This window comes from Microbacterium sp. AC035 (genome assembly GCF_979258485.1).
Genome location: NZ_OZ409858.1, coordinates 2,429,809 through 2,654,935, shown reverse-complemented (window position 1 = coordinate 2,654,935; position 225,127 = coordinate 2,429,809). Strand labels below are relative to the sequence as shown.

The following is a 225,127-nucleotide window of genomic DNA, read 5'->3' as shown; positions in this document are numbered from 1 at the left end:
CTCGTCGTCGAGCGTGACGGCACCTTCGGCAAGGCCGAGCAGGTGTTCGGCGGCTTCGCCCAGTACGTGCTCGTCTTCCAGAACGAGGCGTTCTGGAGCTCGATGGGGCGGATGCTGACCTTCGGCGTCGTGCAGGTGCCGGTCATGCTCGGCCTCGCCCTGCTGTTCGCGCTGCTGCTCGATTCGCCGCTCGTGCGGGGCAAGCGCTTCTTCCGCCTGGCGTTCTTCGTGCCCTACGCGGTGCCCGGTGTCATCGCGGCGATCATGTGGGGCTCGCTGTTCTCGCCCAACCTGTCGCCGTTCACCGCCATCACCAAGAACATCGACTTCCTCGGCGCCGACCTCGTGCTGTGGTCGATCGCGAACGTCGTCACCTGGGTCTACGTCGGCTACAACATGCTGATCATCTACTCGGCGCTGCTGTCGATCCCACAGGAGCTCTACGAGGCGGCGATCCTCGACGGCGCCGGCCAGTGGCGCATCGCCTGGTCGATCAAGATCCCGCTGGTGCGCCCGGCGATCGTGATGACCGCGATCTTCTCGATCATCGGCACGCTGCAGCTGCTCGCCGAGCCCCAGGTGTTCCGTTCGTTCAGCTCGGCGGTGACCAGCACGTTCACCCCGAACATGACCGTCTACGCCACGGCATCCATCCCGAACACCAACCTGGCGGCCGCCTTCTCGGTCGTGCTCGCCGTGACGACCTTCGTGCTGTCGTTCGGATTCATGAAGTACATGCAGCGCAAGGAGCAGAACGCATGAGCACCATGTCGATCGTCGCCCCTGGGCGGGGTTCCCGCGGCAAGGCTCCGCGCGGAAAGGCCGCTCGCGAGTCGGGCATCTCCCGCACGGGCGCCATGCTGATCATGGCCGTCTTCACGGTCTACTTCCTGCTGCCGCTGTGGTGGCTGCTGGTCGCGTCGAGCAAAGAGACCGGTGACATCCTGACCACCGCTCCGCTGTGGTTCGCCGACTTCCACCTGCTCGACAACATCGCCGAGCTGTTCGCCTATCGCGACGGCGTGTACCTGCGCTGGCTGATGAACTCGGTGCTCTACGCGGCACTCGGCGGTGCCATCGCGACTCTGCTCGCCGCGATGGCCGGCTACGCCCTGGCGAAGTACCGGTTCCCGGGCCGCGACCTGATGTTCGACATCGTGCTCGGCGGGGTGCTCGTGCCCGCCACCGCTCTCGCGCTGCCCCTGTTCCTGATCTTCAGCCAGGCGCAGCTGACCAATACGTTCTGGTCGGTCTTCCTGCCCTCGATCGTGAGTCCGTTCGGCGTGTACCTGGCGCGGATCTTCGCGGCCTCCTCGGTGCCCGACGAACTGCTCGAAGCGAGTCGACTCGACGGCGCGGGTGAGATCCGCACGTTCTTCACCGTCAGCATCCGCCTGATGACCCCCGCGCTGGTGACGATGTTCCTCTTCCAGTTCGTGGCCATCTGGAACAACTTCTTCCTGCCGATGATCATGCTCCGCTCCGAAGACCTCTTCCCCGTCGTCTTCGGTCTCTACAACTGGAACAACCAGCTGAACCAGCTGCCAGAACTCCGCGGTCTCGTGCTGATCGGCGCTCTGCTGTCGGTCATCCCGCTGATCGTCACCTTCCTCCTGCTCCAGCGCTTCTGGCGCAACGGACTGGGCGCCGGCGCCCTGAAGTGAGCAGGCAGCCGACCGGACCGACCGGACGGCTCCGCACCACCCGCACCACACACCCGCACCACACACCCGCACCACCCCATCGCATCCACGAAAGGATCGAAATGCAGCATTCGAAGATGAAGGCAGCCGCTGTCATCGCCATCTCGGCGTTCGCGCTCGCCGGTTGCTCGGCATCCGGCGGAGACAGCTCAGGCACCGGCGGCGACGCCGCAGCCTCGTGCACCCCGGCCGACGGAGACGTCACGCTCGAGTTCACCTCCTGGATCCCCGGCATCGAAGATGTCGTGAAGATCTGGAACGAGGCCAACCCCGAGATCCAGGTCGACGTGCAGACGGGCCCGAACGGCAACGGCGGCACGTACCAGAACTTCTTCAACCAGATCAAGGCGGGGGATGCCCCCGACCTCGGCCAGATCGAGTACGACGCCCTGCCGAACTTCCTCGTGCAGGACGGCCTCGAAGACCTCAGCGCCTGCGAGGCCGTCGTCGCCGCAGAGGACCAGTTCGTCGACTGGGCCTGGGGACAGGTCACGCTCGGCACCGAGGGCGTCTACGGCGTGCCGCAGGACACCGGCCCCATGGGGCTGTTCTACCGCGCCGACCTGTTCGAGCAGAACGGCATCGAGATCCCCACCACGTGGGACGAGTACCGTGAGGCCGCCGTGAAGATCCGCGACCTCGGCGGATACATCACCAACTTCTCGCAGTCGGACATCAACCAGTTCGCGGGCTTCGCCTGGCAGGACGGCGCTCAGTGGTTCTCGAGCGACGACGAGGGCTGGACGGTCTCGCTGGCCGATGACGCCACCACCACGGTCGCGGACTTCTGGCAGAGCATGCTCGACGACGACCTCGTCGCCACGGTCCCCGCGTGGACCGACGAGTGGAACAACGCCTACAACTCCGGTCAGGTCTGGACCTGGAACTCCGCCGTCTGGGGTGCCAACTCGATCTCGAGCGGCGCACCCGACACGGCGGGCAACTGGGCTGTCGCACCCCTCCCGCAGTGGGAGGAGGGCGGATCCGCCGCCGGCAACTGGGGCGGCTCGTCGACCGCCGTGCTCAAGGGCAGCGAGCACGTCTACGAGGCGACGAAGTTCGCGCTCTGGCTCAACACGTCGGATGAGGCGCTGACCGCGCTCGCCGAGGCGGCCAACCTCTACCCGGCCACCACCGCCGGCCTCGAGCTCCCGGTCTACGCCGAGGGCGTGGAGTTCTACGGCGGGCAGAAGATCTACGACGTCTTCGCCGACGCCGCCACCCAGGTCTCGCCCGACTTCGCGTGGGGCCCGACCATGACCCAGACCTACTCGGACGTGTCCGACGGTTTCAAGGCCGCGGTCTCGGGCAGCGGCACGCTGCTCGACGCGATCGAGAAGGGTCAGACGGCGACCGTCGACGCGCTCAAGGCCGCGTCGATCCCCGTCAAGGAGTAACACCTCCCGGAGGCCCGCCCGTATGCTCACGGGCGGGCCTCCCTTTTCGTCTGTGATCCGTCTGGAGCAGCAATGAGCGAACTCGTCCATCTGACCTCCGGCGGCGTGAGCGTCGTCATCGACACGACCACAACGCGCCTGCTGCACTGGGGCGCGACGCTCGACGCTGCCGATCTCGACGCGCTCTCGGCCTCGTCGACCGGGTCGGTCACGTTCAGCTCGTTCGACGCGCCGCGCACTTTCCCGCTGCTCGCCGTCGAGGCCGACGGGTGGTCGGGTGCCCCGGCTCTCGCCTGGCACCGGGGCGGTCTGCACAGCGCTCCGCTGCTGCGGTCGGTCGGGTGGGATGCGACGGCGACATCGGTGCGGGCGGAGTTCGCGGATGCCGCTGCCGAGGTCTCGGTGGTCCTCGAGCTCGACCTGGACGCCGTCGGTGTGCTGACCGCGCAGCTGTCGGTGACGAGCACCGCTGACGGTGCGGAGCCGCTGGATCTGCTGGCCGCGCGCGTCCTGCTGCCTGTTCCTGCCCACGCGACGGAGGTGCTCGATCACACCGGACGCTGGACCGGCGAGCGGCACCCGCAGCGCGGGGCGCTTCGGCACGGAGCGCATCTGCGACAGGTGCGCCGCGGCCGTGGCGGGCATGACGCGCCCTACCTGACCGCGGTCGGCACCGACGGGTTCGGCTTCCGTCGGGGCGAACTGTGGACCGCGCACGTCGCGTGGAGCGGCGACCTCGAGGTCGGCGTCGAGCGGCTGCCCGAAGGCGCCGGTGTGCACGGGGCCGTGCTCGGTGGGGGAGAGCTGCTGCTGCCCGGCGAGATCCGGCTCGCGGCCGGTGAGACCTACGTGTCGCCTCGGGTGTTCCTCACCTACGGCGAGAGCGGGCTCGACTCGGTGTCCGCCCGCCTGCACCAGACCGTGCGCGCGTTCTCCGCGCACCCCACGACGCCGCGCCCGCTCGTGCTCAACACGTGGGAGGCGGTGTACTTCGACCACGACCCGGCGAAGATCATCGCGCTCGCCGAGGCCGCGGCCTCCGTCGGCGTCGAGCGCTTCGTCCTCGACGACGGCTGGTTCCGCGGTCGACCCGATGACCGGTCGGGCCTGGGGGACTGGTTCATCGACGACGCCAAGTGGCCCGACGGCCTGCGACCGCTCGCCGAGCACGTGCGCGGACTCGGCATGCAGTTCGGGCTCTGGTTCGAGCCCGAGATGGTCAACCCGGTGTCCGACCTCGCCGCGCAGCATCCGGACTGGGTGCTGCAGGCGTCTCCCGACTCGCCCACCTGGCGCCACCAGAAGGTGCTCGATCTCGCGAACCCGCATGCCGCGGCCTACCTGCTCGAGCGCCTCGACGCCCTGGTCTCCGAGGTCGGCATCGACTTCATCAAATGGGACCACAACCGCGACCTGCACGCGGCGGTGTCGCCGCACACGGGCCGCGCATCGGTGCATGCGCAGACCACCGCCTTCTACGCCCTGCTCGACGCGCTGCACGAACGGCATCCGTCACTGGAGATCGAATCGTGTGCGAGCGGAGGCGCCCGGGTCGACCTCGGCGTGCTGCAGCGCACGCAGCGGGTGTGGGCCTCGGACTCGAACGACCCGGTCGAGCGCCAGCGCATCCAGCGCTGGACGGGCACGCTCGTGCCGCCCGAGGTCGTCGGATCGCACGTGGGTCCGCCGATCGCCGAGACGACGCACCGCGCAGCATCCCTGCCGTTCCGCATGACGACCGCGCTGTTCGGTCACGCCGGAATCGAATGGGACATCACCGGCTGCACGGAGGACGAGCGTGCGGCGCTGGCGCGCTGGACCGCGCTGTACCGCGAGCTGCGTCCGCTGCTGCACTCGGGGGTCACGGTGCGCAGCGACGAGGTCGACGACGAGACCCTGCTGCACGGCGTCGTCGCGGTCGACGGTTCGCGGGGCGTGTTCGCCTGGGTGCGCCTGGGTGCATCGGTCGATGCCTTCACCCCGCGCACCCGTATTCCCGGGCTGCAGGCGGGGGAGCGGTATCGGCTGCGCGTGCGGGAGGACCTCGGTGCGGTGTCGCGCCATCAGGTGGCAGGCCCCGGATGGACGGATGCCGGGATCCAGGCCACGGGAGCGTTCTTCGAGTCGGTCGGAGTGCCACTGCCGCTGCTGGCTCCCGGCGCTGCGCTGCTGCTCGAGGCTGTGCGAATCTGAGCCATGCCCGTGCTAAACTGACTCTTTGTCTGCGCACACTCCTGTGCGTAGTTCGCGTGCTCCCCCTTCTTCGGCCGAGAAATCGGCGGTGCGGGGTGGCGCGCAGACAAGGGATCTTGGGTGAGGCCGTCCGGCCTCACGGTATAGAAGGAGTCACCATCATGGCAGCAGTGTGCCAGGTGACCGGAGCTGTTCCCGGCTTCGGTCACAACGTCTCGCACTCGCACCGCCGGACGAAGCGCCGCTTCGACCCGAACGTGCAGAAGAAGACCTATTTCGTCGCTTCGCTCGGTCGTAAGATCACGCTCAACGTGTCCGCCAAGGGCATCAAGGTGATCGATGTCCGTGGCATCGAGAACGTGGTCAAGGACCTCCAGGCGAAGGGTGTGAAGCTCTAATGGCCAAGAAGGCTCAGGACGTACGTCCGATCATCAAGCTGCGTTCGACGGCAGGTACGGGCTACACGTACGTGACCAAGAAGAACCGCCGCAACACCCCCGACCGCCTCGTGCTCAAGAAGTACGACCCGGTCATCCGTCAGCACGTCGAATTCCGAGAGGAGCGTTGATCAATGGCTAAGAAGAGCAAGATCGCTCGCAACGAGCAGCGCAAGGTCATCGTCGAGCGTTACGCAGAGCGTCGCGCCGAGCTGAAGAAGACCCTCGTCGACCCGAACGCCACCGACGAGGCCCGCGAGGCCGCACGCGTCGGCCTGCAGAAGCTGCCGCGCAACGCGTCGCCGGCTCGCGTGCGTTCGCGCGACGTCATCGACGGCCGCCCCCGCGGTGTCCTCACGAAGTTCGGCGTCTCGCGCGTCCGCTTCCGTGACATGGCACACCGTGGCGAGCTGCCCGGTGTCACCAAGTCCAGCTGGTAAGTCTCAGCAGACAAGCCTGAAGGGGCGAGGATCTTCGGATCCTCGCCCCTTTCGCTGTGTTCGGGGGTATGCCGCGGTATCCGCTCCTTCGCAGCGCCGTCCCCGCATCCGCTCCCGGCATCCGCTCCCGCATCCGCTCCCGCATCCGCTCCCCGCATCCGCAGCGCCCCGTGGGGCGGACTTCTCCTTGTGGGGCGGACTTCTGGCGCAGCATCTTCCGCCCTACGGGGTGTTCTCCTCCCGACGGGGTGCTCTTGCATGCGGTACTTCGTGTCGCCTCGTGGGGCGGACTTCTCCTTGTGGGGCGGACTTCTGGCGCGGCATCTTCCGCCCTACGAGGTGTTCTCCTCCCGACGGGGTGTTCTCTCCCAACGAGAAGTTCTCCGCACCCCACGAGGTGTTCTCCTCCCGACGACGTGTTCTCCGCCGGACGGGTGCTCCTGCACATGCGGCGCAATCTTGATGTTCCCCCCTTCCGGTGGGATCTCACCACGCAGCGGCCACGGAGGATGCCGCGGGCTGGGCATGATCGACGGATGGATGTCGTACCCGCACTGGCTGAGCGGCAAGGAATCGCCCGAATCCGAACGCTGCGCCGATCAGGAGCCACGGAGTACGACGTGAAGCGAGCCGTCCGGAGTGGGGCGGTCATCTCGGTGTGCCGAGGTTGGGTGGCACTCCGCGATGCTGGTCCGATGCTCCTTGCGGCTGCCAAGCGCGGCGTCGTGCTCAGCTGCATCACGGTGGCCAAACGGAAGGGTCTGTGGGTCACGTCGACCGGTGAACCGCACGTGGCAGCACCGGCGAAGTCGGGTCACGCGAACACCGTCCGCGGCGTGGTGCACTGGAGCAGTCCGCTCTTCCCGCGAGATCCCGATCGGCTCGAGGATTCCATCGAGAACGCGCTGGTTCTCGTCGCCCGCTGCCAGTCGCACGAGGACGCGCTCGCGACGTGGGAGTCCGCGCTTCGACAGCGCCTGGTAGATGTGGATGTCCTCTCAAGGGCCCCGCTACCGCCTGCGGCGAGAAGGCTGCTGGAGGATGCGCGACCATTCGCGGATGCAGGAACCGAGACGATCTTCCGCACGAGGCTCCGATGGCTCGATGTGCCGATCACCCCGCAGGTCTGGGTGTTCGGGCATCACGTCGACTTCCTGGTGGGAGACCGACTCGTCATTCAGATCGACGGCGGGCATCACGTCGGGCCCCAGCGGTCGAGCGACATCGAACATGATGCAGAGCTCACGGTGCGCGGCTATCACGTGATGCGGATCAGCTACCACCAGCTCATCAACGAATGGCCTGCCGTGCAGAACAGGATCCTGACCGCCATCGCTCAGCGCCTTCACGTTGCGGCGTGACTCGGCGACTCGGGCGCGCCCCGTCGGGCGGAGATTGCCCTGTGGGGAGGAGGATCCCGGCCCAGGAATCCGCCCAACACGGACATGTCCGCCTAACGGGGTGCAGTGCGAGGGGTGCAGTGCGAGGGGGTGCGGTGCGAGGGGGTGCGGTGCGAGGGGGTGCAGTGCGAGGGGGCGCGGTGCGGTGCGAGGGGAGGCGGTGCGAAGGGACGCAGGGGGAGGCGGTGCGAGGGGGTGCGGTGCGAGGGGGTGCAGTGCGAGGGGGCGCGGTGCGGTGCGAGGGGAGGCGGTGCGAAGGGACGCAGGGGGAGGCGGTGCGAGGGGAGGCGGTGCGAGGGGAGGCGGTGCGAGGGGAGGCGGCCCCCCCCGCATCAGGCGACGGATGCTGTCGCGTGCGCGACCGCCCAGGTGAGGGCGTAGTCGGCGATGTCCTCCCAGCCGTCCTGGCTGACGAGGCGGTGGGTGCGGCCGGCATACTCCTTGTAGTCCACGATGGCGGGGCTGCCGGTGGAGCGATACTTCTTCTCGATCGCGCGGACGATGGTCGGCGGCACCACGTGGTCGATCTCACCGGCGATCAGCAGCAGCGGGGCGCGGTCGGCGCGTGTGTAGTCGACGTGGGTGACTCCGCCCTTCTCATTGAGCACCGAGGTCACGCCTTCGAAGAAGACCCGGTTGTAGGAGTTCACGGCGTACTCCTCCCAGAGGGCATCGGATGCCGCGCGCGAGAGGTCGTTGCCGAACGTGAAGTGGAAGTGGCGCTTCGACAGCGGCTTGGCGCCGTTGCGCCCGAAGGGGTTGGAGAGGATGGGCGTTCCGGTCCAGAGGGTCGAGAGGGGGAGCGCGGTGACGCCGGCGGTCTGTCCGGGGGCGACGCCCACGTAGGCGGCACCGAGTCCGCGGTCGGCGAGCATCTGCGTGAGCACCCCGCCGAACGAATGGCCCATGATGATGGGCTTCACCGGGAGGGTACGGATGATGCGCTCGTAGTGGTCGGCGATCTGCTTCAGGCCGACGCCCTCGAGGGCCGACGGATCGCGGCGGATGTCTTCGACCGAGCGGTCGTCGATGCCGGGCCACCCCGGAATGATCACCTGATGGCCCTGCGCGCGGAAGCGCTCAGCCCAGGTGTTCCAGCTCTTCGGCGTCATCCAGAGTCCGTGGATCAGGACGATCGGGAGCTTCTCGGTGCTGTTCATGGTTTCTTCTCCTGTCTCTGCCCCCGCCGTGTGCGAGTGCGTTAGAGTGATAGTAGACCGAACGTTCTATCTACTGCAACCTATTCCCGAAAATCCGAACGCGGTCCGGATTGCACGATCCGGATGACACGATGAGAGGGATCACCATGAACACCACGACTCGCACCACGACTCGCACCACGACGACCGCCGACGCACCGAAGCGTCCGAGCGCCGCCCGCACTCGACTGATCGACAGCGCGACCAGGCTCTTCTACGAAGAGGGGATCCACGCGGTCGGCGTCGATCGCATCATCGATGAGGCCGGGGTCACCAGGGCCACGCTCTACAAGCAGTTCGGCGGCAAGGAGAATCTGGTCCTCGCGTACCTGCGCAACGAAGACGAGATGCTTCGGGCGCTCTTCACCCAGGCAGGAGCGGAGGTCACGGATCCGGCGCAGCTGGTCGACGCGGTGATCGAGGGCATCGCCGCCGACATCCGCCTCCGGCACACGCGGGGCTGCCCGTTCATCAACGCAGCCGCGGAGTATCCGGATGCCGACGGTGCCGTCCGTCTGCTGATCGATGAGCACCGGGAGTGGTTCCGCTCCACACTGCAGGTCGTCGCCGAGCAGGCGGGTCTCGAGCGCCCCGCTGATGTCGCGGCATCCCTCGTCCTGCTGCGGGATGCAGCGCTCGTCGGCGGCTACCTCGACGGAGACGAGCGCGTCACGCCGGCCTTCGCGCGCACCGCCCGCGCGGTGATCGCCTCTCACCGCCGCAGCTGAGCGGCTTTTCAGCGGATTCCCGCGGCTGTCCGCCTGACTCGGTCGGACGCCACACGAGTCACATTCGTCACTTCTGCACCACGACACGCCGCCCAAAACCCCAAAACCCGCGAAATGACGCGGAAATGTGGGCGGTGGTTGGTACATTCAAGGCGGTCACTCGACCAACGGAGGGCAGTCGCCCTTCGAACACCAACGATGCGACGGGAACCTCGTCGCTGGAGGATGACATGGCTGACAAGTCCATCACCAAGACCGAGCTCGTCGCGAGCATCGCTTCTGCCACCGGCCAGAGCCAGGCCACCGTCTCGGGTGTCCTCGACGCGCTGTTCTCCTCGGTCTCCGACGCTGTTGCCAAGGGCAGCAAGGTCTCGATCCCGGGCTGGATCTCGTTCGAGCAGGTCGCAACCGCAGCTCGCACGGGCCGCAACCCGCAGACCGGCGCCGAGATCAAGATCCCGGCCGGCCACCGCGTCAAGGTGACCGCTGGTTCCAAGCTCAAGGCTGCCGTCAAGTAAGACTGCACCTCTGCGAAGGCCGCTCCCGATCCGTCGGGGGCGGCCTTCGTGCTCCCACTCCGGTTCCGCGGCTTAGGCTTGAGGGGTGAGTGCCCGCGCCGTGCAGACCCCGAACCGCTCCGCGTATCGCGCGGGCGGAATCGGAATCCTGCTCGCGACCGGATTGATCGGCGTGCTCATCGCCCTCCTGATCGGCGGGGGAGCGGCGCCGCTGCTGCTGCAGGATCCGGGTCCGTTCGTGCGCTGGGCCACCCCCATCGTCAAGCTCGTGATGAACATCGCGGCTGCGGCGATGCTGGGCTCCCTCGTGCTGGCGCTGTTCGCGCTGCGCAGCGAGGAGAAGTCGTTCGACACGGCCCTCAACACGGCCTCTGCGGGCGCGGCCGTCTTCACGGTCACCGCCGGCATCAGCGGATTCTTCACGTTCATGGCGGCCTTCAACCCGCAGCTCAGCGCCGAACGCGAGTTCGGCGAGCAGCTCGGACGATTCCTCCTGCAGCTGCCGCTCGGTCAGTCGTGGCTGATCACCACCATCATGGGCTCGGTGATCACCGTGCTCGCGTTCGCCTGGCGCACGTGGACGCCCACCCTGATCACAGCGATCCTCGCGGCGGCATCCTTCCTTCCGCTGGCCACCCAGGGCCACTCCGGTGAGCTCGCCGGCCACAACATCGCCGTGAACTCGATCCTCCTGCACACGATCGGCGCGGCGGTGTGGCTCGGTGGGCTGCTGCTCGTCGTCATCCTGCGCGACCGTTCGGGCGTGGGCACCGCGCGGCTGGTCAGCCGCTACTCCAGCCTCGCGATCGCCGCCTTCGCGGTCGTCGCGATCTCGGGCCTGGCGCGTTCCATCGTCTCCTTCGGCGACATCTCCCAGCTCTGGACGCCCTACGGCACGATCCTGCTCGCGAAGGTCGTGCTCCTGGTGGGCATGGGTCTGCTCGGCGCCTGGTACCGCATCCGTCTGATCCCTCGTCTGGAGGGAGCCGGTGCGGCGCGCTGGTTCTGGATGCTGGTGCTGTGCGAGGTCGCGCTGATGGGCCTCGCGTCAGGTGCCGCCGCCGCGCTCGCGCGCACGCCGCCGCCTACGGGCGAGGAGGCCGCGTTCGTGCAGACGCCGGCCGAGAACCTCACCCGCTCACCCCTGCCTCCTGAGTTCACGATCGATCGCTGGTTCACGGCGTGGGACATCGACGTGCTCTGGCTGGTCGCCGCCGGGTTCGGCCTCTTCTTCTACCTCGCAGGGGTGCGCCGCCTGCGACTGCGCGGTGATCGCTGGCCGATCCACCGCACCGTCTTCTGGGTGCTGGGCATGCTGATGCTGCTGTGGGTCACGGGTGGCCCGATCAACGCGTATCAGGAGTACCTCTTCAGCGTGCACATGCTGGGTCACATGATGCTGTCGATGGCGATCCCGCTGCTGCTGGTCTCGGGGGCGCCGGTCACACTGGCGCTCCGTGCGATCCACAAGCGCGACGACGGCACCCGTGGTGGCCGCGAATGGATCATGTGGGCGGTGCACTCGCCGTTCTCGAAGGTCGTCACCCACCCGTTCGTCGCAGCCGGCATCTTCATCCTGTCGCTGTGGGCCTTCTACTTCACCGACCTCGTGCGCTGGTCGATGTTCGAGCACCTCGGCCACGAGTGGATGGTCGCGCACTTCCTCATCTCCGGATACCTGTTCGTGCTGAGCCTGGTCGGCGCGGACCCCGTGCCGTACCGTCTGCCCTACCCCGGTCGCCTGATCACCCTGATCGCGATCATGGCCATGCATGCCTTCTTCGGCGTCGCGATCATGATGCAGGAGGGGCTCATGGTCGCCGACTGGTTCGGCTCGATGGGGCGCACGTGGGGCCCGACACCGATCGAAGACCAGTACATCGGCGGCGGCATCGCGTGGTCGATCGGTGAGATCCCGACCCTGATCCTCGCCATCACGGTGGCGATCCAGTGGAGCCGCAGCGACACGAAGCTGCAGAAGCGCCGCGACCGGCATGCCGATCGCACGGGCGAGGCCGAGCTCGAGGAGTACAACGAGAAGCTCGCGGCCCTCGCCGAACGCGACCTCCGTCAGGCCGAGCGCGAATCGCGCTGACCACGGGCTCTCAGCCCGTCGTCTCCTCGTCGGGAGACCCGACTCGGATCGACACCTTTCCGTCCGGAAGGATCGTGATCGATCCGTTGACCTGGAACGGGACGTCTTCGGACACCTCCTGGACGGAGCCGTCGAAGAGGGAGCGGATCTCGACCTCGACGTGCGCGACCGCATCCGTCGGGGGGATCTTCCAGTGCCCGCCATCAGGAACGACGCTCACCCGGGGCTGCGCCGTGATCGACCACTTCGGCAGCGAGGCGAGGCGGTTGTAGACCTCGAGGCCGAACGGGCATGCGGTCGGCTGCAGCACCTCCTGCGTGGTGCATTCCGTGAGGAACTCCTCGACACGCTGCTGCACCACGGCGACGAAGTCGGGGGTGGGCTCGGTCTGCACGTCGACGGGGGTGGTGGCGAGCGGGGTGTCCGCGAGGACTCCGACGCCCTCGGAGTCGGCGATCGCTGTGTCGACGGTCACCGAATAGAGGCCCGGCGTGAAGACCAGCAGCGGCAGGGGATCGAGGGGAGCGGCCTGCGCACCGGCGGCCGACACCTGCCGGCGGTCCATCTCGAAGCCGTTGACGGCGAACTGATCCGCGCCTCGCAGCGTGAGCTCGACCACGGCGAGAGGGCTCGTCGTGAAGCGCCAGTTCGGGGTGACCCCGGCCCAGCCGTCCTGCTCGACGGTGAAGGTGGTGGTTCCGGTGTGGCCGCTGGCCGTGAACGAGACGGTCACCTCGGTCTTGCCGGCGTCGTCGGGCTTCTCCGACAGCACCTCGACGTCTGTGAGCGGGGCGAGGGCCGAGTGGCGCAGCAGGGCCTCCGACGCCGTGGCTCCGATGCCTGCGACCTCGAGAGTCTCCCGGTCGATCGCGACACCGGGCACGCGAAGGGCATCGGCCGCTCGCCCCTCGGAGAGCAGATCGAGATACCGCACGACGAAGGCCGAGGGTCCGTAGAACTGCTGGTAGAGGGTCATCCCGCCCGCGCCGAGCGCGGCGACGAGCACGAGTCCGACCACCGCGAGCATCGCGAGGTCGGCAACGAGGCGCGAGCGCCGGGGCGCCTTCGTCTCGACCTGCTGCATGGCGTCAGTCTAGAAGTGCGGCCTGGGACGACGCCGTGCGTGAGTCGGTGTGCGTCGGCATCCGATCGCTGTGTCCGTCGGATGCCGGGCGGTGGCGCCGCGTAGCATGGGAACGCACGATGCCACCGTGCGTTCCCGCCTTCGTCCGTGTGAGAGATCCGTGTCGCTTCCCGCCCTGTCCGAAGAGCAGCAAGAGCTGTTCCGGCTGATCGAGGACACCAGCGAGCACGTCTTCATCACCGGTCGGGCCGGCACCGGCAAGTCGACCCTGTTGCAGTACTTCTCGTGGAACACGAAGAAGCAGATCGCGATCTGCGCACCGACCGGTGTCGCCGCCCTGAATGTCGAGGGTCAGACGATCCACTCGCTGTTCCGGCTGCCGATAGGTCTGATCGGCGACTCGGACATCGACCAGAACGACAACACGCGGCGCATCCTCAACGCGATCGAGACTCTTGTGATCGACGAGATCTCGATGGTCAACGCTGACCTCATGGACGCGATCGACCGTTCGCTCCGGCAGGCGAGGGGCAAGCGCGGCATCCCGTTCGGCGGAGTGCAGATCGTGATGTTCGGCGACCCGTATCAGCTGGCGCCCGTGCCGCCGCGCGGCGACGAACTGCGCTATGTGAAAGACCACTACCGCTCGTTCTGGTTCTTCGACGCCAAGGTCTGGGCCGGCGCCGCCGGTGGGGAGGCGCCCGAGGAGGAAGAGGGACTCTTCGCCGTCGACACCCGCGCCGAGCTGCACGTGCGCGAACTCGTGCAGATCCACAGGCAGTCGGATGACGGCTTCAAGGCGATGCTGAACGCGGTGCGGTACGGCCGGGTCACCGCCGAGATCGCGGGTGTGCTGAACACGCAGGGCGCACGCACGCCGCCCGATCCTGAGCCGGGGGAGGTGCCGATGATCACGCTCGCCACGCGGAACGACATCGTGAACACCATCAACAGCCGGCACCTCGCGGCGCTGCCGGGCAAGGAGCAGACGGCTCGCGCAGAGGTGAGCGGAGAGTTCGGACGCGGCGAGGCGTCGTTGCCCGCCGAGTCGGAACTGAAGCTGAAGATCGGCGCGCAGGTGATGTTCCTCCGCAACGACACCTCGATGTCGGGTGAGCCGCCGAGGTGGGTGAACGGCACGATCGGCACGGTGGTGCGGATCCTCGGCGAGACCGTGCGCGTCGAGATCGACGGTGATGAGGTCGACGTCGATCCTGCGGTCTGGGAGCGCTTCCGCTATTCCTACGAGCCGAGCACGAAGAAGCTCTCCCGTGACGTCGTCGCCGAGTTCACGCAGTTCCCGCTGCGCCTCGCCTGGGCGGTCACGATCCACAAGTCGCAGGGCAAGACGTACGATCGCGCCATCATCGACCTGGGGTCCGGCGCGTTCGCACCGGGGCAGACCTACGTCGCGCTGTCTCGGCTCACGTCGCTCGACGGGCTCTACCTGTCGAGGGCGCTGCGCCCGAGTGACATCCGGGTCGACGAGGATGTGCGCCGTTTCATGCGCGACGCCTGGCTCGCGGCGACCACGCCCGAGGTCGGGAAGGCCTGAGCGGTCTCAGGCGGCGACGCGTGCGCGGTCGAGGTCTTCGAACAGCTCGGTGTTGAACCGGTAGGCGAGAAGCACCTCGTCGATCACGCGCTCGCGCTCGGCGTCGTCCCACGGTGCTGCGTCGAGCTGCTCGCGGTAGACGTCCTTGAACGCAGACGGGTCGGCGATGTCGTCGAACAGGTAGAACCCGATGCCGTTGGTCTCGAAGCCGAAGCGGCGGGCCATCACCCGACCGATGAAGATGCCGCCCGAGAGGTCGCCGAGGTAGCGCGTGTAGTGGTGCGCGACGAAGCCTCCGGCCCAGGTCGCGCCGACCTGGCGGATGCGCTCGACGTAGCGCTGTGTGGTGGGCAGTGCGACGATCTCGTCGCGCCAGCCGGCACCGAGCAGGAACTCGAGATCGGCCTCCAGCGCAGGAAGGCGGGTCAGCTTGTCGCTGAGGAAGACGGATGCGACGGGGTCGCGGCGCATCCGCTCGCCCGCGCTCTCGAGGGCCTCGTAGATGAAGTAGTGCTGTGCCACGAGCGCGATGTAGTCCTCGCGCGAGCCCTCGCCCTTGAGCAGGTCTGACATGAAGCCGGCACCCTCGCTGCGCGAGTGCGAACCGGAGGAGCGCTCACGGAGGGCTGCGGAGAAGGAGAGGATCTCGGACATGTGCCAAGTGTAAGGGTTGCCTAACCTCGAGCGAAACCCCGATATCTCAGAGCGTCACGCGTGCGGGCGCGGCTCGACCCCGAGCTTCTCGCACGCGAGGTCGTAGAGTGCGACGACCTCGCGTCGCACAGCGGGTCTCTCGGTGATCGGACCGGAGGGCCACGCGATGCGCAACTCGGAGGCGGCCCCCGACCGGGTGACCTCCCAGACGCCGCCGTCGCCGTCGAGGTCCGTCATCACGGCGTTCGTGATCTCATCGCCCTCGGCCGACGAGAAGGCGCGTGTGATGAGCAGATTGTCATCGGTATGGTCGCCGTTCATGTGGCGCAGGATGGCCGAGACGACGTCGGCCTCGAAGATGTGGGGCATGCTGATCACCCTAAAGGGGCCTCGGCGATGCCTTCTTTCAGGAACGGCGTTCTAGACTCGGGAGACACGTCTTCCGGGGGTCCCCTTTCATGCAGCTTCTCTCGTCGCGCACGTTCCGCGCAGCAGCGGCCGGCGTCGCCGTGCTCGGGCTCTTCCTCACCGGCTGCACCGCCGAGCCGGAGTTCAGCTATGAGCCACCGTCCCAGGTCGAGGGCTCACTGCCCGACGACACCGTCGCCGCGATGGAGGCGGCCGTCGCCAACGCGCTCGCCGCATCGGGTGCCTCGGGTGCTGTCGTGGGCGTATGGGCTCCGTGGAGCGGCAGCTGGGTCACCGGCGTCGGCACGCAGGGGCCCGGCTCCGACCAGGAGGTCAGCACCGACATGGCCTTCCGCATCGCGGACATGACGCGGCTCATGACGTGCGACGTCCTCTACGGCCTCGCAGACGAGGGTGTGGTCGAACTCGACGACTCCGTGACCGACTACGTCTCGGGTGTCGCAGACATGCAGGGGATCACGCTCCTCGACCTGTGCAACAGCACGAGCGGAGCCGGCTCGTCAGAGGCGACCGCGCAGGCTGCCTGGCTCACCACGCCGGAGCGCGTGTGGGCGCCGCTCGAACTCGCGTCCTACGGCCTCGGTGCCCCGCGCGCCACGCCGAAGACGACCTACACCAACTCCGACGCCGGATACCTGCTGCTCGGACTCGCGCTCGAGCGGGCATCGGGCCATACGGCATCCGAGCTGATCGACGAGTACGTGGCCCAGCCGCTCGGTCTCGCCGACACATCGCTGCCCTCGCCGGCCGCGGCTGCGCCCTCGAGCGGTCCGGTCATGAACGGGCACTACCTGACGCCCATCGAAGGCGGATACAACTGCGCGGCTCCGACTGACATCACCACGCTGTCATCGAGCACGGGGTACACCGACTCCGGCGTCGTGTCGACCATCGAGGACCTCGGCCGGTACGCCCAGGCCGAGGCCGCGCAGAAGCTGCGGACGAAGGACGAGCCGAACCGCTTCGGCGCCCCGCTGCCGCAGAGCCCCGAGGCTCCCTCGTGGTTCCAGGCCACCGGAGGAGCCCTGCTCGTCGGATCGATGGTCGGACAGTCGGGCTGGACTCCCGGATACCAGACGTCGGCGTTCTCCGATCCTGAGTCCGGCTTCACGGTCGCGGTGTCGCTGAACGACTCGACGACCGGAGGGCTGACCGCGATGTTCCTGGCATGGGAGCTCGCCGCGATCGCGTCGAAGGCTCCCGCAGCTGCGGGCGAGACGGCTCCCGAGTTCGGACTGCCTTTCACGGCCGAGCAGTACCACCAGGAGATCACCGATTCCGCGATCCCCTGCGTCGCACCGCCCGCCGGCTGATCTCGGAGGCGGACGATCGATCCGCGGGCCGACCGATGGAGGGAACGCCGATGGCGATCATCGACAACGCGATCTATGTCGACGGCATCCGCACCGAGAATCCGCGCAGCCTCAGTGAGACGTTCGAGGTGCTGCGCGAGCGCGGAGGCATGAGCTGGATCGGCCTGTACCGGCCGAGTGAAGCCGAGATCCGTGAGGTCGCCGACGAGTTCGGCATCCATGCTCTCGTCGTGGAGGACGCGCTGGCCGGGCACCAGCGCTCGAAGCTCGAGCGCTACGGCGAGGTGCTGTTCATGGTGCTGCGCTCCGCACGGTATCTGGATGCGGCGGAGGAGGTCGAGTTCGGCGAGATCCACGTGCTCGTGGGACGGGACTTCGTGGTGACCATCCGTCACGCGGAGTCGCCTGACCTCGGACGCGTTCGTCGCCGCCTCGAAGACGACCCGGGGCTGCTGAAGCTCGGTCCTGAGGCCGTGCTCTACGCGATCCTCGACGAGGTCGTCGATGAGTACGCACCGGTGCTCGCCGGCCTCGAGAACGACATCGACGAGATCGAGAGCCAGCTCTTCGAGGACGAGGTCGATGCCACGCAGCGCATCTACGAGCTCGGCCGTGAGGTCATCGACTTCCAGCGGGCGGTGCAGCCTCTGGCCGGGATGCTCGACTCGCTGCTGCGCGGATCGGCGAAGTACCAGGTCGACGAGGAACTGCAGCGCTATCTGCGCGATGTGCTCGACCACACCCTCCGTGTCTCGGAGCGGGCGAACACCTTCCGCACGGTGCTCGACAACGCCCTGACCGTCGAGTCCACGATCGTGGCGCGGCGGCAGAACGAGGAGATGCGGCGGATGACCGAGCTGAGCATCCGGCAGAACGACGAGGTCAAGAAGATCTCGGGGTGGGCGGCGATCCTGTTCGCCCCGACGCTCGTCGGCACGGTCTACGGCATGAACTTCGACCACATGCCCGAGCTGCATTGGACGCTCGGATACCCCATGGCGGTCGCTTTGATGGTCGGCATGGGTGCCGGTCTCTACTGGGCGTTCAAGCGCAAGGGGTGGCTGTAGCCCTCCCGATCCGGGCACGCCGAACGTCGTTGGGGTTGATTCTGCCGAGTTCACGAGTAAAGTGCAACTAGTTACAGAAAGTGCTTGGAAACCGCTATCCCGTCAGCTACCGTCGATGTAGCCGACGAGAGTCCGGCACGAATCAAGGGAGATCACATGCACAACGCAACGACGCGCTCGGCACGCAGCCGCCTCCTGCTGGTGACCGCCGGCCTCGCGACCTCCGCTCTCGCGCTCGCCGGATGCGCCGGTGGCTCAGGAGACGCGGCGGCGTCGGGAGACAAGACGACGATCCGCTTCCTGTATGCCACGGGAGACGAGACCTGGAACGCCGTCGTCGACCAGGTCGTCACCGCCTTCAACGAGCAGAGCGACACGACCGAGGTCAAGCTCGACCCGCTGCCTGCCGGCTCCGACTACGCCACCGCGCTCAAGACCGTCGACGCGACGGGCAATTGGCCCGCGGTCGTCGACATGCGCGACACGCTCACGTATGTCAACGCGGGCAAGCTCGCCGACATCCCCGAAGAGGTCACCGCGCTGCTCGAGCCCGACGCGTTCGCGGCGGCCGAAGACGGCAATGTGTACACGGTGCCCTACAGCGCGCTCAACGGCGAGCTCGGCATGAACATCGTCTACAACAAGACGTACTTCGAAGAGCACGATCTCGAGGTCCCCGAGACCTACGACGACTTCATCGACCTGCTCGACGAGATCAAGTCGAACGGCGACGTGCCGCTCGCCACGGCCGCCGCCGAGGTGTGGCCGGCCGACCAGCTCTGGAAGCCCCTCGCAGCGCCCACGTTCGCCGAGTTCAGCGATGACGGCGGTTTCTGGAACGTCGCCGCCGAAGGCGGCGCCTCCGTCGCCGACCTGAAGGCTCCCCTCGAGGAGCTGAAGATGATCATGGACAACTACGTGCTCGAGGGATGGCAGTCCACCGCGGACGCGCAGACCACGACGCTCCTCGTCAACGATCAGGCCGTCATGGCGACGTCGTCCGCCGGACTCGGGCGGTTGATGGACATCAACAAGGTCGACCCCGAGTTCGACGCGGGGCTGTTCATCATCCCCGACGAGGACGGCAAGATCAACGTCCTCAAGAACAGCGTCGTCGGAGACACCGCCGGCGGGCTGGCGATCTCGTCACAGGCGGCGGAGGATGAGGACGAGTACGCCTCGGCGGTCGAGTTCCTCACCTACTTCTACTCCGTCGACGCGGCGAACCTGATGGAGAAGAGCGGCTGGATCTCGCCGAACATCCTCAAGGCCGACGAGGTCGAGCGCAATGACACGATCCCCGGTGCCGAGGACTTCTTCGCGCTGCTCGAGAACCCGAACCTCGTCTGGTACGAGAACGCCCCGACGCTCAGCACCTTCAGCTCGGTCAACACCTTCTTCCGGCAGTCGCGCATCGAGATGCAGGACGGCCAGACCACGATCGACGAGACGATCGCGAAGGTCCAGGCAGAGCTCGAGGCGCAGGTCGCCGCAGCCGGTTGACCCCGGCGCCGGGGGTGCGGATCCGACCGCGCCCCCGGCTCCCCGGCGAACGCCGATCGATCAAGGAGAGAACATGAGTGCAACCACCGCGGTCCGGGTGCGACCCCGATTCGGGCGAGGGCGCCTGGCGATGCTGGGCTTCGTCGCCCCGGCGCTGGCGATCTATCTCCTGATGGTGATCGTGCCGTCATTGCAGACGGTGCAGCTGAGTCTGACCGACTGGGACGGCATCAGCGACGGCTACGACTACGTCGGCATCCAGAACTACGAGGACATCGTGGCGAGCGGTCGCTTCTGGAACGCGGTGCGCAACACCCTGATCCTCGGGCTCGGCTCGGCGCTGATCATCAACGTGATCTCGTTGGCCGTCGCCCTCATGCTCGACAAGCTCAACCACGCGCAGGGGTTCTTCCGCACGGCCGTGTATCTGCCGGCCCTGGTCAGCGCCTTCATCATGGCGACCATCTGGAAGTACCTGCTCAACTACAACTTCGGTTCGGTGAACACGGTGCTGCGTGACATGGGCATGCCGGAGTGGGCCCGCGACTGGCTGGGCGACAGCAGCATCGTGATCTGGGTGATCCTCTTCATCACCTGCTTCACCCTCGGTGGAAACACCACTCTCATCTATCTCGCGAACCTGCAGTCGGTGCCGCAGGAGCTGATCGAGGCGGCGCGCATCGACGGTGCGAGCGGCGCGAAGGTCTTCTGGAACGTGACGTGGCCGATGATCGCCGGTGCGGTCACGGTCAACATGACGCTCGCGATGATCGCCGGCTGGGTGATCTTCGACCAGGTGCTCGTGCTCACCTCGGGGGGCCCCGGCTTCGTGAGCGAGACCATGGCCTTCTTCATCTACAAGGTCGGCTTCGGCGAGTACCGGGCCGGCTTCGGGTCGGCGGCTGCCGTCGTGCTCTTCATCGTGGTGATCGTGAGCACCGTCGCCGCGAACGCCTACATGCGCAAGAGGGAGATCCAGGCATGACCGAGACGATGACCCAGGTCACCATGAAGATCGAGCCGGAGCAGAAGCCCTCTGGTCTCGCCCGCATCCCGCGCCCGCCGCGCGTGCGCCGGGAGAAGAAGAAGTGGTCGGTAGGCGAGATCGTCGTGATGGCGGTGCTCAGCATCCTGGTGCTGATCGTCGCGTCGCCGGTGATCTACGCGCTGCTGAACTCGTTCCGCTCGTACGCCGAGATCACGAAGGATCCGATGGGCCTGCCCACCTCCTTCGCCTTCGACAACTACGTCGCCCTCTTCCAGCAGACCGACTTCCTCGAGGCGGTGCTGAACACCCTCATCATCACGGTCGGCACCGTCGTGATGCTCATCATCATCGTGCCCATGGCCGCGTACGGCATCGAGCGGATCGGCGGTCGCACCTCGCGGTTCCTGTACGTGCTGTTCATCGCCGGACTCATGATCCCCTTCCAGGTGCGGATGATCCCGCTGGTCAAGGGCTTCGACGACGTGGGGCTCTACAGCACCCTGCTCTCAGTGATCCTGGTGCATCTCGGAGGGGCCGCGAGCTTCGGCATCCTGCTCTACTGCAGCTTCATCAAGGGCATCCCGATCGAGGTCGAGGAGGCGGCGCATGTCGACGGCGCCGGGCGTCTGCGCACGTTCTGGCTGATCGTCTTCCCGATGCTCCTGCCGGTGACCTCGGCCTTCGTGATCATCCAGGCGCTCGGGCTGTGGAACGACTTCTTCATCCCCCTGGTGTTCCTCGACTCCTCCTCGGCGGGAACCATCAACGTCGCGATCAACCGCATGGTGGGCCTGCTCACCTCGCAGTGGCAGCTGATCTACACCGGCGCGATCCTCGCGATCATCCCGTCCGTGGCGATCTTCGCGGCCTTCCAGAGGTACTTCATCAAGGGCATGTCGGTCGGGGCGGTCAAGGGATGACCACCGTGACCACCTCGCGCCTCGGGCGCCTGCTCGGCTATGACGGCGTGATCGCGACGCTGCTGCTGGGCGCCTTCCGATACTTCCTGGTCTCGCTCTCGTTCGTCGCCTGTCTCCTGCCGGTGCTCGCCTTCCAGGCTCTGGTCGGCTGGCAGGCGACGCACATCGCACTGTGGCTCGGGGCCGCCGCGGTGCTGACCGTCGGTCCAGCTCTGCACGGCCTGACACGGGCCGCCTCGGCTCTGCTCGACTCGGACCCGCACGTCGCCCGGATCTTCTGGACCGGTGTCGCGGATGCCGTTCGCCACCGCTGGGGGTCAGCTCTGGCCCTGAGCGTCGCGGTGCTGGTGCTCGGATACGACGTGGCTCTGCTCGGCGCGGATGCCGGTGTGCTGCTAGGTGCGGTCGCCGTGGCCGCCGTCGTCGCAGCGACCGTCGTGTCGGCGGCGTTCGTGTCGGACTCGCACCTGCGCGGTCCCGCCTTCGCCCTCGCCGCCACGCGGATCGTGCTGCAGCGTCCGCACCTCGCTCTGGTCTGGCTTCTGCTGGCCGCCCTCGCGGCCCTCGCCACCTCACTCCCGGTGATCGGTGCGGTGGCCTGGTTCTCCGCACCGGCCCTCGCGGCGGTGACGGCCACGATCTGCAACCGCGCGCTCGGCTTCGCGGGTGCTCGTGAGCGGGTGGGCGCATGATCGCGCGGATCGGCGGATTCACGATCGGCTGGGATGACGATGCCCCCGCGACGCTGACCGTGGCCGACGGGCACCCGGCACCGCTGATCGAGATCTTCACTGCCGCAGAGCAGCGTGCCCGCACCAGTCAGGCATACGTGCGCTCGGCCGTGGGAGCCCGGCTGCGCCTGGAACGAGCGGATGCCGCTCCCGACGCCGTCACGCTCGTGCAGCGCGATCCCGATACCGGCCTCGAGGTCACGAGCGCGCTCGCCCTCTCGGGCACCGCTCTGCGAGTGCAGCACACGCTGCGGGGCACCGCACAGGAGCCGCTCGTCGTCACCGCAGTCACCTCGGCCGTGCTCGGACTCGGCACCGGGCCGCGCGCGGGGGAGGGCTTCGACCTCGTTACGGCACGGAGCGAGTGGCTCGCCGAGAATCGCTGGCACCGCAGGCCGCTGACCGACGAACTGCCTCCGCTGTCGCTGCCGATCCATGCCCAGGACGGGCGGGGTCACGCGACCCTGACCAGCCACGGCGCGTGGTCCACCGGCGAGCATCTTCCGGTGGGAGCCCTCGTGCATCACGACGGTGCGGCCATCGCCTGGCAGATCGAGAGCGGTGCCGCGTGGCACGTCGATCTCAGTCAGGGGCTCGACGGGCTCGCCGTGTCGCTGCTCGGCCCCACCGATCTCGAGCATCAGTTCGCCCGCGCGCTGAGCCAGGGCGACGAGTTCACGACCGTGCCGGTCGCGCTCGCCGCCTCGACGCAGGGGTTCGACGCGGCGATCGCCGCGCTCACGGCGCATCGCCGCGCCATCCGACGCGTCGACGGGCACGACCTCCCGATCGTCTACAACGACTTCATGAACACGCTCATGGGCCAGCCGTCGTCCGAGGCGCTGCGCCCGCTGATCCGAGCAGCGGCAGAGGCCGGCGTCGAGGTGTTCTGCATCGACGCCGGCTGGTTCGCCGACCCCGCGATCGGCGACTGGTGGGACACGGTCGGCGAATGGCAGGAGGCGCCGTCGCGCTTCGACGAGGCGGGACTCCGCGGAATCATCGACGAGATCCACGCGGCCGGCATGCGCTCGGGGCTCTGGCTCGAGCCCGAGGTCGTCGGTGTGCGCAGCCCCACCGCGCAGTCACTGCCCGAGGACGCGTTCTTCCGACGCTTCGGCGTGCGCGTGCGCGAACACGACCGATTCCACCTCGACTTCCGGCACCCCGCGGCGCGGGCCCACCTCGACGAGACCGTCGACCGGATCGTGCGGGACTACGCCGTGAGCTTCCTGAAGCTCGACTACAACATCAACCCGGGCGCCGGCACCGAGTGGCGGGCGACGGCGGCCGGAGACGGGCTGCTCGGCCATATCCGCGCGTTCGGCGACTGGCTCGACGCCGTGCAACTGCGGCATCCGCAGCTCCTGATCGAGAACTGCTCGTCGGGTGCGATGCGAGCCGACTACGCGCTGCTGTCGCGAACCCACCTGCAGTCCACGAGCGACCAGCAGGACTTCCGTCTGTATCCGCCGATCGCGGCATCCGCACCCGCCTCGATCCTCCCCGAGCAGGCGGGCAATTGGGCGTATCCGGCGGTGGGGATGACGGATGCCGAGACGGCGTTCACCCTGGTCACCGGACTCAGCGGGCGGCTGTATCTCTCGGGCTTCCTGGGTGATCTGCGCCCCTCGCAGACATCGCTCGTCGCCGAGGCGGTGGGCCTGCACAAGACCCTCCGTGCGAGCCTCGCCGAGACCGAGCCGTTCTGGCCGCTGGGTCTGCCCGCATGGGATGACGGCATCGTGTGCCTGGGGCTTCGCGCCGAGGGGCAGACGCTGCTCTTCGTGTGGGATCGCTCCGACGAACCCCGCTCGTTCACGGTCCCCGGCATCCTCAGTGCGGAGACGCTGTTCCCCGCCTCCTCCGCCGACTCGTGGGCCGTCATGAGCGTCGACGACGGCATCCGCATCGAGACGGCCGGCGGTCTCGATGCCCGTGTGCTCCGGGTCAGCGAGGCGCGCGCATGAGCGGCCTGATCCGCACCGGGGAGCTGCTCACCGATGACCGCGGGCGCATCGCGCAGCTGCACGGCATCGGCATCCAGCGCGTGGGCCGGCACTGGTACGCCTGGGGCGAGGACAAGAGCGCCGGCGACAGGTTCACGGCTGTGGCCTGCTATCGGTCGACCGACCTCGCTGACTGGGAGTACCTCGGCGACGCGCTCACCGCCGGCACCGGCGACCTGGCGCCCGATCGCATCGTCGAGCGCCCGAAGGCGCTGCGTCGCCCCGATGGGCGCTGGGTGCTGATCGCGCACATCGAGAGCCCCGACTACTCCGATGCCAGGGTCGGCTACGCCGTCGCCGACGAGCCGCACGGTCCCTTCGAATACCTCGGCAGCGAGCGCCCGCTGGGCAACCTGAGTCGGGACATCGGCGTCTACCAGGAGGACGGCGTCGGCTATCTGCTCTCGGAGGACCGCGACGGCGGGCTGCACATCTACCGACTGCGACCCGACTACTGCGGTGTCGAGTCGATCGTCGCGACGCTGCGGCAACAGGATCGACCCGAGATCGGATACGAGTCGCCGACGCTCATCCGCCACGACGGCGTGTACTACCTGTTCGGATCGGACCTCACCGGGTGGGACCTCAACGACAACAAGTACGCCACGGCGCGCGCACTCGAGGGTCCCTGGTCGCCGTGGCAGGACTTCGCGCCGGCCGGCAGCCGCACGTTCGACTCGCAGGTGAGCGTCGTGCTGCCGGTCGATGACGCGCACGTGTACTTCGGTGACCGCTGGAATCGCGACGACCTGGCGTCCTCCGCGCCGGTCTGGCTGCCCTTGCGGGTCGAGGAGGGTCGCGCGGAACTGGTCTGGCGCGACGACTGGAGCATCGAGGAGCTGAAGAAGTGAACGCCCGACCACGCGCGATCGTCGCGATGAATCCACCGGCACTGGCCGAGAACCTGTTCGGCCCGCACCGGACGCGGCTGAGCGGGCTGGTCGACGTGAGCACGGAGGTCCTCACCGAGTTCGACAGCGACGTCGCGTCGCACCTGGTCGGCGAGGTCGAGATCCTGCTCGCCGGGTGGGGGTGCCCGCGGGTCGACCTCGACATGCTCGACCGGATGCCGAGACTGCGCGCGGTCGTCTTCGCCGGCGGCACCGCGAGCGCCGTGCTCGACACGGTCGAGGCCACCCGCCGCGGCATCGTGTTCACGAACGCGGGAGAAGGCAACGCGCAGGCCGTCGCCGAGTACACGGCGGCGACGATCGTGCTCGCCGGCAAGCGCGCGAAGTACGCCGAGCAGATCTACCGCGAGGGTCGTGCCTTCGTCGACCGCGAGGCCGACCTGATCGACAGCGGCAACTTCGGGCGGACCGTCGGGCTCATCGGCGCTTCTCGCATCGGCCGCCGTGTCGCGCAGCTGCTGCAGGCGACCGATGTGCGAGTGCTGATCTACGACCCGTACGCCTCGGAGGAGGAGATCGTGTCGCTGGGCGGGCTCAAGGTGACCCTCGACGACCTGCTCTCGGGATCCGACATCGTCTCTCTACATGCACCGGCGACGGCGGAGACCGAGCACATGATCGGTGCTCACGAGCTCGCAGTGCTTCGAGACGGCGCAGTGCTGATCAACACGGCCCGGGGGTCGCTGATCGATCACGACGCGCTGCGTGCGCACCTGCGCACAGGGCGGATCGATGCGATCCTCGATGTCACCGAACCGGAGCCGCTCGCCGTCGACGACGAGCTGTGGAGCCTGCCGAACGTCACGCTCACCCCGCACATCGCCGGGGCCACCGGAAACGAGCTGCATCGTCTCGGGCGTGATGTCGTCGACGAGGTCGCCAGATACGTCGCCGGCGACGCCTTCGTCGGTTTCGAGCGGGTCCCGGGGGTCGTGTGATGGGCATGGTGCGCAATCCGGTCCTGCGCGGATTCAACCCCGACCCGTCGATCCTGAGGGTCGGCGACGACTACTTCATCGCCACGAGCACGTTCGAGTTCCACCCCGCCGTGCGCATCCATCACTCGACCGATCTCGTGAACTGGACGGTCAGAGGGCACGCGCTCGACGAAGGCTTCGATCTGCGCGGCATCCCCGACTCCGGTGGCGTCTGGGCGCCGAGCCTGTCGCATGCCGACGGCCTGTTCTGGCTCGCGTACTCGATCGTGCGCTCGACGGACGGCGACGACAAGGACATCGACAACTACCTCGTGACCGCCGCGAGCATCGACGGCCCGTGGAGCGACCCGGTGCATCTGGGCTCACGGGGTTTCGACTTCTCGTTCTTCCACGACCTCGACGGAACGCACTGGGTGGTCGGGGTCCAGTGGGACCAGCGGCCGGAGCATCCGTCATTCGGGGGCCTCGTGCTCGAGCAGTATCTGCCCCACGAGAAGCGCACGTCCGGCGAGGCGCGCGTGATCCACCAGGAGCCGACGCTGGTCGAAGGGCCCAACCTCTACCGGATCGGTGACTGGTACCACCTGCTGATCGCGGCCGGGGGCACCGGCTGGAACCACGCCATCACGGTCGCCCGGTCGCGGGATCGCTTCGGACCCTACGAGCGTGACGCGCAGCCGTTCGTGCTGACCAGTCGCGACGCACCGGGCATCCCCCTGCAGAAGGCGGGCCACGGCGAGCTCGTGCAGCTGCCGGACGGCGAGTGGATGCTGGTGCACCTCGCCAGCCGACCGACCCTGCATCTGGGCGAGCGGTACAGCACCCTCGGGCGGGAGACCTGCCTGCAGCGCGTGATGTTCGACGCCGACGGCTGGCTGAGACTGGCGCAGGGCGGGCATCACGCCGCACTCGACGTCGAGCTCAGCGGAGAGGGTGTCGGCCGGGCTGTCGCGACGGGATTCGCCGAGCCGTTCGACGCCCCCCAGCTCGACAGCCGTCGCTGGTCGACCCTGCGCGCCGCGCTCGATCGCGACACCGCCGACGTGACATCCAGACCGGGATGGCTGCGGCTGCGCGGCGGGCACTCGCCGGCATCCGCCTTCGACCAATCGATGATCGTGACCAGGGTCGAGGAGCATCACGCGGTCTTCGAGGCCACTGTCGACGCTGAGCCGAACAGCACGCGCGAACTCGCCGGCCCCATCGCCTGGTATGACCGCAACGGCTGGATAGGACTGCAGCTGACCTGGGACGCCGAGAACGGCCGGCACCTCCGTGTCGTGAGCCGCGACGGATCGCGCACGACGCGTTCGGACGCGGTGGCGGTGCCACACGGGGCCGTTCGGATGCGGATGACCCTCGACGGCCCTGATCTCCGGTTCGCCGTCTCCGCTGTCGACGGCGATCGATGGACCGACGTTCCCGGAACGTTCCCGGCATGGACGCTGTCTGACGACCATGGCGACCGCCTGCGGTTCACGGGGCTGTTCTTCGGCATCCGCGCCGACGACCTCGACGGTCGCGGCTGGTCGGCCGACATCGCCGACGTGTCGCTGCGATACACCGATCCCGGCACTGAAGCCGATCAGGCGGGGGAGGACTGAGCCCCGCTCAGGATTCGGAGATCGTCGCCAAGTCCCCCTGCTTGTGCATGCCCTCGCGCCGTCGCTCGGCGGCGCAGTCACGGAAGAGAGATCGATGAAGATCGAACGACGCAGTATCCGACAGACGATCGCTGCGCTGACTGCCGGCGTGATCGCCCTCAGCGGTGCGCTTCTCGTCGCACCGCCGGCGGCCGCATCCCTCGCGCCCGCGTCCCCGCCTCTTGCGGCCGCAGTGCAGGCGCCGATCCCCGAGATCGTGCAGACAGTGAGCGATGCCGGGTTCACGCACCCCGGCGTCGGCTTCACGGGCGACGATCTCGAGAACATGCGCACCCAGGTGCAGGCCGGTGTCGACCCGTGGGCGAGCTACTACGACGCGATGATCGAGACCCGCTACGCCTCGCGCGACTTCCGGGCCGACAACGCCCAGCCGGGCACCGATACGCCGAAGAACGACGCGTACGCGAGTGCAGGCATGCGGTCGACGGCGCTCAAGGACAGCATCGGCGCCATGACCCAGGCGCTCGAATACGCGGTGACGGGTGACGAGCAGTACCGGGCGAACGCCCTGCACGTGCTGCGCACCTGGAGCAGTCTCGACCCGGCGAAATACGCGTACTTCGCCGACGCGCACATCCACACCGGTGTGCCGCTGTACTACATGCTCATCGCCGCCGAGGTGGTCCGCAGCACGGAGCCGGCGAACGGGAGCCTCGACGGCTACGACCTGCGCTGGACGGATGCCGACGAGCAGCGCATCGAGGCCAACCTGATCCGTCCGGTGCTCGACACGTTCCTGTACTCGAACAACCGGCTGTGGAACCAGCACCTGTATGGCGTGATCGGCATGGTGTCGGCCGCGATCTTCCTCGACGATGCCGACCTCTACGCCGAGCGCGTCGAATGGTTCACGGTCAACGCCGGGTACGAGAGCGAGCACGACCTGTACGGCGGCAATGTCAACGGATCTCTCGCGCAGCTGTTCCGCGAGATCCCGGCCGACGCGCCCGGCAACACGACGGGCGAGCCGTTCGTGCAGCACATGGAGATGCTCCGTGACCAGGCGCACGGCCAGGGCGACGTCGACATCTTCGTCGCCCTCGCCCGCATCGTCGACGCGCAGGGGACGACTCTCGATCCGGTCACCGGCACCGTGTCGGAGGCGACGGATGCCGTCTCGCCCTACAGGTTCCTCGATGACCGCATCCTCGACGGTGCGGACACGTTCTACGCCTTCATGATGGGCGAGGAAGTGCCCTACGTGCCGGCGAACGAGGGTGGCGCGATCTCGCAGGCCTATCGGGGTCGACTGCAGGATCCGCTCAGCGAGGCCTACCTGCAGTACCGCTACGTCGCCGACGTCGATGTCGATGAGGCTGCGCCGCACGTCGCCGAGCTCTATGAGCAGAGGGACGGGCCGCTCTACTACTACGGCACCGGGGTGCAGAACTTCTGGAACGATCGGGGCTCGGACTACACCGGAGCCGAGTACTGGGTCGCCTTCCCCGAGGAGCTCGCCGAGGTCGAAGGGTCGGTGGCGCCGCTCGCGCCGAGCGCCGAGCTGTCTGTGGCGACCTTCGGCACGCCGCTCGGCGACGGTGCCGTGCGTGACGAGGATGCTGACGGGACCTCGTTCATCCGGCTCGAGGCCGATGCGGACGAGGCGAGCCTGGCGGTCCGTCGCGCCGTCTGGGGCGACCGCGCCACGCAGTCGCTGGTCGGCGTGAAGGTGCGCAGCGATGGAACGGCTCGATTGCACGCATCACGGACCGCAGCCGAGACCCCGTTCGCGGAGATCGTGGTTCCCGACACGGGTGGCGAATGGCGCTACGTCTGGTTCGACCTGGCGCTCGCCCAGACCCCCGGCGCGGTGGGCGAGAACATCCTGTTCCTGCAGGCGACCGGGTCGGCTGCTCAGGTCGACGTGGCGGGACTCCTGGCTCAGGCGAACGGCGTCCTGACGCCGCCGCTGTTCGCAGACGCTCCTGCACTCGACGCCGTGCTGGTCGCGGGCGAGCCGTGGACGCGCAGCATTCAGACCACCGATGTCGCCGGCGAGAGCGTCACCCTCGCGTTGCAGGATGCGCCGGCCGGTGTCGTGCTGCAGGGAAGCGAGCTCAGCTGGTCGCCCGAGGAGGCCGCGGATGCCGAGATGACCCTCGCGGCATCCGACGGCACCACGGTGACCGCGCTGCCGGTGATCATCACGGTCGCCGAGAGTCGCGAGGCGGCCATCGACGAGCTGGCCGGCCGCGTCGGCGAGAGCGCCGAGTACACCTCGGCGAGCTGGGCGCGGTTCACCGAGGCGCGCACCGCCTCAGACGAGGGCGCCGGATCTGCGGATGCTGCGACGTTCGCCGCTCTGCTCGAAAGCCTCGGCGATGCCGTCTCAGGCCTGGTGGCGCTCAGCCCCGTGCTTGCGGACGGCACCCTCGACTACCGCTCGCTCGTATCGGCTCCGCCTCTCACCGCCGCACAGCTGGGGGCACTCGCCGACGCAGACAACCAGTCGACGTGGGGCGATCAGCGGGTTCCGAACATCGTGTTCGACTTCGGTTCGGCCTTCCGCGTCGGTGCGGAGAGGTTCGGGTTCCAGGCGAGAGACACCTTCGCCAACCGCGCCGAGGGCACGAACGTCTACGGCTCGAACGACGGTGCGACCTGGACGCTGCTCACCGAGCATCCGAACGCGGGCACAGATGCCGCGATCGAGTGGATCGATGTGCGCAGTGACGTGCGCGATACGACGTTCCGGTTCGTGAAGCTGCAGGTCGATGAGCCGGGAGTCCCGTCGGATCCCGCGTACCCGGGGATCTGGAGCATCGCCGAGCTGCGCATCGACGGCGCGCGCAGCGAGGCGGTGGGGACGATGGATGTCGTGACGATCGCGTCGGCCGATGCGGTGGCCGGCCGCGTGGTCGCCGGCGACAGCGTCGAGCTGACGATCACCGGCCCCGCCGACAACACCGACGTCGAGGTCGCCGTGCTGGGCGCCCCGGCCTCGGTGGCGTCGCCCTCGGCGGGGACATGGATCGCCACGGCGGTCCTCCCGGCGGATGCCGCTCAGGCAGGGCGCGTCGGATTCACCGTCGATTTCTCCACGGCGGACGGCCGTCCGGCCGACACCATCCATGCGACGACCGACGGGTCGACCCTGTTCCTGTCGAGCGACGACGGGCGCATCGACTCGGCGTTCCGTGAAGCGACGGTGCTGCGACCCGACGGCGTGGTCGATGCCGCCTGGACGCAATACACGGCGCGGATGCTCGACGGCAACCCCGCGACGCACTCCGACACCCGGCTCAACTCGGGTCTCTACGGCAACATGTGGGACTTCGGTCCCGACACCACGGTGACGCTGACCGGAGCCGAGCTGCTCGTGCGGCAGGACGGCTACGGCACATCGCGCATCTCGGACATGCGTCTGGAGGGGTCGAACGATCTCGCCACCTGGTCGCGTCTCACGTCGTCGGTGCCGGCGAAGACTCTCGACTGGCAGACATGGTCGGTGCAGGACGACACCGCCTACCGCTACGTGCGGCTCGTCAACGGCCAGATCCTGAACGTCGCCGAGCTGAACCTGTTCGGCACTGTGACGACGGCCCCAGTGGTCGCCGCCTGGGATCCGACCGCGGTCTACGGCGCCGGTGATCAGGTGTCGTACGAGGGCGCGATCTACACGGCGCAGTGGTGGACCAGCACCGTCACCCCGGGCAGCTCGGCGACCGGCTCGTGGATGCAGCAGGGCGCGCTCGTGCCGGCGGCCGGAGACGCCGTGCGCGCGTGGACGGCATCCTCCGTCTACGTCGGTGGCGAAGTGATCGCCCACGACGGACACACGTTCACGGCGAGATGGTGGACGCGAAACCAGGAACCCGGTGATGCGAACGGCCCGTGGGACGACCTCGGCGCTTACTGATCGGATGGAGGGGCGCCGTGACCGGACTCCGGTCGCGGCGCGCCGCTCGCCCGCCGACCCGGCTCAGTCGGCGGCGCGCACCGGCCCGGTGGACCCTCGGACGATCAGCTCGCCGGGGAGGACCACTGGCCCGTCATAGGGATGGCCGACGGCGATGCGCCCGGCCAGCTCGCCCACGTCGTGGAACGGCGCCCGCACGGTCGTGAGCGACGGCGTCAGATCGGCGACCAGCTGCATGTCGTCGAAGCCGACGACCGAGACCCGCTCAGGAATCGCGATTCCCTCGGCGTGCAGGGCGCGGCACACGCCCACGGCCATGATGTCGGTCTGGCAGACGATCGCCGTGACGTCGGGGTGGCTCTCGAGGAACTCGAGCGTCGCGGCTGCGGCGTCATCCGAGGTGTTGCCGCTGCGCACCGCGAGGGCCTCGTCGAAGTCGATGCCGGCATCGGCCAAGCCGTCGTGGTACCCGAGGAAGCGCTGGTGCGGCGTGGTCATGTCGTCGAGTGAGCCGATGAACGCGATGCGACGGTGGCCGAGCCCCACGAGATGCTCGACGCCGCTGCGCACGCCCCCGCGGTGGTCGTAGTCGATCGAGGCGATGTGCGGATGATGGGGGAGCGCGGCGCGACCGCACAGGATCAGCTGCGCGCCGACGCGCGCCAGGGTCGCCGAGTATCGCTGCGCCCGCTCCTCGAACTCCTCGGTCGCCGGGGTCGAGCCGACGAGAAGGACGGCGGCGACCCGCTGCTCGCTCAGGGTCTCTATCAGGGCGGCTTCGCGATCGACGTCGCCGCCGGTCGTGCACATCGTGAACAGGTGGCCGTTGGCCGTCGCGACGTCCTCGGCCCCACCGGCCATGGACGCGAAGGTCGGACCCACCATGATGCTCGACACGAAGGCGATGCTGCGCCGGCCGACGCCCATCATCGAGCGGGCGAGGCCGTTCACGACGTAGCCGAGCTCCTCGGCAGCGGCGAGAACCCGCGCGTGGCTCGCCGACTTGCCTGCGGCCCGCCCGGCGAGCACGCGCGAGGCGGTCGCACGCGAGACTCCCGCGGCCTTGGCGACCTCGGCGAGAGTCGCACCGCCGCCTCGCTCGGGCCCTGGAGTCGCGTTGCGACGGATGGGCGGGTCGTCGTCGAGAGAGGTGGTCACACAGGGAATCTATCGCGATGGCGGCGTGGGAGCGTGGTGATCCGCAACTAGTTCCGGTTCCGGCTTCTCGACTTCCGGGCAGGTGGTCACTTGCCGCCGGGGGTGACGACCACGGCGTACTCGGCGCCGGGCCCCGTGCGGCCCGACTCCACATCGACGTAGCGCAGGGTCAGCAGGTGGAATCCGAGGTGGATGTCGGGGATGTAGTCGTCGGAGGTCACCTCGTCGATGGCGATGAGATGAGGGTTCACGACGCCGTCGACGGCGACCTGCACCCATCCGCCCGGAATCCCCTCGAGGGTGACGAGCGCGTCGTCCCGCTCGCCGTCGGCGTCGGCATCCGCCCCGTCGAGGTGGATGCGCGACTGCCCGCCGGAGATGACCGGCACCGGGAACGAGAGGGGGCCCATCGGCTCGCTGAGCTCGACCTCGCCGGCGGGCGACGTGTGCTGCGCGGTGAGGATCATGCCCTGCCGGAGGTCGCCGCCCGCGACTGTGATCACGAAGACGCCCTCATCGTCGACGAGCACCTCGGCGAGGACTGCGCCGAGCTCGTCGAGCATGGCGACCGTGCTTCCGGGGATGCCGGTGCCGCGCGCAGAGACCGCCAGCGGGTTGCTCGTGTCCCATCCGCCCGGCTCGAGGCCGAACGCGTACGGGGTATCGACCGGTGGGGTATCGACCGGTGGGGTTTCGGCGGGTGGCTTCCCGGCCGGGGGAATGTCCACCGGGGGAATGTCCACCGGAGGAATCGCTGCGGCCGGCGGAGTCGCGGGGCGACTCTCCGATGACGGGACCTCGCGGTCAGGCGAGGTCGGCGAGGTCGTGTCGACGATCGGTTCGAGGGTGGGCTCGACGGGAGCGGGAACGAGCGGCGGTGCAGGAGGGGACACGGGCGGCGGCGTCGGAGGAGTGTCGACCTGCGTCGAGGATGGCGCACCGGGCGTCGGGTCGACGGGGTGGGCGACGGGTCCGGAGGCTTCGCCGCGGTCGGCGCCCGGGAGGGGCTGCGTCCAGGGGGCGGCGATCGCCACTGCGACCGTGGCCGCGAGTGCGACCGCGCTGCCCGCGGCGATCCCGATGGTGAGGACTCGCCGGGATCGCAGGGCGGCCGATGGTCCGATGACGGCTGCGCTCGCGGCGGCACCGGGTTCGAGCGCCGCATAGGCCGCGGCGCCGGCGCTGCCGAGCGCGAGGGGCAGGAGCACCGCACGCAGCTTGGACGAGGCCGTGTCGACGTCTCGAGCGATGATCGTGCACCCGGCGCACCCCTCGAGATGGGTCTCGAGACGCGGACGCTCGTGTCGACTGACCGGTCGGCGTGTGCGGCGAACGAGTCGCCCGCACGCCCAGCGACACTCTTCGGGACGGGAGGGATCGGCGATGAGCGCGTCGAGCCACGCGTGACGGAATCCGTCTCGTGCGCGCAGGGCGAGGGCGGATACGGCGTTCGGGGTGAGCCCCATCAGCGGCGCGATCTCTCGCGGTTTCATGCCCTCGACCTCGAGATACCAGAGCAGTGTGCGGTGGTTCTCGGGCAGGTTCTTGAAGGCGGCGGCGAGCATCGTCTTGTCCGACAGCTGCTCGATCGCATCGGGACCCTCGTCTGGGATCTCCTCGATGAACTCGATGGGGATGTCCTTCTGCTTGCCGCCCCATGTCGCCGCAGCGTTGCGAATGGCGGCATACAGATAGGCGCGGAAGCCGTCGGTCGGTCCGCCCCCGTTCTGCATCGCGCTGAAGGTCTTCGTGAAGGCCTCGCTGACGAGGTCGTCCGGGTCGATCGAGCGGGTCACCGCACGGGCCGCACGGAGTCCCGCCTCGGAGTGCCGCTGCCACAGCACGGCGAACGCCTTGGCGTCTCCATTGCGTGTCGCGTCGGCGAGCTCGGCGTCAGACCTCGTGTCAGTGCCCTGATCTGCGGTGATGCTCATGGCTTCCCCCCGACCGTGGTGACGACAACCGGGCCGCCGGCCTCGAGGTCGAAGAAGCGACCTCGTCGTCAGCCTACGCGCAGAGTTTGCTTTCCCGCGAGCACCTGTGATATATCGGCATTCCTGTGGGGAGGGCCGAGCGGGGACTGCGCCCCGCGCCGATCACCGACCGGGTTCGTCGTCGGTCTCGACTCCAGGACCGGGGCCGGGGCGCACCGCAGCATCCGGGACGATGTCGATGCGGGTGTTGCCGTCGTGCTCCGAGACCTCGATGCGAGGGGCGGCGTCGGCTTCGGTCGCGTCGGGGGCCGAGGTCAGCTGATCGTGACGCTTCTCCTCGCTGGTCATCGCGTCGTCGGCGTCGGGGGTGATGTCAGGCGTGCTCATGGTTCTCCTTCGTGGTGGTGGATGAGGGGTCTGTGTCACTGCTGCGGCTCGCGGTGCGGTGTCGGCCCCAGCGGGTGAGCAGGTAGAGGAGGCCGCCGACCGCCAGCAGGATCGCACCGAACAGCCAGACGATGGGACGCTGCTGGGTCAGCAGCAGGATGCACGACGCGATGCCCAGCACCGGGATGACCGTCCAGATGCGGAAGTGGTCGTGCTCCACTCGGTCGCGTCGCAGCACGAGCACCGAGACGTTGACACTGAGGAAGACGATCAGCAGCAGCAGGACGACGGTCTCGGCGAGCGTCGCCAGGTCTCCGACCAGCGTCAGGCCCATCGCGACGAGGGTGGTGGTGAGGATCGCCACCCAGGGGGTCTTGCGCTTCGGAAGCACCCGACCGAGCACCGCGGGCAGCAGGTTCTGCTCGGCCATCCCGTAGGTCAGACGGCTGACCATGATCATCGTCAGCAGTGCGCCGTTGGCGACGGCGATCAGCGCGATCAGGCTGAACAGCCACGACGGGATGCTGGCGCCCGCGGCCTCGACGACCGAGAGCAGCGGGCCGCTCGACTCCTGCAGCTCGGATGCCGGCAGCGCGATCGAGCTCGCGACGCCCACCAGCACGTACACCGCTCCGGCGGTGAAGAGGGCGCCGAAGAGCGCTCGGGGGTAGGTGCGCCGCGGGTCCTTGACCTCTTCGATCATGTTCGCCGAGGTCTCGAAACCGACGAAGGAGTAGTACGCGATGACCGCCCCGCCGAGAACGGCCACGGCGACGGGAGTCCCCTCCGGTGTCTGAGTGAGCCGGGAGGCGTCGCCGCCGCCACCCGCGACGAACATGCCCACCACGACGATGACGATCACGAGTCCGCTCAGCTCGATCGCCGTCATCACCAGATTCGCGCCGAGCGACTCGCGGATGCCGCGGGCGTTGAGCGCTCCGACGATGGCGAGGAAGACGATCGCGACGGGGATGGTCGGCAGGTCGAAGAACGTGCCCAGATAGTCGCCGGCGAAGGCGATCGCCAGACCGGCAGCGCTCGTCACGCCCGCCGCGAGCATGCTGAATCCGACCAGGAACGACACGATCGGGCTGTGGAAGGCGCGCTCTGCGAAGACCGACGCCCCGCCCGCGCGCGGGTACTTGGTGACGAGTTCGGCGTACGAGCCCGCGGTCAGCAGGGCGAGCAGCAGGGCGAGCAGCAACGGCGCCCACAGCATCCCGCCGACCTTCTCGGAGAGGACTCCCATCAGCGCGTAGATCCCGGCGCCGAGCACGTCGCCGAGGATGAAGGCGAACAGAAGAGGGCCGGTGATGGCGCGTCGCAGGCGGGTGGGCTCCGCGTGCGACGTGGGGGCGTCGGAGGTCATCCTGGCACCGTACGGACACCCCGTCGCGGTGGCGACGGGGTTGACAGGGCCCGATATGCCACTCAGCGGTTTCACAGGGAGACCGCGCGTCGATCGAGCTGCCGTGGCCGCTGTCGCTATATTCGGGGGCGTCATCGGAGGGTGCGTCGGCTGGAGTGCGCAGGCGGACGGGGGTCGCCTTCCATCACCTCTCAGAAAAGAGCACTCTCATGTCCGGTACTCCACGCAAGGCGCTCGCCGAAGCGATCGCCACCTTCCTCTTCGTCCTCACGATCATCGCAGCGGTCAACAGCGAGAGCCCGCTGACCCCGCTCGCGATCGGTTTCACGCTCGCCGTGCTCGTCTTCTCGACGGGTCACATCTCGGGCGCTCACCTCAACCCGGCGGTCTCCGTCGGCGTCTTCCTTCGCGGCGGCCTCAGCGTCGTCGACTTCATCGCCTATCTCGTGGCGCAGTTCGTCGGCGGCGCGCTCGCCGCACTGGTCAGCTTCGCCGTGTGGCCCGCCGGTGGCGAGGCCATGGTCGTCGAGGTGGGCCCGGCGTTCTTCGTCGAGGCTCTCTTCACGCTGATCCTCGTCTGGGTCGTGCTCAACACCGCGACCTCGAAGGACACCGAGGGCAACTCGTTCTACGGGCTCGCGATCGGTGCCACGGTGTTCGTCGGCGCGGCGACCGTCGGCTCGATCTCCGGCGGCGGCTTCAACCCGGCAGTCGCCCTCGGCCTGTCGGTCGGCGGATACTTCGACTGGGCGTCGCTGTGGCTCTACATCGTCGCCCCTGTCGTCGGCGCAGTCATCGCGGCCCTGCTCTTCCGCGTGCTCAACGCGGACGATGCGAAGAAGATCGGCGCGTAACACTCTCCCTCGAACGCCGCGTCCTCTCCGGGGGCGCGGCGTTCGTGCGTCGGTGCGCTGCTGTTCCGGTCGCGCTCCGGCATCCGAAGTCATCCGTCCGGGGGATGCCGAGCCGCGAGATCCCGTCATAGCGTGGATGCATGCTGATCGTCGAAGAACTCCATATGCTGCTTCTCCGGCCCGATGGCCGCGTCGAGAGCGCGGTGAGTGTGAACCGCCTCTACGGCGAGGTCGCCGCCGTCATCGTCGACCTCGCCCTGCACGGTCGCGTATCGGTGTCGAGCGAGAAGAACCCGGTCGTCGAGATCGTGTCGACCGAGCCGACCGGCAATCCGATCCTCGACACGACGCTGCAGCGCCTCGTGCCGCTGCGCGGCAAACGACTGCAGTCGCTCGTCGTCCGGCCCAAGCTCGATCCGCTGGAGGTCGTGGTCGAGTCGCTCGTCGTGCAGGGTGTGCTCGTTCGCGGAGAGCGCGGGTTCTTCGGCTGGGGGGCGGCGCGCACTCCCGAATCCGACTCCACGCCCGAGCAGGCGCTGCGCTCGCGGCTCGCCGCGGTCCTCGCCGGAACCGGGGCTCCGACCCAGGCCGATCTGGCGCTGCTGTCGATCCTGCAGAACCTGAACTCCGCGCATGCGATCCTGCGTGACGAATGCGGCGGGCTGTCGGCGCGAGACCTCAAGAAGCGGATCGAGCAGCTCACCGCAGGGTCACCGGCGGGGGACGCCGTCGCCAAGGCCGTCAACGACGCGATCGCCGCTGCCATGGTGGCCATCATGACCCCGACGATCGTGGCGGCGACCATCACCTGACGGGCGGTCGGCTGTGCCCGCCTGACGAGCGGTCAGCGCAGCACGGCCACGCGCACCGCGAGCTCCTCGATAGCGGGGTTCGGGTCGAGGGGGTCGACGACGACGCCCGCGACCGCGTCGAGGTCGAGCACCGGATACCGCGAGGTCGCGCCGATCTTCTCTTCGCTGCCGAGCACATAGGTCTGCGTGCTGCGGGCGGCGATCGCACGTTTGGTGGCGGCGTCGTCGAGGTTGCCGGTGGTCAGGCCGCGCTCTGGATCGATGCCGGTGGCACCCACGAAGAAGAGATCGGCCGCGAGATGCTGCATCGCCTCCATGGCGAGCGGGCCGCTCGTCACCATCGAGAAGCGAGCGAGCTCTCCGCCGATGATCACGATGCGGGCATCGGAGTGCTCTGCGGCCGCGAGGGCGATCGCCGGGCTGGGTGTGATCACGGTCAGCTCGGCGCCGTGCGGCAGCATCCGGGCCATCGCGAGAGTCGTGGTGCCGGCGTCCAGCACGATCGTCGCACCCGGCGAGATCACCTCGACGGCGCGGCGGGCGACTCGCTCCTTGCTCTCGGTCGCGAGCGCGGCCCGCTGGTCGACGGGGCGGTCGGCCGGTGGAATCGGCAGAGCGCCGCCGTAGACCCGCACCATCTCACCGGCATCGGCGAGTTCGCGGAGGTCGCGGCGGATGGAGTCCTCCGAGACGCCGAGATCGGCGGCGACATCCTTCGCCACCACGCGGCCGTGTCTGCGCAGGATCTCCCGCAGATGGTCTTTGCGCTGCGCACCCAGCATCACGACTCCTCAGAAACTTGTTCATTCACGAAGTTGCACGTTCTTGCACGGTTAACGTTACAGTCTTCTCCATGACAACTCCACTTCTGATTCTGATTGCCGGCCCCTATCGCTCGGGAACCGGCGGCGATCCCGTCCTCATCGCCCGCAACCTCGAACGACTCGAGGAGGCGGCGGCACCCATCCACCGTCTCGGTCACGTGCCGATGATCGGCGAATGGGTCGCCCTGCCGATCCTCCGCGGCATGTCCGAGACGGATGCCGCCGACGGCGACGTCATGTACGAGACCGCCCACCGACTGCTGCAGCACTGCGATGCCGTGCTGCGGCTGCCCGGCGATTCCGCCGGCGCCGACAAGGACGTCGAGATCGCACTCGAGCGCGGTCTGCCCGTGTATCGGTCGATCGACGAGATCCCCGCCAGGGCGGCCGACGCCGCCTAGACGGCCGTCGCGTCCGTCACGACCACGATCTTGCCGGTCGCATGACCCTCGATGGATCGGGCGTACGCGGCACGGACGTTCTCGAGCGGGTGCACCGAGTCGATCGGCAGCTCGATCGTGCCGTCGGCCAGCAGCTCCGCGATCATCGCGAGCTCTGCTGTGCCGGCGGCCGATCCGCCGACGCCCCGCACCGGATGCCGTGTGCGAGCCTCGTAGTCGGCGACCGTGTTGATGCGCTCGGGCGGAACGCCGAGCGCGAGCGCGAGGTCGACCGTGCCGTGGCCGACCGTGTCGAGCACGACGGTCGGCCCGTCGGGGGCGGCGGTGCGGAGGTCGTCCGCCATCCCCTCCCCGTATGCGAGGGGATGGATGCCCAGTCTCCTCAGCAGCTCATGATTGCGCGGGCTCGCGGTGCCGAGCACTCTCGCACCTCGCACGACGCACAGCTGCGCGGTCAGGATGCCGACGCCTCCGGCTGCCCCGCTCACGAGCACCACGTCGTCGGGCCCGATGCTCTGCGACTCGACGCTCGCCACGGCGGTGCGTCCGACCACGTTGAGCGCGCCCGCGATGACGAGGGGCAGCCGATCAGGAACCCGCACCAGAAGCGTCGGATCGATCACCAGGTGGTCGGCCTGCGCGTGGAAGCGGAGACCGCCGAAGACGCGATCGCCGAGGCGCCAGCCCTCGACGTCGGATCCGACCTCGTCGATGGTTCCCGCGAAGTCGTATCCGTTGCCGGAGGGCAGCGAGCGCTCGTACGGATCGTGCATCGGTCGACCGCTGAAGAGCTTCCAATCGACGGGGTTCACTCCCGCAGCGACGACTCGGACGCGCACCTCGTCGCGCCCCGGCAGGGGAACCGGTCTCGTGTCGATCTCGAGCACCTCCGGTCCGCCGAAGCGGCGGAACACGACCCGCCTCGATGCGGCGTCCTGGGGTTCAGAGATCATGCGCCCAGCCTAGGAGCGCGTTCGGCCTCGAGGGTCGGCTGCCGTTGCGACCGTCGACGGAGGCCTGTGAGACTGGGGCGATGACCGATGGCATGGAGTTTCCCCGACACGTCTTCGATTCGCTCGGCGCCGATCCCGTCGCCTGGGAAGACCGCATCGGCGGCGCGATCCGCGTGGTCGAGAAGAGCCCGCCGGGCGGACCCATCACGATCATGACGTCGGGGGCGTCGCTGATGCCCACCGACTCGGGTGAGCGCGTCGAGCTGGCCGTCGAAGTGCTGGACGGCCAGCAGGGTGCGGCTCGCATCGCGCTGGGTATCGTCTGCGACGACATCGCGACGAACAGGCGCGTGCCCCCGATCGGCGCTCCCTGGCGAAACAGCGAGCCGTTCCTCACCGGCACCCGCATCTCGGCGATCATGGTGAGTCCGTCGCGCTGGGGCGCATCGTTCGACGAGGTGCGGTCGGACGACGGCACCCTGGTCGGCCATGTGCGCACTCTCCGGATGCTGACGGATGCCGAGGCGGCGTTCGCGTCTGCCCAGGGGTGGGACGCACTGGTCGCCGCGGCAGGATCCGTCGACGCCCTGCTCGACGTCACACGAGACGACTCGGTCTCAGCCCCTGGACTGGCCGGCAACGCGCCGGTCTTCCTCTCGAAGCTGCACGCCGAGCATCCGCCGCGATGGGTCACCTTCACGGGGCGCGACCTGCAGTCCGTGACCGGGCTCGAGTCGGAGGCCTACATGAACGATTCCTCCAACCATGAGGTGTGGTCGGTCGACTCGTTCCTCGCTCGCTTCCCGTGGGTCTCCGGCTTCGTGCGGGAGGCGAAGCCCGGCCAGACCGGGATGTTCACCGACGCCTCCGGCGCCTACGTGCTCGAGGCGGACTGAGCCGCACCGACGCCGCGCCGCTCAGATCCTGAAGCGGACGTCGGCCGCGTGCTCTGCGACGGCCCACAGTTCGGCCCCGACGTCGACCGAGCGCACCTGCTCACTGGCGGAGACCCGCTTCGGTGCCCCGCGGAACTCCAGCAGCCCGCCGGGGCCCCAGTAGTCGCCGCCGGTGGCATCTGCCGCGACCGCCGCGTGGACGATCGGCGCGGCCCCGGCATCCTTGCCCTGCACGAGCGGGCGGCTCAGCGCGGCGAGAGCCCGCCCCGCTCCCGACACTTCGGCGAGGCCGTCCCGGTGCGGTGTGAGGGGGTCGACCGCATAGCCGGGATGCGCGCACAGCGCGGAACGCGCCGTGCCCCGCCACCGGCGGTTCAGCTCGAACGCGAATGCCATCAGGGCGGCCTTCGATCGACCGTACTGGCGCAGCGAGGGTCCGGTCCATGGCTGCGAGAGCGTGGCGGGAGCGATCTCGGCGAAACGGTGCGCCAGCGACCCCACCGCCACGACCCGCGCGTCGTCGGCGAGCACGTCACCGAGCTGCGCGAGCAGCGCGAAATGCCCGATGAAGTTCGTGCCCACCATCAGGTCGAGGCCGTCGGCGGTGCGGGCGCTGCGATCCGCGGCTTTCACTCCGGCGTTGCAGATCACCGCGTCGAGGCGCTCTCCGACGGATGCCGCGGCGGTGGCGATGCTCGAGAGCGACCCGAGATCGACCGGCACGACATCGAGGTCGGCGTCGGGCACCTGCGCGCGGATCGACGACACCGCGACCTCGGCGCGCTCCGCCGACCGGCATCCGAGCAGCACCCTCGCGCCGTGCCGGGCGAGGATCTCGGCGCACCAATAGCCGATGCCGGCGTTCGCCCCTGTCACGAGGATCGTGCGGCCGGCGAGGTCGGGGAGCGCGAGCGAGGAGGCCATGCCCTCCAACCTAGGCCGAGACGCCCACCCGGTCGGCCGTGCGGATGACGGTCGCGAATCCGCGTGCGGAGAGGATGCTCTCGGTGCGCTGCATGATCGCGTCGCCCGAGACGGCAGCGAGTCCGTCGTTCGCCTCGATCGCCGAAGTCGTCGTGGCATCCGTCACGAACTCCACCGTGAATCCGAGGTCGGCCGCCATCCGAGCCGTCGTCTCGCAGCACTGCTCGGTGCGGATGCCGCAGACGACGAGCCGTCCGACGCCGAGGCGCCGGAGCTGATCCTCGAGATCGGTCGAGGTGAACGCGTTGACGGTGGTCTTGGTCACGGCGATCTCGTCGCTCTGCGGATCGAGATCTGAGATCACTCGGACGAATCCGTTGGCCGGGTCGAACACCCCTCCGCTGCCGGGCTCGGAGTGCGTGACCCACACGACCGCGTCTCCCACACGCCGTCCGTGGGCGACGAGCTGCGAGATGTTGTCGATGGCACCCGGGTTGGCGGTGGCCGCCCACTCGTCGGGCCGCTGGCGGAAGGACTCCTGGGCGTCGATGACGAGCAGGGCGGTGGCGGGCGAATCGCGGTTCATCCGACAATCCTCGCGGTCGAGGGCGGAGCCGGCCAGACCGGGAGCGGTCAGACGTCGCGCGAATCCCGCCGACATCGGCACGGCTCGGGCCCGCTCGTGCGGGCACCCGCCGCCGTGGGGCGTGCCTTCGCGACGAATCTGTGACGAATGCGCACCCTCACTCGTCCTATCTGTGAGCGACCAACACGCTCCCGGTGAGATCGGATCGGTCTCGCAGCCGGCATCCGCTTCAGGCAAAGGAATCGACATGGCAACTCAGGACCAGAACACCCCCACCAGCCCCGCCGAGAAGGAGCTGTCGCAGACCTCCGCAGCGCCGAAGCCGGCCGCATCCGCCTCGCGGGTCGACCGCAGCTCGAGCTTCTCGACGTCGCGCATCCCCGCCGATTCGGACGCCGCGGGCAAGACCACGATCGCCGATGGAGTGGTGGCGAAGGTCGCCGGCATCGCCGCGCGTGAGGTTCCCGGCGTGTTCGCACTCGGCGGCGGCGGAGCACGCGCCTTCGGCGCGATCCGTGACGCCGTCAACGCGACCGACCTCTCTCAGGGCGTCAAGGTCGAGGTCGGCGAGACGCAGGCCGCCGCAGACCTGACGATCGTCGTCGAGTACCCCGCGCCCATCCAGGAGGTCGCGAGCAACGTCCGCGCCGCCGTCGCCGGTGCGATCAGCCGCCTCGTGGGTCTCGAGGTCGTCGAGGTCAACGTCGAGGTCAACGACGTGCACGTGCCCGGCGACGACAGCAACGAGAACGAGGAGTCGCGAGTCTCATGACCCCCACCACCACCGGCGCGCTGATCGGAGCGCTCCTGGCCCTCGCAGCTCTGCTGTTCGGGTTCTGGGGCTTCCTCCTCATGGCCCTGTTCGCAGGCATCGGCGCGATCATCGGCCGGATCGCCTCCGGCAAGCTCGACGTCCGCGGTCTCGCAGACGCGTTCACGGGGCGGCGCACCTCCTGATGCGCATCGACCAGAACCTCGCCACCGGTGGCGGCTCCTCGCGAGTCGCCACCGGAGAGACCACCGTCCCTGGGCGCATCGACGTGAAAGAGCGCGTCTACCGCACGGTCACCGAACAGGCGTCCGCAACCCTGATCGGTGTGCCGCGTGGTGACGTGAAGGTCGATGTCGCCGAACACCCCGGAGGAATAGCGGTGCGCATCGCGACGCCGCTGCCGATCCCCGATCTCGACGACACCGCCGCGATCGCCCAGACCGTCCCCGTGCTCGACCGCGCCCGTCAGCTGCAGGAGCAGTTGCAGCAGCGTCTGACCGGCCTTCTCGGACGCGACGTCACCCGCATCACCCTCACCATCACTGGTGCCACCATCCCAGAGAGGAGACGAGTGCGATGAGCACACCAGTTCTGCGTCGCGTCGTCCGACGCGAGACGCATTCACCGCGCACTGTCGCGATGTTCGTCGCGGTCGTCCTCCTCATCCTCGCCCTGGCGTACATCGGGCTCGAGATCGTGCTGAGCCTCGCTGCCCAGCCGGCCCTCCTGCTCGGACCCGCCGCCGCCGGCGGATGGCTGGTGGGTCTGCCTACCGCCCAGCCGGCGGGGCTCGTGATCGCGGGCAGCGTCGTGCTGGCTCTGATCGGGATCATCTTCGTGGTCCTGGCCGTCACCCCGGGCCGTCTGTCCAAGCACACCCTCGAGTCCGGGGACCGTGCGGTCGTGGTCGACAACGGCGTGATCGCCAGCGCTCTCGCTCAGCACCTCTCCGAGGAGACGGGCCTGGCTCGCGACAGCATCACGGTCGGGGTCGGCCATCGCAGCGTCGACGTCACCGTGCGCCCGGGAGCGGGCATCCCGCTCGACAGGAATGCGGTGCAGTCGGCCGCCGAGGCCGAGTTGCAGACCTACCGCCTGACGCGCAGCGTCCGCACCAGGGTGCGGGTCGAGCGTCCGAACGAGAAGGAAGACGAGCTGTGAACAACACCAACCGTGCGCTGAACCGCACCCTGCTGCTCATCATCGGCCTGCTCTTCCTCGGTCTCGGAGCGCTCGGCATCGCCATCATGAGCTGGCCCGCCGCGACCGACATCTGGACGTCGGGCGGCGAGGGGGCGCGCTCCTGGCTCGACCAGGCGATCGCCGCCACGGCGATCGCGGGCGGCAGCCTCTCGTGGATCGGAATCGGCGCGGTCGCGGCGATCCTCGTCGTGATCGTGCTCCTGATCCTCGCGCTCACCAGCGTCGCAGGTCGCCGGTCGAAGACCGCGTTCCGCTCGACCGGAGCACAGAACCCCCTCGGTCGGGTCACCGTCACGGAGTCGTTCGTCTCGGATGCCGTGAAGAACTCGCTCGCCACCCGCGGCGAGATCCTCTCGGCGCAGGTCACGGCGAACGACATCCGCCACCAGCCGGTGCTGCACGTCGCGGTCACGCCTCGGCAGAACACCGACCCCCGAGAGCTGGTCGACCATGTCGATCGGCTGCTCACCAACCTCGCCACCCTGACCGGGCGCGACACCGAGACCTATGTCTCCATCCACACCGGCCTGCGTGCGCGTCTCGCCCACGATCAGCGTCGTCTGTCGTGAACCAGAGACTGATCGTCGGTCGCGTACTGCAACGACGATAAGACGGCGGGGATCCCCCCGTCGTCACGATCACCCTCACGAAAGGAGCTCCTCATGGGACTCGATGACAAGATCAAGAATGCCGCTCAGGACATCGCCGGCAAGGCGAAGGAAGCGATCGGCAACGCGACCGACAACGACAAGCTCGCTGCCGAAGGCAAGGCCGACCAGGTCAAGGCCGACGCCAAGAAGGCCGGCGAGAACGTCAAGGACGCGTTCAAGAAGTAAGACCCCCGACGGGCGGGTGGAGCGGTGTCACGCTCCACCCGCCCGTCGCTGTGCGCGCAGACGGATACGTGTCGGCATCCGTCGTTCTCTCCAGCCATTCCGTCGCTTCGCCCCTGTCGCTCGCTCCGCGTGCATGCGTACGGTCGAGTGATGACTTCCGCGACGACGACTTCTGCCGAGGCGCGATACCGCGTCGATCTTCCGCGACCGACCGCACCGGTGCCCGCGGCCCTCGACCTCGGCGACGGTGCCGACGTCTCTCGCCGCATCGAGGTGACCGACCGGTATCTGAGCCGAGACGGCAGGCCGTGGATCCCGGTGATGGGGGAGTACCACTTCGTGCGCGATCGTCGCGAGGTGTGGGAGCGCGAGCTGCGCAAGATGCGGGCGGGCGGCATCGACGTGCTCGCGACGTATGTCTTCTGGCTGGCGCACGAAGAGGTCGAGGGCGAGTTCCGCTGGGACGGTGATCGCGACCTGCGGGCATTCGTGCAGATCGCCGATCGGGTCGGTCTCGATGTCGTGCTGCGGATCGGCCCCTGGGCGCACGGCGAGACGCGCAACGGCGGGTTCCCCGACTGGCTGCAGGCTCGCGATATCGCGCATCGCACCGACGATCCCGCCTATCTCGAGGTGGCGAGCCGTTGGTACGCCGCGATCGCCGGCCAGGTGGCCGATCTCGTGCACCGTGCCGACGATCCGGGCGCACCGATCATCGGCATCCAGATCGAGAACGAACTGTACGACCAACCGCAGCACCTGTCGACGCTGCGCACGATCGCCGAGTCGGTCGGCCTCGGCGCCAGCCTCTTCACAGCCACGGGGTGGGGTGGCGCTCACCTGCCGCCGGGTCGCTTCCTGCCCGTCTATGCGGGGTACGCCGACGGGTTCTGGGAGGAGTCCGACACAGGGTGGCCGGAGTTCGGGCGACAGCACTTCACGTTCAGCGACGTGCGGGACGACCTCTCGGTCGGTGCCGACCTGCGCACCACGCCCGTCGACGTCGATGCGGCCGGCGACCGCGGCACGAGCGACCCCTGGCCGTATGCGACCTGCGAACTGGGCAGCGGTATGGCGACCGCCTATCACCGTCGCCCGCTCGTCGACGCGCAGGATGTCACCGCGCTCGCGCTGACCAAGCTCGGCAGCGGATCGGCCTGGCAGGGCTATTACATGTTCCACGGAGGACTCCACTTCGAGGGGGCGCTCTCGACGACGCAGGAGTCGCAGGCGACGGGGTACCCGAACGACGTCCCCGTGCGCGACTACGACTTCTTCGCGCCGATCGGCGCCGCGGGCACGCAGCGCCCGCACTTTCACCAGCTGCGACGCCAGCACCTGTTCATCTCGGCGTTCGGCGATCGGCTCGCGACCTGCCCGGCGCGCGTCGGCCCGTCGGATCCGGGCGGCCTGCGCTGGTCGGTGCGGGGCGACGGCGACTGCGGATTCCTGTTCGTGAACACCCATCAGCCGGCCCTGTCGCCGCTCGACGGGGTCGAGGCGGTGCGGTTCGAGGTCGACGGACCGGATGCCCCTGTGCGCATTCCGAGCGACCCGATCACCGTGCCCTCAGGGTCCTCCTTCTTCTGGCCGATCCGCCAGCCCCTCGGAGACCTGTCCGCCGTGAGCGCGACGGCGCAGCCGATCACCGAGATCCGCCTCGGCGACCACGAGGTGGTGGTCCTGGCGGCGAGCGACGGCATCGAGGTCGAGATCCAGGTCGACGACGTCGCACCGCCCGTCGTGCGGGGAGCGAGCACGACGGTGAACGATGACGGGCGACTCGTGATCCGCCCCGACTCGGCTCCCGGCGTCGACTGTCGGGTGCAGGTCGGCCGCACGACTTTCGTGATCCTCGACAGCGCCACCGCGGATGCCGTCTGGCGCGGACCCGTGAACGGCATCGACAGCGTGGTGATCTGGCCGCACGGCGGCTGGTTCGACGACACGGACTTCGTGGCCGAGAGGCAGGATGCCGATGCGGAGGCGCTCGTTCTGACCGAGCGCGCCGACCGATCCGGCGTCGAGTTCCGACGCGCGGTGGTCGAGGCGGCAGATGCTCATCACGATCTGGTGCCGCCGGTCTTCCCGGCAGTGCCCGTGTTCGCCCCGAGGGTCGGAGGGTCGGCGTCGCGCTTCGCCGCCCCGACGGAGGCCGACTTCGCCGAGGCCTCGGCGGTCGAGATGCTCATCCCGAGCGGGATCGGCGTCGACGCCGAGCAGGTGGTGCTGCGGCTCGACTGGGTCGGCGACGTCATCCGTCTGCACATCGGCGACCGGCTGATCGCCGATCAGTTCTGGTCGGGGCGGCCGCTCGAGGTCGACCTCACCGCCTATCGCGACCTGCTGGCCGAGCATCCGATCCGTTTCGAGGCATTCGCCTGGGATCCCGCGTCTCCCGTGCACGTCGACCCCCGCGTCCGACCGACGGCCGCCGATCCGGTGCTGCGGGTCGATGTGGCGGCCGTGCTCGTGCGCCGGTATGCGCGGGTGCGAACGACCCCGTGACGCGTGCGCTCAGCCCTTGTGCTGGGCGCGGTAGGTCGTGGGGCTCACCTCGTGCACTCGGCGGAACTGCCGCGAGAAGTACAGCGGATCGGCGTAGCCCACCGCCGCGGCGATCTCGGCGACCGACAGGCCGGTGGTGTCGAGCAGCGCCCGCGCCCTGCCCATCTTGAGCGAGGTGTGGAAGGCCACCGGCCCGCTGCCGGTCGTCTGACGGAACAGCGCGCTCAGGTGCGAGGGCGACAGTCCGACGAGGGCGGCGAGGTCTGCGACCTGGATGCTGCCGTCGATGCGCGTCTCGAGGTAGCGCATCGCCCGCTCGAGCGGTGAGCCCTCGGCGGGCAGCGTGCTGTCGACCGTGATGCGCGTGAGCAGATTCCAGGCGATGCCGGATGCCGCCAGCAGGTGCGCGGGCGAGATGCGACGCTCGAGCAGTGTGACGAGCTCGTCGAACAGCGCCACCACCCGATCGACCGCGCGCAGCCGCACCAGACGGGAGGCGCCCGGCGGAGTCGTCAGCTCCGCCGCATCCGTCCCTCGCACGTGCAGCCACCAGATCGTCCATGGGTCGCGGTCGGAGCTGCGGTACTCGTGCGGGGTGCCTGCGGGGATCGCGATGCTCGTGCCGGGGCTGAGCGCGTACTCGTCGCCACCGAACGTCACGACGCCCGCGCCGCCGACGCAGACCAGCACGATCGTCTCGGACGCCCCTCGCAGGCGCTGGCGCAGGTGGCCCTCGGCATGGGGGAACAGGCCCGCGTCGGTGACGGTGAGGCGCCGGGTGACGGGCGCGGCGAGCGCGTGCTCGACCTGGGGGCGCGGCACCACGCAGAGTCGCTGATCGGCGAATCCCTCCGCGCGCGCGGCGGTGTCCGGCGAGTGCGGGGCGATGCTGCGATACGTCGTTTCGTCCATGTCATCCCTCGTTCTCACCATACCCAGGGTGCTGCTGCGCTCCTAGCCTCGAAGAGCGGCCGACGTGGCCCGCCGAGTCCGAGGAGAATCATGACGATCGAGCTTCCCGAGGTGCCGCAGAGGCTGCGGCCGACCCTCGAGGCCGGTCGGCCCGTGGCCTGGCGTGAACCGCTCACGATCGCGACCTACGAGACCGGGGCGCCGAGCCCGTATCCGATGTTCCTCGATCGCCGGGTCTACCAGGGGTCGAGCGGAGCGGTGTATCCGATCCCCTTCATCGAGAGCGTCGACCATCAGCCGACTCCGCGCGAGTGGGACGCCGTTCACCTCGAGAACGAGTACGTGCGCCTCGTGGTGCTGCCCGAGCTCGGCGGGCGCATCCACGTCGGCTACGACAAGGTCACCGGCTACGACTTCTTCTACCGCAACAACGTCATCAAGCCGGCTCTCGTGGGGCTCGCGGGTCCGTGGATCAGCGGTGGCGTCGAGTTCAACTGGCCGCAGCACCACCGACCCGCCACCTACCTGCCCGTCGAGACGAGCATCGAGACCGACGACGACGGCACGGTCACCCTCTGGTGCCACGACCACGATCCGTTCGCCCGCATGTCGGCGCAGCACGGCGTGCGCCTGCGGCCGGGCAGCTCGGTGGTCGAGCTCGCGGTGCGGCTGCACAACCGCACGAAGGAGCGCCAGAGCTTCCTCTGGTGGGCGAACGTCGCGGCCCGAGTGCATGACGACTACCAGGCGTTCTTCCCCGAGGACGTGCGCCACGTGGCCGATCACGCCCGCCGCGCGCTCACCTCGTTCCCGGCGGCGGATCGTCCGTACTACGGCGTCGACTACCCGGCTCGCGCGGCGGAGACCCCCGGCGCCGATCGGATCGACTGGTACCGCAACATCCCCGTGCCGACGTCGTACATGATCGTCGACTCGCAGCAGGACTTCTTCGGCGGCTACGACCACGCGGCAGGGGCCGGGTTCGTGCACTGGGCCGAGCGCCGGGTGTCGCCGGGCAAGAAGATGTGGACCTGGGGCGATGCGGCCTTCGGTCATGCGTGGGACGCGCAGCTGACCGATGCCGACGGCCCCTACGTCGAGCTGATGGCGGGCGTCTACACCGACAACCAGCCGGACTTCTCGTGGCTGCTGCCGGGCGAGACGAAGACCTTCACGCAATACTGGTACCCGGTGCCCGCGATCGGAGTCGTGCACCAGGCGACACCGGATGCCGCGGTGCACATCGAGCGCGACGGCGACGACCTGGTCGTCTCGGTCGCGGCGACCGCCCGCCGTCCCGGTGCGAGGGTGATGGTCGAGTCCGCGGGCGAGACGGTCGAGACTCACGCCGTCGACCTGGATCCTGGTGTGCCGGCAGTCGTCCGCACGCGCGGCCACGGCCACGACGGGGACCTCGAGGTGCGGGTGCTCGACGCCGACGGGCGCGTGCTGGTGCGGTGGGCGCCGACGGTGGTCGAATCCGAGGAGCCCTGGGTCGCCGAGGAGCCGCCGTCGCCGGAGGCCACCGAGTCGGTCGAAGAGCTGTATCTCACCGGTCTGCACCTCAGCCAGTACCGGCATCCGACGCGGTCGCCGATGCCCTACTGGCGTGCTGCGCTCGAACGGGATCCGGGCGATGCCCGCACCAACCTGGCGGTGGCCGACCGGCTGTACCGACAGGGGCGCCAGGAAGACGCCCTCGCTCACGTCCGCGCGGCCGTCGCCCGCCTGACCCGACGCAACGCGAACCCGGTCGATGCCGAAGCCTTCTATCTGCTCGGTCTCGTGCAGTCCCGCCTCGGCCACGTGGTCGAGGCGCAGCAGGCGTTCGGAAAGGCAGGGTGGGATGGCGCGTGGGCCGCGGCCGCCGGGTTCGCACTCGCCCAGTCGCTCGCGCACCAGGGCCAGGATCGCGCCGCGATGCGCGTGCTCGACGAGCTCGACGAGGTCGCCGCGCACGATCCGCGGCGCATCGCGCTGCGGGTGATCCTGCTCCGCCGCTCCGGCCGCGATGCAGAGGCGCAGCAGGTGCTCGATCGTGCTCTCGTCGCCGACCCCCTCGCGGCCACGATCCGGTTCCTGGCCGGGCACGAGATCCACGACACCGGGATCCTGCTCGACGTGGCGCTGGAGGTGCGCGACGCCGGCGACGCGGCATCCGCTCTGCTGCTGCTCGCCCGGGTGCAGTCGGCCGCGGTGACGCCGAGCGGCAACCTCGGCCCGATCGCCCACTATCTCGCGGCGGCGATCCTCGACGCGGAGGGGCGGTCGGCCGAGGCCGCCGCGCACCGGCACCGGGCGCGCGACGCGGATCTCACCTGGGCCTTCCCGTCGGGACTCGACGCGCTCGACGCCCTCGACCGGGCGGTCGCCGCCGAACCAGACGACGCCACCGCCCGGATGCTGCGCGGAACACTGCTCTACGCGTCGGGCAGGCGCACCGAGGCTGCGGCCGAATGGGATGCGGCGATCGAACTCGGCCTGCATCACCCCGTGCTGCTGCGCGATGCGGCGCTCGCCGCCTACTCGGTCACGCACGATGACGACCGCGCCTGGGCTTTGTACGAGCAGGCGGTCGACGCAGCGCCCGGCGACGCCCGTCTGCGATACGAGCAGGACCAGCTGGCCGCGCGTCTGGGGCACGACGACGCCACGCGATACGAGCGCCTGCGACCGCTCGAGCCGCTCGTGCTGACGCGCGACGACTTCGCGATCGCCTATGTGCGGCTGCTGCTGACCGTCGGAGAGGCCACACGGGCCTACGCGATCCTCACCGGACGCGAGTTCCGGCCGTGGGAGGGCGGCGAAGGCGAGGCGCTCGCCGCGTGGGATGCGACCCTGGCGGCTCTCGGCCTGCCGATCGCCGATCCGCCGTCGAACCTCGGCGAGGCCCGCAGCCCGTACACGCCGCCCGTGGCACGCCATGAGTCGGGCGAGACGGACTACTTCGCGACGAGCCTTCCCGAGCTGCTGCTTTTCACCCGGGGGAACCATGAAGACTGACGAGGGAGCCCGGCGATGACCGAGCGTTACCTGGGCACCGGACATGAGTCGGATGCCGCCAGGCCGATGCCGCTCGGGGTGCCCGCGCATCTGCCTGCGCGGCTGTCGATCACGCTCTGGGACTTCTCCTGGTACACGAGGGCGGGGGAGGGCGAGCCCTATGCGGATCTCGACCTGGCCTGCGCAGACGCTGCGGATCTCGGCTACAACTGCATCCGCATCTGTGCCGCCCCGCTGCTGCTGTTCGGCCACCCCGAGCTGTCGGACCTCTCACGAGACCTCGAGATCGAGGGGCTCGGTGCAGCTCCCGACGGTGGCTACTACGGCCGGGGCACCCGCTGGTACGACGTGCCGGGCGGCTATCGGATCGATCTGCTCGATCGCCTGCGTCAGCTGTTGGAGGCGGCGAAGCGATACGGACTGGTCGTGATCTTCGCGAGCTGGGAGTACCAGCAGTCCCCGAGCTTCGCGCGGTCGTCCGCATGGTTCGAGGCGATCGACGCGGTGCCTCTCGCCGAGCGGTACGACCACCTTGCCGCCGCGTGGGACCGGCTCATCGACTGGGTGACGGATCTCGGGCTACGCTCGCAGATCGCACTCGTCGAGCTGCACAACGAGGTGGACTTCTCGATCCTCCCGGCGCTGAGCGGGTCGGGAGAGCGGGCACTCGCGGGGCTGCGGCAGCAGCATCCTGATCTGCTCATCACCGCGAGCTACGGCAAGCCGCCGCACCTGGCGATGCACCAGGTGTCGGATGCTCTCGGAGCGGCGCAGTTCCACGTCTACAGCTACGGCGTGCTCGACGCGCTGCAGCAGCTCATCGACATCCGGTCCGAGCAGTCGGAGGGGTTCCCGAATGCGATGCTGCGGTCGCTGCTCGTCGATGGTGCTCCCACCCCTGCCGAGTACGGGCGACCTGCCGAGTGGAAGCTGCGCGCCACGGTCGTCACCGACCAGATGATCTACGGCTACGACTGGGTGGATCCGGGGCTGTGGGATGCCTGGCTCGACGAGCACGCCGCCCCGTATCGGCTGATGATGCGTCGCGAGATCGAGTCACGGGTCGCGGCGGTCGCAGCGTGGGCGCACTGGCGACAGGTGCCCGCCGTGATCGGCGAGGGCTGGCTCGGCTACACGCCCCTGAACGCCTGGTACGAAGAGAGCGAGTACGGGCTCGAGTTCGCCGAATGCGGGGTGGATGCTGCGCTCCGCGCCGGGGTCTGGGGAGTCGTGCTGTGCTCGAACGCCGCTCCGCACCATCCGATGTGGACGCTCCGCGACTGGCAGCGGAGGCTGAACGCGAGGGTGCTCTCGAGCGGGACGTGACGCGCAGGTGCAGGTCTGAGGTCTGTGCCCCCTTGTCGTGAGACGATGCCGGGGATGGACGCCACAGCCGACGATGAACTGCGCGAGCTGCGCGCCCGCGCCTACGGGCCCCGTGCCGACATCGCGTCGGATCCCGCCGCGATGCGCCGACTGCAGGAGCTGGAATCGGCGCGCATGGCGGCACCCGTCAGGCGGGAACACGCCCGGTCGACTCCAGAGCCGAGCCCCGCACCCGCTGCCGAGGGCGACGCCGGTCGCTCCGACCGTGGTGAGGGGTGGGACGAGGATTCCCTCTGGGACGACGAGGGTGCTGCGTCCGAGACCTCCGGGCGATTCGGCTGGACCGTGCGGCGCCAGGCGCTGCTCTGGGCGGCATCGGTCGTGGTGACCGCGGTGATCGCGGCGGCGATCACCTACACGCTCGTGTCGATCCCCATGTTCTCGGCATCCGCGCAGGCGCCGCAGATCGCGACGCTCGAGTTGACACGCACCGGAGCCGTGCCACCCGGCTGGTTCGGAGCAGAGGAGGATGTCGCGGCGGTCGAGTTCTACGGCCTGACGCTCTTCGCGACCGCCGGGTGGGTCTCGGAGTCGGGTGACCGTTCGTCGGAGAGTCGCTGCCTCAACGCCACCCCGACGGAGGACGTGCCGCCGGAGTCGGATCCCGACGGATCGTCGTATACCAGCGGCCGGATCTACGGGACGTGCAGTGTGGGGTCGTTCCCGGCGGCCTTCGTGATGCCGATCGATGGCGAGAGCCCGGGCGAACTCGTCGACCGTTACCCTTCGGGCGCGGCGCTGCAGTTCGTGCTCGACGGCGATCGGGTCAGGGTGTTCCTCGACAGCGCCTCTGACTAGGCGACGGGAGATGCGGCGCGCCCGCCGCCGCCCGCCGAAGTCAGCACTGGCGCACCCGCCCTCGGCACCGCCGCATACCCCGGCCGCGTGAACCACGAGGGCAGCGCTCGCCGCAGGTGACTCGGGCCCGTGGCCGTGGCCTCTTCAGCGAGAAGCAGCGTCGTCCATTCGATGTCGCCGCGCCAGAACCGGGTCAGGGCTCGCAGGGTGCACCGCACCTCGACCGACACGTCGTAGCCGGGGTCGGCATCGCAGACGTCGGCGTCGCCGTCGTGGATCACGAGCCACCACCGTCGCTGCGCCGGGCTCGCATCGGTGAAGTGCAGTGCGATCACCGTGCGCGCATCCGGAACGGTCTCGTGGTCGATGTGGCGATGCATGTCCCAGAGCAGCAGCTTGGGGTCGAGATCGGCGTCGCCGAGCTCGCCGATCCATCGCACGCCCCATGCCGAGAGCTGCTCGACGACCGGCCGCAGCTCGGCACCCGCCGGGGTGAGCACGTAGCGGACGTCGGCACCCTGGGCGATCCGCTCGATCAGCCCGGCGCGCTGCAGCTGGTCGAGCCGATGCGACAGCAGAGTGGGCGACATGCGGGGGAGGCCGCGGCGCAGGTCGTTGAAGTGCTCGGTGCCGAGCAGCAGCTCGCGCAGCAGGAGCATCGTCCATCGCTCATCCAGCAGCTCCATCGCCTTGGCGACGGGGCAGAACTGGTAATACGGGGCGCCCACGAGGCTCACGATAGACCCGGTACAGATCCGATACTAGAGCGGTCTGCGGGGGCTTCGTAGCGTGAGGAGCACAAGGCAGAGGAGCCCACCATGAACACCACCACCACCGATCTTCAGGCCGAGGCCGATCGCGCGCTGAAGGCGAAGCACAGAGTCGTCTGGGCGCTCGGCGACTACGCCGCCGTCGCACGTGAGGTGATCCCCGAACTCGGTCGCGTGCTCGTCGCAGAGAGCGGCGTCGGGCCGGGCGACCGGGTGCTCGACGTCGCCGCCGGCACCGGCAACGCGTCGATCGAGGCTGCTCGTGCCGGAGCATCCGTCGTCGCCAGCGACCTCACCCCCGAGCTGCTCGAGATCGGCAGGAAGGATGCCGCGCGTCAGGGCGTCGAGCTCGCATTCGAGGAGGCGGATGCCGAGGCGCTGCCCTACGCCGACGACTCGTTCGACGCGGTGCTCTCGTGCGTCGGCGTGATGTTCGCGCCGCACCACGAGGTCGCGGCCGGCGAACTGACTCGCGTCGCGCGCCCTGGCGGCCGGCTGGCATTGATCAACTGGACGCCGGAGGGGTTCGTCGGTCAACTGTTCGCCACACTGAAGCAGTTCGTCCCCGCCCCTCCCGCGGGAGTGCAGCCGCCGCCGCTGTGGGGTGACGAGCAGCACGTGCGCGACCTTCTCGGCGATCGCGTGACCGACCTGTCGATGGAGCGTCGCAGGTTGGCCGTCGACCGATTCGCGTCTGGAGCAGAGTTCCGCGATTTCTTCCGCGACTTCTACGGGCCGACGGCTGCCGCCTATCGTGCGGTGGGCGACGACGAGCGGCGGCGCGGGGAACTGGATGCTGCGCTGGTCGCGCTCGGCGAGAAGCACCTCGATGGCGGCACGATGCCGTGGGAGTACCTGCTGGTGACGGCGAGGGTCGTCTAGAGCGGCGCCGCCGCCGTGTGTTCGTCCTCGCTCGAAGCGACGGCCGGAGACGTCGTGGCGCGTCCACGCGCAGAGGGGCCGACCGGAATCACCGGTCGGCCCCTCGCTCTGCGGTCGTCAGCTGATCGCGGCACGCAGCGCGGCTGCGGCGTCACCGACGTTGTCGGCGCTGTAGATCGCGCTGCCGGCGACGGCGACCTGCGCGCCGGACGCCTGCACGGCGGCGATGCTCGCGGCATTCACTCCACCGGCCACCGAGAAGGCGACGCCGGATGCCGTGCCGTCGGTGAGCAGGCTGTCGAGCGAGTAGCCGTCCTGCGCCTGCTCGTCGAGACCCGCGTGCATCTCGACGAACTCTGCGCCGAGGCCGATGACCTGCTGCGCGCGGGCAGGCTTGTCGGCCACGCCGATCAGGTCGACGACGATGCCCTTGCCGTGCTTCTTCGCGGCCTTCACCGCGCCGGTGATCGTGCTGTCGTCGGCCACACCGAGCACCGTCACGAGATCCGCACCCGCGCCGAAGGCGATGTCGGCCTCGAGCTCACCGGCATCCATGGTCTTGAGGTCGGCGAAGATCACCTTGTCGGGGTGGGCGTTCTTGAGGGCGGTGATCGCCGAGAGGCCCTCGCTCTTGATCAGCGGGGTGCCGAGCTCGAGGATGTCGACGTGCGCGGCCGCGGCGGCGGCGAGTTCGAGGGCCTTCTCGGTGCTGAGCGTGTCGATGGCGAACTGCAGTTTCATGAGTGTTCCGTTCGTTCTGCGGGGTGGATGGTGGGGCGGCGGCCGCTCATTCGAGGTTCGCGTGGCGCGGCCAGAGGTCGTCGGCGCTGGTGCCCTGGCGCTGCCAGAGCGCGTGGAAGAGTCCGTCGCCGATGACGACGACGGCTTGCTCGAACAGGCTCGCGGCGTACTGGTGCGAGGCATCGGCCGTGCGGTCCAGCTTCTGAGCGGCAGGCACTCGCACGACGACGTCGGCGAGCTCCGACAGGGGCGAGGTCTCTGCGGTCGTGAGCGCGCCGATGCGCGCCCCGACCGACGAGGCGCGCTGCGCGGCTCGCACGATCGATTCGGTGGTTCCCGACCCGCTCGCCGTCAGCAGCAGGTCGTCGGCCTCGATAGCCGGAGTGGTGGTGTCGCCGACCACGTGCACGTCGAGCCCGAGGTGCATGAGGCGCATCGCCGTCATGCGCAAGGCGAGCCCTGAGCGTCCGGCGCCGAGCACGAAGACGCGCCGCGCATCGGCGACGAGGTCTGCCAGATCGATGAGCTGATGCGCGTTCGCGACGCTGGTGCGCTCTGCGACGCGGAGCAACTCGTTCGCGATGAGGGAGATGGCGGCGCCGGGCGACATGGTGGCGGTGAGGGGCATGAGTCCACTCTCGCGAGCGCTCGCCCCTCGGGCGCTCCTGCCTCGGGACCGTTCCACCTACCCGAAGGAAGGGGGCCGGATAGAGTAGGTGTTCATGAGCATCGAAGAGCAAGTGGGCCCGGCGGCCTCACGCCGACTGGCCGCAGACCATGCGCTCGCTCTCGCCGAGCAGCGGGACCGCTACGCCCTCACCCTCGAATCGCTGCTCGCGACGCTGCGCTCGCAAAGGCTCGACGACCGGGCGGCTCGCACGATCGCGGTCGATGTCGCGGCCGGCGCGCTGGTCGGACTCCGGACGCTCAACGACGAGCAGGGAGCAGGACTCGAGCCGGTGACGGGCGCCTTCGAGCGTCTGCGCGGCGACCTGCGCCCGCTGGTGCGCTACAGCGAGCTCGACGTGCAGTTCGTCGAGCCGCCGGCCAACGGACGGGCACTCCCCGGGGTGATCGCACACTCGGCGCGGTCGATCGTCCGAAGCACCGTGCTGGCGATCGTCGACCGCGGAGAGACGAGACGAGTGCGCATCCAATGGGACTGCGACGGACTGAACCTGCTGATCGCGATCCGCGATGACGGCCGGGGAGACCTGACGACGCACGACGACGCACTTCGCCCGATCGCCGAGCAGGTCTCTGCACTTTCTGGCGACCTGTCGGTGGCCTCGACGCCCGGATGGGGGTCGGAGGTCGGCATCCGCCTGCCTCTCGATCCGCCCGCCGAACCCGGCGAACTGCCGGATGCGATCGACGCGAGCCCCCGCGAGCGCGACGTTCTTCGCCTGGTGGCCGCGGGGCGTCGCAACCGCGAGATCGCCGAGACGCTGAATGTGAGCGAGAACACGGTTAAGTTCCACGTGTCGAACCTGCTGCGCAAGTCCGGCGTCGCGTCGCGCGTCGAACTGGCCGCCATCGCCCGCGGCTGACCACCCGGACGAGTAGGGGCGGAGCTGGTCGAAAGGATGGGGCGGAGGTCGTCGTGCCGCGACAGCCTCTTGACTCCGGCGCTCAGCGATCTAGCCTGACAGGCATGTGCCGCAACATCATTCCCCTGAACAATCTCGAGCCGCCGGCGACCGACGTCGAGTGCCACGAGGCCGCCGTGCAGTTCGTGCGCAAGATCTCGGGCGCCAACGCGCCGTCGCGGGCGAACCAGGAAGTGTTCGACCGAGCTGTCGCCGAGATCGAGCGCTCGGTGCGGCAACTGCTCGACGGTCTCGTGACGACGGCACCCCCGAAGAACCGCGACGAACAGCGGGAGAAGCGACAGGCGCGGTCGGCCGAGAGGTACGAGGCGATCCGCGTCTTCCAGCAGGCCAAACGCGCTGCTCGGGCAGAATGACGGAATGCACCTTCACACCACGACGGCCGGCACGGGCGAACGCCACGTCGGACTCATCCACGGTCTCGGCGCTGACGGCACGGCCTGGCAGCCGCTGATCGAACGGATGCTGTCCACGGGGCGGTACACGGTCACGACGGTCGACCTCCGCGGGCACGGGCGCAGTGACCGGGCACCCTCGTACGGGCTCGCCGAGATCGCCGACGACGTCGTGGAGTCTCTTCCGCAGGGCCTGCACAGTGTGATGGGGCACTCACTCGGAGGTGCGGTCCTCGTCCGTGCCGTCGAGCGTCTGCGCCCCCAGCGCGCGATCTACCTCGACCCCGGTTTCGGGCTCGCACTGCCCACCACCGGCTTCGCCGGCCGCGCCTTCTGGGCGATCCCCGCCCTCACCCTCGGGGTCGTCGGGCTGCGTCAGTCGCGCCGCAGTGCCGCCCAGCGTGCGGCGTATCCCGAGAGCATCCGCTCCTCGATGAAGAAGAGTCAGCAGCTGTTCGACTCGAAGATGGCGATCGGGGTGTTCCGCGAGGTGGCCTTCCATCCCGTCACGATCGCGCCGCCCGCTGTGCCGTCGACGATCGTGCTCTCCGACGAGTCTCCCGCTGTGCTGCCGGACGCGATGGCCGAGGCGCTCGAGCGGGAGGGGTGGGAGATCCGCCGGATCGCCGGCATTCATCACGACATGCAACTGGAAGACCCTGAGCGCACGTTCGAGGTCATCGCCGACGTGCTCTGAGCGACTCACCCCGCACGGCACCGGCGCCGGGGTTCCTGTTAGGGTTGCCTAACCAACACCGATCGTCTCGGTGTCGTCCCCCTCCCGGTCCCGAAAGGTCATTCACCATGCCCTCCCGCCTCCGTCGCCGCGCCTCCGCAGCCCTCGCCGCCTCGACTTGCGCACTGCTCCTGCTCGCCGGCTGCGCCGCCGACCCCACCGCCGCCACCGACGAACCCGCCGAATCCTCCGACACGCACGAGGTCGAGCACGCCCGCGGCACGACGGCCGTCCCTGATGACCCGCAGCGCGTGGTGACGCTGGAGCCGCTCGAGCTCGACACTGCGGTCGCCGTCGGCATCGAACCGGTGGGCAGCGCGGTCGCCAGCAACGTCACGGGGGCACCGGCCTACCTCGGTGCGGACGGCGTCGAGCCCGTCGGCACCGTGCCGGAGCCCGATCTCGAGGCGATCGCGGCCCTCAAGCCCGACCTGATCCTCGGCACCGAGGCGCGGCACTCCGAGCTCTACGAGCAGCTCGCGGCGATCGCACCCACCGTGTTCATCGAGACTCAGGCTGACCCGTGGCGGGACAACGCGCTGCTCATCGGCGAGGCGCTGGGCCGTGAGAGCGAGGTCGCCGACCTGTTGGAGGCTGTCGACGAGCGCTGCGAGGCTCTGGCAGACGAATACGACGTCGACGGTCAGACCGCGCAGCTGATCCGTCCGCGGGACGAGACGACGCTCAGCCTCTACGGGCCGGTCTCGTTCTCGGGCAGCCTGCTCGAGTGCGCCGGGTTCACGATCCCCGAGCAGGACTGGGCCGACGGGCTGCAGGCCGACCTCTCGCCGGAGAACATCCTTTCGGCACAGGCTGATCACGTGTTCGTCACCGTGACCGACCTCGATGACGCCTCCGAGATCCCCGCAGCGATCACCCAGAACGCTGACGCCTTCCCGTCGGTGACCCCGGTCGACACGAGCTACTGGGTGTCGGGTGTCGGGCCCAAGGGCGCGCAGGCCGTGCTCGACGACATCGAGACGTACCTCGAAGCGAGCCGTTGACCGCTCTCTCCCTGACCGAGACGTCGGCGCCGCTCACGCGGCGTCGACGTTCTCCGCACCGCGGCCTGCGCGCGGTCGGAGGAACGATCGGCCTCCTGGTCGCCCTCACGCTGGCCGTCCTGCTCTCTCTCACGGTCGGCGCGAACCCGCTCTCCCCGCAGGCGGTGTGGGCGACGCTGCAGGGCGGCGGAACCCCCGAGACCGACTACATCGTGTTCGATCTGCGCATCCCCCGCACCGTCACGGGCCTTGTGGCCGGCGTCGCGCTGGGGGTGGCTGGTGCATTGATCCAGGCCTTCACCCGCAATCCGCTCGCCGATCCCGGCATTCTCGGCGTCAACGCCGGTGCCGCGCTCGCCGTCGCGCTGGGCGTCACCTTTCTCGGTCTGCGCGATGTGTCGCAGTTCGTGTGGCTCGCATTCCTCGGCGCGCTCGTGGTCACGGTGGCCGTCTACCTGATCGGATCCTCGGGACGCGGCCCCGCCGACCCGCTGCGGCTCACGCTCGCCGGCGTCGCGCTCGGGGCCGTGCTCTCGGGCATCACCACCGGGCTGTCGCTGAGCGACCCCGAGGCCTTCGACTCCATGCGCAGTTGGAATGCCGGGTCGCTTCTCGGCCGCGGCTTCGACGTCATCCTGCCGGTGCTCCCGTTCGTGGTCGCGGGGCTGGTGCTCGCGCTGCTGCTCGCCCCGGGACTGAATGCCATCGGCCTCGGTGAAGATGTCGCCCGCGCGCAGGGCGCCAACGTCGTGGGCATCCGCGTCGGTGTCATCGCCGCCGTCACCCTGCTGGCCGGTGCCGCCACCGCCCTGGCCGGTCCGATCTCTTTCATCGGCCTGATGGTGCCCCACGTGATCCGCTGGACCTTCGGCGTGGATCAGCGCGTCATCTTGCCGCTCTCCGCCGTGCTGGCGCCGGTCATCCTCCTTCTTGCCGACGTTCTGGGTCGCATCATCATCGCCCCGGCCGAGGTGCCGGTCGGCATCGTGGCGGCGTTCGTCGGGGCTCCTGTGCTGATCGTGCTGGCACGCCGCCGCACGGCGAGTGCGCTGTGAGCGAGTCGCGAGCGACCGCGCTCACCGACGTCGGGTACCGCCGGTGGATCCTTCGCGCGGGTCCCCTGCGGATGCCGGTGCGTCAGCGCAGTGTCGTCGCGGGCGTGGTCGCCGTCGGCGTCCTCTGCGTGCTGGCCGTGCTCGCTCTGGCACTCGGTGCCTATCCGCTGACGCCGCAGCAGGTGATGCAGACCCTGCTCGGGGGCGGAGACGCCATGGACCGCACGGTCGTGATCGAGTGGCGACTCCCGAGGGCGCTCGCCGCGGTCACGGTCGGCGCTCTTCTGGGCATCGCGGGCGCGCTGTTCCAGACCGTGACGCGCAACCCGCTCGCGAGCCCCGACATCCTCGGACTTTCCAACGGCGCATTCACCGGGATGCTGCTCGCACTGGTGCTCGTGTCAGGCAGTTGGCCGGTGCTGACCGTCGGATCACTCCTCGGCGGATTCGTCACGGCCGCGGTGATCTGGCTGCTATCCGCCCGCGGCGGGGTGCAGGGGTTCCGCCTGATCGTGGTCGGGATCGGAGTCTCGGCGATCCTCGCCTCTCTGAACACGTGGATGCTGCTGCAGATCGAGCTCGAGACGGCGATGTTCGCCTCGGCCTGGGGAACCGGATCATTGAACGGCGTCACCGCCGGGCCGCTCGCGGGGGCTCTCGCGAGCGCTCTGCCGTTCGTCGTCGCCGCGGTCATGCTCGTGCCGCGGCTGCGCCAGCTCGGTCTCGGCGACGACATGGCGGCATCGACCGGTGTACGACCGGGAGCGATCCGCGCCGGGGCGCTGCTCATCGGTGTCGCGCTCGTCGCCGCGGCGACCACGGTCGCTGGACCCGTCGCGTTCGTGGCCCTCGCCGCGCCCCAGATCGCGCGCCTCGTCGCCCGCACCCCGCACTTGTCGCTCGTGCTCTCGGGCCTCTTCGGCGGGGTGCTGCTGCTCGGCGCCGACCTCATCGCGCAGCACGTGCTGCCCACATCACTGCCCGTCGGCGTCGTCACCGTGTCCGTCGGCGGCGCCTACCTCGTTCTCATGATCATCCTGGAGATCCGCCGCCGTGCCTGAAATCCCGTCCTCGCCCGAACGTCTCCCGTCCACCGAGACCGCCGCGTCGCGATTGTCGGCCGAGGCGATCAGCCTGTCGTACGACCGCACCGAGATCGTGCGCGAGCTGTCTGTCGCGGTGCCAGACGGCGGTTTCACCGTCATCATCGGCCCGAACGCGTGCGGCAAGTCGACGCTTCTTCGAGGTCTGTCGCGACTGCTCGCTCCGTCGGGCGGACGTGTCGTGCTCGACGGGCAGACGATCGGCTCGTACCCGGCGAAGGAGGTCGCCCGCAGGCTCGGGCTGCTGCCGCAGAGCGCGACGGCTCCCGATGGGATCACGGTCGCCGATCTGGTCGCGCGGGGGCGCTATCCGCATCAGAACCTGATGCGGCAGTGGTCGGATGCCGATGAGCGGGCCGTTCAGCATGCGCTGGAGGCTACCGGGACCGCCGACCTGGCGGCGCGTCCGGTCGACGCGCTCTCGGGTGGCCAGCGCCAACGCGTGTGGGTGGCGATGGTGCTCGCGCAGGAGACCGATCTGCTGCTGCTCGACGAGCCGACCACTTTCCTCGATGTCGCGCATCAGGTGGAGCTCATGGAACTGTTCGCGCACCTCAACGCGCAGGGCCGCACGCTCGTGGCGGTGCTGCACGACCTCAATCACGCGGCGCGGTACGCGACGCACATCATCGCCATGCGCGATGGACGCATCGTCGCCGAGGGGCCGCCGCACGAGGTGATCACGAGCGAGCGCGTGCATGAGGTCTTCGGTCTTGAGAACGTCGTCATCGCAGATCCGGTCACGGGCGGGCCTCTCGTGGTGCCGCTGCGCGGATCCGCACCCTCGGTCGGCCGCTCCGCCCACGGGGGAGTGCGATCGTGAGCGGGTCCGTGGATGCCGAGCGGCCGTGGGCGTACAGCGCGTTCCCCGTCGAGGTGCGCAGGCGCGCGATGCTCAGCCCGCGGTTCGTCCGGCTGACGCTCGCCGGAGAGAGCCTGCGGAACTTCGCCGCCTGGGGCACGGACCAGCGGATCAAGGTCGTGCTGCCCCTGCCCGACGGCAGCATCGCGGACTTCGGGCTGCTCGACGAACCCACCCCGCATCCCTCCGACTGGTACACCCGCTGGCGTGCACTGCCGGAAGACGAGCGGAACGTGCTCCGTACCTACACGCCAGCGGCGATCAGGGCGGATGCCTGCGAGATCGACATCGACTTCTACCTGCATGAACCGGCAGGACCGGCCTCCGCGTGGGCGGCCGCGGCCGTGCCCGGTGATCATCTCGTGGTCAACGGGCCGGACGCCCGTATGGGGTGGACCGGGTACGGACTGCACTGGCAGCCGGGCGAAGCGCGGCACTTCCTGCTGGTCGCCGATGAGACGGCGTTCCCGGCCGTGAGCGGCATCCTCGCCTCGCTGTCGCCCGACTCGCATGCCGACGTCTTCCTCGAGTGCGACGACCCCGCCGATGACATCGTCTCGGCGGATGCTCCCGACAACGCGCGCATCCATGTCGTCCCTCGAGGGACCGGTGACGACGCAGGCGTCGAGCGCGCACTGCGGGAATGGGTCGACGCGCGGCAGGGCACGCTGCGCGATGATGCCGAGCTCTATGTGTGGCTGGCGGGCGAATCGGGCGTCACCACACGCATCCGACGCCACCTCACGGCTGAGGTGGGGATCGCGAAGGACCGCGTGTCCTTCCTCGGATACTGGAAGGTCGGAGGGCCGCTCGTCGGGTGAGACGGCGTCACTCAGCGCCTATGCCGCAGTCTCCCGAACGGCCGGCCGCGTGAGCCGCGGGATCAGCGCGGGCGTGTTCTCGCGGTACTCGATGTAGTCGGCGCGGTCGCCCCACTTCTTCTCGGCGCGAGCCTCGAGCAGCGGGATGCCGCTGACTCGGGTGAGCAGCAGGATCACGAACAGCGGCGAGAGGAGTGCGACCCACTGCCATCCGGCGAGCACGGGTGCGGCGGTCAGGAACACGCCCACCCAGATGACGATCTCGCCGAAGTAGTTGGGGTGACGCGACCTCGACCACAGTCCGGTGCGGATGAACTCGTCCTTGTTGCCCGGGTCGGCGCGGAACGCCGACTTCTGCGCGTCGGCGACGATCTCGATCGTCATGCCGAGCAGCCACACGACGATCCCCACGACGGTCAGCCAGCCGATGGGAGCTCGCGCGCCGGCATCCGTGCTGATCGCGATCCATGCCGCTGCTGCCGTGATCGACACCCACGCACCCTGGATCACCCACACCTGCAGGAAGCGCACGGGGGAGCCTTTGATCTCGTCGAAGCGACCGTCGGATCCGGCCCTGTGCACGCGCATCGCCAGGAACGACCCGAGACGCGCGGCCCACAGGATCACCATCGCCGCGAGGATCCAGCTGCGGGCGTCCGGCATGGGCGTCAGCAGCACGAGGGCCACGGAGATCGCCAGGAACGTGAGGCTGCCGGTGAGGTCGAAGAACCGCTCGGTGCGCAGGATCATCGCCGGGATGAAGGCGAGGATCTGGATCGCGTACGCCGCGGCGACGGCGAGGGCGAACAGCGGGATGCTGCCGAGCGTCGCGCCGCCCTGGCTGCCGGCGAGTGCGACGAGGGCTCCGATGACGAGCGCGACGATGATCGCGATGAGCGAGGCGCGCGAGGACTTGGGCTTCGTGGGGGTGGGGGAGGACATGGTGTTCTTTCCGGTTCTCAGAGGTACAGGTCTTCGACGGTGGCGCCGGCGCGGTCGAGCACCACGCTCCGCTTGAGTTTCATGGTGGGTGTGACCAGCCCGCGGTCCTCGAGGTCGGCGAAGACCACGCTGAAGCGACGCACCTGCTCGCTGCGTGCCACGAGCGCGTTCGCGGCGTCGACGGCACGCTGCAGGTGGGCGCGAAGCGCGGGGTCGGTGACCTCGCGGATGTCGGGCTGCGGGGGCATGGGGATGTCGACGCCTTCGGCATCCGCCCACGCCTTCGTCTGCTCGGGGTCGAGAACCAGAAGGGCCGAGAGGTACGGCTTGCTCTCGCCGACCATCACCGCATGCGAGACCAGTGGGTCTGCTTCGACAGACCGCTCCCAGCGCGTGGGCACGATCGTCTTGCCGTTCGAGGTGACGATCACATCTTTGAGTCGGCCTTCGAGGATCAGTCGACCCTGGTCGTCGAGCCGCCCGAGGTCACCGGTGCGGAAGAAGCCGTCCACGAAGGCGTCCTCGTCGTGGGTCGGATTGCGATACCCCGCGAAGACGCCGACGCCGCGAGCGAGCACTTCGCCCGCGTCGCTGATGCGCACCGTGAGACCGGGGAGCGGCGAGCCGACGCTGCCGGAGGCGATGCGGCCGGGCAGGTTGCCGGTGAGCGGCGCGGTCGTCTCGGTGAGTCCGTAGCCCTCGATGACGGGCACGCCGATGCCGCGGAAGAAGAGCGAGAGGTCGCTGTCGAGCGCTGCTCCTCCGGAGAGGATGTATCCGACTCGTCCGCCCATCACGGCGCGGAGGCGTCGATAGAACAGCGCGTCGAAGAGGCGGTGGCGCAGGGCGAGTCCGCGGTTCCTCGTGGTTCGCCGGCCGGCGTCGACCTGTTCGGCGCGGCGGCCCCAGACGATGGCAGTCGAACGGGCTCGCGTCCATACTTTCGTGAGCCCCTTGTCGGCGGCTTTCGCGGCAGCGGCGGCCTGGATCTTCTCCAGCACCCGAGGCACCACCACCAGGAACGTCGGGCGCAGCGTATCGAGCGTGGCGACGACGGTCGACGGGTCGGAGAGGTGCGCGATGCGCATGCCGCTGGCCAGGCAGATCAGCTGCAGGCCGCGCGCCAGCACGTGGGCGAGGGGCAGGAAGATGACGGTGTTGCCGCCTTCGTTCACGATCTCGCGGTAGGCGGCGGCGATGTTGAGCACCTGACCGAGGAAGTTCCGGTGCGTGAGCACGACACCCTTGGGCTCGCCCGTGGTGCCAGAGGTGTAGACGATCGTCGCGGGGTCGTCCTGCGTGGCCGAGGTCCTGCGCGCCTCGAGCTCGTCGTCGGTGACCTCGATGCCGCGCGCGACCAGGTCGGTGAGAGTGCCGGATGCTGCGGCATCCATCGTCCAGGCCCCGAGAGTGATCCGTTCGGTCTGCGTGAGCGCCGCCTGCAGAAGCACCGCGTGCTCCGTGGTGCCGCCGATCGCCAGGCGCACGCCGGCATCGGCGACGATGGCGTTCACCTGCGACGGCGACGACGTCTCATAGATCGGCACGACCACGGCGCCGGCGAACCAGGACGCGAGGTCGGCGACGGCCCACTCGTAGCGCGTCGCCGCCATGATCGCGATCGGATCACCGGGGCGCACGCCCTGGGCGATGAAGCCCTTCGCCAGAGCGCGCACCTGGTTGAGGAACTCCCGAGTCGTGATCGGGCGCCACGGGCCTTGAGCATCCGCGCCTTTGACCTCGAAGGCGACGTGATCCGGCGCGACGGAGGCGCGCGCGGCCAGCAGGTCGGTGACGTTGCGATACCCGTCGAGGTCGGCAAGCGGCGGGGTCGATGACTCGATCATCGGAACTCCTCTCGGGCGCGCGAGAACGGGCCCATCTGCTCCTGTTCGGAGCCCGCGGGGAATCGGATGGGATGCGGACGGAGCGTCAGCTGTCGTCAGGCACCCGACGGCTGCGCTTCACGACGAACACGATGAGGATGATGACGCCGGCGAGGGCGGCGAGCGCGAGGAGCACCACGAGAGCGAGGCTCACCAGCACCATCGGCAGCTGCGACTGCGGTCGTTCGACCGGCTCCGGTGTGGGGGTCGGCGACGGCGGGTTGTACACCTCGTCGAACGTGGGGAACTGCTCGTCGGTGAACAGCGGGCTCTCGTCCGGGTACTGGGTCGGGTCTTCGGCGATGAATCGGGTGGCGTTGACGACGCCGTGTCCGAAGGTCGCGGACCATTCGAGCTCGTGTGGCGTCGAACCGGTGTTGCGGATGAGTGACTGCATCAGCTGCTCCGGGGTCGCATCCGGCCACTTCTGCATGCCGAGCGCGACGAGGCCAGCGACGAGAGGTGCGGCTGCGGAGTTGCCATTCCAGGCAGTCATGCCCCACGTGTCGTTGAACCCGATCCCGGCGACCTCGATGCCGGGTGCGACGACGTCGGTGTTCGGGTCAGTCATGTTCTCCTCTGACCATCGCTTCTTCGCCGGCGCCGCCGTCGCGTCCACGGATGCGACGTTGAGCACACCGTTGGTCGTGTTGAGCACGTGCACCGAGGTGCTGTCGTTGTTGGGGAGTGCCCCGATGACGACGACCCCTGCCTGCAGCGCCTTCGTGACGCTGTCGTATGTCGGCTGGGAGATCTCCTGGTGAAGGAACGAGTACCCGCCGGACATCGTGACGATGTCTGCACCGCGGGCAACGGCGTCGTCCAGCACGTCGCTGTAGAACGCCTCGCAGTCGCGCGCCTCGTTGGCTGCGCCCTGGAGCATCCCGTAGTACAGGATGTGGACGTCAGGTGCGATGCCCCGAGGCCCTTCACCGCTCTCAGAGGTGCCGTTGCCGACGATGAGAGAGGTCACCGCGGTGCCATGCTGCAACTGCGTGTACTGGGTGGGTGCGTAGTCGAGAGGGTCCGGGCATCCATCGAAGTCGGGAACCTCGATATCGGCACCCTGCAGCGTCAGCGCGTCGAGGTAGAGGCCCCCGTCGAGCACGGCGATGGTCACACCCTCGCCGGTGATGCCGGCGTCGTGGATCGGCGCGATCTTCATCGCATCCATGTACCAGTTCGGCCCGCCGGCAGAGAAGTCCTGCGCGGCTGCCGCGCTCGGTACCACTGCTGCAGTCGCCAAGGCAGCCAGTGCTGCTCCGGCCGCGATCCATCGTCGCGCGCGATTCGCCATGCTGTCCCCCCCCGGGTGGTGCTGAGACTCCAGCCTAGATGTCACCGGGTCAGCAGACATGGTCGACGAATCCCGGCCGCGTCGGGTCATGCGGACGAGCGCGATGACAGAGGGTGAAGACGAGGGTTAACGATGGCGGCTCCGCTGCTGAGCCCGGCGAAGGCGAGTGAGCCCATCTAGCGTGATCAGTGGTCGGTTCGGGCCCCCGGCGAGGATGATCCTCGCGGTGCTTCGACCATGAGGCGTATGGCGCGCACCCCAGGCCTGCCGTACGCCTCATTCTCTTCTTCAGTTTCCTGCGCCCTCGGAACCTCGGGTCAGGATCCCGAGTTCGGCTGCGCGAAGCAGAGCCTGCTCCCGGGTCGAGACTCCGAGTTTTCGGTACACGCTTCGCCGTTGCACCTTGACCGTGTTCGGAGAGACGAACAGGGCCTTCGCGATATCGGCAGTCGAGGCGGTCTTGCTGAGTTCTTGCATCACCGCGCGTTCCCTCGCGGTGAGCGACACCGCAGCCTCGAGCGGAGGGAAGATGTCATCCGTGCGGCCTGAAAGGTGAGCGTCGACGATCGCGCGACCTCTCTCGTCGCAGAGGTCACGGGCGACGAGCAGATCCTCTCGACGGATCATCGCCAGTGGCGCCAGAGTGTGTTCCTCCCGCATGAGTGCAGTCGCATGCGCGAGTGCTGTCGCTGCGGCTCCGCTCTTGCCGAGCCGGCCTGCGGCGACGCCTGCGATGAGCAGCGCGAGCGGTCTCCAGCCGGTGCGAAGGGGTTCCTCACCATGGTCGGAGTCGAGCGCCTGTGCACTCACCAGCGCTCCGCCGAAGTCGCCGGCGAGCAGCATGGCGAGGGCCGTGAGGGCGTGACGCTCGGCTGCCCAGTCGGGGAGCTCCTTGAGGGTTCGCTCGGCCGCCGTGCGACTGCCGGACGCGAGCTCGGCAGCGGCGCGTGCGGCCCAGACGAACTTCATGGCGTATTCCGACGTCGTGGAGTTCGCGTTACGGCCCAGTGCGCGGGACAACACGAGAAGCGCGTCGGTCGTTCGCCCGGAATGCAGAGACACGGCGCTCTGGGTGTGAACGATGAACGGCCACAGCTCGGTGGATCCGACCCAGTGCGCCACGCTGTCGATCCGCTCTCGGGCGAGCGCAACGTCACCATCTGCCACGGCGATGCGGGCGCGTGCGACCTGCTCCATGATGCCGAAGAGGTCGACTCTCCACGCGACGGGTGGGTCGGCGGCGTCGATCTCATCGAGAACGCGACGAGCGTCCGACAGTCTTCCGTGGACCGCGTGCACTGCGGCGAGTGTCGAAGCGCAGTGGTACCACCCGCCGTCGTCGTCGGGAATGCGCAGTGTGACACCGTTCTCGAAGATCGTCACCGCATCGTCGACGTGCATGGTCATTCCCTGCTCGAGGACGGAGACCGCGTCATCCGGGTGCCCCGCGAAGAGGAGGCTCAGTCCGCAGCTGCTGAGCAGTAGCGCGGTAGCCCCGTCGCAGCTCTCGCGCTGCACAGGACTCATCGCGTCGAAAGTCCGCGTCACCAGGAACGCTGTCGCCCCCGCGCGGTGGAATCGACCGGAGAAGCGTTCGGCCAGCGACTGCACCGTCAGGGTCCAGAAGCGTTCGACCAGATCGTCGTCGGACGAGCGGCCGTGCAGCCTCATCGCAGCGCTGTGAAAGTATGCGAAAGCACGCACCCGGTGCCCCAGCTGGGTGAGGACGAGAGCCATGATGGTGGAGAGGATCGGATATCTGACGAGGACTGCAGGGCCCTGCTCGTGCAGCAGGTGAACGACATCCGCGGCGCAGGTCCGCGCGAGCACGAACCAGGCCTTGCGCCCGAGTCGCGAAGCGAGGGCGTAGTCCTTCGCTTTCAGCGCGTTCGACAGCGCCTCGAGCGGGCGCCGATGCTCGAATGCCCAGAGCGCGACTGTGCGGCGAACCTGCGCGGTGGTCTCGACAGGAGCCTGATCGAATGCCCGCAGGAGCGCATCGCGAAGCGCGGGGGTGTACACGAACGAGGGCCCGGCTTCGCCTGACTCCCACATGCCCAGTCCGAAGTACTCGGCACGTTCAAGGTGCTCCGAAGCATCGTCTGGCCATCCCAGGCGTGCCGCGACATCGGCCGTCACGGCGCTAGGAACAGCCGTCTTGACAAGGAACTCGCGGAACTCCGGCGACACGCGCTCGCTCACGAGGGTCGACAGCAGAGCATCCGCCACCTGCTCGCGCTCGGAGGTGACGAAGTCGAGCTGTCCTCTTCTCATCACGTGCGCCAGGCCCAGCAACCGAGCAGACAGCGGCAGTGCGGCGATCTCACCCAGGCCGTCAGGAGGCGCCGGCACGCCCGATACGCTCTCGAACACTTCGCGGGCCTCGTCAGGGGTGAACAGCAGCTGCCCCGGACCGATGACTGCAGAGTCGATGGATGCCAACGTCCGCAAGCCGTCCGTCGTCAGCGATCGTCGGGTTGCAACCACGATTCGAAGAGCTGGTGCGACCTCGAGCAACGACACGCACAGGTGAAGCCAGCGCGCCTCATCCGCGCGTTCCGCGTTGTCGATCACCAGCACGCACGGACCCGTGAGTTCGGCGAACGCCGCTCGGACCGCACCGAACCTGTCCCGGATGCTCTCGAACCCACGAAGCACTGCTGTCGCCTTCGCCCTGTCCTGTACGAGATCGAGCGCGAGCAGCTGCGCGAAAGCGCTGCGGAGCATCTGATTCTCATCTGCGAGCTGGCCCTCGAAGGCGATGCGGATCGCTCCGATGCCACGACGTGGTTGTGCTCCGGCCCACTGGCTGAGCAGAACTGACTTGCCGCCTCCGGCAGGGCCGCTGATCAGCACCAGGGCGTGTCCTCGATCGAGGACAGTCATCAACCGCGGACGTTGCAGGCCATGGACTGCGGGTCGAGATTCGCGTCTGCCGTCGTCGTGAACATCAATCATGTGTTCGCCTTCGCATCCAAGAAGAGGGTGCCGTCGCGAAACCGATGCTATGTTCCCGGCCGCCCCTCGCCCATCGGGCAGCACGTTCGCATGCCGGGATACCGGAATGGAGAAGACCAGCATGAGCGACGGGGCCCCGGGACTGGGTAGAGTCTCGGGCTCTTCGTTCTGCGCTCTGCGCTCTGCGCCGAGAGCGGCGCGGGTTGTGGAGGGGCTGACGGGAATCGAACCCGCGCTATCTGCTTGGGAAGCAGAAGTTCTGCCATTGAACTACAGCCCCGTACTCGCATCCGAGGAGCGGGTGAACGCAAGCCTACCTGCCCTGTCGGTCATGGCCAAAGTGTCGGCGGCGTGTGGTGACTAGGCTGGGGCCGTGCTTCTCAGCGACCGCGACATCAGAGCAGAACTCGCATCCGGCCACATCGGGCTGGATCCGCACGAGCCGGAGATGATCCAGCCGTCGAGCATCGACGTGCGCCTGGACCGCTACTTCCGCCTGTTCGACAATCACAAATACCCGTTTATCGACCCGTCGGTCGATCAGCCCGAGCTGACTCGGCTGATCGAGGTCGACCCCGATGAGCCGTTCATCCTGCACCCCGGCGAGTTCGCGCTCGGCGCGACCTTCGAGCAGGTCTCGCTGGCGGATGACATCGCGGCACGCCTCGAGGGCAAGTCGTCGCTCGGTCGCCTCGGCCTCATCACGCACTCGACCGCCGGCTTCATCGACCCCGGCTTCACCGGGCACGTCACGCTCGAGCTCGCGAATGTCGCGACGCTGCCGATCAAGCTGTGGCCGGGCATGAAGATCGGGCAGCTCTGCTTCTTCCGGCTGACCTCGCCGGCCGAGAACCCGTATGGCTCCGGCCCGTACGGCAATCGCTATCAGGGGCAGCGAGGGCCGACGGCATCCCGCTCGTTCCAGAACTTCCACAAGACGGACGTCGGCACGACCGACGTCGGAGCCGTAGGGGGCTGACATGAGCGGTGACAGCAGAGATCCGTACATCCGACCGGAGGAAGCTGTCATCCCGCCGCCTCCGCCCGAGATCCCGATCCCGGAGGGGCTGATTCCGCCGCCTCCGTCGGAGTCTGCGATTCCGGATGCGGTGATTCCGCCGCCTCCGTCGGAGTCTGCGATTCCGGATGCGGTGATCCCGCCGCCTCCGTCGGAGTCTGCGATCCCGGATGCGGTCATCCCGCCGCCTCCCCCGGAGGCGATGCTCCCGTCGACGCGCCGATCACGGCCGAAGCCGGCGATCCTCACGGGAGATCAGCCGGCTCCTGTGGCCGACGACTGGGCGCAGCCGTCGGTGGCACCCGAGGCGCCGACATCGGGCGGATACGGTGCGCTGACGTTCGTGATCTTCGCGTTCCTCCTCGTCCTGCTCGGGGCGGCGATCGCCGGGGCGATCTACCTCGGCACGACGGTGTCGTTCGCGCTGCCGGCCGGTGGGTCCGAGACGATCGCCGCTGGCACCGGGGTGCCGTGGCATGGGTGATCTGCGATACGACTCCGAGGTCGACGCCGCGTATGCGACGATCGGGCGACCGATCCGCCCTGGTGAGGCGTCACGGCAGGTGCCGGTGCCGCTGCCGGACGATCTGCAGGGCGAGCTGATCCTCGACTTCGATCGTGACGGTCACCTGCTCGGGGTCGAGATACTCGGAGCAGCCAGGCTGCTTCGCGCAGAGGATCTGCGGAGTCGATAGAGCGTTCGGGACGTCGAGCGGGGTCGAAAACGGATCGGTCTCCGAGTTCTCGGATGCGGATGTGGCCACGCAGCGGAACGAACCGTGCGGAGCAGGCAGAAACGCCCCGCCTGACCTGAGTCAGACGGGGCGTTCTCGATGATCGGATGCCGTCAGGCGTCGCGACCCCGGGAGAAGCCGGCATCGAAGCCGCGCTCGTAGGCGTGCTGAGCTGCCCGGGCTACGCGGTGCTCGCCGTGGCGCGGCGCTCCGTGGCGACCGTGCTCGCAGCGGCGATGGCCGTGCTCGTTACTGACGTCGCCGTGTTCGCGACCGCCGTGGCCGTGTTCGTGACCGCCGTGGCGGTGACCGTGATCTGCGCGGCCGTGACCGTGGTCTGCGCGTGCCTCCGCGAAGCGGTCGTGCCCGGGGTGTCCGCGGTGTCCGCAGTCATGGCCGTCGAGCTCGGCATCCGCTCCGTGTTCGGAGCCGAACCCGTGGCCGAACCCGGGGCCGAAGCCGTGGCGACGACCGCGTCCGCGGGGGAGCGGAGTCTCCTCGTCCCAGCCGAAGGCTCGGGCGATCTGCTCGAGCGAGGCCAGCGTGGTCTCGAGGTCGTCCGGGCTCACGGCGTCGGTGACCTTCGCGCGGATGCCGTCGACGATGCTGCCGAGGCGTTCCTTGGCCGCTCGGCCGTCGTCGGTGAGCGTCCAGCCGTCGCCGTCGGCGACGACCCAGCCGCGCTCGACGAGGTCGTGCAGCTTGTGGGAGTTCAGGGGACGACGGGCGGGCGCGGTGCCATCGATGACGTTGAGGATCCGCCAGTCGCGGCGGCTGGCGTGCTCGCCCTCGAAGGCAGAGTCGAACTCGGCCGCCATGAGGCGGTCGACGGCCTTCAGCCAGTAGCCGAAGGGGCGGGAGGTGCTGTCTGTGTTCTGAGTGTCAGAGGTGTTCATGGGTGAAGTCCTTAGATGTCATGGAGCATGTGCTTGTCACTATGCATGTATATGTAGTGTGACATGCAGTACTGATCCATGTCAAGTCGCATGTAAAATCGATGTGTGAGCGCCGCAGAGAACGACCCCACCGAGGCCATCGCCCGCGCCCTGTCCCGCCTGCGTGGGCGACGGCCTGGCGAGCGCGGGCGCGGCCCGCGAGGCATGGGCGGGCCACATCCGTGGCACGGGGGCGCGCATTCCGACCACTCCGACGACTCCGGTCATTCTGACCACTCTGACCACGGGTCTCACGAGCACGGGCACGGGCACGGGCACTCTGGGCGCCCTGGCATGCCCCCGTGGATGAACGACCCGTCGGGGCGCTTCGGCGGCCCGGCTCGCATGCGGATGCTCGAGGCGCTCGCCGCGGCATCCACCGCGCTCAGCGTCAGCGATCTCGGCGCGGCGATCGGCGTCGACCAGCCGCGGGCGTCGAGGCTCGTACAGCAGGGAGTCGCACACGGATTCGTGCGCCGGGAGGCGGACCCCGACGATGCGCGACGCACGCGGATCGCGCTGACCGACGAGGGGCGGAAGATCGCCCGCGGGATGCGGGGCGAGCGACGAGAGGCGCTGGGAAAGGCGCTCGCGGCGTTCACCGACGAGGAGCGCGATCAGCTCGCGACGCTGCTGAACAAGCTCGCCGACAACTGGGAGAGCTGACTCCGCGCAGGGGTGCGCTGCCGCCGGTGAGTGGGGGCGATCGGTGAGTGGGGTCGGCCGGTGAGTGGGGTCGGCCGGTGATGGGCTCGGCCGGTGATGGGCTCGGCCGGTGATGGGCTCGTGGCTGCCCCGTCGGTGGTGCGCGATCAGCCGACGCTGTTCCGCGATCACCCGCCGGGTTCCGTGATCGCCCGCCCGGGTTCCGTGATCGCTCACCGGTGTTCCAGAATGTTCAGCTGGTGTTCCGGAATATGCTTCTGATCTGGTCGAAAAGTGCTCGATTCTGCGGTCTGAATGTCGGTGGCCCCGAGTTGGATGGGGCCATGTCATCCCGCACTCGCGCCCTCGTCGATCAGGTCGTCTCCGACCTCGATCGAGTGCTGTCCGATGATGCACTCGCCGGGTTGTCCGATGCAGAACGGGTGCACGTGCTGCAGGCGGCTGGTGCGGCGTTCCGGCGGGTCGAGGCTGTGGTGATCGAGACGATCGCGACGGGGGATGCGGTGGAGTTCCCCCATTCCACCGGATGCCGCACGCAGAGCGAGCTGCTGCAGCGCACGCTGCTGACAGATGTGCGCGGGGCGATGCGCGTCGGGAACGTCGTCGGACTGGTGCGGCGCAGTGTGAACCTGGTATCCGGCGATCGACTGCCCGCTCGGTGGCCGGCGCTGCGTGAGGCGATGCTCGACGGTGCGATCGGAGTCGCGGGGATGTTGGCCGCGACCGAGCCGATCGAGAAGGTGTCGCATCGCATCAGCGTCGATGATCGGCTCGACGCCGACATCTGCCTGGCGCGGGCGGCGCGGGGAATCAGACCTGACCCCGAGGCCGGCCCCGACGCAGAGCTCCAGGGCCCGGCGCCCACGCTCGACGAGCTGAAGCTCCTCGCAGAGACGTTGGCCGCGCTGCTCGACCCTGATGGAGACGAGCCCGGCGATGAGCCTGCGCGTCGACGGGGCATAACCCTCGGCCGGGTGCGTGACGGACTGCGTTCGATCAAGGGATATCTGACGCCCGAGGTCGCCGCGCAATTGGAGCTGATCCTCGATGCGCAGAACAACCCCAAAGGCGACGGTCCGCCGATGCCGGGCGTGGTGTTCACGCAGGGGGAGGGGATTGTCGACGAGGGTAATGCCGACCAGAGCGGCACCGACCAGAGCGGTACCGGCCAGAGCGGCACCGGTCAGGGCGATGCCGACGGGGGCGGCACCGACGAGGGCGATGCCGCAGAAGATCCGTACAACTCCGATCCGCGCAACGTCATCGATGACCGCACGGCGGCGCAGAAGCGACATGACGCTCTCGCCGCGGCATTGGCGATCGCCGCCCGCCACCGAGACATGCCGACGCTAGGCGGTGCGGGTCCGACCCTGGTCGTGACGGTAGACGCGAAGGACCTCGAGAACGGCACCGGGCGCGCGAGCGTCAGCGGTGCGTGGGGGCAGGTGCCGGTGAGCGTCGCCTCACATGTCGGATGCTCGGGGACCATCCAGCGGGTGCTCATGGATGAGGGGCGGATCATCGGGATCACCACCACAGATCGGGTGTTCACCGTGCATCAACGCCGCGCGATCATCGCGCGCGATAAGGAATGTCTGATCCCCGGGTGTCACGTGTCGGCGTCGTGGTGCGAGATCCACCATGTCACCGAGCACGCCAGGGGCGGGCCGACGCATACGGATAACGGTGTGCCGTTGTGCTGGTGGCACCACCGAAGTCTGGGCACGTCGGGGTGGGAGATCCGGATGAACGACGGCATTCCGCAAGTGCGAGGGCCGCGATGGTGGGATCCGGCACAGCAATGGCACACCCCGCGGCTGAGTCTTCCGGAAGAGTCGACCCTCGCCCGCGCCGGATGACCCGGCATCGAGGTAGGGAGGAAGGAAGAGCAGGAGGTTCAGGCGATCTCGGCGATCTCGGCGAACTCCAGCGACTCCTCATCCTCGACGGACAGCGACAGCACCACGGTCTCGACGACCTCGTGCGCCTCGATCTGCTGCTCGATCGCGCGCAGGCTCCGGGCCACATCGTGTTCACGCGCGTCGCCGGCCAGGTCGACCTCGGCGACGATGAAGAGCCGGTTCGGCCCCACGTACTCGATGTGCAGATACGTGAGCCGCTGGATCTGCGGGGAAGAGAGCAGTGCGCGCCCCACGCGGTCACGGAGCGCGGGGGACGCGTTCGAGCCCACGAGGAATGCGATGTTGCGCCCGATCAGAATGATCGCGACCACACCCAGCAGCACCCCGACGAGTATCGATCCCACGGCATCCCACGCGGCGACCCCGGTGACCTGGTGCATCGCGATCGCACCGGCCGCGATCACCAGCCCGATCAGGGCGGCCATGTCCTCGAAGAACACCGCCCGCAGTGTCGTGTCGCTGGTGTCGAGCACATAGTCCCAGGTCGACGATCCCCGCTCACGCGCCAACCGTCGCGACTTCACCATCGCCTGCGTGAACGAGGCTCCCTCGAGCACGAAGGCGATGCCGAGCACGGCGTACGCGACCCCGGGGCTCTCGACCGGGCCGGTCTCGGAGAGCTCCTGCACGCCATGCATGATCGACACGATCGACCCTGCGGTGAAGATCCCGAACGCCGCGATCAACGACCACACGAACGCCGCACGACCGTAGCCGAGCGGATGCCGCTCATCCTTCGCCCGCGCACCCCGCCGGTCGGCGATGAGCAGGAAGATCTCGTTGCCGGCGTCCGCCCACGAATGCGCCGCCTCCGCCACCATCGACGCCGACGACGTGAGCACCGCCGCGACGGTCTTGGCGATCGCGACGAGGATGTTGGCGAGGAAGGCGATGATGACCGTCACGCGGTCAGGCTACTCCTCGATCACCGACAGGGTCGGCGCAACCGATCGCTCAGACGTTCTGCGTGGCCTTGACCGGCAGCAGCAGCAGGAAGCCGGCGATCAGCACCAGGACGATGCCCAGGATGCCGTAGGACGTCGACCCCGAGAGCACGATCAGCAGGGTCCACGCGCCGGACGCCATCCAGCTCGCCGCCCGCCCGGTCGTGGCGTAGAGGCCGAAGATCTCGCCCTCGCGCCCGGCCGGGGTGATGCGGGCGAGGAACGACCGCGACGCGGCCTGGGCGGGGCCGACGAACGCGCAGAGCACCAGACCGCCGATCCAGAACACGATCGTGCCGGCATCCACCAGGAAGAACACGGCGAGGCCGGCGATCACCATGGCGGCGAGCGAGAGGAGGATGATCCGCTTCGGACCGAATCGGTCGTCGTAGCGGCCGGCGATGATCGTCGAGACGCCCGCGATGAGGTTCGCCGCGATGCCGAAGATCACGAGGTCGAGGAATTCGAAGTCGAACACCTGGCTGGCGATGACCGCGCCGAACGCGAAGACGCCGCCGAGTCCGTCGCGGAACACCGCGCTCGACAGCAGGAACCAGAACGTCTGACGGGTGTCGGGGTTGCGGTACAGGCCGGTGACGTCCTTCACGAGCAGCCCGTAGGACGCGAAGAAGCCGACCTTGCGTTCGGGGCGGCCGAGCGAGGGCTCCGGCACGTTGAGGAAGATCGGGATGGAGAAGACGATCGCCCAGATCGCGCAGCCGACGGCGATGATGCGGAACGGCAGACCCCCGTCGTCCGGCAGGCCGAACCAGTCGAGCATGTAGAAGATGACGACGAGGACGAGCGCGATGATGCCGCCGATGTAGCCGAATCCCCAGCCGAGGCCGGAGATGCGTCCGACGGTCTTCGGATTCGCGATGCCGATGAGCATCGCGTTCGAGTTGACGGCGGCGATCTCACCGAACACGGAGCCCGCCGAGATCAGCGCCACGCCGAGCCAGAACAGTGTCGGTGTCGGCTCGACGAACCACAGGCCGAGCATGCACGCGATGAGCGCCCCTGTGCCGATCCCGAGCCAGAGCTTCTGCCGCCCCGCGGCATCCGCCCGCTGGCCGAGCACCGGCGCGATCAGGAGGATCGCGATTCCGGCGATCGTCGACCCGAGGCCGAGTCCCGAGGCGAGGTCGGCCTCGGCGGCTTCGCGGATCGGGTCCTTCGCGTCGAGTCCCGCGATCGACGCCGGCAGGAACGCCTCGGTCGTGAGGTACAGCGCGGTGAAGATGAAGGTGAGGATGACGGTGTTGAAGGGCTGCGTCGCCCAGTCCCACAGCGCCCACGAGTAGACCTGCTTCTTGGGGGCCGGTGTCTCGCCGCGCAGGTCGAGGCCGATGACTCCGACCGCGCCGCTGTTGGCAGTGGCGGCGGGCTCGGGCACCGCGCCGCTCTGCGGGTAATCGCTCATTCTCGAAGTCTGGCGGCGCACGGTGAACGGAGGGTGACGGCGCGCCGCGGGCTAGGGTCGAGGCATGTCGACGACGCGGGCGGTGCCTCGCACCGTGGTTCTGTTCGAAGGCCGCAGCGACAGCCTCGCCTTCGTCGCCCTCGCGCGCCGCCGTCGGACCGACATCGCGGGCCTCGACCTCGTCGATCTCGACGGCATCACCAACCTCCGCAAGCGTCTGGCCGCGCTGCGCGCGGGGCCGGATGCTCCGCGCGTCCTCGGTCTGTACGACGCGGCCGAGGGAGACTACGTCGCGAAGATCCTCGTGGATCTCGGCGTCATCGCCGACGGCGCGGCACCGAGCGACGGCGGCTTCTTCGGCTGCTCGCGCGACCTCGAGGACGAGGTGATCGCCGCGGCAGGGCCGGAGCTCGTGCTCGAGACGCTCGCGGCTCGGGGTGAACTCGGACGATTCCAGGTGTTCCAGGAGCAGCCCGCGCAGCGCGCACGGAGCATAGACGAGCAACTGCACCGGTTCGCAGGCACCGCCGCAGGCCGGAAGGCCCGATTCTCGGCGGACATCATCGATGCGTTGCCGTTCGAGCGGATGCCCCGGCCGCTCGTCGATCTGCTCGATGCGGCGCTGCGGACCGCGTGAACCTCACGCATACGACGCGGCGAGCATCTCCGCGAAGAGCTCTTCCGCATCGCACTCGACCCGTCGCCGCGCGAACCAGTCGCAGATGTTGACGCAGTCGCGGTGCAGCAGGTCGAGACCCTGGGGATTGGCGATGATGTCGACGATCTGCGGCAGGTCGATCACGCGCACCCGCCCCTCATGCACGAGCAGGTTGTATGCCGAGAGGTCGCCGTGCGCGAACCCCGCCGCGGCGAACACCCGCATCAGGTCGACGATCTGGTCGTACAGACCGGCCAGCTCGACGGGGTCGCTGCGCACCGCGGCGAGTCGGGGCGCGGCGACCCCCGACGCGTCGCCGATGAACTCCATGAGCAGCTCGGTGCCGTTGACCTGCACCGGGTAGGGCACCGGCGCACCGAGCTCCCACATGCGGCTCAGCGCATCGAACTCGGCGAACGACCACTGCAGGGCGGCGACCGCTCGGCCATGGCCGGACTTCTTGGCGAGCGCGCGTGCATCGCGGGTGTTCCGCGTGGCGCGCCCCTCGGTGTACACCCCCGAGCGGTGGAAGCTGCTGTGGTCGGTGTCGCGGTAGCGCTTGGCGGCGAGGAGCGTGCGCTGCTCCGGGTCGTCCGGCACCGCGCGCTCGAGCAGGAACACGTCTGCCTCCTTGCCGGTCTTCAGGATGCCGAGCTCGGTGTCGAGTGCACCGGCGCTCGTCACGACCCACTCGGGCCACGGCAGCGGCCCACGCTCTGTCGGAGTGATCGCCGGCCAGGTGGTCCAGCGCTGGTGCTCACCGGGTTCGACGTCGGCGAAGGTGGGGACGGACTCGAAAGGAGATGCGTCGAAAAGGGAAGAAGTGGTGGATGTGGATGCTTCGGAAGAAGCGAAGAGATCAGACACGATGTGGCTCCGAGAGACGGAGGCCACGCGCGGATCAGGAGCGAGCGGCCTCGAGAGGAAGGATGTCGGCGAGGGGCACGACAGAGACGGTGTTCATGTCATCCACTCCTCTCGCTCTGGCCTTCCGGGAGAACCCCGGCGCGTCGTCGAGCCTAGGGGGTGCGGGCGGATGCTGTAAAGACCCCATCTGGTGCCGTCCGGACCCGGTCCGGACGAATGGTCGGATGCCGTGGACGTCGCGTCGGGCGAGCGCCGCCGACACCTGCGAGCGTGGAACCATGACGACGACCGCGCCCGTACCTGTGACGACCGCCCGCACCGAGGGCATCCGCTATGGCGGACTCATCGTGCTGATGCTGATGGGCTTCCTGCTCGTCACGGCCGAGTTCCTGCCCAACGGCGTGCTCACCGAGATGGCCGACGCGCTGGGGGTGACCCCGGGTCAGGCAGGGCAGACCGTCACGGTCACCGCGCTCGTGGGCTTGATCGTCGCGCCGACGGTCGGGCTGATCTTCCCCCGTCTCGACCGGCGCTCGCTGCTCGTCTGGATGGCGCTCGCCGCAGCGGTGTCGAACCTCATCGTCGCGATCGCGCCCAACCTGATCATCGTGCTTCTCGCGCGGTTCCTGCTGGGCGCCGCGATCAGCGCCTTCTGGGCGATGTCGATCACGGTCGCCGTGCGCCTGGCAGGACCGGAGCACCTCGGCCGCGGCGTCATGTTCACCTCCGCCGGCGTCTCCCTCGCCACGGTCGCCGGTGTGCCGCTCGGCGTGATGCTCAGCGAGATCGTCGACTGGCAGACCGTGTTCGCCATCGCCGGTGTGCTCATGGTGCTGTTGGCGGTTGCGCTGCGACTCATGCTCCCGTCGGTCCCGGCCGAGCAGGGGGCCAGCATCCGCCTCCTCGTCGACACCGTGCGCCGCCCGGGCATCGGGCTCGGCATGGTCGGGCACGTGCTCGTCGTGCTCGGCCACTTCCTCGCCTACACGTACGTGCGGCTCGCGCTCGAGCGCATCCCCGAGATCGAGCCGTCGACGATCATCCTGCTCCTCGCCCTGTTCGGGCTCGGCGGCCTCGCCGGCAACCTCGGACTCGGGTTCTTCATCGACCGCACCTTCGGGTTCTTCGCCGTGTTCGCCCCGCTGGTGATCGCCGTGTCAGTGCTGTCGATGATCTTCCTGTCGGGCTCGGTCCTCGGCATCGGGATCGTCGTGCTCGTCTGGGGCTTCTTCTTCTCGTCGTGGCTGCTCGTGATCAACACGTGGGTGGGGCACCGCACGCCCGACCGGCTCGAGGCAGGCGGCAGCCTCGTCGTCGTGGGATTCCAGGGAGCGATCACGATCGCGGCCGGAGTCGGCGGACTGCTCGTCGACACCCTCGATGTGGAGTTCGTCTACGTGCTCGGGGCGGTCTCGCTGCTGGTGGGCGCTGTGCTCTTCGGGATGTCGAACCGCAGGAGCGTCGCGGCGGCGAAGCTCGCCTGAGGCGGACTTCTACGCCGGGACGGGGGCGAGCCGCGATGCGCGCCAGGTCGACGGGGTCATCCCCGTGCGGCGGCGGAACGCGCGGCTGAACCCCTCGTCGGAGGCGTAGCCCAGCTCGCGTGACGTCTCGCTGACCGAGCGCCCCTCGCTCAGCATCCGCTTCGCCGCGTCGACGCGCACCTCGGTGACGTAGTCGGCGGGCGAGCGGCCGATCGCGCTGCGGAATCGCTCGGCGAACACCGACCGGGACATCGCGCCGACGCTCGCGAGGCGTTCGACCGTCCAGTCGCGGCCGGGCTGCTCATGGATCGCCTCGACGACGCGGTCGAGGAACGGGTCATTCGACACGGACGGCCAGCCGGCGGGGGCGCAGCCGTTCGCGGCCCACGCGCGGATCACCGAGAGCAGCACGGTCTGCGCCATCATCCGACAGATCACCGGGTCGCCCTGGCGCGACGGGCACGTGGCGGGATCGGTGGGTCCCATGCTCCCGGCGAGTGCTGCTGCTGCGGGTTCCAGAGCGGCGAACGACATGACGGTGATCGGGTCGGGAAGAAGCGCGGCGATCATCGCGGCACTGTCCGAGAACTCCAGGTCGACGACGACGAGGTCGGTGACCTCGTCGGCTTCGAGGGCGATCGACGCGCGGCCGAGCGTCAGGAACGCATCTCCGGCGACCAGGTTCGCGTGCAGCGGTCGATCGTCCACTGCGATGATCTGCGCTGCGCGGTCGACGTCCAGGCGGCATCCGGTGGTCAGCGGCGGATGCCCGTGCACCGAGCCCGCCGCGATGTAGACGAGGGTGGCGGAGCCCGCGGGGATCGGCAGGATCCCTCCGGCGGCGAGTGGCGCTCGTCGGGCGATGCCGACGCGGAGGTCGACGGAGTCGAGCACGTGCCCGAGGGCTGCGGAGTCGACGGTCACCATGCCTTCGGCAACGCCCGGGAGCGCATAGGTATTCCGGATACGCTGGACGGACCCCCACCCGAGGAGTCCCGTGTTCCGCACACCCGACCGCCTGTTCCGAGTTCTCGCGATCGCGGAGGCGATCACCTGGACCATCCTGATCTCGGCGATCATCGCCCGTGCGGCAGGTGCGCCGGGAATCGTCGTCACGGTGGGCGGTGGCATCCACGGGTTCGTGTTCCTCGCGTACGCGGCGACCGCCGTGCTCGTCGCGCTCAATCAGCGCTGGCACCTCGGGGTCGCGGTCCTGGCCGTGGCCAGTGCCATCGTTCCCTACGCGACGATCCCGATGGAGATCTGGCTGCACCGCACGGGACGACTGGCCGGCGAGTGGCGCGTGGACCAGACGCAGGACCCGCGTGATGCGCGCTGGCACGACCGGCTCATGCGCTGGTTCCTGCGCCGCCCCTGGGTTCTGGCGATTCTGCTCGCGGTCGGCATCGTCGCGCTGTACGTGATCCTGCTGCTCGTCGGCCCGCCCGGCGGCAAGTGACCTCCGCCCGACCTCGGCAGAGCGGATGCCGGGCGGCCGGCGTCACTGGATGACGACGGCGTTCTTGTCGATGACCTCGGCCATCGTGGCCTGCATGTCGCCCCCGGTGCAGTCGACGATCACGTAGAGCCCGACCCCCGTCGCGGTGAAGGCCCGTGCGGCCATCGCCCACTGGCGGTCGGCCTCTTCGCCCACGACCTGTCGGTTCTCGACGTCGGAGTTGCCGCCGACCTGATAGCTGAAGGACCCGGTCGTCGAGAGCGGTGTGATCGCAGCGGCATCCGCTTCGCCGAGGATGACGGCGAGCATGGCATCCGAGCTGACGCTGTCGTCGCCCGCGACCGTCGGCACATCGGGGATCAGACCCTGCCAGAACTGCGCGGTGCACGTGTCGTCGATCGTGCCGTAGGTCCACCCGCCGTTGCCGTCGTCGGGCTTGATGATCTTCCAGCCGTCGTCGGCGATGAGGCCGTCGCCCCACTGGATGTACGCCTCAGCGGGGATGTCGGCGCCGTCTGCGAAGGTCATCGTCGAGGACAGATCGCCGGATGGCTCCTCCGAGGGGATGGCTGTGGGGGAGGGATCCGGCCCGTCGCCGTCCGGCACGTTCACGGGGATCTGCGCGTACAGGCAGCCGCTGAGCGGCAGCATGGCCAGCGCGACCACCGAGAGGGCGGCGAGGCGGACCAGCGGCGGGGCCTGCGAGATGCGCGTCATGCCGGTCAGCATAGTCGCGGGCCAGGGAGCCGAGAGGGGGGTTTCGCGGGGGCGTTCAGTGTGCTGAAGCGATGCCGACGGCGTCCTGCACCATCACCGAGGCGACCCTCGCACCTGCACCGGCGGCGACGATGAGCTGCTGCGGGCCGGGGATCGCCGCATCGCCGGCCGCATACAGGCCGGGGACGTCTGTGCGGCCCGAGCGGTCCGTGATTAGGTGACCGTCGTCGTCGACCGAGGGCGCGAAGTCGCGCAGGAACGACAGATCGGTCTCCCACTCCGGTCGCACGAAGCCGCCGTCGACCTCGATGACGGTCCCGTCGTCGAGTCCGATCGCCTCGATGCGGCCGCGATCACCGACGAGTTCGGAGATCGGACAGCGGACGACCGCGACTCCCGCCACGGCGAGCTCGGCCTCCTCTTCGGCCGTGACGGTGTCTGCGCCGTGCGTGAAGACGGTGAGATCCTCGGTCCAGCGGGCGATGAGTCGGGCGCGGTCGGCGAGGTCATCCGTCGTGCCGATGAGCGCGAGTCGCCGCCCGCGCAGCTCCCACGCGTCGCAGGCCGCGCAGCTGAACAGACTGATGCCGTAGAAGCCGCGCAGGTTGGGCACGTCGGGGAGGGTCTCGCGAAGCCCGGTGGCGAGCAGCACCGAGTGCGCGGTGACGGTGTCGGTCGGATCCTTGCGACCGATGGATGCCGTGAACCGAGGCGGCTGCCCGTCGGCGTCCATCTCGCCGCCCGCGTTCGACCTCGCCAGCTCGAGCACCCTCACGCGCGTGCGCATCTCGATGTTCGGGTAGGCGGCGAGCTCGTCGCGGGCGATGCGGCGCAGCTCGTGCGGGGGCACTCCGTCGCGCGTGAGGAACCCGTGGGAGTTCAGGGTGGCGGCATTGCGCGGGCGGTCGGCGTCGACGATGAGCACGCGCATGAGCGAACGGCCGAGGTTGAGGGCGGCGGACAGACCGGCCGGACCACCGCCGATCACGAGCACGTCGTAGGTGTCCGTGTCAGTCATTCGCGCTCCCGTGAGAAGAGCGGTCGCCTCCGTGTGGCAGACGCGGATGCGCCGACCATGGCGGCGCCGCCGACGGACGCGCTCATCGGGCGAGGATCGGTCCGCTGTCCACAGTCTGCCACCTCTTGACTGAGGGTCGCCTAACTCGGACTGATCCCGGCGTGCGGACTGATCCCGGCGTGCGGGTTGATCTCGGCGTGCGGGCTGAGCGCCACCACGTCGCCGACCACGACGACCGCGGGGGATCGCACCTGTTGAGCCGCGGCGAGGTGGGCGATCGTGCCGAGGGTGCCGACCGTGACCCGCTGGCGCTCACCGAAGCCGTCTTCGATGATCGCGACGGGGCAGTCGGCGCCGCGTTCACCTGCCGCGAGCACGTGCGCGGAATGCCCGAGCGTGTTCACGCCCATCAGCAGCACGACGGTGTGGTCGCGCCCGCCCCCGAGCGTCTCGATCTGGTCGTGCGCGCTCGCGACGGTGAATGTCTCGGCGACGCCGCGCTGTGTCAGGGGGATGCCGGCGATGCCCGGTACCGCCACTGCGCTCGTGACGCCCGGGATGACCTCGACGGTGATGCCGGCCGCTTCGCAGAACAGCTGCTCCTCGCGCCCTCGCCCGAAGACGAAGGGGTCGCCGCCCTTGAGTCGCACCACATGACGGCCCTGCTGGGCGAGCGAGACGAGCAGCTCGTTGATGCCGTCCTGCGGCACCGGGTGATGGCCGGGGAGCTTGCCGACGTCGATGACCTCGGCATCGAGCTGCACTCCTTCTCCGGCGAGCTGCGCGAGCACGGCGCGGGCTCCGAGGCGGTCGGCCACGATCACATCCGCCTGCTGCAGGGCGCGCAGCCCGCGCAGAGTCAGCAGGCCGGCATCGCCGGGTCCTGCTCCGACCAGGGTGACCGTGCCCGCCATCACGACTGTGCGGCTTCGGGAGTCGGGGCGGCGTGCAGCTGTGCCGAGGCCTCCTCGTAGCGCGCGACGATCAGATCGATCAGCGGCTGCGGCACGGTCGTACCGTCGAGCAGGGGACTGGTGACGCGTCGCCCTGGTGCCTGCCTCGTGGTGAGGTCGAAGAAGAAGCCGCGGGCGAGCAGGTATGTCGAGATGACCGCGTCGGGGTGCTCGCGCAGCGCGTGGGGCAGGTCGGGTTCGCGCGCGGCCAGGTAGGCGAGCTCGATCCTCCTGCCGAGACGGAGAGAGAGGAGGGACGCCATCGCTTCGGCATCCGTGAGCGATGCGGGGTCGCGCGAGCCCGCGACGGCGAGCACCACGGCTCCGTCTGTCTCGGTGGGTGTCGGTGTGGCTGCCTCGGCCAGGCGGTCCGCGAGCACCTCGGCGAGACGCGGGTCGGGTCCCAGCGGGGCGCTGACCACGGCATCCGTCTTCTTCGCCGCCATGCCGTGCAGGTCGTGATGCACGTGGAATCCGCGCGAGAGCAGCAGCGGAACGATCACGACGGGGCCATCGATCGTGGGCAGGAGATCTGCGGCGTCGGGCTGCTGCACATCGACGAAGGCGCTGCGCACCTCGACCTCGGGCATCGCTGCGGCGACGGCGCCGACCAGGTCGGCGATGGCACGGGCTCCCTCGGCATCCGAGGTGCCGTGCGACACGGCGAGGAGGATGGGGCGGCTCATGCAGGGACTCTAGGTCAGCCGTGTGACGGCGGTGTTTCGGGGACCTCGCCTCGACGCAGGTGCGGATGTGCGGGGCGCTCCGGTGGCGGGAGATCGGCACCGAATTCAAAGTTGAGCCGCCACGTATCAACTTTATTTGACAGTGTTCGGGAGTCGGAGTACAGTTGAGTCATCGCGACTCAGGTTTCCCTGATCGCCCCGGATTTCCAGACCACATCAACCTCAGCAACAAAGGAGAATCACATGGCACGTGCTGTTGGAATCGACCTCGGTACGACGAACTCCGTCGTCAGCGTCCTCGAGGGTGGCGAGCCCAAGGTCATCGCCAACGCCGAGGGCTTCCGCACGACCCCCTCGGTCGTCGCATTCACGAAGGACGGCGAGGTGCTCGTCGGCGAGACCGCGAAGCGCCAGGCCGTCACGAACGTCGACCGCACCATCGCATCCGTCAAGCGCCACATGGGCACCGACTGGACGTTCGACGTCGACGGCAAGAAGTGGACGCCGCAGGAGATCTCCGCGCGCATCCTCCAGAAGCTCAAGCGCGACGCAGAGTCCTACCTGGGTGACACGGTGACCGATGCGGTCATCACTGTCCCCGCGTACTTCAACGACGCCGAGCGTCAGGCCACCAAGGAGGCCGGCGAGATCTCGGGCCTCAACGTCCTGCGCATCATCAACGAGCCGACCGCAGCCGCTCTGGCCTACGGCCTCGACAAGGGCAAGGAAGACGAGCTCATCCTGGTCTTCGACCTGGGTGGTGGAACGTTCGACGTCTCGCTGCTCGAGGTGGGCAAGGACGACGACTTCTCGACGATCCAGGTGCGGTCCACCGCAGGTGACAACCGCCTCGGCGGCGACGACTGGGACCAGCGCCTCGTCGACCACCTGATCAAGCAGTTCAAGGAGACCACCGGCGTCGACGTCTCGGGTGACAAGATCGCCCTGCAGCGTCTCAAGGAGGCTGCGGAGCAGGCCAAGAAGGAGCTCTCCTCCTCGACCAGCACCAGCATCAACCTCCCGTACCTGTCGCTGACCGAGTCGGGCCCGGTGTCGCTGAGCGAGACCATCACCCGCGCGAAGTTCGAGGACCTGACGAAGGACCTGCTCGACCGCACCAAGAAGCCGTTCGAGGACGTCATCCGCGAAGCCGGCATCAAGGTCGCCGACATCGATCACATCGTGCTCGTGGGTGGATCGACCCGCATGCCCGCCGTCGCCGAGCTCGTCAAGCGCGAGACCGGCAAGGAGGCCAACAAGGGCGTCAACCCCGATGAGGTCGTCGCCGTGGGCGCCGCCCTCCAGGCCGGTGTCCTCAAGGGCGAGCGCAAGGACGTTCTGCTCATCGACGTCACCCCCCTCAGCCTCGGCATCGAGACCAAGGGCGGCATGATGACCAAGCTCATCGAGCGCAACACGGCCATCCCGACCAAGCGCAGCGAGACCTTCACCACGGCAGACGACAACCAGCCGTCCGTCGCGATCCAGGTCTTCCAGGGCGAGCGCGACTTCACCCGCGACAACAAGCCGCTGGGAACGTTCGAGCTCACCGGAATCGCCCCGGCTCCCCGTGGCATCCCGCAGATCGAGGTCACGTTCGACATCGACGCCAACGGCATCGTGCACGTGTCCGCCAAGGACAAGGGCACGGGCACCGAGAAGTCGATCGTCATCTCCGGCGGCTCGTCGCTGTCGAAGGAGGACATCGAGCGCATGGTGCGCGAGGCCGAGGAGCACGCGGCTGAGGACAAGGCGCGCCGTGAGGCCGCCGAGGTCCGCAACCAGGCCGAGACGCTCGCGTACTCGATCGACAAGCTGATCACCGAGAACGACGACAAGCTGCCCGAGGACGTGAAGACCGAGGTCAAGGCCGATGTCGACGCGCTCAAGACGGCGCTGGCCGGCGAAGACGACGAGGCCGTGAAGACCGCGTTCGACAAGCTGAACCAGTCGCAGGGCAAGATCGGCGAAGCCATCTACGCGCAGTCCCAGACCGAAGGCGCCCCGAGCGCCGACGCTGCGGGCGAGGCCCCGGCCGACGACGCCTCCTCTGACGAGGACGTCATCGACGCCGAGGTCGTCGACGACGAGGACGAGAAGAAGTAATCATGACGGACAAGAACTTCGACGACAATCAGGTTCCTGAGCCCGCCGAAGGTCACAGCGAGGGGTCGGATGCTCAGGCATCCGGCCCCGCGCCGCACAACCCGGACTCTGACGAGGCCCGGGCTGCGGAGGGCTCTGACGACGCGGACTTCACGATCGACGACATCCTGAACGCCGACCAGACGGCTGAGGCCGCTGCGGGGGATACCGCGATCGCCGACGCCGAGAACGCGCTGCTGAACGACCTCAAGCGGCTCCAGGCCGAGTATGCCAACTACCGCCGACGCACCGAAGAGCAGCGTCAGGTCGAGATCGAGCGCGCGAAGGGCGAGGCCGCGAAGGGCCTCATCCCCGTGCTCGACGATCTCGATCGCGCGGCCCAGCACGGTGATCTCGTCGAGGGCACTCCCTTCGCCGTGATCGCCGGCAAGGTGCGGGTGATCGTCGAGCGTCTCGGCGTCGTCTCCTACGGCGAGAAGGGCGAGGAATTCGACCCGCAGCGCCACGAGGCGATCTTCCAACAGCCCACCCCGGGCGTCGACAAGACCACGGTGCTCGAGGTCGTCGAGGTGGGTTACCGCCTCGGTGATGTCGAGCTGCGTCCCGCGAAGGTCGTCGTCGCCGTACCTGCGGAGTAGGTGATCGATGGCTAGCCAGGACTGGTTCGACAAGGACTTCTACAAGACCCTCGGGGTCTCGAAGGACGTCAGCGACGCTGATCTCAAGAAGACGTACCGCAAGCTCGCTCGCAAGTACCACCCCGACTCCAATCAGGGTGATGCGAAGGCGGAGGCGAAGTTCAAAGAGGTCAGCGAGGCGTACTCGGTGCTCTCGGATGCCGAACAGCGCAAGGAGTACGACGAGATCCGCGCCATGGGTTCGGGCGCACGCTTCACGGCGGGCGGTTCGAGCGCGGGCGGCTTCGAAGACGTCTTCAGCCGGTTCGGGCAGCAGGGGCGCGGGCAGCAGCAGTCCGCCGACTTCGAGGACATCTTCGCGATGTTCAATCAGGGTCAGGGCGGCTCGTTCGGCTCCGGCCGTTTCGGGCAGACCTCCGGCGGATACCGCGGCTTCGGCGGCCCTCAAAAGGGGGCCGACGTCACGGCGCGCACCACGCTCGACTTCGCCACGGCCGTGCAGGGCGAGACGATCTCGCTCCAAGGCGACGACGGCAAGCCGTTCAAGGTGAAGATCCCCGCCGGCGTCGCCGACGGGCAGAAGATCAGGCTCCGCGGACGCGGACGCCCTTCTCCCGACGGCGGAGAGAACGGCGACGTGGTGGTGCAGATCGCGGTGCGACCGCATCCGGTGTTCACCCGCGAAGGGCTGAACCTGCGTGTGGTCGTGCCGGTGACCTTCACCGAGGCGGCGCTCGGGGCGACGATCGAGGTTCCTACGCTCAGCGGCGACACGGTCAAGCTCCGCGTCGCACCCGGCACCCCCTCCGGGCGGGTGCTGCGCGTCAAGGGCCGCGGCGTCACCACGTCGAAGGGCACGGGCGACCTGCTCGCCGAGCTGCAGATCGCGGTGCCGTCGCACCTCGACGATGCCGCTCGAGAGGCGCTGGAGAAGTTCCAGTCGCTCGAGCCCGCAGAGAACCCGCGTGCCGACCTCATGGCCAAGGCCCGCCGGTAGAGAACCCGGCAGCAGGCAACGATGACGAACGCGAACACCGAGGAAGAGGTGAGGGAACATGGCTGACCAGCACATGGATGCCGACACCCCGGTGTTCGCGATCGCCGTCGCCGCCCAGCTCTCGGGTCTTCACCCGCAGACGCTGCGGCAGTACGACCGCATCGGGCTCGTGGTGCCCGGCCGCACCTCCGGCGGCTCTCGCCGCTATTCGACCCGCAACATCGAACAGCTCCGCGAGGTCGCCCAGCTGTCGTCCGAAGGCGTGAGCCTCCCGGCGATCGCGCGTGTTCTCGACCTCGAAGACGAGAACCGGATGCTGCGCCGCCGCGTGGCCGAGCTCGATGCCGCACTGCGCGCCGAGCGCGAGAACCGCCCCGGCATGCGCGTGTTCGCCGCAGGATCCGCCGGCGTCACCCCGATGCCCAGCGGTCGCCGCATCCGCCGCTCGGCAGAGGTCGTGCTCTGGCACCCCGGCAGCGGACGCGGCTGATACTCGGAGCCGGCACCTCACAGAGGTCGCCGCACGCGTCATCCATCCGCGCGCGGTATCGTTGCGACACGATGAGGATGACGCGTCGCACACTGCTGATCGGCGCCGGAGCCGGCGTCCTGGGAGTCCTGCTGGCCTCCTGCACGCCTGAGCCGGCGCCGTCCCCCACGCCCGACGGTTCGCCCACCCCGAAGCCGACCGCCGGTGCGATCACCCCCGCGGCGTTCGCCCGCAGCGCGTGGACGACCGACCCGTACGCGCTCGGCGCCGCGAGCTTCACCCCGGTCGGCACGCAGGCGAGCGCCCGCGAGGCGCTGGCCGAGCCGATCGACGACCGGCTCTTCATCGCCGGGGAGGCGACCGACGTCGAGGCCCCCGGAACCATCGCCGCCGCGCTCCGATCCGGAGATCGGGCCGCCGATGAGCTTCTGCGAGCCGCCGACAGCGGTGAGCGCGTCGCGATCGTCGGCGCGGGTCTCGCCGGTGCTGTGGCCGCCGCCCGCCTCGTCGCTGAGGGGCTGCAGGTCACGGTGTTCGAGGCGCGCGACCGCGTCGGCGGACGCGTCCACTCCGTCGTGGATGACAAGGCCTGGCCCTTCCCGGCCCAGCTGGGCGGGTGGCTGCTCGGGTCGTCCGACGATGTCCTGCTCGACACCCTCGACACTCTCGACATCCGCACGGTTCCCATCGCGGGTGCGCTGTGGCGGTCTGCCGATACCGACACCGGCACCGGCACCGGCGAGGACGTCGAGCCGGTGTCGATCGAACCGGTGCAGGCGGCGATCGCCTCCGCCCAGCAGGGGCCGACGGACACCTCTCTGGAGGAGGCGCTGACGGCTGCGGGCGCTGATCCCGAAGAGCCGGGACTCGCCGCACTCCTCGCCTCGATCTCGGCCGCTTCAGGGGCCGACGCCTCCGACGAATCGACGTGGTTCCCGCCGCGGCTCCCCGTCGACGAGATGATGGCGCCTCTCGGCGACCTGACCCCGGCCATCGACGAGCTTCTCGAGGGTGCGAAGCTGAGCCTCTCGTCGCCCGTCAGTCGCGTGGCCTACGACGAGGCGGGCGTCAGCCTCGGCATCGCCTCCGGAGAATCGCTGTCGTTCGACCGCGTGCTCATCACGGTGCCGCTCGGCGTGCTGAAGGGCGAGGGACTGGAGTTCTCGCCTGCGCTGCCTTTCGGTCATCGTGGTGCCATCGCCGAGCTCGAGATGGGACGTATCGAGACGGTGTGGCTGCGCTTCGACGATCCGCTGATCGTGTCGGCGCCCGACGGCGAAGGCGAGACCGAAGGCGATGCTGCAGCCGCTGATTCCGAGGCGATGCTCTGGCACGTGGTCGGCGGCGATGCGCTGATCCGCACCTGGATCAACCTCGCACCGGCCACGGGTGAGAACGTCGTGGTGGGCATCGTCGGCGGAGAAGCGGCAGCCACGTTCGCCGAGATGAGTGAGCAGAAGGCGCTCGAGGCGGCGATCGCCTCGCTCGCGCCGTTCCTCACCGCGCCGGCCTGACTCGCACCGGCCGCAGCGCGCTCAGACCTCCGGCCGCTCCTGGCCGCGTCGTCGCATCCGACTGACGAGCACGATCAACGTCGCGACGAGTGCGAAGATCGCCAGCGCCACCCCACTGGTGAGCAGGAACTCCGGGGGCCCTGACACCTGTCTCGGGTCGAGGAAGTAGTACGGATACCAACCCACCGACGGCCCGCGCCACATCGTGACGCCGCCCCACGCGAGCGGGAAGGAGAGGGCCGTGGGCACCACCCACCACGGCACGCCGCGGTGTCCGGGTGTGAGCACCCAGGCGATGGCGGTGCACGCCGGCAGCCAGAAGTGCAGCACCTGATCGGACCAGGGCACGTCGACGCGGATGCCGCGGAGTCCCGCCTGCCAGACGATCAGCGCGAAGGCGAGCCCTGCCGTGATGGTCCAGGTCAGCACGAGAGCCAGAGCCACGGTGAACCAGCGAGGATCCGTGGCCCGGATGAAGGCGAGCACCGCGCCGACCAGCAGCACGGCTACCAGCGCGCAGTTGGACTGGACGGTCAGGTACGCGAAGAAGTTCTCACCCGCGATCGTGCGGGAGCTCAGCCCCCAGAACAGTCGGTGCACAAGCGCGACGGTGCACACTGCGGCCGTGGCCAAGCGCAGCACGCCGAACGCCGATCGTGCCCTCACTCTCGCCTCGTGCCCCTTCCCGGCTGTGCGCATCGTCGTCCAGACGGCGCATCTCCCATCCGGCGAGTCTACGGAAGGCGGAACCGAGCGGGGCTACGGAGACCCGCGCTCAGGAGACGGAAAAGTCCCCTCAATAGCGTGGTGAGCAGGGATAGCCCCTGCTCCGCGCCTGGCGCGCGGTGTCCTGCCACGAAGGAACACCTCCTCATGACGAACACCACCGCCCCCTCTGCCGCCGCCTCGCTGGGACTCCTGGTCCTGCGCGTCGTGGTCGGCGCCGTCTTCGCCGCTCACGGAGCGCAGAAGATCTTCGAATACACGATCCCCGGCACCATCGGCAGCTTCGCGGGCATGGGGGTGCCGATGCCCGAGATCGCCGCCCCCTTCGTCGCCTTCGTCGAGCTGATCGGCGGCATCCTGCTGGTGCTCGGCCTCTTCACCCGCCTGGCCGGCATCCTGCTCGCGATCGACATGGTCGTGGCCCTGGTCCTCGTGCACCTCGCCGCCGGGCTCTGGGTCGGCGAGGGCGGATACGAGTTCGTCGCCGTGCTCGGCGCGGCCGCGCTGGCTCTCGCGCTCACCGGTGCCGGACGGTTCTCACTCGACGGTGCGTTCCTGCGCGGCCGGGTTCCCGCCTGGCTCAGCTGAGGGCACGAGGGAGCGCCCCACGGGGCGCTTCCTCTCCGGTGTGTATCCTGTCAACAGTTAACAGGAGGTCACCGTGACACAGACCGTCAAGCGCGGAGAGTCCCTCGGCGCGCAGGTGGCGCAGGTCCTGCGTCAGCGCATCGTCCGAGGCGAGCTCTCGCCCGGTGCGCGCATCACCGAGGAGGCGCTCGCCGAGGAGTTCTCGGTGAGCAGGGGCCCGATCCGCGACGCACTCACCCAGCTCAGCTTCGAGAAGCTCGTCGAGGTGCAGCGCCCGCGCGGCGTCTACATCACCGGGCTCTCGCAGGACGACGTCGATCAGCTCTACAGTCTGCGCGGCGCCCTCGAGCAGCTCGCGCTCTCGCGCGCGATGAGAGTCGACGACGACGCACGGTGGGCAGCGATGGCGGCCGCCGTCGATCGCATGAGCCAGGCCGCCGACAGGGGGGACCACGCGGCGTTCGTCGCCGCCGACCTCGAGTTCCACTCGGAGATCTACGTCCTCGCCGACCACCCGCGACTGCAGGGGGCGTGGAGTCAGTACCTGCCGACCTTCGCGTCGCTTCTCGAGGTGACGATCAATCACGACGACGACCTTCACGAGTCATCCGACGACCACATGAAGCTCATGGACGTGATGCGCTCAGGCACGCCCGAGGAGGCGGCGGCAGTGCTCACCGCCCATCTCGACGGCGCGCGCGATCGGATGCTCAGCGAGCTGGCCGACCGGCCTGCCTGACTGCCCGTTGCCGTAGCGGCAGCACCCGGGATCAGGTCCGAGGGGTGAGGCGACGCCGCAGCACCCAGGTGTTGCCGGTCGCGTCACCGCTGTGCTCGAAGTCGTCGAGTACAGCGGTGGACAGTGCCAGACCGCGTCCGCTCTCGCTGTCGACGCCGGGCATCGTCACCGCATCCCAGTCGATCCTGGCCGGATCTGCCGTGTCGACGAAGGTCGCGACGAGAGCGTCGGAGCTCACCTCGATGTCGACCTCGACGGTGATGCCGGCATCCGGTTCGCCCGCCGCTTCGCCATGGCTGGCGATGTTCGTCGACACCTCGCTGACCGCCAGTGCGAACAGCGTCCGGTCCTCGGGGGTCACGTGCGGGGCCGCCTCCCACAGCGCGTCCAGGGCGTCGAGGACATGCTCGACGAAGGCGGGCCCGGCCAGGCCCGCCACATGCGCGGTGTGCCGGTCAGTGCTCATCGAACGCCGTCTCAGGCGTGGGGTGGTCGAGGAGGACCCGGTCGAGGTTCGTCAGGTGCAGCACCGTCCGCACAGCCTCGGGCACTGTCGCGATGCGCAGATCGCCGCCTGCGACCCTGGCGCTCTTCAGCCCGCCGACGAGAGCGCCGAGCCCCGACGAGTCGACGAACTGCAGTTCGGCCATGTCGATGACGATCTTCGAGTCGCCGGCGGCGACGAGATCGTTCACCGCCTTGCGCAGCAGCGGTGCACCCGTCGCCGTCAGGCGGCCGGACAGGGCGATCACGGCGAAGCCGTCCCTGACGTCAGTGCTGAGATCCATGGTTCTCCTCCTCGAGGATTCGGGCCGGTCCGCGGTAGCGAGCGGCTTGGATGATGACGCTGAGCACGACGAGGTCGTACAGCACCCACACCGTGTTGACGAGAGTGCCCGTTCCGTCGCCCGTGCCGATGATGACCCGGGTCACGCCGATCACGAGCGCCACGCTGAGCACGACGATCGCGGTCAGCTGCGGCCAGATCTGACCCCACGGCACCCCTCGCGGATCGCGTCCGTCCTTGCGCGTCACCGCGAAGGAGAGGGGGCGGCCGAAGACCACGTTCGCGACGGCGGTCCAGCATGCGCGGATCCAGACCGGGAACAGCGCGAGGGAGTACTGCTGTCCGCGCCAGGTTCTGAGTCCTTTGGCGACGACGAGGAAGAGCAGCTGATTGACCAGGAAGTACGGCAGGAACCGGACGAAGAAGTCGACCGACCAGGCGGTGACGGGCAGCACCCCGAAAACGAGATAGACGACGGGCGCCGTGAGATAGATGACGGCGGCGAACCCCGACAGATAGCTCCACATCGTGGCGAAGTACATCAGTCGCTGGCCGATCGACAGACCGCGCTTCGCGAGCGGGTTGTCGCGCAACATGACCTGCAGCGTGCCCTGGGCCCAGCGCAGTCGCTGCGTCAGCATCGTGCGCAGGTCTTCGGGGGCGAGTCCCTGGGCGAGGATCTCGTGATGATAGACGCTGCGCCAGCCGAGCGAGTGCAGCTGCATCGCCGTGGCCATGTCCTCCGTCACCGAGATCGTCGCCAGGGGGAGGATCGGCTGTGCCTCGTCGCCGCGGTCGAGACGCAGGGCGTCGAGCAGGGCCGCGACGGCATCGAGCGCCGTGATGGGAGAGAGGTCGGACTCGGCGAGCGCCGTCAGGCCCGCCTCGTCGACGACGATGGCGTCGAGCTGTGCGTCGTGCGCGATCGGCAGGGAGCCGAGCTCGGCGAGATCGGCTCTGATTCCGGCGAGATCCTTGGCGACGAGGATCACCGAGGCGTTGCGCACGGCCGCCGACACGGCATCCGCGATCTCGCGCACAGGGGCGCCGGCGGCCAGATCGCGCCGGGCGCGGCCGATCGACAGGTGCAGGGAGTACAGCTCCCGGCGGAGTTCCGGGTCGGATGCCGAGCGCATCTCCTTCTCGATCAGGGTCTCAGAGGTGCGCAGCGCGCGGGCTGCGGTGTCGGTCACCTCGCGCACGTAGCCGATGATCCCCAGCTGCATCAGGGCGTCGCGGCGGAGCACGGCGTTCGAGCCGCAGAAGAAGGCGGCGTTCCAGCCGTCCTTGCCCTGCTGGATCGGACCGTAGAACAGCGGTGCCTGGCTGCCGAGCGGGTCGGCCTCGTCGACGTTGACGAACCACTGCGGCGTCTGCACGACCGCGACCTCGGGGTCATCGGCGAAGTACCCCAGCGTGCGGTGCAGGATCAGCGGGTCGGGGATCTGGTCGGCGTCGAGGATGAGGAGGAACTCTCCGTCTGTCTCGAACAGTGCGGCATTGAGGTTGCCCGCCTTCGCGTGACGGGGCTTTCCGGTCCAGTCGTCCGAACGGGTGAGGTAGCCGATGTCCGCCTCGCGGGCGGCCTGCTCGAGTTCGGGACGCGCGCCGTCGTCGAGGATCCAGGTCGTGTGGGGATACGCGATCCCCCGCGCGGCGCGTGCCGTCGTCATCACGAGCTCGATCGGCTCGTTGTAGGTCGCGATGAACACGTCGACAGTGCCCTGGGGTGGGGACACCGGGGCTGGGCGTTCCTTGGCCCGCCACATCGTGAGACAGAAGAGGAAGGTGTCGATCAGACTGTAGGTCTCTGCGATCACCAGGGGCACGGCGATCCACCACGCCGACCAGTTCACCGATTCGAGCCAGCGCCAGGCGACGTAGTTCACCCCGAGCAGCACCGACAGGACGGCGATGATGCGGATCGCAGCGAAGCGTGCGGTCATGCGTCGCGCCTCACGACGATCACGGTGATGTCGTCGGTGGCCCGGTCGTCCGAGATGAGTCCCAGCGCCTCCTCGATCGCCCCGTCGGGGCCGAGGGTGTCGAGCACTCGGGCCACATGGGCGAACGGGTCATCGGCGTCGAGCACATCGAGCAGCCCGTCGCTGCAGCAGACGAAGGCGTCGCCGGGCTCGAGGCGGGTGCGGCGGGACTCCCGAGGATCCTGGTCGGGCAGTGCCGCGCCCATCCCGAGGGGGAGTCCGGTCGAACGGAGGTGCTCCCACGAGCCGTCGCGGCGGAGGATGAACGCCAGGCTGTGTCCCGCGTCGATCACCTCCAGGTCGCCGGTCTGGGGCTGCAGCTCGGCGTGGACGGCCGTGACGAACATCGTCGTCTCCGAGAGGTCCTCCTCGAGGATCCGGTCGGCGTCGGCGATCGCCTCGGCGATGCTGCGTTCGGGGGCTGTGCGCAGAGATGCACGCACCCCGGCCGCGACGATGGCGGGGCCGGTGCCCTTGCCCATCGCGTCCGCGAGGGTGATGCGCAGCGCCTCGCCGTGCAGGCGCAGATCGTAGAAGTCTCCCGCCAGGCGCCCGCGCGAGGCGCCGCCGCCCGCGATCGTGTAACCGGTGACGGTGGGGAGCGAGTGCGGTCGCAGTGCGCTCTGGATCAGGGTGGCCTGATCGAGCTCGACGTCTGCCGCGATCTCGCTCTGCACCCAGAAGGCGAGGTCGCGGAGCAGGGCGCGCTCCGCCTCCGAGAACGAGTGCGGTTCGGTGTCGAGCACGCACAGAGTGCCGACGGGTTCGCCGCCTGGCGCGTGGAGCGGATGCCCGGCGTAGAACCGGAGATGGGGGTCGCCGACCACGAACGGGTTCGTGGCGAAGATCTCGGTCGCGCTGGCATCCTCGACCACGACCGTGCGGTCCTGACCGACCGTGTAGTCGCAGAAGGAATCCTGTCGGGGTGCCTCGTCGCCGCCGAGGCCGATCTCGGATTTGCGCCACTGGCGATCGCCGTCGAGCAGAGAGACGCTCACCATCGGCACGCCGAACATCTGCTGGGCCAGCCTGGCCACTCGATCGACTCGTTCATCCCGGGGGGTGTCCAGGATCCCGAGTTCCTCCAACGCCTGCTGTCTTCTGAGCTCGTCGAACATTGCTCCGCTCCCCTCGTAGCTGCTCTCATACTGGCATCTTGGAGTGTGGTGGCGACAGCGAGACAAGCGGAAGCCTCGAAGCCGAGAGTGTTGACTGTTAACAGTCAACACTGCTACGGTCAGAGCGTCGACAACAAGGTCGACCCACGTAGAGGAGCAAAGATGCCCCGCAAGCGCATCACCCGTGCCGCCGCCGCACTCGCGGCCGTCGCCGCCACCGCTCTCGTCCTGTCGGCCTGCACGAAGGTCGAAGAGGGTGAAGATGCGGAATCCGCCTTTCCCGAGAACGACATCCGCCTGATCATCCAGGCGAACCCGGGCGGTGGATCCGACCTGTCGTCGCGTGCGCTCGCCACCGAGCTCGAGGGCATCCTCGGCGTCAGCGTGATCCCCGAGAACATGCCGGGTGCCGCAGGCGCCCTGGCGATGGAGTACGTCGGCGCGCAGGACCCCGACGGCTACGTCATCGGCTTCGCTCCCGTCGAGATCGCGATGCTCAACACCACGCAGAGCGCGAACGTGCTGCCCGAGGACTTCGACCTGCTGGGGCAGATCATGCTCGCCCCCGGCGTCGTCACGGTCGGCGCGAACAGCGGCATCGAGTCGCTCGAAGACCTCGTCGCGCAGGCGAAGTCCGGTGCGGTCACCGTCGCGAACTCCGGCGCCGGTTCGATCTGGGAGGCCGCGACGATCGGCCTCGGCGACGCGACCGATGCCGCCTTCACCCCGGTGCCCTACGACGGTGGAGCCACGGCCGTCGCGGCCGCCGCATCCGGTGAGACCGTCGCGGCGGTGTCCGGCCTGGGCGAGGCGCTCGCGCAGGGGGAAGCCGTGCGCATCCTCGCCGTCCTGAACGATGAGCGCCACCCCGACGCGGAGGACGTGCCGACGGCCGACGAGGCGATCGGCGAAGACGTCGTGTTCGGCGGCTGGGGCGGCATCTATGCCCCGAAGGGCCTTCCGGACGACGTGAAGAGCGAACTCGAGGCGGCCGTCAAGGAGGCCGTCGAGTCCGACACCTACCAGCAGTTCCAGAAGGACGCCGGCAACCTCGTGGTCTACCGCGACTCCGCCGAGTGGACGACGTTCGTCGACGAGCAGTTCGACCTGTTCAAGGACCTCCTGGGCTGACCCGGCCAGGGCTGCGGGGTCGGCCGAACCGTCGACCCCGCAGTCGGACACCGATCGTCAGACCAGAGAAGGAGCACCATGTCCCACGCCGATGTCACTCCTTCGGTCGAGCAGGACGCTCACCAGGGAGCGCCCCCCTCGCGACCGCTCGAGATCGCCTTCGGATTCGTCGCCCTGGCATTCAGCGCCGGTTACCTCTTCCTGGCCACGCAGATCCCCCTGCGTCGGGAGGCGCTGCCCGGCCAGATCGACGCACGCTTCTGGCCTATGGTCATCGCCGTCACAGCGGTCGTCATCTCGCTCGCGATCCTGGCCCTGGCGGTCACCCGCCCCGCTCCCGGTCGCGAAGACCTCGACCGCATCCAGCCGGGTGGCATGGTCCGCGTCGTCGCCACTCTCGCGATCGCCGGCGCCTTCATCGCGGTCTGGTCGTTGGGCTCCGTCATCCTCTTCGGCTACCGCATCGAGGTCTTCCCCGTCGCCGCAGCCGTGCTGATGGCCGCTCTCATGCTCCTCTACGGCCACCGCCGCTGGCTCAGCCTGATCATCTACTCCGTCTCCGTCACCGCGTTCGTCTACGTCGTGTTCGGAATGCTCCTGAGGATCCCCCTGTGAACGCGCTCATGGAGGGGCTGAACTCGCTCCTCGACATCTCGATCCTGCTCTACATGCTCGTCGGGCTCCTGCTCGGCTTCATGGTCGGAGCCTTCCCCGGCATCACCGCGACCATGGCCGTGGCGCTCGCCGCCGGTTTCACGCTCACCCTCGAACCCGTCCAGGGGCTCGCCGTGCTGCTCACGATCTACGTGGCCGCGAACTTCGGCGACCGGGTGCCGTCGATCCTCATCAACACCCCTGGCACGCCCGCCTCGATCGCGACGACGCTCGACGGCTATCCGATGGCGAAGCAGGGGAGGGCAGGACTCGCGCTCACGATCTCGGCGATCGTGTCGGCCGTCGGCATCCTCGCGTCTCTCGTGCTCTTCGCCGTTGCCGCAGTGCCGATCGCCAGCTTCGCCCGCGACTACTTCAAATCGCCCGAGCTCTTCGCTCTGGTCGTCTTCGGAATCTCGATCATGATCGGCATCTCGTCGAAGTCGATGCTCAAGGGCATCCTCGCCGGTCTCTTCGGCCTCATGCTCGGCACTGTCGGAACGTATGCCGCGACGGCTGACCAGCGCTTCACCTTCGGAGTGCTCGAGCTGGTCGAGGGTGTCAACTTCATCGCCGTGATCATCGGGCTGTTCGGCATCGCCGAGCTCTTCGACCAGCTGCTCACCTATCGCAAGAGCAACGTGCGCCCCATCTCGAGCCTCGGTCGCTGGTGGCCGAACCGCTCGGAGCTGAAGCAGAGCGGACGAGCCACCGCTGTCGGCGGCGCGGTCGGACTCGGCGTCGGGCTCATCCCGGCCGCCGGCGGCGACATCGCCGGCCTCATCGGATGGGAGCGAGCTCGCAAGGCGTCGAAGCACCCGGAGATGTTCGGCAAGGGATCGATCGAAGGCGTCGCCGCCTCCGACACCGCATCCAGCGCCACGCTCGGCGGATCTCTCACGACCACCATGGCGCTCGGCATCCCCGGCGACTCGGTGATGGCCGTGATGATCGGCTCGATGATCATCTGGGGCATCACCCCCGGGCCCACGCTGTTCACGAACCGCCCCGACCTCGTGGTCTCGATCGTCGGCATCATGCTCGTCGCGACCTTGCTATCGCTGGGGCTGAGCCTCGTGCGCATGAAGGGCATGGTGAAGCTGCTCGACGTGCCGCAGCCGTACCTGTGGAGCGGCATCCTGATCTTCTGCATCATCGGCACGTATGCGACCTCGAACAGCCTCTCGACCGTCGTCACGATGCTCGTCTTCGGTGTGATCGGAGTGCTGCTGAAGCGGATGCAGGTGCCGGCAGGGCCCATCGTGCTCGGCCTGCTGCTCGGTCCGCTCGCCGAGGAGAACCTCGCCCGAACGCTGGCGATCCTCCCGACGCGTCCGTTCTTCGAGGTGGTGAGCCCGATCGCGATCGTGCTGCTCGCGCTCGCCGTGCTGTCGATCGTGATGCCCGCGATCCGCGCTGCCCGCACCCCCCGCGCCGAACGCGCCTCACTCGAGGACTCGATCCTGAAGGCCGAGAGCCGTGAGCAGATCGAGAAGGCGCACGGCGAGCTCGCGGCCGACCCCGACCTGCTCACGTCGACCGTCCGCAATGTCCAGGCCCCCACGAGGCGCCCGCGCAGAACCCGCAAGAACCCCAAGGAGAACGAGAAGTGACCCGCTACGACATCCTCACCGCTGTGCCGACCGCCTTTCACAGCGACGGCGCTCTCGACCTCGAGGGATCGCGAGCGATCTTCCGCTTCGTCGCCGAATCGGGCAACGAGGGCGCGTTCATCCTCGGCACCACGGGCGAGTTCCCCGCCGTCGATGCGACCGAGTTCGCCGCGATCGTCGAGGCGGCGCTGGCCGAGTTGCAGCACCGGATGCGGGTCGTCGTGCACGTGGGGCAGCCGAGCACGTTCGAGGCGCTGCGACTGGTCGAGATCGCGAAGGGCCTCGGAGCGACCGAGTTCGCCGCCCTCACGCCGTACTACCTCAAGGCCACGGACGAGTCGATCTTCGAGTACTTCGCGGCGCTGTCGGGAGCGATCGGAGATGGCCGACTGTACGTCTACATCTACCCGGCACGCAGCGGCAACCCGGTCTCGGTCGAGCTGCTCGCCCGCCTCGCCGAGCTGCCCAACGTCGTCGGCGCGAAGATCAGCGAGCTGTCGCTCGAGGAGATCGCCGCCTACCGTGCCGCAGTGCCCGCCGACTTCGACCTCTACACCGGCGCTGACCGCGACCTGATCGCTGCGGTCGAGGTGGGCGCGCAGGGCGTGGTCTCCGGGGTCTCCTCCGTCACCCCCAAGCCGTTCCGCGCGCTGGCCGATGCCGGCCGCTCGGGCGATGCCGACGCCGTCGCCGCAGCCCAGGCCGCCGTCGACGATGTCGTCTCGCTCATCGGCGGAGACATGGCGCGCATGAAAGAGGCGTATCGCGTGCTCGACGTCGTGGACACCCACTGCCGCATGGCCATCGCCGAGCCGACGGATGCCGAGCGCGAGGCGGTCGCACGGGTCGTGGCGGCGCACCGGTAGACGCAGCTCTGCGCCGCGGTTCCGAGGGCGGCTCACAGCCGATCGGGGCAGGATGGAACCATGCCCGCCTCCCCGTACGAATCCCGGCCATGGCTCGACTCCTATGCGGACGGTGTGCCCGCTGAGATCGATGCCCCGACGCAGACGCTGCCGGAGATGATGTCGGCGAGCATCGCCACGTTCGGCCGTCGGCCGGCACTGGAGTTCTTCGGCGCGGTCACGACCTATCGCGAGCTCGGCGACCAGATCCTGCGCGCTGCCGAGGGGCTGCGGCGGCTGGGCGTGCACAAGGGCGACCGGGTCGCGCTCGTGCTGCCGAACTGCCCGCAGCATGTGGTGGCCTTCTACGCCGCGCTCCGTCTCGGTGCCATCGTCGTCGAGCACAACCCGCTCTATACGACGAGGGAGTTGCGGCACCAGTTCGAAGACCACGGAGCCAAGGTCGCGATCGTCTGGGACAAGACCGTCGACACGATCGCCGAGTTCCCCGCGGATCTCCGGGTCGAGCACATCGTGAGCGTCGACCTCACCGAGGCGATGCCGGCCTCCCAGCGGATGCTGCTGCGTCTGCCCCTCCCGAAGGCGCGCGCAGCACGCGCGAAGCTGACGGCCACCCCCAGAGCACGGCGAGCGGTGGCCTGGAAGAAGCTGGTCGACCATCGGGCTCTGTCGCGCAAGGTCGAGGGGCCGGCGCTGAGTGACACGGCGCTGCTGCAATACACGAGCGGAACCACGGGCACGCCGAAGGGAGCGATCCTCACGCACGAGAATCTTCGCGCCAACGCGATGCAGGGTCGGGCGTGGGTGCCGGGTCTCGTCGACGGCGAAGAGACGTTCTACGGAGTGCTCCCGCTGTTCCATGCCTACGGCATGACGCTGTGCCTCACCTTCGCCATGAGCATCGGCGCCAAGCTCGTGCTGTTCCCGACGTTCGACCTCGGCCTCGTGACGAAGGCTGCACGCACCAGTCCGCCGACGTTCCTGCCCGCGGTCCCGCCCATCTACGACCAGCTCGCGCGTGCCGCATCGCGCGGGACCATCGACCTCTCCACCGTCCGCTTCGCGATCTCGGGGGCGATGAGTCTTCCGGTCGCGACCGTGCAGCGGTGGGAGGAGGCGACCGGCGGCCTGCTCGTCGAGGGCTACGGCATGACCGAGAGCTCGCCTGTCGCGCTCGGCAATCCGATGGGCAGGAGCAGGCATCCCGGCACCGTCGGAGTGCCGTTCCCGAGCACCGAGATCCGCGTCGTGGACCCGTCGGACACCGAGGTCGACGTGCCCGTCGGCGACCGCGGCGAACTGCTCATCCGCGGCCCTCAGGTGTTCCAGGGGTACTGGCGCCGCCCGGGCGACACTGCCGACGTCCTGCTCGCAGACGGATGGCTGCGCACGGGCGACATCGCCGAGGTCTCGGCCGACGGCTTCGTCACGATCGTCGACCGCCTCAAGGAGCTCATCATCACCGGCGGGTTCAACGTGTCGCCCACCGAGGTGGAGGACGCCCTCGAGGCGCATCCCGACGTGGTCGCGGCCGCGGTCGTCGGCCTGCCGCGGTCGAGCGGTGGGGAGGAGATCGCCGCCGCGATCGTGCTCCGAGAGGGTGCTGCCCTCGATGCCGGCGCGCTGCGCGACTTCTGCCGCACGAGGCTCACGCCCTACAAGGTGCCCAAGCGCATCGTCGTCGTGGACGAGCTTCCCCGCTCGCTCATCGGCAAGGTGCTGCGGCGTCAGGTGCGGGACCGGATGCTCGCCGACTGACCGGCTGGCGGCGGTTCTCGCCCGCCTCTCGCCGATCGTCGTGAAACCGGTTACAGTGTGCCGATGGCCACGATCTACGATGTCGCTCGACTCGCGCAGGTGTCGCCGGCCACCGTCTCGCGGGTGTTCAACGGCACCAGCGTCTCTGCCGCGAAGGTCGACGCGGTGCGCCGAGCCGCCGAGCAGCTGCGCTTCACGCCCAACCGGACCGCTCGCAACCTGCGAAGGCAGAGTTCCGAGGTCATCGGCCTCGTGATCCCCGACATCGAGAACCCGTACTTCACCGAGATGGCCAGAGGCGTCGAGGACGTCGCCTCGGAGGCCGGGTACTCGGTCGTGCTCTGCAACTCCGACTCGCAGCTCGAGAAGGAGGCGGCCTACCTGCAGATCGCGATCTCGGAGCACATGTCCGGAGTGATCATCGCCCCGGCATCCGAGCGCACGAGGCTCGACGGCATCCTCGACACGGGGCGCCCCGTCGTCGCCGTCGACCGACACACCGTCTACGACATCGACGGCGTCGTGATGGCCAACCGCGACGCGGGAGCGTCGGCCACCGAGGGCCTGCTCGCCGCCGGATTCCGCAGGATCGCGTACATCGGCGGACCCGAGGGGATCGACACCGCTGCGGAGCGCGCAGCGGGCTGGCGTGCGGCGCTCGCGGCCGGAGCCCCCGACGTCGACGCCGACGAGCTGCTGCGCTTCTCGACGTTCCGCGTCGACGGGGGGAGGGTCGCCATGGAGGAGCTGCTCGCGCTGCCGGAACGCCCCGATGCGGTGGTGGCCGGCAACAATCTGATCGGCGTGGGTGCGATACAGGTTCTGACGGAACACGGCCTGACGCCACCGCGGGTGGGCGTCGCGGTGATCGGCTCGCTGCCGCTCACGACGCTCTCGCCGACCGCAGTGACGGTCGTGCGACTGCCGGCCCGTGAGATGGGAGTCAGGGCCGCGCGGATGCTGCTCGAGCGCATCGGCGGAGACCGCGGGCCGTCACGCACAGTGGTGCTGCCGAGTGAGGTCCAGCCCGCCAGCGCCGGGCTGACTGTCACGCGCTGACGCGCACGCCACTCGGTCCTACTGCGACCGCCAGAATCGCGTGGCGAGATTGGTGAGCTCGGTGTCGAGGTCATCGACCTTGCCCTCGACGCGGGTCAGTCGCGTGTCGAGGGAGTCCAGCCGCACATTCACGACCTCGAAGCCGGCGCGCATCTCGCTGCGCAGGCCTCCGATCTCGCCGTGCATCTCGCTGCGCAGGCCTCCGATCTCGGCGCGCAGCACCCGATTGAACTGCGTGGTCATGAGGGTCATGCCTCCGAGCATCGCGGTGGCGAAGATGCCGATCATCGTCCAGGCCTGCGGATCGCTCAATTCCATACCCCCATTGTTCGTCGAGGGGATCAGGATGTCACCGCCTGTCGGTGCTGTATGCCGGAGTGTCCGCACATCGGGTACAACCCGGGCGCATGTCGAACGGTGCAGAAGCGATCATGAGCAACACTGCTTGCACGATGAAATCGATTTCGCGTACAGTTGCAGCACACGTGCGATCAAGGAGGACGCGAGTCATGACCTACACCCTGCCGACCACGGCATCCCGACCGGCATCCGCGCCGAAGACCGCGTACCTGATCGCCTCCGGTGACCTGCGCGAGGCCGCGAACACCGGCGGCTGGCCCGTGCAGGTCGAGCTCGAAGCGGGCGTCACCGGCGTGTTCGAGGAGCTCGGCTGGACCGTCATCCGCGCCAACGACGTCGACCCCGCCACAGGGCACGGCTTCATCTCGAGCCAGCGCATGGGCCTCGAGGTCTTCAAGAACATCCCCACGGATGCTCCGCTCATCGTCGCGGAGGCCGTGTGGCAGTACTCGCACCACGTGCTCGCCGGTCTGCGTACGCACGAGGGCCCCATCCTCACCGTCGCGAACTTCGCGGGCGACTGGCCCGGCCTCGTCGGACTCCTCGGCCTGAACGCCGGCCTCACCAAGATGGACAAGCCCTACGCGACGATCTGGTCGGTCGACTTCACCGACGACTGGTTCACCGCCGGCATCAGGGAGTGGACCGAGACCGGCGCGATCACCCATGACGCCTCGCACGTGCGTCCACTGCCCGCGCTGCCCGACAGCCCCGAGAAGGCGCTGGGCGAGGCGCTCGCCGCCGACCTCCTCGCCGAGAAGGCCATCATCGGCGTCTTCGACGAGGGCTGCATGGGCATGTACAACGCGATCTTCGACGACGAGCTGCTCAACAGGACGGGCATCTACAAGGAGCGCCTCTCGCAGTCGGCTCTGTATGCCGAGATGCTCGAAGTCGGCGACGACGAGGCCGATGCCGCCTACGACTGGCTGATCGACGCCGGCATGACGTTCCGGTACGGCGAGGATGCCGAGACCGAGCTGACCCGCGAGCAGGTGCAGTGGCAGCTGAAGATGTACATCGCCGCCCTCCGCATCGCCGACGACTTCGGGCTCGACGCGGTCGGCATCCAATATCAGCAGGGACTGAAGGACCTGGTTCCGGCATCCGACCTCGCCGAGGGCATCCTGAACTCGACCGAGCGCCCGCCCGTCACCTCGCGCGATGGCTCACGGGTGCTGCACGAAGGCCGCGCGTTCCCGCACTTCAACGAGGCCGACGAGGGCGTCGCAGTCGACGCGCTGGTCACCGATCGGGTCTGGCGCGCGATGGGCCTCGTGCCCGACAACACCCTGCACGACGTGCGCTGGGGCGAGGACTTCGACGGGCAGTTCGTCTGGGTCTACGAGATCTCCGGCTCGGTGCCCGCGTCGCACCTCGGCGGGTGGCAGAACGCCGAGGGATGGCGCCAGGGCCATGTCTTCTTCCCCGCCGGCGGCGCCACGATCAACGGCGTCTCGAAGCCGGGCGAGATCGTGCTCTCGCGTGTGTTCATCGCCGACGGCATCCTGCAGGCCGACATCTTCCGGGCATCGGTCGTCGAGCTGCCCGCCGAGGAGACCCAGCGGCGCAAGGATGCGACGAACCCCGAGTGGCCGATCGCGCACGTGGTGCTGCACGGCGTCTCGCGCGACCAGTTCATGGCCCGCCACAAGGCCAACCACGCGCAGCTCGTCTACGCACCGGATGCCGAGACGGCCGACAAGGCCCTCATCGCGAAAGCGGCGATGTTCGCCGGCATGGGGATCAAGGTCAACCTGGTCGGAGACGTCGCGATCTGATCGGCTGACTCCGGCGGGTCGAGAAGGGGCGGATGCTGCGGCATCCGCCCCTTCTTCCGTTCCTTCCCGTCTGTCCACTTAAGCGCTATAGTCTGCGGCAGGTCGCGATGACGCGACCTGATTCGACAACGACGCCGAAGGAGACGATCAGTCATGAACCAGAACGTCAGGAATCACCGATTGCGAAGGGGCATCGCCGGGCTGGGTGTGCTCACCACAGCTGCTGCGGGCATTCTCGCCGGTTCGATGGGAGCCGCCGCCGAGACCCCGGAGCCGACCGATCCGAAGCTCGCCGTCTACGTCGAGGTGAACTCGAACGATTTAGCCAACGTGGCCGATTACACGCTCGCCGAGTCCGGAGACGCAGCCATCGACATGGCGATGATCTTCGCCGCCAACATCAACTACGACGGTGAGAAGGCGTACCTGCACTTCAACGAGCGCGTCACCGAGACGCTCGACGATGCCGAGACGCAGATCCGACCGGTGCAGGAGAAGGGCACGAAGGTGCTGCTCTCGGTGCTCGGCAACCACCAGGGTGCCGGGTTCGCGAACTTCACCTCGTATGCGCAGGCCGATGCGTTCGCCGCACAGCTGGCCGACGCCGTGACGACCTACGGTCTCGACGGCATCGACTTCGACGACGAGTGGACCGAGTACGGCGCGAACGGAACCCCGCAGCCGAACCCGCAGTCGTTCGGATGGCTGGCGACGGCGCTGCGCGATCGACTCGGCCCCGACAAGATCATCAGCCTGTACGCGATCGGTCCGACGTACACGACGACCGACTTCACGCTGTTCGACGCGGCCGGCGTGCTCGACTACGCCTGGAACCCGTACTACCCGACGTACGATGCACCCACGGTGAGTGGGCTCGAAGATTGGACGCGCCTCGGAGCGGCCGCGATCGACCTCTCGGCCACCAGCGCCGCGACGGCAGCCGACTTCGCGACGCGGACGGTGTCTGACGGCTACGGGGTCTATGTCGCCTACAACCTCACCGCGGCAGACCAGTCGGCGTATCTCTCGGGCATCACCGAGGCGCTGAAGGGCGAGGCGACGGAGTACCGCGCGGCGCCCCGCGACACGACACCTCCGACCGTCACGGTGAAGGATGGCTCGCGGTTCACCAAGGTCGAGGCCGACGGCATCTACCAGCGCGTGAGCTACAAGCTCTACGACGAGGGGAAGATCGACAGGCTCTCGGTCAACGGTGTCGTCAAGGACCTCTCGGACAACGCGTGGAGCGACCTGAACTTCGTGAAGCCCGGCGCGTTCGGCGCGGTCGTGGGGGCGAACACGTTGCAGGTGGTCGACGTCGCCGGCAACGTCACCGAGCTCTCGTTCGTCCTGTCGAAGTGACGACCCGCGCTCGAGGCCATCACCCGAGGTCGAAGACCTCGATCTGACGGATCGTGACCCCGGCCTCCGCCCGCACGCGGATCGCCGGGGTCACGACCCGTGACACCAGCTCGAACGGGGTGGTCCGGTCGGCCGGGAGGTCTGCGTCGTGCGTGGTCGGCGCTGCGCACCAGTTCCCGTCCGGATCGAGGACCTCCCACCGCAGGCATGACGAGGAGGCCGCGGCGATCATCGTCACGGTGACGTCGCTGACGGCGCGGGACTCGGCGAAGCGCCACCCCGCCCATTCGCCGGCTGCCAGGGTGACGCCGTCAGGCCCCGACGGATCGCCGTCGTCGAAGAGACGCCCGGCGTCTACGACGGATGCGGACGCGATCCCGTCTCCGCCGGCGGCCGTCAGGTCGCGGCGCCAGGCTGCGGCATCGGCCGGTGAGTGCTCGCCCCGCTCGAGGGCATCCGATGGGTCGGTGCCGAAGACCAGCTCGAGGTCGGCGTCGCCGACGAGAGCGCCGATGGGCAGCTCGGCCCGCGCGAGATCGACGCCGTCGAGTCGCGCGCTCTGCAGCACATGGGCAGACGGATCGCTGCGTCGAGAGCGGATGCGAAGCGACGAGCCGTCGCCGCGATCGACGCGGACGTCGTCGAAGAGGGGGGACCCGATCCTCAGCACTCCCGAGGCGAGGTCGAGCGGGTACAGCCCGAGTGCCGCCCACAGCCACCATGCGCTCATCTCGCCGTTGTCCTCGTCGCCGGGGAAACCCTGACCGATGTGCGCGCCGGCGAAGAGGCGGCCGGCCAGGTCGTTCACGATCGCTGCCGTGCGCCACGGTCGGTCGCTGAACGCGTACATGAAGGGGATGTGGTGCGCGGGCTGATTCGAGATCGCGCACATGCCCGAGCGCAGGGCGCGTGCCTCCCGCTGCTCATGGATCACCGTGCCGTAGGCCCCGCCGAATCGCTCATCGGCGGTCTCGGGTTCGGTGAAGAGGGCGTCGAGGTGCTGACCGAAGGAACCGCGGCCACCATGCAGCGCCGCGAGTCCGGTTCCGTCATGCACGGCGCCGACCGACATGCCCCAGGCGTTCGTCTCGACGTTGTCGCCGCCCCAGATGCGCGGGTCGAAGTCCGCGGCGAAGGCGCCAGTGGCGTCCTTGCCGCGGAGGAACCCGGAGTCCGCATCGAACAGCGTGCGGTACGACAGGGCCCGGTTGGCGAAGTAACGGGCGAAGGATCGGTAGCGCGCGGCATCCTGAGCTGAGTCGGCGTCGAGCTCTGCGTCGGCCGCGAGCTGCGTGGCGAATCGGCCCAGTGCGGCATCGCTCACGGCGTTCTCGATGGTCCAGCTCATGCCCTCCGGCACGTCGGAGGAGATGAATCCGGTGAAGCGTCCGCGGGCGATGCCCTTGCGGCCACGCAGCGCGTCGGGTCCTGGCTCGCAGGCATTGCGCCAGCCGCTCTCGAACGCCCCCGGGTGATCGAACTCCACTCCCCACCGTGCGGCGTCGGCGAAGATCTGGTCGCTCGACGTTCCCACCATGCTGTCGACGTATCCCGGAGCGCTCCACCGGGCCATCCATCCGCCGCGCCGGTACTGGGCGAGCTGGCCGTCGAGCAACCTGCCGGTCAGTGCAGGGTCGAGCATCGCGAGCGCGGGCCACTCGGTGCGATAGGTGTCCCAGTAGCCGTTGTTCACCACGAGCTCGCCATCGACGATCGCGGCGCTGGTGGAACGTTCACCGAACGGCTCTCGGGCCGCGAAGACGTCGGCGAACCCAGGGAGCGGCGCGTCCGCGGTTCCCGTGTTCTCGGCCGCAGTGTTCGGATAGAGGTGCATCCGGTGCAGGGCCGCGGCGATCCGACCTCGATTCTCGTCGTCGGCAAGCCGTCGATACGGCGCCTCCGCCGCGGGGAGGGGCGGGATGGTCACGCGTCCGAGCACGCGGTTCCATGATGCCGCGGACGCCGCCCGCAGCTCTTCGTAGGACACCTCTGCCGGGGCTTCGAGCGCGAGGCTGCGTCTGGCCTGATCCACCGACACGAACGAGACCGCCACTCGCACCTCGAGCGAACCGCGCCCGCCGACGCAGCCGGCGACCCGCCCCCGCCCGGCGTCGTCGAGCGGGCCACGCGGGTCCGGCTCCTCTCCGCCCTCGCCGTGCAGCACCGTGCCGACGAAGTAGCAGCGCGGAGCGTTGCCCCAGTCCTCGGTGCCCTCGGGCGTCCATCCCTCGAAGCCCCCGGCATCGGTCCAGTCGAGTCGGCCCTCGTCGGTCGGCTGATCGATCACGAAGCCGATGGCCGCGTCGGCGTCGGCTCCATGCACCCGGAAGGCGGCGGCGTGCGAGGTCGCGGTCATCTCCACGCGCAGTCCGCCGAGGTCGACGGCGTATTCATGCGGCCGTGCGCGCTCGGTTCCGGGGGTGATCCAGCGTCGACGGTCCGCACGGCCGGACGCCGGACGCCCGTCGAACGGCATGAGCTGGAGCACCGAGCGGTCGCCGATCCACGGGCTCGGTTGATGCGAGAACTGCAGTGCCTCGAGACGTCTCCCCGCGGGGTCGTCGTGGATGCTGGGGCGGTACGGCCAGCGGGTGTCCGACGCGTCGGTGGCCGGAGTGACGAACGTGAAGCCGTGCGGAACGGCGACTGCGGGGATGGTGTTGCCGCGGGAGAAGCGTGGCCCGGAGTGCGTGCCTCGCCGGGTGTCCACGCGTTCGACCGGCGGAAGCTCGGCCGCAGGGGGCAGTGCCGGCATCTCCTCGACGGTGCACTGCACGAACCCGCTGACGCGTGCGGGGAGATTCGCCTCGTTCGCCAGGGATCCGGTGCCGAATACGAGTTCGACGGTGACAGGCGTGTTCGACCTCGACCGCAGCGGGGCGAGCGACACGGTGTCGGCGTTCCACTGCTCCGGCAGGCTCCAGCGTGCCGCGAACTGGGCATCAGGGGTGACGGCGAAGTCGTACCGATCACGCACGGCGGCCATCTCGCCGAGCCTGGAGCCATCGGCGCTGCGCGCATCGACCGTCACCGCGAGCGCCGCATGCGGGGCGAGGGTCGCCTCGCTGCCGTCGGCGTAGAACGCCCAGTGCAGCACGGTGTCGGGCGTGACGGGGATGCTCTCGAGTCCGGGGACATCGATCCGCTGTTCGCCCGCCGAGGGGTCGAACGCGAAGGCGAAGACCTGGCCGGCGATCACGCCCGCCCGAGGGCGGGACGATGGAGGATCGGCCGGCCCGTCGGCGGGCGCGAGGTGCACGGTGCTCACCCCTTGACCGCGCCCTCCTGCACGCCCTTGAAGAAGAACCGCTGCGTGAACGAGAACATGATGACGATCGGCACGAGAGCGATCATGGTGCCGGCCGCGATCAGACGAGGATCGACCGAGAAGCTGCTGTTCAGATAGGCCATGCCGACGGTCAGGGTGTACTTCGACGGGTCGGAGAGCACGATGAGCGGCCAGAGGTAGTCGTCCCAGGCGCCGATGAAGGCGAAGATCGCGACCACCGAGACCATGCCGCGGATGTTGGGCCACACGATGTGGCGGATGCGCTGCCAGGTGGTGGCGCCGTCGACCGTCGCAGCATCCAGCACATCCTTCGGGATCATCCGGCAGGCGGTGGCGACGAGCAGTACGTTCATGGCGCTGATCGCACCGGGCAGGAACACGCCCCACAGGGTGTCGGCGAGTCCCAGGGCGCGGATCGTGAGGAAGTTGCTGGTCACGGTGACCTCGCCGGGGAAGAGCAGGGTCGAGAGCAGGATGGCCATCACGATCCACTTGTCGCGGAACCGCATGCATCCGAGGGCGTAACCCGCGAACGTCGCGAGGATCACGTTGCTGAGCACCGTGCCGACCGACACGAGCAGCGAGTGCCAGGCGTAGAGGTAGACCGGCACGATCTCGGCGACCGTGACGTAGTTCTCCAGGGTCGGCTCGCGGGGGATCAGGTTCGGCGGGAACGAGTAGATGTTCTCCTGCGGGCCCTTGAACGAGGTCGAGAGCTGCCACAGGAACGGACCGATGACGATCACCAGCACGAACAGCAGGAGCGCGTAGCGGCCGATGAGCCCGCCGAGCGTCGGCTTGCTGAAGTCGCCGGAGCCTCGGCGGCGGAAGATGGGTTCGCGCGTGGGCGTCGCCGGGCGATCGTCGGGTCGACGGTCGTCGTCGATGCGCGGCGGAGTGAGGGTGCTCATGCGGAGACCTTCGCCTTCTTCTCGCGATTCATGAACGCGATCGCGGCCAGCGGGATGAGGGTGAGGAGGAACAGCGCGACGCTGATCGCCGAGGCGTAGCCGATGTTGCCGTTCAGGCCGGAGCCGACCTGACGGATCAGCATCACCAGCGACATGTCGTAGCCTCCGGGCCCGCCCGTGCTCTTGGAGAGCACATCGAGCTCGGCGAACACCCTCATCGCCGACACCGCTATGAGCACCGCGATGAGGAGCATGGCGCCACGCACCGAGGGGATCGTCACGGACAGGAAGCGACGGAACGAGCCCGCACCGTCGAGCATCGCCGCCTCGTGCAGCTCCTTGCCGACGTTGCCGAGGGCGGCGAGGTACACGACCATGTAGTAGCCGAGGCCCTTCCAGACCGTGAGCAGGATCGCGCAGCCGAGCAGCAGCCAGCGATCGACGAGGAAGGCCATGGGCTTGTCGACGAGTCCGAGGAACTCGAGCGTCTGGTTGATGATGCCGCGGCTGTCGAACAGCCAGGTCCAGATGAGTGCGACCACGACCACCGAGGCGATGACGGGGAAGTAGAAGGTGGTGCGGAAGAACGCGATACCCGGCAGCTTCTTCTGCACGAGCAGCGCCAGCAGCAGCGGGAGGATCGTCAGCAGAGGCACGCAGACCACCACGTAGATGATGCACGTGGTGAGGGCGTTCCAGAACATCTCATCGCCGAACATCCGCTCGTAGTTCGCCCCGCCGACGAACTCGGGTGTGCGCAGGGGGCGCGCGTCGGTGAAGCTCAGGAAGACGGTGTTGAGGAACGGCCAGAGCGCGAACACCAGCACCCAGATGACGGCGGGGCCGAGGAGAAGCCACGGCGTGAACCACCGGTGCGACGTGATGGTCTTCCGCCCTCTCCGGCTTCCGCTCCGGATGCTGGTGTCCGCGCTCATGCTCACTGGTCCACGCGGTTCGCGTTGGCGTACTCGACGATCTTGTCGAGCTGCTCCTGCGCGTCGGCCTCGCCGTTGACGGCGAGCGCGATCTGCTGGGTCATGTAGGTCGCCATGTCGGAGGTCCACTGGAACGGGATGGCCTTGGCGTCCTGCATGGCGGTGAACACGGTGTCGATGGCGGTGAGCTGCTTCTCGTCGGTGATCGTCGATGAGATGTTCTCGACGACGGCGTCACCTCCGGAGGACGTGCCGGGGGCCGTGCCGACGGCGAGCGACGAGAACGCGACCTGGTTCTCCTCGTTCGTCGCGAACTCGGCGAACGCGAGCGCGGCCTCCTTGTTGTCCGAGTCGGCCGAGATGTTGAGCCCCTGCACGTAGAGCGGCGGGATGCCGAGTCGCTGGGTGGCGACGGTGTTCTCGAGCAGTGCGGGTGCATCCTTGGCGAGGTCGGTGGTGAATCCCGTGCCGCCGGTGGTGAACGCAACCTTCTCCTGGATGTAGGCCTCGGCGTTTCCGCCGTAGTCGCCGGTCAGGGCCTCGGCGGGCATCGCTCCGGCCGCGTAGGCGTCGGCATACTTCTCGATGATCGCTGCGGCTTCGTCGGTGTTGAAGTCGAACTCGCCCTCATCGTTGATGACCTCCATGCCCGCCGACGTGAACGTGTCGAGCGCGGGGATCGACGACAGCAGCTGCACCTTGCCGCCGGACTCGGTGGCGACGTCCTTCGCGAGGGTCAGCAGCTCGTCGACGGTCGTGGGAAGGTTCTCCTCCGTGACGCCGAACGGGGCGAGCTGAGCGAGGTTCCACCACGAGGCGTCGCTCGAGAGGTACCACGGCAGGCCGTAGGTGCCCTCGACGCCGGGGTACTGGCTGTAGGCGTCCCACGCTCCGGCGTTGTATCCCGACTTCAGATCCGGATCGGCCGTCTCGAGGTCGACCAGCTTGCCGGCCGCGACGAGCGGATAGGCGATGTCCGGCGGCAGGTTCAGCACGTCCGGCAGGGTGTCCGCATTCGCCTGGCTCAGGATCTTCTCCTGGTAGCCGTCGCCCGGCTGGTCGAGCCACTCGACGGTGACATCGGGGTGCTCCTTCTCGAACGCGTCGATCAGGTCTTCGAAGTAGGGGGTGAACTTCTCGTTCTTCAGCGACCAGGTCTGGAACTGGATGGTTCCGCTCAGCTCGCCGGAGGTGTCGATCGGACCGGCGGCACCCGATGTGGCGCCCCCTCCGGTGCAGCCGGCGAGCGCCATGGCGCCGATCGTGAATGTTGCCAGAGCGACAATGCGTGCGGGAACTTTCATCGTGCTTCTTCCTCGAGGCGGGCGATTGGCGGTGTCCACTGAGCGGACTACAACGCTTTAGCAGATGAAACCATCGGATGCGGTCTCTGTCAAGGTATCGACGCTCGACCCGTGGACAAGTCGCGGTATTCCGGGTGGCGGCGTGTTGCTCAAGCGTTATAGTGGTGCGACATGTCCTCGTCGGAGGGCTCTGTCGGAAAGGTCCGGACACATGACGCAGCGCCGCGCTCTCGATGCTCGCCTGAGATTCGGGGCGAACTACACGCCGTCGAAGGACTGGATGCACTCCTGGCTCGACTTCACCCCCGATGACGTGCGGCGCGACTTCGCGGCGCTCGCCGAGCTCGGGCTCGATCACGTCAGGGTGTTCCCTCTGTGGACGGTGCTGCAGCCGAACCGCACGCTCATCCGCACGAAGGCGATCGACGATGTCCGCGCCATGATCGACATCGCGGCAGAGTTCGACCTCGACGCCAGCGTCGACGTGATCCAAGGACACCTCTCGAGCTTCGACTTCGTGCCGTCCTGGCTCTACACCTGGCACGACCGCAACATGTTCACCGATCCGAAGGCGCTCAGCGGCCAGGTCGACCTCGTGCAGACGCTCGCCGGCGCCCTGCGCGACACCCCGAACTTCCTCGGTCTGACGCTGGGCAACGAGACGAATCAGTTCTCGGCGCACACCCATCCTTCTCCGTGGCCGGTCACGACCGACGAGGCAGGGCACTGGATCGAGTCGCTGCTCGCCGCGGCGGAGGGAGCAGCCCCCGGTCTCTCGCACGTCCACAGCGAATACGACGCGGTCTGGTACATGGACGGGCACGGATTCACCCCCGCGCATGCCTCCCGCCTGGGAGAGATGACCACGATCCACTCGTGGATCTTCAACGGCACCGCGCAGCGCTACGGCGGCCGGTCGGTCGCCGCGGACCGGCACGCCGAGTACCTCATCGAGCTGTCCCGCGCCTTCGCGACCGATCTGGACCGGCCGGTGTGGCTGCAGGAGGTGGGTGCGCCGTCGAACTGCCTCGACGAGAGCGAGATGCCCGGCTTCCTCGAGGCGACCCTGCGATCGGCGGTGCGCACCGAGAACCTCTGGGGTGTGACCTGGTGGTGCTCGCACGACGTGAGCCGGGATCTCGGCGACTTCCCCGAGCTGGAGTACTCGCTCGGCCTGATCGATCAGAGCGGCGCCGCCAAGCCCATCGGCCGTCGGTTCGCCGAGCTGATCCCGGAACTCCGCGAGCGCACCGCGGCGCCCGAGCGCGAGACGGCGATCGTGATCGAGGTCGACGAGCGCGAGGTGCCGGTGAGCCGGGCGGCTCTCAGCCCCGGCGGCGCGGTGTTCCAGGCCTGGGTGGATGCCTGCGGGGACGGCCTCGATCCCGCGTTCGTGACCTCGCACACGGCTCGCGACGACTCGGCGCTCGCCGCGCGCGGCATCCGTCGACTCATCCGTCCTGATCTGTCGACGAGCGGTGTCGACCCCTACGGCTCCGTCAACACCGTCGTCGGCGGCTGAAGACGTCGTCACAGGACGACGGGAACCGTCGTCAGGATGCTGCTGCCGGCGGAGCAGTGCTCTCGCGGGCGGTGAGGGTGGGTGTGGGGCCCTGCGCGCTGGGCAGGTTGATCCCGGCGACGATCTGCTGCAGCAGCAGCGTCGCGGCCTGCTCGCCGAGCTCGAACGTGTCGCGGGTCATCGCGGTGATCGACGGATTGATCAGGCCGGCGATCACCGAGTCGTCGAAGGAGGCGATCGAGACGTCGCGGGGCACCGCGCGGCCCATCTCCTGAGCGACGCGCAGGCCGGCGACGGCCATCACGTCGTTGTCGTAGACGATCGCCGTCGGGCGCAGGCGACCCGAGAGCTGGGAGCGTGTGACGGCTGATGCCCTGGCGGGGGAGAAGTCCGTGGTGATCACCTCGCCCGAGATGCCGTCGGCCGCCATGCGGTCGAGCACCTCGGCGCGCAGTCGGGTGTGCTCGAGTTCGGCGGGACCCGCGACGTAGGCGATGCGCGTGTGGCCCAGGGCGGCGAGGTAGGAGAACAGCGTCTCGGCCACCTCGTCGTCGGCGATCCAGACACTGGGCACCGCACCCTCGGGCGACGGCTTCGACCCGATCAGCACTGCCCGGGCGTCGAGTGCCGCGATGCGATCGCTGCGAGGGTCGTCGTCACGAGGGTCGATCATGATGATGCCGTCGACCTGGTTCGACGACCGCCACTGACGGTGCACCTCCATCTCTTCCGCGATGTCGCTGACCAGGCGCAGCTGGAGGCTCACCTTGCTCTCGGAGAGCCGTGACTCGATGCCGGCGATGAGATCGGTGAAGAAGGCCTCGGATCCGAGCGAGCGGGCGGGGCGTGCGAGCGCGAAGCCGACCGTGTTGGCCCGAGCGCCGACCAGCGCCCGCGCGGCCGAGCTCGGCTGCCAGTGGTTCTCCTCGACGATCGCGAGGATCCGCTGGCGGGTCTCGTCGCTCACGCCGGGGCGCCCGTTGAGTGCGAATGACACGGCACCGGGCGAGACTCCGGCCATACGCGCGATGTCCGCGATGGTGACGCGTTTGCCCGAGGTCATGCGCTCACACTACTTGATCGGTTTAGCCGCTCGGAAGCCGCCGGACACGGTTCGCGCCGGATCTACTAGATCGCTTTAGTAAATCCGATAGCATTGTCGGCAACCGCCCGACTCTGGGCGCGAGTCAGTCCCCCTCTCACCGTCGAGCCCGGAGAATCAGACCATGCATGACGACACCTCGCTCACCGTCGGACGCGTCAAGCGGGTGCTCGACGAGCGCATCCGCCCGGCAGTCCACTCCGCCTCCGTGCCTCTCACCGTCGAGGTCAACGAGATCCCCGGTGAGCCGATCAGCCCCGCCGACGGGCTCGCTCTCGACTTCGCCCCGGCATCCGTGCCGAGCATGTGGGGCCCTGCCTGGTCGACGACCTGGTTCAAGCTCACCGGTCGCGTGCCCGCCGAATGGTCCGGCCGTCGCGTCGAGGCCGTCATCGACCTCGGATTCGACATCAACATGCCGGGGTTCCAGTGCGAGGCGCTCGTGTACCGGCCTGACGGCAGCCCGGTCAAGAGCATCAACCCGCGCAACCAGTGGCTGCCGATCACCGAGGACGCGGACGGGGACGAGCCGGTAGAGCTCTATCTCGAAGCGGCAGCCAACCCGGTGCTGCTCGACTACCACCCCTTCCTGCCCACGCAGGAGGGCGACGTCCGCACGTCCTCGCGCGAGCCGCTCTACCGCACCCGCCGCATCGACCTCGCCGTCTTCGAGCAGGAGGTCTTCGAGCTGTCCCTCGACCTCGAGGTGCTGTTCGAACTCCAGGCAGAGCTGCCGGCGACGTCGCCCCGACGCATGCAGATCCTGCAGGCCATGGACGACGCCCTCGACGTGCTCGATCTGCAGCGCATCGTCGAGACCGCCTCCGATGCCAGAGCCCGACTCGCACCCGCGCTCGCGGCGCCGGCCGAGGCCAGCGCGCACCGCATCTCGGCGATCGGGCACGCGCACATCGACTCCGCCTGGCTATGGCCGGTGCGCGAGACCATCCGCAAGGTCGCCCGCACCACGTCGTCGATGACGACGCTGATCGACGAGCAGCCGGACTTCCTCTACGGCATGTCGAGCGCGCAGCAGTACGCGTGGTTGCAGGAGCACCGCCCCGAGGTCTACTCGCGCGTCAAGGCGGCCGTCGCGGCCGGGCGCTTCCTGCCGCTCGGCGGCATGTGGGTCGAGTCCGACACCGTGATGCCCTCTGGCGAGTCGCTCGTGCGCCAGTTCTCGTACGGACAGCGCTTCTTCGAGCGAGAGTTCGGCATCCGGTCGAAGGGCGTCTGGCTGCCCGACAGCTTCGGCTACTCGCCCGCCCTCCCGCAGCTCATGCGCCGCGCCGGGTTCGAGTGGTTCTTCACGCAGAAGATCTCGTGGAACCAGCAGAACGTCTTCCCGCACCACTCCTTCCTCTGGGAGGGGATCGACGGGTCGCAGGTCTTCACTCATTTCCCGTCGATGGACACCTACAACTCGCAGCTGAGCGGCATGGAGGTCGCCAAGGCCTCGCGTCAGTTCAAGGAGAACCGGGTGACCTCGCGGTCGATCGCTCCGGTGGGCTGGGGCGACGGCGGCGGCGGAACCACCCGCGAGATGACCGGCAAGGCGAAGCGCCTCGAGAACCTCGAGGGCAGCGCGCGCGTCGTCTGGGAGCACCCCGACGACTTCTTCGACGCTGCCCGCGCCGAGCTGCCGAACCCGGCCGTGTGGGTGGGCGAGCTCTACCTCGAGCTCCACCGCGGCACCCTCACCAGCCAGCACGCCACGAAGGCGCTGCACCGCTGGGCCGAGCATGCGCTCGTCGAGGCCGAGCTGTGGGCCGCGACGGATGCCGTGCGCACCGGCGCCGCATACCCGCAGGCCGAGTTCGACCGCCTGTGGGAGACCGTGCTGCTGCACGAGTTCCACGACATCCTGCCGGGCACGTCGATCGCGTGGGTGCACCGTGAGGCCGTCGAGGTGCTCTCGAACGTGCTGTCCGACGCGCGTGACATCGCCGATGCCGCCCGCCGCTCGCTGGCGGGCGAGGGAGACCGCGAGCTGCGCTTCGTGCCGACCTCCGTCGGCGTCGGCGACGGCCGGGCGCTCGGCGCCGGCTTCGTCGAGGCGTCGGCCGCGGCATCCGTCCTGCTCTCCGGCGAAGACGGCGGATGGCGCCTCGAGAACGAGATGGTCTCCGTGCTGATCTCCGCCGAGGGTCTCATCGTCTCGGCGGTCGACAAGGCGTCGGGTCGCGAGGCGGTGCCTGAGGGGCGCGCGGCGAACCTGTTCCAGCTGCACCAGGACTTCCCCAACATGTGGGACGCCTGGGACATCGACAAGTACTACCGCAACAGCGTCGACGACCTCACCGCGGTCGACTCGATCTCGGCATCCGTCGTCGACGGCACCGCCTCGGTCGAGGTGACGCGCTCGTTCTCCGAGTCGACGATCGTGCAGACGATCACCCTCGCGCCGGGTTCACGCACCGTGGTGCTGCGCAACGACATCGACTGGCACGAGACCGAGAAGCTCCTCAAGCTCGCGTTCCCTCTCGACATCCAGGCCACGCACACCGAGGCCGAGACGCAGTTCGGCTATCAGTCACGCGTGACGCACACGAACACGAGCTGGGAGGCGGCGAAGTTCGAGACCTCGATGCACCGCTTCGTGCTGGTGCGCGAGCAGGACTTCGGTGTCGCGCTCGTCAACGACTCGATCTACGGCTACGACACCTCGAGGGACGTGTCGGATGATGCCGTGACGACCACGGTGCGACTCTCGCTGCTGCGGGCGCCGCGGTTCCCCGACCCCGACACCGACCACGGCCCCCACCAGATCGAGGTGGGCTTCGTGGTCGGCGCGGATGCCGCGATCGCCACCGCCGAAGGCATCCGGCTCAACTCGCTGCCGACGCTGGTGCGCGGCGCTCGCGAGGTCGCACCGCTCGTGACCGTCGACGGCGAGGGCATCGTGATCTCGGGTGTGAAGCTCGCCGACGACGGGTCGGGCGACGTGATCGTGCGCCTCTACGAGGCGCTCGGGCGTCGTGCGGTCGGGTCGCTGGATGTCGGCTTCGAGCACCAGGAGATCCGCGAGGTCTCCCTGATCGAGGACGCGCTGGACGACGGCCGCGTGGGCGGAGAGCTGCGTCTGCGGCCGTTCGAGGTGCGCACGCTGCGCATCGTGCGCTGAGGAGTCGGCATGGGCGCACGCTGAGTCGGCCATTGTGGCCGCAGCCTCACGGGAGGACGATGGGCGGATGGCGACCGTCGACGACGTCCGTGAGATCGCTCTCGCGCTGCCCGGTGTGACCGAGCGCGTAGGCGGTCACACGGGCGAGCCGTCCTGGCGGCTGCCGAGCGGGCAGATCGCCTGGGTGCGCGGGCCGAGCAAGGTCGACCTGCGGCAGCTCGCCGATCTCGGACTCGAGTGGCCCGACGGACCGGTGCTGGGCGTGCGCGTCGCGAGCCTCGAAGAGAAGACGGCGCTTCTCGCCGCAGAGCCCGAGGGGCTGTTCTCGATTCCGCACTTCGACGGGTACCCGGGCCTGCTCGTGCAGCTCGACGTGGTGGATCGAGACCGGCTGGCCGAGATCATCGCGGATGCGTGGCTCGTGCGCGCCCCGGTGCTCGTCGCGAAGCAGTGGCTCGCCGAGCGCGGCCTCGACTGATCAGGCCGCGGTCAGGAACGGTCGCGAGGCGTCGAGGAAGGCGCGAGGATCATCCGCCCACAGCCGGATGCGATCGACCTGATGCGTCCCGCCCTTCGGCGCGAGACCGGGAAGTCGGATCGCGACCGGGCGTTCGAGCTCGATCTCGATGTTGGTCTCGTCCTGCATCCGCTCGGCGTACTCCGAACCGATGACCCGCGGCTGCTTGGGCTCGTCGACCCGTCGGCTGATCGCGATCGACGCGATGTCGGACCAGCCGACCGGCACGTCGAGCTCGAGTCCGCTGCGCACGCGCACGCCGTCAGGCCCCACGGCGTGCGGCCGCATGAGCATCGCGCACAGGAGGCCGACCATCCAGGTGACACCCCAGATCCCGAGCACCAGCAGAGGGATGCGCACGGCGGGCCACTGATGCACGATGAGGTCGAGGATCGGGATCTCCACCGCGGAGAGACCGATGAAGATGAACAGCACCGTGAGCACGGGGCGGTGATAGCCGATCCCCGTACCGCCCTTCGGGACTGCGGGGCGGCGGGCGATCGCCCGCGCGATGCTCGAGTAGACGCGAAGCTCGGCGACCCATGCGCGATGGAGGAAGTCGAGTGTGCGCGCGATCGGGGTCGGGGTGGGAGCGGTCGAGTGCAGCTGCTCGGTCATGGCGTGTCCTCGGGGGTGGTGGTCGCGCGCGCGTCTTCAGGGGCGGAGGTTGCCGCGGTGGTCACGAGGTGTTCGAGGTGTGCGGCGACGGCCGACAGGCCTCGCTCGACGGCCGCGCGGTCGGAGGGTTCGATCGCCGACAGCAGAGTCTCGTTGAGCTGCGTGTGCTCCTCCTGCATCCGCGCCATCGTCTCGGTGGCCGTGTCGGTGAGCTCGACCAGAACGGCGCGTCGATCGGTCGGGTGCGGAGTGCGGCGGACATGCCCCGACTTCTCGAGCGCATCGACGAGGCCGGTGATGTTGCGAGGGCTGACTTCGCAGAGCTGCGCGAGAGCCTGCTGGGTCGACGGGCCGGCATGCTGCAGGACCCACAGCAGGTGCACGCGGGCAGTCGTGAGGCCGGTGCCGTCGAAGGCGCGGGCCATGTCCCTCTGGAAGAGGTCGGCGATCTGCAGCAGGCGGTCGACGAAGAGCGGTTCCATAATTGTGATGCTACTACATTGTTACCTTACTTCACTAGTTGGGGGTCCCTCGCTGCCGGGGTGGACCCTTTCTGCGTTGTATTGGGAGATTGGAATATGGCGTTGAACTGGGGTAAATAGGGGTGATTTCGGGTCTCGAATGTCGGTGGCACTCGGTTGACTAGGGGGTATGAACAGCACCGCGGAGCTTCTGGATCGGGTCATCGCCGACCTCGATGCGGTGCTGTCCGACGACGGGCTCGCGGGGTTGTCGGATGCGGAGCGGGTCACGGTCCTGCAGGGTGCGGGGGCGGCGTTCCGACGGGTCGAGGCCGTGATCGTGGAGACCGTAGCGACGGGGGGTGTGGGTGACTTTCCGCATTCGGCGGGATGCCGGGGGATGAATGAGCTGCTGCAACGCACAGTGGGCGTCGATGTGCGAGGCGCGACCCGGGTCGACAAAGTGGTCGACCTCGTGCGGCGGCCGATGAGTCTGGCGGGCGAGAGGATGCCGGCGCGGTGGTCGGAGATGCGGCTGGCCCTGCTCGACGGGGTAGTCGGCGTCGCGGGGTTCTTGGCGGCGACGGGGCCGATCGAGAAGGTCTGGGATCGCCTCACGGTCGATCAGCGGTTGGCGGCGGATGTCGCGTTGGCGGGGTGTGCACGCGGTCACGGCCTCGACGCGGGACCCGACGAAGACCCGAGCGTTGACGAAGATCCGCATGCTGACGAAGACCCGAGTGCTGACGAGGATGTGGCCGGTCCGTCACCGACCACGCAGGATCTGAAGGCCCTGGCGGAGGATCTCGCATCGATGTTCGACCCCGATGGTGAAGAGCCGAAGGACGAGGATGCGCGGCGTCGTCGGGGGATCATGATCGGCCAGTTGAAAGACGGCATGCACGCGATCCGCGGATACCTGACCCCGGATGCCGCTGCCCAGTTGCAGCTCATCATGGACGCGATCCTCAATCCCAAGGGCGAGGGGCCGCCGATGCCCGGCGTGTTCTTCACACCGAGCGGGGGCACCGATGCCGACACCGATTCTCCGGATACCGAGTCTCGCGACACCGACTTTTCGCGCGCTGGGGCTGGCGCAGACATGGCGGCCGATCCGGAGGAGCCTGATCCGTTCAACTCCGATCCGCGGTGCGTGCTCGATGACCGCACCGCGGCGCAGAAGCGCCACGACGCCCTGACGGCAGCGCTCGGAATCGCTGCCCGGCACAAGGACATGCCCACCCTCGGCGGCGCATCGCCCGTCCTTGTCGTCAAAGTCGACGCGAAAGACCTCGCGGCCCACGCCACGGGCGCCGCCTTCGGAGGCACTGCCTCCGAAGCGAGTGGCAATGGAGGGTGGGCGACGATCCCGGGCTCCGGTGCCCACGTCCCGGTGTCCGTCGCGGCGCAGGTCGCGTGCTCCGGAGCGATCCAGCGCGTGCTCATGGATGAGGGCCGGATCATCGGCATCACGACCACCGACCGGATCTTCACCGTGCATCAACGCCGCGCGATCATCGCCCGCGACAAGGAATGCCTGATCCCCGGATGCCACGTCCCCGCGTCATGGTGCGAGATCCACCACGTCACCGAACACTCACGCGGCGGACCGACCCACACGGACAACGGTGTGCCGTTGTGCTGGTGGCATCACCGATCCCTCGGCACCTCGGGGTGGGAGATCCGAATGAACGCCGGCCTTCCCCAGGTGCGGGGACCGGCATGGTGGGACCCCGACCAGCGATGGCGCACACCACGACTCAGCCTGCCGGCACCCTCTCGGGTTCCCCGCACCTTGCTTCGCGTCTGAGCACGCCCGGGTGAAGACGACGCACGCCCGGATGGGGCCGACGCGCACCCGGTCGGGAACGACGCACACCCAGGCGGGGTCAGGCCGGGTCGAGCCTCAGCACCTCAGGCGACTCGCCGCCGGTGACCTCATCGGCGACCCGGATGCTACGCGCGAGGTCGTCGAGGGCGCCGTCGAGTGTGCCGAAGCGCTCGCGGTCACTGCACATCGCGGTCAGCGTCACCAGGTGCGTGCCGGTGTCCCAGGTGTACGTGACGAACGGCGGAGACGCGGGTGATGGCGGCATCGCCACGACGAGCTTCCCGCCCGCACCCAACCACCGACTCGAGAACGACACCGTGTCGTCGTAGTCCATCGGCATCGAGGCGCGAGCCACCCGCACCTGAGGGGTCAGCGCCTGCACGGTCGCCATCGCGACGACCAGCTCCGGATCGGCCTTCCATGTCCACACGAGCACACGGCCGTCCGCCCGGCGCATCAGCATCGGGGCCGCCTGGCTCATCGCCCACGCACCGATCCGCGAACCGGGGCGTTCCGTGACGCCGATCGCCGAGTTCACCTGCCCCAGCAGCATCCTGATGGCCGCCTTGCGGTGCCGTCGCCCCTTCCAGCCGAGCGAATCGGTGACGGGGATCCACATCCGGGGGTCGGCGTCGGCAGTCAGTCGCATTCCTCCACGCTAGGGGGTGAGGCTGAGGGATGCCGGTATGCCTCAGCGGTCGGATCAGGCCCCTCGGGTAGAGTGGCGAGCGCCCGATCGGGCTCTTTGACCGCCGTACCGTAAGGCAGAATGTCCTCCTCTACCTCCGATCCGACGAGCGCTCCCGACGTCGCCCCCGACTCCGGGCAGCGTCCGCTTCGCATCCTGATCGGATGCGACACCTTCGCCCCCGACATCAACGGTGCCGCCCGCTTCGCCGAGCGCCTCGCCGCCGGCCTCGTGCAGCGCGGCCATGACGTGCATGTCGTCGCCCCGAACCTGGTCTACCGCCGTGCCGCGCCGCGGACGGAGGTCATCGAGGGCGAGCCGATGACCCTGCACCGACTGCCCTCGGTGCGCTGGGCTCCGCACGACTGGCTGCGGTTCGTGTGGCCGTGGCGCGTGAAGCACTACGCCCGCAAGATCTTCGACACCGTGCAGCCCGACGTCGTGCACATCCAGTCGCACATCGTGATCGGTCGGGGGCTCGCCCGCATCGCGCACGAGCGCGGCATCCCGGTGATCGCCACGAACCACGTGATGGCCGAGAACATCCTCGACCACACGACGATGCCCAAGTTCGTCGACGACCTCGTGCTGCGCTGGGCATGGGGCGACGCGAAGCGCACCTTCGCCCTGACGCGCGCGATCACCACACCGACGCGTCGCGCCGCCGACTTCCTCGAGCGAACCGTCGCCGTCGAGAACGTGATCCCGGTCAGCTGCGGCATCGATCGCACGCAGTACACCCCCGTGATCGCCCCTCGCGAGAAGAACCGCATCATCTTCGTCGGACGTCTGACTGCGGAGAAGCAGGTCGAGGTCATCCTCGAGGCGATCACGAAGCTCGATCCGGCGCTCGAGGCGACCTTCGACATCGTCGGCGGTGGCGACCAGCGCAAGCAGCTCGAGAATCTCTCGCACCAGCTCGGCCTCGCCGATCGGGTGACGTTCCACGGCCGCACGAGCGACGAGGAGCTTCGTGCGCTGCTGTCGCGCGCCTCCGTCTTCACGATCGCCTCGATCGCCGAGCTGCAGTCGATCGCGACCATGGAGGCCATGGCCTCGGCGCTGCCGATCGTCGCCGCGGATGCCGTCGCGCTGCCGCACCTCGTGCACGACGGCGAGAACGGCTTTCTGTTCGAGCCCGGCAACGCGGATGTCCTCGCCGAGCGGCTGACCGACGTGCTCACCGCATCGCCGGGAGAGTATGCGCGGATGCAGCAGGCATCGCTCGACGGCGTCGCGATCCACGACATCAACCGCACACTCGACACGTTCGAGGCGCTGTATCGCGACGAGCCGCTTCCCGAGTGACGACGCGCGTCATGCACATCGTCTTCTTCGGGGATCAGCACCTGGACTCCCTCGGCGGAGCCCAGGTGTCGATGCGGCTGCAGCGGGAGTTCCTGGAGCGCGCCGGCCACACGGTCACCGTCGTCGCACCGACGATGCACGGAACCCGCGCCCCGCGGATCGCCCACCCGTCGAACGTCGAGCTGCCGTCCGTGCCGATCACCGCCGACCGCGAGTACTCGATGAGCTGGCCCGGACGCGCCACGGACCGTGCGCTCGACCGTGCGATGACGCACCGTCCGCCGGTCGACCTGGTGCATGTGCAGGCCGACTTCTGGGGCGCCTTCATCGGCCACCGGTATGCGGCCCGCCACGGCATCCCCGTCGTGCACACCATGCACAACCGCGTCGATGTCGGAATCGCCGCGGTCACCCCGCTGCATGGACCGGTTCTCTCGGTGTTGAACGTCTGGCGGCGCCGTGCGCTCGCGGGGGCGGTGCCGACGATCGGCGGCAGTGACGGCTGGGCGTTCCTGCGCGGGATCGCCGGCGGTGCCTCGGCGGTGACCGCGCCCTCCACCCACTTCGCGCGGCGCCTCGAAGAGCATGGCGTGTTCAGTCCCGTCGATGTGGTCTGGAACGGCATCGACGACGACATCCGCGACGCGACGCTCGCCGCTGCACCCGGCGAGCGTGAACCGGGGCGGCCCCGTTTCGTCTGGCTCGGACGCATGAGCCCCGAGAAGCGGCTGCTTCCGTTCCTCGAGGCCTTCGTCGAATCCGGCATCGACGCCGATCTCGAGATCATCGGCGGAGGCGCCCAGCGAGCCGCGGCCGAGAAGGTCGTGGCGGGGCTTCCGCACGTGCGGTTCGCCGGCACGCTCAGCTATCCCGACACGCTGGCGCGAATCGCCGCCGCTGACGCGCTCGTGCAGACGTCGATCGGCTTCGAGACGCAGGGGATGACGCCGTTCGAGGCGGCGACCCTCGGCACGCCGTCGGTGATCAGCGACCCCGACATCGCCGCGGAACTGGGAGGCGGTCTCTGGGCTGTCCCGGGCGCGTCAGGCACCGAGGACCAGCGACGGGCGGGTCTCGTCGAGTCCCTGCGCCGCGCGGCATCCGACATCGCTGCCGGCGTCGCACCTCAGCCCATGCGCGAAGTCTCGGAGTCGTTCCGTCAGTCGTCGCGCACCACCGCGATGATCGAGGTCTACGAGCGCGTGCTCGCGGCTGAGTCTCGCGCTCAGAACCCGAAGTAGTAGAACAGGTTCGACACCCACGAGATGAGGGTCCCGACGACGGTGCTGCCGCCGACGCCGATCGCGATCGCCGCGAGCAGGTGGGGTGCCGGGCGCCGAACCGCGATGAGGCCGAGCACCAGACCGGCACCTGCACCGGCCAGCACGATGAGATTCACGAAGTTCGACAGCAGCTCGACGAACTGGTAGCCGACGCTCATGTACATGAACGGGGTGACGATCTGGAAGAAGAGCCCCACGGCCGCGGCGCTCACTGCCACGATCAACGCGGTGCGACCGAGGCTTCCCGGCCGCGGTGCTGTCTGACCTGATGGGGACGGCGGCGTCGCGACTCCGTAGGGCTGGCCCGGTTGTGCGTAGGGCTGGCCGGGTTGCGTGTGCGGCTGACCCGGGTACGTATACGGCTGGTCGGGTTGCGCGTAGGGCTGGCCGTGTTGCGCGGGCGGCGGGGCCTGGTGCGTGGCCGGCTGGGGCTGCGCAGGGTATGGCTGGCTCGGAGAGGGATGCGGGGCCTGTCCGCCATCCCGAGGCTGACCCGAATCCTGGGGGCCGTCTGGGTTCTGCTGCTGGTCGCTCATCGATTCTCCGGACGGTCAGAAGGGAAGCGCGTAGAAGAGATTCGACACCCACGAGATGACGATCCCGACGAGCTCCGATGCGGTGATTCCGATCGCGATGCCCGCGAGGATCTGCGGCCCCGGTCGTCGCACCGACATCAGGCCGAGGATGAGTCCGACGACGGCGACGACCAGCACGAGTCCGTTGCCGATCGCTGAGAACGCGCCGATGGCGGAGGGGTCGCCCGTCATCCGGAACATCAGAGGGTACGACAGCGTGACGACAAGCCCGATCGCGAGCGAGACCAGAGCGAGAAGGAAGGCGGTGCGCCCGAGGCCCGCGCCGGGCTGGGGCGGACGCTGCTCACCCGGGTACGGCTGTCCTCCATACGGCTGCCCTCCATACGGCTGCCCGGGATAGGGCTGTCCGGGGTGCGGCTGTCGGTCGTAGGGCGGCTGCGGCGGTTGCGGCTGCTGCTGTGGATACGGGTGCGGCTGCTGTGGTGCCGGCTGCGCCGGATGGTGCGAGCCCGCGTAGTCAGGGGGAGTTCCGTGTGGCTGCGCGGGAGGCTGCTGGGGCTCGCTCATGCACACGAGCGTAGCCGCGCGCGTCGCCGCACGGGGAGATTCCGCTCCCGTTCAGCGATAGACGCGCCCGGTCTCCGCTCGGTCGAGGGCGTCGCGATCGGCGACGCGGGACCAGTCGGTGGGAACGCGTCGGTGTCCGTCGCGGCGGAGTTCGATGACGGTCGCGACGGCGGCCCACACGGCCAGGGCGATGAGTGCGATGATGAGGATCATGGCAGAAACGCTACGATCCCTCTTGATCTGCCACGAGTGGCAGAATAGACTCTGCTCGTAGGAAAACTGCCAAACCGGGAGAGCGCCATGATGAAGACCGTCGCCTGCATCGTCCAAGACGGCTTCGCGCCGTTCGAGTTCGGGCTCGTGTGCGAGGCGTTCGGCCTCGACCGGTCGAACGACGGGGTGCCGAACTTCGACTTCCGCGTCATCGCTCCGCATCCTGGCGTCGTAAAGTCGAAGCTGGGATTCTCGATCAATGTCGAGCACGATCTGTCGTTCGCGTACGAGGCCGACCTCGTCATCTTCTGCCCCGTTCCTCGCGAGTACTGGACGCAGATCGATCCGCTGCTGCTCGACGTCGCCCGCGACGCGGTGGCGCGGGGGGCCTGGGTGCTGACCATCTGCAGTGCCTCGTTCATCCTCGGCGCGGCGGGTGTGCTCGACGGGCGCCGCGCGACCACGCACTGGATGTACTCCGAGGTGATGGCTGAGATGTATCCCGAGATCGACATCGACCCCGACGTACTGTTCGTGCAGGACGACCGGATCATCACGAGCGCCGGCACGGCAGCCGGCATCGACGCCTGCCTGCACCTGCTGCGCATCGAGCTCGGCGCAGAGCTCACCAATCGCATCGCCCGCCGCATGGTCGTTCCGCCGCAGCGCGACGGCGGCCAGGCGCAGTTCATCGACCGCCCGATCCCGGTCGCCCAGAACGACTCCCTCGCCGCTGTCGCTGACTGGGCCGTCGAGCACCTCCGCGACGACCTGGGCGTCGATCAGCTCGCCGCGCGCGCGCTCATGTCTCCCCGCACCTTCGCCCGTCGCTTCAAGGCGGAGTACGGCGCGACTCCCGCGGCCTGGCTCGCGCGACAGCGCGTGCTGCACGCCCAGCGGATGCTCGAGCGCAGCGATCTGTCGCTCGAGCAGATCGCCGACGAGTGCGGCTTCGGTTCGGCGGCCGTGCTGCGGCAGAACTTCTCGCGGGTGCTCGGCACCACCCCGACGGCCTACCGCGCGCGCTTCTCGTGCGCGGACGAGACGGAGTCGTCGGCCGCCTGACCGCTCGGCCGCCTCATGCGGCGTGGTGCGCTCAGTGGTTCCAGTGCCCTGGGCTCGGGAGCGCGCGGTAGTCGACGTCGACCCCGCCGGGGGTGACGGCCGCGGTGCAGTACAGCAGCGACTGGGTCGGATAACCGTGCGGACGGTTGTCGCGGATGATCGCCCGATCGTCTTCGGGGTCGAGCCGAGCGGAGGAGGCGAGCAGCGATGTCCATTCGCCGGTCCAGTCAATGCTGTCGCCGGTCGCGCCCAGAGCGCGGAACTCGGGGAGCCACGCCGCGATCCGGGGAGTGTCGAGGTCGTCGAGGTCGTCGTGCGCGATCATGTGGATACCGTCGCCGAGGGCCGTCTCGCGCAGCTCTGCGCCGTCCCAGCTCAGCACGCGCGCTCCCTCCGGCCGCACCTCGAGCAGGTTGAAGCCGTGCATGGGAAGCGGAGCGACCGGGGAGCGTCCCATGACCGATTCGAGGGCGAGCGCACCGCGGGAGACGGCGACGTCTGCCGCGAGATCGACCACGTCGGCGCGGTTCAGCAGCACTGCGAGTCGCCGCTCGGCGGCGTTCACCGCGAGCCAGGCGCCGCCCGCCCGCCGGTCGCGGATGCCCGAGACGCCGGGGTGGGCATCGGGCCACCACTCGCCGAGGGCATCCCACTCGCGCTGCGGGTCTTCGTCTCGCACCGCGAGCAGCCGCGCGGTCTCGGGGCCGGCCACATCGATCACCACGGTGCACACGGGATCCAGTCTAGAAGCGGCTCGAGCAGTCTCGGGCCCGCGGCCTCGGATGCTGGGGCAGAATCGAACCGTGAACATCGTCGTCGGGGTTACGGGTGGCATCGCCGCATACAAGACAGTGCACCTGGTGCGTCTGCTGACGAAGGCGGGGCACGATGTGACCGTCGTGCCGACCGAGGACGCACTCCGATTCGTCGGCACCCCCACGTGGGAGGCGCTCAGCCGGCATCCCGTCACGACCAGCGTGCACGACGACGTCGCCCGGGTGCGACACGTCGCGCTGGGCCAGGGGGCCGATCTCGTGATCGTCGCCCCCGCGACGGCCAACTCGATCGCGAAGATCACCGCGGGAATCGCGGACGACCTGCTCGGCACCACGCTGCTCGCCACCGAGGCGCCGGTGCTGCTGGCCCCGGCGATGCATGCCGAGATGTGGCGCAACGCCGCCACGCAGGCGAACATCGCGACGTTGAGATCCCGTGGGGTGCACCTCGTCGGGCCGGCCGACGGCGAGCTCGCCGGCGGCGACAGCGGACCCGGCCGCATGTCTGAACCCGAGACGATCTTCGAGGCGGCCCTCGCCCTGCTCGCGCCGCGCGATCTCGAGGGGCTCCAGGTGGTCGTCTCTGCGGGTGGCACACGAGAGCCCATCGACCCCGTGCGGTTCCTCGGCAACCGGTCGAGTGGTCGGCAGGGCGTCGCGCTCGCCGCGGATGCCGCAGCGCGCGGTGCGGAGGTGACGGTGGTCGCGGCGAACATCTCGGCCGACGTGCTGGGTGATGCTCGGCATCCGTCCATCCGCGTCGTCCCGGTCGCGACCGCGGCAGAGCTCGCCGACGCCATGAAGGCGGCCGCGCCGGGGGCCGACATCGTGATCATGGCGGCTGCGGTCGCCGACTACCGCCCCGCGACGGTGTCGGAGCACAAGCTGACGAAGGAGCAGGGCGTGCTCACGCAGCTCGACCTCGTCGAGAACGAGGATGTCGTCGCCGCCCTCGCCGGCGCCCGCGCCGACGGTCGCGCGCCGCAGGGTCAGACGATCGTCGCCTTCGCCGCCGAGACCTCGGAGGATCCTGCCGAGCGCCGCGAGCGCGCTCGCCGCAAGCGGGAGCGCAAGGGCGTCGACCTGCTCGCCGTCAACCTCGCGAATGCCGACCACGGCTTCGAGAAGCGCGACAACGCGGTCGAGATCGTCGGAGGGGGTGGCGCTGTCGTGGCATCCGCGTCAGGCTCGAAACACGAGGTCGCGCGGGCGATTCTGGATACTGTGCGCACAATGCGCTAAAGTTGAGTCAAGTCCACTCAACTTTGTGGATCTCGATCAGAAGGAGTCTTCCCAGGAGGAGCACATGGCCAGCCCACAGAGCACGCAGAACGACGACCAGCAGTCCGCCCTCGAGCAGTTCGGTATCAACCTCACCGACCGCGCCCGACAGGGCAAGCTCGACCCCGTGATCGGGCGAGACAGCGAGATCCGTCGAGTCAGCCAGGTGCTCACCCGACGCACGAAGAACAACCCCGTGCTGATCGGCGAGCCCGGCGTCGGAAAGACGGCCGTGGTCGAGGGGCTCGCTCAGCGCATCGTCGCCGGCGACGTTGCAGAGTCGCTCAAGGACAAGGAGCTGGTGTCGCTCGACATCTCGGCCCTCGTCGCCGGGGCCATGTACCGCGGACAGTTCGAGGAGCGGCTGAAGAGCGTGCTCAAGGAGATCACCGAGTCCGACGGGAAGATCATCACCTTCATCGACGAGCTGCACGTGCTGATGGGCGCCGGCGGTGGCGAAGGCTCGGTGGCCGCCTCGAACATGCTCAAGCCCATGCTGGCCAGGGGCGAGCTGCGGCTGATCGGGGCGACGACACTCAACGAGTACCGCGAGTTCATCGAGAAGGATGCTGCTCTCGAGCGTCGCTTCCAGCAGGTCTACGTCGGCGAGCCCACGGTCGAAGACACGATCGCGATCCTCCGAGGACTCAAAGGTCGCTATGAGGCGCATCACGGGGTGACGATCGCCGACAGCGCGCTGGTCGCCGCCGCGGCGCTGTCGAACCGCTACCTGCCCGCTCGGCAGCTCCCCGACAAGGCGATCGACCTGATCGACGAGTCGATGTCGCGGCTCAAGATGGAGATCGACTCCTCTCCCGTCGAGATCGACCAGCTCAAGCGTCAGGTCGACCGCATGAAGCTCGAAGAGCTCGCTCTCAAGCGCGAGAAGGATGCCGCGTCGAAGGAGCGGCTCGCGGCTCTTCGCGAGCAGCTCGTGGGCATGGAGGCGCAGCTGGCCGAGCTCGAAGCCCGCTGGGCGCGCGAACGCCAGGGCCTGAACCGGGTCGGCGACCTCAAGAAGCAGCTCGACGACGCGATCACGCAGCGCGACCTCGCCATGCGAGAGGCCGACTACACCCGTGCATCGAAGCTGGAGTACGAGACGATCAAGCGCCTCGAGCGCGACATCGCCGAAGCCGAGCAGGCCGAGGCCACGGTCTCGACCGAGGGTCGCATGGTCAACGAGCAGGTCACCGACGAGGACATCGCCGCCGTGATCGCCGCGTGGACCGGCATCCCCGTGGGCCGGCTGCTGCAGGGCGAGAGCGAGCGGCTGCTGCACCTCGAATCCGAGCTCGGCAAGCGCCTCATCGGGCAGAAGGACGCCGTCAAGGCGGTGTCCGACGCAGTCCGACGTTCGCGTGCGGGCATCAGCGACCCCGGTCGCCCGACCGGATCGTTCCTGTTCCTCGGGCCGACCGGTGTCGGGAAGACCGAGCTGGCGAAGGCCCTGGCCGACTTCCTGTTCGACGACGAGCGCGCCATGGTGCGCATCGACATGTCGGAGTACGGCGAGAAGCACTCGGTCTCGCGGCTCGTCGGCGCCCCTCCCGGGTACGTCGGCTACGAGCAGGGCGGGCAGCTCACCGAGGCGGTGCGGCGGCGTCCGTACAGCGTCGTGCTGCTCGACGAGGTCGAGAAGGCGCACCCCGAGGTGTTCGACGTGCTGCTGCAGGTGCTCGACGACGGTCGTCTGACCGACGGCCAGGGGCGAACGGTCGATTTCACGAACGTCATCCTGATCCTGACCTCGAACCTCGGTTCGCCGATCCTCATCGACCCGACGCTGTCGCCCGACGAGAAGCGCGAGCAGGTGATGGCCCTCGTGCACCAGGCGTTCCGGCCCGAGTTCCTCAACCGTCTCGACGACATCGTGATGTTCTCGGCGCTCAGTCAGGACGACCTGGCCCAGATCGTCGAGCTCTCGATCGATCAGCTGCACGATCGCCTGCGCGATCGGCGGCTCACCCTGGCGGTCACGCCCGATGCCCGGTCGTGGCTCGCCGAACGCGGCTACGACCCGATGTTCGGCGCCCGCCCGCTGCGGCGCCTCATCCAGACCGAGGTGCAGAACAAGCTGGCCACCGCGCTGCTCTCCGGCGGGGTGCACGACGGCGACCTGGTGAGGGTCGATGTCGCGGTCGACGGCGCCGGACTGGTGCTGACGTCGACGTCACCAGAGCCCGAGCCCGACCTCGGTTCCGGAGACGACGACGAGGTCATCGAAGCCGAGCTGCTCGACGAGTAGGACCGGATACGACAAGAGGGGCGGATGCTGTCGCATCCGCCCCTCTTGTGTGCTCCCTGATGGGAGCGACTGCAACGTCAGGCGCTGAGGATGACCGTCTCGCCGATCGGGCGGCGCACGCGCGGTGCGGTCTCACCCTGCTGGAGACCCTCGGGAAGACCGGCGGCGTCGCCGTACTCGCCGACGGCGATCACGGTGATGGCGGAGAAGCGCGGCGACAGGTCGGCGAACTCGCGGATGACCTCGGGGTCGAAGCCGCTCATCTGGTGCACGAGGAGACCCTCGTGGTGCGCCTGCACCGAGAAGTGCGCCACAGCCTGGCCGAGGTCGTAGACCGCGTGGCTGATGGCCTTGCCCTCTTCGGACTCGGTCTCGGCGATCGCGACGACGAGCGCCGACGCCTTCGAGGCCCAGAGCTGGTTGAACTCGACCAGCGAGTCGACGACCTGATCGAACAGCGCGGTGCCGCGCCGAGCGACGATGAAGCGCCACGGCTGCAGGTTGTAAGCCGACGGCGACCAGCGCGCGGCCTCGAGGGCGGCGTTCAGCTTGGCATCGTCGATCGTGTTCTCGGCGTCGTAGGCGCGGGGGCTCCAGCGCCCGGCGAGGACGTCGAGGACGGGGTGCTCGGTGGGGGCGGTGCGGTCGATCACGGGAGTGCTCACGGAAGTGCCTTTCGAAAAGGAGTCGATCGGACTCCTTCGTCCGCGTACAAGCCTCTCAACCGATGCGTGTGAATGCATATTCCCGATGACGTCGCGTGACATCGTCTGAACGTCGATGACGCAGGCGGCGGGCGTCAGTCGAGCAGGTTGCGGGAGGCGGCGGACGCGAGCGCTCGCCGCACGGCCCGGATCGACGGCGCTGCCGCGGACACCCGTCGAGCCGAGGAGAAGATCTCCCGACGCGGCTCGTCCGGCAGGGACGTGAGTGCCACGGTGGGGGCCTCGCCCGCCCATACGAGTTCGGGCAGCAGGCCGACGGCGAGGCCCGCGCGGATCAGACGCACGTGCGCGGTGAGGTCGGCGACCTCGAAGCGCACATCGGGTTCGAACCCGGCGGTGCGGCACAGCTGCTCGGCCCATGCGCGCGACGCGGTGCCTGCGGGCTCGAGCACCCAGGGCTCGTCTCTCGTCGACCACAGAGCCGCGACCGCATCCGCCGTCTCCGGCGTGCCCGGCTGCCGGGCCAGGGTGATCGAGTCGTGCACGAGCACCACCCTGTCGAGGTCGGCATGGATCGGGCGGGTGCGGCCGGGGTACTGCTCGGCGAGGATCAGGTCGAAGTCGCGGCTCGACACGCCCACGAGTCCGGTCTCGGGGTCGCTCTCGGTCACCTCGACGCGGAGGGCCGGATGCTGCTCGCGCAGCGCGTTGAGCGCACCCGGCAGCAGGGAGTGCGCCGTGGACTGGAAGACGGCGATGTGCACCGTTCCGGTCACCTCGGTCAGAGACTCCGCGACAGCCACCTCGGCGTGCTCGAGCTGATCGAGGATGCCGATGGCCTCCGCCACGAGCACGTTGCCCTGCGGGGTGAACTGCACCCCGCGTCCGACCCGGCGCAGCAAGGGGACGCCGACGTCGCGCTCGAGCGCGCTGAGCTGCTGAGACACCGAGGCCTTGCTGTAGGAGAGGGCGTCGGCGACGGCAGAGAGGGTTCCGCGACGAGACAGCTCGACCAGCATCCGCAGGCGGTTGACGTCGAGCATCGGCTCTCTTTCTCGAGGACGCGGATCGTTCACTCTGACTGAACAGAATGCTCGCGAATCGGTTGATAGACGTAGCCTACTCGTGCGCCTGACAATGATCGAGCCGCACACGTACCCGGGTGTGCGATCCCCCTGGAAGGTTCCCCGATGACTGTCGCCGCCGACACCACCACCCCCGACACGACGCCGCGCACCGAAGAGGTCGCGACCCTCGTGCAGCGCTGGCTCACCGAGAGCGAGACGCACCCCGTCGAGCCCGCCGCGCAGCGCCTGTCCGAAGTGCTCAAGGACCCCAACGGGCTCGCCTTCACCGTCGGGTTCGTCGACGGCGTGATGCGTCCGGAAGACCTCAGCGTCGCCGGCCGCGCGCTCGCCGACCTCTCGGACATCACCCCCTCGCTGCTGCCCGGATACCTCCGCGCCGCGATCAAGACCGGCGGCTTCTGGGCGCCGAAGCTGCCCGGCGTCGTCGTGCCGATCTCGCGTCGTGTGCTGCGCGCGATGGTGGGGCACCTCGTGCTCGACGCGACGCCGTCGAAGCTGGGCCCCGCGATCGCGAAGCTGCGCAAGAGCGGAAACCGCCTGAACCTCAACCTGCTCGGCGAGGCCGTGCTCGGTGAGCGCGAGGCCGGTCGACGCCTGCAGGGCACCTACGACTTCCTCGCCCGCAAGGACGTCGACTACGTGTCGATCAAGGTCTCCAGCGTCGTCAGCCAGCTCTCGATGTGGTCGTTCGACGAGGCCGTGGCCGACGTGGTCGAGAAGCTCACGCCGCTCTACGAGCTCGCAGCGAGCTCGGAGGCCGCGGGCAAGACCAAGTTCATCAACCTCGACATGGAGGAGTTCCGCGACCTCGACCTGACGATCGCGGCGTTCACCAGCATCCTCGACCAGCCGGGTCTCGAGAACCTCGAGGCCGGCATCGTGCTGCAGGCCTACCTGCCCGACGCCCTCGGCGCGATGCAGCAGTTGCAGGAGTGGGCCGCCGCCCGTCGCGCGAAGGGCGGAGCGCCCATCAAGGTGCGCGTCGTCAAGGGCGCGAACCTCGCGATGGAAGAGGTCGACTCGAAGGTGCACGGCTGGCCGCTCGCCACCTACGGCACCAAGCAGGATTCCGACACGAACTACAAGCGTGTGCTCGACTGGTCGATGACCCCCGAGCGACTGGATGCCGTGCGCATCGGCGTCGCGGGACACAACCTCTTCGACGTCGCGTACACCTGGCTGCTCGCCCAGGCGCGCGGGGTGACCCATGCCGTCGAGTACGAGATGCTGCTCGGCATGGCGACGGGCCAGGCCGAGGCCGTCCGCAAGGACGTCGGTCGGCTGCTGCTCTACACACCCGTCGTGAACCCGGCCGAGTTCGACGTGGCCATCGCCTACCTCGTGCGCCGTCTCGAAGAGAACGCCAGCCCCGAGAACTTCATGTCGGCCGTGTTCGAGCTGGCCTCGGACCCCGCGCTGCTCACCCGCGAGCGCGAGCGCTTCGAGCGTTCACTGGCAGGTCTCGAGGCCGACCGTTCCGTGCCCTCGTCGAATCGCGTGCAGGACCGTGCCGCTGAGGCGGCAGCACAGACGGATGCCGCCACCACCGGCTTCGAGAACCAGCCCGACAGCGACCCGGCGATCGCCGCGAACCGCGCCTGGGGTCGCGAGATCCTCGCGCGCTCCGTGGACTCTACGCTCGGTCTCGACTCGATCGCCCTCGCCAAGGTCGAGACGACCGACGAGCTCGACGGCATCTTCGCCGCCGCATCCGCCGCCGCCGGTCGATGGGCCGCACTGCCCGCCGCCGAGCGCGCCGCCGTGCTGCACCGCGCCGGTGACGAGCTGGCCGCACGGCGCGGTGCGCTGATCGAGATCATGGCGCACGAGGCGGGCAAGACCATCGCCGAGGCCGACCCCGAGGTCTCGGAGGCGATCGACTTCGCGCACTACTACGCCGAGCGCGCCCTCGACCTCGAGAACATCTCCGGCGCCGAGTTCGTGCCGTCGAAGGTGACCGTGGTGACCCCGCCGTGGAACTTCCCGGTGGCGATCCCGGCCGGCGGCGTGCTCGCGGGTCTCGCGTCGGGCTCCGGCGTGATCATCAAGCCCGCCAAGCTGACGCAGCGCTGCGGCGCGGTCATGGTCGAGGCGCTGTGGGCAGCGGGCGTTCCGCGCGACCTGCTCGCACTCGTCGATCTCGCGAATCGCGACCTCGGCACCCGTCTGGTGGCGAGCCCCGAGGTCGACCGCGTGATCCTCACCGGTGCATATGAGACGGCGCAGCTGTTCCGCTCGTTCCGCTCCGACCTGCCGCTGCTCGCCGAGACCAGCGGCAAGAACGCGATCATCGTCACGCCGTCGGCCGACCTCGACCTCGCGGCCGCCGACGTCGCGCGCAGCGCGTTCGGCCACGCCGGCCAGAAGTGCTCGGCGGCGTCTCTCGCGATCCTCGTCGGCTCGGTCGCCGATTCGAAGCGGTTCGAGCGTCAGCTGGTCGATGCCGTCACCTCGATGCGCGTCGGTCTGCCCGAGGACCCGGCCACCCAGATGGGGCCGATCATCGAGCCGGCGAACGGCAAGCTGCTCACCGCGCTGACGACCCTCGAGAGGGGCGAGCGCTGGCTCGTCGAGCCGAAGAAGCTCGACGACGAGGGCAAGCAGTGGACGCCCGGCGTCAAGATCGGCGTCGCACCGGGGTCGACCACGCACCTGACCGAGTTCTTCGGACCGGTGCTCGGCATCATGCACGCGAAGGACCTCGACGAGGCGATCCGCCTGCAGAACGCCGTGGATTACGGCCTCACCGCCGGCATCCACTCGCTCGACTCCGACGAGGTGGCCACCTGGCTCGACCGCGTCGAGGCTGGAAACCTCTACGTCAACCGCGGCATCACCGGGGCGATCGTGCAGCGTCAACCCTTCGGCGGCTGGAAGCGCTCGGCCGTCGGTGCGGGTGCCAAGGCCGGTGGGCCGAACTACCTGTTCGGTCTCGGCGAGTGGGCTCCGGCCGAGCTCCCCGCAGCGGCGCCCGGAGCAGCGGTGAACTCCGCTGTCGACGCGGTGCTCAGCGCGGCCGGCTCCGACCTCGGTGCCGTCGAGATCGAATGGCTGCACCGCGCGGCCGCGTCCGACGAGCGCGCCTGGGTCGACGAGTTCGGCGCCGTCAGCGACAAGTCGGGCCTCGGGGTCGAGCGCAACGTGTTCCGTTACCGTCCGGTCGCGGTCGACGTGCGCATCGCGGAGGATGCTCCGCTCGCCGACGGCATCCGTGTGATCGCTGCGGCTCTGCGCAGCGGCAGCCCGTTCACGGTGTCGGCATCGGCTCTGCCTTCTCGGGTGGAGAAGGCGCTGCGTGCCCAGGGTGTCGCCGTGACGAACGAGAAGGATGCGGCCTGGGTCAAGCGCTTCGCCAAGGCTGCGGCGAAGGCCGAGCACAGCTGGCAGCGGGTGCGCCTCGTCGGTGGCGATGCGTCGGCTCTGTTCGAGGCACTCGGCGGAACGCCCGATGTCGCCGTGTGGTCGCATGCCGTCACGGGCGCGGGCCGCGTCGAGATGCTGCCTTTCCTGCACGAGCAGGCCGTGTCGATCACCAACCACCGGTTCGGAAACCCCACCGCCCTGTCGGACGGCCTGCTCTGACCCTGCTCGCGCCCCCGCGTGACGACGAGGCCCCACCCCGCAGATGTCTGCGGGGTGGGGCCCTGTCGATGGAGGGGGTCTCTGCGGTCAGCCGCGCAGCGCCTCGCCGAGCTTGACTCTGCTGCCCATGCGCAGCAGCGAGTTCTCGTAGATCTTCGCGCCGATGATGATCGCCGCGACGCAGCTGGCGAGCAGGATCACCAGGCTGAGCAGCGGCTCCCACCACTGCGCCTCGCCCACGAACAGTCGCATGGGCATGCCGACCGGAGCCGAGAACGGCACGTACGACATGATCGTCAGCACCAGCGGGTTGTCGTTGAAGATGATCACGAGCACGTACGGAGCCATGATCAGCATCGTGATGGGGGTCGTGGTCGAGCCGATGTCCTCCTGACGCGAGACCATCGATGCGGCGGCGGCGAACAGCGCCGCGAGCAGGATGAACCCGAACAGGAAGAACACGGCGAACCAGATGATCGGGGCGCCGAGCGTCGACAGCACCTCGCGTTGGCCGGTGGCTATCAGCCCGATCGTCGCGACCGCGGCCAGGGCGAGGATCTGACCCATCGCGAGGATCGTGTTGCCGATGACCTTTCCAGCGAGCAGCGTGCGCGCCGAGATGGTCGACAGCAGGATCTCGACGACGCGGGTCTGCTTCTCTTCGACGACGCTCTGGGCGATCGTGCCGCCGAAGGTCGCGGCCGCACCCATGAACACGATGCCGAAGGCGATCGCGATGAAGTATCGCAGCAGCGGGTTCGTCGTGGCCGGCTCGAGGATCTCGATGTCCGGCGCCTGCGAGAGCGCCGACACGAGACTGGTCGGAGCGTCCTTGAGAGCGATCACGGTGAACCCGGTCGCGCCGTCGCCGGGGAGGACCGCGGCATCGACCTTCTCGGAACGCACGAGCTCTTCGGCCGCGGCCTGGTCCGCCACCTCGGTGATCTCGACGGCGGGCAGGGCCGACACGACGGATGCCGTCTCCGAGGTCACGGCCACGGGCATCGCATCGGTGTTCTTGCTCGCGAAGCCGCCGATCACGATGCCGGCGAGGGCGATGAGCAGCAGGATGCCGGTGGAGATCAGGAAGGCCTTGCTGCGCAGTTTCGAGCCGATCTCGCGCTCGGCGACGAGCCAGATCAGCGATGCCTGCGACGTCGAGCCGGTGGTGTGCGAGGTGCTCACTGGATGACCTCCTTGAAGATCTGGGCGAGAGACGGATGCTTGGGCGCGAAGCTGGCGACATCGCCGCGTTCGACGGCGGTGCGCAGCACGCGTTGCGCGGTGTCGACGGTGTCGGCGTCGAACAGGGCGTAGCCGCCCTCGAAGTCGACCACGGTGACGCCGGGCTCGGCGCGCAGCCAGCCGGCATCCCCGGCCGAGACGAGCTCGTACCGGCTTCCGGCATGCTGTGCGCGCAGCCCGTCACGGGAGCCGGACGCGCGGATCGTGCCGCCGGCGAGGATCACGAGGTCGTCGCAGAGCCGCTCCACGACGTCGAGCTGGTGCGACGAGAACAGGATCGACGCGCCCTTCGCGGCGCTCGCCTGCAGCACCGACGCGACCGCGTCGACCGCGAGCGGGTCGAGACCCGAGAACGGCTCGTCGAGGATCAGCACCCCGGGGTCGTGCACGAGCGCTGCGGCGATCTGCGCGCGCTGCTGATTGCCGAGCGAGAGCGACTCGATCGTGTCGTTCAGGCGCTCTTCGAGCCCGAGCTCGGTGAGCAGCGCTGTCGCTCGCGTCGTGGCATCCGTCTTGCTGAAGCCGTGCAGACGGGCGAGGTACACGATCTGCTCGAGCACCTTCATCTTCGGATACAGGCCACGCTCCTCGGGCATGTACCCGAAGAGGCGGCGGTCGGCGCCGGTGAGCGGTGTGCCGTCGAGCTCGACGCGTCCGCCGTCGGAGCTGAGAAGCCCGAGGACGATGCGCATGGTCGTGGTCTTGCCGGCGCCGTTGCCGCCGACGAACCCGGTGAGGCGCCCGGGGGACACCTCGAACGAGACGTCGTCGAGCACGCGCCGAGAGCCGTAGCTCTTGGTGATGCCGGTGAGTACGAGCTTTCCTGTGGTCATGACCTCACGCTATGGCGCGGTGCTCGGCCTCGGCATCCCCCCTGTGGCGGATCTGTGAGGGGGATCTGCGAGTGTCCCGCGTGGCCGGCAGTCAGCCGTGCGGGGGAGTGCGGGGAGTGCGGGGGAGAGCGGAAGACGGCGAGGCGCTCAGCGCAGGAACAGGAACGAGAAGATGCCGATCGCGAAGGGCGCCATGGTGACGACGAACGTGACGCCGAGGATGATGGCGACGATCAGCCAGGGGCTGCGTCGCTTCAGGCGCTGACCGGGCGGCGCGACGCCGATGGGCGGAGGCGTCAGCATCCCCGGCGGAGCCGCGAACGGCAATGAGGGTGCTCCGGCGGGAGTCGATGCCGGTGCTCCGTAAGTCGGCAGGGGTGGATGCTCGGCGGCGAGCCGCAGCCGGTCGTCGCGCCAGCGCGCCCACTGGTCGAGCTTCGTGAGCAGTGCCCCGACCGCGCCGAAGAGCCACGCCCACGTCGCGGGGTCGAGCGTCGAGAGGCTGCGACGTGAATAGAGGAAGAGCCAGTCGTCGACGATCTCGACGTCGAGCTGCGCCGCGTGGTCGATGAACCGCGCCATGACATCGGGGGTGAACAGATACAGGGCGTCCACCTCGTATCCGGTCGGACAGTACAGGGAGAAGTACCGGTCGAAGTCGCCCTCGAGCGAGAGCCGCTGGTCGTTTCTGAACGCCGACGCGAGGGTGCTTCCGAGGGTGTTGTTGCCGAGCGCGTCGAGGACGATGTTCGGCAGCGGCACGTCGAGCTTCACCGCGACGTACCCCCAGCGATGGGTCGTCGACTGCTTGCCGTTGCTCGTCGTGTACTGGTAGTTGCCGAACTCCACGAAACGCGGTTCGATCCCACGCAGCACGTCGGTCGACATGCGGCTCGATCCCGACGAGAAGATCATGCCGGGCAGCGGCGGGGCGTCGATCCTCTCGATGTAGCTCATCGCGTTCGCACCGGCGAAGCGCGCGAGGCGGAACCGGGTGAGATTGCGCAGGCGGATGCTGCGGCGCACGAGCATCACGATGCCGACGACGAGTCCTGCGAGAAGCACGAGACCGACGAGGGCGGCGATGGCGACCCCGGCCTCCTGGCCGAGCGCGTAGCCGAGCCCGAGGATCATGATCGCGAGCACCGGCACCACGCACAGCAGCGCGAATCCGGCGACCACCCACGCGACGATCCGGCCGGCCGACGTGGGGTTGGCCGCGCGCTGCGCTCGGGCGAAGGCATCGACCTCGGCGGGGTTAACCGGGTCGAGCAGCGCGCGTGCGTCGAAGAATCCGGCTGGCGCGCCGGCCGACGGCGCAGGAGCAGGCGTGGGAACTGTCACGCGTCCACGGTAGCCGAGGGCACTCCGTGCGGTGTCAGGACCGTGCGGTGTCAGGACCGTGCGGTGTCAGCGGCGCCCGGCGTGCAGCACCGTGCGCACGACGAGGCCCGCGACGAGAGCCCAGAACGCTGCGCTGACTCCCAGCACCGCGATGCCGGATGCCGCGACCAGGAAGGTCACGACCGCGGGGATGCGCTCGCCGGGATCGTCGATCGCCTGCTGCACAGAAGACCCGAAGGCCGCGAACAGCGCGAGCCCTGCCACCGCGGGGATCACCGCCTCGGGAGCCAGCAGCACCAGCGTCGCGAAGGCCGCAGAGAAGCCCCCGAGCACCAGGTACGAGACACCGGTCGAGACCCCGGCGACCCAGCGCCGCTTCGGATCGGGGTCGGCGTCGGGTGAGGCGGCGAGGGCTGCGCTGATCGCCGCGAGGTTGATGGCATGGCCACCGGCCGTCGCGCCGAGCGCGGTTCCGACACCCGTCACGAGCATCGAGGGTCGCCAGGGAACCTCGTAGCCGAAGCTGCGCATGATGGCGATCCCCGGCACGTTCTGCGAGGCCATGGTGACGATGAACAGCGGCAGCGCCAGACCGACCAGGGCGCCGACCGTGAAGGTCGGGGCGGTGAGCTCGATCCTGGGCACCAGGAGTCCGGCGTCGACTGCTGAGCGTTCCTGGATCAGCGAGACCGCCACCACGACCGCTGCGGCGACGAAGGCGAGCGGCACGGCCCACCGCGGCGCGAGGCGTGCGAAGACCAGCCACGTGAGCACGACGGGAACCACGCCCCACGGGTTCGCGACGAGTCCGGTGATCGGTGCGAGACACAGGGGCAGCAGCACTCCGGCGAGCATCGCCTGCGCGATCGACGGCGGGATGCGTGCGATCAGCGCTCCGAGTGCCGGCCAGAGCGCCGTGAGCAGGATGAGCGCGGCCGCGACGAGGAAAGCCCCGACGGCGGCCGACCATCCGCCGTCGACCACTCCGGTCGCGGCGAGCAGGGCTGCGCCGGGGGTCGACCAGGCGACCGTGATCGGCATCCGGTACCGCCAGGCGAGCACGATGCAGGCGAGTCCCATCGTGAGGCTGACGGCGAGCAGCCCGCTGGCCGCCTGCGCGGGCGTGGCCCCCACGGCACCGAGACCCGTGAGCACGACGGCGAACGAACTCGTGAATCCGACCAGTGCGGTGACCACCCCGGCCAGGACCGGTCGGGAGAGAGGTGCGGCTTCGGGCATGGATCCGAGAGTATCGGGGTCGGCGTTACGTGAGTCCCATCCGGTGCGCGAGCACGACGGCCTGCACGCGGTCGCGCGCACCGAGCTTCTGCAGGATGCGCGAGACGTGCGTCTTCACGGTCGCCTCTCCGATGAACAGGGCTGCGGCGATCTCGGCGTTGCTGCGGGCGTCAGCCAGGAGCGCGAGCACCTCGGCCTCGCGGTCGGTGAGCGGGTCGAGTAGCACGGGCGGGGTGACCTGCGCCGGCGCGACGGTCGGTGACGATGCCGGCGCGGATGCCGGTGCGGACGCCGTCGTGAATCGAGCCAGCACCCGGCGCGTCACCTCGGGCGCCAGCATCCCGTCGCCCGCAGCGAGCGCTCGGACCGCCGCGATGAGATCCTCTGCGCCGGCGTTCTTGAGCAGGAAGCCGCTCGCTCCGGCATCCAGCGCCTGGTAGAGGTAGTCGTCGCGATCGAACGTCGTCACGATGGCGATGGCCGCGCTGACGCCGGGGTCGGCGACGATCCGTCTGGTGGCCTCGATGCCGTCCATGTCGGGCATCTGCACGTCCATCGTGATCACGTCGGGGCGAAGAGTCGATGCCTGCGTCACCGCTTCGGCGCCGGTCGCCGCCTCGCCGACCACCGTGATGTCGGGTTGCGTGTCGAGGATCGTCCGGAATCCGGCACGCAGCATCGCGTGGTCGTCGACGAGCAGGACTCGGATCGGCGCGTCGGTCTGGCTCATGAGGTGGTGCTCGTCTCGATCAGCGGTTCGACCGCCTCGGTCTGCGCGGCACCCGTGCCGGCCAGCGGAACGCGTGCCCGCACGCGCAGCCCTCCCGCCGGACGCGGAGCGACGTCGAGTGTTCCTCCGGATGCGGCTGCGCGCTCGCGCATGCCGAGCTGGCCGAGCCCGGGGCGCAGCACTGCCACGGCGCGGCCGGTGTTGACGACCTCGACCTCGACACCGTCGTCGTCGTAGCGCACTCGCACGTCGGCGGTGGCGCCGATGCCGGCGTGACGGCGCGCGTTCGTGAGCGACTCCTGGGCGATGCGGTACAGGTTCACGGCGACGAGCGAGGGCACGGGCTTCGGGGTGCCGATCACCGCATAGTCGGTGGGCAGCCCCGCCTCGGACGACGCGTCGACCAGAGATCGGATGTCGTCGAGGGTCACCGTCGAGGCGACATCCGTCGTCTCGCCACCAGGGGTTCGCAGGGTCTCGAGCAGCTGCCGCAGCTCATGGATCGCATCGCGCGCCGAGCCTTCGATGCCGCTCAGGATGCTCTTGGACTTCTCGGGATCCTGATCGATCACGAGCCGGGCGGCGCCCGCCTGCACACCCATCACCGACACGTGATGCGCGACGACGTCGTGCAGCTCGCGGGCGATGCGCACCCGATCGAGTGCGACGGCCTGCGCTGCCGTCACCTCGCGCTCCTGCTCGAGCTCGGCCGTGCGCTGCTCGAGCACCGCGCGCTCCTGCGCGGCGAGCCATGAGCGCTCGCCGAAGTAGTAGGCGCCGCCGAAGTACAGCACGTTCAGCAGCAGCTGGATGAGCATGAAGGCGAGGTAGGGCGAGAGGAGACCGGCCGCCACGTCGGCCTTGTCGGCCTCTTCGATCGTCTGTCGGTACATCGTGATGATCAGCCAGACGAACATGCCGACGATGATCGAGACGCGCACGATCATCGCGGCTCGACGGTTGTTCATCCAGGCACCCACCGTGTACAGCGACACGAACATCGCGATGTTGCCGACATAGATCTCGGGCACCTGGAAAGAGATCGCGAGGAAGTACGCGACGCAGACGGCGATCGCGACCTGCGCGGGCCAGCGGCGTCGTACGGCGAGCGGCGCGGTGACTGCGACCGCATAGACAAGCGCTGTCCACGGCTCCGCCCTGGTGTCGCCGTAGATCTCGGCCACTGTCGAGAGCGCGGCGCTCAGGACCGCGCCGACGAACATCACCGCAGCGAGCACGAGGTCGCCGCGCTGCTCGCGGACGCTGGGGATGCGGGTGAACGGCGCTGCAGGCATCCCCCCACCGTAGAGCCGGGGCGGATCGTGCGGCATCCCCCGCACGGGGGATCGTGCTGCCGCCGCGGAGGGTCTTGACGCCCCACTTGTATTTTGCAAGTGTTAGCGCATGAGCCTCTTCATCACCTGCCCCGTCGAGAGCGTCGACCGGGCCACAGCGTTCTACACCGCCCTCGGCTGGACCCTCAACACCGCGATGTCCGATCACAACGTGTCGTGCTTCGCGATCGCGCCCGAGCAGTACGTCATGCTCGGCAGCCGCGAGATGTATGCGAGCGTCGGCGGCACGGAAGACGTGATCGGCGGCCCCGACACGCCCTCGAAGGTCACTGTCTCGTTCGATCTCGGCAGCCGCGAGGCCGTGGATGAGCTCGTCGAGCGTGCCGCGGCGGCCGGCGGGCGGGTCGGCGACACCGACGACTACTCATTCATGTATCAGCGCCAGTTCGACGATCCTGACGGATACCACTACTCGCCCTTCTGGATGAAGCCGGACTCCGACGCGGCTTCGTGAGCGACCTCGCCTCCGCCCTCGACATCGTCGGAGCCCGCTGGGCACTGCTGATCGTCGAGAAGCTGCTCGACGAGCCGCTGAGATACGGCGACCTGCAGCGCGATCTCGGGGTGCCGACGAACATCCTCGCGACCCGTCTGCGCGAGCTCGAAGCGGCGGGGGTGCTGAGCCGGCTGCCCCTGCGCCACAACACGCGTGCCTATGCCCTCACCGAGCGAGGTGTCGCGCTGAAGGAGGCGATCGAGGCGCTCGGACGCTGGGGCGCGGAGGTGCCGGCACCCACCGACCAGACGCCCTCCCGCGACTCGCCCTGAGCGCCTACTGTGAGGGGTGTCGTCGTGCAGGATCTCTCGTGCGAAGGAGCACTCGAATGACCGGACGCATTCTGATCGACCTCTTCATGACCCTCGACGGCGTCGCACAAGGGCCGGGCGGCATCGACGAGGATCCGTCCGGAGGCTTCGAGTTCAGCGGCTGGCAGGCGGGGTACCCGTCGTCCGGGCTCGGACCCCAGGTGCAGCGGGGGATGCAGGGGCTCGACGCGCTGCTGCTCGGACGCCGCACCTACGACATCTTCGCCGCGTACTGGCCGCATCACACCGACGGCCCGTCGGGGGAGATCGGCAGGCTCTTCGACCGGGTCCCGAAGTATGTGGCGACACGGGATGCCGACGTCGACCTGTCGTGGAAGGGCAGCGTCCGCGTCGGAGACGATCTCGCCGCGGAGGTCGCCGCGATGCGGGCGGATCACGACGAGGTGCACGTGATCGGCAGCATCGATCTCGCCCACTCACTGCTGGCCGAGGGGCTGTTCGACGAACTCAACCTGTGGGTCTATCCGATCCTGCTCGGCACAGGCAAGAAGGTCTTCGACGACGGCGCGATGCCGTCGGTGCTGCGGCTGCTCGAGCCCCCGGTCGCGGACGATGGCGGTGTGATGCTGCTGCGCTACGGACGGACGGATCAGGTGCCCGAGGTGTGGACGTTCGAGGACTGATCGGCTCGGCGAGTCAGCCGAGCATCCGCTCGATCACCCTCGCCACCCCGTCGTCGTCGTTCGACGTCGTGGTCTCATCCGCGGCATCCTGCACGACGTCCGCTGCGCCGGCCATCGCCACACCGTGACCCGCCCAGCGCAGCATCTCGACGTCGTTGAGGGCGTCGCCGAAGGCGATGACGTCGCGGCGGTCGATCTCGAGGTGCTCGCAGAGGCGAGCCAGCCCCGTGGCCTTGGTCACGCCCTCGGCCATGACCTCGACGAACGGGGCGCCCGAGAGCGTCGCCTCGAAGCCGGTCAGCCCGAGGTCGCGCAGCGCGTCGAACAACGCCGTCGGGGCGAGTTCCGGATGCCGGATCACGAGCTTGAGGCTGGGGGCGGCCAGCACATGATCGAGCTCGACGCCGCCCATCGTGCGCGGATCGCGCTTGTGGTCGGCTAGGTCGGCGATCTCGGCATAGCCGTGCTGCGCGACGAACGTCTCGCCGCCCTCACGCACGCTCGCGAAGAGCAGCCCGGGGATGCTGGCGCGCAGCGCCTCGGCCAGAGTGCGGATCGTCTCTGCCGGAAGCTCCTCGGCGAACAGCATCCGCCCGTCGTCGAGGTGCGTCGCATAGGCGCCGTTGCTGCACAGCGCCCAGCCGTCGAACCCCGCATCACCAGCGAGCGCGCGCAGGCCGATCGGCTGACGGGCCGTCACCGGAACGACATGGATGCCGCGTGCCCGCGCCGCGTCGAGGGCCGCGCGGGTGCGCTGTGTGACGGAGGACGAGGAGTCGAGCAGGGTCCCGTCGAGATCGGTGGCGATCAGCCGGAGGGGCACGGGAATCAGGAGAAGATCATCGGCAGGTCGTCGTCGTCGTCGTCGGCGTTGCCGAGGTCGAACTCGACGACCACGGGAACGTGATCGCTGGGCTGCTCGCCCTTGCGCTCGTCGCGGTGGATCGATGCGCCGGTGACCGCATCCGCCAGCGTCTTCGAGCCGAGGATGAAGTCGATGCGCACGCCCTCGTTGCGCGGGAACTTGAGGCGCTGGTAATCCCAGTAGGTGAAGCCCTCGGGAAGCAGCGGGCGCACGACGTCGGTGACTCCCGCGTCGCCGAACGCGAAGAAGGCCTGGCGCTCCTGCGGCGAGACGTGCGTCGAAACACCCTCGACGATGTCGGGGTCGCCATTGTCGGCGTCGAACGGGATTATGTTGAAATCGCCGACCAAAGCGAGCGGCAGATCGGGATTCGCGGCGAGCTCTGCCGCGGTCGACTGCTTGAGAGCCTCGAGCCAGTGCAGCTTGTAGGTGTAGTGCGGGTCGTCGAGCGAGCGGCCGTTCGGCACATACAGGCTCCACACCCGCACGCCGTCGACGAGCACGCCCAGTGCACGCGCTTCGAGCGGCGCATCCGGCCCCTCATGGCCCTTGGCAAAGCCCGGCATGCCGTCGAACGCCGTGCGCACGTCGGTGATCGGCAGGCGGCTCGCGATCGCGACGCCGTTCCACTGATTCAGTCCGTGCACCTCGACGTGGTACCCGGCTTCTTCGAACGGGCCGTACGGGAACTGCTCGGGTTTGCACTTGATCTCCTGCATCGCCAGCACGTCGATGTCTTCTCTGACGGCGAACTCGACGGTGCGTGTGACACGGGTGCGGATGGAGTTGACGTTCCAGGTGGCCAAGCGCATGCGTCAAGCCTAGGGCTTGCCTCCTACACTGGATGCCGTGACCGCACTCGACGCAGACCGCCAGACCCTCCTCGACCTGATCAAGGACGAGGCGGTGTTCCACGGAGACTTCACCCTCTCGAGCGGCAAGAAGGCGACGTACTACGTCGACATGCGCAAGCTCACCCTCGACCACCGCGCGGCTCCCGCGATCGGCCGCATCATGCTCGACCTGATCGGCGACCTCGACGTCGTCGCGGTCGGCGGCCTGACCCTCGGGGCCGACCCCATCGCGAACTCGGTGCTGCACGCCTCGGTCGCCGCCGACAAGCCGCTCGACGCGTTCGTGGTGCGCAAGGAGCCGAAGGACCACGGCCGGGGCCGCCAGATCGAGGGCGCCGACGTCAAGGGCAAGCGCGTCGTGGTGCTCGAAGACACCTCGACCACGGGTCAGTCCGCGCTCAAGGCCGTCGAGGCGCTGCGCAAGGAGGGCGCCGAGATCGTCGCCGTCGCCGTGATCGTCGACCGCAAGACCGGCGCGCAGGCCGCGATCGAAGCCGAGGGCCTCGAATGGCGCGCCGCCTTCGACCTCGACGACCTCGGACTCGACCCCCAGTGACCCGCTACGCCCTGGCCGTCGACGTCGGCGGCACCAAGATGGAGGCCGCGCTCGTCGGCGACGACGGCATGCTCGCGCGGGGAAGCCGCAGCCGCCGGGCGACGGGCCGCGACGCCACTCCCGCGTCCCTCGACGAGGCGATCGCGACCGTGATCGCCCACGCTCTCTCCCGGCTCCCCGACGACGCCGAACTCATCGGCGCCGGCATCGGCAGTGCTGGTCCGATCGACCGGAACGTCGGACAGATCCTCCCCGTGAACATGCCTGCAGCCCGCGGGTACGGTCTCGCGGAGGCGGTGCGCTCCACCGCCTCCGGCATCCTCGGACGCGCGCTGCCCACTGTCTTCGGCCACGACGGAGGTGCGCTCGCGCTCGCCGAGTCCTGGCTCGGTGCCACCAAGGATGCCCGTTCCTCCCTGTCGATCGTCGTCTCGACGGGTGTCGGGGGAGGGTTCGTCGTCAACGGCGCGTACATCCCCGGCGCCACCGGCAACGCCGGGCATCTCGGACAGGTGCGTCGCGAAGGCGGGCTCACCCTCGAGGAGATCGCCTCCGGACCCGCGAGCGCCGCGTGGGCGCAGACGCAGGGCTGGACGGGCGCGACCGGTGAGGACCTGGCGCGGGATGCCGCCGCGGGCGACACCATCGCCCGTGCCGCGATCGAGCGGTCTGCGAAGGCCGTCGGCGAGGCTCTCGCTGACGCGGCGACCCTGGTCGACCTCGACATGGTCGCGATCGGCGGCGGATTCTCGCGAGTGTCCACGGACTACATCGACCTCGTGCAGCAGGCGCTCACCGCGAGCGCCGCGCACGAGTACTCCCGCCGTACCCGGGTTGTGCGCTCGGGCCTCGGCGACGAGGGGCCGCTCATCGGCGCCGCGGCACTCGCCCTGCGCTGACGTCGGCGCGGACCAGGTCAGCGGGCCGCAACGATCAGGTGGCGCGGCGGCCCTTCGATGCGGGCCATCGCGATCGTGAGTTCGGTCGTGTCGGCGGCGACCGCATCGATACGGGCGCCGAGTCTCTCCTCGACTCCGTCGATGCGAGCGCCGAGTCTCTCCTCGACGCGGTCGGATCTGCGGACGCACCAGGCGAAGCCCCCGACCATGGTGCCGCCCAGGGTCAGAAGGAGTCCCACTGCACTGAGGACGATCGCGATGATCTCTGCGGACACGAACATGCTCCCATTCTGCGGGTGGAGGGTGGGGTCTCGCAGAATGCTACGTAGCCGTCGGAGGGGGGCTGTCGGCATGCACGCGCTTCACCGGCCGGCGTTTAAAACGCGTTGCAGAAGGTGATCGTGCAGAAGAGCACCCTCGTTCCGTTCGCCTCCCTAACAAATCGGCCCTACGCTCGTAGCAGGCGACGGAAGGAACACGCATGCGCGTACTCGGACTGCTCTCGGGCACCTCACACGACGGCGTCGACGTCACGGTCGTGGACTTCGTCGAGAAGGACGGAGACCTGCAGGGCACCGTCCTGCACGAGGACAGCGTTCCTTACGCTCCCGCACTGCGGGCCCGGCTCGTCGCGGCGCTGCCGCCGGCGCCCACGACCCTCGCCGAGGTCTGCGAGCTCGACACTCTGATCGGGCAGGCCTTCGCCGAGGTCGCCGCCGCAGCAGCCGACGCGGTCGGGGGAGTGGATGCCGTGTGCACGCACGGCCAGACCGTCTTCCACTGGGTCGCCGATGGCCACGCGCTCGGCACGCTGCAGATCGGACAGCCGGCATGGATCGCCGAGCGGGTGGGCGCGCCGGTCGTCTCTGACGTCCGCATCCGCGACATCACTGCCGGCGGCCACGGCGCTCCGCTCGTGTCCTTCCTCGACGAACTGCTGCTGCGCGGCCGGGCGGGAGTCTCGGCGGCCGTCAACCTCGGCGGCATCGCGAACATGACCGTCGTGGGCCCCAACGGCCTCTCGGCGTACGACATCGGCCCGGCGAACGCGCTGGTCGACGCTGTCGTCGTCGCGGAGGAGCTGAACGAGCGCGGGTACGACGCGGATGCTGCGATCGCCCGCACCGGCACCGTCGATGAGGCACTGCTGACCGCGCTCCTCGCCGATCCGTATTACGCACTGCCCGCCCCGAAGAGCACGGGCAAGGAGCACTTCCACCTCGACTATGTGCGCGGCCACGTCGACCGGGTGCGGCCCGACATCGCAGCGGAGGACCTCGTGCGCACCCTCACCGAACTCACCGTGCGCACGGTGGCCGGGGACGTGCGTGCCGCCGGCATCCGCTTCCTTGCCGTCTCGGGTGGCGGATGCCACAACCCGCTGATCATGCAGGGTCTGCGTGATGCGCTCCCTGACATCGAGGTCGTGCTCGCCGATGAGCTCGGTGCCCCCGTCGACAGCAAAGAGGCGATCCTGTTCGCTCTGATCGGGTGGTGCACCATGCACGGTGTGGCCGGAGTGACGCCGGGCGGAACCGGAGCTCGCGAGCCCCGCATCCTCGGCACGATCACGCCGGGTGCCGGGCCGCTGCGGATGCCCGACGCCGTCGAGCGCGTGCGCACCCTGACGCTGCGCTGATCCGAGCCGAGTGGGAAGCGCCGGTCAGCGCTTGCGGTCGTCGTCGTCCCAGGGGCCTTCCCACCAGCCGGCGCGACCGTCGCCCTCGCCGCCCCGGCGGCGTGAGCGGACGAACTGCACGATGAACACGGTGAGGGTGCTGAGGAGGATCAGGAAGATGACCAGGAACAGCAGGTCGGACTGGTTCATGGGCGCTTCCCCTCGGTGGCATCCGCCACGATCTTCGCGATCCGGGCGGATCGCGTCTCTGCACGCTTGGCCATGGCGATGTGCGTCAGGCCGAACTTCTTGACCGACTTGGGGAAAGCGTCCCAGTGTGCTCGTGCGGCCGGAACCGCATCCAGCGCTTCGGTCAGCTCCGGCGGCTCGATCCCCGCCTCGGGGCCGTCGAGCAGCGTCCACGACCCGTCGGCCTTCGCGGACTCGAGCACGCGCATCCCGGCGGGTGCGAGCACGCCGGCGGCCTCGAGGTCGATCAGTCGGGCCTTGTTCGTCGCCGCCCACCCGCTGCCGCGCCGACGGGGAGAGAACCACTGGCCGACCGTCGCGTCGTCGAAGGTGCGTACGGGGCCGTCGATCCAGCCGAAGCACAGCGCCTGACGTACGGCATCGTCGTAGCCGACGCCGCCCGCTCGGCTGCCCCGCACACTGAGCAGCCAGACACCGGAGGTGCGCTCGTGGTGCTCCTCGAGCCAGGCGCGCCAGGCGGCTGCATCCGCTGCGACGACCCGCTCTCCTTCGTCGAGCGCGCCCATGTCAGTCTTCGTCGAGCGTCGGGATCGACTCGGTGACCGTCGGCAGCAGATCGGCGACCGAGTTGACGATCTCGTCGGGGCGGAACGGGTACTTCTCGACCTCGGCCTCGTCGCTGATGCCCGTCATGACGAGCACGGTGTGCAGCCCCGCCTCGATGCCGGCGATGATGTCGGTGTCCATGCGGTCGCCGATCATTCCGGTCTTCTTCGAGTGCGCGCCGATCTTGTTGAGCGCCGAGCGGAACATCATCGGGTTCGGCTTGCCGACGACGTACGGCTCCTTGCCCGTGGCCTTGGTGATCAGGGCGGCGATCGCGCCCGTCGCCGGCATCACGCCGTCGGCCGACGGTCCGGTCGCGTCGGGGTTCGTGACGATGAAGCGCGCACCCTTGATGATGAGCCGGATCGCCTTGGTGATCGCTTCGAACGAGTAGTTGCGGGTCTCGCCGACGACCACGAAGTCGGGGTTCGTCTCGGTCATGATGAAGCCGGCCTCGTGCAGAGCCGTGAGGATGCCCGCCTCGCCGATCACGAACGCCGAGCCGCCGGGCAGCTGCTGGGCCAGGAAGTCCGCGGTCGCGAGAGCCGAGGTCCAGATGCGCTCCTCCGGGACGATCAGTCCGCTCGCGCGCAGCCGTGCGGAGAGGTCGCGAGCCGTGAAGATCGAGTTGTTCGTGAGCACCAGATACGGGATCTCGTTCTGCTCCCAGCCGGCGAGCAGCTCGGATGCTCCCGGGATGGCGTCGTTCTCGTGCACGAGAACGCCGTCCATGTCGGTCAGCCAGCATTCGATGTTGTCGCGATGTGCCATGTGCACAGCCTATGCGGCGGCGGTTGCGGGCAGGTGTCAGGTTCTGACGAGGTTCTCAGGCGCTGAGCCAGACGACCTGTGCGGCGCCGTCCGGGAGCTCCGTCTCGGTGCCTTCGAGCTCGATGCCCGAGGGCGTGGTCGTGATGTTCGCCGCGACGGCGACGCCCGCCGCCTCGAGAGCTCTGAGCAGCTCGGGGTCCCGGTCGTCGACGCGCAGCACACGTCCGGTGTGGCCGGCGGGCGCATCGGCGAGGAGAACGAAGGGCTCGCGCTCGACGACGCCCGCTGCATCGGGGATCGCGTCGCCGTGCGGGTCGAACCGTGGCCGCCCGAGGCGCGCGTCGATGCCCTCGAGCAGGCGATCGCTGATCGTGTGCTCGAGCACCTCGGCCTCGTCGTGCACCTCGTCCCACCCGTAGTCGAACTCCTGCACGAGCCAGGTCTCGATCAGGCGGTGGCGACGCACCATCGCCAGGGCGCGCTGCGTGCCGGCATCCGTCAGTCGCACCGCGCCGTAGGGCACGTGCGAGACGAGCCCGGCGGCGGCCAGCTTCTTGACCATCTCGGTCACCGATGAGGGGGCGATGCCGAGCTTCGCCGCGAGCACCGAGGGGGTGATCGGAGCGTCCTGCCATTCGGTGTGCGCGTAGACGGTCTTCAGGTAGTCGTCTGCTGCAGGGGATGCCACGGGTTCAGCCTAGATCAGGGGAGTGGTCGTGTTCAGGGGTTGGCCACGTCGACGAGGATGCCGAAGGCGACCTGCCCTGCGAAGAAGATGATCAGGAAGCCGAGCAGCGCGGCGAAGAGCGAGAGACGACCGTCGAACCCTTCGATCTCGGCGATGCCGATCTTGCGCGCGCGGAAGGCCAGCACGAGGGTCGCGATGCCGAGGGCGAGCTGCACCCAGGGGCCGCCGAAGGGCAGCACGGTGGGGAACGCGACGAGGAGTCCGCCGATCACGCCGGTCGCGATGCCGATCCAGGTGAGGATGCGGACGTTGCGGCGCGCGGTTTCGGCAGACATCCTTCGAGCCTAACCGTCCGGAGACTCCGCCATGCACGCTGTGAATCGTGTCAATCGGGCGGGAATCCTTGACGGGGGACGAGCTCTGCGGGTAGCTTCGACCGGGCACGGGAAAACGCTATCCGAGCGGGCTTCACGCCCAGAGAAGGATTTCGACGATGAATATCCGACACCAATCGCTCCGCGCCGTCGTGGCGGTGGCCGCCGCCGGCTGTCTCCTCGTGGGAGGCGCGCAGACGGCGACCGCAGCCTCACTCGCGGCACCTGCGACCGGTCGCCATGATTCCGGTCCGAAGACGCCTCAGCTCGAGGCGCTCGACCGCGGTCTCGTCGCCGTGTCGACTGCCGACGGGGTCTTCGTCAGCTGGAGGCTCCTCGCCACCGAGGTGAGCGGGGCGACCGACACCGGGCTCGCTGGCACCGACTTCGCGGTCTATCGCGACGGCACGAAGCTCGCCACGGTCACCGACAGCACGAACTACGCGGATGCCGACGGCACGGCCACGTCGCAGTACTCCGTGGTGCCGGTGGTGAACGGCGTCGAGCTGACGGCATCCGCCTCGGCATCCGTCACCGCGTGGTCCGAGGGCCACCACGACCTTCCGCTGCAGAAGCCGGCAGACGGCGTCACGCCGAAGGGCGAGGCCTACACCTACTCGGCCAACGACGTGTCGGTCGGCGACGTCGACGGTGACGGGCAATACGAGTACGTCGTGAAATGGGACCCCTCGAACTCGAAGGACGTCTCGCAGCGCGGCTACACGGGCCCCGTCTACCTCGACACCTACGAGCTCGACGGCACCCTGCTGAACCGTCTCGACCTCGGCGTGAACATCCGTGCCGGAGCGCACTACACGCAGTTCCTCGTCTACGACTTCGACGGGGACGGTCGGTCCGAGACCGTGCTGAAGACGGCCCCCGGCACCAAGTCCGTGCAGTACTCCGCCGACGGCACCGTCGCGAGCGAGTCGTACATCACCCTGCCCAAGGCCGACCGCAAGGCCGGCTACTCGAATGATGACGACTATCGCCTCAGCGCCGCCGACTACGAGGCGCACCTGGTCGACATGTTCCTCGGCTGGAGCGACCGCGAGGAGGTCGTGTCGGGTCAGTGGCCGGCGACTCTCGAAGAAGCGTGGGGCATGCCGGTCACGCACGAGTACCCGCTGTCGCAGGAGGCGGCTCAGGAGCTCGCGACCACCTTCATCGACGTGTATGCGCCGAGCCGCAGCGCGCGCAACCTGCTGCGCGAGTTCGAGGGCTTCATCATCGACGGGCCCGAGTACCTCACGGTCTTCGACAGCGCGACGGGCAAGGAGCTGCAGACGATCCCGTATCCGACCGAGCGCGGCGACGACGGTCTGCTGTGGGGCGACTACGCGATGTCGCGCATCGAACCGGGCAACCGTGTCGACCGCTTCCTCTCCGGTGTCGGGTACCTCGACGGACAGCATCCGTCTGCGGTGTTCGCCCGCGGGTACTACACGCGCACGACTGTCGCCGCCTTCGACTGGGACGGCAAGCGACTCAAGGCTCGCTGGGATGTCGACAGCGGTCACGTGCCCCTGTCGAACCCGTTCAACGACTCCCCGCACGGCCGCGACGGTACTGACCCTGAGTTCGGCACCATCACGACGCAGGGCGATCACTCGCTGAGCTTCGCCGACGTCGACGGCGACGGCAGGCAGGAGCTGGTCTACGGATCGGCGACGATCGACGACGACGGCAGCCTGCTCTACAGCTCGTTCGACGTGCTGCCGGAGGGCAGTGCCGACCCCGGCGCGACTGTGCGACTCGGGCACGGAGACGCGATGCACGTGACCGACATCGATCCGGGTCGCCCCGGTGTGGAGATCTGGACGGTGCACGAGGGCGGCACCTATGCACCCTACGGATCGGTGATGCGCGACGCCGCGACGGGAGAGTCGCTGTTCGGTGCATACTCCGGTCGCGACACGGGTCGGGCGATGATCGGCGACGTGCGTCCAGACGTGCCGGGCATCGAGGTGTGGTCGAGCATGCCCGGCGGCACCGAGGGCAGCGGTCTGCTCAGCGCGACCGGCGAGGTGCTGCAGGCGGAGACGCCAGGAACGAACATGTCGATCCGCTGGGCGGGTGACCTGACGACGCAGCTGGTCAACGGCAGCGGCGACCAGACACCGACCATCGACGATTGGACGCGGGGCACGGTGCTCACCGCGACCGGCACGCTCACCAACAACGGCACGAAGGGCAATCCCTCGCTCGTCGCCGACGTGCTGGGCGACTGGCGCGAGGAGCTGCTTGTGCGCACGGCGGATTCGAGCGCGCTGCGATTCTTCACCACGACGGAACCCACCGCGCACAAGCTCACGACCCTCATGCACGATGTGCAGTACCGGGCTGAGACTGCGCGTCAGCAGACGACCTACAACCAGCCGGCGTACACCTCGTTCTACCTCGCGAGCGATGTCGACTGGTCGAAAGTGCCGGTGCTGACCGCCCCGACGACGCCGAAGGCGCCGAAGTTCACGGACAAGCCGGGTTCCTCCCGCGATGAGGTGAAGGTGCCGACGAACATCACGGGCATCACGTACTACGTGAACGGCGAGAAGGTCGAGGCCCGCAACGGAAAGGTGCGCGTCACCGGAGAGGTGACCGTGGTCGCTGTGCCGGATGCCGGCTACCGCATCGCCGACGGCGCGACCTCGCAGTGGACGGAGACCCTCCGCAAGCGCTGAGCACTCGTGCGGTGACAGACCGCCGCCCCGAGCCGACTCTTCCCGTGCCGGCTCGGGGCGGTTCTGCGTCTGCGTCGGTGTGCGTCTCTGCGCCGCCTCAGGCGCCGGTCAGCACCAGCCAGAGCAGGGCGCCGTTGAGAGCGATGAGCAGGACGGACGCGATGATGCCGGCCGTCGTCGTCCATGCACGGTTCGCCCAGACGCCGAGCGTGCGGCGCTGAGCCGTGAGCGCGATGAGCGGGATCAGGGCGAACGGGATGCCGAACGAGAGCACGACCTGGCTGAGCACGAGCGCCAGCGTGGGATCGAAGCCGATGCCGAGGATCACGAGTGCGGGGATCAAGGTCACCAGCCGTCGCGCGAGCAGGGGGATGCGCACGTGCAGCAGCCCGTGCATGATCTCGGCTCCGGCATACGCGCCCACCGAGGTCGAGGCGAGTCCCGAGGCCAGCAGCCCGACCGCGAAGAACGTCGCGACGACAGGGCCGAGCCCGGCGGCGAGTGCGGCGTGCGCGCCTTCGAGCGAGTCGGTGCCCTCGACGCCGGCCAGGTTGGCGGCCGCGAGCAGCAGGATGCCGAGGTTCACCGTGCCCGCGATCACCATCGCGATCGAGACGTCCCAGCGGGTCGCGGTGAGCAGGCGACGGATGCGCGAGGTCTCCGTGCGCACGGCCTCGGCCGGCGCATCGGTCGTCGTAGAGCCGAAGCGGTCTCGGGTGAGCGACGAGTGCGCGTAGATCGCATGGGGCATGATCGTGGCCCCGAGGATGGATGCGGCGAGCAGCACCGACCCGGTTCCTTCGAAGCGGGGGACGAGGCCGCCGACGATGCTCCCTGCGTCTGGGGGAGCGACGAACAGGCCGGCGATGAAGCCCACGGTGATGATCGCCATGAGCGCGATGATCACGAACTCGAAGGGGCGTGGGCCGCGGCGGCTCTGCACTGCCAGCAGGATCATCGACACGGCGCCGGTGATGATCCCGCCGAGCAGCAGCGGGATGTCGAACAGCAGGTAGAGCGCCACCGCTCCGCCGATGACCTCGGCCAGATCGGTCGCCATGGCGACGAGCTCGGCCTGCAGCCAGTAGGCGCGTCGGGCCCAGGGGTTCTTCAGTCGTGTTCCCAGCACTTCGGGGAGGCTCTGCCCGGTGACGACTCCGAGCTTGGCGGAGAGGTATTGGATCAGCCACGCCATGATGTTGCCGGCGACCACGACCCACACCAGCAGGTATCCGTACTGGGCGCCTGCGGTCATGTTGCTCGCGACGTTGCCCGGATCGAGGTAGGCGACTCCGGCCACCAGCGCGGGTCCGAGAAGCCAGAGGCTGCGGGGCGCGGTGGCGCGAGCGCCAGACGCCGACGTCTCGAGCGTGGAATTTTTAGGCATGCCGAAATCGTAGCGGATTTTTCGGCGCACCTAAATATGTTGTGCGGTGCGCGGCGGATAGCCTGGCGGAATGGAAGAGCAGGCGCCCGCGGATGCAGCGGAGACAGGCGGATCGTCGGCGCAGCCCGGCTACGGAGTGGGGCCGTGGCCCGGCGGTGAGGCGGAATGGCCTGCGGACGAGCGTTACGACCCTGAGCTGCTGGCCGTCGGCGACACGCGCAACGTGATCGATCGCTACCGCTACTGGCGGATGGATGCGATCGTCGCCGACCTCGACACCAGGCGGCATCCGTTCCACGTGGCCATCGAGAACTGGCAGCACGACATGAACATCGGCTCCATCGTGCGCAGCGCGAACGCGTTCCTCGCCGACACCGTGCACATCATCGGACGGCGCCGCTGGAACAAGCGGGGCGCGATGGTCACCGACCGCTACCAGCACGTCGTGCACCACGAAGACGTCGAGACCTTCACCGCCTGGGCCGCGGCAGAGGGGCTGCCGATCATCGCGGTCGACAACGTCGACGGCGCCGTGCCGGTCGACCGCGCCGACCTGCCGCAGAGCTGCGTGCTGCTGTTCGGTCAGGAGGGCCCGGGGCTGTCGGAGGCCGCGCTCGCCGCGGCATCCGCTCACATCGAGATCACGCAGTACGGCTCCACCCGGTCGATCAATGCGAGCGCGGCCGCCGCCGTGATCATGTACGAGTGGTGCCGGAGATACGCGGGCTGACGGCGTGCGCGAACCCTCTCGACACGGCGCCTGCTCGGGCGTAGCGTGAGTGCCGATCTGAGGAGGTCGCCATGGCAGAGCTCAGTCCCATCCGCCCGTTCCTCTGGTTCGACGGTCGTGCGCAGGAGGCGATGGAGTACTACGTCTCGGTGTTCCCGAACTCGTCGATCGACCAGGTGGTGCTCTACCCCGACGAATCGCTCGATCGACATTTCGAGGGCATGAGCGGCAAGGTGCTCAACGGCGACTTCACGCTGAACGGCTCGCCGTTCGGATGCCTCGACGGAGGCCCTGAGTTCGCCTTCAACGAGTCGATCTCGTTCGTGATCGGCTGTGCGGATCAGGCCGAGATCGACCACTACTGGCAGGCGCTCTCGGCCGTGCCGGAGTCGGAGGCGTGCGGCTGGTGCAAGGACAGGTTCGGGGTCAGCTGGCAGGTCGTGCCCGCAGGCCTCGATCTGCTGCAGCAGCGCCCGGAGCAGATCCAGGCGCTCATGCACATGAAGAAGATCGTGATCGCCGAGCTCGAGAACGCCTGATCCCCTGACAGGTCAGTCTCAGACGCCCGCCGTGACCCAGCGGCCGGAGCGCACACGCCAGCCGAGGGTGACCAGCCGAGCGAGCAGGTAGACGCCGAAGAACGCGACCGAGAGCCAGATCAGACCGGCGGCGCCGTCGACCCCCGTGGCGGCGATGATCCACAGCGCAGGCAGGAAGGGCAGGAGGTTGAGTCCGCCCGCGAGCGCGAGGTAGCGCGCGTCGTTCGCCCCCATGAGCACACCGTCGAGCACGAAGACCACACCGGCGATCGGCTGCGCGACCGCGAGGACGAGGAGCGCCGGCTGCACGAGCGCGGCGATCGACGGCTCTCCCGTGAACACGATGCCGAGCACACCCGAGAGCGCCGCGATGAGCGCGCCGACCGCGACGCCGAACCACACGCCCCAGGCGACCGTGCGTCTGAGCACTCGGTGCACCTGCCGCTCGTCCCCCGCACCGAGTTCTTTGCCGATCAGGGCCTGGGCCGCGATCGCGAGAGCATCCAGCGCGAACGCTGCCGCCGAGAAGATGGTGAAGACGATCTGCCAGCCGGCGAGCTCGTCGGTGCCGATTCCTGTCGCGACGGCGACGGTGGCCAGCAGCGCGGCCCGCAGGCTCACCGTGCGCAGGAACAGCCAGCCGCCCGATCGCGCGGTGCTGCCCATGCCCGCCCGCTGCGCCATCAGCGACGCGTCGTGCGTCGCCGCGAGGCGCCGGATCACCAGCACGTAGGCGCCGACCATGCCCCACTGGGCGACGACCGTGCCGGCCGCCGATCCGGCGATGCCCCATCCCAGCCCGTAGATGAACAGCACGTTGAGCAGAGCGTTCGCGCCGAATCCGATCCCCGCGATCCACAGGGGGGTCATGGTGTCCTGCATCCCGCGGAGCAGTCCGGTCGCGGCGAACACGATGAGCATCGCGGGGAGACCCCACATCGAGACGACCAGATAGGCGTTGGCGTCGGCGGCCACGGCGTCGCTCGCGCCGAACAGCGACACGAGCCACGGCGAGGCCACGGCTCCAGCGGCGGCGAGCACGGCACCGATCGCCAGCGCCAGCCACATGCCGTTGACGCCGACTGAGACGGCCTCGCCGGGCCGGCCGGCTCCGAACAGCCTCGCGACAGCCGGGGTCGTCGAGTAGGCGAGGAAGACCATGAGCCCGACGATCGTCTGCAGCACTGCTCCCGCGATGCCGAGGCCCGCCAGCGGCGTCGTGCCGAGATGCCCGACCAGGGCGGCGTCGACGATGAGGAACGCGGGCTCGGCCATCAGCGCGCCGAGAGCGGGGACGGCGAGGCGCAGGATCTCACGGTTGAGAGTGCGCTCGGTCATCCTCCGAGCCTATGGGCTGGTGCCGACAGAGCGATCGCCGGCTCCGCGCACGCCGTCGTACCCTGGAGCAATCGGATGCGACGGAGGTGCATCATGACGGATCCACGCGAGGCCGCGGCCAGATACCGCGCGCGGCAGCAGAGCGAGAGCGACGGTGAGGACGACGCTGAATCCGGCACGGCCCCCGGCATCGCCGCAGCCACCGACCGGGCCGCGTTCATCGAGACGGCGATCCAGGTGGCGATCCGCCGGGGCGACTTCGACGATCTCCCCGGCGCCGGCAAGCCGCTCGAGGGTCTCGGCACTCACCACGACCCGGACTGGTGGATCCGGCGCAAGATCGAGCAGGAGAACCTCACGGGACTCGGCCCGCCGGCCATCCTGCTGCGCACCGAGGATCGCGAGCTCGACGAGCAGCTCGACCTGCTCGGTCGCGAGTCCGACGTGCGGGCGGTGCTCGAGGACTTCAACCGACGGGTCATCGAGGCTCGACGGCAGCTGCAGGGCGGACCGCCCGTCGTGACGAGTCCTCGCGACATCGATGCCGAGGTCGCCGCGTGGACGGAGCGTCGAGCGGCGCGCCTGGCCGCCCGTTCGACGCCGGAGCCGATTCACCCGCGCACGCACCGCTTCGGCATCCGTCGCCGAGGCTGAGTACGTCGGGGGCCGCCAGTCGGTTCCCTCCTGAATGTCGGAGCGACGCATAGGCTGGTCGGCATGACCGACGTGCTTCCCTCTGGCCTTGAGACCTCCGAGTTCAGTTCCGACATCCGCCCGCAGGACGACCTCTATCGTCATGTCAACGGCGCCTGGCTCGCCCGCACCGAGATCCCCGGCGACAAGGCGCGCTGGGGCTCGTTCCATCTGCTCGCCGAGCAGGCCGAGAAAGACGTCAGGACGATCATCGAGGAGTCGCAGGATGCCGAGCCCGGCACCCTCGCCCGCAAGATCGGCGACCTGTTCGCGAGCTTCATGGACACCGAGCGCATCGCCGCGGCCGGCGTCGCTCCGCTCGCCGAGACCCTCGCCGAGATCGAGGCGATCGATGACATCCCCGCATTCCTGCGCACGGTCGGCGCCTACGACCGCGACGGTCGGGCGCACCTGATCGGGTTCTACGTCGACGGCGACCCCGGAAACCCCGAGCGCTACCTTCCGGTGATCGTGCAGTCCGGCCTGTCGCTGCCCGACGAGAGCTACTTCAGACTCGACACCTTCACCGAGACGCGAGCGGCGTACCGCACGCACCTCGAGCGACTGCTGACGCTCGCCGGCATCGCGGATGCCGCAGGCCAGGCCGACCGCTCGATCGCCCTCGAGACCGAGCTCGCCGGCCACCACTGGGACAACGTGCGCAGCCGCGACGCCGTCGCCACCTACAACCTCAAGACGTGGGCCCAGATCCAGGAGCTCGCCGGGGTCGACCTCGAGCCGTGGCGCGATTCCGTCGCGCCCGAGCACCCTGAGGCCTTCGCCGAGGTCGTGGTCTCGCAGCCGAGCTTCCTCGAAGGGCTCGGATCGCTGCTCAGCCCCGGGCGCCTCGACGACTGGAAGGCCTGGCTGCGCGCACAGGTCGTCCACGCCGCGGCTCCGTATCTGACCGACGACTTCGTGCAGGAGAACTTCTCGTTCTACGGCACCGAGCTCACCGGCGTCCCCTCGATCCGCGAGCGCTGGAAGCGCGGCGTCTCGGTGACGGAGGGCGCGCTGAGCGAGGCGATCGGCAAGGTGTACGTCGAGCGGCACTACCCGCCGACGGCGAAGGCCGCGATGGACGAGCTGGTCGCGAACCTCATCGAGGCCTACCGGCAGAGCATCACCGACCTCGAGTGGATGACCGCCGAGACCCGCGAGCGGGCGCTCGCCAAGCTCGACTCGTTCACGCCGAAGATCGGGCACCCCGCCGTCTGGCGCGACTACTCCAGCCTCGAGATCGACCGCGCAGACCTGTTCGGCAACGTGCGGCGCGCGGCCATCTTCGAGCACGACCGCAACGTCGCCAAGGTCGGCAAGCCGATCGACCGAGACGAGTGGCACATGCCGCCGCAGATGGTCAACGCCTACTACAACCCCTCGATGAACGAGATCGTGTTCCCGGCGGCGATCCTGCAGTACCCGTTCTTCGACGCGTCACGCGATGCGGCTGCCAACTACGGCGGGATCGGCGCGGTCATCGGCCATGAGATCGGTCACGGGTTCGACGACCAGGGCAGCCGCTACGACGGTGACGGCAAGCTCGAGGACTGGTGGACGGATGCGGATCGCACCGCGTTCGAGCAGCGCACCAAGGCCCTGATCGAGCAGTACGACGAGCTCGTGCCGGAAGGCCTCGACGCCGAGCACCACGTGAACGGCGCCCTCACGATCGGTGAGAACATCGGAGACCTGGGCGGCCTCGGCATCGCGCTCCGGGCGTACGAGATCGCGCTCGGCGGCGAAGAGGCTCCGGTCATCGACGGCTACACGGGCGTACAGCGCCTGCTGCTGTCGTGGGCGCAGGTCTGGCAGCAGAAGAGCCGCGACGCCGAGACGCTGCGACTGCTCACGATCGACCCTCACTCGCCGAACGAGTTCCGCTGCAACCAGATCGTCCGCAACATCGACGCCTTCTACGAGGCGTTCGACGTCGCCGAATCCGACGCGCTGTGGCTCCCGCAGGAGTCTCGAGTGACGATCTGGTGAGTCGTCCCGCCTAGCCGAGTGGGCCCCGACGGGTGCCCTGCTGTCTCCTGAATGACGATCTGATGACCGTATACCGGAGTATGTAGGGCATCCTCACCTGACGGGGTTACGATATCCGTGCTGCGGCGGATGGACACCGCAGCATCCCGCCAATCCAACCCCCCTATTAAGGATCACGCGTGGGTGCTTCCGAGCCTGCCGACGGCCCGCCACTGGCCTCGCTGCGCCGCTCTCAGCGGCCCAGCCGACGCCTGCCGCGTCGTGCCGCCACGGGGCGTCGATCGTTCACGTCGACGCTGCGGGCACTCGAGCAGCTCGCGGACGCGGGGGCCCAGGTGTCGGTGCATGTTGTCGATCTCGACAGCCACACGCACGTCCTGTCGGGGGATGACCATGTGACCATGCCGGTCGCCGGGCTCGGCGTCGTACCGCTGCTCATCGAGGTGGCGGCAGCGTTCGATGCCGGCACCCTCGACCCGCTCGAGATCGTGGAGCGCACGGCCGTCGAGCCGGTGTCGACCTCGGGACTCTGGCGACACCTGCACGCGCCCGCCCTGCCGCTCGAAGACCTCGCCGTGCTCGCGGCGACAGCGGGTGATCCGATCGCGGTCAACGCTCTGCTGCAGCGGGTCGGTCACGATCGCGTGCGTGAGCGCATCGAGACCCTCGGGCTCCGCCGCACTGCCCTTCTCGATCGGTTCCGCGACGAGCGCGGGCCCGACGACGCACCCCAGGTCGCGGTGGGCTCAGCGCGCGAGTTCGCCGGGCTCTTCTCGGCACTCGTGAACTCGCAGGTGGTGGGAGCCTCAGTGAGTGCTCAGGTGTCCGAGTGGCTGAGCCTGAACCAGGACCTGAGCCTGGTGGCAGCCTCGACCGGCCTCGATCCCTTCGCTCACGACCATGACGCCCATGGCCTGCTCTTCATCAACAAGACCGGCCGCGATCGCGGTGTGCGGGCAGAGGCGGGAGTCCTCGGCGGGCCGCGCGCGGGTGTCGCCTACTCGTTGATCGTCTGCTTCGACGACCTGTCGATCACACACCGGCTGCGTGCACACGATGCCTTCCGTGTGCTCGGCGTCGAGCTCATGGAGTACACCCACTGAGGCGCACTCGTCACGTCGATCGCGCGTCGGCCCCGGTTAGCATCGGGGGATGCCCCGCACAGACTGGACTCCGCATCGCCGCGACGACGGCGAGCTGCTCGGCTGGATCCACCCCGACGGCGAGGCGTGGGTGCCGGTCGACATCCTCGGGCGCACGGTGTCCGGGCCGACCGAGTGGCTCGATGCCGAGGCAGCTCTGGAGGAGCGGGGCATCTCGTGGCTCGCTGACCCGTGGGTGCTCGACGGCGAAGGCGGCGGTCCGTTGCGGGTCCGCATCCTCGAGGTCACCCCGGATGAGGACGGTGCACCCGGACGCGTCGTCGTGAAGGTCGACGACTTCGGCGACGTCTCCCGTCCGCCCACGCAGCAGCACGCGCTCTCCTGGCCGGCCCCCGACCGACTGAGGGCTCCGTCGCCGACGGACCCGGACCCGCGGGTGCTCTGACCCTGGTCCGGGCGGCGGTCACCCCGGAAGAGAGGGATGCTGCTCGGTCGAACGCTGTCGAGGGATGAACAGCGACAGGACGAGGGCGATGATGCCGGCCGCGATCGCCAGCCAGAAGCACAGATCGAACGCCGCCCTCGTGGGGACGGAGACCCCGCCGACGTCGACGCTCATGGCGGCGAGCACCCCGCCCATCACTGCGGAGGCGCTCGATGTGCCGACCGAGCGGAACAGCGCGTTCAGTCCGTTCGATGCGCCCGTCTCGTTCGCCGGCACCGACCGCATGATGATCATCGGCATCGCGGCGAAGGTGAAGCCGATGCCGACGCCGATCAGCAGGTTGCCGACGAGGATATGCCACACCTCGCTCGACCAGAGCAGTACGAACACGTAGGCGAGCACGATCGCGCCGGCCCCCACGGTGAACAGGGGGCGAGGTCCGACGGTGCGCTCGAGCCAGCCCGACAGCGGCGAGATCACCATCATCACGAGACCCGCCGGCATGATCACGAGTGCGGCAGACACCATGTCGAGTCCGAAGCCGGCGCCGGAGGCGACGGGGCCCTCGAGCAGCTGCGGGAACGTCACGTTCGAGGCGAAGAGGGCGAAGCCCATGCCGATCGCGGCGATGTTCGTGAACAGCACGGCAGGGCGTGCGGCGACGCGCAGGTCGAGCAGCGGATCGTTCGTCCGCAGCTGATACCAGCCCCAGACCAGCAGCACACCCACACCGCCGATGATGCAGGTCAGGGTCAGCGGGGCCGTCCAGCCCCACTCGGCACCGCGCGACACGAACAGCAGGATGCCGGTGAGGCCGATCGCGAGTCCGATCGCACCGACCACGTCGAGGCGTCCGGGGAATCGCAGCACGTCCTCGGGAATCACGAGCAGCACGAGAGCGAGGCCGATGACGCCGAGAGCTGCGGCGAGCCAGAACAGCCAGTGCCAGTCGGCGTTCACCGCGAGCAGGGCGGCCACCGGCATCCCGATCGCTCCGCCCACCCCCATCGTGGCGCTCATCAGAGCGACGGCGGTGCCCAGACGCTCGGGCGGCAGGACGTCGCGCATGATCGCGATGCCCAGCGGAACCACGCCCGTGACCGCACCCTGCAGCGCACGCCCGATGATCACGCCGACGATCGAGCCGGAGAGAGCGGCGATCAGCGAGCCGAGGATCAGGAGCCCGAGCAGCACGATCACGACGCGGCGCTTGCCGTACATGTCGCCCAGTCGGCCCGAGATCGGGGTGGCGACCGCGGCGACGAGCAGCGTGATCGTGACGACCCAGGTGGTGTCTTCCCTGGACGCGTTCAGCAGGTGAGGGAGCTCGGCCTGCAGAGGCACGACCAGGGTGAACATGAACGACGAGCAGAGGCCGGCGAAGGCCAGCACCGCGACGATCGCCCACTTCGGTGATCTTCGGGAGAGTCTTCTGCGCGCGCGATCATCGTTCTCTCCCATCGCTTCAGGCTATCGGCGTCTGAGACACCCGAGGCGCGAGCCCGCGTACTGCGCTCGTCAGCTCACGCCCTTCATGAGCCGCAGCACCGGCTTCACGGCGAAGAGGAGGCCGAGGCCGACCACGATCGCGATCGCCCCGAGGACAGAGAAGTAAGGCACCTCGTTCTTCGGGTCGTAGAACTGGACGAGCCAGCCCGAGATCGCAGTGCCCAGCGCGATCGACAGGAAGAACAGCGCCACCATCTGCGTGTGGAACACCTTCGGCGCGAGCTTCGTGGTCACGGACAGGCCCACCGGCGAGATCAGCAGCTCGGCGACCGTGAACACGAACAGGATGCCGACGATCGCGATCAACGGCGTGGAGTTGGGGCCACCGCCCGCGAACGGCAGGAACAGCAGGAACGCCGCCCCCATGATCATCGCGCCCAGTGCGAACTTGACCGGAGTCGAGGGCTGGCGGCGGCCGAGGCGGGTCCAGATCGCCGCGAAGACGCCGGACAGGATGATGATGAACACCGGATTGATCGACTGCACCCAGGAGACGGGCATCTCGAATCCGAAGATGTTGCGATCGAGGCGCTCGTCGGAGTAGACCGTGAGCACGGTGAACTGCTGCTGGTAGAGCGACCAGAAGGCGACGCTCGTGACGAAGAGGGGCAGGAACCCCCACACGCGTGAACGCTCGGTGGCATCGATCCGGCGGCTGCTGAGGATGACTGCGAAGTACGCCACCGTCGCGACGATCGTTCCGATGATCACGATGTCGGCCAGGTTGTCGGCCCTGATCACGCCGATGAGCACCAGCGCCGCGACGAGTGCGAGGGCGGCGACCGCGATGATCGCGACGAGCGGATAGCGCGACGACGGCAGGGGGTTCGGCACGCGTCGTGCCTCGTCCGGCAGCGCCTTCCGGCCGAACGAATACTGCACGAGTCCGAACGTCATGCCGATCGCGGCGAGACCGAATCCGTAGTGGAATCCGAGGGAGGACTGCAGGATGCCGGTGAGGATCGGGCCCAGGAAGGCGCCGAGGTTGATGCCGAGGTAGAACAACGAGAAGCCGGCATCCCGGCGGGTGTCGTCTGCGCTGTAGAGAGTGCCGACCACCGAGGTCGCGTTCGCCTTGAGCCCGCCCGAGCCGAGGGCGACGAGCACGAGGCCCACCCCGACGCCGATGAATCCGGGGAGAAGCGCGAGGGCGACGTGACCTGCGACGATGACGATGGCGCTGATGAACAGCACACGTTCCGAGCCCAGCATCCGGTCGGCGATCCACGCACCGAGGATCGTCGAGAGGTAGACAGACCCTCCGTAGGCGCCGACGATCCCGCCTGCGACGGCCTGGGAGAGTCCGAGTCCGCCCTCGGTGACCGAGAAGTACAGATAGATGAGCAGGATGCCCTGCATGCCGTAGAAGCTGAACCGCTCCCACATCTCGACGCCGAAGATGTGGACGAGCGCCCAGGGCTGCCCGAAGAACCGGGTGTCGGGCTTCTCGGCGGTCGTGTCGCTGGTTGCCATTCCTCCACGGTACGCCCGGTCGCGGCATGGTTCGATATGGGGATGAGCGTCGATCTCGAACAGCACCCTGCCGACAGCCCCTTCCACCGCAGGCTCGTCTACGGAGAGCGACCCGATGGCTCGTGGATGACGCACGGGCCGGCCAACGCCTACGAGTCGGTCGTCATGCGCCCGCTCGAGCCGATGCTCGTGCCCGAGAAGCCGCGCAACGGTGAGCTCGACCCCGAGAACTGCGGATCGTGCAAGCCCGACGAGCACACGATCTGGCACGACGATCTGTGGCAGGTGCGAGCCGGCTGGGAGCCGGGCGGGCTTCCTTTCATCGGGGCGATCGCCCCGCGCGAGCACTGGCTGCTCGAAGACGCTCCCGTCGAGGTCCTCGCCGCACTCGGGCCGTTGATGCAGCGGATCTCGGAGGCGGTGAAGAGCATCCCCGGTGTCGCGCGGTGCCACTTCAGCAGGTTCAACGACGGCTCGGCGCACCTTCACCTCTGGGCATTCGCACGTCCGGCCGGGATGATGCAGGGGCGAGGAGCCGTGCTCTCCTACTGGGACGGGATGCTCCTCGAGATGACCGTCGAGATGATGAACGAGTTCCTCGAGATCGTCGCCACATCCCTCGCGGCCGGAGGAGGTACGGCCTTCCCGGAGCGCTCGCGCGCCTGACCAGCCGTGTTCGATTCCGATATCTGCGACCGGAGGGGCAGACTGGGGGCGTGCGAACCATCCGTGATCTGGACACCGTTGAACTCATCATCGCCGCGCAGGGCCTGCTCGACTCCATCCGCGGCCCCGAGCGCGTGATCGACGCCGGCACTCTGCGAGCTCTGCAGCAGTCGGGCAATTACGTGGTCGGACTCTTCGATGCCGAGAGCGGCGAAGAGCGGATGGTCGGAGCCTCGATCGCCTTCTTCGGCGCCCCCGGACGCCGGGCGATGCACTCGCACATCACGGCGCTGCTGCCCGAGTACCGCGGACGCGGCTGGGGACGAGAGCTCAAGGAGCACCAACGCCAGTGGGCGTTCTCACGCGATGTCGGTCGCATCACCTGGACGTTCGATCCGCTCGTCGCCCGCAACGCGCACTTCTTCCTCACGGTTCTCGGTGCCCGCGCGACCGGATACTCGGTGAACCGCTACGGCATCTTCGGTGGAGGGGACGCAGGAGATGAGAGCGACCGGCTCGACGTCGAATGGGCGCTCGCAGACATCGCCAAGCCCCCGGCATCCGATGCGGTCGTCGAGACGCTCGAGATCCCGTCGGACATCGAGACGATCCGCGTCGAGGACCCGGAGGCTGCGCACGAATGGCGCACGCGCCTGCGCGCGCAGATGGAGGGCCTCCTGGGCAGCGGCCTGACGCTCTCGGGATTCGACGTCGACAAGGGCTACCTCTTCACCTCCTGAGGGCTCAGCCCCGACCCGGCCGGGGTCCTGACGCGAACAGGTCGCGGATAAGATTGACGTGCCCGTGATCACGGGCTTTCCCACCGCCGACCATTGGAGCCACCGTGGCCGAACAGTCCCGTCTTGACAAGGTCATCGCCCTTGCCCGCCACCGCGGGTTCGTCTTCCAGGCGGGTGAGATCTACGGCGGTTCGCGGTCCGCGTGGGACTACGGGCCCCTCGGCACCGAGCTCAAGGAGAACATCCGCCGCCAGTGGTGGCAGACGTTCGTGCGCGGACGCGGCGACATGGTGGGTCTCGACTCCAGCATCATCCTGCCCAAGCGGGTGTGGGAGGCGTCGGGTCACGTCGCCACCTTCACCGACCCGCTGGTCGAGTGCCTGAGCTGCCACAAGCGCTTCCGTGCCGACACTCTGATCGAGGACTTCGAGGCGCGCAAGGGCCGCAAGGCAGAGAACGGCCTCGCCGACGTGCCGTGCCCCAACTGCGGCACCAAGGGCCAGTACACCGAACCGAAGTCGTTCTCGGGTCTCGTGAAGACGTACCTCGGCGTCGTCGACGACGAGTCCGGCCTCTACTTCCTCCGCCCTGAGACGGCACAGGGCATCTTCGTGAACTTCTCGAATGTGCTCACGGCCAGTCGCAAGAAGCCGCCGTTCGGCATCGGCCAGGTCGGCAAGGCGTTCCGCAACGAGATCACCCCCGGCAACTTCATCTTCCGCACGCGCGAGTTCGAGCAGATGGAGATCGAGTTCTTCACGCCGCCCGCCGACGCGCAGCAGTGGTTCGAGCACTGGGTCGAGGCATGCTGGAACTGGTTCATCGACCTCGGGATCGACCCCGAGAACATGCGTCAGTTCGACGTTCCCGAAGACGACCGCGCGCACTACTCCGCCGGCACCATCGACGTCGAGTACCGCTTCGGCTTCACGGGCAAGGAGTGGGGCGAGCTCATGGGCGTCGCCAACCGCACGGACTACGACCTGTCGAGCCACAGCGAGGCGTCGGGCCAGAGCCTCACCTACTTCGACCAGGCGACGGGCGACCGATACACGCCGTACGTGATCGAGCCGTCGTTCGGCCTCACGCGCGCCATGATGGCGTTCCTCGTCGACGCGTACCGTGAAGAGGAGGTGCCGAACGCCAAGGGCGGCACCGACGTGCGCACCGTGCTCAAGCTCGACCCGCGTCTCGCCCCGGTGAAGGCCGCCGTGCTGCCGCTGAGCCGCAACGAGCGCCTGTCGCCGCTCGCTCGCGAGGTCGCCGACACGCTGCGCAGCTCGTGGGCCGTCGACTTCGACGACGCAGGGGCGATCGGTCGCCGTTACCGCCGACAGGATGAGATCGGCACGCCGTTCTGCGTCACCATCGACTTCGACTCGCTCGATGACCGCGCCGTCACCGTGCGTGACCGCGACACCATGGCGCAGGAGCGCGTCTCGATCGACGAGCTGCACGAGTACCTGGCTGAGCGTCTCAAGGGCGCCTGACACTCGGACGATCCGAACGAGAGGCCCGCTGTCCGAGAGGACGGCGGGCCTCTCGCGTCAGCCGGTGACGGTCAGCTGCACCTGATCGGTGCCGCCCGCCTCGACCCACGCCAACGATCGCTCGAGGATGCCGCGCAGCACGTCGAGGTCGATCTTCTCGAGATCCTTGATGTAGAGGCATCCGACGCCCGTGCTGTGCGGGCCGAGCTTCTCCAGGGCCTCGACGTGGGCGTCGACGCCGTCGAACAGGTAGATCGTCGTCGCCGCCTTGCGCGGGGCGAAGCCGAGCAGTCCGCTGTCGCCCTCCGTGCCGGTCGGGTACCTGTAGTGGCAGCTGCCGAATCCGATGATCGTGCCCCAGGTCTGCGGGTCGCGGCCGGTGATCTCCTGCATCACAGCGGTCAGGGTCTCGGCATCCCGACGGCGAATCGCCGGCGTGGAGCGGGCGATGAGTCCAGCGACGTCGTCGCCGGTGGGGTTCATGCCTTGGCCTTCGCCGCGGCTTTCATGGCCTTCTTGTGCTCGCGCACCTTGGTCAGCGACTCGGGTGACACGATGTCGGCGACGCTGCGGTAGGAACCGTCGGCGCCGTAGTCTCCGGCCGCCTCTCGCCATCCCGTGCCGGTGAAGCCATACTGCTTGCCGAGCAGGGCGAGGAAGATCTTCGCCTTCTGCTCGCCGAACCCCGGGAGCGCCTTGAGTCGCTTCAGAACCTCGGCGCCGGACGGATCGCCTTCGGTCCAGATCGCCGAGGCGTCTCCGCCCCATCGATCGACGATCTCCTGGCAGAGGGTCTGCACGCGAGTGGCCATGGAGCCGGGGAACCGATGGACAGCCGGTGTCTGCGTGAATGCCTCCAGGAACTCGTCAGGGTCCATCGAGGCGATCGTGGTGGCGTCGGTCGCTCCGGTGCGCTGCTCGATCTTGAGCGGACCGGCGAACGCCGTCTCCATCGGGACCTGCTGGTCGAGCAGCATCCCGACCAGCAGTGCGAGCGGATTGTCGGTGAGCAGAGTGTCAGCGGCGGTGTCTCCGGTGATGTGAAGGGCCATGCGTCCAGTCTGGCACCCCGGTCTGTTCCCCGCCCGGGCTCTGGTGGGATCAGATGCGCTGGAGCTTCGGCAGCGGACCCTCGAGGCGCGCGATCGAGACTCGGACGTCGGCGATGTCGGCCTTGAGTTCGACCCGGAGTTCGGCGATCTCCGTCTTGAGTTCGGTGCGGAGTTCGGCGATGTCGCCTTCGACCTTCGCGAACCGCTCATCGACCTTGTCGAACCGCCCATCGACCCTGTCGAACCGCTCATCGATCTTGTCGAAACGCACGTCCAGCCCCTTGGACTGCCGTGCGAGCATTCGGGAGACGCCGCCGAGCGTGGTGGCGGTCACGCCGAAGAGGGCGATGATGATGCCGATCAGGTTCGGGTCCACGAGCATTCTCCCAGTCTGCGCCGAGAGATCGACACTGTCATGGGTTCGACGATATGAAGCACGGGAGGGGTCTCGTGGGGGACCGTCCTGCCTCTCGCGTGCATGGTGGAGAAGAGCCTTCGACGGGCTCGCGTGCAGAAGAAGCGAGGCTCAGGCGGTCGCTGCGTCGTCTGCGTCCGACGCGACGGCGGGCTCGATCGGCTCGATGCCGTACAGCGTCGACAGCGCCGCGGCGAACTCGTCGGCGCGTCCGGTGGCGGCCAGCTCGTGCGCCCGGGTCGTCGGCACGTGCAGGAGCACGCCGGTCAGGTGGCGCAGGGCCTGCTCGACCTTGCCGTCGTCGTCGCCCCTGGCGCGGGCTCGGGCGATCTCGGACTCGAGCAGCGCGAACATGTGCGACCGCAGCGCGACCACCGAGGGGGTGACGCTCTGTCGGCTGCCGACGACGTGGAAAGTGTCTGCGGCTTCGCGCACCACGGTGCGCGCGGCATCCGTCGCCTGCAGCTCCTCGAGCGGCGCGTGCAGGCTGATGGTCTCGAGATCGAGGAGGGTGACGCCTTCGAGCGCGGCGACCGCGGGGTCGACGTTGCGCGGCATGCCGAGGTCGACGACCATCTGGTTGTGCGACGTGACGGGGCAGCCCTCGGGGGCGATGCCGGTCGGAGCCTGCAGGTGCTCGGGAGTCAGCACCGGAGCGGTCGCCGTCGTGCAGGTGATGAGCAGGCTCGATCGCGAGGCGACGCGGGCGTAGTCCTCTGCGGAGACCGGACGGATGCCGTGCTTCGCGGCGAACTTCTCCGCGCGACCCGAGGGCGAGTACACCGAGATGTTGACGGCGCCCCGTTCGCGCAGTGTCGCGAGCGTGACGGCTGCGTAGGCACCGGTGCCGACGAGCAGCACGCGCTCGGCCGACCAGTCGACGATGCGGCTGTCGGCGAGTTCGAGGGCGAGGCGCACGAGCGACCGCCCGGCTCGGCCGAGGGCCGTGACGTTCTTGACCTTGCGCTGCGCCTGGCTGGCCCGCTGGAAGAGACGCTCGAGCTCGGGGGAGGTGGTGCCCTCCTTGCGTGCGGCCTTCAGAGCGCGACGCACTTGCCCTGCGATCTCACCCTCGCCGGAGACGACGGACTCGAGTCCCGAGGCGACCGAGAAGAGGTGCTCCGCGACCCGACGGCCGGAGTGCACCTCGTAGGCGCCGTCGAGCTCGGACGCGCGGATGCCGGTCGACGACTCGACGGCCTCGAGCACCGCCTCGACGCCGATCGCGCCTGCAGCCGTGACGGGCTCGTCCATCTCGACGTAGGCCTCGAAGCGGTTGCAGGTAGCAAGAACCACCGCACCCTGCACGCAGGTCGCCATGTCCACAACCGTGGAGGCGACGTCATCGGGGGTGCGGCTCAGGCGTTCGAGCAATTCGAAGGGGGCGGTCTTGTGACTCGCCGTGACAACCAGCAGCACCTTTCGATTCTACCTGAGGCTTCATGCAGGTCGGCCCAGGGGCGGATGGGAGGATGGACGCATGCCCCTCTCCGACGCTCCGCTGCTGCGCGCCCTCACCGGCCCCCGACCTGAGCATGCCCCCGTGTGGTTCATGCGCCAGGCAGGCCGATCGCTGCCCGAGTACCGCGAGCTGCGGGTCGGAACGCGGATGCTGGACGCCTGCCTCACCCCCGACCTCGCGGCCGAGATCACGCTGCAGCCGGTGCGCCGTCACGGCGTCGATGCGGCGGTGTTCTTCAGCGACATCGTCATCCCGCTGCGTCTCGCCGGCGTCGAGGTCGAGATCGAGCCCGGCCGTGGTCCGGTGTTCGCGAACCCCGTGCGCTCGGCGGCAGACGTCGACCGCATCACGGCGATCGACCCGCTCTCGCTCGACGGCACCGCGATCGCCGAGGCTGTCGGCATCGTCACGGCGGAGCTCGGCGACACCCCTCTGATCGGGTTCGCGGGGGCTCCGTTCACTCTCGCCGCCTACCTCGTCGAGGGCGGTCCGTCGAAGGAGCACCTGCGGGCGCGGGCCATGATGCACGCGGATCCGGAGTCCTGGAACCGGCTGGCCGGCTGGCTGGCCCAGGTCTCGCGCCGCTTCCTCGAGATCCAGCGCGACGCCGGAGCATCCGTCGTGCAGCTGTTCGACTCGTGGGCGGGATCGCTGAGCACCGCCGACTACCGCGCGTTCGTCGCACCGCACTCTCGCGTCGCCCTCGACGCGATCGGGGTCCCGAGCATCCACTTCGGTGTGGGCACAGGTCCGTTCCTCGACGACATGCGGCTCGACGGCATCGCCGACGGTGTCGGCGTCGACTGGCGTCTGCCTCTCGATGAGGCCGCCGCGATCCTCGGGCCTGACGTCTCGGTGCAGGGCAACATCGACCCGGCGCTGCTCTCGGCGCCGTGGCCGGTCCTCGAGGCGCACGTGCGCGACGTGGTCGAGCGCGGGCGTGCGGCCAGAGGCCACATCGTCAACCTCGGGCACGGCGTTCCGCCCGAGACCGACCCCGATCAGCTCACCCGCATCGTCGAGCTGGTGCACTCGATCTGACCGCTTGAGGCGTCCGCTCCGGTGTCGGAACCTCGGCCGCGAGATGCTATCTAGCACGAGTGCTATATTGCGAACATGACAGACAGCGCGTCGGACATCTTCGCGGCATTGGCCCACCCGACGCGCCGCCAGATCCTGCAGGATCTCAAGGACGGCGAGCTCGCGGCGGGTGAGATCGCGTCGCGGTTCGCGGCGAGCGGTCCCACGATCTCGCGTCACCTGAGCGTGCTGCGTCAGGCGGGCCTCGTCAGCGAGCGTCGCGATGCGAACCGCATCCTCTACTCACTCGTCGGCGAGCGTCTCGCGCTCTCGGTCGGCGACTTCCTCTCGACGGTGTGCCCCGAGCAGATCGTGCTCCGCGAGGTGCGCAAGCGCGACTCCGGTTTACCCGGTCGCAACCGGTGAGGCATCAGGGTCGCGGATGAAAGGATTGACGCATGTCGTCTAATCCCGCGAACCGTGAGTCGTCCCGAGCCGAGTCCGCGTCTCTGGCAGCCCGCGCGGCCACGCGCCACATCGTCGTCGTCGGGGGTGGCGTCGGGGGGCTCATCGCGGCACGCGAATGCGTGAAGGTCGGCATGCGCGTCACCGTGCTCGAGGGGTCGGATGCGGTCGGCGGCGCGATCCGTCAGGCTGAGATCGACGGCGTCGTCGTGGACGCGGGGGCGGAGAGCTACGCGACCAGGGGCGGGCGCGTGCGCGCGCTCCTCGCCGAACTCGACCTCACCGATCGCATCGTCGCCCCCGCAGCCGGCAGTGCCTGGCTCGCCGGCATCCCCGGCGTCGGGGCCGCACCGCTGCCGGTCGGTGGGATCCTCGGCATCCCGAGCAATCCGTTCCAAGATGACGTGCGTCGCATCATCGGCTGGTCGGGGGTGTGGCGTGCCTACCTCGACCGCGTGCGGCCGCCTCTGACGATCGGACACAGACACAGCCTCGGCAAGCTGGTGTCCTCGCGCATGGGCGTCAAGGTGCGCGACCGGCTGGTGGCTCCGGTGACGACGGGCGTGTACTCCGCGTCGCCCGACGACGTCGACGTCGACGTCGCGGCACCCGGGCTCAACGCCGCCCTCACGCGCGTCGGTTCACTGTCGGGCGCTGTGCAGGCTCTGCGTGACGAGAGTGCGGCGCGCGCATCGCAGGCCGCTGCGGCGCAGGCGCCCGGTGCGGCCGTCGAGGGCCTCGCCGGCGGCATGATGGTGCTGATCGAGGCGCTGGTCGCCGACATAGAGAAGCTCGGCGGCGTGGTCCGCACCGGCGTCCGGGTGACCGAGATCGCACGGTCCGGTGCGAACTGGACCCTGCGCGCCGAGGGGAAGACGCTCGCCGAGCCGCTCGTCGAGTCGGATGCCGATGCGGATCCGACCACGGAGGTGCTCGAGTTCACCGCCGACGGCGTCGTGCTGGGTACATCGGAAACGGCCGCTCGACGTCTGCTCGAGAACGTCGCCCCTGCACTCGCGAAGACCACGGCGGCGGATGCGCCGGAGATCGAGATCGTCACGCTTCTGCTCCAGGCCTCGGCGGTGCAGGGCGCACCTCGGGGCACGGGGGTGCTGACGGTCCCCGGCAGCCACACCGCGAAGGCGCTCACACACTCGACGGCGAAATGGGAGTGGCTTCGGGCCGCCGCAGGCGATCGGCACCTGGTGCGCGTCTCGTTCGGTGCTCAGGGAGAACCGGCCGCGACCGCAGCCCTCGATGACGACGCGGCTGCGCGCCTCGCACTCCGCGAAGCATCCGCTCTGCTCGGCGTCCCGCTCACCGGCAGCGATCTCGTCGGCGCGCACCGTTCGCGCTTCGTCCAGTCGCAGCCCGCTTCGATCATCGGCTCCGGCGAGCGGCGCGAGGCGGCTCGGCAGGCCATCCAGGCAGTTCCCGGCCTTGCAGTGGTCGGCGCCTGGCTCGCCGGCACCGGACTGGCGCAGGTGATCCCCGACGCGCGAGAAGAAGCCGACCGGCTGCGGCGCTCGCTGCTCTGGGACTGACGCGCGTCTCAGGACTCCGTTCGATCGCGTGGTGACGAGCGTCACGCGCTCCGTGAGGCAAACCCGAAAGTCGCTCTGCTGTCAACCCTCTGCCTGACAGATGCCGAAATCGGCATACGGGGCTACGCTGGACACCTGGCAGGCGGCTCCGTGCCGTCGGTTCGCCCCAGGCGTTCACACCGGAACAACGTGAGGAGACCCCATGAAGGGGAAGATCGGACTCGTCGTAGGAATCGGCGTGGGATACGTGCTCGGAACCCGTGCAGGGCGCGAGCGGTACGAGCAGATCAAGACGCAGTGGCTGAAGGTCTGGAACCTCGACCCCGTGCAGGAGCAGGTCGTCAAGGTCAAGGGCTACGTCGGCGACAAGGCTGCAGCAGTGCCCGGTGCGATCTGGACCGGCGTGCAGAAGGTCGTCAAGTCCGCCAGCGGCGGCGACAAGACCGCCGGTCAGCGACTCGACTCGGCTGTCGCGGCAGGACGCAAGGCCGCCGACGACATCGTCGACGCCACCGAAGACGCCGTCGACGAGGTCAAGGACGCCGCCAAGAAGGACGACGCGAAGAAGCCCGCGGCCAAGAAGCCGGCATCCCCGCGCTCCACCGCCGCGAAGTCTGGCAGCTGACATGCCCCGCGGATACCGCGACCGCGCCGAAGACAGCCTGCTGTCCCTGATCGGCGATCTTCCGGAACTCATCAGCAGCCTCGTGAAGGCCGAGATCAACGCGGCCAAGACGTGGATCTCGAAGACCGCGAAGGACGCGGGGATCGGCTCCGTCTGGTTCCTCGTCGCGCTCTTCTTCCTGTTCTGGGCCGTGCCCGTGATCCTGGTCTTCGCGATCGCCGGGCTGTCGTCGTGGTGGCCGGTATGGCTGTCCGCACTGGCAGTGTTCGGAATCCTGATCCTCGCCGTGCTGCTGTTCGCGCTGCTCGGCATCCTGAAGTTCCGCAAGGTGCTCGCTCGCAAGAACCCCGCTCAGGCGGTGGGCGAGGACATCAGACTCGTGAAGGAAGCCGGCTATGACGAACACTGACATCACGAGGCCGCTGCCCAAGACGGCCGTTCCTGCAGGGATCGTCGATCCGGTGCAGTCCGCCCGCGCCGAGCTCAAAGCGGCGCTCGCGGCCATCGAGGTCAAGGGCAACTTCCCTCGACGGATCGACAAGGCATCGAAGCGCGCCGCGGCGAAGGCACGGGTCTTCGCCGACCGCAACCCTGCAGCGGCGATCGCCGGAGCGGTGGGAATCGCCGTCATCGTGGGCGGAGCCGTCTGGGCGATCGCCCGTGCGCTCTCTCGCTGACCGGAGGCGAATCCCCGCATCCTGACTCGCGTTCGCGAGTGGTTCACAAAGGGGGCAGACTGGATCCATGTCCGACGCACGCGAAGAGAACCCGTCCGGTTTCACCCTCTGGGCCGTCTGGCGACGGAACCCCGATGTGGCGGTCACCGAGTCCGACTCCACGGAGCTCGAGACGATCGTCTCCTACATCGAGGACTCCGGCGTCACGGTCCGCGGCTTCTACGACGTCTCCGGTCTGAAGGCCGATGCCGACCTGCTGGTGTGGCTGCACGGCGACACGGCGGAAGACCTGCAGAAGGCCCTGCGGCGCCTGCGCCGCACCGAGCTGCTGCGCACTCTGCTGCCCGTCTGGAACGTCATGGGCGTGCACCGCGATGCCGAGTTCAATCGCGCGCACGTGCCGGGATTCCTGCGGGGGGTCGAGCCCAAGGACTGGCTGTGCCTGTACCCGTTCGTCCGCACGCCCGAGTGGTATCTCGCGCCGGAGGAGGAGCGTCGCAAGATGCTCGCCGACCACGGTCGCAAGGGTGCCGCCTTCAAGGGGGTCATCGCCAACACCGTCGCCGCGTTCGCCCTGGGCGACTACGAGTGGATCCTGCCGCTCGAAGCCGACGACGTCACCGAGCTGGTCGACCTCATGCGTGACCTGCGCTACACCGACGCGCGTCTGTACGTGAAGGAGGAGATCCCGTTCTACACGGGCCGTCGCCTCCGTTTCGACGAGATCGCGGACGTGCTGCAGTAGGCCGACGATGAGCACTCAGAGTCACACAGCCGTCCCGATCCGTCTGGGCACCCGCCGCAGCGCGCTGGCGCAGGCGCAGTCCGGTCATGTCGCCACCGCGCTCGAGAAGATCTCCGGGCGTCGCGTCGAGCTCGTGCCGATCACCAGTGAAGGCGACACGAATCGAGCGTCGCTGTCGGAGATCGGCGGCCAGGGCATCTTCGCCACCCGCCTGCGCGAGGCGCTGCTCGCCGGGGAGTGCGATTTCCTCGTGCATTCCCTGAAGGACCTGCCCACGGCGATCCCCGAGGGTCTGTTCATCGCGGCCACCCCGGTGCGCGAAGACGCTCGTGATGTCGCGATCACTCGCGGAGGCACGCCGCTGCACCAGCTGCGCTCGGGCAGCAAGGTCGGAACGGGGTCTCCCCGCCGCATCGCCCAGGTGCACCGCAGGGCTCCTCACGCGGAGGTCGTCGACATCCGCGGCAACGTCGACTCACGTCTGCAGCGGGTCGCATCAGGCGAGCTGGATGCCGTCATCCTCGCTGCCGCCGGCCTGTCACGCCTCGGAAGCGACTCGCCGCTGCGTCGCGAGGAGCTGGGGCTGTCCGAGTGGCCGACCGCTCCGGGCCAGGGTTCGCTCGCGGTCGAGACCCGCTCCGACGCTCCGGCTGAGCTGCTCGCCGCCCTTGCGGAGCTCGACGATCGGGACACCCGTCTGGCCATCACGGTCGAACGAGGAGTCCTGGAAGGACTCGACTCCGGATGCCAGGCGCCGATGGCCGCTCACGCGGTCGTGGACGGCGACGAGATCCGCGTCAGGACGGTCGTCTACTCGACCGACGGTGGGCGCCGGATCGGCCTCGACGTCACGGAGACTCTGAACGGGGAGTATATTCGTCGGAACGGCAGCGGCAATGGAGCGGATGCTGCCGGTGGTGCAGACCCGATGCACGCAGCACGCGAGTTCGGGTTGTCTGTCGCCCATCGGCTGCTCGAGCAAGGGGCGGCCGACCTCGTCTCCCGAGAGCATTCCTCATCATGACCAATTCGAAGCAGGACCGACCGCTGGACGGCTGGCGCATCCTCGTACCCCGCGGAGGCCCGTGGGGCGACGGCGTCGCCGCAAGTCTGCGTTCCCGCGGAGCGGTGCCCGTCGTCGCGCCGCTGATCAACTTCGCGGCCACCACCGACCAGGCTGCGCTCGACGTGGCGCTCACCCGGCTCGCTGCCGGTGAGTACGACTGGCTGACAGTGACGAGCGCGACGACCGTCGACGTGATGTTCGCGCACCGCGCGGTGGTGCCGCGTCGTACGAAGATCGCAGCAGTCGGCGAGACGACCGCCGCCGCGCTGCAGGCGGTCGGGTACGAAGTCGCGATGGTGCCGGACGAAGACAACTCGGCGGCGGGCATGGCCGAGCAGCTCATCGCCCTCGAGGCGGAGCCGCGTCGCATCCTGGCGCTGCGCAGCGAGATCGCGAAGCCCGTGCTCAGCGTCCTTCTGCAGGAGGCCGGTCACGACGTCGACAGCGTCGTCGCCTACCGGACAGTCGGAGTGCCGGTCACCGACCGCATCAAGCGGGACGTAGAGAACGGACGCATCAACGCGATCCTGATCACGAGCGGATCGGTCGCCGAGCAGGTGCGCGAGCAGTTCCCCCTGATCCCGGATGAGACGCTGCTGGCTGCGATCGGTCCGCGGACCGCGAAGGATGCCGACAGGGCGGGTCTTCCGATCACGGTCGTCGCCGATCGTCAGACGGTCGACGCGCTCATCGATGCGGTGTCGAGCTTCACCCTCCCGCACGCGGCGGACGAGCTGGCGCCGTGAGCTTTCCCGATGTCCGGCTGCGGCGCCTGAGGCAGTCGCCTGCCGTTCGAGGCCTGGTGCGGGAGACCTCTCTCGAACCGCGACAGCTGGTGCTCCCGCTGTTCGTGCGCGAGGGGCTCACAGAGTCCGTCCCCATCGGATCGATGCCCGGAGTCGCGCAGCATTCGCTCGACTCTCTGCGGGCCGCCGCGACCGAGGCGGCCGATGCCGGTGTCGGGGGCGTGATGCTGTTCGGAGTTCCGTCCGTCAGAGACGCTCAGGGCTCGGGTGCAGACGACCCGAAGGGCATTCTGAACGTGGCCACCGAGGCCCTCGCGGCCGAGGTCGGCGATGCCCTCGTCGTGCAGACCGACCTGTGCCTCGACGAGTTCACCGACCACGGCCACTGCGGCGTGCTCGCGGCCGATGGCACCGTCGACAATGACGCGACGCTCGAGCGCTACGCGTCGATGGCGCTGGCTCAGGCCCGCGCCGGCTCTCAGCTGCTCGGCCTGTCGGGAATGATGGACGGGCAGGTCGCTGTCATCCGCGAGGCGCTCGATTCCGAGGGCTTCACGGACACCCTGCTGCTCGCCTACGCAGCGAAGTACGCGAGTGCGTTCTACGGGCCGTTCCGAGAGGCCGTCGACTCGCAGCTGAAGGGTGATCGTCGCACTTATCAGCTCGACCCGGGCAACCGCCGCGAGGGCGTGCGCGAGGCTGTCGTCGATGAGGAGGAGGGGGCCGACATCGTCATGGTCAAGCCCGCCATGGCCTTCCTCGACGTTCTGCGCGAGGTGCGCGACACCGTTCATATTCCGGTGTGGGCATACCAGGTGTCGGGAGAGTACGCGATGATCGAGGCCGCCGCGGCGAACGGCTGGATCGACCGCCGCGCATCCATCCTCGAGTCCCTGCTGTCGATCCGGCGTGCGGGCGCTGATGTCGTTCTGACCTACTGGGCGACCGAGGCCGCGCGCTGGCTGCGGTCCTGATCGTGCTTCCTCGTTCGGGGGTGCTCGTCTGAGTCCCTCCTTCAGGTCTGCGGACTAGCCTGGGAGTGATGGCGGGAGAGTTCCGCGCATCGCTGAGGAGTGTGCTGTGACCGACCGCAATGACGACCTGTTCTCCGCTGCCCGCACGGTGATCCCGGGCGGTGTGAACTCGCCGGTGCGCGCGTACGGTTCCGTCGGCGGCACGCCGCGCTTCCTCGCCTCAGCCACAGGCGCGAGGGTCACGGATGCCGCGGGCGCCGAGTACGTCGACCTGGTCGCGTCCTGGGGCCCCGCGCTGCTCGGTCATGCGCAGCCCGAGGTGGTGGCCGCCGTGCAGGAGGCCGCGACTCGAGGACTCTCGTTCGGTGCCCCGACGGAGGGCGAGGTGGAGCTCGCTCAGCTGATCGCAGACCGCGTGCGGTTCGGCGAGATCCGGCCCGTCGAACGTGTGCGGCTCGTGTCGACCGGCACCGAAGCCACGATGACCGCCATCCGCCTTGCCCGCGGTGCCACCGGTCGTGACCTGCTGATCAAGTTCGCCGGCCACTACCACGGGCACTCCGACGGTCTCCTCGCCGCGGCCGGTTCGGGAGTCGCAACCCTCGCTCTGCCCGGCTCTGCGGGGGTCCCCGCGCCGATCGCCGCGCAGACCCTCGTGATCGACTACAACGACCCCGACGCACTCGAGGCCGTCTTCGCCGAGCACGGCCCGCGCATCGCCGCGGTGATCGTCGAGGCCGCGGCCGCGAACATGGGTGTGGTCCCACCGCTGCCGGGGTTCAACCGACTGCTGGCCGAGACCGCACACGCTCACGGTGCTCTGCTGATCCTCGATGAGGTGCTGACGGGTTTCCGTGTGCACCCCGCAGGCTTCTGGGGGCTGCAGGCCGCGACCGGCGAGGACTATCTGCCCGACATCTTCACCTTCGGCAAGGTCGTCGGCGGAGGTATGCCGCTGGCCGCCCTCGGTGGCCGCGCTGAGGTCATGGACCTCTTGGCCCCCCTCGGCCCGGTCTATCAGGCAGGCACGCTCTCTGGTAACCCGCTCTCGGTCGCTGCTGGCCTGAAGACTTTGAAGCTCGCGACCCCGGAGGTCTATGCGACAGTCGATGCGGCCGCCGCTCGCGTCGCGGGTGCACTGGATGCTGCTCTGACGGATGCCGGCGTCACGCATGCCGTGGCCTACGCAGGAAGCCTGTTCAGCGCGTCATTCCGAGCGTCGGCGCCCCGGACATATGCCGAGGCGCAGGCGCAGGAATCGTTCCGGTACGCACCGTTCTTCCACGCGATGCGCGAGCAGGGAGTCGCGCTGCCGCCGAGCGTGTTCGAGGCCTGGTTCCTGACCGCGGCGCATGGCGAGGAAGAGCTGCAGCGCATCGAGGCGGCTCTGCCCATCGCTGCCCGCGCTGCGGCGCAGGCAGGCGTCTGAGCCCCCATCCGGCCGTCGACACCCGACGGGCTCTCTGCCGAGCATCGCTCACCGTATGAGTTCAGCTCAGACGAACGCGTTTAGCTCGACGAACGCTTAGCTCAGACGAACGCCTCGCTCAGCCGAACGCTTAGCTCAGCGGGGGCGCCTCGCTCAGACGAACATCACTCGCCGTCGTGGTGCGTCCGTGTAGGTCCGGCCGAGTGGGCTGAACCATTCGATCGTGCCGTCGGGGAGCTGCTACGCCGTCCATCTGTGGTCGTCGGCGACATCGGGATGTTTGAGGGAGTGGTGGCGCGCGCACAGGTGGGCGAGGTTGCGAATCTCGGTCCGCCCTCCCTTCGCATGATCGAACGTGTGGTCGATCTGACAGCGATGGACCGGCATTCTGCATCCGGGGAATCGGCAGTGCTGGTCTCGGGCCCGTAGGAACCGTCGCATCGGCTCGGTGGGCCTGTAAGTGTCGGTCTCGACGACCAGGCCGGTCGGATCGAGGAACAAGCGTGACCAACCGCCGTTGCGGCCCGCGAGGTCCCGAGCGACGTCAGGGTGGAGAGGGCCGTGTCCGTCGAGCTGTGCGGGGCGCTCATCGCAGCCCGCCAGCGTGGTGGCGGCGACTGTGACGTGGATGCGCCCCTGGATGTTGTCGAGTCCGGAGCCGTTGGCGGCGCTCGGATCTGAGGCGAGCAGGAGGTCGATCAGCAGGTCGGCGCGCACCTGATCGATCGTGCGCGTGTCTGCCGGGATCTGCTCCACGGCGGGGCCTGTGGGGTCGGTTGTGAACGTCGCTTCGCCGAAGATCGCGTAGTCGTCTCGTGACGGATCGTCGTGCGGGATGTCCTCCGGGTAGATCGGATGCTCGCCGTCATCGATCGGCTCGAGCAGCGGCTCGCGGTCTTGCCGAGCCTTGATGACGGCGTGCGCGAGCTGGGTGAGGCGATCGAGGATCGCCGTGGCGAGATGCTCGGGGAGCACGACCGTGAGAACGGAGAGTCCGTCTCCTGCGGGGCGAACGGTGACGGTGCGCTCGGACTTCGCTCGCGCATGGCGCTCGGTGGTCGTCGAGCCCGACAGCACCGCTGCCAGCTCGCGCAGATGCACGCGTGTGCGCGCAGCGGTCTCGCGCTCGGCGACGATGACGGCGACGGTGTCGTACAGAGGCAGCACGTCGGCATCCGCTCGGCCGTTGTTCACCGCCTCGCGCACGACTCCGGCGGCTCGCACGATCTCTCGGACGTGCGCACCGGTGATGGTGCCGCGCCGGAATGCCTCGCGCACGCGCGGATGGCTGGAGCCGAGGAAGCCGGCGTCGGTGAAGGCGTACTCGACGCTGCCCTGGGTCAGGCGCCCCGCCGCGGAGTACTCCGCGATCATCGATCTGTGGATCGCTTCGCGGTGGAACGGGTTCTCATCGGAGTCCGACCCGCACAGCCGCATCCGCTCGGCGAGAAGATCGGAAGCCTCGGCCTCGAGGCTGGCGATCTGTCGCCGCTTCTCGACCCACGAATCGAGCAGCTCCCTGCGCTGCTCGAGACCGTTGTCGCTGGCGGATGTCATGCTCTGAGTCTAGTAGATTTGTTCGAAGGTCGAGTAGAACATCGGAATGGAAGAGGGGTGGAATCGTGGGAACCGACAACGGATCGTTGCCTTCCTGTGAGCAAGACACAGACATCTGGAAGGGTGCCGCTGGCAGACTGGACGCATGGTGACGTTGCTGCTGGACCAGACGCAACTCGAGATCGTGCTCTCGCCGATCGAGCGTGCGGCGAGCTTCCACCGTGACAACGTGCGGCTCGTGCGCGACACCATCACCAAGGTTCAGCTGATCGACGACGCGTGGACCTGGTTGCGCGGTGTGCCGAACCCGGGAACGCACATCCCCGGTGTGCTCGCCGCAGGAACGTGGAAGGCTGCGGGCAGCGTCGACTTCGTCCTCATCCGCCGCCGGCGTCCCAGCGTGGTCATCGACCTGTCCGGTGACGCGCAGTACCGACGACTGATCCTCACGACGAGGCACGGCCTCGCATTGACGCAGGCGCTCCGACTCGACGTGTCGGACGAGCCGGCCGACGTCGAGGAGATCGTGGCGACGTCGCCCACGCCGGTGTCGAAGGGCAGTCGCCGTCCGGTGATCCGTCCACGGCCCGCCTGAGCGACTCGAGAACGAGCGACGCCCTCCGCAGCCTTACGGCGCGGAGGGCGTTCGCATCGGGCCCGCAGGGGCAGGCGCGGCCTCAGGACCGGTCGTGCTCGCCCTCGCCGTGCTCGTGCTGCTGGCCTTCGTTGTGCTCGCGCTGCTCGTGGTTCTCGGCATCATGGTGTTCGCCGTCGCGCTGCTCGTGGTGCTCACCATCGTGCCGCTCGTGGTGCTCGCCGTCGTGCTGCTCATGATGCTCGCCGTCGTGGTGTCCGCCGTCGTGCTGCTCCTCGTGACCGCCGTTCACTTCCGAAGCAGCGTCGGCGTCGGCATCGGCCTCGGCATCGGCATCTGCGTCGGCATCGGCCTCTGCGTCGGCATCGGCCTCTGCCTCTGATGAAGCGTCGGCGTCTCCGAGCGGATAGTCCTTGGGCTCGTCCTCGTAGTAGGCGCGCGCCGCGGCGGCGAGCATCGAGGTGACGGCCGCCGAACGAGGGTCGTCGTCGCTCGACGGGGTGTCGTCCGACGCTTCGGTTTCGTTCACTTCGGCGAAGAACTCGACTCCGGAGTGCTCGTCGTCGCCGTCCTCATCCGCGGGCGCGTCGGTGTCATCGCCTGCGGGCGCGTCGGTGTCATCGCCTACGTGGGCGTCGGTGTCATCGCCTACGTGCGCGCCGGTGTCTGGGGCGACCTGTGCATCGGTGTGCTCGGCGACGTGAGCGTCGGCCCCGTCGGCAGGGGTGGTGCCGAACAGGATGTCGTCGAACGAAGGCCGCCCGGTCTCCGGCTCAGCATCCGTGGGAGCTTCTGGATCGGTCGATCCGCCGGCGGGATCGTGGTCACCGGGGGCATCCTCGCCGCCCGCATGGGCTGCCTCCGAGGCGACGTCGGCCGCATCCTCTGCGTCGTTCGCATCCGAGGCATCCGCTGCGTAGCCGAGCTCTGCCGCGGCGTACTCGACATCGCGAGCGGCATCCGCAGCATCCGCCGCGTCGTCGGCCTCGGCATCCGCCGCGTCAGCCTCGGCGCGCGCGGCTTCGGACGCGTCGGCGTCGGACTCTGAGACTCCGGACTCGGCGGCGCCTGATGCGTCTGCGTCGGAATCGGGGACATCGGAATCGGGGACATCAGAATCGGGGACATCGGAATCGGCAGGGCCGGAGTCGGGTCCGACGGAATCGACATCCGGCGCATCGGCTGCGGCTGCGATTACTGCGACCGGCGCTGCCGAATCCGCGACCGGCACTGCCGTATCCGCGACCGGCGCTGCCGAATCCGCGACGGGCGCCGCGGTGATGGCCTGCGGCGCGAGTCTGCCGCCGCGGACGAGCTCGATGAAGACGTCCTCGAGAGTGGGGCCGCGCTGCACCAGGGTTGCGAGGGCGATGCCGGCTGACGCCGCGATGGCACCGACCGCTCCCGCGTTGCTGCCGCGAACGGTCAGGCCGGAGCGGAGCACCTCGACCTCGAGCCCCGCAGCCGACAGTGCAGATCTGAGGGCGGCGCGGTCCACCGCGTCGACCACGACCGATCCCGCAGAGGGATCTGCGAGCTTCTCGATGCCGCTCGAGAGCACGAGCTGGCCCTTCGAGAGCACGAGCACGTGGTCTGCGACCTGCTCGATCTCGCTCAGCACATGCGACGAGACGAGAACCGTGCGGCCCTCGTCGGCGAGACGGCGCAGGAGGAGGCGGATCCAGCGGATGCCCTCCGGGTCGAGGCCGTTCGCCGGTTCGTCGAAGACCAGAGCGCCGGGGTCGCCCAGCAGCGCGTGCGCCACGCTCAGGCGTTGACGCATTCCGAGCGAGAAGCCGCCGATGCGCCCGTCGGCCTCGTGCTCGAGACCGACCAGCGAGAGGACCTCGTCGACGCGCGCGAGCGGGATGCCGTTGGCCTTGGCCGCGATCGTCAGCTGGCGCGAGGCCGAGCGGCGAGGGCGGTACGCGGTCTCCTCCAAGACGGAGCCGATCGTGCGCAGCGGGTGGCGGAGCTCCGGATGCGCGATCCCCCCGATCGTGGCGGTGCCGCTCGTGGCGCGCACCTGCCCGAGGAGGATGCGCAGGGTGGTGGTCTTGCCGGCCCCGTTCGGGCCGAGGAAAGCGGTCACGACACCGGGCTCGACCCGCGCGGAGAAATCGGACACCGCCGTCACGTCGTTGAAGCGCTTCGTGACGTGCGTGAACTCGAGCACCTGTCCGTCGGGCATCTGCGACCTCTCGTTGCAGTGGGCAGTTCTGTCTATCCTGCCGGAAAAGCCGCAGGATCGTGCATTTACCCTACAAACACGTCCGGATGCAAGAGTCCGTCCACGGGGTAGCCTGGCACCCGTGACCGAATCCAGCGCCGCTCCCCGGGTCCTCGTCCGCACCGAAGGAGCCCTCGGCCGACTGACCCTGAACCGGCCGGAAGCGATAAATGCGCTCGATGTCGACATGATCCAGCTGCTCACCCAGGCGCTAGAGCGGTGGCGCGACGACACAGATGTGCAGATCGTGGTGATCGACGGCGAGGGCGAGCGCGGGATGTGCGCCGGTGGAGACGTGCGGGCACTGCACGAGCAGATCGTCGCTGGTCGAGCCGACGAGACGGCGGAGTTCTTCGGCGCGGAGTACGCGCTGAACGCGATGATCGCCGAGTATTCGAAGCCGGTCGTCACGATCGCCGACGGCATCACGATGGGTGGAGGCGTCGGCCTCTCGGGTCACGCGGCCATCCGCATCGTCACCGAACGTTCCAAGCTCGCGATGCCCGAGACGCGGATCGGCTTCACTCCCGATGTCGGCGGCACGTGGCTGCTGGGTCGCATGCCCGGCCGGTTCGGCGAGTACTTCGGACTCACCGGCGCGACGATGAACGGCGCGGATGCCGTGCTGCTCGGCTTCGCCGATCACTTCGTGCCGTCCGATCGGCTCGATGCGCTCCGCGAGGCGCTCGCCTATCGCGCCGACCCGACGGGGCCGGCCGAGATCGTGCTGCTGTTCGACGAGACGCCTGAGCCGTCTGCGCTGCCGGCTTCCCGCGAGTGGATCGACCGCGCGTTCTCGGCCGACACGATCGCGGAGATCGTGTCGCGACTGCGTGCGGAGGAGGCCGCGGATGCCGCGACGACGGCCGACCTGCTCGAGAGCCTGGCGCCGACCGGACTCGCCGTCACCCTCGACGCCGTCAGGGAGGCGCGTCGGCTTCCGAACCTGCGAGCCGCTCTCGAGGGCGAGTACCGCCGCGTGATGTGGTTCGTCACGCGGCACCCCGATCTCGTCGAGGGGATCCGCGCCCAGCTCGTCGACAAGGACCGCAACCCGAAGTGGAACCCGGCGACCATCGCCGAACTCCCGTCGGACGCCGGTGCCGACGCTCGGGATTTCACGCCCGAACGCTCCCTCTTCTGAGGCATTTCGATATATCTGCGGTTGTTCGTCGCGGTGCATAAACCGCTGGCCGTAGGCTAAATGGTTCGCTGTGAGCGAAGGTCCGCCTGCAGGGGGATACGAATGTCCGGAGTTCGTGCCACTCTTGCAAGTGCGTGATCGTCGGCCTGCGTCCGCCCGTCGGGAGATCCGCCGATTCATCCTTCCTAGAAAGTCCGCCTGTGCTGGGAAAAATCCTCCTCCGTTATCTCGCCCGCTATAAGTGGCTGCTCGTGGCCGTCCTGGTCTTCCAATTCGCCAGCGCGCTCGCCACCCTCTATCTCCCGCGCCTCAACGAAGACATCATCAACAAGGGCGTCGCCCAGTCCGACACCGCCTACATCTGGCGCACCGGCCTCTTCATGCTCGCCGTCTCGCTCGGGCAGATCATCGCCTCGGTCATCGCGACCTACTTCGCGGCCCGCGCGTCGATGGGTGCGGGGCGGGACATCCGTGCCGACGTCTTCGCCAAGGTCAGCGGGTTCTCCGAGCGGGAGGTGTCGCAGTTCGGCGCCGGCTCCCTCATCACCCGCAATACGAACGACGTGCAGCAGGTGCAGATGCTCGCGATGATGGGCGCCACCATGCTCGTCACCGCGCCGCTGCTCGCGATCGGCGGCATCATCTTCGCCGTGCAGACGAACATCGGTCTGAGCTGGCTCATCGCGGTCTCCGTGCCGCTGCTGCTGATCGTCGCCGGGCTCGTCGTCAGCCGGATGGTCCCGCTGTTCCGCAGCTACCAGGGCAAGCTCGACACCGTGAACCGCGTGCTGCGCGAGCAGCTCACCGGTGTGCGCGTGGTGCGTGCCTTCGTCCGGGAAAGCATCGAAGAAGAGCGTTTCCGCGGCGCCAACACCGACATCATGGTGGTCGGCCGCAAGGTCGGCTCGCTGTTCGTCCTGCTGTTCCCGCTGTTCATGCTCATCCTCAACGTCACGATCGTGGCGGTCGTGTGGTTCGGCGGCATCGAGGTCAACAGCGGCACGGTGCAGGTCGGCACGATCTTCGCCTTCATGCAGTACATCGGTCAGATCATGGGCGGTGTGATCATGGCCAGCTTCATGGCGATCATGATCCCGCGCGCCGCGGTCTCCGCCGAGCGCATCGGCGAGGTCCTCGAGACGCAGTCGAGCATGCAGCGCCCGGCGAACGGTGTCACCGACTTCCCGACCCCCGGCTCGGTCGCCTTCGACGATGTCGAGTTCACCTACCCCGGGGCCGATTCTCCCGTGCTCAAGGGCATCAGCTTCGCGGCAGAGCCCGGCGAGACGGTCGCGATCGTGGGTTCGACCGGTGCGGGCAAGACGACACTCGTGTCGTTGATCCCGCGACTCTTCGACGTCTCGGGCGGAGCGGTCTTCGTCGGCGGTGCCGATGTCCGCGAAGCGGACGTCGAGTCGCTGTGGGCGACGATCGGTCTGGTTCCGCAGCGTCCGTTCCTCTTCACCGGCACGGTGGCATCGAATCTCCGCTACGGCAGAGAGGACGCGACCGACGAAGAGCTCTGGCACGCCCTCGAGATCGCTCAGGGCCGCGACTTCGTCGAGGAGATGCCGCAGGGCCTCGAATCGCGCATCACCCAGGGCGGCACGAACGTCTCGGGTGGTCAGCGTCAGCGTCTGGCGATCGCCCGCGCGATCGTCCGTCAGCCGCAGATCCTGGTGTTCGACGACTCGTTCTCGGCTCTCGACCTCACCACCGACGCCCGATTGAGGCAGGCCCTGTGGCGTGAGCTGCCGCACGTGACGAAGATCGTGGTCGCGCAGCGCGTCTCATCCATCACCGATGCGAATCGCATCGTCGTGCTCGAAGGGGGCACCATGGTCGGCGTCGGCACGCACGAGGAGCTCCTCGAGACGAGCACCACCTACCGAGAGATCGTCGAATCGCAGCTGGGGGTGGACGCATGAGCGAGCAGAACGCTCCGCAGACCCGCCGCGGTCGCGCCTCCAAGGCCAAAGCCACGGCCGCGACCACCACGGTCGAGCCCGAACTGACCGAAGAAGAGAAGTACGAAGCCGAACTCGCCGAGAAGGCGCGTCAGGACGGCGGCGGCTGGGACAGCGTCGCACCGGGCAAGGCCGACAACTTCGGCAAGAGCTTCAGCCGGATGATCGGGTTGCTCAAGCCGTCGGCCGTGTGGTTCATCCTCGTGTCGATCGCCGGCGCCGTCGGCGTCGTGCTGACGGTCGCCGCGCCGAAGGTGCTCGGCGAGGCCACGAACCTCATCTACAAGGGCTTCATCTCGGTGCAGCTCGCGCAGGCGAACGGTGACTTCCCCGGGTTCCCCGCTGGCACCTCGCAGGACGACGTCGTCGCCGCGCTCCGCCAGGGCGGGCAGGACGACTTCGCCAACCAGGTCGAAGCCCTCGGCAGCTTCCGAGTCGGTGACGGCGTCGACTTCGACGCGCTGAGGTGGATCATCATCGCCGTGCTGGCGATCTACGTCACCGCCGCCTTCCTCAGCTGGCTCCAGGGCTATGTGATCAACGTCATCATGGTCCGCACCATGTGGCGCCTGCGCGAAGAGGTCGAGGCGAAGATCAACCGCCTGCCCCTGTCGTATTTCGACAAGGTGCAGCGCGGCGACCTGATCTCGCGCGTGACCAACGACATCGACAACATCACGCAGACGATGCAGCAATCGCTGTCCGGTGCGATCACTGCCGTGCTCACGGTCGTCGGCGTGCTGGTGCTGATGTTCTCGATCTCGTGGCAGCTGGCTCTCGTCGCGCTGGTCGCGCTGCCCCTCATGGGCGTGATCTTCGGTGTCATCGGTCCTCGGTCGCAGAAGGCCTTCGGCACGCAGTGGCGCAAGGTCGGCCGTCTGAACGCCCGCGTCGAAGAGGCTTTCTCCGGCCACGCGCTGGTCAAGGTCTTCGGTCGTGAGCAGGATGCGCTCGAGAAGTTCAAGGACGAGAACGAGGAGCTGTTCCAAGCGAGCTTCAAGGCGCAGTTCCTCTCCGGCATCATCATGCCGGCGATGACCTTCGTCGGCAGCCTCACCTATGTGGGAATCGCTGTGCTCGGCGGTCTCATGGTCGCGAGTGGACAGCTGCGCCTCGGCGACGTGCAGGCGTTCATCCAGTACTCCCAGCAGTTCACGCAGCCGCTGTCGGAGCTCGGTGGCATGGCCGCGGTCGTGCAGTCCGGAACGGCATCCGCTGAGCGGGTGTTCGAACTGCTCGACACCGAAGAGCAGGAGGCCGATGCCGCTGATGCTCCGAAGCTCGCCGATGGCAAGGGCGTCGTGGAATTCGAGAACGTCGCGTTCTCGTACACTCCCGAGCGGCCGCTCATCACCGATCTCTCGTTCCGGGTCGAGCCCGGCCAGACGGTCGCGATCGTCGGTCCGACCGGCGCGGGCAAGACGACGCTGGTCAACCTCATCATGCGGTTCTACGAACTGAACGGCGGGCGGATCCTGCTCGACGGTCAGGACATCTCCGAGGTCACGCGCGAGCAGCTGCGTTCACGCACCGGCATGGTGCTGCAGGACCCGTGGCTGTTCGCCGGCAGCATCCGAGAGAACATCCGGTACGGACGCTCGACGGCGACCGACGAAGAGGTTCTCGAGGCGGCGAAGGCGACGTACGTCGATCGCTTCGTGCGCTCCCTCCCCGAGGGCTACGACACGGTGCTCGATGAGGACGCGTCCAACGTCTCCGCGGGCGAACGTCAGCTGATCACGATCGCGCGAGCGTTCGTCGCTCAGCCGTCGATCCTGATCCTCGACGAGGCGACGTCGGCGGTCGACACCCGCACCGAGGTGCTGCTGCAGCACGCGATGGCGGCGCTGCGACAGGGACGCACCTCGTTCGTGATCGCTCACCGTCTGTCGACGATCCGCGACGCCGACCTCATCCTCGTGATGGAGCACGGTGACATCGTCGAGAAGGGCACGCACGACGAGCTCATCACGGCTCAGGGGGCGTACTGGCGCCTCTACCAGTCGCAGTTCGAGCAGGCGGCGACCGACATCGACGCAGAGGACGCGCTCACGGGCTCGACTCCTGTCGTCGTGAGCGGCGACGCCGAAGACGCGGGCGCGGCGGCACAGCTCGGGGTCTCGGTGGGGGCGCAGATTCCCACCGCTGAGGCTGCGGCCGCCCAGTCGGTCGTCGAGCGTTCGGACGACGGGGGACACAGGGCCTGATCCGCGCGTCGCGATCCGCACGAGACACGACAGCAGAATGCCCCGCCTCCGTTCGTTCGGAGGTGGGGCATTCTGCGGTCGTCAGCGTCAGCGTCAGCGTCAGCGTCGGCGTCGGCGTCGGCGTCGGCGTCGGCGTCGGCGTCGGCGTCGGCGTCGGCGTCGGCGTCGGCGTCGGCGTCGGCGTCAGCGTCAGCGCTGAGCTGCGGTGATGCCGAGGAGTTCGAGCGGGTGGGTCAGGCGCCACCACGGGCTCGGGGCATCGACGTCGTCCGCGAGCGACAGCGAGGTCGTCACCGTGTTCAATGGCCCGGTGCTCGTCATCGTGCCGACCGCATCGCCCGATTCGCGATTGTTCCCGAGGGCGAAATCTGTCGAGGCCTCGGCCGTCGCGCCGTTCCACAACACGATGTCGGCGTCGGCATCGGTGACGATGTCGGTGGTCGCGCCCCACGGTGTCGTGACGGTGCCGACGACGGTGCCGGCCGCGACAGCGGGAGCCTGCTGCTCGAGCGCCGTCTCCACCTGAGAGAACAGCGAACGGGTCTCGGCGAGGCGCTGCTCATCGTCGGCCTGTCCGAGCACGGACGCATAGAGGTGCACGGTCGTGTCGTCCAGGGTGATGACCTTCGCGGTCAACAGGTTCCAACTGTCACCCAGGGTTCCCGTCTTGACGCCGACCACGCCAGGATCCACCAGCATTCCGTTCGTGTTCACCACAGTGCCTGCGCCCGGAAGATCGACGGACGGGGTGCCGACGATTCCGGCGAACACCGGGTTCTGCATCGCCAGCTCGGCCAGCGCGACGAGCGACTCGGGCGTGGCCCTGTTGCGGTCGTCGAACCCTGACGGGGTCACGATCGTGATGTCGTCGAGGCCGCGGTCGCGCAGCCACACTTCCGCCGCAGCGGTGAACGCCGACGGGGCGCCCCAGATCTCCTGGGAGAGACGATCGATGTAGTTGTTCGCCGAACCGAGCAGCGTTCCCTGCAGGAGCTGGAACTCCGTGAGCGTGCCGCCCACCGGCACGTCGAGTGCCGACTGGTCGGAGCGGCGGTAGTCCCAGTACGCCAGATTGTCGGCCCGGGTGAACGAGAACTCGGGGCCCTGCTCGCCCTCGGCGAGGGGCATCCGATCGAGCACCATCAGACTCGAGACGACCTTGGTGACGCTCGCGATCGCCGCCGCATCGAGCGACGACGAGGTCGTGCCGATACCGCCGATTCCCACGGCCGCACTTCCCTGAGCGGGCCAGGTGATCGCGGCTGCGGGCGCGGCGGTCGTGCCGAGCTCCGCCGCCTGCACGGTCGGCGGCACCTCGTGCAAGGGCCACAGCATGGCCGACCCCACGTAGGTGCCGAGCAGGCCGACGAGCACGCCGAGCGGGACGAGCACGCCGGGGCGGGCGATCGCCGGGCGCAGGTGCGCTCCGGTCAGAAGGGCGTCGCCGCGCGCTGCGGCAGGTGCGTCATCGAGCGCCTCGGTCGCCGGGTGCCGAGCGACTTCCACCGCGTCGACCCATGTCAGCGGCGTCCCTCCGCCGGTGCCCTCTGCCCACTGCGCGTCGGGAGCGGTCTCGAGAGTATCGGGAGCCGGCTCACCGGCGGCCGCGGCGACTGACGCATCAGGCACCGCAGCGGCAGGCGCTGATGCATCGAGCGCTGACGCATCGGGCGTCGACGCGTCGCCCGCAGGAACGGCGGAGGCGGTGGCCTCGGCGGAGTCAGGAGCGGTCACCTCCTCACGGTACCGAACTCGCGCAGAGTTCCGTGTCGCTGCAACAGGAGCAGACGCGAGTGTCGGCACTGGGTAAGATCGTCAGAACAACCACGGGAGTCCGGCGAGCCGGGCTGAGAGGGAGCGAATCGCGCTTCGACCGTCGAACCTGATCTGGGTAATGCCAGCGCAGGGAGGAGTCACTGATGAGTACATCCACGTCCGGATCCACCACGGAATCCGCATCCGTCTCGCGCGCCTCGAAGGGCCTCGGTCGCCCTGAGCTCTGGCGCTGGCGGGTCGTCGACATCGTCGTCGCCAGTGTCATCGCCGTCGCGTGCGCACTGATCTTCCTGCTCTGGAACGTCGGCTACGAGGTGCCGAGCAGCATCCTGACACCGTTGCTCCCCGGCGTGCAGGGTCTGCTCGCAGGCCCCTGGCTCATCGCGGGCGTGCTCGGAGCGCTGATCATCCGCAAACCGGGTGCCGCGCTCTACACCGAACTGGTAGCCGCGATCATCTCGGCCCTCGTCGGCAACGCGTGGGGTCCGCTCACGATCGTCTCGGGCCTCGTGCAGGGTCTCGGCGCCGAGCTGATCTTCCTCGTCTTCCTCTACGGCGTCTGGCGTCTGCCTGTCGCGATGCTGGCGGGTGCCGGAGCGGGGCTCGCGTGCGGCATCAACGACCGCATCCTCTGGTACGCCGGGGCCGACACGCTCTTCACCAGCGTGTACATCGTCTCGACGACCATCTCGGGTGCGATCATCGCCGGGCTCGGAGCGTGGTTGATCGCCCGGGGACTCGCAGCCACGGGCGCCCTCAGCCGGTTCGCCGCCGGCCGCGAGGTCACCGCACGGGTGTGAGTTCGCCCACGACGCCCGCCACCCTCGAAGCGCGCGGCTGGGGGTGGCGGTACGCGACGCGACTGCGCTGGGCGGTGCGGGACGTCGCTCTGCGCATCGAACCCGGCGAACGGGTGCTGCTGCTGGGCGCCTCGGGTTCCGGCAAGTCCACTCTGCTGCAGGGATTCGGAGGGGTGCTCGGCGGCGCTGACGAGGGCGAGACGCATGGACGGCTGCTCGTCGACGGCGTGCCGCCCACCGAGGCGCGCGGTCGAGTCGGCATGGTGCTGCAGGACCCCGACACCCAGACGATCCTCGCCAGGGTCGGCGACGACGTCGCCTTCGGCTGCGAGAACCTCGGGGTCCCGCGCGACGAGATCTGGCAGCGCGTGCGGGCGGCGCTGGATGCCGTCGAGCTGGACGTCGCGCTCGATCGGTCGACGGCTGCGCTGTCCGGGGGTCAGAAGCAGCGTCTCGCCCTCGCCGGCGTGCTGGCGATGCGACCGGGCGCCATCCTGCTCGACGAGCCGACGGCGAACCTCGACCCCGAGGGGGTGCGGGACGTGCGGGATGCCGTCGCCGCGGCCCTGGACGCCACCGGCGCCACCCTCGTGGTGATCGAACACCGCATCGACGTCTGGCTGCCGCTCGTCACCCGCGTGATCGTGCTCGGCGCGGACCCGGAGGGCACGCTTGTCCTGGCGGACGGGAGTCCTGAGCAGGTGCTCGGCGCGCGAGGGGCCGAGCTCGCGGCATCCGGTGTGTGGGTTCCCGGCCACCCGCCCGCCGTTCCGCCCGCCCCGGCGCACACGCCGGGAGAGACGCTGCTCGAGGCGCGCGGACTCACGGTCGCGCGGCGGCGCGGGCTCGCGGTCGCCGGTCCGTTCGATGTCGAGGTGCGCGCGGGCGAAGTGCTCGGCGTGACAGGGGCGAACGGGGCCGGTAAGTCGACCCTCGGCCTCACGCTCGCGGGGCTCATCCCGGCCGAGAGCGGACGAGTGTCTGCCCTGCCCTCTCTCGCCGCCGGCGAGAAACCCGACCCGTTCCGCTGGTCGTCGCGCGCCCTGCTCACGCGCATCGCGTCGGTCATGCAGACTCCCGAGCACCAGCTGCTCGCCAAGACGGTGCGAGAGGAGCTGTCGGTCGGCCCGAGAGCACTCAAGCTGCCCGAAGCCGAGATCGCCGTCCGCGTCGACGATCTGCTCGAACGGCTTCGGCTCACATCTCTTTCCGGCGCGAATCCCTACACGCTGTCGGGAGGGGAGAAGCGGCGGCTCACGGTCGCGGCGGCCCTCGCCACACGTCCCCGGATGCTGGTGCTCGACGAACCCACCTTCGGTCAGGACGCGACGACCTGGGCCGAGCTCGTCGGCCTGATCGCACGCCTGCGCGACGAGGGCACGGGGATCGTCGCGATCAGTCACGACGAGGCCGTGCTCGAGGCCCTGCACGCCCGCCGCATCGAGGTGAGCGCATCGTGATCGATCCGCTGACCGCCCGCGTCGATCGTCCGGGGCCGATCGCTCCGCGTTCCGCGCTCGCCAAGCTCGCAGCCGCGCTGCTCATCGCCCTGCCGCTCGTGTTGACGATCGACGTCGTCTCGGCATCCGTCGCCCTGCTGCTCGAGATCCCGCTGCTCCTCCTCGCGGGCCTGCGCGCCAGGGAGTTCTGGACCCGCACCGCCGTGCTGTGGATCGCCGCGCCGCTGAGCGCGGTCACGATCGCGCTCTACGGCGCGACCAGCGGCACGGTGCACTTCGAATGGCTGGTCATGCGCATCAGTGACGGGTCGCTCACCCTCGCCGCCGCGACCGCCGTGCGGGTCCTCGCGATCGGACTGCCGGCCGTGGTGCTGTTCATCACGGTCGACCCCACCGATCTCGCCGACGACCTTGCGCAGCGGGTGAAGCTGCCTGCTCGGTTCGTCGTCGGAGCGCTCGCCGGGATGCGCATGCTGGGGCTGCTCGTCGATGACTGGCGCGCACTGGCGCTCGCGCGGAGGGCTCGTGGCGTGGCCGACGAGGGGCGGGTGCGCCGAGCGTTCGGCATGGCCTTCGCACTGTTCGTGCTGGCGATCCGTCGCGGATCCTCGCTGGCCACCGCGATGGAGGCCCGCGGCTTCGGCGGCACCGGTCGACGCTCGTGGGCGCGGAAGTCGAGGTGGGATCGACGAGACTCGGTGCTCGTCGCCGTGGCGGCGGTGATCCCGGTGATGGCGATCGGCGCGGCCGTGCTCACCGGCGCCTGGAACTTCATCCTCGGGCCGACCGCCTGAGGCGACGGAACGCGACCGACGCGCAGCATCCACTCAGCTTCCTCAAAGGTGGAATGCCGATGTATTCGCTAGCATCGAGTGAACCCAAGGGGAGTACTCCACCACGGGCGGCTCGTCATTACGGATGTCCCTGCATCCCGGGTCCCCGGTCCTCGTTCTCGAGGATGGAGAAGACCTTGGCGTCGACATCGTCACGCCTACGTCTTCTGGAGACCCTCTTGAACATCACGCCCCTCGTGTGGATCATCACGATCGCCGTCACGATCGCCTTCTTCGTGTACGAGTTCTTCGCCCACGTGCGAAAGCCGCATGAGCCGACCATTGGCGAGTCCGCCCGCTGGTCAGCGTTCTACATCGGCCTCGCGCTGCTGTTCGGCGTCGGCATCGGCACCGTGTCCGGATGGACCTACGGCGGCGAGTACTTCGCCGGGTACCTCACCGAGAAGGCGCTGTCGATCGACAACCTCTTCGTCTTCCTGATCGTGATGACCGGCTTCGCCGTGCCGCGCATCTATCAGCAGAAGGTGCTGATGATCGGCATCGTGATAGCGCTGATCATGCGCGGTGGGTTCATCGCCCTCGGCGCCACGCTGATCGAGAACTTCTCCTGGATCTTCTACCTCTTCGGCGCCCTGCTCCTGTTCCTCGCATACCGCCAGGCATTCGCGCAGGGCGACCACAACCCGGCCAACGGCCGATTCATGCGCTTCGTGCGCCGCATCCTGCCGGTGAGCGACGAGTACAACGGCGACCGCCTGACCGTGCAGCGGGACGGCAAGCGCTTCTTCACTCCGATGTTCCTGGTGATCATCGCGATCGGCTTCGTCGACCTGATCTTCGCGGTCGACTCGATCCCCGCGATCTACGGTCTGACCGAAGAGGCCTACATCGTCTTCACGGCCAACGCCTTCGCGCTGATGGGTCTGCGCCAGCTGTACTTCCTCATCGGCGGTCTGCTGCAGCGCCTCGTGTACCTGGCTCAGGGCCTCGCGGTGATCCTCGCCTTCATCGGCGTCAAGCTCGTGCTGCACGCGATGCACGTCAACGAGCTGCCGTTCATCAACGGCGGCGAGCCGATGCTGTGGGCTCCCGAGATCCCGATCTGGTTCTCACTGGTCTTCATCGGCGCGACCATCGCGGTCGCCACCATCGCCAGCCTCCTGAAGACGCGGCGCGACGACAGGCGCGACGCGCTCGACGACACCTCCTCGACCTCTGCATCCCTCACCACCGACACCCAGAAGGAACACTCGTGAACCAGTCGCGCCGCTCCGACGCGTCCGCAGACCCCGACAGACCCGGCGCCCGAATGACCTCGGGCACCCCCGCACCTCGTGAGGTGACCCGCTGATGGGCGACCTCGCGGTGAACATCGCCCTGGTGTTCGTGTTCGTCCTCGTCGGTGGCGTTTTCGCCGCGACTGAGATGGCGCTCGTCACCCTGCGCGAGAGCCAGATCAATGCCATCGCGGCTCGTGGCAAGCGCGGCGAGAAGGTCGCGGGCCTCGCCCGCAATCCCAACACCTTCCTCTCCGCCGTGCAGATCGGCGTGACGGTCGCCGGCTTCGCATCAGCGGCGTATGGAGCGACATCGATCGCCCCTTCTGTCGCCCCACTGCTCGAGAACCTCGGAGTCGCGGCCCCGCTGGCCCTGACGCTGGCGACGGTGCTGCTGACGCTGGTGATCGCGTACCTCTCGCTCGTGCTCGGCGAACTCGTGCCCAAGCGCCTCGCGATTCAGCGCAACGCACAGTTCGCGTATGCCGTCGCGCCGGTGCTCGACGGCTTCGCCACCGTCATGCGGCCGGTCATCTGGCTGCTCTCGGCGTCGACCAACGCGGTCGTGCGTCTGCTCGGCGGCGATCCGAACAAGGCGGCGGACGAGCTCAGCGAGGAGGAGCTGCGCGACATCGTCGCGACCCACCAGAGCCTCCCTGACGAGGAGCGCCGAATCCTCGACGACGTGCTGTCACTGCGGGGCCGCCAGGTGAGCGAGGTCATGCGTCCTCGCCCCGAGGTCGTCGCCCTCGACGGCACGGCGACTCTGACAGAGGCCATCGCGCAGGTCAGGGAGCTGCCGTTCTCGCGCTACCCCGTGGTCGACGCCTCCCTCGACGACATCGTGGGCTTCGTGCACGTGCGCGATCTCTTCGAGGCGGCCGCCGACGACGCGTCACGTCAGGTGTTCGGACTCATGCGTCCCGTCGAGTACGTGCCGTCGACGGCCGGGGTGCTGCCGACTCTGACCCGCATGCGGGCCGCGGGGCACCAGATCGCGGTGGTCGTCGACGAGTACGGCGGAACCGACGGCATCGTGACCCTCGAGGACCTCGTCGAGGAGGTCGTCGGCGAGATCTTCGACGAGTACGACACGGAAGACCGGATGACGGATGCCGGCGGCGCACTCGACGGACGTCTCAACCTGCAGGACTTCGCCGAGATCACCGGCATCGCCCTGCCCCGAGGTGCGTCGGACACGGTCGCCGGGTTCGTGACCGAGATGCTCGGACGCCTCGCGGTGGTCGGCGACTCGGTCGAGGTGCCGGGGGCGACGATCCGCGTCACCGCCGTCGACCGCCGCCGGATCGCCGAGATCCGGGTGGTTCTGCACGAGGACGCCGACGGCGGTGCCGCTCAGGACGCCGCTGCGTCGAAGGGCTGAGGCTCAGGTCTCGTTCCAGAGTCGGCGGTAGTACCCGAGCCGCTCCCGATCGGGGGCGACGCCGTAGGCCTCGATGAGCACGTCCTCCCACCCTGGGCCGAAGTTCCACCGGGTGCTCATCGAGGCCACGGCGATGTCGGCCCAGCGGTCGGCGACGCCGAGTGCGGCGAGGTCGACATGTGCGAGCGGTCGACCGGCGTCGTCGAGCAGCGTGTTCGGCATGCACGCGTCGCCGTGGCACACCACGAGTGTGTCGACGGGCGGGGGGTCGAGCAGCTCGGCGGGCACGGTGACCCCGCGTTCTTCGGCGTTCGCGATCCGCCACGCGGGGTCCCACATCCAGGGGCACTCGGCGACCGGCAGCGAGTCGTGCATCGTCCGCAGGGCGGCGCCGACGGCGCGCACCGAGGTGCGGGGGTCATCGGCCCACCGCTCGTCCACGGCGCTGTGACCGGGCAGAGCGACGGTGACGAGCCATTCGTGCGCATCGTCCGAGCCCTGATCGATCACCTCGGGAACAGTGAGCCAGCGTCGTGCCCACCGCATCCGCTCCGCCTCGTCGCGCATGTTCGCCTCGGCGTCGTGCGGCCCCCATTTGATGTAGCGACCGTCGTCGGTGCGGAAGGTGAGCCCGCCGATGCCGTTCAGCCACACCGGCGTCAGCGCGGCGCCCGCGGCCAGCGACCGCACGGTGGGCGGGATATCGGTCGTTGCCGAAGGGATGCTCATGGGTCGCTCACCTCGTGTTCGAACGTATATCGGAATGCATGTATTTTTCCGGTTCTGGCGGGCCGGACGAGGTTAGTCTCAGTCCCGGTCGCCGTCGGCGGCCGCACCATCATCCCACTCGACACACCAGAGGTCTTCGTGCGCGTTTCGTCTCGGTCGCAGTGGTGGCGGCGTCACGGCAGTGATGCCGACGCCTCTTCACCCACGGCGCCCGGTGCCGACGCTGCTCACGCTGACGCGGTCGAGCTGCCGAAGGCTCCGGCGATCTCGTCGCAGGAGCCGGGCGAGCGGGATCTCGACCAGTTCGTCGAGTGGATCTGGAGCGGCGACGCACAGGTCTCCGCGCCCGATGACAGCGTCCAGAGCACACGCATCACCAATGAGGAGCAGTACAACATGAGTTCACTTGACGACGCCCTGCAGCAGCTGCTGGCCATCGAGGGCGCCACCGGCGCCGCGATCGTCGACTACGGCAGCGGAATGGCACTCGCCCAGGGCGGCAATCCCTCATTCGACTTGGGGATCGCCGCGGCCGGCAACTCGAACGTCGTGCGTGCCAAGCTCGCCACCATGCGAGACCTCGGGGTCACCGACGAGATCGACGACATCCTCATCACCCTGAGCTCGCAGTATCACCTGATCAACGTGCTCAACGCGACGGGTGCAAGCGGTCTCTTCATCTACCTCGTGCTCAACCGCGCGTCGGCGAACCTCGCGCTCGCTCGTCACAAGCTGAAGGGCATCGCCGCGCAGATCGAGGTCTGATCTCGCACGTCGTTCCGAAGGGGCGGGGCCGTCACGGCTCCGCCCCTTCGGCGTGCGCGGCGTAGGCTCGGGAACGGCACTGTCGAGGAGAGTCGCACTCTCGACGTGTCGTCTGACACTCAGAATCAGCTAAACTGACACTGAGTCGCACACGTTTCGAAGGAGAACCGCATGCAGATCCAGGGCTCGAGTGCTCTCATCACCGGCGGTGCGTCCGGTCTGGGCCTCGCCACCGCACGGACGCTCGCTGCCGCAGGCGCCGTCGTCACGATTCTCGACCTGCCGTCGTCGGCCGGAGCCGCGATCGCCGAAGAGCTCGGCGGGGTCTTCGCGGGCGGCGATGTCACGAGCGCTGAGGATGCCGTCGCGGCCGTCGCCGCCGCGCAGGCGGCAGCGCCGCTGCGCATCGTGGTCAACTGCGCGGGTATCGCCCCGCCGGCCAAGGTGCTCGACCGCGAGGGCAACCCCGCGGTGCTCGCCGACTTCGAGCGCATCGTGCGCATCAACCTCGTGGGCACCTTCAACGTGCTCTCGCAGGCGTCTGCCGTGATCGCGAAGAACGACCCGACCGACGGCGGTGACCGCGGCGTCATCGTGAACACCGCCAGCGTGGCGGCCTTCGACGGTCAGATCGGTCAGCCGGCATACTCCGCCTCGAAGGGCGGCGTGCACGCGATGACCCTTCCGGTGGCGCGCGAGCTCGCTCGCTACGGCATCCGCGTCTGCACCATCGCCCCGGGCATCATGGAGACACCGATGCTGATGGGTCTGCCCCAGGCGGCGCAGGACTCGCTCGGCCAGCAGGTGCCGTTCCCCTCTCGCCTCGGACGCCCCGACGAATACGCCGCCCTCGTGCAGCAGATCGTCGAGAACGGCTACCTCAACGGAGAGACGATCCGCCTCGACGGCGCCATCCGCATGGCCCCGAAGTAGACCCAAGCCCCACGCTTCAAGGAGCATCCATGTCACTGGCAGGCAAGACCATCCTCATGTCCGGCGGAAGCCGCGGCATCGGCCTCGCGATCGCGCTGCGCGCCGCGGCAGACGGCGCGAACATCGCGATGCTGGCGAAGACTGACACCCCGCATCCGAAGCTCGAAGGCACCGTGCACTCGGCGGCGGAGCAGATCAGGGCCGCCGGCGGCCAGGCGCTACCGATCGTCGGCGACGTGCGCGACGACGACGACATCACAGAGGCCGTGATGAAGACGCAGGGCGAGTTCGGCGGCATCGACATCGTCATCAACAACGCCAGCGTCATCGACCTGTCGCGCTCGCTCGACCTCGGCGCGAAGAAGTACGACCTCATGCAGGACGTGAACGTGCGCGGAACCTTCATGCTCTCGCGCGCGGCCGTGCCGATCCTCAAGGATGCCGAGAACCCGCACATCCTGTCGCTGTCTCCGCCTCTGAACCCCACGCCGAAGTGGCTCGGGGCGCACACCGGATACACGCTCGCGAAGTTCGGCATGACGATGGTGACCCTCGGCCTCGCAGCGGAATTCGCTCGCGACGGCATCGCTGCGAACACTCTGTGGCCGCGCACGACGATCGCGACCGCCGCGGTGCAGAACCTGCTCGGCGGTGACAAGGTCATGGCCGCGAGCCGGACGCCCGACATCTACGCCGACGCCGCCTATGCGGTGCTGCTCAAGCCTGCGGCGGAGTACACGGGCCAGACGCTCATCGTCGAGGACGTGCTCGAGGCCGACGGAGTGACCGACTTCTCGAAGTACGCCGCCGTGCCGGGAACGCCCGATGACCGGCTGTTCCCCGACATCTTCCTCGACTGAGCGGGCAGACGGTCAGAACAGCAGGTAGACGGCCCCGGCGATCGTCAGCACGATCACGATGCGGTCGAACAGCACCTGGTTCATCCGCTTCGCGAGGCGGATGCCGACGAGGGCGCCGATCACGACGAGCGGCGCGAGCACGGCATCCATCAGCAGCACGTGCCCCTCGAACAGGCCGAGGCCCGCGAGGAACGGGATCTTCACGAGGTTGATGATCGCGAAGAACCAGGCCGAGGTGCCGAGGAACACCTGCACGGGTGTGCGCGTCGCGAGGAAGTACATCGACATGACCGGTCCGCCGGCGTTCGCAACCATGGTCGTGAAGCCGCCCAGCGTGCCGTAGACGCCCGAGAGCACGAGGCCGCCCGGTGCCGGTGCCACGGCATCCGCCCTGTTCCCCCTCCATCGCCGCCACAGTGTCACCGCGATCATCGCGAGCAGGATCACGCCGATCGCGCGCCGGACTATCCCGTCGCCCGCGAGCGCGAGGAACGCGAACCCGGCGACGAGGCCGGCGATCACTGCCGGAGCAAGGCGCAGCAGGGTCGGCCAGTGCGCGTGGCGGCGGTAGGTGATCAGCGCGAACACGTCGCCGACGATGAGCAGCAGGAGCATCGCCGCGGTCGACGTGCGCGCGGGCAGCACGGTCGCGAACAGGGCGATCGCCAGGATGCTGCCGCCGGGCAGCGCGGTCTTCGAGATGCCGATCGTGACGGCGGCGAGGCCGAGCGCCGCCCACGCGAGGGGTGCGAGTTCGATCACCGGATCATCGTGTGATTCAGCCGCGGGTCGCGGCGAGTGCTGCAGCGAAGCGAGCCGAGCGCTGCTCGATGTCGGCCCAGTCGGATGCCGCGAGCGATGCGCCGTTGGCGAGGTCGCCGCCGGCACCGACAGCGACCGCTCCGGCCCGGAACCACTCGGCGAGGTTGTCGGGGCTGACTCCGCCGGTCGGCATCAGCGGGGCATCGGGGAAGGGCCCGCGCAGCGCGCCGAGATACGAGGGGCCGCCGAGCGAGGCGGGGAAGATCTTGACCACGTCGACGCCCAGTTCGAGCGCGCCCATGACCTCGGTCGGGGTCATGGCGCCGGTCATCACGACGCGGCCGGTGTCGAGCATCGCGCGTGTGAGTGCGGGAAGAGTGCCGGGGCTGACGAGGAATTCCGCGCCGGCGTCGGCTGCGAGTGCGGCCTGCTCGACGCTGGTGACGGTGCCGGCGCCGATGTACGCGGCGTCGCCGTGGCGGGCGATCAGCTCACGGATCACCGCGGGGGCATCAGGGGTCGAGAAGGTGACCTCGATGCCGGTCACACCGCCGCGGATGATGGCCTCTGATGCCTCGAGGGCGAGCTCAGGCGAGGGCGCGCGGAGCACGGCGAGGACGCCGGTGGCGCGGGCGCGGGCGAGACGGTCGGGCATCGGAGCTCCTTCAGTGGGGGATCCCACCCATTCTCTCCGACAGCAACCTGTAACTACAACTGGCGTGGGCGCGGCCAGGCCTCGACGACGTCCTTCGATTCCCTGAGGCCCAGCCCCGTGTGCTCCCTCACGAGCTTGATCGCCTGGATCTTCTGGTCGGCGGACACGAGTCGATCGACCTCCGAGGCGACAGGCGCGCCGAGCGCTCCACGCACCGACGACGGCGTCGCGGTGATCGACGAGTGCACCGCCGAGGCGTTCGACACGGCCGCGAGATGCGGAGCCGTGGTGCTGACCGACCAGTGGTCGATCCGATCCTTGGCCTCCTGCAGACGAACGCCGGTGTGCTGCCGGTAGAGCTTGATGGCGTTGATCTTGTGCCCGGCTGCGACGAGCCGGTCGATCTCGGCGATCGCCGCGGGAGTCAGCTGAGACGCCGAAGCGGTCGACGTCGACGTGGAGGCCACCGAGCGAGCCATCGTCGGCGACGGGGTGAACACGGGGGGCTCGGGGGCCTGGGGGCGCATCGACCGCAGTGCGGCGCCGACGATCACCACGCCCACGACGACAGCTGCGATGACCGCGCCGACAGCGATGATGATGTCCATTCGCTCAGTCTAGGGATGCGCGTGCCGCCGCCCCAGGGCCTTCCCACCCGGCACCGCGTACCCTGGAGATATGACCGAGACTCCCCGCACGCGCGAGACGCGCCCCGCCACGGCACCCGCGTCGTCCCGTTCGGGGGCCGTCCGTTCCACCGGCACTGCGCAGGTTCGCCCTGCGACCGAGGGTTGGACCCAGCAGAAGGATGCCGAGGGGCGTCCGCTGCTGCAGTTCGCGAGCCCCAAGCGCGGCAAGCCGCCGGTGCACCTCGCCGACCTCACGCCCGCGGAGCGCGTCGAGAAGGTCAAGGAGCTCGGCCTGCCCGGATTCCGCGCGAAGCAGCTCTCGACCCACTACTTCCGGCACTACACGTCGGACGCCGCCGAGATGACCGACCTGCCCGCCGACACCCGCGAGCAGCTCGTCGCGGGCATGCTGCCGCCGCTGCTCACCGAGGTGCGTCGCCTCGAGACCGACCGCGGGGACACGATCAAGTTCCTGTGGCGTCTGCACGACGGCGCCCTGGTCGAGTCGGTGCTCATGCGCTACCCCGGCCGCATCACGCTGTGCGTGTCGTCGCAGGCCGGATGCGGCATGAACTGCCCCTTCTGCGCCACCGGCCAGGCGGGTCTCACGCGCAACATGTCGACCGCTGAGATCATCGAGCAGATCGTGCGCGCCAACCGGCTGATCGCCGAGGGCGGTCTGGGCGGCAAGAAGTCCGACGACCACTCGATGGAGCGCGTCTCGAACATCGTCTTCATGGGCATGGGTGAGCCGCTCGCCAACTACAAGCGCGTGATGGATGCCGTGCGCTCGATGGTCGCACCTCAGCCCGATGGTCTCGGCATGAGTGCTCGCGGCATCACGGTGTCGACGGTCGGTCTCGTGCCGGCGATCAAGAAGCTCGCCGACGAGGGGATTCCCGTCACCTTCGCGCTCTCGCTTCATGCACCCGACGACCACCTGCGCGACGAGCTGATTCCGGTCAACTCGCGCTGGAAGGTCGACGAGGCACTCGACGCCGCCCGCTACTACTACGAGAAGACGGGTCGCCGCGTCTCGATCGAGTACGCCTTGATCAAGGACATGAACGACCACGCGTGGCGCGCCGACCTGCTCGCCGACAAGCTCAACGAGCGCGGCCGCGGGTGGGTGCACGTGAACCCGATCCCGCTGAACCCGACCCCCGGCTCGATCTGGACCTCGTCGACACGTGAGGCCCAGAACGAGTTCGTGCGCCGACTCAATGACGCCGGCATCCCGACGACCCTCCGTGACACCCGCGGCAAGGAGATCGACGGAGCCTGCGGTCAGCTCGTCGCGACGACCGAGGATGAGGCGGCTTCGGCCGCCATGGCCTGAGGCTCCCGACGCTCCGCGGGCCCGGACGGGTTGCGCGGCGATCTGTCGCGGACGCCGTCTCGGCGGCCCAGCGCCTCGGCGCGGCTCAGCCATGAGGCGATGCGCTCGGGGCTCGCATCCTTGACGCCCAGCATCCGGGTGGTGCGCACTGAGCGGACGCCGCAGAACCGCAGCGTCCCGCGGGCGACGTGCGTCTGCGCAGGCAGACCCGTGAAGGGCGTGAGGAACCACGGGGTGTCGCCGAGCAGGAACAGCCGACCGTTGCGCGCGGGCAGCAGTCCCTCGACGAGCCCGAGCTTCGAGTAGCGGTACTCCTGCTGCGGCAGCAGCGCCCGATCGAAGAAGCCCTTGAGCATCGCGGGCACCGAACCCCACCAGAGCGGCGTGAACACCACGACCGTGGCGGCCTCGGCGAGGGCGCGCTTGGCGTCGAGCAGGTCGGGCTCGAGTTCCATGCGCTGGCGGTAGCCGAAGCGCAGTGACGGATCGAACTCGAGATCGCGCAGCGCGAGGATGCGCGCATCTCCGTGCGCTGCGGCATAGCGCCGGGCGAGCTCGGCGGTGAGGGAGCGGGCGTCGGGGTGGCCGTCGATGATCAGCGCGGAAGACATGAGGACTCCTATGTTGACAGTGTCAAGAACTGGTGGACACTGTCAAGATAGGCAACAATGTTGCTTGTGTCAAGTTCTCGATCGGGGTATCACCACGGCGATCTCCCCCACGCCCTCGAGGCCGCCGCGATGCAGCTGCTCGCCGAGAAACCCGCGGGCGAGATCAGCCTGCGCGAGGTCGCGCGCGCTGCAGATGTGAGCCACAACGCGCCGTACCACCACTTCTCCGACCGTCGGGGACTGCTCAAGGTGCTCGCCGAGCGGAGCATGGCCGATCTCGTGGCCGCAGTGCGTGACGCGATCGCGGCGGCACCCGACCCGGCATCCGCGGTGATCGAGGGCGGTGCCGCGTACATCCGCTACGCGGTCGAGCATCCGAACGGCTTCGACGTGATCTACGACCCCACGGTGTGCATCCCCGGCGAGCCGAGCGAGACCATGGCGCCGCTGATCGCCGAGCTCGAAGAGCTGCTGTCTGCAGCATCCGTCTCCGCCGGGCTCGACGAACAGAGCGTCACCGGCGTGTGGGGCCTTGTGCATGGCCTCGCGACGCTGTGCGCAGCCGGACATTTCACGCTCGATGACGCGCTCGCCGCTGGTGCCGATGCGCTCTCCCGCATGCTCCCGAGCTGACCGTCAGCCGCGTGCGAGCGGCCCTGCAGAGGCGGAAACACAGGGTTCGTGCACGTTTTCCACAGGCGACCTTTCGTAGATTGTCGGAATGCCCTATTCCGCTCACCGCCCCGGACGGTTCGATTCGCAGGGTCGGATCATCCTCGACAGCGACCCGAACGCTGACACGGACGACCTCGACTTCCTGCGTGCGTACGAGCCCTCCGGCGCCGATCTGCAGGCGCCGGAGTCGGTCGACCCCACGCCGGACGCAGAGGGCGGGCAGGATGCCACGGCACCCGCCGAGCCCGTGCGCGAGCCGAAGCCCCGTCGCCAGCCGCGTGAGCGTGCGCCGCGCGTGCCGGGTTCGCGTCTTCGCAAGCTCGCGATCCTCGGTGGTGCCGACGGCGAGATCCTCGACCGGGTTCCCGGCGAGACCCCTCGTTTCGTGCAGATGTTCTTCGTGCTCGCCGGCACCGCACTGGTCTCGGCGATCTCGATGCTGTTCGCGCTGACCACCGGAGTGCAGGCCGCGATCTGGCTGGCCGTGCCACTGGCGGTCGTGTGGGCGCTGATCATCTTCAACCTCGACCGATTCCTGACCTCGACCATGACGTCGACGCGCAACGTCTGGAAGCTCATCGGGCTCGCGATCCCGCGTGTGATCATGGCGGCGATCATCGGCTTCGTCGTCGCCGAGCCGCTCGTGCTGCAGATCTTCCACAACGACATCGCTCGCGAGGTCGCCGCGACGAACATCACGCAGGCGCAATCCGACCAGGAGGCTCTGGAGACGGGCCCCGAGAAGACGGCGCTCGACGCGGCATCCGACCGGGTCGCCACGCTCGAGAACCAGGCGGCCACCGGCGTCGTGGCCGGCACCGACTCGTCGTCGGCGAGCGAATCCGCCGCTCAGGCGACGGTCGACGACCTGACCACCAAGATGACAGACCAGCAGGCCGTCATCGACCAGGCGCGCATTCTGTACCAGTGCGAGCTCACGGGTGAAGGTGCAGGCACGGTTCCCGGGTGCACCGGCGTGAACGGCGAGGGCGCGAGCTCCGATGCCGCCCAGGCCCAACTCGCAGAGGCGCAGCAGACCTACGATGCGCTCGCCGCGCAGCTGCGCACCGCCAACGAGGAGCTCGCCGCGGCAGGCACCGCCGCGAAGGAGAACACCAGCACGTCGGAGGCGCAGAACCGCGAGGAGGCGCAGTCGCAGCTGCCCGCCGCGCGCGACAGCTATGACGCCGCGCTCGACGCGTACAACGCACGGGCCGAATCCGTGGCATCCGGCAATGCGGGAGCGATCGGTCTGCTGAGCCAGATCAGCGGACTCAACCGGCTGAGCGAGAAGGAGCCGACGATCCTCTGGGCGCACATCCTGATCGCCGCGCTGTTCTTCATGATCGAGTTGCTTCCGGTGCTCGTGAAGGTGCTCACCTCCTACGGCGACCCGTCGCTCTACGAGAAGGCCGCCGCGATCCGCAGGCAGGTCGCACTCGACAAGGTCACGGCCGAGGGCTTCCGCGACCGTGCGGCGATCGTGACCGTGCAGTCCCAGGGGATCCAGGCGGATGCCGGATCAGGCGAACCGAAGACGCGGGCCGAGCGCAAGGAGGCCGCCCAGGCGGCGCAGGAGCGTGAAGCGGCGCAGGAGCGCGAGCTCGCCGACAAGCGCGCCCAGGCGCAGACGCTCGCCGAGCAGGAGCAGCTGGTCGAACCGCGCGTCTGAGCGCTCAGGCCACACGGCGCGGCAGGCGTGCGGCGAGATCGCGGATGCGCACCTGCTCGACGGGTCTCGCGATCGGCGACGACGGGGAGAGCACGTCGATGATCCGGAGATCGCCCTGAGTGCGCACCGCAGCAGCGAGCGAGCGGATCAGCGCCACCGTCGACGGCTCGCCCGTCCAGGTTGCACCCGTCAGCGCCGTCTCGATGAGCATCAGCGGTCCGCGGAGCGCCGGGTCGTGCTGGCGCGACTCCACTGAGAGCCACGCGACGAGCTCGCTGATGGTCCATTCCGGGGTGATTGGCTCAAGATCCGGGTGTTCGATGGCTATTGGCTGCGTCATTGGTCCAGAATCGGATGCTATGAGCGCCATCGACAGAGCCAATGGCGGGCCAGTGGCCCAACGATCGGACGAGGGGTTCGCGCCCCTCGCGCCGCTCGTGCGGGCGGGCGAGGTGTCGGCGGAGGGCCTGGCTGCTCGACTCGGTCGATGGACGCAGGGAGAGGGCACCCTGGCGGCGCGGCTGTCCGAGGGCGTGGCCGCCCTCATCTCGGGTGGCGAACTGCGAGCGGGCGACCGGCTTCCGGCGGAGCGCGCGTTCGCCGCAGCGAGCGCGGTGTCGCGGGGGACGGTCGTCGCAGCCTACGCGGACCTCGCCGAGCGGGGACTCGTCGACAGACGTCAGGGCAGCGGCACCCGCGTCACCGGAATCGCGACGCCGGCGATCGCGTCGGTGCAGCGACCGGGGCGTGGAGAGGCGCTCTTCTCGGCGTCGCCGAACGCGATCGATCTGCTGCGCACCGTGCCGCAGCTCTCCGACCTCGCCGTCCAGCTGATCCGCGAGCACCAGCCGCGGCTCGAACTCGCGCTGCTCCCCGAGACCGACCCCGCCGGACTGCCGGCGCTCCGCGAGCTGATCGCCGAGATGTACGGTGCGGAGGGCACGCCGACCACGCGCGAGCAGATCCTGGTGACCCACGGCGCGCAGCAGGCGATCAGCCTGGTGATCAATGCGCTGGTCAGCCCCGGCGATGTGGTCCTCGCCGAGGAGGTGACGTGGCCGGGCGTCACCGACTCGGTCGGTCTTCGCGGAGGCATCGTGCACGGCATCCCGATGGGGGATGACGGGCTCGATGTCGATGCGCTCGAGGTCGCGATCGCCCGGCTGCGGCCCGTCGCCATCGCGCTGAACCCGCACCACCAGAACCCCACCGGCACTCGGCTTCCTGCGGCCGCGCGACATCGCGTCGCCGAACTGGCCGCGCAATACGGTGTGCCCGTCATCGAAGACAGGGTGGTCGCGGGCATCTCATTCGACGGCGTCGTGCCTCCGACGCTGGCGGCGGAACGTGCCGATGCCCCGATCATCGTCGTCGAGTCGGTGTCGAAGTGGGCGTGGGCTGGACTGCGGATCGGCTGGCTGCGGGCCGACCCCGTTCTGGTGCGCAGACTGCGCGCGGCGCGACAGCTCGCCGACCAGTCGACGAGTGTGCCTGGTCAGCTCCTCGCCCTCGACCTGCTGGCGAGGGCGGTCGATCTGCGTACCGCGACCAGCCGCATCCACGGTGAGCGTCTGAGGCTCGTGCGGTCGCTGCTGGCCGAGCACGTGCCCGACTGGCGTTGGGCCGAGCCTCGCGGTGGACTCTCACTCTGGGCGGCGCTGCCTGTGGGGTCGGCCAGCGCCTTCGCCAGGATCGCCGCCGTGCACGGGGTGTCTATCGCCGGAAGCGCGGCGTTCGCGGCATCCGTCCTGCCGGACGACCACATTCGCATCCCGTTCACGGCGCCCGACGAGGTCCTGACGGAAGGGGTGCGCCGCCTCGGTGTCGCATGGCGGGAGTATCGGGATGCTCTCGGCGACCGCCGCTAGCGTGAGCCCGCTCCTGACACCTGCTGTTCTGAGACCGGTCACGGCGATCGGGCCCCGGTGTCGGCGACGGCCGGTAGCGTTGTCGCATGGTCAACTATCGCTATCTCGGCAACAGCGGTCTCAAGGTCTCTGAGATCACCTACGGCAACTGGGTCACGCACGCTTCGCAGGTCGGCGACGACGCCGCTGTCAAGACCGTGCACGCGGCGCTCGACGCCGGCATCACCACATTCGACACGGCAGACACCTACGCGAACACCGCCGCGGAGGTCGTGCTCGGCAAGGCGCTCGAGGGTCAGCGCCGCGAGAGCCTCGAGATCTTCACGAAGGTCTACTTCCCGACCGGCCCCAAGGGCCCGAACGACACCGGACTGAGCCGCAAGCACATCCTCGAGTCGATCAACGGCTCGCTCACGCGACTCGGCACCGACTACGTCGACCTCTACCAGGCGCACCGCTTCGACTACGAGACCCCGCTGGAGGAGACGTTCCAGGCGTTCGCCGACGTGGTCCGCCAGGGCAAGGCGCTCTACATCGGCGTCTCGGAGTGGACGGCGGAGCAGTTGCGCGACGGCCACGCTCTCGCGAAGCAGCTCGGCGTGCAGCTCATCTCGAACCAGCCGCAGTACTCCATGCTGCACCGCGTGATCGAGGGCAAGGTCGTGCCGGCGTCCGAAGAGCTCGGCATCTCGCAGATCGTCTGGTCGCCGATGGCCCAGGGTGTCCTGTCGGGCAAGTACCTGCCCGGCCAGCCGGTGCCCGAGGGCTCTCGCGCGACCGACCCGCACAGCGGCTCGGAGTTCATCAAGAGCTTCCTGCAGGACGACATCCTCACTGCGGTGCAGAAGCTCAAGCCGATCGCCGAAGAGGCGGGCCTCTCGATGCCGCAGCTCGCGATCGCGTGGGTGCTGCAGAACCCGAACGTCGCGGCGGCCCTGGTCGGCGCCTCGCGCCCCGAGCAGCTCGCCGACACGGTCAAGGCCTCTGGTGTGACGCTCGACGCCGACACGCTCGCCGCGATCGACACCGCGCTGGGCGACACGGTCAACCGCGACGCCGAGGCCACCTACTCGGTCTCGCCGAAGGCGCGCCTGGTCTGACCGCCGCATGACGAAGGCCGCCCTTCCTCCCGAACGGCGGCCTTCGTCATGCGCGGGAGCGCTTACTCCTTGACGGCTCCAGCGGTGAGTCCCTGCACGATCCAGCGGCTCGCGAGAGCGAACATCACCATGGTCGGCAGGATCGTCAGCACGGCTGCGGCGCTCATCGAGCCCCAGTCGATGTTGAACGTCGAGATGAAGCCGTTCAGCGCCGACGGCACCGTGCGGTTGGCATCGGTGTTCATCAGCACGACTGACAGGAACAGCTCGTTCCAGCAGTTGACGAAGTTGAAGATGAACGCGGCGATGATGCCCGGGGTCATCACCGGCACGAGCACCCGGAACAGGGCGCCGAAGCGCGAGCATCCGTCGATCATCGCCGCCTCTTCGAGCGCGTCGGGGACATTCTCGAAGAAGCCGCGGAGCATGACCGTGGAGAACGGGATGCAGACCGCGATGTACACGAGGATCAGGCCGGGCTTGGTGTCGACCAGGCCCAGGTCGGTCATCATGGAGTACAGCGGCCCGAGCGCGATGAACGCCGGGATCATCTGCGTGAGCAGGAAGGCGACCAGTACCGTTCCCTTGCCGCGGAACTCGAACCGGGCGATCACGTAGGCGCTGAGCAGCGCGATCAGCGTCGCCACCGCGCCCGCGATCGTGGCCACGATCGCGGAGTTCGCGAGGAAGACCCCGAACGAGCTCTGCTGGAACAGGCTGACGTAATTGTCGAACGAGGGCTCTGACGGCCAGTACTCGATCGGGAACGAGTTGATCGTGCCCGGCGACTTGAACGACGTCAGCGCGATCCAGTACAGCGGGAACAGCGTGATGACGAGCCAGAGGCCGAGCCCGACGACGCGGATGACGCCGCCGACCGAGGCCTTGCGCTTCGGGCGCGGTGCCTTCGCGATGTCGGGGACGGTGAGACGCCGGGTCTCGGTGACTGTTGTGCCGGTGATGGTCATCGCTGCACCTTCCGCATCGCCATCAGGTAGAACGCGCAGAACACGAACAGGAACGCGACCACGATGAGCCCGATCGCGCTCGCGATGCCGTAGTTGCCCTGCTGTGTGTAGTTGATCATCCACGTGGTGATGATGTGCGTCTGGTTCGCCGGCCCGCCGTTCGTCATCGCGTAGATGATGTCGGGGAAGTTGAAGATCCAGATGATGCGCAGCAGGATCGTCAGCAGCAGCGTCATCGAGATGTACGGGATGATGATCGAGAACAGCTGGCGCACCTTGCCTGCACCGTCGAGGCTGGCGGCCTCGAGCATCTCGTCAGGCACCGACTGGAGCGCTGCGAGGATCATGATCGCGAAGAACGTCACGCCGTACCAGATGTTGGCCACGATGACCGCGAACATCGCGAGCTTCGGATCCGCCAGCCAGGGAAGCGGGGCGTCGATCAGACCGGCCTTCATGAGCAGGTCGTTGACGACGCCGAACTCGGCGTTGAACATCCAGCGGAACAGCATCCCGATGAGGAAGCCGGAGACGGCCCAGGGGAAGAACACGAGCGCCTGGTAGAGCCCGCGGAAGCGGAACCGCTTGCGCAGCGCGAGGGCGATCAGGAAGCCGATCACGAGCTGCGGCACGAGCGAGCCGACGACCCAGAGGACGGAGTTCCAGGCGACGACCGGGAAGGCCGGGTCCTGGAAGACGGTGACGAAGTTGTCGAAGCCCACCCAGGGGGTGGAGGTGAGATCCCACAGGTTCCAGTCGTGGAAGGCCATGCGTGCGCCCTGCAGCATGGGCCAGTAGGTGAACCAGCACACGAACACGATCGCCGGGGCCATGAAGGCCAGCAGCGTCAGCGCGTGGCGGCCACGGAAGGGGCGGCGCCGGCGGGATGCCGGGGAGGCCCCGCCGGCGGTGCCGACGGAGCCCCCTTCGAGTGTGGTCCGGGTCACGGATCAGCCCTTTTCCGCAGCGTACTTCTCGGTCCAGAACGTGTCCCACGACTCGAGCAGCTCGCTGGTCGACATGTTGCCGAGCAGCACGTTCTGCACGTCCTGGTCGGACTTCTGGATCCACTCGGTCCACCAGCTGACGCCACGAGGCTGCTTGACGTTGACGTACGTCTCGGGGTCTTCGGTCATCGTGACGTAGCTCGTCCACGGGCCGGACGAGTAGAACTCGTCGTCTGCGGCCTCCGAGATGATCGGCACGAGGCTGTTGGCCTGTGCGAACTCGGTCGCGGGCTCGGCCGACGAGAGGAACTCGACGAGCTTGACCGCGGCATCCTGGTGCTCGCTGTTCTCGGCGACGCCCCAGCCGGCGACGGCCAGCGGCTGTGCGGCCTTGCCCGAGGGGCCGACGAGCAGCGGAGCGGTGTCCCACTGGTCCTCGGTCAGCGACGAGTCCTGCACGGTGGCGATGACCTCGGGGTCCTGCAGCAGGAACGCCGTGGTGCCGTTGGTGAAGCCGGCGACCATCTCGGGGTAGCCCCACGAGACGGCGGAAGGCGGCGAGGCCTCCTTGAACAGGTCGAAGTAGTCGTCGACGGCCTCCTGCGCCTCGGGGGCGGCGAAGATCGTCGAGCCGTCCTCCATCAGGAACGCGTCATCGACGTCGAGGCCGTCGATCGTGTACGCCTCGATCGCGGCGACGACATTGCTGTTCGCGTTCGCACCGCCGCGGAACGCGTAGCCGTAGATGTTGTTCGAGGGGTCCTGGATGGCGCTGGCCTGCTCGAGCAGGTCCTTCCAGCTGTGCGGCGGGCCGTCGAAGCCCGCCTCCTCGACCAGGTCGGTGCGGTAGAAGAGCGACAGGCCGTAGAAGCCGTACGGCACGAAGTAGCTCTTGCCGTCGGTGGCCACCGACGCGGCCTGCGCGTTGTCGGTCAGGGCGTCCCAGCCGTCCCACTTCTCGAGGTCGCCCGAGATGTCGTGCAGCCAGCCGTTGTTCGCGAACGGGCCGACGGTGATGTCGCGGACCTCGAGGACGTCGACGCCCTTGCCCGACTGCAGCATCTGCTGGATCTTCGCGTCGGCCTGCTCGGTCGGCGGCGAGACCAGCGTGACCTTGATGTCGGGGTTCTCCTTCTCGAAGTCGTCGAGGAGCCCGCGGAGCAGGTCGGTGCGTGCAGGGTTGGTCAGGCTCTCGACCATCTGCAGGGTGACCGTGCCGTCGGCGGAGTCGCCGCCGCCTGCGGAACAGCCGGTGAGCGCGAGTGCGGCGACGGTGCCGATTCCCGCGGCGGTCGTCAAGATTCTGTTCTTCTTCACGAGGTGCCTCTCAGTTGGTGATGGTTGTGGGTCGGGTGGTGGGTGGAGTGGGTGGTCGGGTCAGGAGACGATGATCGAGTCGGGGGTGCGGATGCCGGCTCGGCGGAGGATCTGCGGGATGCAGCGCTCGACGAAGGCCTCGAAGTCCGAGGCCTCGGTGTAGAGGTGCGCCGACAGGCGGAAGTAGCCGATGCCTCGGAAGCTGGTGAACGCGGTCTCGACGCCGGTCTCGTCGAGCAGATCCATGCGCAGAGCGTCGGCCTCTTCACGGGTGGAGCCGAGTCCGAGCGGCAGGCGCACGAGCCGCATCGACGGCACGGGGGAGGGCAGTGGCGTCAGGGGGTCTTCGTCGCCGTAGGGGCGCAGACCCTCGGCGATGATCTCGGCTCCGGCATCCGCCATCTCCGCCATGGCCCGGCGGGCGTTGTGCCAGCCGAACTCCGCCTCGATGAACTCGATCGACGCCGGAGTCGCGAGATAGGTCGTCGCGTCGATCGTGCCCTGGGTGTCGAAGCGCTCGGGGTAGGGCTCGTTCGCCGACCACGAGTCGATGAGCGGCCACAGGTCGTCGCGGTCGGGTGCGTTCGTGACCAGCAGTGCCGAGCCACGCGGGGCGCACGGCCACTTGTGCAGGTTGCCGAACCACCAGTCCCCGCCGGCGACTGCCGCGGCGTCGGCGACGAGACCGGGGGCGTGGGCGCCGTCGACGAGGGTGCGGATGCCGCGCTCGGAGGCGAGCTCGGCGATGCGGCGGGTGGGCAGCATGCGGGCGGTGGGCGAGGTGATCTGGTCTACCACGATCAGGCGGGTGCTCGGGGTGAGCGCGTCGGCGAAGCGCTGCACGACCTCGTCGTCGGAGGCGAGCAATGGCAGCTCGACGGCGCGGACGGATGCTCCGAAGCGGCGGGCCAGGCGCTGCGCGCCCATCGTGATCGCGCCGTAGCCCTGGTCGGTGACGAGGATCTCGTCGCCGTGCTCGAGGTGCATCGCGTTGTAGACGACGGTGGCGGCGGCCGAGGCGTTCGGCACGAAGACACTGTCTTCGGCGTGGGCACCGAGGAAGGGGGCGGTGCTCTCGCGGGCGGCGCGCACTCGCTCGGCGATGCGCGGGAACCACTCGACCGGGCTGAGGTCGGCCCGGCGCCGCAGCGCATCCTGCTGCTCGACGACCGCGGTGGGGACCGCGCCGAACGAGCCGTGGTTCAGGTGGATCACGTCGGGATCGAGCGGCCACGCATCACGGGCTCGGATGCCGGAGTTCAGCGTGAGCGGTGCGGGGAAGAGTGGTGCGGGCATCGGTCCTCGTCGGTGCAGTGGGGGAGTTGTTGCACAACTTTGCCACAGAGGTTCCGATATGGCTATGGAAAGGCGAAGATGAAACATAGTTGTCATACGAATTTGATGAAGAGCGCGCGTCAGACAGACTCGCAAGGGAGTGGCCGGTGTCAGAGAGGATCACGATGAGCGCTTTGGATACGGCTCTGCACGGGCTGCGTGCGCTGATCGCCGACGGCGCGCTGCGCCCCGGCGACCGTCTGCCCAGCGAGGGCGAGCTGTGCGAGACGCTGGGCGTCTCGCGAGGATCGCTGCGCGAAGCCATCCGCATGCTGGCCGCACTCGGGGTGCTCGAGACCCGCCACGGCTCCGGCAGCTACGTCAGCGAACTTCGCGCCGCCGACCTGATCGGCAGCCTCTCGCTGACAGTCGGGCTGCTGCCCATGGCCGGAGTGCTCGAACTGACGGAGCTGCGCCGGGTGCTCGAGCCGCACGCCGCCGCGCTCGCCGCCGCGCGCATCGACTCCGCGACGATCGAGGAGCTCAGCGGTGTGCTCGATGAGATCGAGGCGAGCGACGACTTCGAAGACCACTCGCGCCTCGACCATGCCTTCCACATGACCATCTCGGAGGTCGCCGGCAACGACGCGCTCACCAGCCTGATCGACGTGCTGCGCTCACGATCGCGGGCGTATCGGATTCCCGATGCCGGCGACGCCGCCGAGCTCAAACTGCACTCCGACGCCGGGCATCGTGCGATCCTTCGCGGACTCGCCGCCGCGGATCCGGTCGCGGCATCCGCTGCGGCATCCGCTCATGTGGCACAGACCGAGTACTGGGTGCGCCGGTACACCGAGACGGATATGCGCGCCGAAGGGTCGTCCGTCGATCGCCCTGAGTGACGACGATCGCCGTCTCATCTCGCCCGTTCTGCACAGTTCGCCTCGGTCTGCACAGGCTTGCGGTCGCCTCGGGGGCCGTGCGGGGCGCTGTGTGCGTATCGGGCGGAGGGGACGCCGCGGTCAGGTGAGGGTGATGTCGACCTGGATCTCGGTGGCGATCCGCTCCAGGTCATGGCGCAGGGCGTCGAGGTCGACTGATGAGGGAACCCGGGCGATCACCGACGCCTCGAACAGGCGCCCGCCGGCCATCGCGGCATCCCGGGTCTCGGTCGCCAGTTCTTCGATGCTCAGGTCATGCGCGCTCAGCACGTTCGACACCTCGCGGACGATGCCCGAGCGGTCGTTGCCGAGCACCCGGATCTCGAGAACCTGATCCTCGGCGTCGGCATCTGCCGCAGAACCGGTCAGCACGGCGAGGGTCAGCAGGCCCTGCCCCTGCAGGCCGCGCAACGCATCCTGCAGTTCGGCTGTGCGCTCCGCGGCGACCGACACCTCGATCACGCCGGCGAAGGTTCCGGCGAGTTCGGCGAGCGAGCTGTTCTCCCAGTTGCCGCCGTGGGCATCGACGACATCGGCGACGGCAGCGACGAGACCGGGGCGATCAGCACCCGCGACAGTGAGGATGAGAGTAGTCATGCGGCCAGCGTAGGGTGCGTTCCGCTTCCTCCGCCAACCCGTTCACTAACCTCGGTTGAATCGCTCACCAAACGCGCTCACCACACTAGGAACAGGACATTCGAGCGTGTATACCTTGAGATCCTCGTTCGTGATGTGAGCCCAGATCCGCGGCTGGAGTCGAGTGTCGCGCGCGTCGGACACGTTTTTTCCATGCGTTCAATCCCGCAGACCCCGGTACATCGGCTGCTCGGGTCGTCAGCGTCCGTGTTCGAAGAGTTCGTCCGTGAATAGCGGGACGTCGCCGGGTACCGGTTGCGCGCCCGCCTCCTCGCCGGGTGTATTGAGGTGACGTTTCGCGACAGGCTTCACCGCCTTTATCGGGAACGCCGTACCTTTTCCGTATGTCACTGACGGGCCGCGGGTTGCCTCCGACGTCTTCAGCAAAATGTTTCTGTCGACGAGGTCGGAGAGCACTCGCGATGCGCTGACTCCGTCGAGGTCGAGGAGTAGCTGCACGAGACGAGAGTTGATGGTGCCGGTCTCAGTGACCATCTCGATAATCTTGCGGTCGAGTTGGTCTGTCGTGCGCCGCCGGTACGTGACCGCAGAGCCGAGAGCGGTGAGAGCTTCTTCGCGGAGTCGGTACTTCGGATGCTTCCTTCGGGCAGTCTCCCGCGTCGGCTCCAGGAGCTTCAGTGCGTCGCTGGAGAGCCTGTCGAGCACTGATTGCGCTTCATTGAGAGAGCGCTTCTGGAGGAGCGGCACGAGGTCGTCGGCATTGATGATCTTGCGCGTCAGAAGTGTGAGGAGGATCACCATGGTGTCGGCGTCCTCAGCTTCTGCTGTCGGAAGCGTCGCTACGTATCGGGCGAGCGCGGTGTTGGGGGCGCCACCGAGGAGCGTGACCTCGACTCTTGTGGGGTCGGCGGTGTAGCGCGGAGGTTCGTGTCCAATACGTGCCATCTCCGCGTACATGCGGTCGACGCCTGTGCCAGCTGTTTCCGCGAGTCCGAGCATGCGCATCGCGCCGGCGAGGTCGTGGTTCCTGGTTTGCGACGAGGTGGTGAGAACGTTGTCGACCCGGATCCCGGGGAGGAACCCGCCCGGAGACGTTACTCGCAGTTGGGTGACGGTGTGCTCGACGGATGTCCTGTCGAGACTGAAGTAGTCGCGGTGCATCAGCCCGTTCACGACGGCCTCACGAACAGCAATCTCTGGAAGGTCGGCGACGTGCAATTGCTGACCTTTTCCGATGGAAACGGGAGTTGTCTCGAGTCTCGCATTGATGAGATCAAAGACCCGCTGGATCGCGACAACCAGCGGCCCTGCGAGCTGTTCGTTGGCGGTGAGCTGGCCTGTGGGGGTTCGCCTGTGTACGTAGGCGATGAGTGTCTGATCTGCGTAGGCACGGCTGAAGAGCAATGCCCCGGCGTTCGTCAGCATCTGATCGTCGGTGACGACCCCTGTGGCCCGCAGGATGTCGATGTCGGACGCTTCGGCGAGACGCCGGGAGGAATCGTTGGACGCGCGCGCGAGCATGCCGCGAGCTACTTGCATGGCGATCGCATCGGTCTCGGGGGTAGGCAGGGAGCTTGGCTGCGAGCTCCAGTCTCGACCGGTTTTCCGCGCTGTGACCGCGGTTATGCGGTTGCCGTCCATGGGCATGCAGCTCTTATGAACCCGTTCTGTGGGGAGCTTCCCGTTTGCGCTGTGCACCTGCGTGCTGTCAGGTACCTGAATCACCAGGGTGGGGGCGGGAAAATCAGTCAACGCATGCGCGTCGACCAGGAGTGGTGGTCGAGTGATCTCGTAGATTCGCAGTCGTGTCTGCTCCGGGTCGAGGGTTGTGCCGACGAATGCCGCGTTGCCGGACGTTTTGTCGTCCACACCGACAATGAGAGTTCCGCCATTTGCGTTCGCGAGGCATGCAGCCGCTTCCGCGATATTTGCGAGGTCATCGTTTCTCGAGCGACCGTCGGTCTTGAACTCAATGTCAAGGGACTCAAGGTCGTCGGGGGTGAGGCCCTCGTCGCGGATCTTGGCTAGCAGGAGCCCGGCTGCCTCTGTGGGAGAAGTCAAGGAGCGCCTCCAGTTTCTCGTTAGTTTTGCCGAACCCTTCACTGTGAAGGGTAGTGCAAAACTTCGGCAAAACTCCATGGGTCCCAGCGGGAAAACGATCCGCGCGCCAGCAGGTCTCAGAGGCGAGCCGCATCGGCGCTGAGTCGCTGCTCGTTGGTCGCTTGCAGATCGCCGACCTTTGCTGATCGGACGGTGGCTCGGGGTTCGAGAAGAGCGAGCGACAGTTCCGCGCCGATATCGAAGGCAAAGGCCGTGAATCCCTCATGCGCGTGCTGGCGCGCTGTTATCGTCCCCTTTGGCGAGTGCGGCGGCGGCCTTCCTCTGCAGTTCCTTGGCCTTCTTCCGCACTGCCTGCAGTGAGGTGATCGTCGCGGCGTCTTCCGTGTCACGGATCCATCGAACGCTCCGTCGAACCGGCGTCGCGGCCATGAACGCAATTTGCGCGGAGATGAGCGCGATCGCGCCGATACCCACACCGACCCAGGGTTCTCGTTCGTAGGGAATGACGATGATGACGACGACGAGGAGCCCGGAGGAGACGAGCGCCAGGCATACAGGGGGCATCAGGGCATACACCGCCCCGCCAAGAGTGAGCGAGAGATCGCGTGACACCCACCAGGTGAGCGAGACTGCAAGGATTGTGAGGGGCGGGAAGATCGCGTACATCGGGAGGGCGAAACCACGCCACGCGTCATGATCCGACATGGTGCGAATCGCCACAGTCGCCCAGGTCAACGCCCACAAGAGCTGCGGGACGACGAAGACAAGAACGGTACCGCGACGGGTGCGTGCGGGGACGGGGTTCTTGCGGTGGAGACCGTACTTCTCCGCCCGCCACTTCTGGCGCAGCCAGCGGCGGGTGCCATCGTCGGCTTGGGCCTGCGCGGCAGCACGACCGATGGCGAGGCGCGCGGCCAAGCTCAGCATCCAGGTCAAGCCGAGAACAATGATGACTTCCGGCCATCGGCCGCTGTCGACTGTTGCGACCCGCACACCGCAGGCCGCGACCAGAAGAAGTAGAAAGAAGGTGGCGAGGAGGACGCTGGTGAGCACCTGATGCAGCTTTGGGTGCAAGAGTTCGGAGTCGAAGCCGAATCGTGTCATCACAGCGATGGACACGATGACTGTGCTGACTATGCCAAGGATCGCCAGGGATTGGTTCAGGACCGGCGTGAGGTATGCACCGACGGCAGCGTATGCTTCCGCGTAATCGCCAGGCCAGGATAGGGGTGGGGTGAGGAAGAATATTCCGAGGGTCAACACCATGAACACAGAGGGCTCAAACCAGAGGGATGCTTTCCATGGCTGAGGCCGAGCCTCGTTGTTGCTGGCAGACTTCTTGAGCCCGGTCTCGTTCTTCGTCGTCGCGGACCTGTTGCCCTTCGTCGCAGGCTTTCGTTGCTTTTTATTCACCCGACCGAGCGTATCCTCGCGGTTGTCACATGTCGGGTTCTCCGCGCCCAGTACTTTGCGCGGGAAGAAGATGCGGCCCTCGCGGAGATCGGCCGACACCTCCCTCGTTTAGTGACGGAAGTGCAGGGCTTGAGCGGGCCGCTCTGGTTGCCCTTGACGAACCACGTCGAGTACAAGGAAATCCTCACATTTCAGGGGCATCGAGGTGCACGCTGGCCTTGCTCAGAAGCGCCGCCTTCTCTGGAAATGACCTGTCCGGATCTCCGGAGTCATGGAAACTGAACGCTGCTCAGTCGACCCAGACGCCGGTGTCGAGGAAGTGGTCGAGGCGCGCGCGATGCGGGGCGAGATCCCAGCCCTGCCCGGCGACCCACTCGTCGTTGAAGTACGTGCCGGCATAGCGGATGCCGCTGTCGCAGATCAGGGTGACGATGCTGCCTGTCTCGCCGGCGGCGCGCATGCGCGCGATCAGCTGGAACGCCCCGTACAGGTTCGTGCCGGTCGAGCCGCCGGCCAGGTGCAGGGTGCGCTCGCGCAGCATCCGGATCGCCGCGATCGAGCCCGCGTCGGGAACACGGATCATCTCGTCGATCACGCTCGGCACGAACGATGCCTCGACGCGCGGTCGGCCGATGCCCTCGATGCGACTCGGGCGCCCGACGGGTGGATCGACGGTTCCGGCCCAGCCGTCGTAGAACGCCGAGCCCTCGGGGTCGACGACCGCGATCTGCGTCTCGTGGCGGCGGTACTTGACGTACCGGCCGAAGGTCGCGCTCGTGCCGCCGGTGCCCGCACCCACCACGATCCAGCGGGGGATCGGATGCCGCTCCTGCGACAGCTGGCTGAACACGCTCTCGGCGATGTTGTTGTTGCCGCGCCAGTCGGTGGCGCGCTCGGCGAACGTGAACTGGTCGAGATAGTGCCCGTGGCATTCGGACGCAAGACGCTGGGCCTCGGGCGACATGTCCTCAGCACGGTCGACGAAATGGCAGCGCCCGCCGTAGAACTCGATGAGATCGATCTTCTCCTGGCTGGTCGACCGCGGCACGACGGTGACGAACGGCAGCCCCAGCATCCGCGCGAAGTACGCCTCGGAGACGGCGGTGGATCCGCTCGAGGACTCCACGAGCGTCGAGTCCTCGGTGATGCGGCCGTTGACGAGTCCGTACAGGATCAGCGAGCGCGCGAGACGGTG

The 225,127-nt window shown here is 68.7% G+C and carries 213 protein-coding genes, 1 tRNA gene and 1 riboswitch (2 of these 215 running past the window's edge); of the genes, 125 read left to right on the top strand and 89 right to left on the bottom strand.

Annotated features, from left to right (window positions below; genetic code table 11):
* The 8 genes from ACZ0AA_RS12785 to ACZ0AA_RS12750 all read left to right on the top strand — a co-directional run.
* Positions 1-762: the 3' portion of a carbohydrate ABC transporter permease gene (locus ACZ0AA_RS12785; RefSeq protein ID WP_042540527.1), read on the top strand. The gene continues 168 nt to the left of window position 1, outside the view; only the last 762 of its 930 coding nucleotides appear in the window; the start codon falls outside the window, past its left edge; it ends in the stop codon at positions 760-762.
* Positions 759-1,664: a carbohydrate ABC transporter permease gene (locus ACZ0AA_RS12780; RefSeq protein WP_463513141.1), complete on the top strand. Its 906-nt coding sequence runs from the start codon at positions 759-761 to the stop codon at positions 1,662-1,664. The genes ACZ0AA_RS12785 and ACZ0AA_RS12780 overlap by 4 nt, the downstream gene beginning before the upstream one ends.
* Before the next feature lie 101 nt (positions 1,665-1,765).
* On the top strand, positions 1,766-3,100 hold the full coding sequence (locus ACZ0AA_RS12775) for an ABC transporter substrate-binding protein (protein WP_463513140.1): 1,335 nt from the start codon (positions 1,766-1,768) through the stop codon (positions 3,098-3,100).
* A 72-nt stretch (positions 3,101-3,172) separates the two neighbouring features.
* Positions 3,173-5,293: an alpha-galactosidase gene (locus ACZ0AA_RS12770; protein WP_463513139.1), complete on the top strand. Its 2,121-nt coding sequence runs from the start codon at positions 3,173-3,175 to the stop codon at positions 5,291-5,293.
* Positions 5,294-5,454: 161 nt separating this feature from the next.
* Entirely contained in the window at positions 5,455-5,691 is a 237-nt protein-coding gene (gene rpmB, locus ACZ0AA_RS12765; RefSeq protein ID WP_042540533.1) for a 50S ribosomal protein L28, read from the top strand.
* Positions 5,691-5,861 (top strand): 50S ribosomal protein L33, encoded by a 171-nt coding sequence (gene rpmG, locus ACZ0AA_RS12760; RefSeq protein WP_017203558.1) that lies wholly within the window; start codon positions 5,691-5,693, stop codon positions 5,859-5,861. Before rpmB ends, rpmG begins: the two co-directional genes overlap by 1 nt.
* Before the next feature lie 3 nt (positions 5,862-5,864).
* A complete protein-coding gene (gene rpsN, locus ACZ0AA_RS12755) occupies positions 5,865-6,170 on the top strand; it encodes a 30S ribosomal protein S14 (RefSeq protein ID WP_042540535.1) in 306 nt (101 codons plus the stop codon).
* 695 nt (positions 6,171-6,865) lie between these two features.
* On the top strand, positions 6,866-7,531 hold the full coding sequence (locus ACZ0AA_RS12750; protein WP_463513138.1) for an endonuclease domain-containing protein: 666 nt from the start codon (positions 6,866-6,868) through the stop codon (positions 7,529-7,531).
* Positions 7,532-7,902: 371 nt separating this feature from the next.
* Here ACZ0AA_RS12750 and ACZ0AA_RS12745 read toward each other — a convergent pair whose 3' ends face one another.
* A complete protein-coding gene (locus ACZ0AA_RS12745; RefSeq protein ID WP_463513137.1) occupies positions 7,903-8,730 on the bottom strand; it encodes an alpha/beta hydrolase in 828 nt (275 codons plus the stop codon).
* A 146-nt stretch (positions 8,731-8,876) separates the two neighbouring features.
* On the opposite strand from ACZ0AA_RS12745, the gene ACZ0AA_RS12740 reads away from it, so the two are divergent.
* The 3 genes from ACZ0AA_RS12740 to ACZ0AA_RS12730 all read left to right on the top strand — a co-directional run bounded on the left by ACZ0AA_RS12740 (position 8,877) and on the right by ACZ0AA_RS12730 (position 12,110).
* On the top strand, positions 8,877-9,497 hold the full coding sequence (locus ACZ0AA_RS12740; RefSeq protein ID WP_463513136.1) for a TetR/AcrR family transcriptional regulator: 621 nt from the start codon (positions 8,877-8,879) through the stop codon (positions 9,495-9,497).
* A 230-nt stretch (positions 9,498-9,727) separates the two neighbouring features.
* Positions 9,728-10,015 carry an HU family DNA-binding protein gene (locus tag ACZ0AA_RS12735; protein WP_042541574.1) on the top strand — a complete coding sequence of 96 codons (288 nt, stop codon included), beginning with the start codon at positions 9,728-9,730 and terminating at the stop codon, positions 10,013-10,015.
* Positions 10,016-10,100: 85 nt separating this feature from the next.
* The gene (locus ACZ0AA_RS12730) at positions 10,101-12,110 is read left to right on the top strand and encodes a cytochrome c oxidase assembly protein (protein WP_463513135.1); all 2,010 of its coding nucleotides are present in this window, start codon (positions 10,101-10,103) and stop codon (positions 12,108-12,110) included.
* 10 nt (positions 12,111-12,120) lie between these two features.
* Here the strand turns inward: ACZ0AA_RS12730 and ACZ0AA_RS12725 are convergent, their stop codons facing one another.
* Positions 12,121-13,194: a hypothetical protein gene (locus ACZ0AA_RS12725; RefSeq protein ID WP_463513134.1), complete on the bottom strand. Its 1,074-nt coding sequence runs from the start codon at positions 13,192-13,194 to the stop codon at positions 12,121-12,123.
* A 160-nt stretch (positions 13,195-13,354) separates the two neighbouring features.
* Here ACZ0AA_RS12725 and ACZ0AA_RS12720 point away from each other — a divergent pair, with 160 nt between their 5' ends.
* On the top strand, positions 13,355-14,749 hold the full coding sequence (locus tag ACZ0AA_RS12720) for an ATP-dependent DNA helicase (RefSeq protein WP_463513133.1): 1,395 nt from the start codon (positions 13,355-13,357) through the stop codon (positions 14,747-14,749).
* Positions 14,750-14,755: 6 nt separating this feature from the next.
* Here ACZ0AA_RS12720 and ACZ0AA_RS12715 read toward each other — a convergent pair whose 3' ends face one another.
* Positions 14,756-15,403, bottom strand: coding sequence for a biliverdin-producing heme oxygenase (locus ACZ0AA_RS12715; protein ID WP_463513132.1), 648 nt, complete (start codon positions 15,401-15,403; stop codon positions 14,756-14,758).
* Positions 15,404-15,457: 54 nt separating this feature from the next.
* Positions 15,458-15,772, bottom strand: a complete 315-nt coding sequence (locus ACZ0AA_RS12710; RefSeq protein ID WP_463513131.1) for a DUF2470 domain-containing protein — start codon at positions 15,770-15,772, stop codon at positions 15,458-15,460.
* 89 nt (positions 15,773-15,861) lie between these two features.
* On the opposite strand from ACZ0AA_RS12710, the gene ACZ0AA_RS12705 reads away from it, so the two are divergent.
* The 11 genes from ACZ0AA_RS12705 (at position 15,862) to ACZ0AA_RS12655 (ending at position 31,735) form a co-directional block, all read left to right on the top strand.
* Positions 15,862-17,145: a serine hydrolase domain-containing protein gene (locus tag ACZ0AA_RS12705; RefSeq protein WP_463513130.1), complete on the top strand. Its 1,284-nt coding sequence runs from the start codon at positions 15,862-15,864 to the stop codon at positions 17,143-17,145.
* A 50-nt stretch (positions 17,146-17,195) separates the two neighbouring features.
* Positions 17,196-18,212 (top strand): magnesium/cobalt transporter CorA, encoded by a 1,017-nt coding sequence (corA, locus tag ACZ0AA_RS12700; RefSeq protein ID WP_400863799.1) that lies wholly within the window; start codon positions 17,196-17,198, stop codon positions 18,210-18,212.
* Between the two features lie 156 nt (positions 18,213-18,368).
* Positions 18,369-19,715, top strand: coding sequence for an ABC transporter substrate-binding protein (locus ACZ0AA_RS12695; RefSeq protein ID WP_463513129.1), 1,347 nt, complete (start codon positions 18,369-18,371; stop codon positions 19,713-19,715).
* Between the two features lie 73 nt (positions 19,716-19,788).
* Positions 19,789-20,700, top strand: coding sequence for a carbohydrate ABC transporter permease (locus ACZ0AA_RS12690; RefSeq protein ID WP_463513128.1), 912 nt, complete (start codon positions 19,789-19,791; stop codon positions 20,698-20,700).
* On the top strand, positions 20,697-21,623 hold the full coding sequence (locus ACZ0AA_RS12685) for a carbohydrate ABC transporter permease (protein WP_463513127.1): 927 nt from the start codon (positions 20,697-20,699) through the stop codon (positions 21,621-21,623). Before ACZ0AA_RS12690 ends, ACZ0AA_RS12685 begins: the two co-directional genes overlap by 4 nt.
* Positions 21,624-21,628: 5 nt before the next feature.
* The gene (locus tag ACZ0AA_RS12680; protein WP_463513126.1) at positions 21,629-22,315 is read left to right on the top strand and encodes a hypothetical protein; all 687 of its coding nucleotides are present in this window, start codon (positions 21,629-21,631) and stop codon (positions 22,313-22,315) included.
* The gene (locus ACZ0AA_RS12675) at positions 22,312-24,324 is read left to right on the top strand and encodes a glycoside hydrolase family 36 protein (RefSeq protein ID WP_463513125.1); all 2,013 of its coding nucleotides are present in this window, start codon (positions 22,312-22,314) and stop codon (positions 24,322-24,324) included. Before ACZ0AA_RS12680 ends, ACZ0AA_RS12675 begins: the two co-directional genes overlap by 4 nt.
* Positions 24,321-25,214, top strand: a complete 894-nt coding sequence (locus ACZ0AA_RS12670) for a family 43 glycosylhydrolase (protein WP_463513124.1) — start codon at positions 24,321-24,323, stop codon at positions 25,212-25,214. The genes ACZ0AA_RS12675 and ACZ0AA_RS12670 overlap by 4 nt, the downstream gene beginning before the upstream one ends.
* On the top strand, positions 25,211-26,212 hold the full coding sequence (locus ACZ0AA_RS12665) for a hydroxyacid dehydrogenase (RefSeq protein WP_463513123.1): 1,002 nt from the start codon (positions 25,211-25,213) through the stop codon (positions 26,210-26,212). Before ACZ0AA_RS12670 ends, ACZ0AA_RS12665 begins: the two co-directional genes overlap by 4 nt.
* 5 nt (positions 26,213-26,217) lie before the next feature.
* A complete protein-coding gene (locus ACZ0AA_RS12660) occupies positions 26,218-27,816 on the top strand; it encodes a glycoside hydrolase family 43 protein (protein ID WP_463513122.1) in 1,599 nt (532 codons plus the stop codon).
* 94 nt (positions 27,817-27,910) lie between these two features.
* The gene (locus tag ACZ0AA_RS12655; RefSeq protein ID WP_463513121.1) at positions 27,911-31,735 is read left to right on the top strand and encodes a carbohydrate-binding protein; all 3,825 of its coding nucleotides are present in this window, start codon (positions 27,911-27,913) and stop codon (positions 31,733-31,735) included.
* Positions 31,736-31,798: 63 nt separating this feature from the next.
* Here ACZ0AA_RS12655 and ACZ0AA_RS12650 read toward each other — a convergent pair whose 3' ends face one another.
* The 4 genes from ACZ0AA_RS12650 to ACZ0AA_RS12635 form a co-directional block, all read right to left on the bottom strand.
* Positions 31,799-32,893 carry a LacI family DNA-binding transcriptional regulator gene (locus ACZ0AA_RS12650; RefSeq protein ID WP_463513120.1) on the bottom strand — a complete coding sequence of 365 codons (1,095 nt, stop codon included), beginning with the start codon at positions 32,891-32,893 and terminating at the stop codon, positions 31,799-31,801.
* A gap of 86 nt (positions 32,894-32,979) precedes the next feature.
* Positions 32,980-34,827, bottom strand: a complete 1,848-nt coding sequence (locus ACZ0AA_RS12645; protein WP_463513119.1) for an RNA polymerase sigma factor — start codon at positions 34,825-34,827, stop codon at positions 32,980-32,982.
* A 162-nt stretch (positions 34,828-34,989) separates the two neighbouring features.
* Entirely contained in the window at positions 34,990-35,214 is a 225-nt protein-coding gene (locus ACZ0AA_RS12640; protein ID WP_463513118.1) for a multidrug transporter, read from the bottom strand.
* Positions 35,201-36,583, bottom strand: coding sequence for an APC family permease (locus ACZ0AA_RS12635; protein ID WP_463513117.1), 1,383 nt, complete (start codon positions 36,581-36,583; stop codon positions 35,201-35,203). The genes ACZ0AA_RS12640 and ACZ0AA_RS12635 overlap by 14 nt, the downstream gene beginning before the upstream one ends.
* Before the next feature lie 209 nt (positions 36,584-36,792).
* On the opposite strand from ACZ0AA_RS12635, the gene ACZ0AA_RS12630 reads away from it, so the two are divergent.
* On the top strand, positions 36,793-37,437 hold the full coding sequence (locus tag ACZ0AA_RS12630) for an MIP/aquaporin family protein (RefSeq protein WP_400863811.1): 645 nt from the start codon (positions 36,793-36,795) through the stop codon (positions 37,435-37,437).
* A 140-nt stretch (positions 37,438-37,577) separates the two neighbouring features.
* Complete coding sequence (locus tag ACZ0AA_RS12625; RefSeq protein ID WP_463513116.1) at positions 37,578-38,249, top strand: GOLPH3/VPS74 family protein; 672 nt, start codon at positions 37,578-37,580, stop codon at positions 38,247-38,249.
* A 32-nt stretch (positions 38,250-38,281) separates the two neighbouring features.
* On the opposite strand, the gene ACZ0AA_RS12620 is transcribed toward ACZ0AA_RS12625, so the two are convergent.
* Positions 38,282-39,031: a DeoR/GlpR family DNA-binding transcription regulator gene (locus tag ACZ0AA_RS12620; protein WP_463513115.1), complete on the bottom strand. Its 750-nt coding sequence runs from the start codon at positions 39,029-39,031 to the stop codon at positions 38,282-38,284.
* 71 nt (positions 39,032-39,102) lie between these two features.
* On the opposite strand from ACZ0AA_RS12620, the gene ACZ0AA_RS12615 reads away from it, so the two are divergent.
* Positions 39,103-39,474, top strand: a complete 372-nt coding sequence (locus ACZ0AA_RS12615; protein ID WP_400863820.1) for a DUF4406 domain-containing protein — start codon at positions 39,103-39,105, stop codon at positions 39,472-39,474.
* On the opposite strand, the gene ACZ0AA_RS12610 is transcribed toward ACZ0AA_RS12615, so the two are convergent.
* Positions 39,471-40,427, bottom strand: coding sequence for an NADP-dependent oxidoreductase (locus tag ACZ0AA_RS12610; protein WP_463513114.1), 957 nt, complete (start codon positions 40,425-40,427; stop codon positions 39,471-39,473). The two genes, ACZ0AA_RS12615 and ACZ0AA_RS12610, sit on opposite strands and share 4 nt — an antisense overlap.
* Positions 40,428-40,507: 80 nt before the next feature.
* Here ACZ0AA_RS12610 and ACZ0AA_RS12605 point away from each other — a divergent pair, with 80 nt between their 5' ends.
* The gene (locus ACZ0AA_RS12605; RefSeq protein WP_463513113.1) at positions 40,508-41,323 is read left to right on the top strand and encodes a suppressor of fused domain protein; all 816 of its coding nucleotides are present in this window, start codon (positions 40,508-40,510) and stop codon (positions 41,321-41,323) included.
* A gap of 21 nt (positions 41,324-41,344) precedes the next feature.
* On the opposite strand, the gene ACZ0AA_RS12600 is transcribed toward ACZ0AA_RS12605, so the two are convergent.
* A complete protein-coding gene (locus tag ACZ0AA_RS12600) occupies positions 41,345-42,247 on the bottom strand; it encodes an SDR family NAD(P)-dependent oxidoreductase (RefSeq protein WP_463513112.1) in 903 nt (300 codons plus the stop codon).
* Positions 42,248-42,257: 10 nt separating this feature from the next.
* On the bottom strand, positions 42,258-42,833 hold the full coding sequence (locus tag ACZ0AA_RS12595) for an isochorismatase family protein (RefSeq protein WP_463513111.1): 576 nt from the start codon (positions 42,831-42,833) through the stop codon (positions 42,258-42,260).
* Between the two features lie 247 nt (positions 42,834-43,080).
* Here ACZ0AA_RS12595 and ACZ0AA_RS12590 point away from each other — a divergent pair, with 247 nt between their 5' ends.
* The 7 genes from ACZ0AA_RS12590 (at position 43,081) to ACZ0AA_RS12560 (ending at position 48,152) form a co-directional block, all read left to right on the top strand.
* Positions 43,081-43,605: an Asp23/Gls24 family envelope stress response protein gene (locus ACZ0AA_RS12590; protein WP_400863835.1), complete on the top strand. Its 525-nt coding sequence runs from the start codon at positions 43,081-43,083 to the stop codon at positions 43,603-43,605.
* Positions 43,602-43,790: a DUF2273 domain-containing protein gene (locus ACZ0AA_RS12585; RefSeq protein WP_140038388.1), complete on the top strand. Its 189-nt coding sequence runs from the start codon at positions 43,602-43,604 to the stop codon at positions 43,788-43,790. The genes ACZ0AA_RS12590 and ACZ0AA_RS12585 overlap by 4 nt, the downstream gene beginning before the upstream one ends.
* Positions 43,790-44,185: a hypothetical protein gene (locus ACZ0AA_RS12580; RefSeq protein WP_463513110.1), complete on the top strand. Its 396-nt coding sequence runs from the start codon at positions 43,790-43,792 to the stop codon at positions 44,183-44,185. Before ACZ0AA_RS12585 ends, ACZ0AA_RS12580 begins: the two co-directional genes overlap by 1 nt.
* Positions 44,182-44,766 (top strand): DUF6286 domain-containing protein, encoded by a 585-nt coding sequence (locus ACZ0AA_RS12575; RefSeq protein ID WP_463513109.1) that lies wholly within the window; start codon positions 44,182-44,184, stop codon positions 44,764-44,766. Before ACZ0AA_RS12580 ends, ACZ0AA_RS12575 begins: the two co-directional genes overlap by 4 nt.
* A complete protein-coding gene (locus tag ACZ0AA_RS12570; RefSeq protein ID WP_463513108.1) occupies positions 44,763-45,377 on the top strand; it encodes a hypothetical protein in 615 nt (204 codons plus the stop codon). The genes ACZ0AA_RS12575 and ACZ0AA_RS12570 overlap by 4 nt, the downstream gene beginning before the upstream one ends.
* Positions 45,378-45,470: 93 nt before the next feature.
* Positions 45,471-45,644 carry a CsbD family protein gene (locus tag ACZ0AA_RS12565; protein ID WP_053098095.1) on the top strand — a complete coding sequence of 58 codons (174 nt, stop codon included), beginning with the start codon at positions 45,471-45,473 and terminating at the stop codon, positions 45,642-45,644.
* A 150-nt stretch (positions 45,645-45,794) separates the two neighbouring features.
* A complete protein-coding gene (locus ACZ0AA_RS12560; protein WP_463513107.1) occupies positions 45,795-48,152 on the top strand; it encodes a beta-galactosidase in 2,358 nt (785 codons plus the stop codon).
* Positions 48,153-48,161: 9 nt separating this feature from the next.
* Here the strand turns inward: ACZ0AA_RS12560 and ACZ0AA_RS12555 are convergent, their stop codons facing one another.
* The gene (locus ACZ0AA_RS12555) at positions 48,162-49,064 is read right to left on the bottom strand and encodes a helix-turn-helix domain-containing protein (RefSeq protein WP_463513106.1); all 903 of its coding nucleotides are present in this window, start codon (positions 49,062-49,064) and stop codon (positions 48,162-48,164) included.
* 90 nt (positions 49,065-49,154) lie between these two features.
* Here ACZ0AA_RS12555 and ACZ0AA_RS12550 point away from each other — a divergent pair, with 90 nt between their 5' ends.
* From ACZ0AA_RS12550 to ACZ0AA_RS12540, 3 genes are read left to right on the top strand one after another with little or no spacing between them, the layout of a single operon-like run.
* The gene (locus tag ACZ0AA_RS12550) at positions 49,155-52,067 is read left to right on the top strand and encodes a DUF5107 domain-containing protein (RefSeq protein ID WP_463513105.1); all 2,913 of its coding nucleotides are present in this window, start codon (positions 49,155-49,157) and stop codon (positions 52,065-52,067) included.
* 15 nt (positions 52,068-52,082) lie between these two features.
* On the top strand, positions 52,083-53,393 hold the full coding sequence (locus ACZ0AA_RS12545) for a cellulase-like family protein (protein WP_463513104.1): 1,311 nt from the start codon (positions 52,083-52,085) through the stop codon (positions 53,391-53,393).
* 54 nt (positions 53,394-53,447) lie between these two features.
* Positions 53,448-54,251: a hypothetical protein gene (locus ACZ0AA_RS12540; protein WP_463513103.1), complete on the top strand. Its 804-nt coding sequence runs from the start codon at positions 53,448-53,450 to the stop codon at positions 54,249-54,251.
* Here the strand turns inward: ACZ0AA_RS12540 and ACZ0AA_RS12535 are convergent.
* The gene (locus tag ACZ0AA_RS12535) at positions 54,248-54,979 is read right to left on the bottom strand and encodes a winged helix-turn-helix transcriptional regulator (protein ID WP_463513102.1); all 732 of its coding nucleotides are present in this window, start codon (positions 54,977-54,979) and stop codon (positions 54,248-54,250) included. The two genes, ACZ0AA_RS12540 and ACZ0AA_RS12535, sit on opposite strands and share 4 nt — an antisense overlap.
* Before the next feature lie 90 nt (positions 54,980-55,069).
* On the opposite strand from ACZ0AA_RS12535, the gene ACZ0AA_RS12530 reads away from it, so the two are divergent.
* Positions 55,070-55,903, top strand: a complete 834-nt coding sequence (locus ACZ0AA_RS12530; RefSeq protein ID WP_463513101.1) for a class I SAM-dependent methyltransferase — start codon at positions 55,070-55,072, stop codon at positions 55,901-55,903.
* Positions 55,904-56,020: 117 nt separating this feature from the next.
* Here ACZ0AA_RS12530 and hxlA read toward each other — a convergent pair whose 3' ends face one another.
* Positions 56,021-56,644 carry a 3-hexulose-6-phosphate synthase gene (gene hxlA, locus ACZ0AA_RS12525; RefSeq protein ID WP_463513100.1) on the bottom strand — a complete coding sequence of 208 codons (624 nt, stop codon included), beginning with the start codon at positions 56,642-56,644 and terminating at the stop codon, positions 56,021-56,023.
* Between the two features lie 46 nt (positions 56,645-56,690).
* Positions 56,691-57,272 (bottom strand): 6-phospho-3-hexuloisomerase, encoded by a 582-nt coding sequence (hxlB, locus tag ACZ0AA_RS12520; RefSeq protein WP_463513099.1) that lies wholly within the window; start codon positions 57,270-57,272, stop codon positions 56,691-56,693.
* Positions 57,273-57,366: 94 nt separating this feature from the next.
* Between hxlB and ACZ0AA_RS12515 the strand changes: the two genes are divergently transcribed.
* From ACZ0AA_RS12515 to ACZ0AA_RS12480, 8 genes are all read left to right on the top strand, one after another.
* Positions 57,367-58,194, top strand: a complete 828-nt coding sequence (locus tag ACZ0AA_RS12515; RefSeq protein ID WP_400863872.1) for a helix-turn-helix transcriptional regulator — start codon at positions 57,367-57,369, stop codon at positions 58,192-58,194.
* Between the two features lie 104 nt (positions 58,195-58,298).
* Positions 58,299-58,610, top strand: coding sequence for a DUF2277 domain-containing protein (locus tag ACZ0AA_RS12510; protein WP_400863874.1), 312 nt, complete (start codon positions 58,299-58,301; stop codon positions 58,608-58,610).
* 4 nt (positions 58,611-58,614) lie between these two features.
* The gene (locus tag ACZ0AA_RS12505; RefSeq protein ID WP_400863876.1) at positions 58,615-59,346 is read left to right on the top strand and encodes an alpha/beta fold hydrolase; all 732 of its coding nucleotides are present in this window, start codon (positions 58,615-58,617) and stop codon (positions 59,344-59,346) included.
* 107 nt (positions 59,347-59,453) lie between these two features.
* Positions 59,454-60,389, top strand: coding sequence for an ABC transporter substrate-binding protein (locus ACZ0AA_RS12500; RefSeq protein WP_400863879.1), 936 nt, complete (start codon positions 59,454-59,456; stop codon positions 60,387-60,389).
* On the top strand, positions 60,386-61,444 hold the full coding sequence (locus ACZ0AA_RS12495; protein WP_400863881.1) for a FecCD family ABC transporter permease: 1,059 nt from the start codon (positions 60,386-60,388) through the stop codon (positions 61,442-61,444). Before ACZ0AA_RS12500 ends, ACZ0AA_RS12495 begins: the two co-directional genes overlap by 4 nt.
* The gene (locus ACZ0AA_RS12490) at positions 61,441-62,505 is read left to right on the top strand and encodes a FecCD family ABC transporter permease (RefSeq protein ID WP_463513098.1); all 1,065 of its coding nucleotides are present in this window, start codon (positions 61,441-61,443) and stop codon (positions 62,503-62,505) included. Before ACZ0AA_RS12495 ends, ACZ0AA_RS12490 begins: the two co-directional genes overlap by 4 nt.
* A complete protein-coding gene (locus ACZ0AA_RS12485; protein WP_400863886.1) occupies positions 62,498-63,370 on the top strand; it encodes an ABC transporter ATP-binding protein in 873 nt (290 codons plus the stop codon). Before ACZ0AA_RS12490 ends, ACZ0AA_RS12485 begins: the two co-directional genes overlap by 8 nt.
* Positions 63,367-64,230, top strand: a complete 864-nt coding sequence (locus ACZ0AA_RS12480) for a siderophore-interacting protein (protein WP_463513097.1) — start codon at positions 63,367-63,369, stop codon at positions 64,228-64,230. Before ACZ0AA_RS12485 ends, ACZ0AA_RS12480 begins: the two co-directional genes overlap by 4 nt.
* A gap of 18 nt (positions 64,231-64,248) precedes the next feature.
* Here ACZ0AA_RS12480 and ACZ0AA_RS12475 read toward each other — a convergent pair whose 3' ends face one another.
* The 5 genes from ACZ0AA_RS12475 to ACZ0AA_RS12455 all read right to left on the bottom strand — a co-directional run bounded on the left by ACZ0AA_RS12475 (position 64,249) and on the right by ACZ0AA_RS12455 (position 71,593).
* Positions 64,249-65,172 carry a DUF1295 domain-containing protein gene (locus ACZ0AA_RS12475; protein WP_463513096.1) on the bottom strand — a complete coding sequence of 308 codons (924 nt, stop codon included), beginning with the start codon at positions 65,170-65,172 and terminating at the stop codon, positions 64,249-64,251.
* Between the two features lie 17 nt (positions 65,173-65,189).
* Positions 65,190-67,019 carry an AMP-dependent synthetase/ligase gene (locus ACZ0AA_RS12470; RefSeq protein ID WP_463513095.1) on the bottom strand — a complete coding sequence of 610 codons (1,830 nt, stop codon included), beginning with the start codon at positions 67,017-67,019 and terminating at the stop codon, positions 65,190-65,192.
* An 85-nt stretch (positions 67,020-67,104) separates the two neighbouring features.
* Entirely contained in the window at positions 67,105-68,355 is a 1,251-nt protein-coding gene (locus tag ACZ0AA_RS12465) for a S8 family peptidase (RefSeq protein ID WP_463513094.1), read from the bottom strand.
* A 288-nt stretch (positions 68,356-68,643) separates the two neighbouring features.
* Entirely contained in the window at positions 68,644-71,241 is a 2,598-nt protein-coding gene (locus ACZ0AA_RS12460; RefSeq protein ID WP_463513093.1) for a helix-turn-helix transcriptional regulator, read from the bottom strand.
* A gap of 278 nt (positions 71,242-71,519) precedes the next feature.
* Positions 71,520-71,593: transfer RNA gene (locus tag ACZ0AA_RS12455), tRNA-Gly, on the bottom strand.
* 93 nt (positions 71,594-71,686) lie between these two features.
* On the opposite strand from ACZ0AA_RS12455, the gene dcd reads away from it, so the two are divergent.
* Genes dcd through ACZ0AA_RS12440 form a run of 3 tightly spaced genes read left to right on the top strand, consistent with a single transcriptional unit; the run spans position 71,687 to position 73,026 of the window.
* Entirely contained in the window at positions 71,687-72,292 is a 606-nt protein-coding gene (gene dcd / locus ACZ0AA_RS12450; protein ID WP_042536862.1) for a dCTP deaminase, read from the top strand.
* Position 72,293: 1 nt separating this feature from the next.
* Entirely contained in the window at positions 72,294-72,815 is a 522-nt protein-coding gene (locus ACZ0AA_RS12445) for a hypothetical protein (RefSeq protein ID WP_400863926.1), read from the top strand.
* Positions 72,808-73,026 carry a DUF2283 domain-containing protein gene (locus ACZ0AA_RS12440; RefSeq protein WP_400863929.1) on the top strand — a complete coding sequence of 73 codons (219 nt, stop codon included), beginning with the start codon at positions 72,808-72,810 and terminating at the stop codon, positions 73,024-73,026. Before ACZ0AA_RS12445 ends, ACZ0AA_RS12440 begins: the two co-directional genes overlap by 8 nt.
* A 152-nt stretch (positions 73,027-73,178) precedes the next feature.
* Here the strand turns inward: ACZ0AA_RS12440 and ACZ0AA_RS12435 are convergent, their stop codons facing one another.
* Positions 73,179-73,961 carry a hypothetical protein gene (locus ACZ0AA_RS12435; RefSeq protein WP_463513092.1) on the bottom strand — a complete coding sequence of 261 codons (783 nt, stop codon included), beginning with the start codon at positions 73,959-73,961 and terminating at the stop codon, positions 73,179-73,181.
* A 333-nt stretch (positions 73,962-74,294) separates the two neighbouring features.
* On the opposite strand from ACZ0AA_RS12435, the gene ACZ0AA_RS12430 reads away from it, so the two are divergent.
* Positions 74,295-74,666, top strand: a complete 372-nt coding sequence (locus tag ACZ0AA_RS12430; protein WP_463513091.1) for a MarR family winged helix-turn-helix transcriptional regulator — start codon at positions 74,295-74,297, stop codon at positions 74,664-74,666.
* Between the two features lie 323 nt (positions 74,667-74,989).
* Positions 74,990-76,525: an HNH endonuclease signature motif containing protein gene (locus ACZ0AA_RS12425; RefSeq protein ID WP_463513090.1), complete on the top strand. Its 1,536-nt coding sequence runs from the start codon at positions 74,990-74,992 to the stop codon at positions 76,523-76,525.
* A gap of 38 nt (positions 76,526-76,563) precedes the next feature.
* Here the strand turns inward: ACZ0AA_RS12425 and ACZ0AA_RS12420 are convergent, their stop codons facing one another.
* The gene (locus ACZ0AA_RS12420) at positions 76,564-77,493 is read right to left on the bottom strand and encodes a cation diffusion facilitator family transporter (RefSeq protein WP_463513089.1); all 930 of its coding nucleotides are present in this window, start codon (positions 77,491-77,493) and stop codon (positions 76,564-76,566) included.
* Positions 77,494-77,542: 49 nt separating this feature from the next.
* On the bottom strand, positions 77,543-78,955 hold the full coding sequence (locus ACZ0AA_RS12415; protein WP_463513088.1) for an MFS transporter: 1,413 nt from the start codon (positions 78,953-78,955) through the stop codon (positions 77,543-77,545).
* Between the two features lie 64 nt (positions 78,956-79,019).
* On the opposite strand from ACZ0AA_RS12415, the gene ACZ0AA_RS12410 reads away from it, so the two are divergent.
* A complete protein-coding gene (locus tag ACZ0AA_RS12410) occupies positions 79,020-79,592 on the top strand; it encodes an ATP-dependent endonuclease (RefSeq protein WP_463513087.1) in 573 nt (190 codons plus the stop codon).
* Between the two features lie 3 nt (positions 79,593-79,595).
* On the opposite strand, the gene ACZ0AA_RS12405 is transcribed toward ACZ0AA_RS12410, so the two are convergent.
* Positions 79,596-80,480 (bottom strand): serine protein kinase RIO, encoded by an 885-nt coding sequence (locus ACZ0AA_RS12405; RefSeq protein WP_463513086.1) that lies wholly within the window; start codon positions 80,478-80,480, stop codon positions 79,596-79,598.
* Positions 80,481-80,758: 278 nt separating this feature from the next.
* On the opposite strand from ACZ0AA_RS12405, the gene ACZ0AA_RS12400 reads away from it, so the two are divergent.
* Positions 80,759-81,964, top strand: a complete 1,206-nt coding sequence (locus ACZ0AA_RS12400) for an MFS transporter (protein ID WP_400863951.1) — start codon at positions 80,759-80,761, stop codon at positions 81,962-81,964.
* A 9-nt stretch (positions 81,965-81,973) separates the two neighbouring features.
* Here the strand turns inward: ACZ0AA_RS12400 and ACZ0AA_RS12395 are convergent, their stop codons facing one another.
* Complete coding sequence (locus tag ACZ0AA_RS12395; protein ID WP_463513085.1) at positions 81,974-82,891, bottom strand: helix-turn-helix transcriptional regulator; 918 nt, start codon at positions 82,889-82,891, stop codon at positions 81,974-81,976.
* Positions 82,892-82,961: 70 nt separating this feature from the next.
* Between ACZ0AA_RS12395 and ACZ0AA_RS12390 the strand changes: the two genes are divergently transcribed.
* Entirely contained in the window at positions 82,962-83,423 is a 462-nt protein-coding gene (locus ACZ0AA_RS12390) for a DUF3817 domain-containing protein (RefSeq protein ID WP_400863955.1), read from the top strand.
* Positions 83,424-83,465: 42 nt separating this feature from the next.
* Here ACZ0AA_RS12390 and ACZ0AA_RS12385 read toward each other — a convergent pair whose 3' ends face one another.
* The 4 genes from ACZ0AA_RS12385 to ACZ0AA_RS12370 form a co-directional block, all read right to left on the bottom strand.
* Positions 83,466-84,140: a hypothetical protein gene (locus ACZ0AA_RS12385; RefSeq protein ID WP_463513084.1), complete on the bottom strand. Its 675-nt coding sequence runs from the start codon at positions 84,138-84,140 to the stop codon at positions 83,466-83,468.
* A 55-nt stretch (positions 84,141-84,195) separates the two neighbouring features.
* Positions 84,196-85,158 carry an NAD(P)/FAD-dependent oxidoreductase gene (locus ACZ0AA_RS12380; protein WP_463513083.1) on the bottom strand — a complete coding sequence of 321 codons (963 nt, stop codon included), beginning with the start codon at positions 85,156-85,158 and terminating at the stop codon, positions 84,196-84,198.
* Between the two features lie 140 nt (positions 85,159-85,298).
* Positions 85,299-86,072, bottom strand: coding sequence for a uroporphyrinogen-III C-methyltransferase (cobA, locus tag ACZ0AA_RS12375; RefSeq protein ID WP_463513082.1), 774 nt, complete (start codon positions 86,070-86,072; stop codon positions 85,299-85,301).
* Complete coding sequence (locus tag ACZ0AA_RS12370; protein WP_463513081.1) at positions 86,072-86,797, bottom strand: sirohydrochlorin chelatase; 726 nt, start codon at positions 86,795-86,797, stop codon at positions 86,072-86,074. The genes cobA and ACZ0AA_RS12370 overlap by 1 nt, the downstream gene beginning before the upstream one ends.
* Before the next feature lie 243 nt (positions 86,798-87,040).
* Here ACZ0AA_RS12370 and dnaK point away from each other — a divergent pair, with 243 nt between their 5' ends.
* The 5 genes from dnaK (at position 87,041) to ACZ0AA_RS12345 (ending at position 92,542) form a co-directional block, all read left to right on the top strand.
* Positions 87,041-88,903 carry a molecular chaperone DnaK gene (gene dnaK / locus ACZ0AA_RS12365; protein WP_463513080.1) on the top strand — a complete coding sequence of 621 codons (1,863 nt, stop codon included), beginning with the start codon at positions 87,041-87,043 and terminating at the stop codon, positions 88,901-88,903.
* A gap of 2 nt (positions 88,904-88,905) precedes the next feature.
* Positions 88,906-89,541: a nucleotide exchange factor GrpE gene (locus ACZ0AA_RS12360; protein ID WP_400863969.1), complete on the top strand. Its 636-nt coding sequence runs from the start codon at positions 88,906-88,908 to the stop codon at positions 89,539-89,541.
* A 7-nt stretch (positions 89,542-89,548) separates the two neighbouring features.
* Positions 89,549-90,538 (top strand): DnaJ C-terminal domain-containing protein, encoded by a 990-nt coding sequence (locus ACZ0AA_RS12355; protein ID WP_400863971.1) that lies wholly within the window; start codon positions 89,549-89,551, stop codon positions 90,536-90,538.
* A 58-nt stretch (positions 90,539-90,596) separates the two neighbouring features.
* On the top strand, positions 90,597-91,028 hold the full coding sequence (locus ACZ0AA_RS12350; protein WP_400863974.1) for a heat shock protein transcriptional repressor HspR: 432 nt from the start codon (positions 90,597-90,599) through the stop codon (positions 91,026-91,028).
* Positions 91,029-91,105: 77 nt separating this feature from the next.
* Positions 91,106-92,542: a flavin monoamine oxidase family protein gene (locus ACZ0AA_RS12345; protein ID WP_463513079.1), complete on the top strand. Its 1,437-nt coding sequence runs from the start codon at positions 91,106-91,108 to the stop codon at positions 92,540-92,542.
* A gap of 21 nt (positions 92,543-92,563) precedes the next feature.
* Here ACZ0AA_RS12345 and ACZ0AA_RS12340 read toward each other — a convergent pair whose 3' ends face one another.
* On the bottom strand, positions 92,564-93,208 hold the full coding sequence (locus ACZ0AA_RS12340) for a Pr6Pr family membrane protein (RefSeq protein WP_463513078.1): 645 nt from the start codon (positions 93,206-93,208) through the stop codon (positions 92,564-92,566).
* 207 nt (positions 93,209-93,415) lie between these two features.
* On the opposite strand from ACZ0AA_RS12340, the gene ACZ0AA_RS12335 reads away from it, so the two are divergent.
* Complete coding sequence (locus ACZ0AA_RS12335) at positions 93,416-93,856, top strand: DoxX family protein (protein WP_400863981.1); 441 nt, start codon at positions 93,416-93,418, stop codon at positions 93,854-93,856.
* 73 nt (positions 93,857-93,929) lie between these two features.
* Entirely contained in the window at positions 93,930-94,595 is a 666-nt protein-coding gene (locus ACZ0AA_RS12330; RefSeq protein ID WP_463513077.1) for a GntR family transcriptional regulator, read from the top strand.
* Positions 94,596-94,626: 31 nt separating this feature from the next.
* On the opposite strand, the gene ACZ0AA_RS12325 is transcribed toward ACZ0AA_RS12330, so the two are convergent.
* From ACZ0AA_RS12325 to ACZ0AA_RS12310, 4 genes are read right to left on the bottom strand one after another with little or no spacing between them, the layout of a single operon-like run.
* Positions 94,627-95,061, bottom strand: a complete 435-nt coding sequence (locus ACZ0AA_RS12325) for an ATP-binding protein (RefSeq protein ID WP_463513076.1) — start codon at positions 95,059-95,061, stop codon at positions 94,627-94,629.
* Positions 95,051-95,383 carry an STAS domain-containing protein gene (locus ACZ0AA_RS12320; protein WP_463513075.1) on the bottom strand — a complete coding sequence of 111 codons (333 nt, stop codon included), beginning with the start codon at positions 95,381-95,383 and terminating at the stop codon, positions 95,051-95,053. Before ACZ0AA_RS12320 ends, ACZ0AA_RS12325 begins: the two co-directional genes overlap by 11 nt.
* A complete protein-coding gene (locus ACZ0AA_RS12315; protein WP_400863989.1) occupies positions 95,367-97,328 on the bottom strand; it encodes a glycosyltransferase family 2 protein in 1,962 nt (653 codons plus the stop codon). The genes ACZ0AA_RS12320 and ACZ0AA_RS12315 overlap by 17 nt, the downstream gene beginning before the upstream one ends.
* Entirely contained in the window at positions 97,325-98,485 is a 1,161-nt protein-coding gene (locus ACZ0AA_RS12310; protein ID WP_463513074.1) for a PP2C family protein-serine/threonine phosphatase, read from the bottom strand. The genes ACZ0AA_RS12315 and ACZ0AA_RS12310 overlap by 4 nt, the downstream gene beginning before the upstream one ends.
* Positions 98,486-98,647: 162 nt before the next feature.
* Between ACZ0AA_RS12310 and ACZ0AA_RS12305 the strand changes: the two genes are divergently transcribed.
* The 6 genes from ACZ0AA_RS12305 (at position 98,648) to ACZ0AA_RS12280 (ending at position 105,566) form a co-directional block, all read left to right on the top strand.
* Complete coding sequence (locus ACZ0AA_RS12305) at positions 98,648-99,616, top strand: tripartite tricarboxylate transporter substrate binding protein (protein WP_463513073.1); 969 nt, start codon at positions 98,648-98,650, stop codon at positions 99,614-99,616.
* Positions 99,617-99,694: 78 nt separating this feature from the next.
* A complete protein-coding gene (locus tag ACZ0AA_RS12300) occupies positions 99,695-100,231 on the top strand; it encodes a tripartite tricarboxylate transporter TctB family protein (RefSeq protein WP_400863997.1) in 537 nt (178 codons plus the stop codon).
* Positions 100,228-101,883 (top strand): tripartite tricarboxylate transporter permease, encoded by a 1,656-nt coding sequence (locus tag ACZ0AA_RS12295; protein ID WP_463513072.1) that lies wholly within the window; start codon positions 100,228-100,230, stop codon positions 101,881-101,883. Before ACZ0AA_RS12300 ends, ACZ0AA_RS12295 begins: the two co-directional genes overlap by 4 nt.
* Positions 101,880-102,749 carry a dihydrodipicolinate synthase family protein gene (locus ACZ0AA_RS12290; protein WP_400864003.1) on the top strand — a complete coding sequence of 290 codons (870 nt, stop codon included), beginning with the start codon at positions 101,880-101,882 and terminating at the stop codon, positions 102,747-102,749. Before ACZ0AA_RS12295 ends, ACZ0AA_RS12290 begins: the two co-directional genes overlap by 4 nt.
* A 60-nt stretch (positions 102,750-102,809) precedes the next feature.
* A complete protein-coding gene (locus tag ACZ0AA_RS12285) occupies positions 102,810-104,507 on the top strand; it encodes a long-chain-fatty-acid--CoA ligase (protein WP_463513071.1) in 1,698 nt (565 codons plus the stop codon).
* Positions 104,508-104,570: 63 nt separating this feature from the next.
* Positions 104,571-105,566, top strand: a complete 996-nt coding sequence (locus ACZ0AA_RS12280; RefSeq protein ID WP_463513070.1) for a LacI family DNA-binding transcriptional regulator — start codon at positions 104,571-104,573, stop codon at positions 105,564-105,566.
* Between the two features lie 18 nt (positions 105,567-105,584).
* Here ACZ0AA_RS12280 and ACZ0AA_RS12275 read toward each other — a convergent pair whose 3' ends face one another.
* The gene (locus tag ACZ0AA_RS12275; RefSeq protein WP_400864010.1) at positions 105,585-105,884 is read right to left on the bottom strand and encodes a hypothetical protein; all 300 of its coding nucleotides are present in this window, start codon (positions 105,882-105,884) and stop codon (positions 105,585-105,587) included.
* Positions 105,885-106,075: 191 nt separating this feature from the next.
* Between ACZ0AA_RS12275 and ACZ0AA_RS12270 the strand changes: the two genes are divergently transcribed.
* A complete protein-coding gene (locus tag ACZ0AA_RS12270; RefSeq protein ID WP_463513069.1) occupies positions 106,076-107,707 on the top strand; it encodes a fucose isomerase in 1,632 nt (543 codons plus the stop codon).
* Positions 107,708-107,860: 153 nt separating this feature from the next.
* Entirely contained in the window at positions 107,861-109,069 is a 1,209-nt protein-coding gene (locus tag ACZ0AA_RS12265; protein WP_463513068.1) for an endo-beta-N-acetylglucosaminidase H, read from the top strand.
* A 19-nt stretch (positions 109,070-109,088) separates the two neighbouring features.
* On the opposite strand, the gene ACZ0AA_RS12260 is transcribed toward ACZ0AA_RS12265, so the two are convergent.
* The 4 genes from ACZ0AA_RS12260 to ACZ0AA_RS12245 are packed head-to-tail and all read right to left on the bottom strand — an operon-like array spanning position 109,089 to position 115,508.
* Entirely contained in the window at positions 109,089-112,337 is a 3,249-nt protein-coding gene (locus ACZ0AA_RS12260) for a glycoside hydrolase domain-containing protein (protein ID WP_463513067.1), read from the bottom strand.
* The gene (locus ACZ0AA_RS12255) at positions 112,334-113,269 is read right to left on the bottom strand and encodes a carbohydrate ABC transporter permease (protein ID WP_463513066.1); all 936 of its coding nucleotides are present in this window, start codon (positions 113,267-113,269) and stop codon (positions 112,334-112,336) included. The genes ACZ0AA_RS12260 and ACZ0AA_RS12255 overlap by 4 nt, the downstream gene beginning before the upstream one ends.
* A complete protein-coding gene (locus ACZ0AA_RS12250) occupies positions 113,266-114,204 on the bottom strand; it encodes a carbohydrate ABC transporter permease (RefSeq protein WP_400864021.1) in 939 nt (312 codons plus the stop codon). The genes ACZ0AA_RS12255 and ACZ0AA_RS12250 overlap by 4 nt, the downstream gene beginning before the upstream one ends.
* 2 nt (positions 114,205-114,206) lie before the next feature.
* Positions 114,207-115,508 (bottom strand): ABC transporter substrate-binding protein, encoded by a 1,302-nt coding sequence (locus ACZ0AA_RS12245; RefSeq protein ID WP_463513065.1) that lies wholly within the window; start codon positions 115,506-115,508, stop codon positions 114,207-114,209.
* A 211-nt stretch (positions 115,509-115,719) separates the two neighbouring features.
* Here ACZ0AA_RS12245 and ACZ0AA_RS12240 point away from each other — a divergent pair, with 211 nt between their 5' ends.
* The gene (locus tag ACZ0AA_RS12240) at positions 115,720-117,030 is read left to right on the top strand and encodes a glycoside hydrolase 5 family protein (RefSeq protein WP_463513064.1); all 1,311 of its coding nucleotides are present in this window, start codon (positions 115,720-115,722) and stop codon (positions 117,028-117,030) included.
* A 31-nt stretch (positions 117,031-117,061) separates the two neighbouring features.
* Here ACZ0AA_RS12240 and ACZ0AA_RS12235 read toward each other — a convergent pair whose 3' ends face one another.
* Complete coding sequence (locus tag ACZ0AA_RS12235) at positions 117,062-118,093, bottom strand: LacI family DNA-binding transcriptional regulator (RefSeq protein ID WP_463513063.1); 1,032 nt, start codon at positions 118,091-118,093, stop codon at positions 117,062-117,064.
* A 163-nt stretch (positions 118,094-118,256) separates the two neighbouring features.
* On the opposite strand from ACZ0AA_RS12235, the gene ACZ0AA_RS12230 reads away from it, so the two are divergent.
* Together ACZ0AA_RS12230 and ACZ0AA_RS12225 are read left to right on the top strand one after the other, a co-directional pair.
* Complete coding sequence (locus ACZ0AA_RS12230; protein WP_463513062.1) at positions 118,257-121,256, top strand: alpha-mannosidase; 3,000 nt, start codon at positions 118,257-118,259, stop codon at positions 121,254-121,256.
* Between the two features lie 67 nt (positions 121,257-121,323).
* Positions 121,324-121,734 (top strand): MmcQ/YjbR family DNA-binding protein, encoded by a 411-nt coding sequence (locus tag ACZ0AA_RS12225; RefSeq protein ID WP_463513061.1) that lies wholly within the window; start codon positions 121,324-121,326, stop codon positions 121,732-121,734.
* On the opposite strand, the gene ACZ0AA_RS12220 is transcribed toward ACZ0AA_RS12225, so the two are convergent.
* Both ACZ0AA_RS12220 and ACZ0AA_RS12215 read right to left on the bottom strand, forming a co-directional pair.
* The gene (locus ACZ0AA_RS12220; RefSeq protein ID WP_463513060.1) at positions 121,735-122,391 is read right to left on the bottom strand and encodes a hypothetical protein; all 657 of its coding nucleotides are present in this window, start codon (positions 122,389-122,391) and stop codon (positions 121,735-121,737) included.
* Positions 122,388-122,873 carry a MarR family winged helix-turn-helix transcriptional regulator gene (locus tag ACZ0AA_RS12215; RefSeq protein WP_463513059.1) on the bottom strand — a complete coding sequence of 162 codons (486 nt, stop codon included), beginning with the start codon at positions 122,871-122,873 and terminating at the stop codon, positions 122,388-122,390. The genes ACZ0AA_RS12220 and ACZ0AA_RS12215 overlap by 4 nt, the downstream gene beginning before the upstream one ends.
* 169 nt (positions 122,874-123,042) lie before the next feature.
* Here ACZ0AA_RS12215 and ACZ0AA_RS12210 point away from each other — a divergent pair, with 169 nt between their 5' ends.
* Positions 123,043-124,662 carry an HNH endonuclease signature motif containing protein gene (locus ACZ0AA_RS12210; RefSeq protein ID WP_463513058.1) on the top strand — a complete coding sequence of 540 codons (1,620 nt, stop codon included), beginning with the start codon at positions 123,043-123,045 and terminating at the stop codon, positions 124,660-124,662.
* A gap of 79 nt (positions 124,663-124,741) precedes the next feature.
* Here ACZ0AA_RS12210 and ACZ0AA_RS12205 read toward each other — a convergent pair whose 3' ends face one another.
* On the bottom strand, positions 124,742-125,332 hold the full coding sequence (locus tag ACZ0AA_RS12205) for a hypothetical protein (protein WP_463513057.1): 591 nt from the start codon (positions 125,330-125,332) through the stop codon (positions 124,742-124,744).
* Positions 125,333-125,452: 120 nt separating this feature from the next.
* Between ACZ0AA_RS12205 and ACZ0AA_RS12200 the strand changes: the two genes are divergently transcribed.
* Together ACZ0AA_RS12200 and ACZ0AA_RS12195 are read left to right on the top strand one after the other, a co-directional pair.
* Positions 125,453-126,679 carry a glycosyltransferase gene (locus ACZ0AA_RS12200; RefSeq protein WP_400864052.1) on the top strand — a complete coding sequence of 409 codons (1,227 nt, stop codon included), beginning with the start codon at positions 125,453-125,455 and terminating at the stop codon, positions 126,677-126,679.
* Positions 126,676-127,920, top strand: coding sequence for a glycosyltransferase family 4 protein (locus ACZ0AA_RS12195; RefSeq protein WP_463513056.1), 1,245 nt, complete (start codon positions 126,676-126,678; stop codon positions 127,918-127,920). The genes ACZ0AA_RS12200 and ACZ0AA_RS12195 overlap by 4 nt, the downstream gene beginning before the upstream one ends.
* On the opposite strand, the gene ACZ0AA_RS12190 is transcribed toward ACZ0AA_RS12195, so the two are convergent.
* From ACZ0AA_RS12190 to ACZ0AA_RS12180, 3 genes are all read right to left on the bottom strand, one after another.
* Positions 127,905-128,174 (bottom strand): hypothetical protein, encoded by a 270-nt coding sequence (locus ACZ0AA_RS12190; RefSeq protein ID WP_463513055.1) that lies wholly within the window; start codon positions 128,172-128,174, stop codon positions 127,905-127,907. The genes ACZ0AA_RS12195 and ACZ0AA_RS12190 overlap by 16 nt on opposite strands.
* Positions 128,175-128,513: 339 nt before the next feature.
* A complete protein-coding gene (locus ACZ0AA_RS12185) occupies positions 128,514-129,065 on the bottom strand; it encodes a hypothetical protein (protein ID WP_463513054.1) in 552 nt (183 codons plus the stop codon).
* A gap of 51 nt (positions 129,066-129,116) precedes the next feature.
* Positions 129,117-129,278, bottom strand: coding sequence for a hypothetical protein (locus tag ACZ0AA_RS12180; protein ID WP_463513053.1), 162 nt, complete (start codon positions 129,276-129,278; stop codon positions 129,117-129,119).
* A gap of 90 nt (positions 129,279-129,368) precedes the next feature.
* Between ACZ0AA_RS12180 and ACZ0AA_RS12175 the strand changes: the two genes are divergently transcribed.
* Entirely contained in the window at positions 129,369-130,343 is a 975-nt protein-coding gene (locus tag ACZ0AA_RS12175; RefSeq protein WP_463513841.1) for a GlxA family transcriptional regulator, read from the top strand.
* Between the two features lie 31 nt (positions 130,344-130,374).
* Here the strand turns inward: ACZ0AA_RS12175 and ACZ0AA_RS12170 are convergent, their stop codons facing one another.
* Positions 130,375-131,076 (bottom strand): NRDE family protein, encoded by a 702-nt coding sequence (locus tag ACZ0AA_RS12170; protein ID WP_463513052.1) that lies wholly within the window; start codon positions 131,074-131,076, stop codon positions 130,375-130,377.
* A gap of 70 nt (positions 131,077-131,146) precedes the next feature.
* Between ACZ0AA_RS12170 and coaBC the strand changes: the two genes are divergently transcribed.
* Together coaBC and ACZ0AA_RS12160 are read left to right on the top strand one after the other, a co-directional pair.
* Entirely contained in the window at positions 131,147-132,361 is a 1,215-nt protein-coding gene (gene coaBC / locus ACZ0AA_RS12165) for a bifunctional phosphopantothenoylcysteine decarboxylase/phosphopantothenate--cysteine ligase CoaBC (protein ID WP_463513051.1), read from the top strand.
* Between the two features lie 64 nt (positions 132,362-132,425).
* A complete protein-coding gene (locus ACZ0AA_RS12160) occupies positions 132,426-134,648 on the top strand; it encodes an ATP-dependent Clp protease ATP-binding subunit (protein WP_463513050.1) in 2,223 nt (740 codons plus the stop codon).
* A 77-nt stretch (positions 134,649-134,725) separates the two neighbouring features.
* Here the strand turns inward: ACZ0AA_RS12160 and ACZ0AA_RS12155 are convergent, their stop codons facing one another.
* Together ACZ0AA_RS12155 and ACZ0AA_RS12150 are read right to left on the bottom strand one after the other, a co-directional pair.
* Entirely contained in the window at positions 134,726-135,313 is a 588-nt protein-coding gene (locus ACZ0AA_RS12155) for a nitroreductase family protein (RefSeq protein WP_400864072.1), read from the bottom strand.
* A 134-nt stretch (positions 135,314-135,447) separates the two neighbouring features.
* Complete coding sequence (locus tag ACZ0AA_RS12150; RefSeq protein WP_463513049.1) at positions 135,448-136,356, bottom strand: LysR substrate-binding domain-containing protein; 909 nt, start codon at positions 136,354-136,356, stop codon at positions 135,448-135,450.
* A 147-nt stretch (positions 136,357-136,503) separates the two neighbouring features.
* Here ACZ0AA_RS12150 and ACZ0AA_RS12145 point away from each other — a divergent pair, with 147 nt between their 5' ends.
* Positions 136,504-139,983 (top strand): proline dehydrogenase family protein, encoded by a 3,480-nt coding sequence (locus ACZ0AA_RS12145; RefSeq protein WP_463513048.1) that lies wholly within the window; start codon positions 136,504-136,506, stop codon positions 139,981-139,983.
* Between the two features lie 87 nt (positions 139,984-140,070).
* On the opposite strand, the gene ACZ0AA_RS12140 is transcribed toward ACZ0AA_RS12145, so the two are convergent.
* From ACZ0AA_RS12140 to ACZ0AA_RS12115, 6 genes are all read right to left on the bottom strand, one after another.
* The gene (locus tag ACZ0AA_RS12140) at positions 140,071-141,168 is read right to left on the bottom strand and encodes an ABC transporter permease (protein ID WP_400864079.1); all 1,098 of its coding nucleotides are present in this window, start codon (positions 141,166-141,168) and stop codon (positions 140,071-140,073) included.
* Positions 141,165-142,061, bottom strand: a complete 897-nt coding sequence (locus ACZ0AA_RS12135) for an ABC transporter ATP-binding protein (protein WP_463513047.1) — start codon at positions 142,059-142,061, stop codon at positions 141,165-141,167. Before ACZ0AA_RS12135 ends, ACZ0AA_RS12140 begins: the two co-directional genes overlap by 4 nt.
* A gap of 147 nt (positions 142,062-142,208) precedes the next feature.
* A complete protein-coding gene (locus ACZ0AA_RS12130) occupies positions 142,209-143,405 on the bottom strand; it encodes a hypothetical protein (RefSeq protein WP_463513046.1) in 1,197 nt (398 codons plus the stop codon).
* A gap of 66 nt (positions 143,406-143,471) precedes the next feature.
* On the bottom strand, positions 143,472-144,644 hold the full coding sequence (locus ACZ0AA_RS12125) for a benzoate/H(+) symporter BenE family transporter (RefSeq protein WP_400864088.1): 1,173 nt from the start codon (positions 144,642-144,644) through the stop codon (positions 143,472-143,474).
* Between the two features lie 25 nt (positions 144,645-144,669).
* Complete coding sequence (locus ACZ0AA_RS12120) at positions 144,670-145,374, bottom strand: response regulator (protein ID WP_463513045.1); 705 nt, start codon at positions 145,372-145,374, stop codon at positions 144,670-144,672.
* Positions 145,371-146,669 carry a sensor histidine kinase gene (locus tag ACZ0AA_RS12115; RefSeq protein ID WP_463513044.1) on the bottom strand — a complete coding sequence of 433 codons (1,299 nt, stop codon included), beginning with the start codon at positions 146,667-146,669 and terminating at the stop codon, positions 145,371-145,373. The genes ACZ0AA_RS12120 and ACZ0AA_RS12115 overlap by 4 nt, the downstream gene beginning before the upstream one ends.
* A 109-nt stretch (positions 146,670-146,778) precedes the next feature.
* Between ACZ0AA_RS12115 and ACZ0AA_RS12110 the strand changes: the two genes are divergently transcribed.
* The 3 genes from ACZ0AA_RS12110 to ACZ0AA_RS12100 are packed head-to-tail and all read left to right on the top strand — an operon-like array spanning position 146,779 to position 148,180.
* The gene (locus tag ACZ0AA_RS12110; RefSeq protein ID WP_463513043.1) at positions 146,779-147,183 is read left to right on the top strand and encodes a VOC family protein; all 405 of its coding nucleotides are present in this window, start codon (positions 146,779-146,781) and stop codon (positions 147,181-147,183) included.
* The gene (locus ACZ0AA_RS12105; RefSeq protein WP_463513042.1) at positions 147,180-147,497 is read left to right on the top strand and encodes a winged helix-turn-helix transcriptional regulator; all 318 of its coding nucleotides are present in this window, start codon (positions 147,180-147,182) and stop codon (positions 147,495-147,497) included. The genes ACZ0AA_RS12110 and ACZ0AA_RS12105 overlap by 4 nt, the downstream gene beginning before the upstream one ends.
* Before the next feature lie 56 nt (positions 147,498-147,553).
* The gene (locus ACZ0AA_RS12100) at positions 147,554-148,180 is read left to right on the top strand and encodes a dihydrofolate reductase family protein (RefSeq protein ID WP_463513041.1); all 627 of its coding nucleotides are present in this window, start codon (positions 147,554-147,556) and stop codon (positions 148,178-148,180) included.
* 13 nt (positions 148,181-148,193) lie between these two features.
* On the opposite strand, the gene ACZ0AA_RS12095 is transcribed toward ACZ0AA_RS12100, so the two are convergent.
* Positions 148,194-149,003, bottom strand: coding sequence for a Cof-type HAD-IIB family hydrolase (locus ACZ0AA_RS12095; RefSeq protein ID WP_463513040.1), 810 nt, complete (start codon positions 149,001-149,003; stop codon positions 148,194-148,196).
* A gap of 5 nt (positions 149,004-149,008) precedes the next feature.
* Positions 149,009-149,857, bottom strand: coding sequence for an exodeoxyribonuclease III (locus tag ACZ0AA_RS12090; protein WP_463513039.1), 849 nt, complete (start codon positions 149,855-149,857; stop codon positions 149,009-149,011).
* 37 nt (positions 149,858-149,894) lie between these two features.
* On the opposite strand from ACZ0AA_RS12090, the gene pyrE reads away from it, so the two are divergent.
* Both pyrE and ACZ0AA_RS12080 read left to right on the top strand, forming a co-directional pair.
* On the top strand, positions 149,895-150,455 hold the full coding sequence (gene pyrE, locus ACZ0AA_RS12085) for an orotate phosphoribosyltransferase (RefSeq protein WP_042541265.1): 561 nt from the start codon (positions 149,895-149,897) through the stop codon (positions 150,453-150,455).
* Entirely contained in the window at positions 150,452-151,354 is a 903-nt protein-coding gene (locus ACZ0AA_RS12080; protein ID WP_463513038.1) for an ROK family protein, read from the top strand. The genes pyrE and ACZ0AA_RS12080 overlap by 4 nt, the downstream gene beginning before the upstream one ends.
* Positions 151,355-151,371: 17 nt before the next feature.
* Here ACZ0AA_RS12080 and ACZ0AA_RS12075 read toward each other — a convergent pair whose 3' ends face one another.
* Positions 151,372-151,635, bottom strand: a complete 264-nt coding sequence (locus ACZ0AA_RS12075) for a hypothetical protein (protein WP_463513037.1) — start codon at positions 151,633-151,635, stop codon at positions 151,372-151,374.
* 200 nt (positions 151,636-151,835) lie between these two features.
* Here ACZ0AA_RS12075 and ACZ0AA_RS12070 point away from each other — a divergent pair, with 200 nt between their 5' ends.
* Positions 151,836-152,993, top strand: coding sequence for an anhydro-N-acetylmuramic acid kinase (locus ACZ0AA_RS12070; protein WP_463513036.1), 1,158 nt, complete (start codon positions 151,836-151,838; stop codon positions 152,991-152,993).
* Positions 152,994-153,017: 24 nt separating this feature from the next.
* On the opposite strand, the gene ACZ0AA_RS12065 is transcribed toward ACZ0AA_RS12070, so the two are convergent.
* Genes ACZ0AA_RS12065 through ACZ0AA_RS12045 form a run of 5 tightly spaced genes read right to left on the bottom strand, consistent with a single transcriptional unit; the run spans position 153,018 to position 155,582 of the window.
* Positions 153,018-153,182, bottom strand: a complete 165-nt coding sequence (locus ACZ0AA_RS12065) for a hypothetical protein (RefSeq protein WP_400864116.1) — start codon at positions 153,180-153,182, stop codon at positions 153,018-153,020.
* Positions 153,179-153,748, bottom strand: a complete 570-nt coding sequence (locus ACZ0AA_RS12060) for a YdeI/OmpD-associated family protein (RefSeq protein WP_463513035.1) — start codon at positions 153,746-153,748, stop codon at positions 153,179-153,181. Before ACZ0AA_RS12060 ends, ACZ0AA_RS12065 begins: the two co-directional genes overlap by 4 nt.
* A 1-nt stretch (position 153,749) precedes the next feature.
* A complete protein-coding gene (locus ACZ0AA_RS12055; RefSeq protein ID WP_463513034.1) occupies positions 153,750-154,559 on the bottom strand; it encodes an HAD-IIA family hydrolase in 810 nt (269 codons plus the stop codon).
* 55 nt (positions 154,560-154,614) lie between these two features.
* Positions 154,615-155,247, bottom strand: a complete 633-nt coding sequence (locus ACZ0AA_RS12050) for a metal-dependent transcriptional regulator (protein WP_400864123.1) — start codon at positions 155,245-155,247, stop codon at positions 154,615-154,617.
* A gap of 32 nt (positions 155,248-155,279) precedes the next feature.
* Positions 155,280-155,582 carry a hypothetical protein gene (locus ACZ0AA_RS12045; protein WP_042541277.1) on the bottom strand — a complete coding sequence of 101 codons (303 nt, stop codon included), beginning with the start codon at positions 155,580-155,582 and terminating at the stop codon, positions 155,280-155,282.
* Between the two features lie 158 nt (positions 155,583-155,740).
* Here ACZ0AA_RS12045 and ACZ0AA_RS12040 point away from each other — a divergent pair, with 158 nt between their 5' ends.
* On the top strand, positions 155,741-158,302 hold the full coding sequence (locus tag ACZ0AA_RS12040; RefSeq protein WP_463513033.1) for a rhamnogalacturonan lyase: 2,562 nt from the start codon (positions 155,741-155,743) through the stop codon (positions 158,300-158,302).
* A 97-nt stretch (positions 158,303-158,399) separates the two neighbouring features.
* Here ACZ0AA_RS12040 and ACZ0AA_RS12035 read toward each other — a convergent pair whose 3' ends face one another.
* Positions 158,400-159,689, bottom strand: coding sequence for an Nramp family divalent metal transporter (locus tag ACZ0AA_RS12035; RefSeq protein ID WP_463513032.1), 1,290 nt, complete (start codon positions 159,687-159,689; stop codon positions 158,400-158,402).
* A 70-nt stretch (positions 159,690-159,759) separates the two neighbouring features.
* On the opposite strand from ACZ0AA_RS12035, the gene ACZ0AA_RS12030 reads away from it, so the two are divergent.
* Positions 159,760-160,419, top strand: coding sequence for a TrmH family RNA methyltransferase (locus ACZ0AA_RS12030; protein WP_463513031.1), 660 nt, complete (start codon positions 159,760-159,762; stop codon positions 160,417-160,419).
* A gap of 71 nt (positions 160,420-160,490) precedes the next feature.
* Positions 160,491-160,958: a VOC family protein gene (locus tag ACZ0AA_RS12025; protein ID WP_400864135.1), complete on the top strand. Its 468-nt coding sequence runs from the start codon at positions 160,491-160,493 to the stop codon at positions 160,956-160,958.
* Between the two features lie 18 nt (positions 160,959-160,976).
* On the opposite strand, the gene ACZ0AA_RS12020 is transcribed toward ACZ0AA_RS12025, so the two are convergent.
* Entirely contained in the window at positions 160,977-162,296 is a 1,320-nt protein-coding gene (locus ACZ0AA_RS12020; protein WP_463513030.1) for an MATE family efflux transporter, read from the bottom strand.
* Between the two features lie 93 nt (positions 162,297-162,389).
* Between ACZ0AA_RS12020 and ACZ0AA_RS12015 the strand changes: the two genes are divergently transcribed.
* The 4 genes from ACZ0AA_RS12015 to ACZ0AA_RS12000 all read left to right on the top strand — a co-directional run bounded on the left by ACZ0AA_RS12015 (position 162,390) and on the right by ACZ0AA_RS12000 (position 166,526).
* Positions 162,390-162,950, top strand: a complete 561-nt coding sequence (locus tag ACZ0AA_RS12015; RefSeq protein ID WP_463513029.1) for a DnaJ family domain-containing protein — start codon at positions 162,390-162,392, stop codon at positions 162,948-162,950.
* A gap of 63 nt (positions 162,951-163,013) precedes the next feature.
* Positions 163,014-164,978 (top strand): M13 family metallopeptidase, encoded by a 1,965-nt coding sequence (locus tag ACZ0AA_RS12010; protein WP_463513028.1) that lies wholly within the window; start codon positions 163,014-163,016, stop codon positions 164,976-164,978.
* A gap of 179 nt (positions 164,979-165,157) precedes the next feature.
* A complete protein-coding gene (locus tag ACZ0AA_RS12005) occupies positions 165,158-166,081 on the top strand; it encodes a serine hydrolase (protein ID WP_400864143.1) in 924 nt (307 codons plus the stop codon).
* Positions 166,082-166,130: 49 nt separating this feature from the next.
* Positions 166,131-166,526: a hypothetical protein gene (locus ACZ0AA_RS12000; RefSeq protein ID WP_463513027.1), complete on the top strand. Its 396-nt coding sequence runs from the start codon at positions 166,131-166,133 to the stop codon at positions 166,524-166,526.
* A gap of 18 nt (positions 166,527-166,544) precedes the next feature.
* On the opposite strand, the gene ACZ0AA_RS11995 is transcribed toward ACZ0AA_RS12000, so the two are convergent.
* Complete coding sequence (locus ACZ0AA_RS11995) at positions 166,545-167,987, bottom strand: MFS transporter (protein WP_463513026.1); 1,443 nt, start codon at positions 167,985-167,987, stop codon at positions 166,545-166,547.
* A 57-nt stretch (positions 167,988-168,044) separates the two neighbouring features.
* Positions 168,045-169,508 carry a peptide MFS transporter gene (locus ACZ0AA_RS11990; RefSeq protein ID WP_463513025.1) on the bottom strand — a complete coding sequence of 488 codons (1,464 nt, stop codon included), beginning with the start codon at positions 169,506-169,508 and terminating at the stop codon, positions 168,045-168,047.
* Between the two features lie 42 nt (positions 169,509-169,550).
* Here ACZ0AA_RS11990 and ACZ0AA_RS11985 point away from each other — a divergent pair, with 42 nt between their 5' ends.
* The 3 genes from ACZ0AA_RS11985 (at position 169,551) to ACZ0AA_RS11975 (ending at position 172,404) form a co-directional block, all read left to right on the top strand.
* Positions 169,551-170,174 (top strand): hypothetical protein, encoded by a 624-nt coding sequence (locus ACZ0AA_RS11985; RefSeq protein WP_463513024.1) that lies wholly within the window; start codon positions 169,551-169,553, stop codon positions 170,172-170,174.
* A 50-nt stretch (positions 170,175-170,224) separates the two neighbouring features.
* A complete protein-coding gene (locus tag ACZ0AA_RS11980; RefSeq protein WP_463513023.1) occupies positions 170,225-170,914 on the top strand; it encodes a GNAT family N-acetyltransferase in 690 nt (229 codons plus the stop codon).
* A 104-nt stretch (positions 170,915-171,018) separates the two neighbouring features.
* Entirely contained in the window at positions 171,019-172,404 is a 1,386-nt protein-coding gene (locus ACZ0AA_RS11975) for a glycine--tRNA ligase (protein WP_400864160.1), read from the top strand.
* Positions 172,405-172,461: 57 nt separating this feature from the next.
* Here ACZ0AA_RS11975 and ACZ0AA_RS11970 read toward each other — a convergent pair whose 3' ends face one another.
* The 4 genes from ACZ0AA_RS11970 to ACZ0AA_RS11955 all read right to left on the bottom strand — a co-directional run bounded on the left by ACZ0AA_RS11970 (position 172,462) and on the right by ACZ0AA_RS11955 (position 175,290).
* Positions 172,462-172,887, bottom strand: a complete 426-nt coding sequence (locus tag ACZ0AA_RS11970) for a DUF1801 domain-containing protein (protein WP_400864163.1) — start codon at positions 172,885-172,887, stop codon at positions 172,462-172,464.
* Positions 172,884-173,456, bottom strand: coding sequence for an HhH-GPD-type base excision DNA repair protein (locus tag ACZ0AA_RS11965; protein ID WP_463513022.1), 573 nt, complete (start codon positions 173,454-173,456; stop codon positions 172,884-172,886). Before ACZ0AA_RS11965 ends, ACZ0AA_RS11970 begins: the two co-directional genes overlap by 4 nt.
* A gap of 49 nt (positions 173,457-173,505) precedes the next feature.
* Positions 173,506-173,838 (bottom strand): hypothetical protein, encoded by a 333-nt coding sequence (locus ACZ0AA_RS11960; RefSeq protein WP_463513021.1) that lies wholly within the window; start codon positions 173,836-173,838, stop codon positions 173,506-173,508.
* 144 nt (positions 173,839-173,982) lie between these two features.
* Positions 173,983-175,290, bottom strand: a complete 1,308-nt coding sequence (locus ACZ0AA_RS11955) for a glutamyl-tRNA reductase (RefSeq protein ID WP_463513020.1) — start codon at positions 175,288-175,290, stop codon at positions 173,983-173,985.
* Between the two features lie 61 nt (positions 175,291-175,351).
* Here ACZ0AA_RS11955 and hemE point away from each other — a divergent pair, with 61 nt between their 5' ends.
* The 11 genes from hemE (at position 175,352) to ACZ0AA_RS11900 (ending at position 184,624) form a co-directional block, all read left to right on the top strand.
* The gene (gene hemE, locus ACZ0AA_RS11950) at positions 175,352-176,374 is read left to right on the top strand and encodes a uroporphyrinogen decarboxylase (protein ID WP_400864173.1); all 1,023 of its coding nucleotides are present in this window, start codon (positions 175,352-175,354) and stop codon (positions 176,372-176,374) included.
* 75 nt (positions 176,375-176,449) lie between these two features.
* The gene (locus ACZ0AA_RS11945) at positions 176,450-176,779 is read left to right on the top strand and encodes a metalloregulator ArsR/SmtB family transcription factor (RefSeq protein WP_400864176.1); all 330 of its coding nucleotides are present in this window, start codon (positions 176,450-176,452) and stop codon (positions 176,777-176,779) included.
* A 32-nt stretch (positions 176,780-176,811) separates the two neighbouring features.
* Complete coding sequence (gene hemG / locus ACZ0AA_RS11940; RefSeq protein ID WP_463513019.1) at positions 176,812-178,362, top strand: protoporphyrinogen oxidase; 1,551 nt, start codon at positions 176,812-176,814, stop codon at positions 178,360-178,362.
* A 202-nt stretch (positions 178,363-178,564) separates the two neighbouring features.
* Positions 178,565-178,987, top strand: a complete 423-nt coding sequence (locus tag ACZ0AA_RS11935) for a hypothetical protein (RefSeq protein ID WP_400864181.1) — start codon at positions 178,565-178,567, stop codon at positions 178,985-178,987.
* 1 nt (position 178,988) lies between these two features.
* A complete protein-coding gene (locus ACZ0AA_RS11930; protein ID WP_400864184.1) occupies positions 178,989-179,396 on the top strand; it encodes a phage holin family protein in 408 nt (135 codons plus the stop codon).
* Entirely contained in the window at positions 179,383-179,664 is a 282-nt protein-coding gene (locus ACZ0AA_RS11925) for a hypothetical protein (RefSeq protein ID WP_400864186.1), read from the top strand. The genes ACZ0AA_RS11930 and ACZ0AA_RS11925 overlap by 14 nt, the downstream gene beginning before the upstream one ends.
* 67 nt (positions 179,665-179,731) lie before the next feature.
* On the top strand, positions 179,732-180,409 hold the full coding sequence (gene hemQ, locus ACZ0AA_RS11920; protein WP_400864189.1) for a hydrogen peroxide-dependent heme synthase: 678 nt from the start codon (positions 179,732-179,734) through the stop codon (positions 180,407-180,409).
* Between the two features lie 7 nt (positions 180,410-180,416).
* Positions 180,417-181,433: a hydroxymethylbilane synthase gene (gene hemC, locus ACZ0AA_RS11915; protein ID WP_400864192.1), complete on the top strand. Its 1,017-nt coding sequence runs from the start codon at positions 180,417-180,419 to the stop codon at positions 181,431-181,433.
* A complete protein-coding gene (locus ACZ0AA_RS11910; RefSeq protein ID WP_400864195.1) occupies positions 181,430-182,221 on the top strand; it encodes a uroporphyrinogen-III synthase in 792 nt (263 codons plus the stop codon). Before hemC ends, ACZ0AA_RS11910 begins: the two co-directional genes overlap by 4 nt.
* Positions 182,218-183,195 carry a porphobilinogen synthase gene (gene hemB / locus ACZ0AA_RS11905; protein WP_463513018.1) on the top strand — a complete coding sequence of 326 codons (978 nt, stop codon included), beginning with the start codon at positions 182,218-182,220 and terminating at the stop codon, positions 183,193-183,195. The genes ACZ0AA_RS11910 and hemB overlap by 4 nt, the downstream gene beginning before the upstream one ends.
* Before the next feature lie 106 nt (positions 183,196-183,301).
* Positions 183,302-184,624, top strand: a complete 1,323-nt coding sequence (locus ACZ0AA_RS11900) for a glutamate-1-semialdehyde 2,1-aminomutase (RefSeq protein ID WP_463513017.1) — start codon at positions 183,302-183,304, stop codon at positions 184,622-184,624.
* A gap of 240 nt (positions 184,625-184,864) precedes the next feature.
* On the opposite strand, the gene ACZ0AA_RS11895 is transcribed toward ACZ0AA_RS11900, so the two are convergent.
* On the bottom strand, positions 184,865-186,181 hold the full coding sequence (locus ACZ0AA_RS11895) for an HNH endonuclease signature motif containing protein (protein WP_463513016.1): 1,317 nt from the start codon (positions 186,179-186,181) through the stop codon (positions 184,865-184,867).
* Positions 186,182-186,326: 145 nt separating this feature from the next.
* On the opposite strand from ACZ0AA_RS11895, the gene ACZ0AA_RS11890 reads away from it, so the two are divergent.
* On the top strand, positions 186,327-186,776 hold the full coding sequence (locus ACZ0AA_RS11890; protein ID WP_290161661.1) for a hypothetical protein: 450 nt from the start codon (positions 186,327-186,329) through the stop codon (positions 186,774-186,776).
* A gap of 82 nt (positions 186,777-186,858) precedes the next feature.
* Here ACZ0AA_RS11890 and ACZ0AA_RS11885 read toward each other — a convergent pair whose 3' ends face one another.
* The gene (locus ACZ0AA_RS11885) at positions 186,859-188,967 is read right to left on the bottom strand and encodes an ATP-binding cassette domain-containing protein (RefSeq protein WP_463513015.1); all 2,109 of its coding nucleotides are present in this window, start codon (positions 188,965-188,967) and stop codon (positions 186,859-186,861) included.
* Positions 188,968-189,088: 121 nt separating this feature from the next.
* Here ACZ0AA_RS11885 and ACZ0AA_RS11880 point away from each other — a divergent pair, with 121 nt between their 5' ends.
* From ACZ0AA_RS11880 to ACZ0AA_RS11865, 4 genes are all read left to right on the top strand, one after another.
* Positions 189,089-190,150, top strand: a complete 1,062-nt coding sequence (locus ACZ0AA_RS11880) for an enoyl-CoA hydratase/isomerase family protein (RefSeq protein ID WP_463513014.1) — start codon at positions 189,089-189,091, stop codon at positions 190,148-190,150.
* A 200-nt stretch (positions 190,151-190,350) separates the two neighbouring features.
* Entirely contained in the window at positions 190,351-192,078 is a 1,728-nt protein-coding gene (locus tag ACZ0AA_RS11875) for an ABC transporter ATP-binding protein (RefSeq protein ID WP_463513013.1), read from the top strand.
* Positions 192,075-194,324 (top strand): ABC transporter ATP-binding protein, encoded by a 2,250-nt coding sequence (locus ACZ0AA_RS11870; protein WP_463513012.1) that lies wholly within the window; start codon positions 192,075-192,077, stop codon positions 194,322-194,324. The genes ACZ0AA_RS11875 and ACZ0AA_RS11870 overlap by 4 nt, the downstream gene beginning before the upstream one ends.
* A gap of 62 nt (positions 194,325-194,386) precedes the next feature.
* Entirely contained in the window at positions 194,387-194,533 is a 147-nt protein-coding gene (locus ACZ0AA_RS11865) for a hypothetical protein (protein ID WP_463513011.1), read from the top strand.
* On the opposite strand, the gene ACZ0AA_RS11860 is transcribed toward ACZ0AA_RS11865, so the two are convergent.
* Positions 194,514-196,058: a D-alanyl-D-alanine carboxypeptidase family protein gene (locus ACZ0AA_RS11860; RefSeq protein ID WP_463513010.1), complete on the bottom strand. Its 1,545-nt coding sequence runs from the start codon at positions 196,056-196,058 to the stop codon at positions 194,514-194,516. The genes ACZ0AA_RS11865 and ACZ0AA_RS11860 overlap by 20 nt on opposite strands.
* 82 nt (positions 196,059-196,140) lie before the next feature.
* Positions 196,141-196,250: riboswitch (TPP riboswitch) on the top strand.
* On the opposite strand from ACZ0AA_RS11860, the gene ACZ0AA_RS11855 reads away from it, so the two are divergent.
* From ACZ0AA_RS11855 to ACZ0AA_RS11835, 5 genes are all read left to right on the top strand, one after another.
* Positions 196,244-196,900, top strand: a complete 657-nt coding sequence (locus ACZ0AA_RS11855; protein WP_463513009.1) for an ECF transporter S component — start codon at positions 196,244-196,246, stop codon at positions 196,898-196,900. It overlaps the preceding riboswitch by 7 nt.
* Positions 196,897-198,360, top strand: a complete 1,464-nt coding sequence (locus ACZ0AA_RS11850) for an ABC transporter ATP-binding protein (RefSeq protein WP_463513008.1) — start codon at positions 196,897-196,899, stop codon at positions 198,358-198,360. Before ACZ0AA_RS11855 ends, ACZ0AA_RS11850 begins: the two co-directional genes overlap by 4 nt.
* A complete protein-coding gene (locus tag ACZ0AA_RS11845) occupies positions 198,357-199,154 on the top strand; it encodes an energy-coupling factor transporter transmembrane component T family protein (protein ID WP_463513007.1) in 798 nt (265 codons plus the stop codon). The genes ACZ0AA_RS11850 and ACZ0AA_RS11845 overlap by 4 nt, the downstream gene beginning before the upstream one ends.
* 218 nt (positions 199,155-199,372) lie before the next feature.
* Positions 199,373-200,410 carry a TerC family protein gene (locus ACZ0AA_RS11840; RefSeq protein WP_463513006.1) on the top strand — a complete coding sequence of 346 codons (1,038 nt, stop codon included), beginning with the start codon at positions 199,373-199,375 and terminating at the stop codon, positions 200,408-200,410.
* Between the two features lie 94 nt (positions 200,411-200,504).
* Positions 200,505-201,815 (top strand): hemolysin family protein, encoded by a 1,311-nt coding sequence (locus tag ACZ0AA_RS11835; RefSeq protein ID WP_463513005.1) that lies wholly within the window; start codon positions 200,505-200,507, stop codon positions 201,813-201,815.
* A gap of 3 nt (positions 201,816-201,818) precedes the next feature.
* On the opposite strand, the gene ACZ0AA_RS11830 is transcribed toward ACZ0AA_RS11835, so the two are convergent.
* Positions 201,819-202,544 (bottom strand): phosphotransferase, encoded by a 726-nt coding sequence (locus tag ACZ0AA_RS11830; RefSeq protein ID WP_463513004.1) that lies wholly within the window; start codon positions 202,542-202,544, stop codon positions 201,819-201,821.
* A 138-nt stretch (positions 202,545-202,682) separates the two neighbouring features.
* Here ACZ0AA_RS11830 and ACZ0AA_RS11825 point away from each other — a divergent pair, with 138 nt between their 5' ends.
* The 3 genes from ACZ0AA_RS11825 to ACZ0AA_RS11815 all read left to right on the top strand — a co-directional run bounded on the left by ACZ0AA_RS11825 (position 202,683) and on the right by ACZ0AA_RS11815 (position 205,102).
* Complete coding sequence (locus ACZ0AA_RS11825; protein ID WP_400864234.1) at positions 202,683-203,309, top strand: hypothetical protein; 627 nt, start codon at positions 202,683-202,685, stop codon at positions 203,307-203,309.
* Positions 203,310-203,480: 171 nt separating this feature from the next.
* Positions 203,481-204,242 carry an SDR family NAD(P)-dependent oxidoreductase gene (locus ACZ0AA_RS11820; protein ID WP_463513003.1) on the top strand — a complete coding sequence of 254 codons (762 nt, stop codon included), beginning with the start codon at positions 203,481-203,483 and terminating at the stop codon, positions 204,240-204,242.
* Between the two features lie 29 nt (positions 204,243-204,271).
* Positions 204,272-205,102, top strand: a complete 831-nt coding sequence (locus tag ACZ0AA_RS11815) for an SDR family oxidoreductase (protein ID WP_290161686.1) — start codon at positions 204,272-204,274, stop codon at positions 205,100-205,102.
* A gap of 12 nt (positions 205,103-205,114) precedes the next feature.
* Here the strand turns inward: ACZ0AA_RS11815 and ACZ0AA_RS11810 are convergent, their stop codons facing one another.
* From ACZ0AA_RS11810 to ACZ0AA_RS11800, 3 genes are read right to left on the bottom strand one after another with little or no spacing between them, the layout of a single operon-like run.
* A complete protein-coding gene (locus ACZ0AA_RS11810) occupies positions 205,115-205,864 on the bottom strand; it encodes a sulfite exporter TauE/SafE family protein (protein ID WP_463513002.1) in 750 nt (249 codons plus the stop codon).
* A 16-nt stretch (positions 205,865-205,880) separates the two neighbouring features.
* The gene (locus ACZ0AA_RS11805) at positions 205,881-206,519 is read right to left on the bottom strand and encodes a bifunctional 4-hydroxy-2-oxoglutarate aldolase/2-dehydro-3-deoxy-phosphogluconate aldolase (RefSeq protein WP_463513001.1); all 639 of its coding nucleotides are present in this window, start codon (positions 206,517-206,519) and stop codon (positions 205,881-205,883) included.
* Between the two features lie 53 nt (positions 206,520-206,572).
* Positions 206,573-207,127: a ribosomal protein L7/L12 gene (locus tag ACZ0AA_RS11800; RefSeq protein WP_463513000.1), complete on the bottom strand. Its 555-nt coding sequence runs from the start codon at positions 207,125-207,127 to the stop codon at positions 206,573-206,575.
* A gap of 70 nt (positions 207,128-207,197) precedes the next feature.
* Between ACZ0AA_RS11800 and rlmN the strand changes: the two genes are divergently transcribed.
* Complete coding sequence (rlmN, locus tag ACZ0AA_RS11795; RefSeq protein ID WP_400864247.1) at positions 207,198-208,487, top strand: dual-specificity RNA methyltransferase RlmN; 1,290 nt, start codon at positions 207,198-207,200, stop codon at positions 208,485-208,487.
* On the opposite strand, the gene ACZ0AA_RS11790 is transcribed toward rlmN, so the two are convergent.
* Positions 208,436-209,098, bottom strand: coding sequence for an NAD(P)H-dependent oxidoreductase (locus ACZ0AA_RS11790; RefSeq protein ID WP_463512999.1), 663 nt, complete (start codon positions 209,096-209,098; stop codon positions 208,436-208,438). The two genes, rlmN and ACZ0AA_RS11790, sit on opposite strands and share 52 nt — an antisense overlap.
* Positions 209,099-209,155: 57 nt before the next feature.
* Here ACZ0AA_RS11790 and ACZ0AA_RS11785 point away from each other — a divergent pair, with 57 nt between their 5' ends.
* Together ACZ0AA_RS11785 and ACZ0AA_RS11780 are read left to right on the top strand one after the other, a co-directional pair.
* Positions 209,156-209,731 carry a TetR/AcrR family transcriptional regulator gene (locus tag ACZ0AA_RS11785; protein WP_463512998.1) on the top strand — a complete coding sequence of 192 codons (576 nt, stop codon included), beginning with the start codon at positions 209,156-209,158 and terminating at the stop codon, positions 209,729-209,731.
* Between the two features lie 88 nt (positions 209,732-209,819).
* Positions 209,820-211,445: a DUF4407 domain-containing protein gene (locus tag ACZ0AA_RS11780; RefSeq protein ID WP_463512997.1), complete on the top strand. Its 1,626-nt coding sequence runs from the start codon at positions 209,820-209,822 to the stop codon at positions 211,443-211,445.
* 4 nt (positions 211,446-211,449) lie between these two features.
* Here ACZ0AA_RS11780 and ACZ0AA_RS11775 read toward each other — a convergent pair whose 3' ends face one another.
* On the bottom strand, positions 211,450-211,785 hold the full coding sequence (locus ACZ0AA_RS11775; protein WP_463512996.1) for a hypothetical protein: 336 nt from the start codon (positions 211,783-211,785) through the stop codon (positions 211,450-211,452).
* Positions 211,786-211,804: 19 nt separating this feature from the next.
* Between ACZ0AA_RS11775 and ACZ0AA_RS11770 the strand changes: the two genes are divergently transcribed.
* Complete coding sequence (locus ACZ0AA_RS11770) at positions 211,805-213,313, top strand: aminotransferase-like domain-containing protein (protein ID WP_463512995.1); 1,509 nt, start codon at positions 211,805-211,807, stop codon at positions 213,311-213,313.
* Between the two features lie 86 nt (positions 213,314-213,399).
* Positions 213,400-214,413, top strand: coding sequence for an aldo/keto reductase family protein (locus ACZ0AA_RS11765; protein ID WP_463512994.1), 1,014 nt, complete (start codon positions 213,400-213,402; stop codon positions 214,411-214,413).
* Positions 214,414-214,475: 62 nt separating this feature from the next.
* Here the strand turns inward: ACZ0AA_RS11765 and ACZ0AA_RS11760 are convergent, their stop codons facing one another.
* The 4 genes from ACZ0AA_RS11760 to ACZ0AA_RS11745 are packed head-to-tail and all read right to left on the bottom strand — an operon-like array spanning position 214,476 to position 218,941.
* Positions 214,476-215,381 carry a carbohydrate ABC transporter permease gene (locus tag ACZ0AA_RS11760; RefSeq protein ID WP_200933995.1) on the bottom strand — a complete coding sequence of 302 codons (906 nt, stop codon included), beginning with the start codon at positions 215,379-215,381 and terminating at the stop codon, positions 214,476-214,478.
* Positions 215,378-216,328, bottom strand: a complete 951-nt coding sequence (locus tag ACZ0AA_RS11755) for a carbohydrate ABC transporter permease (RefSeq protein ID WP_290161707.1) — start codon at positions 216,326-216,328, stop codon at positions 215,378-215,380. Before ACZ0AA_RS11755 ends, ACZ0AA_RS11760 begins: the two co-directional genes overlap by 4 nt.
* A gap of 3 nt (positions 216,329-216,331) precedes the next feature.
* Complete coding sequence (locus ACZ0AA_RS11750; RefSeq protein ID WP_400864269.1) at positions 216,332-217,645, bottom strand: ABC transporter substrate-binding protein; 1,314 nt, start codon at positions 217,643-217,645, stop codon at positions 216,332-216,334.
* 60 nt (positions 217,646-217,705) lie between these two features.
* Positions 217,706-218,941, bottom strand: coding sequence for an aminotransferase class V-fold PLP-dependent enzyme (locus tag ACZ0AA_RS11745; protein WP_463512993.1), 1,236 nt, complete (start codon positions 218,939-218,941; stop codon positions 217,706-217,708).
* A 164-nt stretch (positions 218,942-219,105) separates the two neighbouring features.
* Between ACZ0AA_RS11745 and ACZ0AA_RS11740 the strand changes: the two genes are divergently transcribed.
* Positions 219,106-219,822: a FadR/GntR family transcriptional regulator gene (locus ACZ0AA_RS11740; protein WP_463512992.1), complete on the top strand. Its 717-nt coding sequence runs from the start codon at positions 219,106-219,108 to the stop codon at positions 219,820-219,822.
* A 120-nt stretch (positions 219,823-219,942) separates the two neighbouring features.
* Here ACZ0AA_RS11740 and ACZ0AA_RS11735 read toward each other — a convergent pair whose 3' ends face one another.
* The 4 genes from ACZ0AA_RS11735 to ACZ0AA_RS11720 form a co-directional block, all read right to left on the bottom strand.
* Entirely contained in the window at positions 219,943-220,458 is a 516-nt protein-coding gene (locus ACZ0AA_RS11735; RefSeq protein ID WP_463512991.1) for a glycine cleavage system transcriptional repressor, read from the bottom strand.
* A 237-nt stretch (positions 220,459-220,695) separates the two neighbouring features.
* Positions 220,696-222,519 carry an ATP-binding protein gene (locus tag ACZ0AA_RS11730; protein ID WP_463512990.1) on the bottom strand — a complete coding sequence of 608 codons (1,824 nt, stop codon included), beginning with the start codon at positions 222,517-222,519 and terminating at the stop codon, positions 220,696-220,698.
* A gap of 261 nt (positions 222,520-222,780) precedes the next feature.
* The gene (locus ACZ0AA_RS11725) at positions 222,781-224,031 is read right to left on the bottom strand and encodes a hypothetical protein (protein ID WP_463512989.1); all 1,251 of its coding nucleotides are present in this window, start codon (positions 224,029-224,031) and stop codon (positions 222,781-222,783) included.
* 190 nt (positions 224,032-224,221) lie between these two features.
* Positions 224,222-225,127: the 3' portion of a PLP-dependent cysteine synthase family protein gene (locus ACZ0AA_RS11720; RefSeq protein WP_400864280.1), read on the bottom strand. The gene runs 153 nt beyond the window's last position; only the last 906 of its 1,059 coding nucleotides appear in the window; its start codon lies beyond the right edge, outside the window; its stop codon occupies positions 224,222-224,224.

Coding starts and splice junctions, on each gene's coding strand:
- ACZ0AA_RS12780 (WP_463513141.1), top strand. CDS start 759: ATGAGCACCATGTCGATCGTCGCCCCTGGGCGGGGTTCCCGCGGCAAG.
- ACZ0AA_RS12775 (WP_463513140.1), top strand. CDS start 1,766: ATGCAGCATTCGAAGATGAAGGCAGCCGCTGTCATCGCCATCTCGGCG.
- ACZ0AA_RS12770 (WP_463513139.1), top strand. CDS start 3,173: ATGAGCGAACTCGTCCATCTGACCTCCGGCGGCGTGAGCGTCGTCATC.
- rpmB (WP_042540533.1), top strand. CDS start 5,455: ATGGCAGCAGTGTGCCAGGTGACCGGAGCTGTTCCCGGCTTCGGTCAC.
- rpmG (WP_017203558.1), top strand. CDS start 5,691: ATGGCCAAGAAGGCTCAGGACGTACGTCCGATCATCAAGCTGCGTTCG.
- rpsN (WP_042540535.1), top strand. CDS start 5,865: ATGGCTAAGAAGAGCAAGATCGCTCGCAACGAGCAGCGCAAGGTCATC.
- ACZ0AA_RS12750 (WP_463513138.1), top strand. CDS start 6,866: ATGCTCCTTGCGGCTGCCAAGCGCGGCGTCGTGCTCAGCTGCATCACG.
- ACZ0AA_RS12745 (WP_463513137.1), bottom strand. CDS start 8,730: ATGAACAGCACCGAGAAGCTCCCGATCGTCCTGATCCACGGACTCTGG.
- ACZ0AA_RS12740 (WP_463513136.1), top strand. CDS start 8,877: ATGAACACCACGACTCGCACCACGACTCGCACCACGACGACCGCCGAC.
- ACZ0AA_RS12735 (WP_042541574.1), top strand. CDS start 9,728: ATGGCTGACAAGTCCATCACCAAGACCGAGCTCGTCGCGAGCATCGCT.
- ACZ0AA_RS12725 (WP_463513134.1), bottom strand. CDS start 13,194: ATGCAGCAGGTCGAGACGAAGGCGCCCCGGCGCTCGCGCCTCGTTGCC.
- ACZ0AA_RS12715 (WP_463513132.1), bottom strand. CDS start 15,403: ATGTCCGAGATCCTCTCCTTCTCCGCAGCCCTCCGTGAGCGCTCCTCC.
- ACZ0AA_RS12710 (WP_463513131.1), bottom strand. CDS start 15,772: ATGCCCCACATCTTCGAGGCCGACGTCGTCTCGGCCATCCTGCGCCAC.
- ACZ0AA_RS12705 (WP_463513130.1), top strand. CDS start 15,862: ATGCAGCTTCTCTCGTCGCGCACGTTCCGCGCAGCAGCGGCCGGCGTC.
- corA (WP_400863799.1), top strand. CDS start 17,196: ATGGCGATCATCGACAACGCGATCTATGTCGACGGCATCCGCACCGAG.
- ACZ0AA_RS12695 (WP_463513129.1), top strand. CDS start 18,369: ATGCACAACGCAACGACGCGCTCGGCACGCAGCCGCCTCCTGCTGGTG.
- ACZ0AA_RS12690 (WP_463513128.1), top strand. CDS start 19,789: ATGAGTGCAACCACCGCGGTCCGGGTGCGACCCCGATTCGGGCGAGGG.
- ACZ0AA_RS12685 (WP_463513127.1), top strand. CDS start 20,697: ATGACCGAGACGATGACCCAGGTCACCATGAAGATCGAGCCGGAGCAG.
- ACZ0AA_RS12675 (WP_463513125.1), top strand. CDS start 22,312: ATGATCGCGCGGATCGGCGGATTCACGATCGGCTGGGATGACGATGCC.
- ACZ0AA_RS12670 (WP_463513124.1), top strand. CDS start 24,321: ATGAGCGGCCTGATCCGCACCGGGGAGCTGCTCACCGATGACCGCGGG.
- ACZ0AA_RS12660 (WP_463513122.1), top strand. CDS start 26,218: ATGGTGCGCAATCCGGTCCTGCGCGGATTCAACCCCGACCCGTCGATC.
- ACZ0AA_RS12655 (WP_463513121.1), top strand. CDS start 27,911: ATGAAGATCGAACGACGCAGTATCCGACAGACGATCGCTGCGCTGACT.
- ACZ0AA_RS12645 (WP_463513119.1), bottom strand. CDS start 34,827: ATGAGCATCACCGCAGATCAGGGCACTGACACGAGGTCTGACGCCGAG.
- ACZ0AA_RS12640 (WP_463513118.1), bottom strand. CDS start 35,214: ATGAGCACGCCTGACATCACCCCCGACGCCGACGACGCGATGACCAGC.
- ACZ0AA_RS12635 (WP_463513117.1), bottom strand. CDS start 36,583: ATGACCTCCGACGCCCCCACGTCGCACGCGGAGCCCACCCGCCTGCGA.
- ACZ0AA_RS12630 (WP_400863811.1), top strand. CDS start 36,793: ATGTCCGGTACTCCACGCAAGGCGCTCGCCGAAGCGATCGCCACCTTC.
- ACZ0AA_RS12625 (WP_463513116.1), top strand. CDS start 37,578: ATGCTGATCGTCGAAGAACTCCATATGCTGCTTCTCCGGCCCGATGGC.
- ACZ0AA_RS12620 (WP_463513115.1), bottom strand. CDS start 39,031: ATGCTGGGTGCGCAGCGCAAAGACCATCTGCGGGAGATCCTGCGCAGA.
- ACZ0AA_RS12615 (WP_400863820.1), top strand. CDS start 39,103: ATGACAACTCCACTTCTGATTCTGATTGCCGGCCCCTATCGCTCGGGA.
- ACZ0AA_RS12610 (WP_463513114.1), bottom strand. CDS start 40,427: ATGATCTCTGAACCCCAGGACGCCGCATCGAGGCGGGTCGTGTTCCGC.
- ACZ0AA_RS12605 (WP_463513113.1), top strand. CDS start 40,508: ATGACCGATGGCATGGAGTTTCCCCGACACGTCTTCGATTCGCTCGGC.
- ACZ0AA_RS12600 (WP_463513112.1), bottom strand. CDS start 42,247: ATGGCCTCCTCGCTCGCGCTCCCCGACCTCGCCGGCCGCACGATCCTC.
- ACZ0AA_RS12595 (WP_463513111.1), bottom strand. CDS start 42,833: ATGAACCGCGATTCGCCCGCCACCGCCCTGCTCGTCATCGACGCCCAG.
- ACZ0AA_RS12590 (WP_400863835.1), top strand. CDS start 43,081: ATGGCAACTCAGGACCAGAACACCCCCACCAGCCCCGCCGAGAAGGAG.
- ACZ0AA_RS12585 (WP_140038388.1), top strand. CDS start 43,602: ATGACCCCCACCACCACCGGCGCGCTGATCGGAGCGCTCCTGGCCCTC.
- ACZ0AA_RS12580 (WP_463513110.1), top strand. CDS start 43,790: ATGCGCATCGACCAGAACCTCGCCACCGGTGGCGGCTCCTCGCGAGTC.
- ACZ0AA_RS12575 (WP_463513109.1), top strand. CDS start 44,182: ATGAGCACACCAGTTCTGCGTCGCGTCGTCCGACGCGAGACGCATTCA.
- ACZ0AA_RS12565 (WP_053098095.1), top strand. CDS start 45,471: ATGGGACTCGATGACAAGATCAAGAATGCCGCTCAGGACATCGCCGGC.
- ACZ0AA_RS12560 (WP_463513107.1), top strand. CDS start 45,795: ATGACTTCCGCGACGACGACTTCTGCCGAGGCGCGATACCGCGTCGAT.
- ACZ0AA_RS12555 (WP_463513106.1), bottom strand. CDS start 49,064: ATGGACGAAACGACGTATCGCAGCATCGCCCCGCACTCGCCGGACACC.
- ACZ0AA_RS12550 (WP_463513105.1), top strand. CDS start 49,155: ATGACGATCGAGCTTCCCGAGGTGCCGCAGAGGCTGCGGCCGACCCTC.
- ACZ0AA_RS12545 (WP_463513104.1), top strand. CDS start 52,083: ATGACCGAGCGTTACCTGGGCACCGGACATGAGTCGGATGCCGCCAGG.
- ACZ0AA_RS12540 (WP_463513103.1), top strand. CDS start 53,448: ATGGACGCCACAGCCGACGATGAACTGCGCGAGCTGCGCGCCCGCGCC.
- ACZ0AA_RS12530 (WP_463513101.1), top strand. CDS start 55,070: ATGAACACCACCACCACCGATCTTCAGGCCGAGGCCGATCGCGCGCTG.
- hxlA (WP_463513100.1), bottom strand. CDS start 56,644: ATGAAACTGCAGTTCGCCATCGACACGCTCAGCACCGAGAAGGCCCTC.
- hxlB (WP_463513099.1), bottom strand. CDS start 57,272: ATGCCCCTCACCGCCACCATGTCGCCCGGCGCCGCCATCTCCCTCATC.
- ACZ0AA_RS12515 (WP_400863872.1), top strand. CDS start 57,367: ATGAGCATCGAAGAGCAAGTGGGCCCGGCGGCCTCACGCCGACTGGCC.
- ACZ0AA_RS12510 (WP_400863874.1), top strand. CDS start 58,299: ATGTGCCGCAACATCATTCCCCTGAACAATCTCGAGCCGCCGGCGACC.
- ACZ0AA_RS12505 (WP_400863876.1), top strand. CDS start 58,615: ATGCACCTTCACACCACGACGGCCGGCACGGGCGAACGCCACGTCGGA.
- ACZ0AA_RS12500 (WP_400863879.1), top strand. CDS start 59,454: ATGCCCTCCCGCCTCCGTCGCCGCGCCTCCGCAGCCCTCGCCGCCTCG.
- ACZ0AA_RS12475 (WP_463513096.1), bottom strand. CDS start 65,172: ATGTCCTCCCCCACCCCCACGAAGCCCAAGTCCTCGCGCGCCTCGCTC.
- ACZ0AA_RS12470 (WP_463513095.1), bottom strand. CDS start 67,019: ATGATCGAGTCATCGACCCCGCCGCTTGCCGACCTCGACGGGTATCGC.
- ACZ0AA_RS12465 (WP_463513094.1), bottom strand. CDS start 68,355: ATGGCGAATCGCGCGCGACGATGGATCGCGGCCGGAGCAGCACTGGCT.
- ACZ0AA_RS12460 (WP_463513093.1), bottom strand. CDS start 71,241: ATGACTGTCCTCGATCGAGGACACGCCCTGGTGCTGATCAGCGGCCCT.
- ACZ0AA_RS12445 (WP_400863926.1), top strand. CDS start 72,294: ATGAGCGGTGACAGCAGAGATCCGTACATCCGACCGGAGGAAGCTGTC.
- ACZ0AA_RS12440 (WP_400863929.1), top strand. CDS start 72,808: ATGGGTGATCTGCGATACGACTCCGAGGTCGACGCCGCGTATGCGACG.
- ACZ0AA_RS12435 (WP_463513092.1), bottom strand. CDS start 73,961: ATGAACACCTCTGACACTCAGAACACAGACAGCACCTCCCGCCCCTTC.
- ACZ0AA_RS12430 (WP_463513091.1), top strand. CDS start 74,295: ATGCCCCCGTGGATGAACGACCCGTCGGGGCGCTTCGGCGGCCCGGCT.
- ACZ0AA_RS12425 (WP_463513090.1), top strand. CDS start 74,990: ATGTCATCCCGCACTCGCGCCCTCGTCGATCAGGTCGTCTCCGACCTC.
- ACZ0AA_RS12415 (WP_463513088.1), bottom strand. CDS start 78,955: ATGAGCGATTACCCGCAGAGCGGCGCGGTGCCCGAGCCCGCCGCCACT.
- ACZ0AA_RS12410 (WP_463513087.1), top strand. CDS start 79,020: ATGTCGACGACGCGGGCGGTGCCTCGCACCGTGGTTCTGTTCGAAGGC.
- ACZ0AA_RS12400 (WP_400863951.1), top strand. CDS start 80,759: ATGACGACGACCGCGCCCGTACCTGTGACGACCGCCCGCACCGAGGGC.
- ACZ0AA_RS12395 (WP_463513085.1), bottom strand. CDS start 82,891: ATGGTGACCGTCGACTCCGCAGCCCTCGGGCACGTGCTCGACTCCGTC.
- ACZ0AA_RS12385 (WP_463513084.1), bottom strand. CDS start 84,140: ATGACGCGCATCTCGCAGGCCCCGCCGCTGGTCCGCCTCGCCGCCCTC.
- ACZ0AA_RS12380 (WP_463513083.1), bottom strand. CDS start 85,158: ATGACTGACACGGACACCTACGACGTGCTCGTGATCGGCGGTGGTCCG.
- cobA (WP_463513082.1), bottom strand. CDS start 86,072: ATGGCGGGCACGGTCACCCTGGTCGGAGCAGGACCCGGCGATGCCGGC.
- ACZ0AA_RS12370 (WP_463513081.1), bottom strand. CDS start 86,797: ATGAGCCGCCCCATCCTCCTCGCCGTGTCGCACGGCACCTCGGATGCC.
- dnaK (WP_463513080.1), top strand. CDS start 87,041: ATGGCACGTGCTGTTGGAATCGACCTCGGTACGACGAACTCCGTCGTC.
- ACZ0AA_RS12360 (WP_400863969.1), top strand. CDS start 88,906: ATGACGGACAAGAACTTCGACGACAATCAGGTTCCTGAGCCCGCCGAA.
- ACZ0AA_RS12355 (WP_400863971.1), top strand. CDS start 89,549: ATGGCTAGCCAGGACTGGTTCGACAAGGACTTCTACAAGACCCTCGGG.
- ACZ0AA_RS12350 (WP_400863974.1), top strand. CDS start 90,597: ATGGCTGACCAGCACATGGATGCCGACACCCCGGTGTTCGCGATCGCC.
- ACZ0AA_RS12345 (WP_463513079.1), top strand. CDS start 91,106: ATGACGCGTCGCACACTGCTGATCGGCGCCGGAGCCGGCGTCCTGGGA.
- ACZ0AA_RS12335 (WP_400863981.1), top strand. CDS start 93,416: ATGACGAACACCACCGCCCCCTCTGCCGCCGCCTCGCTGGGACTCCTG.
- ACZ0AA_RS12325 (WP_463513076.1), bottom strand. CDS start 95,061: ATGAGCACTGACCGGCACACCGCGCATGTGGCGGGCCTGGCCGGGCCC.
- ACZ0AA_RS12320 (WP_463513075.1), bottom strand. CDS start 95,383: ATGGATCTCAGCACTGACGTCAGGGACGGCTTCGCCGTGATCGCCCTG.
- ACZ0AA_RS12315 (WP_400863989.1), bottom strand. CDS start 97,328: ATGACCGCACGCTTCGCTGCGATCCGCATCATCGCCGTCCTGTCGGTG.
- ACZ0AA_RS12310 (WP_463513074.1), bottom strand. CDS start 98,485: ATGTTCGACGAGCTCAGAAGACAGCAGGCGTTGGAGGAACTCGGGATC.
- ACZ0AA_RS12305 (WP_463513073.1), top strand. CDS start 98,648: ATGCCCCGCAAGCGCATCACCCGTGCCGCCGCCGCACTCGCGGCCGTC.
- ACZ0AA_RS12300 (WP_400863997.1), top strand. CDS start 99,695: ATGTCCCACGCCGATGTCACTCCTTCGGTCGAGCAGGACGCTCACCAG.
- ACZ0AA_RS12285 (WP_463513071.1), top strand. CDS start 102,810: ATGCCCGCCTCCCCGTACGAATCCCGGCCATGGCTCGACTCCTATGCG.
- ACZ0AA_RS12280 (WP_463513070.1), top strand. CDS start 104,571: ATGGCCACGATCTACGATGTCGCTCGACTCGCGCAGGTGTCGCCGGCC.
- ACZ0AA_RS12275 (WP_400864010.1), bottom strand. CDS start 105,884: ATGGAATTGAGCGATCCGCAGGCCTGGACGATGATCGGCATCTTCGCC.
- ACZ0AA_RS12270 (WP_463513069.1), top strand. CDS start 106,076: ATGACCTACACCCTGCCGACCACGGCATCCCGACCGGCATCCGCGCCG.
- ACZ0AA_RS12265 (WP_463513068.1), top strand. CDS start 107,861: ATGAACCAGAACGTCAGGAATCACCGATTGCGAAGGGGCATCGCCGGG.
- ACZ0AA_RS12255 (WP_463513066.1), bottom strand. CDS start 113,269: ATGAGCACCCTCACTCCGCCGCGCATCGACGACGACCGTCGACCCGAC.
- ACZ0AA_RS12250 (WP_400864021.1), bottom strand. CDS start 114,204: ATGAGCGCGGACACCAGCATCCGGAGCGGAAGCCGGAGAGGGCGGAAG.
- ACZ0AA_RS12245 (WP_463513065.1), bottom strand. CDS start 115,508: ATGAAAGTTCCCGCACGCATTGTCGCTCTGGCAACATTCACGATCGGC.
- ACZ0AA_RS12240 (WP_463513064.1), top strand. CDS start 115,720: ATGACGCAGCGCCGCGCTCTCGATGCTCGCCTGAGATTCGGGGCGAAC.
- ACZ0AA_RS12235 (WP_463513063.1), bottom strand. CDS start 118,093: ATGACCTCGGGCAAACGCGTCACCATCGCGGACATCGCGCGTATGGCC.
- ACZ0AA_RS12230 (WP_463513062.1), top strand. CDS start 118,257: ATGCATGACGACACCTCGCTCACCGTCGGACGCGTCAAGCGGGTGCTC.
- ACZ0AA_RS12225 (WP_463513061.1), top strand. CDS start 121,324: ATGGCGACCGTCGACGACGTCCGTGAGATCGCTCTCGCGCTGCCCGGT.
- ACZ0AA_RS12220 (WP_463513060.1), bottom strand. CDS start 122,391: ATGACCGAGCAGCTGCACTCGACCGCTCCCACCCCGACCCCGATCGCG.
- ACZ0AA_RS12215 (WP_463513059.1), bottom strand. CDS start 122,873: ATGGAACCGCTCTTCGTCGACCGCCTGCTGCAGATCGCCGACCTCTTC.
- ACZ0AA_RS12210 (WP_463513058.1), top strand. CDS start 123,043: ATGAACAGCACCGCGGAGCTTCTGGATCGGGTCATCGCCGACCTCGAT.
- ACZ0AA_RS12205 (WP_463513057.1), bottom strand. CDS start 125,332: ATGCGACTGACTGCCGACGCCGACCCCCGGATGTGGATCCCCGTCACC.
- ACZ0AA_RS12200 (WP_400864052.1), top strand. CDS start 125,453: ATGTCCTCCTCTACCTCCGATCCGACGAGCGCTCCCGACGTCGCCCCC.
- ACZ0AA_RS12185 (WP_463513054.1), bottom strand. CDS start 129,065: ATGAGCGAGCCCCAGCAGCCTCCCGCGCAGCCACACGGAACTCCCCCT.
- ACZ0AA_RS12180 (WP_463513053.1), bottom strand. CDS start 129,278: ATGATCCTCATCATCGCACTCATCGCCCTGGCCGTGTGGGCCGCCGTC.
- ACZ0AA_RS12175 (WP_463513841.1), top strand. CDS start 129,369: ATGAAGACCGTCGCCTGCATCGTCCAAGACGGCTTCGCGCCGTTCGAG.
- ACZ0AA_RS12160 (WP_463513050.1), top strand. CDS start 132,426: ATGGCCAGCCCACAGAGCACGCAGAACGACGACCAGCAGTCCGCCCTC.
- ACZ0AA_RS12150 (WP_463513049.1), bottom strand. CDS start 136,356: ATGCTCGACGTCAACCGCCTGCGGATGCTGGTCGAGCTGTCTCGTCGC.
- ACZ0AA_RS12145 (WP_463513048.1), top strand. CDS start 136,504: ATGACTGTCGCCGCCGACACCACCACCCCCGACACGACGCCGCGCACC.
- ACZ0AA_RS12135 (WP_463513047.1), bottom strand. CDS start 142,061: ATGACCACAGGAAAGCTCGTACTCACCGGCATCACCAAGAGCTACGGC.
- ACZ0AA_RS12125 (WP_400864088.1), bottom strand. CDS start 144,644: ATGCCCGAAGCCGCACCTCTCTCCCGACCGGTCCTGGCCGGGGTGGTC.
- ACZ0AA_RS12120 (WP_463513045.1), bottom strand. CDS start 145,374: ATGAGCCAGACCGACGCGCCGATCCGAGTCCTGCTCGTCGACGACCAC.
- ACZ0AA_RS12115 (WP_463513044.1), bottom strand. CDS start 146,669: ATGCCTGCAGCGCCGTTCACCCGCATCCCCAGCGTCCGCGAGCAGCGC.
- ACZ0AA_RS12110 (WP_463513043.1), top strand. CDS start 146,779: ATGAGCCTCTTCATCACCTGCCCCGTCGAGAGCGTCGACCGGGCCACA.
- ACZ0AA_RS12100 (WP_463513041.1), top strand. CDS start 147,554: ATGACCGGACGCATTCTGATCGACCTCTTCATGACCCTCGACGGCGTC.
- ACZ0AA_RS12090 (WP_463513039.1), bottom strand. CDS start 149,857: ATGCGCTTGGCCACCTGGAACGTCAACTCCATCCGCACCCGTGTCACA.
- ACZ0AA_RS12075 (WP_463513037.1), bottom strand. CDS start 151,635: ATGTTCGTGTCCGCAGAGATCATCGCGATCGTCCTCAGTGCAGTGGGA.
- ACZ0AA_RS12070 (WP_463513036.1), top strand. CDS start 151,836: ATGCGCGTACTCGGACTGCTCTCGGGCACCTCACACGACGGCGTCGAC.
- ACZ0AA_RS12065 (WP_400864116.1), bottom strand. CDS start 153,182: ATGAACCAGTCCGACCTGCTGTTCCTGGTCATCTTCCTGATCCTCCTC.
- ACZ0AA_RS12060 (WP_463513035.1), bottom strand. CDS start 153,748: ATGGGCGCGCTCGACGAAGGAGAGCGGGTCGTCGCAGCGGATGCAGCC.
- ACZ0AA_RS12055 (WP_463513034.1), bottom strand. CDS start 154,559: ATGGCACATCGCGACAACATCGAATGCTGGCTGACCGACATGGACGGC.
- ACZ0AA_RS12045 (WP_042541277.1), bottom strand. CDS start 155,582: ATGTCTGCCGAAACCGCGCGCCGCAACGTCCGCATCCTCACCTGGATC.
- ACZ0AA_RS12040 (WP_463513033.1), top strand. CDS start 155,741: ATGAATATCCGACACCAATCGCTCCGCGCCGTCGTGGCGGTGGCCGCC.
- ACZ0AA_RS12035 (WP_463513032.1), bottom strand. CDS start 159,689: ATGCCTAAAAATTCCACGCTCGAGACGTCGGCGTCTGGCGCTCGCGCC.
- ACZ0AA_RS12030 (WP_463513031.1), top strand. CDS start 159,760: ATGGAAGAGCAGGCGCCCGCGGATGCAGCGGAGACAGGCGGATCGTCG.
- ACZ0AA_RS12025 (WP_400864135.1), top strand. CDS start 160,491: ATGGCAGAGCTCAGTCCCATCCGCCCGTTCCTCTGGTTCGACGGTCGT.
- ACZ0AA_RS12020 (WP_463513030.1), bottom strand. CDS start 162,296: ATGACCGAGCGCACTCTCAACCGTGAGATCCTGCGCCTCGCCGTCCCC.
- ACZ0AA_RS12015 (WP_463513029.1), top strand. CDS start 162,390: ATGACGGATCCACGCGAGGCCGCGGCCAGATACCGCGCGCGGCAGCAG.
- ACZ0AA_RS12010 (WP_463513028.1), top strand. CDS start 163,014: ATGACCGACGTGCTTCCCTCTGGCCTTGAGACCTCCGAGTTCAGTTCC.
- ACZ0AA_RS12000 (WP_463513027.1), top strand. CDS start 166,131: ATGCCCCGCACAGACTGGACTCCGCATCGCCGCGACGACGGCGAGCTG.
- ACZ0AA_RS11995 (WP_463513026.1), bottom strand. CDS start 167,987: ATGGGAGAGAACGATGATCGCGCGCGCAGAAGACTCTCCCGAAGATCA.
- ACZ0AA_RS11990 (WP_463513025.1), bottom strand. CDS start 169,508: ATGGCAACCAGCGACACGACCGCCGAGAAGCCCGACACCCGGTTCTTC.
- ACZ0AA_RS11985 (WP_463513024.1), top strand. CDS start 169,551: ATGAGCGTCGATCTCGAACAGCACCCTGCCGACAGCCCCTTCCACCGC.
- ACZ0AA_RS11970 (WP_400864163.1), bottom strand. CDS start 172,887: ATGAACCCCACCGGCGACGACGTCGCTGGACTCATCGCCCGCTCCACG.
- ACZ0AA_RS11965 (WP_463513022.1), bottom strand. CDS start 173,456: ATGGCCCTTCACATCACCGGAGACACCGCCGCTGACACTCTGCTCACC.
- ACZ0AA_RS11960 (WP_463513021.1), bottom strand. CDS start 173,838: ATGCTCGTGGACCCGAACCTGATCGGCATCATCATCGCCCTCTTCGGC.
- hemE (WP_400864173.1), top strand. CDS start 175,352: ATGCCCCTCTCCGACGCTCCGCTGCTGCGCGCCCTCACCGGCCCCCGA.
- ACZ0AA_RS11945 (WP_400864176.1), top strand. CDS start 176,450: ATGACAGACAGCGCGTCGGACATCTTCGCGGCATTGGCCCACCCGACG.
- hemG (WP_463513019.1), top strand. CDS start 176,812: ATGTCGTCTAATCCCGCGAACCGTGAGTCGTCCCGAGCCGAGTCCGCG.
- ACZ0AA_RS11935 (WP_400864181.1), top strand. CDS start 178,565: ATGAAGGGGAAGATCGGACTCGTCGTAGGAATCGGCGTGGGATACGTG.
- ACZ0AA_RS11930 (WP_400864184.1), top strand. CDS start 178,989: ATGCCCCGCGGATACCGCGACCGCGCCGAAGACAGCCTGCTGTCCCTG.
- ACZ0AA_RS11925 (WP_400864186.1), top strand. CDS start 179,383: ATGACGAACACTGACATCACGAGGCCGCTGCCCAAGACGGCCGTTCCT.
- hemQ (WP_400864189.1), top strand. CDS start 179,732: ATGTCCGACGCACGCGAAGAGAACCCGTCCGGTTTCACCCTCTGGGCC.
- hemC (WP_400864192.1), top strand. CDS start 180,417: ATGAGCACTCAGAGTCACACAGCCGTCCCGATCCGTCTGGGCACCCGC.
- ACZ0AA_RS11910 (WP_400864195.1), top strand. CDS start 181,430: ATGACCAATTCGAAGCAGGACCGACCGCTGGACGGCTGGCGCATCCTC.
- ACZ0AA_RS11895 (WP_463513016.1), bottom strand. CDS start 186,181: ATGACATCCGCCAGCGACAACGGTCTCGAGCAGCGCAGGGAGCTGCTC.
- ACZ0AA_RS11890 (WP_290161661.1), top strand. CDS start 186,327: ATGGTGACGTTGCTGCTGGACCAGACGCAACTCGAGATCGTGCTCTCG.
- ACZ0AA_RS11885 (WP_463513015.1), bottom strand. CDS start 188,967: ATGCCCGACGGACAGGTGCTCGAGTTCACGCACGTCACGAAGCGCTTC.
- ACZ0AA_RS11870 (WP_463513012.1), top strand. CDS start 192,075: ATGAGCGAGCAGAACGCTCCGCAGACCCGCCGCGGTCGCGCCTCCAAG.
- ACZ0AA_RS11855 (WP_463513009.1), top strand. CDS start 196,244: ATGAGTACATCCACGTCCGGATCCACCACGGAATCCGCATCCGTCTCG.
- ACZ0AA_RS11835 (WP_463513005.1), top strand. CDS start 200,505: ATGGGCGACCTCGCGGTGAACATCGCCCTGGTGTTCGTGTTCGTCCTC.
- ACZ0AA_RS11830 (WP_463513004.1), bottom strand. CDS start 202,544: ATGAGCATCCCTTCGGCAACGACCGATATCCCGCCCACCGTGCGGTCG.
- ACZ0AA_RS11820 (WP_463513003.1), top strand. CDS start 203,481: ATGCAGATCCAGGGCTCGAGTGCTCTCATCACCGGCGGTGCGTCCGGT.
- ACZ0AA_RS11815 (WP_290161686.1), top strand. CDS start 204,272: ATGTCACTGGCAGGCAAGACCATCCTCATGTCCGGCGGAAGCCGCGGC.
- ACZ0AA_RS11805 (WP_463513001.1), bottom strand. CDS start 206,519: ATGCCCGACCGTCTCGCCCGCGCCCGCGCCACCGGCGTCCTCGCCGTG.
- ACZ0AA_RS11800 (WP_463513000.1), bottom strand. CDS start 207,127: ATGGACATCATCATCGCTGTCGGCGCGGTCATCGCAGCTGTCGTCGTG.
- rlmN (WP_400864247.1), top strand. CDS start 207,198: ATGACCGAGACTCCCCGCACGCGCGAGACGCGCCCCGCCACGGCACCC.
- ACZ0AA_RS11790 (WP_463512999.1), bottom strand. CDS start 209,098: ATGTCTTCCGCGCTGATCATCGACGGCCACCCCGACGCCCGCTCCCTC.
- ACZ0AA_RS11785 (WP_463512998.1), top strand. CDS start 209,156: ATGTTGCTTGTGTCAAGTTCTCGATCGGGGTATCACCACGGCGATCTC.
- ACZ0AA_RS11780 (WP_463512997.1), top strand. CDS start 209,820: ATGCCCTATTCCGCTCACCGCCCCGGACGGTTCGATTCGCAGGGTCGG.
- ACZ0AA_RS11775 (WP_463512996.1), bottom strand. CDS start 211,785: ATGACGCAGCCAATAGCCATCGAACACCCGGATCTTGAGCCAATCACC.
- ACZ0AA_RS11770 (WP_463512995.1), top strand. CDS start 211,805: ATGAGCGCCATCGACAGAGCCAATGGCGGGCCAGTGGCCCAACGATCG.
- ACZ0AA_RS11765 (WP_463512994.1), top strand. CDS start 213,400: ATGGTCAACTATCGCTATCTCGGCAACAGCGGTCTCAAGGTCTCTGAG.
- ACZ0AA_RS11760 (WP_200933995.1), bottom strand. CDS start 215,381: ATGACCATCACCGGCACAACAGTCACCGAGACCCGGCGTCTCACCGTC.
- ACZ0AA_RS11745 (WP_463512993.1), bottom strand. CDS start 218,941: ATGCCCGCACCACTCTTCCCCGCACCGCTCACGCTGAACTCCGGCATC.
- ACZ0AA_RS11740 (WP_463512992.1), top strand. CDS start 219,106: ATGAGCGCTTTGGATACGGCTCTGCACGGGCTGCGTGCGCTGATCGCC.
- ACZ0AA_RS11735 (WP_463512991.1), bottom strand. CDS start 220,458: ATGACTACTCTCATCCTCACTGTCGCGGGTGCTGATCGCCCCGGTCTC.